Genomic DNA, 225907 nt, shown 5'->3' with positions numbered 1-225907 from the left:
CTTTACCAGGTCATCGGTAGCTCAGCTCTCGCCAAATTCCCTGCTGGTCAGATATGCTACGTATTGCGACGCCGATGCGCCCAAACCGCCCACATATCCCTTCAACTATCATCAATGTCAAAGAGCGATCTTTCGGACAAAATTTCCGACGGGGCGCTAAATCTTAGCGCTTCGTCGAAGGCCTCATCTTCAGATTTTCCGAACCTTTACAACCGCTTGCGCTTCGCTTCAGTCCGTCACCGTCGCTGTTTCGCTTCGGTAAGGCGGTGTTTAGGCAAAGCGTTCGGAAGCCGCAATAGCAAAAAACACATCCACCCCCACTTTTTTACAGATTTGTGAATTTCCTCGTGTTTTGGCGGGGTTGGCGGAAGCATCCTCCGCAAACACCCCTGTTTTGCGCAACTTTCTTACCCCGCATTGCCGCAGCGCAGCACGACTCAGGCAGGTTGCGGCGCTTTTTTCCGCGATTTGAGTCGGCGCGCGATCAAAAGTCCGGCGACGGCGAGAAAATAAAGCGCTGATTCCAGCGTATAGACCTTCCCGATCATCACAAAATGCACTGCCCCCGCCAAAGTCGCCGGGTAAGCCAGCCAATGCAGCCGTTTCCAGCGCGTGGCCCCAAGGCGTTTGATCATCGCGTTGTTCGATGTCACGGCCAGAGGAATCAGCGCCACGAAAGCGAGGAAGCCGACGATGATGAACGGCCGCTTGGTAAGATCGGTCAGAATCTCGGACCAGCGCAGGGCGAGGTCCAACAGCATCCATGTCAGAAAGTGCAGCGTGATGAACATGAAGCCCATCAGGCCCAGCGCGCGGCGGAATTTCAGCAGGTTCACACCATACCAGCGCAGCGGGGTGATGCAGAGGGTGGCGATTAAGATTTGCAGACCGCGGGTGCCCAAATCACGCTCCAACACTTTGGCGGGGTCGGGGGTGGCAAGGGCGGCGTAGATCGTCCAAGCCGCCAGCGCTATGCCAGCTATGTATATAGTATAGGCCGGGATGCGGCGGGCGGTTTGGTTGAGCGTGTTGATCATCAGTAATCTTTCGTCAGATCCTGGCCTGCATACAGGCTAGCCACCTGATCGCCGTATCCGTTGAACTTGAGCGTATCTATCCGGCCCGCAAACAAACCACCCCCGATGCGACGTTCCGAGGCTTGGCTCCAGCGCGGGTGATCGACTTCGGGGTTCACGTTGGCATAGAAGCCGTATTCATTGGCGGCGAGGGTGTTCCACGTCGTTACCGGCTGTTCGGCCACCAGCGATATGCGCACGATCGCCTTGATTGACTTGAAACCATATTTCCACGGCACCACCAGCCGGATCGGCGCACCGTTCTGGTTCGGCATCGGTTTGCCATAGAGACCCGTGGCAAGAATGGTCAGCGGATGCATCGCTTCGTCCAGCCGCAAGCCTTCCCGATAGGGCCAGTCGATCATGCCGCCGGTGATGCCGGGCATTTCATCGGGGCGCACCACGGTTTCAAACGCCACATATTTCGCCTCTGGCTTCACCCCCAGCTTTTGCAGCAGGCCAGACAGTTGCAGGCCTTGCCACGGCACGATCATTGACCAGGCCTCGACGCAACGGAAACGGTAGATGCGTTCTTCGATGGGCTGGCCTGCGATCAGGTCCGCGAGGGAATAGGTGCCGGGGTTATCGACGAGACCGTCTACCGTGACGCTCCACGGGTCAGTCTTCAGCTTGCCCGCGTAGGCGGCGGGGTCGGCCTTGTCGTAGCCGAACTCGTAATAGTTGTTGTAGGTGGTGATGTCCTCGAAACTGTTGGGGGCCTCATCGGTAGAATAGGGACTGCCTGCGAAAGCCGGACGGGCGAGGCCAAGGGCAGCAGCCCCGGCGATCAGAGCGCGGCGGTTCAGAAACAGATGCTGCGGGGTAACGTCGGCGCGGGTATATGGGGCATCAGACATGGCGGGCCTCCTTCATGGATATGGAAGGAAGATGGCTCAGGTTCACGAAAAGACAAAATCATCTGATCTCACATCTGTGACAGGGCCTTGAAATATAGCGCACCGAAAGCGGCTTAGGTGCGAGGGAACGATACTGTTTTTTAAATTCAATATCTTACTGGGGTCGCCTCGCGACTGGTGGGACTTTCTTTATGACGCAGCCTTGGCGTTGTGGGAAAGCTCTAACCTTGAACCGCATTGCCCAGCGCCACATCAGCGATTTCGGTTGCGATTTCTGCGGGCCGCCCACGGAATGTTTCAATGCCAAAGGGCGGCGGCTACTCAACCGGCACCGCGTCATGGTCATGCGCGCATTGACGGTGATCGCCCAAAACCTCGATCACCCGGCAATCGGCAATCGTGCCATGCGCGCATTGGACCAACATGCGCTGCAATTCCTGCTCTAGCGCTTTCAATTGGGTGATGCGTGCCTGCACCGCGCGCAGTTGCGCCTTGGCAATCGCATCGGCGGCAGAGCAGGGCAGATCGGGGCGATCCGACAGGCTAAGCAGATCGCGGATCGCCTCTAGCGGAAAGCCCAAAGTCCGGGCGTGGCGGATAAACGCCAGCCGCTGCCGCGCCACCGGGCCATAAAGCCGCTGATTGCCGCTGCTGCGCTCGGGCGCGGGCAACAGGCCGATCTGTTCATAATAGCGCACCGTCGGCACCTTCACCCCGGTCTCGGCGGCCAATTTTCCGATGGTCAACATAAGATACCTCTTGAACCTATAGGTACTAGAGACATTAGCTATAGGATTGCGGTGCGGCAAGGGCTGCGCAAGATGATGGCAAGAGGCTGAAATGACTGAATTATCCGGCAAGGACTCGCATGAATGGCAGATCACCGGCATGGATTGCGCCGCCTGCGCGCGCAAGATCCAGACGGCGGTGGAACGTCTGCCGGGGGTTAGCGGCGTTGACATCACCCTGCTGAGCGAGCACTTGCGGTTGGATCTTGCGCCGCAAACCACCGCCCCGGCGCAGATTGAGCGCGCGGTGCAAAGCCTTGGCTATCAGATCAGCGCCACAACCACCGCGAAAACGGATGATTATGACAGCCACGGCGACCATGAACCCCATAGCCATGCCGATCTACCCACAGATGTGCGCTGGTATCACACCGCCAAGGCGCGTCTGGTGCTGTTCAGTGGGGTTTTGCTGGCCGCAGCGCAGATCGCGAAATGGACAGTTCTTGCCGATCATGCCGCATGGGGGTTCATCCTTGCCTGTCTGATCGGCCTGCTACCAGTGGCGCGCAAAGCACTGGCAGCGCTGCGCGCGGGGATGCCGTTTACCATTGAAATGCTGATGACCATCGCTGCAACCGGTGCCTTGGTGATAGGTGCCGCCGAAGAGGCCGCATTGGTGGTGTTCCTGTTCGCGGTGGGCGAATTGCTGGAAGGTGTGGCCACCAACATGGCCCGCGACGGTATCCGCGCCCTCGCCAAACTCGTGCCCGCCACCGCTCTGCTAGAGCATGACGGCCACAGCCATGAAGTTGCCGCCGAAACCCTGCGCCCCGGCCAGATCATTCAGGTTCGCCCCGGTGATCGGCTGGCGGTGGATGGCGAGATCATCTCGGGCAGCTCTGGCATCGACGAAAGTGCGGTGACGGGCGAAAGCATCCCGGTGACGAAAGGGCCGGGGGCCGCCGTGCTGGCGGGCACGATCAACACCGAAGCCGTGCTGCGGGTGCGGGTGGCCAAAGCCAGCGCCGACAGCACGCTTGCCCGCATCGCCCAAATGGTCGCCGAAGCCGAAGCCGCACGCGCCCCGACCGAGCGTTTTATCGACCGTTTCAGCCGCTGGTATATGCCCGCCATCGTCGCCGTGGCGCTGCTGGTCGCCCTGTTGCCGCCGCTGGCGATGGGTGCGGATTGGGGCACCTGGACCTATCGCGCGCTGGCGCTGTTGCTGATCGGCTGCCCCTGCGCCTTGGTGATCTCGGTCCCCGCCGCCATCGCCGCGGCACTTTCGACGGGCGCGCGGCATGGCTTGCTGATTAAGGGCGGTGCTGTGATCGAGGCAATGTCCAGCTTGCACACGGTCGCACTCGACAAGACCGGCACGCTGACCGAAGGCCGCCCGGTGGTGACAGATACCCTGCCCGCCGCAGGTATCGCCGCGCAGGATTTGCTGCAATTCGCGGCATCGGTCGAGGCAGGTTCGACACATCCGTTGGCGATGGCGATTGTGGCGCAGGCCAAGGCCGATGCAGTGCCACTGCTGCCCAGCACCGAGGCCCGCGCCTTCCCCGGCAAGGGGGTAGAGGCGATGATCGCCGGCGCGCGGCTGCATGTCGGCGTGGCTGATGCCGCGCTGCCTGCGGTGGCGCAGCTTCAGGCCGAGGGCAAGACGGTGGTGCAAATCACCCGCGACGGTGCGGCGCTGGGTCTGATCGCCCTGCGCGACGAGCCGCGTGCTGAAGCTGCCGAGGCATTGCAGCAGTTGCAGTCGCTGGGTTTGCAGGCGGTGATGCTGACTGGCGACAATCCCGGCGCAGCCAAAGCAGTGGCGACCCGGCTGGGTATCACCGCAGAGGCTGGCCTGCTGCCCGAAGGCAAGATCGCCGCCATTCAAAAGCTGGCAGCGGCGGGCGGCGTGATGATGGTCGGCGATGGCATCAACGATGCCCCCGCTTTGCGTCAGGCCAATGTGGGGGTGGCGATGGGGGCGGGCACCGATGTGGCGCTGGAAACCGCTGACGCCGCGATCCTGCGCAACAAACTCACCGACCTGCCTGCGATGATCCGGCTCTCCCGCGCCGCGATGACCAACGTGCGGCAAAACGTAGTGATCGCTTTGGGCCTGAAAGCGGTGTTTCTGGTAACAACCGTGCTGGGCCTTACCGGCCTCTGGATCGCCGTGCTGGCCGACACCGGGGCGACCGTGCTGGTGACGCTGAACGCAATGCGGCTCTTGGCGCGGGATCCGAGGAAGCAAGCCTAAGGATGCTGGCAAGCGCCTAAAACCACTCTCCACCGGCACGGACTTGATCCGAGGCGATGTCGGAAATGGGTGAATGTCCGCGCATTTTACGCATGAAAGCTGAACAACCACCACAGGGCAGCGCCCTTGATTCCGCGCGGTGGGTGGTTTGTTTGTCAGGCGTGAAGGGCGCGCGCGTAAATGGGAAACGCCTGCCCAAATCAATGGGCAGGCGCATTTCAGCCGTTCCGAACAGCCTTAGAACGGCGAGTCGGGGAAGTAGTAGGCGGCGGCGTTGTCTTTGGTGATCAGCGTCGCATCGACGGTGAAGGTGCCGCGCATCGGCACTTGGGCATAAAGGCCCGCGACCGTCATCTCCAGCGCCGTGCCAACCATGGCCGGCGGATACAGCACGTCAACTGGGATCATCTTGTCGCCATCCATGACCTTCTTGATCATGTCTTTCGACCCGGCCCCTGCCACGACATACTGAATGTCGGTGCGGCCTGCTTGCTCGATCGCCTGCAACACGCCAACGGCCATGTCATCGTCCTGGCACCAGACCACGTCGATTTTCGGGAACTTGGTCAGATAGTCCTGCATGACTTTGAAAGCGTCATCGCGGTTCCAGTTGCCGAACTGACGGTCCAGCACCTTGACGTTCGAGCCTTCGATTGCCTTGTCAAAGCCATCCTGGCGGGTCTGATCAATCGGGATCGGCAGACCGCGGATCACCACAACTTCGGCGTCCGGGGTGGTGGTCTTGATGTAGTTGCCTGCGGTTTCGCCCAAGGCATAGTTGTTCCCGGCGATATAGAGATCACGCACGGAATCGTCGTTCACCGAGGGCGCGCGGTCGACGATTGCCACGAAGGTGCCCTTAGATTTGATCTCTTTGATCGAGTTGACCAGCGGATCGGGATCGCTCGGCAGGATGACCAGCGCGTCGATGCCTTGGGTCTCAAGGTCTTGCAGCGCGTTGGCCTGAGACGCGGCATCGGGCGAGGTCTTGACGATGATGTTCAGCCCCGGATGCTGCGCCATCAGGCTTTCGGCCACACGGTTGGCATGGAACACCACACCCGAAGTCCAGCCATGGTCAGCAGCCGGGATCGAGACGCCGACGGTATAGTTCTTGTCCTGAGCAAAGCTGGCGGTGGTCAGCGCCAGTGTCGCGACGGTCGCAAGCTTCAATAGTCCTTTACGCATTTTATTCCTCCCTTTGGTTGGGTCTGGCAGTGAATGACCGGGCGACCCACGCTCCGGCCAGTTATTTCAGGATTTCCGCACCAAAGACCGCTGCACCAGCATGGCGATGATGATGATCGCGCCTTGAATGGCCCCGATCAGGTATTCGGAAATGAAATTCGACAGCAGCATGATGTTGCCCACCAGTTCGAGGATGAAGGCACCGCAGATCGTGCCCCAAACCCGGCTGGCACCACCCTTCAGCGCGGTGCCGCCGATCACCACGGCGGTGATTGCCTGCAACTCCCACAAAATCCCGGTGGTGGCCGAAGTCGATCCCAGACGCGGCACATACAGCACCACCGCGATGGCTACACACAGGCCCTGGATCACAAAGGCCCAAGTGCGCACCCGGTCCACCTTGATGCCGGAATAGCGCGCGACATGGGCGTTCGAGCCCACGGCCACCACATGCCGACCATAGCGCATCCGATACAGGATGAACGCCGCAATAGAGGTCACGACCAGCACCACGATAATCGGCACAGGCACGCCCAGAATCACCCCGAAATAGGCCGGGCGATACAGGTCTTGCTGTTCCGCCGATTGCAGGGTGATCGCGCCACCTTGGGAAAGCCACGTCGTCAGCCCGCGATAGATCCCCATCGTGCCAAGGGTGGCGATAAACGGTTCGATCTTGCCCACCGTTGTGATCAAGCCATTAGCAAGACCGCACAAACCGCCCACCACCAAGGCCAGCACTATCGCCGCCGCAATCATCATGCCGGGGTCAGCAATCGCGCCGGAATTCATGAACAAGATCATCAGGCTGGCAACAAATGCCACCATAGACCCCACCGACAAATCCAGATCGCCCGAGGAAATCACAAAGGTCGCCCCCACCGCGATCAGCGCGATAAAGGCGCTGCGGGTGGCGACATTGGCCAGATTGTTAAAGCCGATGAAATTCGGGTTCACCAGCGCGCCCAGCAACAGCAGCAGCGCCAGCGCCACAAATGGAGCCACCGCGCGCAGATCAACATCCTGCCAGCGCCGCTTCGGCTCAACCTGATCTTCGCCTGCCTGGCTCTTGGTCGTCATCCCATCCCCCATCTTACGCCACCGCCTTCTGCTTCAAGCCCGCCGAATAGCGCATGATTTCCTGCTCGTTGATCTCGTCGCCTTCCAGCACGCCAACGATCCGCCCCGCGCGCATCACCACGATCCGAGTGCAAAGCCCGATGATCTCCGGCATCTCGGAAGACACCACGATCACCGAACAGCCCTCGCGCGCCAGCGCCGCGATGAAATGGTAAATCTGTTGCTTGGTGCCCACGTCGATACCGCGCGTCGGCTCGTCGATGATCAGGATTTTCGGCGTGATCTCCATCACCTTGGCCAGCAGCAGCTTTTGCTGATTGCCGCCCGACATCCGCCCCGCCACCACTCCGGCATCGCGCACCCGGATGTCAAAACGCCGCCGCGCCCGCGCCAGCGCCTTCTTCTCGCTCGCAGGGCTGAGATAGCCCCAACGGCCATGCTGATCCAAAGATTGCAGCGTCAGATTGCTGGTCATATCCGACCCCAGCAACAGGCCCTTGGATTTGCGATCCTTGGTCATATAGGCCAGACCCGCCAGTTTGGTGGCTTGCACATCACCGGGCGGCATCGCCTGATCGCCCACCCGCACCTCACCCGACAGACGCGGATAAAGCCCGGCAATCGCCTCCATCAACTCAGTGCGACCCGAGCCGATCATACCGGAAAAGCCCAGAATCTCACCCCGGCGCAGATCGAAATGCGCGTCCTTCACATGCGCCGTATTCACGCCCACCACCGACAGCACTCGAGTCTCATCGACATTAGGCTCGGCCTTTTGCGGATACAGGCTGGAAAGTTCGCGCCCGACCATCAGTTGCGCAATCGATTCGCCATCCAGCAATGCCGTCGGCGCGGTTTTTACCCATTGGCCATCGCGCAACACCGTCACCCGGTCGGTCAGTTCGGTGACTTCATCCAGCTTGTGCGACACGAACACAAAGCTGGTGCCCTGATCGCGCAGTTTGCGCACCTGTTTGAAAAGCGCCTCGGTCTCGTCGCGCGACAGCACGGCGGTTGGCTCGTCCATGAACACGATGCGTGCGTCGCGGCTGATCGCCTTGGCAATCTCGACCATCTGCTTATCGGCCACGGTCAGGCTGGAAATCTGCGCGGTCTCCGATATTTTCGACCCGAGCATATCCAGCACGCGCCGGGTTTCGCGCCGCATGAACTTGCGGTCGAGCACACCAAGCCGCGCAACCTCGCGGCCCAGAAACAGGCTTTCGGTGACGGTCAGATGTTCCGCAAGGTTGAATTCCTGATGGATCACCACGATGCCCAGCGCCTCTGCCGCGCCATTTGGGGGCAGCCTGACAGGCTTACCGTCCAGCAGGATCTCTCCCGAGGTCGGCTGTTCAAACCCCGACAGAATCTTCACCAGCGTCGATTTCCCCGCGCCGTTCTCGCCCATCAGCGCGTGAATTTCGCCGCGCTTCAGGTTGAAATCCACGCTGAACAGCACCTGCACTCCGTTAAAGGATTTGCTGACGCGCTGCGCAGACAGCACGATGTCATCACGCTTTGTCGCGCCGATGTCACCACCGGCCACGGCCCCTGACTCCATGATTTCCCCCTCGCGGCTCCTCTCCGCCTCATAGGTGTAAACCTTTGCATTTTTCATGTAAAGGTTTACATTCACGGCATCACGCATCTGCTTTGCACCCGGCGCGCGGCCCCTGTAGGGTCTGGCGCAGCAACCAAAGGCCAGTCCTCCCGTGTCAAATGCGCCCGCTACCATCGAAGATGTCGCTCGTATCGCCGAGGTTTCGATTGCCACGGTCTCGCGCGCGATCCATCTGCCCGAAAAGGTCGCGCAATCGACGCGGCTGAAGGTCAATCAGGCGATTGCGCTGACAGGATACACTCCCAACGCCATGGCGCGCAGTCTGCGCTTGGGTAAATCCAACATGATTCTGGTGGTCGCCCCCGATATTGGCGACCCGAACTTTTCCAGCATTCTGGTGGGGCTAGAGAACGAGGCCCGCGCGCATGGCTATGGCGTGTTGATCGGCCATACCCAGAACGACGCCCAGCGCGGCATCGAGTATCTGAAGTTTTTCAGCTCAAATCAGGCGGCGGGGATGATTCTGTTCACCGGCATCCTGCCTTTTGGCCATCAATCTATGACGGCCCGCCTGCCGCCCACGGTGGGGGTGTTTGAACCCGTTTTCAACGGTGGGATTCCCTATGTTGGCGTCGATGACATCGAGGGCGCGCGCAAGGCGGTGGAATTGCTGATCGCCGAAGGACACCGCAAGATCGCCTTCATCGGCGAGAATCGCAACCGTCTGGCCTATGCCCGCCGCCGTCTGGGCTGCGAGGCAGGCTTGGACGCCGCAGGCATCCCGGCCAGCAGTCGAATCGTGATGGACGGTGACGGCACCATCGAAAGCGGACGCTTGGCGGTGGATCAGCTTTTCCTGCGCGACACCCTGCCCACCGCCTTCATGTGCGTGAACGACCAGACCGCCATCGGCGTGATGCTGGGCCTGACCGCGCGCGGCTATGATGTGCCACGCGATTTTTCGGTGACGGGGTTTGACGACGTGCCGCAGGCCAGCTTCATGCAGCCTTCCCTCACCACCATCCGCCAACCGCGCGGCCTGATCGGCAAACACGCGATGACCCTGCTGTTGCAGCTTTTGTCCGATACTGACCCCGCCGAAACCGAGATTCTGCTGCGCCCCGATCTGGTGGTGCGCAATTCCGTCGGCCCACCGCCCCGGCGCTAACACAAGCCCAACCGCGCCGCGTCAAACCCGGCCTCGGCAAAGATCGCCAGCAACCGCGCCTCGAAGTTGTCGGCCTGCACATCCAGACAGTTCAGCCCGAAATACCAATACAGCGCCCGCGCATAATCTGGCGGATTGTCCAACGCCCGCGCCAGCGCGCTGCCAAATTCCCCCGGTTCCAGCGCCGTCTGCACCAGCGCCGCAAAATCCGATTTCCCGAACAACACGGCAGGCTTGCCGTGCAAGAACCCCTCCAGCGCTGTCGCCGAATTGATTGAAACCGTGGCACTGCATGCCGCCAGAATGTCATGCACATTGGCATCTGTTTCAATCGGGTCAAACCCCTTCGCCCGCACTTTCGCGATGATCTCGGCCCCCAGCTCTGGCTTCAGCGGATGCGGCTTTACCAGCACCGGACGCCCCCCGGCCCCAGCGCAAACCGCCTCGAGCATCGCCGCAAAGCTGCAATAGGCCTGTCCGTTCCGCTGCGGCGCTGGCCCCTGCAAAAATACAGCCAGCGCGCCCTGAGGCAGATCGCGGCCAGCCCGCTCCTGCTTGTAACGCGAGCGTCTCGGCAGCACGAACCGCCGCTGCAACGCAGCCAGATAATCCGCCGCCGCCGCACCATCCACCGCCGCCGGATCATATAGCAATCCACCAATCCGGCTCGCCGCTTGTATCCCCACTGGATCGACATGGATAAACCCGTCCAGATAGGCCGTCGCCGCGTTCAGCACACCCGGCCTTTGCCCCGCTCCATTCTCGACGATGTGCAAATCGCCATCCTCGCGCCAAGCAGACTTGTCAAAGCCTTCGACCAGATCAACCGCCCCGCGCCGCGCCAGCACGCAATCACGGATCTGCGCATAAAACAAAGGCTTGCCCGACGCCAACCGCGCAAGCAGATGCGCGGGCAGATGCAGCACCACGCGTGCTGTCACAGCCGCGCCTCAACCAGCGCCACCGCCGCCGCCACCGCCGCCTCAATCGCCATCGCCGAAGTATCCAGCACCACCGCATCCACCGCAGGCCGCAGCGGAGCCTCGGCCCGCCCCATATCCCGCGCATCGCGCTCGATCACCTCGGCCAGCACCCGCGCCGCATCGCCGCCGACCTCCAGCCACCGCCGATGCGCGCGTACTTCCGCGCTGGCGGTGACGTAAATCTTCACCTCGGCCTCTGGGCAGATCACCGTGCCAATGTCACGACCATCCAGCACCGCCCCACCCTCAGCCCGCGCAAACCGGCGCTGGAAATCGACCAAAGCCGCCCGCACTTCCGGGATCACCGCCACCCGGCTCGCCGCCTGCCCCGCAGCCATCGACCGCAAATCATCGCGCTGCAAATCCGCCGCGCGCAGCCCCCGCGCCGCTGCCACCGGATCACCGCCCAGCGCACCCACCGCCCGATACAAAAGCCCGGTATCCAGATGCGCAAAGCCAAACCGTGCCGCCAAGGCCCGCCCGATCGTGCCCTTGCCCGCCGCCGCAGGCCCATCAATGGCCACTGTAAACTGCATGGTCATCCTCTGCGCTCAAATATCCTAGGGGTCTGAGGGGGCTAGCCCCCTCATCTTAGCTGTCCAGCTTGCGCGGCGCTTCCGGCGGATAGGCATAGGCGTTCGACACAATCATGCCGCCCTGCTCCAGCACATCACCCACGGCATCGTCTTCCTCAAACTGGAACTCATAGGCGTCAAACGGAAAGGCCTTGGCATCGACCAACCCTTCCAGCGACAGAATCACGATGCCCTCGGCCTCGAAATCTTCTACCAACTGCTGCAAAGCATCGGCTGCCGTCTCGGCCTTGATCACCGCAAGCTGGTAATGCCCGCCATACTCACCCTCGTCCTCATCCGCCCATTCCATATCGAAGGCGTCGATACACACCGCATAGACCCCCGAGGCCACGCCATCGGTTTCATCCGGCTCAAACGGATGCGATTCCGAGACGCAAATCTCACCCGAGCCCTGCGCGGTTTCCGCCATCCCGTCGATGTCGATCTCAAATGGCAGGATTTCATCGTCAAACGCCTCAACTGCACCAGCGTGCAGCACGCGGTCCAGTCGCAAACCATTGACGGCGATTGAGTTGGCCAGTGTCGCCAAGGCTTCGGACAAATCCTCGGCGGTCAGCACAAAGAACCGCGCCTCGCCGCCATATTCCGCCCCATCCGGCATGTTGGCCTGACCTTCGGCGTCAAAAACCTCAACCGCCGCGTAATACGTTCCCATCCGATGCCCTTCCATCCCGCACATGCGCTTTCCGCCTCTATACGCCGACCACAGCCCAAGCGCCACCAGACCAATGCCCGCGTAGGGTGCGTGATTTCACGCACCACCCCTAACGCGCAGCGGGCCGCAACCGCCAAAGCCCCCACAGCGCCAAGATCACCGCAAGGCCAAGTGCTAGAAACTTGCAGCCCGTCAGCATCGCAACCGTGTAAATCTCTCCCGGTTCGCTGATCCCCTGCACAAGCAAGCCCGAAACTGCCCCATTCTCCAACAGGTCAAATCCGGCATAGGCCAGCGCTGGCGCACACCACAGCCAGCGCCGCCGCCAGACCGGCAGCATCAGGGTCGCGGCCAGCGCCAACAGCAGCACGGTATCGGCTTGGTGCAGCGGACCCAGATAGGTCGCCTTGGCAGCAGGCGACAGTCCGGCCAGATAGGCCCGCCCATCTTCAAACCCGTAAAAATGCAGATCAAATGGCGGCAGGTCGCCGACATAAACCAGCGCCGCGTAGTGGTGCCAAATGCCATAAGCCAACGCTGCGGTGATCGGCAAAGCCCAGTAAATCACCCGCATCCGACCCTCCCCACGCCGCGCCGGACATGATCCGGGGCCTCGACCAACCTAAGCCCTCGCCTTCGCTGAAGCAAAAGCGGTCCCGCGTTGGAACCTCGCCAGATCCTACTGCCCGCCAGCCCGCAAAGTGGCCCCCAGACCCGTCATCAACCCCTCAAAAATCGGGAAAGAGGTCACGATGGGCGAGGCATCATCGACCGAAACCGGGGCCTTCGCGGCCATCCCCAACACAAGGAAAGACATCGCGATCCGGTGGTCAATATGGGTGGCGCAGGTCGCCCCACCGGGTACGCCGCCCGCGCCCATCCCATGCACGATCAAGGTGTCCTCATCCTCCTCGATCTTCACCCCGCAAGCCTCAAGGCCACGCGCCATGGCGTCGATCCGGTCAGATTCCTTGACCCGCAGTTCCTTCACCCCGCGCATGACTGTCTTGCCCGTCGAACAGGCCGCCACCACGGAAAGGATCGGATATTCATCAATCATCGACGGCGCGCGTTCCGGCGGCACCTCAATACCCTTCATATTGTCGCTGAACCGCACACGCAGGTCCGCCACCGGCTCGCCGCCTTCGGTGCGGGGGTTCTGGAATTCAATATCGGCGCCCATCTCGACCAGCGTCAGATAGAGGCCATTGCGGGTCAGGTTCTGCGAAACCCCCGGCACGAAGATATCCGAACCTTCCACCACCAGTGCCGCGCAAACCGGAAACGCCGCCGAAGACGGATCGCGCGGCACCGCAACGGTCTGCGGGCGCAGTTCCGGCTGCCCGGTCAAGGTGATGACATTGCCTTCGCTGGTCTTCTCAACAGTCAGTTGCGCACCAAAGCCCAGCAGCATCCGCTCAGAATGATCCCGCGTCGGCTCGCGTTCAATCACCACCGTCTGCCCCGGCGCGTTCAACCCTGCCAGCAGCACCGCCGATTTCACCTGCGCCGAAGCGACCGGCAAAGCGTAGCGCACCGGCACCGGGTTGGCCGCCCCTACCACCGTCATCGGCAACCGCCCGCCCTTGCGCCCATAGGCCTGAGTGCCGAACAGGCTGAGCGGGTCCGTCACCCGCCCCATCGGACGCTTGCGCAAGGACGCATCGCCCGTGAAGGTCGCTGTCATCGGCGTGGTCGCCATCGTCCCCATGATCAACCGCACCCCGGTGCCTGAGTTGCCACAATCAATCACATCGGCAGGCTCTTGAAAGCCGCCCACGCCGACGCCATTCACCGACCAAGCCCCCGGTCCGTGCTGCACCACCGTCGCGCCAAACGCCCGCATCGCCTTCGCGGTGTCCAGCACATCCTGCCCTTCCAACAGCCCGGTGATCTTGGTCTCACCCACTGCCATCGCCCCGAAAATCAGCGCGCGATGGCTGATCGACTTGTCACCCGGAACAGAAGCCGTGCCTTTCAGCGGCCCGGATTTGCTGGCGGTCATCGGTTGGGCGGTGGCATGGGCGGACATCGCGGTCTCCTGCAAGCGAGTTTGCACGCTGATAGCGCAAGCAAAGGCCGGGGTCCACGGTTGACCTGAAAAGGGCTGCGCGCTTGGCCCCCATCGAGGGGGCCGCGCACGCAGCTGCCGCTGCACCGTTCTGCTGGCATTCCGTCTTTTGGAAACGGCGCGAGGTCAGCCTGAAACGTATTCCCAACTGGGAATGACTTGTGCTTTTTATGGAATTTAGGGCTAAATTCCACAATATGTTGTGGCTGTATCGGTATAGGCGTTATTTGGGTTACTCTTCAGCGGTGAGTTACCCCTGCTTTTACCGTCAAACCCATGCCCCTGCTGCGCAGCAGAAGCCTCTGGCGCGGAGCGCATTTGCCCGCTGTGTCAGGCGTTGCGCCGGAAGGTCAGGTAATGCGGCGGGCGGCCTTCGCGCAGGGCTTTTTGCTCGTAGCGAGTCGAGATCCAGTCTGACCACGGCTGATCGCCCTGATCCAACAGGGTGAAGCCAGCCTGCGGGACTTCTTCCAGCGTTTGGCGCACATAATCGGGGATGTCGGTGGCGACACGGAATTCGGCACCGGGCTGCAACACCCGCGCGAGGCCCGCGAGATAATCTGGGGTGACGAAGCGGCGACGGTGGTGGCGCGCTTTCGGCCACGGGTCGGGATAGTTCAGGAAGGCTTTGGCAATGCTGGCTGCGGGCAACACGTCGAACAGATCGCGCACATCGCCCGGATGGATCGCAAGGTTCTCTACCCCCGCCGCGCGAATCTTGCCCAGCAACATCGCGATGCCGTTCACGAAAGGCTCGCAACCGATGATGCCGATCTCGGGATAGGTGGCGGCCATATGCACCAGATGCTCACCGCCGCCAAAGCCGATTTCGAGCCACAGCGGCTTGCCGCCAAAGCGCGTCAGATCAATGGGTGCGCGGTCAGGGTTCTCATCGCGGACAACACCCGGCAAACTCAGACGGCCAAGGTCTTCCTCGAGATAGGTCTTCTGGCTGGCGCGCAGGGTTTTGCCATGCACGCGGCCGTAGAAATTGCGGCGTTCGACTGGATCATACATGGCCTGCCCCCGGTGGTTCTGTGGGCCTCTAGCCTTGCTTTGGGGCTTGCGTCAACCCCGGCCCCGATAGGGCGCCACACCCTGATCGGGCAGCCAAACGCCTTCGGGCGGCGCGCCTGTCTGCCAGAACACATCAATCGGGATACCGCCACGCGGGAACCAATAGGCACCGATGCGCAGCAAGACCGGATCCAACAGCGCCACCAGACGCTTGCCAATATCCAGCGTGCAATCTTCGTGGAACGCGCCGTGATTGCGAAAGCTGTGCAGGTAAAGCTTCAGCGATTTGCTTTCCACCAGCCAATCGCGCGGCACGTAGTCGATGACGATATGGGCAAAATCGGGTTGGCCTGTCATCGGGCACAGCGAGGTGAACTCGGGCGCGGTGAAGCGCACGCAATAAAGCGTGCCTGCATGGCCCGCTGGCACTTTCTCCAGCACAGCCTGATCCGGGCTTGCGGGCAAAGTGGTGGCCGCGCCCAGTTGCGTCAGGCCCGAGACATCCGTGTGCGTCATCACATCCCCCTATGCAAGCGGCGGCACTTGCGCACCGCCGCTGCAAACTTCCGTGGCAACGCGGCCGAGAGGCGGCTCGATGCCGCCCGAGGCCGCGCCTGTTTCAGGTTAGACCGCCGCTTTCAGCGCGTCGATCAGATCGGTTTTCTCCCACGAGAAACCGCCATCGGCTTCCGGCGCGCGGCCAAAGTGACCATAGGCCGAGGTGCGGGCATAGATCGGTTTGGTCAGGTTCAGATGCTCGCGGATACCGCGGGGCGTCAGATCCATGCAGGACGCGACGGCCCGTTCGATCACGTCATCCGGCACGGTGCCGGTGCCGTGGGTGTCGACATAGATCGACTGCGGCTCTGCCACGCCAATCGCGTAAGACACCTGCAAGGTGCAGCGGTCGGCAAGGCCTGCGGCCACGACGTTCTTCGACAGATAACGCGCGGCGTAGGCTGCCGAGCGGTCAACCTTGGTCGGATCCTTGCCCGAGAAAGCGCCGCCACCATGCGGGGCCGCGCCCCCGTAGGTGTCCACAATGATCTTGCGGCCCGTCAGGCCTGCGTCACCATCCGGCCCGCCGATCACAAAAGTGCCCGTCGGGTTGACGTGCCAGACGGTTGCCGGGGTCAGCCATTCTTCCGGCAGAATCTCGCGGATATAGGGTTCGACAATCGCGCGGATATCAGCAGAGGATTGCTTTTTGTTGTTGTGCTGGTGCGACAACACGATCGAGGTGACTTCGACCGGCTTGCCATCGACATAGCGCAGCGAAAGCTGGCTTTTGGCATCCGGGCCCAGCGTCGGCTCGGCACCAGATTTGCGCGCTTCGGCCAGTCGTTTCAGGATGGCGTGCGCATATTGGATCGGGGCCGGCATCAGCTCGGGCGTCTCGCGGCAGGCATAGCCGAACATGATGCCTTGGTCGCCCGCGCCGTCTTTGTCCACGCCCTGCGCGATATGCGCCGACTGCTCGTGCAGATAGTTGTGAACCTTGACCTTTTCCCAATGGAACTTTTTCTGCTCGTAGCCGATGTCCTTGACACAGGCGCGCACGATGTCTTCCACGCGCTCGACCATGTCGGCGGTCTTTTTCTCGCTCGACAGGCCGACTTCGCCGCCCACAACCACGCGGTTGGTGGTTGCAAAGGTCTCACACGCCACGCGCGCGTTGGGCTCTTCGGTCAGGAAAGAATCGAGGATGGCATCCGACACCCGATCGCAAAGCTTGTCCGGGTGGCCCTCGGACACGGATTCCGAGGTGAAAATATAGTTCTGGCGGCTCATGGGGAAGTGCTCCGTTGGGTTATCGCCGCACGCCAGGAAGCCGTTGTGCGGGTTTTATCCAGCCCCTTAGACTCAAGCCGTCGAAAAGGTCAAGCGAACCTGCGTTTCCAAGGCTGCAACAGTGCCGCAGCGAGTCCGGCCAGCAACACCAGCAGGGGCCACTCGCCAAAGCGGGCATAGGGGGTGATCGGCAAGGCGGCGGGCAGCGCGGCATCCAGATAACTGGCGATTCCGAACGGCAGGCTGGCGGTGATGCGACCGCGCGCGTCATAGACCGCCGTCACGCCGGTATTGGCCACCCGCACCAAGGGCAGGCCCTGTTCGATGGCACGCAGGCGGGCTTGGGCTGCGTGCTGGAACGGGCCTGTCAGAGTGCCAAACCACGCATCATTGGTGATTTGCAGCAGCCAATCGGCGCGCTCGGTGCCACGCAAGTCTTGCGGAAACACCGCCTCATAGCAGATCAGCGGCAGAGCGCGGCCCAATTTTGGGCCAAAATCCAGCAGGTGCGGCCCCGGTCCGGCCATATAGCCGTTGCCCATCTGCGACGCGAAGGCCGAGATATTCGCCCACTGAAACAACGCATCGCCAAATGGGATATATTCGCCAAACGGCACCAGATGGTGCTTGTCATAGGTGGCCCCGGTCATGCCATCGGGCTCGATCACCGCAAGCGTGTTCCACGCCTTGTCGCCTTCCACCCGCTGCATCCCAATGGCGACCGGAGCACCATTGCCCGCGCTGGCGATCATGCCGCCGATCTCGGGGTGACGGTCGAGCAGATAGGGCAACGCGGTTTCCGGCCAGATCACCAGATCAGGCGTGGGCTTGGCAGCGGTCAAACTCAGCAAGCGGTCGAAAAACTGATTGGCCAAAGCCGGATCCCATTTCGCCTGTTGCTCGGCGTTGGGCTGCACCAGCCGCAAAGTCACCGCGCGGTCGGCAGGCATCGGCTGTGCCAAAGTCCACGCGCCAAATCCCCAAGCCGCCGCAAGCACGGCAACCGCCCCCACCACGGGCAAAGGCCGACGCAGCGCCAAACCTGCGGCCAGCAAGGCGGTCAGCAGCGACAACCCACTCGGCCCGACGTAAGCTGCCAGTTGTGCGACGGGTGTGTCGATCCAGATATGGCCGATCAGCGCCCAAGGGAATCCAGTCAACACATAGCTGCGCAGCAGGTCCGACACCGCCAGCGCCAACGCGAACCCTAGCGTGGCATTGCGACTATAACGGCTCAGCCAGCCAGCCAGCGCCCAGAACAGCGCCATGCCGAACGCCATCAACACCAGCGCAAACGGGGCCATCCAGCCATCGCGCGCGGCATCGACCATGAACGGCTGCACGATCCAATTCAGCGCCGCGCCGAAATAGCCCGCCCCCGCGAACCACGAAAGCCAGACCGGCGCCGCGCCGCGCCCGATCCAGCCACACAGGACGGCCAAAGCGGGCAAAGCCAGATACCACGCGCCGAGCGGCGCCTGCCCAGAGGCGACAGCAACACCCAGCCCAGTCGCCAGCGCGGCCACGCGCCAACCCGGCCAGCCCCAACGCATCCTAAGCCTCGGCCTCTGTCGCGGCAGGCGTCACTGCACCGGGCAAGCGCACCCGCAACCGCTTGATCCGGCGCGGATCGGCGTCCAACACCTCAAACTCTGCCCCGGATTCATGCGGCACGATCTCACCGCGCACCGGCACCCGGCCCGTGCGCAGAAACACCAACCCGCCGAGCGTGTCGATATCCTCGTCATCCTCGCCATTACGCAGGGTCAGGCCAATCGCCGACTCGAACTCATCCAGCGGCACGGTGGATTGCGCCACGAACACGCCCGGAGATTCCTCTTTCCAGAGCGCGCCTTCAACCTCGTCATGCTCGTCCTCAATCTCACCGATCACGGTTTCGATCAGGTCTTCGATGGTCACAAGCCCATCGACGCCGCCATATTCGTCAATCACCAGCGCCATATGCACCCGGTCGCGCTGCATCTTCTGCAACAGCGTGCCCGCGGGCATCGACGGCGGCGCAAACAGCACCGGGCGGAGCAATTTCTTCAACGAGAACCGCCCCGAAGCACCAAAGCCGTGCTGCAAGGCCAAGTCTTTCAGCAACACCAATCCCTGCGGATGATCCAGCGTGCCCTTGTAGACCGGCAAGCGGCTGAAGCCATGCTGACGGAATGCCTCGACCAGATCATCCTTGCCGATATCCAGCGGCACGGCGGCAATCTCAACCTTTGGAATGGCGACATCATCGACCCGCAAACGCCGCAGGTTGCTCAACCCCAGACCACCACCCTGCGCGGGGGTCAGCGCTGCGGCTTCTTCATCGCCTTCACTGCTGTCGGTTGAGTTGAAGGCAGACAACAGCCGCCCAAAGAATCCACGTGGCGAGGCCTCGGCCTCATCGGCATCCTCGCGCGCCCTTGGCGCTGCGGATAACCCGTCGTTGCTACTGCCCATTGGTCCTTGTTCCAAAACGCCCCGAAAGGCCGATAGGTTAGTATGGGTCAGAAAGCCCAAGACGCGCAAGTATCCGCACCTCGGTGGCCTCCATCAGATCACCGTCGCCTGCGTGAATGTGATCATAGCCCAGCAAATGCAACAGCCCATGCACCACCAGATGCGTGACATGATTGGCCATAGGCTTGCCCGCCTCGGCGGCCTCTGCCGCACAAGTGTCATAGGAAATTGCAATGTCGCCCAAGGATTCGGGATCATCCGCATCCCCCGGTTCCGGCAGATCGGGCACTTCACCCTCGGCCGCGCCGCGCTCCTCTGACGGCCAACTCAGCACATTGGTCGGCTTGGCCTTGCCGCGAAAATCGCCGTTCAGTTCCAGAATCCGCGCGTCATCGCAGCCCATCAGACACAGCGTAAATCCCACTTCCGGCAAGCCGAGCTCGGCAAAGGCAGCGCGCACAGCAGGTGTGGCCACAGCCTCCAGCCCGAAATCCGCCCAGCGGTCATCCTCGATGACAATATCAACAAGTGGTTCCATGCCGCCCAATAGCGCAATGCCCCTGCTGCCTCAAGCTTTCACATTGGCCCAAATACTCTGGGGGAAGGGTTTGGCTTGCCAAACCCTTGGGGGCTAGCCCCCACCCGCGCGTCAGCGCTGAAGAAGGCTTGCGCGGCACGCGCGCAATCCGATCACGTGCCGCAGCCTGTTCAAGCTCGGTTCAGCCCTGCGCCTCGTCCCGCTCATAGGCTTCGATCACGCGGGCGACCAACGGATGCCGCACCACATCTTTCGACGAGAAGTAGTTGAAGGTCACACCCTTGACGCCCTTCAAGATCCGCTCGGCATCGGCAAGGCCCGAGGCGGTGCCGCGCGGCAGATCGACCTGGGTGCGGTCGCCGGTGATCACCATGCGCGAACCCTCACCCAGACGGGTCAGGAACATCTTCATCTGCATGGTAGTGGCGTTCTGCGCCTCATCCAGCACCACAAAGGCGTTCGACAAAGTCCGCCCGCGCATGAAGGCCAGCGGCGCAATCTCGATCCGCTTTTCTTCCGTCAGCTTCTGAATCTGCTTGGCGGGTAGGAAGTCATTCAGCGCATCGTAAAGCGGCTGCATATAGGGGTCGATCTTTTCCTTCATATCGCCGGGCAGAAAGCCCAGACGCTCGCCCGCCTCAACCGCCGGACGCGACAGGATGATCTTTTCAACCGCGCCCGAGATCAGCATGGTCACACCCACCGCCACCGCGAGATAGGTTTTGCCGGTGCCCGCAGGCCCGATGCCAAAGCCCATCTCATTGGCGAACAGGTTCTTCACATATTCCTTCTGCGCCTCGGTGCGCGGCTCGATCGGCTTTTTGCGGGTGCGCAATTCGATGCCACCGCCGCCGGTGAACATCTCGATCTGCTCCGATCCTTCCAGCTTGGTATCCGGCATTGGCCGCCCCATCCGTATCGCGCCGTCAATATCGCCCGCGACAACGCTGCGCCCTTGCTCAAGCCGCGCATACAGACCGCGCAGCACAGCCGCCGCTTGTTCGCGCGCAACCTTGTCACCTATCACCGACAGGCGGTTGCCCCGCCGCAGCACATGCACCCCCATCTGATGCTCGACCTGTGCCAGATTACGGTCAAACTCGCCGCAAAGGCTGATCAGCAGCCGGTTATCGGGAAATTCGAGGACAGTCTCGACAATATCCTCGGAACGGGTCGGGGGCGTTAGCGCGCTGATGCCCAAAGGGATCTCCTTGCGGTTCAGGTGACGTCTAGATGTAGTGTAGGCGCGCCAAATACTCTGGCAAGAACAACCTGCTTGTTCTTGTTATCAAAGTGATGACAGCGACATGTTTGCGCAAGAAGCAGGCGATAAAAAAAGACCACGGAAATTTCCGTGGTCTTTTGCTTGATTTCACAGTGCAAGCGCAGATCAGTTGCGGCGCGCGGGCACATAATCGCGGATCGGCGCCGACGAGGTCTGGTAGTTGCCCAGAACCGTGCCCGGCGGGTAGTGATTGTTGCAGACCGGCAGGCCCGACACCGGGTCATACCGGCGGCCCGAGTAGCCTTCGACACCATCGTCGATGATCCAGCCTTGGCAGCCATCGGGGTCATAAGCGATGGCGGCTTCGCCTTCGATCAGCCCAGTGCTGTCACGACCGGAATCCTTGGCGGTTGCGATCACCGTGTTCGGTCCGGCGGTGTAAGGGGTCAGACCGTCCACGCAAGCGCTGAGGCTGAGTGCGGCGAAGGCCAGAAGCGGGAAAACTGTAATTTTGGACATGTTCATCACCACTTATAGCAGACGACTTCGACGCGGCGGTTTTGCTGCATCCCCTCGGCGGTCGCGTTGGTCGCGCGCGGCTGACGCTCGCCATAGCCGATCTCACGATCCACCATGGCCCCGACCGAGCGCGCCACGGCAGCAACCGACGCGGCACGGCGCTGCGACAGTTTGATGTTGTATTCATCCGATGCACGGCTGTCGGTGTGGCCATAGATTGCATAGCCAAACGCACCGGCGTTCTGGAAGAAATCGGTCAGATAGCGGCGCCCGTAAGCCGTCAGCTTGGCGCTGTCGGTGGCAAACAGCGTGTCGGTGTTCTGCACCAGACAGGTGTTGCGCTTCAGGCAAACCGGCTTGCCGGTCTTGGGGTTCACGCGGTCCAGCATATAGCCTTCGACACCGCCGTCTGCCCACCAGTGCATACAGCCGTCGTCATCAACCCAGACGCCCCATTCGATCTTGCCAGCGACCTGCGGCGCGGTCTGCGCCATCGCCCCACTTGCCATCATCAGGCCGGCAGCCATTGCCGCGCCCCCGATTGCCATTCTCACTGCTCTGGAAAAACGCTCCACTGTGGCAGCTCCCCTTCAACCATGTCGGAATTCACATATTTATGATCGCAGGTTTGCCGAGGCCGTCTTGTGAAGTAAAGCAAAATCTATGGGTTTGTGGCTTTTTCAAGACTAATTGTTGCGTGTTCGTCTATAATTCTGCCAGTTCAAAAGCTTTGCTGACGCAACGGAAACGATGCCGGTTGAATGGCAATCACGAAATACGCGCGCCTGCCAAAGAGTTGGAGGACGAAGCTAAGATTCTCACCCGCACCATCTCACCAACGCGGCCATTTGGGTCGTTCACGAACACTGCGTGCAGGTGATCCGACTTGCCAATCATCTGCCCGGCTTCGCGCCCGGCTTTCTCATAAAGCACGCCCACTTCACGCCCGACCATCGCCTCTTGCAGCCCACGCTGCTGCCGGGTGATCAGGGCTTGCAGGGTTTGCAGACGCGCATCGGCGACCGCGCCGTCAATCTCGGGTTTTTCCGCCGCCGGGGTGCCGGGGCGGGCAGAGTATTTGAAGCTGTAGGCCGCGCCATAATTGACCGCCCTGATCAGCGACAGGGTATCTTCAAAATCCTGATCGGTCTCACCCGGAAAACCCACGATAAAATCCGACGACAGCAGAATATCGGGCCGCGCCGCGCGGATGCGTTCGATCAGGCGCAGATAGGCCTCTGCCGTGTGCTTGCGGTTCATCGCCTTCAGGATCCGGTCGCTGCCTGATTGAACGGGCAGATGGAGATACGGCATCAGTTTCGGCAGATCACCATGGGCGGCGATTAGGTCATCATCCATGTCGTTGGGGTGGCTGGTGGTGTAGCGGATACGCTCTAACCCATCGACCTTCGCCAGTTCGCGGATCAGCCGCGCGAGTGTCCAGCCATCGCCGTGGAAGGCATTCACATTCTGGCCCAGCAAAGTCAGATCGCGCACGCCTTTTTCGACCAAGCCACGCGCTTCGGTCAGGATCCGCTGCGGATCGCGCGAAACCTCGGCGCCGCGGGTATAGGGCACCACGCAAAACGCGCAAAACTTGTCGCAGCCTTCCTGCACGGTCAGAAATGCCATCGGGCCACGGGTTGCCTTGCGTTCTGGCAGCAGGTCAAACTTGTCTTCCAGCGGGAAGTCGGTATCGACTTGCGGCGTGTTCGCCCGCGCCATTTCCGGCAGACGGTGATAGGATTGCGGACCAACCACCAGATCCACAATCGGCATCCGCCGCATGATCTCGGCACCCTCGGCCTGCGCCACACAGCCTGCCACACCGATCTTCACATCCGGTCGCGCGGCTTTCAGCTTTTTCAGCCGGCCCAGATCGGAATACAGCTTTTCCCCGGCCTTTTCGCGAATATGGCAGGTGTTCAGCAACACCATGTCGGCATCTTCGGCGGTTTCAGTCGTGACATAGCCATCCGCGCCCATAGCCTCGGCCATACGCTCAGAGTCATAGACGTTCATCTGACACCCATAGGTCTTGATGAACAATTTCTTCGGATCGGCCATGGCGCACCTCTGTCTGGGCTGTTGCTCTATGCCAAACCGCCCCGCTTCGCAACGCCGGGGCTTGCGTTGCACCGGTTGTTAACGGATTCTGCCGCAAATAGGCCAAGGGCAGATGGGCAAAGCATGAAATACAGATCGCTTGATCAGTTTCTGGCAGAGGGCAAGGCGGCCTTGGCAAAAGGCCCGCTTGCCCTGATTTTTGCCGAAGACGCGGTCGAGGTTGAAAGCACGATCCGCCACCATCTAGAGGCTGGATTTGTCCAGCTTGCGCTGTTCGCACCCGATGCGATCGCCATCACCGCCGAGCTTGAGGCGAAAATCCACCGCGTCCCGTATGAAGCCCCAACGGTTGAGGCTTTGGTCGAGGCTGTCAACAAGGTGATCGCCGCCGCCCCCGGCATCTGGCTGTATTACTGCTACAATGCCGAATATCTGTTCCATCCGTTCTGCGAGAGCCGCAATATCCGCGAGATGCTGGCCTTCCACACTGAAGAACGCCGCGATGCGGTGCTGTCCTATGTGGTTGATCTTTATGCCGATGATCTGAACGTGTTCCCCAATGCCGTATCGCTGGAGCGCGCGCATCTGGACAAATCTGGCTACTACGCCCTGGGCCGCCCGGATGTCGCAAATCACAATTACCCCAAGGAACGCCAGTTGGATTTCTTTGGTGGGCTGCGCTGGCGGTTTGAGGAACATATCCCGGTGCCGCGCCGCAAGATCGACCGGATCGCGCTGTTCCGCACCAAGCCGGGGCTGATCTTGCGGCCGGATTTCACCCTGTCGGATGAAGAATACAACACCTACGCCTGCCCCTGGCATCACAACATCACCACCGCCATCGTCAGCTTCCGCACCGCCAAGGCGCTGCGGTCAAATGCCGGATCGCGGTTTGATATTCACGATTTCAAATGGCACAACTCCACCCCGTTTGACTGGCACAGCCAACAGCTGATGGATCTGGGCCTGATGGAGCCGGGGCAGTGGTTCTAAGCGCCAAGCTGCCCCGGACTTGATCCGGGGCCTCATGGCCGCCCGTCAGACCAGCGCTGCAATCGCGTTCAGCCGCGCCAGATCGCTTTCGCCCAAGGTCAACCCAGCCGCCGCGACATTGCTGCGCAGATTGCTGCGACGCGAGGTGCCGGGGATCAGCAGAATGTTCGGGCTGCGCTGCAACAGCCAGGCCAGTGCCACCGATTGCACCGATTGCCCCAGACCCTCGGCCACCTGCTTTAGCTCATCGCTTTGCAAGGGGCTAAAGCCACCCAGTGGGAAGTAGGGCACATAGGCGATGCCATCGTCAGCCAACGCATCAATCATCGCGTCATCGGTACGGTGGACCAGATTGTAATGATTTTGCACGCAAACGATTGGCGCGATATCGCGGGCAATCGCAAGCTGGGCCGCATCGACCGTGCTGACACCAATATGGGCGATCAAGCCATCTTGCTGCATCTGTCGCATCACCTGCATCGGCGCTGCGATGTCATCCTCCGGCCCGCCCATGCGCAAATTGACAATCGCCATCTGATCAAGCCCCAGCCGGGTTAGATTATCCTCGACCGATTTTCGCAGAAAATCAGCGCTGCGCTCCAGTATCCAGCCGCCTTCGTCATCCCGCCATGCCCCGATCTTTGTCACCAGAACCAGATTGGCGGCATAGGGGAACAAGGCCTGACGGATCAGATCATTGGTCACATAAGGCCCATAGAAATCACTGGTGTCGATATGATCGATACCCAAAGCCAATGCCTCGCGCAGGACAGCGCGGGCCTCATCTGGGTCGGCGACAGGGCCAAAAACATGCGGCCCCGCCAATTGCATCGCGCCATAGCCGATGCGGTTCACGGAAAGGTCGGTGCCGGGAAAGGTGAAACGTCCGGCGGCGGCGGCGGGTTGGGTCATGGTGATGCTCCTGTTGATCTAGCCAAAATATCCGTTCGGCAGAAATTGATAATCCGGCCAGATCCGAATAGGTTGTTCGGTATGTCGAACAATACAGCCTCATTAGATGATCTGCAGATCTTCCTTGCCGTGACCGAGGCCGGGGGATTTCGCACCGCCGCGCGCCGTTTGGGGCTTTCGGCCTCGACCGTCAGCGAAACCATCACCCGGCTCGAGACCAGCATCGGCGCGCCCCTGCTGACCCGCACCACCCGCTCGGTGATGCCAACCGAGGCCGGGCGCAATCTGGCCGCCCGGATCGCGCCGCTTTTGGCTGAAACGCGCGCCGCGCTGAACGATGTGCAAAGCGCGCCGGGTCAAGTGCGCGGGCGCTTAAAGCTGAACGTGCCGGGGGCGGTGATGGTGGATATTCTGCCCCCCTTGCTGGATCAGTTCATGGCGCGCTACCCCGATGTCCGGGTTGAGGTGGTGGTGGATGACCGGCTTGTCGATGTCACCGCCGCCGATTGCGACGCGGGCATCCGCTATGGCGAGCATCTAGCGCAAGACATGATCGCCGTACCGATTGGGCCACGGCTGCAACACGCGGCCTTGGTCGCAGCACCATCCTATCTAGCGCGTCGCGGCACGCCGCTGCACCCAAATGACCTTGTTGCCCATAATTGCATCCGCATGCGCTTTGCCAGCGGCGCGCTGACTGACTGGACGTTTCAACGCGGCGCTGAGGTGATTGCGCTAGATCCAGCGGCGCGGCTAACCCTTGGCACTGTGGCGGCGGCTGCAGCGATTGATCTGGCCATCGCCGGGCACGGCCTGATTTTCACCTTTCAGAACTGGTTGCAGCCACATCTGGACAGCGGCGCGCTGGTGCCCGTGCTGCAAGACTGGTGGCCACAGTTTGACGGGCCGCAGTTGTATTTCTCCAGCCGGTTCATGCCGACACCTTTACGGGCCTTTGTGGATCTGGTCCGCGCGCAGCGCGCCCAGCCTGATGACTTTTGACGAGGTTCCGCCCCACCAAAATATGCGGCGCTTGACCGGCGCAGGGCGCGATTCTAAGGCCAAATTCACCCAGTTTCGCAGCGAAGGACCCCCGATATGAGCAAACCAAAACTTCGCATTGGTCTGATTGGCACCGGCTTTATGGGCAAGGCGCATGTGTTTGGTTTCACCTCTGCCCCGCGGGTGTTTGAACTGCCGTTCGATCTGGAGCTGCACACTATCGCCGACATCACCCCGGATGCCGCTGAGCGCGCGCGTGTGACGCTTGGCTTTGCCCATGCTACCGCCGACTGGCGCACGATCATGGCGGACCCTGCGGTTGATCTCGTGTCGATCACCGCGCCCAACGCCTTGCACAAGGAAATGTCGCTGGCAGCCATCGCAGCCGGAAAGCATGTGTATTGCGAAAAGCCGCTTGCGCCGATGGCGGCGGATGCGCTGGAGATGACGCTGGCCGCCGAAGCAGCGGGGGTGAAAACCCAAGTCGGCTTCAACTATCTGTGCAACCCGATGCTGGCACTGGCGCGGGAAATGATTGCGGCGGGCGAATTGGGTGAGATTCGCGGCTATCGAGGCCTGCATGCCGAAGATTACATGGCCGACGCCAACGGTCCCTACACCTTCCGCCACGACCCCGCAGGCGGCGGCGCTTTGGCCGATATCGGCAGCCACGCGCTTGCCACCGCCGAGTTTCTCTGCGGCCCGATCAGCCGCGTGATGGGCGATGTTGTGACCATGATCGCCGAGCGCCCGGATGGCCGCGGCGGTCGCAAGGCGGTGATGGTGGATGACGTGGGCCGCGCCTTTCTGCGCTTTGAAAACGGCGCCACGGGCAGCATCGAGGGCAACTGGATCGCCACAGGCCGCAAGATGCAGCACGATTTTGAGGTCTATGGCACCAAGGGTGCACTGGCCTTCAGCCAGGAACATTTCAACGTCCTTAATTACTTCAGCACTACTGACGCCAAAGGCCGCCAAGGCTTTCGCCGCATCGAGGCCGGGCCAGATCATGCACCCTATGGTCTGTTCTGCGTCGCCGCAGGCCATCAGATTGGCTTCAACGACCTGAAGGCAATCGAGGTCGCAGGCTACATCAATGCCATCGCAGGCAAAGCGCCCGAGCCGTTCAACTTTCGCAAGGGTCTGCGGATTCAAAAATTGGTCGAAACCATTCACGCCTCATCCAAGGCTGGGGCATGGATGGATATCGCCTAAGGCGCAAAAGCGCCGCCGCCTGTCGCTGTTCGCATTGACAGCGGCGGGCAAATCCCGCTTCATGCCCGCGATGGTTTCGGCAGACGCAAAGTCGCGCCGGATGAAAAGGGAATACGGTGTGGTGTAGGCAAAAGCCGCCAAATCCGTGACTGCCCCCGCAACTGTAAGCGGTGAGCGAACCTGCAAAGTCCACTGCCCCAAAGGGGTGGGAAGGCGCAGGCCAGCCACGACCCGCGAGTCAGGAGACCTGCCATCATAGCCGAAACAATCATCCGGGCGGGGTGCCTGGGGAAGGATGCTATGATTGAACTGCAAGGGCCTGCGCAGGCCCAAGACCCTGCCATGCGGCAGAGCGCAAAACGCCATCAAATTCTGGTCTGCCAAACCTGTCGGCACAAGGACAGCCCGTGTTTCCCCGGCCTTGCGCTGTTGGAAAAGCTGCGTCTGGCGGTCAGCGAGGCCAAAGGGCTGGGGGAGGATTTCGAGATTTCCGGCACCGCCTGCATGGCGGGCTGTGATCGGCCCTGCACCGTGGCTTGGCGCGCGACGGGCAAGGCCACCTGGCTGTTCGGCGATATCGACCCGGACGCCGATATTGACGCGCTGGTCGATTTTGCCACGCTTTATCAACGGCTTGACGATGGCTGGTGCCGCGCCGCTGATCGTCCCGGCAAACTCGCGACATCGACGCTCGCCCGTATTCCCGCCGCGCTGATCGTTACCGCCGAGGGTCAGTTGCAATGACCGGACCTATTCTGGAAGCGCGCAATCTGTGTTGGGGGCCGCCGCGCCGCCCCGATATCTTGACCGACATCAGCTTTGCCATGGCCGAGGGCGAGGTGATGGCGATCTGCGGTGCAAACGGGGCGGGGAAATCCTCGCTTCTGCGTCTGCTTTATCGCTATGTGCCCCCCCGCAGTGGCACGGTCAGCCTGATGGGTCGCGATCTTTGGCTGCATACGGCGCGCGAAACTGCCCGCACCGTGGCAGCGGTGCTGCAAGAACAGCCGACCGACTTTGCCCTGACCGCACGGCAGATCGTGGCGCTGGGCCGTCTGCCGCATCGGGCAGGCTTTGCCAGTGCGGCGCTGCGCGACACCGAGGTCGTCAGCGCGGCCTTGGAGCGGCTGGATCTGGCGCGCTTTGCCGATATGCCGTTTGGCACGCTGTCGGGCGGCGAGAAGCAACGTGTCATGGTCGCCCGTGCGCTGGCGCAGGAACCGCGCGTGCTGATTCTGGATGAGCCGACCAACCATCTGGATATCCGCCACCAGCTTGAACTGCTGGCGCTGCTGCGCGGCCTTGGCCTGACGGTGATCTGCACCCTGCACGACCTGACCCTGGCCGCGCAGTTTGCCGACCGCGTGCTGGTTCTGGCCGATGGCCGGGTGCTGTCGGATGGCCCCCCTGATCTGGCGCTGTCCGAGCATCACATCGCCACCGCCTTCAATGTCACCGCCCGCGTGGACCGCTCTGGCCCCGCGCCGCGCTTCTCTTTTCATCTGTAGGAAAAACCATGAAATACGCTCTGATCGCCCTGTTGCTCTCTGCAACCTCGGCTGCCGCCTTTCCCGTCACGGTGAAAAGCTGCAACCGCGATGTCACCTTTGACGCCGCCCCGAAGGCTGCGATTTCCAACGATGTGAACCTGACCGAGATGATGCTGGTGCTGGGCCTGCGTGATCACATGGTCGGCTACACTGGCATTTCCGGCTGGAAAACGCTTGATCCCGAAATGCGCGAAGGCGTGGCCGAACTGCCCGAGCTTTCCGCGAAATATCCCAGCAAGGAAGTTCTTGCCGGGGCGGATGCCGATTTCTTCTTTGGCGGGTGGAACTATGGCATGAAGGTTGGCGGCGAAGTCACCCCTGAGACGCTGGAGCCTTTGGGCATCAAGACCTACGAGCTGACCGAAAGCTGCATCTTCGTCGGCCCCAAGGCGAAAAGCAGCATGGATGACATGTATAACGACCTGCTGAACCTTGGCCTGATCTTTGGCGTCGAAGACAAGGCAAAGGCGCTGGTCGAAGGTTACAAGGCGCAACTGGCCGAGGCTACCAAGGGCGTTGATCACAGCAACCCCCTGCGCGTGTTCGTCTATGACAGCGGCGAAGACACGCCGTTTACCGCCGGCAAATACGCCATGCCCACCGCCCTGATTGAGGCCGCAGGTGGCGTCAACATCATGGATGATCTGGACAAAAGCTGGGCCACCGTCGCGTGGGAGCCTGTGGTCGAGCGTAACCCGCAAGTGATCGTCATCGTCAACTATGGCGATGTCACGGCCGAGCAGAAAATCGCCTTCATGAAGGGCAACCCGGCTTTTGCCAACATCGACGCGGTGAAGAACAACCGCTTCGTGGTGCTGGAATATGTCGAGGCTACGCCCGGCCCGCGCAATATCAAAGCGGTGGAAAAGCTGGTCGCGGGCTTTGCGGCGCAGTAAGAACAATCTGCGCCGGGGCAAACGCCTCGGCGCAATGCTTTGAAAGGCAAGCCGATGGCCGACCTCACCCAACCCACCGTCGCCAGCGCTGCATGGCACCTGTCGCGCCGCGCGGGTCTGGTGCTGGCGGGCTGTGGTGTGCTGGTTTTGTCGATCATTCTTGCGGTATCTATCGGCGCGATTGCGATTCCGCTTTCCACCGTCTGGGGCATCGCGTTGAACCATGTGATCCCCGATGCCGTGCCCGTCACTTGGTCGCCGGGCCGTGCCGCGATTGTCTGGGACATCCGCTTTCCCCGCGCGATCCTCGCCGCATTGGTCGGCGCGGGGCTGGGGCTGACCGGGGCGGCGCTGCAATCTGTTACGCGCAACCCGCTTGCTGATCCGCATCTGTTGGGCATCTCATCGGGTGGGGCCTTCGGGGCGATTTTGGCGTTGATGCACACGGGCATGTTTCTGGGCCTGCTGACCGTGCCACTGCTGGCCTTTGCCGGGGCTTTGGCCGCCACCGCGCTGGTGCTGGGCATCGCACAATTCGCCCGCGCCACCTCGGCAGATCGGCTGGTGCTGGCAGGCGTTGCCGTCAGCTTTATCATCATGGCGGGCGCGAATATCCTGATCTTCCTCGGCGATCCGCGCGCCACGCATACGGTGGTGTTCTGGATGCTGGGCGGGCTAGGCCTTGCGCAATGGCCGCATCTTTTGTTCCCGCTGGCTGTGCTGATCCCCACAGGCCTGTGGCTGTGGCACCGCGCGCCCGATCTGAACGCGATGAGCCTTGGCGATGAAACCGCCTCAAGCCTCGGCATCCCCATTGCCCGGTTTCGCCTGTCTGTCTTTGTCGCAGGCGCGCTGATCACCGGGGTAATGGTGGCATTTTCCGGCATCATCGGCTTTGTTGGCCTGATGATGCCGCATCTGGTCCGGCTGATCTTTGGCGGCGACAACGCCCGCGTGCTGCCGCTGTCGGCCCTGTTCGGCGCGGTGTTTCTGACCTGGGCCGATACCGTCGCCCGCATCATCATGGCACCCGAGGATATGCCCATCGGCATCGTCACCGGGCTGACGGGCGGGCTGTTCTTCGTCTGGCTGATGGCGCGCCGCGCTTAAAGCTATTCCAGCGGCGTTTCCGGCCCGACGATATGCACCGCCAGCAGGCAACCGTTTGGCGTGTAGGAATTATGCTCGGTGCCGTCGCGGTAAAACACCAGATCGCCCGCGCGGAACACCGTGCCGTCGCTTTCAATCAACTCGCCCTCAAGGATCAGGAATTGCTCGTGCCCCTCATGGCGATGGCCGCGCGTTTTCATCCCTGCGGGCATCCGGTAGACGTGAAAGCCGGTGCCAAGCGGCAAGTCCGTATCGTGCTGCAAGATCGCATCGCCCAAGGCCACGCCATCGGGATAGACAAATTCCTCAAACTTGGCGGTGTGAATGTTGGCCACGCGACGGTCGCCATCCTCGATCGGTTTGAAATTCGGGGTCATGATCTGGCCTTTCAGCTTGGGAAGGTTTCGGCGCGATACACTTCGCGCCCTTTGAACAGCGTAAGCAGCACCCGCGTTTCCGCAATCGCATAGGGATTCACGTTGAAAATGTCGCGGTCCAGCACGATCAGATCGGCGGAATAGCCGGGCTTGATCGCGCCCGAGTAATGCCCGCGCCAGCAGGCCGCGGCAGCGTGGGTGGTATAGCCCAGCACCGCCTCCTCAACCGTCATGCGCTGTTCGGGGAAGAACGGTTCTGCTACCCCCCGCGCGCGGGCAGGCTCTCGTGTCACCGCCGTGCCGATGATCTCAAACGGGTTGAGCGTCGTCACCGCCCAATCCGAGTTGATACAATAGGGCGCGCCCGCGTCGATCAGGCTGCGGAACGCATAGGTGTGCGGCGCACGCGCCTCACCAATCATCGCCATCGTGTCATCGGGAATGATCGGATCATTGCAGGCCCACAGCGGTTGCAGGTTTGCCATCACGCCCAGCGCTGCAAACCGCGCGAAATCGGCAGGGTCCACCATCTGACAATGCGCGATCTGGTGCAGTGAGGGCCAATCGCCGTTCGCATCCCGCGCCGCCTGAAACCCATCCAGTGCCGCCCGCGTCGCCGCATCGCCGATGCAATGCACATGAATCTGAAACCGCTCGGCATCCAGCGCCGTGAACATTGCGTCGATCTGATCTTGGCTGAACATCAGCGGCGCATTGCCGCCCTGCGCATCGGCATAGGGGGCAAGCAGCGCTGCCGTGCGGTTTTCAAGCCCGCCATCCAGAAAGAACTTCGCGGCATTCAGGTGAAAATCCCGCCCGCCATGCGCCGCGCGATAAGCCCGCAGCCGGGTCAGCATCGACTCCACCGTATCTGCCGCCGTGACAAGGCAAGCCCCAGCCACGCGCAGCGTCAGATCACCCTGACTGTAGATCTGCGCATGATGATCCAGAATCCACGGATCAATGACCCCCGTGATGCCGTGGCGATTGGCCCAAGCCATCCCCGCCCGCAACCCGGCCCGCCGCACATCGTCACCCGTCTGCGGCAAACGCGCGACGGCCCAGTTGATCGCCTCTTCATGCAGCATCCCCGTGGCATCACCCGCCGCATCGCGCACGATATGGCCGTTCAGCGGGTCGGGCGTATCGCGCCCCACCCCGATCATCTGCAACGCCTTCGAGTTCACGCAAGCGTTGTGAAAGTTGCCGTCATAGATCAGGCAAGGCCGATCCGGCACCACCGCATCCAACGCCGCCCGCGTCAGGTTCGCATCGCCAAAAAACCCGCATTGCCAGCCCGCGCCCCAGATCATCGGCCCGGTCTGCGCCGCCGCATGATCGGCCATCACCCCCTGAATATCCGCCAGCGTCTCGCAATCATAAAGCTGCGCGGTTTCCACCAGATCAATACCGCCGTTCAGCAAGTGGATATGCGCGTCCTGAAACCCCGGCAGCACCAACCGCCCGCCCGCATCTATGCGCCGCGCATCGCCTACCTGCGCCCGCGCCGCATCGCCCAGCGCGACCACCGCGCCACCGCGCAGCAGCACGGCATCGGTCAGCGGCCAACCCGCATCCATCGTGCGCACCTGCGCGTTATCAATCAGCAGATCAGTCATACTTTCTTTCCCCGCGCGACGGCTTCCAACAGCGGCACCGGGTCTTGCATGTCGAGTGGCGAGCAGATCCGGTAAACCTCCAGCGCCGCCTCGGAAATCTGGCCCGCTTGATACAGCGTCATCGCCGCAGCATAGCGCTGTCGCCCCGACCCAGGCTGCCCCAGCGGAATTTGAACAGTTTCAGTCATTGCCACGATACGCCAACCTTGCATCGGCATCCCGCCGCTTTTCGGCCCGGTTCAGGATATACCCGGCCAGTGCAACCCCACAGCCCACCACCACCACCGTCAGTGTGGCAAGGGCGTTGATATCCGGCGTCACCCCCAGTTTGACCTTTGACCAGATCAGCAGCGGCAACGTCGTGTTCCCCGGCCCGGTGGTGAATGAGGTGATCACGACATCATCGAGTGAGATCGTGAACGCCAACAACCACCCCGACAGGATAGCCGGAAAGATCACCGGCAGCGTGACATCGAACAGCACCGCCCAAGGCTTTGACCCCAGATCCATCGCCGCTTCCTCAATCGCGCGGTCAGCCTGCAACATCCGCGACTGGATGATCGTGGTCACAAACACCATCGAGAAGGTAATATGCGCCAGCGTCACCGTGGTAAAACCCCGTGACCCCGGCCAGCCCAGAAACTTCGCCATCAGAATGAACATCATCAGCGACGAAATCCCGGTGATCACCTCGGGCATGATCAGGGGTGCTGTCACCAGCCCCGAAAACAACGTCCGCCCCTTGAAGCGCCGAAACCGCGCCAGCGTGATCCCGGCCATCGTGCCCAAAATCGTCGCCGCCGTCGCCGACACCACCGCGATTTTCAACGACAGCAGCAGCGCAGCACCCACCTGCTTGTTCGACAGAAGTGAGACATACCACTTGGTCGAAAACCCACCCCAGACCGTCGCCAGTCGCGATCCGTTGAACGAATAGACCATCATCGACAGGATCGGGATGTAGAAGAACGCAAAGCCAAAACACATCACGGTAATCAGAAAGATGGGGCGGCGTCTCATGGCTCCTCCCCCGCTTCGGCCTTTGATTGGTAATGCGTGTAAAGCATCATCGGCCCCACCATCAGCAACAGCAGCGCAATCGCCACCGAAGCCGCCATTGGCCAATCCGAGGCCTGCGAGAACTCATCCGCGATCACCCGCCCGATCATCGGGCTGGAGGCATCGCCCACCAGCGTCGGAATAACCAACTCCCCCGCCGCCGGGATAAACACCAGCATCGCGCCCGCGATGATTCCCGGCACCGATTGCGGCAAGGTCACGTCCAGAAACACCCGGAACGGACGCGAGCCGAGGTCCATCGCCGCCTCATCCAGCACCGGGTCCAACCGCTCCAGATTGGCATAAAGCGGCAGGATCATGAACGGCAGGTAGGTGTAGACCATCACCAACACCACCGCGAAATTGCTGTTCATCATCGGGATGCTGTTCAGGTGCCACCCCGCTGGGGTCAGCAAGTTATAGGCATCGGTCAACAGCCCGTTGAACCATGAATTTTTTCCCATCAGCCCCATCCACGCATAGACGCGCAGCAGGAATGACGTCCAGAACGGCAGGATCACCAGCATCAGCAGGATATTGCGCCAGCTTGCCGACACCCGCGTCAACGCCAGAGACATCGGATAGCCCAGCAACAGACACAACACCGTCGCCACCGCCGCGTTGCTCAAGCTGACCAGAAACGCCCGGATATAGAGATCATCCTGAAACAGCCGCGCATAGCCGACAAAGCTGATCCACGGATGATCGCCGCCGTAGCCAAACGGCGGCGCTGTGGGCGTGCGGCTGCCAAAGGAAATCGCCAGCACGAGACAGAACGGGATGAAAAAGAACAACAGCAGCCAGATATACGGCAGCCCTATGATCACACCGCGATACCCGCGCCCTTGTAGCCATTGCGTGATCCGGTTGCGCATCATGCCACCAGCAAAATCGCCGCCGCGGGCGCAAAGCTCAGGTAAACCTGATCATCCCAATCCGGCCGCCCGCCCGCACTGCGCGCCGCGTTTACCGAATGCACCGAGATCAATTCGCCCGACGGCAAGGTGATACGATAGAGACTATCCTTGCCGAAATAGGCCAGATCCTTGACCTGCCCGGCAACGATATTCACCCCTTCGGGCCGGGTCTGGCTGATCACCAGCTTTTCGGGCCGGATCGCCAAAGTCACCTCTTGCCCCACACTTAGCCCCGGCACTGCCCGCGCCTGTACTTCCCCCTGAAACGCCGCGACCCGCACTGTCGCCACATCATCCGCCACCGCCGAAACCGTGGCCGGAAACGCCGTCACAGACCCGATGAACCCCGCCACAAAGCGCGAGTTCGGGTATTCGTAAATCTCGGTCGGCGCACCGACCTGCTTGACGCGGCCCTTGTCCATCACCGCGATCCGGTCGGAAAGCGTCATCGCTTCTTCCTGATCATGCGTCACCACGATGAATGTCACGCCTGTGCGCTCTTGAATTGACATAAGTTCAAACTGGGTATGCTCGCGCAGCTTCTTGTCCAGCGCCGCCAGCGGCTCATCCAGCAGCAGCAACTTCGGCTGCCGCGCCAGCGCCCGCGCCAAGGCCACCCGTTGCCGCTGCCCGCCCGAAATCTGATGCGGCTTGCGATGGCCAAACTGGGTCAACTGCACCAGCTCCAGCATCTCGGCCACACGCGCCTTGCGCGCCTCTGCGGTCATATCCTCGTGCTTCAGCCCGTAGCCGACGTTCTTTTCCACGCTCATATGCGGAAACAGCGCGTAGCTTTGAAACATCATATGCACCGGGCGCTCCCACGGCGGCACGCCCGCCATATCCTGCCCGTCGATGAAAATGCTGCCCGAAGTCGGCTCCTCGAACCCGGCCAGCATCCGCAGCAGCGTGGTTTTCCCGCAACCCGATCCGCCCAGCAGCGAGAATATCTCGCCCTGCGCGATGGTCAGCGACACGTCCTGCACCGCCTGAAACGTGCCGAACTTCTTCGACACGCCTTCGATGCGAATGAAAGGGTCCGCCACCTTAACCTGCCTTGATCTCGGTCCAGACCCGCATGATTTCGCGGTCCTGTTCTTCCGACTGCGGCGCGGGCGTATAAAGCCGCTTCATCGTCTCGGCATCCGGGTAAACCGCAGGGTCTGCCGTGATCGCCGGATCAACCAGTGCGGTCGCCTCTTTGTTGGCGTTGGCATAGCCGGTGAAATTGGTGCAGGCCGCAATCACATCGGGGCGCAGCATGTAATCCAGAAACTTGTGCGCGCCGTCGACATTCGGCGCGTCGCTGGGGATACACCAATTGTCAAACCATGCTGGCGCGCCGGTTTTCGGCACGAAATAGGCCAGGTTGATATCAATCCCCGCCTCTTTTGCCCGCGTCTTGGCCACGCCGTAATCGCCCGACCAGGTGTTTGCCACGCAAATCTCGCCATTCGGCAAGGTGTTCAGATAGTTGGCGTTATCAAAGGTGGAAACATACTGCCGGATCGGCGCCACCGCCTCGGCCATCTTCTTGTATTCCGGCTCTCGCGCCGAACTGGCATCCAAGCCGAGATAGCTGAGAACCATAAAGCCGAAATCGGTCGGGCTATCCAGCAGCGAAATCCCGCAATCCGCCAGCTTGGCCGCGTTTTCCGGGTTCAGCAGCGTGCCAAGGTCGGACAAATCCGCATCCGGCAAGCGCTCGTTCACCATATCCATGTTGAAGGTAAAGCCAACCGAGCCCCACATATACGGCACACCATAGAGGTTGCCCGGATCAAAGCCTTCAACGATCTTCAGAATGGCCGGATCAAGGTTCTTCCAGTTCGGCAGCTTGGCACGGTCGGGTTTCTGATACACGCCTGCCTTGATGAAACTCGCCAGCTTTAAGCTCGACATCAGCACAACATCATAGCCCGTGGACCCCGCCAGCATCTTGGCCTGCATTTCCTCGGCCGAGGCGTAAAGGTCGTAAACCACCCCCATGCCCGTCTCTTTCTCGAAATCCGCAAGCGTGGTTTCGCCGATATAATCCGACCAGTTATAGACGTTCACTGTTGCCGCCTGCGCCCAAGAGGGCCGGGCATAGGGCGCGGCCAATGTGCCGCCAAGCAGTCCAAGCGCGCTGCGTCTTGTCAGTTTCATCGCAGTCTCCCTGAGGTTTTTATTTTCAAACAGGTTAACCCTGTGCTGTCGATTGGCTAATCAATTCTGCATTGCGCGCCGCGATTTCCGCTTCGGGCGGTGCCGTGGGCAGGCGCATCACCGGCATCAGATCACGCAAGCTGTCATGGTGGCGCTTCAGCCCGTATTCGAGGTCTGACAGATGAAAGCCCTCAAACGCCGTCGACAGCATCGACTCGTTCGACCAGATCGAAAGCTGCTGATCCTCGGCCGAAGTATCGCGGTCGATCCGATACGCCAGATAGCGCGCCGCCTTCATCCTCCGGCTTTCCACCGGCTGACGGTAAATCCGCCCCGTCACCCGCGTCTTGCCCGGCGAGATCGGGATTTCCTGATAAAACTGCACCGACTCTGGCGTAAAGGCGAACACCGCATTGGGGAACAGCCCGTAGTAGGTCCAGGTGGTCTGCAAATGCTCTGGCAGCCAGTCTTGCCGCTCGGCAATCGCCAGATACTGCTTCACCGACCACCGCCGCGCCGGGGCATCGCCAAAGGTGCCAATCGACACGTTCAACCCACCGTCCAGATGTAGATCGCGGTAGGTGCGACCATAGAGATCCTGCAACGCCGGATGCGCCATCGGCACGTGATAGCCCTCGTTGTCGACATCGCGCACCGACTTCCAATTCACCGGCAATTCGGTCGCCCAATGCGGCATATCCAAAGGCAGCACGCCCTCGCTGCGATATCCGGCGAAATCGGCGGAATAGGGCGCGAGCATTTCGGCGACCGAGGGCTGTGGCCCGGCAAAGAACCGGATGAAGATGAATCCGTGGAAAATCTCCATCTCAATCGGTTTCAACCCAAACTGCGCCCGATCCAAACCGCCAAAGCTGCTGGGCTGCGCCGCCCCGCGCAAAGACCCGTCCAGATTATAAACCCAACCATGAAACGGGCAGACCAGCGCCCCCTTGCAATGCCCCTTCTCGCCATCCACCACCCGCGCGCCGCGATGGCGGCACAGGTTGTGAAACGCCCGCACCACACCATCCTGCCCCCGCATCACCACCGCGCGCTCGCCCAGCAGATCAAACCCCAGCCAATCGCCCGGATCGGCCACATCATTGACATGCCCAACCACCTGCCAATGCGTCAGGAACAGCTTGTCACGCTCCAACGCGAACATCGCCTCGGAGTGATAGGTCCAGGCCGGAAGCCCGCGCCGATCCCAGTCATTCGGAATTGTCAGGCTGTTTGCATCATGCTTGGTCATGCGCTGACCTCCATCTCTTTTCTAAGCCATTGGTGAAAGCGGTGAATCTCATATTCTTCCGGCATCAACGTGCCACCGCGATACGCGGGCGACATCATCCCCCGCTGGTTCATCTCTGCCGCTTCGCCATCTTGCCGCAGCACGATCTTGGCAAATTCAGCCACCTGCGCCGCATCAAACCCCGGCTGGGCGAGGGTTTCGGGCGCGAAATACCACTCGACCACCAGTTCCGTCCTGAGTGGCCCCAGCGGCACAATCCGCACCGCGCGCACATGATCGACATGCGCGACCACATAAGCCGTCGGCCAGAAAGTGACGAACTGATACCCCGCCGCCCGCTCGGCCTCGGTCAGCTCCACGAAAATCGGCCCGCAGGCCGCCCCGTCCGGCGTCCAACTTTCCGTCCCCGGCTTGAGGTTCCCAGCGGGCATCTGGCCGTCCCAGCCGACAGCCTCTGACGCCGCCATGATCCCCTGGCCATAGATCGGCACCCGCTCGCACAATTCCGGGTGTATCCCCGGGCAATGCAGACATTCCGAGTAATTCTCCCAGAACACCTTCCAGTTGCAGGCAAGCTCGGACCGCCAGATGTGGCCCGTCACAAGGCCATACATCGGCCAATGATCCAGCACCGCCAGATCGACATCCGCCACCAAATCACGCGGCGCCTCGGCGGTGTTCAGAAACAGAAACCCTGCCCAAACCCGCACCGCTACCGCCAGCAACCCATGCGCGCTACGGTCAAAATCCGCTGTCGGCACCGCATGGCCCGTCGCCACCAATCGCCCATCCGAAGCCGCATAAGAAAACGCGTGATAGGGGCAGCGGATCAGCTTGCCCAAAGGCTCAACCTCGGCACGGCAAAGCTCCGCCCCGCGATGCCGACAGGTGTTGTGCCACGCCGAAACGCCGCCATCCGCCGCCCGGCAGACGATGACATCCGCAGCGCCCACCTGCACCCGCCGCATCGTGCCCGCCGCAAAATCCGCCAGCCGCCCCACGCAAATCCAGTTCTGCGCGAACACCGATCCCATCTCGCGCCCATACCAATCGGCATCACAATAGGCGCGCGGCGGCAGCGTCTGCAGGCAGAACTCCAATCGGGGCGAGACAAGCGTCATGGCGAACCAATGTTGTTTCCTCATGCTGGCAAGATTCTGACTGGTCTGTCAATCAGAATTTCGCTACCTTGCAAAAGCCCCGCTTTCAGCCGAGAAACCCGCATGAGCCAGCCTGCCCCCACCATCCCGACACCGCGCAAACTGTCGCGCGAAATCCGCCGCACGCAGGTGATCGAGGCCACGATCGAGGTGCTGGCCGCCAACGGCTATGCCCGCACCACCCTGACCGATGTGGCACGCCGCGCAGGCATCTCGCACGGATTGGTGCTGTTCCATTTCCAGACGAAAGAGGCGCTGCTGGCCGAAACCCTCGGCTATCTGTCCGACGAATACCGCGAAAACTGGGATGCCGCGCTTGCCGCCGCAGGCCCGCAGCCTGCCAGCCAACTCGATGCCATGATCCGCGCCGATTTCGTCCCCGCCATCTGCACCCCCGTCCGCCTGTCGGCATGGCTGTCGTTCTGGGGCGAGGCACAATCGCGCCCGCTCTATCAGGAAAGATGCGGCGAGAATGACCGACTTTACATTACCAAACTGGAGGCAGTCTGCGCCGCCCTGCTCAGCGAAGGCGGCTACCCCGGCGACCCAATCCTGATCTCGCGCGTGCTGCGCGTCACCACCGAAGGCGTCTGGGTCGACCTGATCTCGACCCGCGAGCCCTACAGCCCGACCGAGGCCCTGCAAACCGTCCACGCCGCCGCGATGGCGTTCTTCCCAAGGCATTTCGGGGCCGATGGGTTGTTGTAGGGGGCTGCGCGATACGCGCTATGAATTCTGCCGAAGCCCTCTAAACTGATAGAATGGCGCATCTCGTCTCAACCGACCGCTTCCATGTCCTGCCGGAAACATCGGCGCTTCAAGGCCATGTGCGATGCCTGCCAATCAAAACCGTCTGGCTTTTCGGGCATGGCGCGGCTGGAATCACCGGAGTCATCCTCTATCCGCAGCTTGACGCCTTACTGGTCTTCCTTGGATTGACGGCTGTGACCATCTGCGCAGGCCATTCGGTTGGTATGCACCGCCTGCTGATTCATCGCAGTTTTGAAACCCCACGCCTTGTCGAATATGCTCTGGTGTGGCTCGGCACGCTTGTCAGCATGGCTGGCCCGATTGGCATGATTCGCACCCACGATCTGCGCGATTGGCATCAACGGCAAACCGAATGCCCACCGCATCCCGCCCACCAAGCCGCCTTCTGGCGGGATGCTTGGTGGCAACTGTGCTGCGAGTATCGTCTCGACCATCCACCCAAATTCGTTCTGGAAGATCGCGTAAAGCAAGACCCCATCTATCGTTTCATTGAAAAGACTTGGATGTGGCAGCAACTGCCCTTGGCGCTAACCCTTTACGCTCTCGGCGGTTGGGCCTGGGTGCTTTGGGGTTGTTCTCTGCGCATATTCGTATCGCTGGTAGGGCATTGGCTTGTCGGGCATGTCTCACACAGGCGCGGTCATCAGGGTTGGAGAATCGCAGGCGTTCCCGTGCAAGGTTACAATATTCGCTACATCAGCCTGCTGACCTTCGGTGAAAACTGGCACTGCAATCACCATGCCTTCCCCCATTCCGCCAAACTGGGCGTTGAACGCGGGCAAATGGATCCGGGTTATTATTTCATCCGCGCATTGCAAAAACTGGGCCTCGCATCGCAACTCAAAACGCCAGACTCGGAACCCGAGCGAAAAGGATTGCAACGAGTTCAGGCCATTGTGCCGACCCGGCGTTAAGCCGAAGTTTGGCGGCTTTGTGGGTGTCAAAGCCCCCTTCACAACCGCGTGCCACCCCTGCGAACCACCCTTGCACCCGCCCGGACGTTGCCGCATCTTCCCGCCATGCCTTCCGCCCGCATCCTTCCCCTGATCGTCGCGACCGCCCTGTTGATGGAGAATATCGACTCCTCGGTGCTGTCCACCTCGCTGCCCCAGATCGCGCGCGATCTGAACTCCGACCCGATCCATCTGAAACTGGTGCTGACCACCTATCTGCTGGCGCTGGCGGTGTTCATCCCGGCCTCGGGCTGGATGGCCGACAAGTTCGGGGCGCGTAAAATCTTCCGCGCCGCCATCGTCGTGTTTGCCTTGGGCTCCATCGCCTGTGCGCTCTCCACCAATCTGGCCGAACTCGTCGCCGCCCGCGCCCTGCAAGGGCTGGGTGGGTCGATGATGACCCCGGTCGGTCGCCTGATCGTGCTGCGCGGCACCCCCCGCGCCGGGCTGGTCGGCGCGCTCGCCTGGCTGACCGTGCCGGCGCTACTCGGCCCGGTGCTTGGCCCGCCCTTGGGCGGCTACATCACCACCTATTGGGATTGGCGCTGGATTTTCTGGATCAACATTCCGATTGCCGTTTTGGGCGTGGTCCTCGCAACCCTCTACATCCCAGACCTGCGCGAGCCTGAACCGCGCAGCTTTGATACCGCAGGCTTCCTGCTGCTCGGCCCCGGCCTTGCGGGCTTTCTGACCGGGGCAACCCTGATGGGCCTGAACCTCGCCACGCCGCTGATCGTGTTCAGCCTGACCGCAGGCGGTGCCACCCTGATTGCGCTTTATGTCCGCCATGCCCTGCGGGTTTCAAATCCGATGGTCGATCTGCGCCTGCTGGCGCTGCCCACCTTCCGCATTTCTGTCACCGCGGGCACCCTGTTCCGCGTTGGCGTCGGCGCCCTGCCGTTCCTGCTGCCGCTGATGCTGCAACTCGGCTTTGGCCTGAACCCGCTGCAATCGGGGCTGATCACATTTGCGTCTGGCATTGGCGCACTTGTGCTGAAATTCGCCGCCCAACCGATCCTGCGCCGCTTTGGTTTCCGCCGGGTGCTGCTGGTCAACGCCCTTATCTCATCGGTATTCATCCTTGCCCCGGCCAGCTTTACCCCACAAACGCCGTGGCTGCTGATGCTGTTGGTGCTGTTCGTGGGCGGGCTGTCGCGGTCGCTGCAATTCACCTCTGTCAACGCCATCGCCTATGCCGAAGTGCCATCAGAGCGCCTGTCGTCGGCCACCTCGTTCACCGCCGTGCTACAGCAACTGTCCGGATCCATCGGCATCACGCTGGCGGCGATGACGCTAGAGGGCACCGGCTATCTGCGCGGCACCTCGGCCACCGATCTGGGTAACTTCCCTGTGGTGTTCACCGTGATTGCGCTGCTGTCACTTTCCTCTGCGATCATCTTCGCCAAACTCTCGCCGCAGGCAGGGGCGCAACTGGTCCGTGCCGCCGATTGACACCACCCGCCTTTCCGCCTCATCTGGCAAAAACGAAAGGCCCGAGTATGGACATCAACCTCACCTTTGAGCGCCCCGAGGATGGGCCGAAATCCGGCCCCGTCACGATCGGCTGGTTTCTGACGCAAGACAAAGGTGCGGTGCTGTATGATCCGCCCGAACGGGTGCTGTTCCGCCAGACCAACAAGGCCCACGCGAAATCGGCCAGCCGTTGCCCGGCGGTGATCCAGTTGGAAAGCCGCTATTTCCTGATCAAATGCCCGTTTGACATTCATCTCGGCTTTGGCCGCGACGACAAAGGCAAGCCGCATCTGATCAACCGCGCCGGGGCGGCATCCCCGATCCGCGCCAACAAACTGGGTGAGGTGATGACCTTGGTCTCCGAGGCCGAATGGCGCTACCCTGATCGCCCCACCGTCCAAATGTCGCTGCCCTACTGCTTTATCGCGGATGAGCTGGTCTATATCACCCAACTTTCCGCCTTTGCCCATTACCGCCGCGAACAACTGCCCGGCACGATCTTTGGCGGCCGCTTCCCGCTGAACGTCTGGCCGCGCCCGCTGATGTGGGCATTTGAATGGCACGAGCCGGAAAAGGACATCATCCTGCGCCGGGGCGAACCGTTGTTCTACTGCCAGTTTGAGGCCGATGGCCCAGACCGCCCGGTGCAGATGGTCGAGGCCGAAAAGACCCCCGAACTGCAAAAATACATGGAGCAGATTGGCGGCGTGGTGAACTACGTCAACCAAACCTTCGGCCTGTTCAAAGCCGCCGAGGCTTTGCGCCCGAAAAAACTCCTCACCCCAAAGGCAAGGGAGTAGGGTGCGTGAATAACGCACCTTCACGGTAAGGCACCTAAGATGCGCAGCTTTCTCGAAATCTACGATCTCGCCTCGGCCAGCACCCGCACCCTGCTGGCAACCGACCGGCATATCGAGGCACCCAACTGGTATCCCTCGGGCGATGCCTTGCTGGTCAACGCCGAGGGTCGGTTATTTCGCGTGCCATTGGCCGAACCGGCCCTGATCCCCATTGAAACCGGCGTAGCCCAGCGCCTGAACAACGACCACGGCATCAGCCCCGACGGCCAGCAGATCGTGATCTCATCGCATCACGAAGGCATCGGGTCGCAGATCTACATGATTCCGGCCAAGGGCGGCGATCCGGTGAAAATCTCACCGCAAGCGCCAAGCTGGTGGCACGGCTGGTCGCCCGATGGCAAGCTGCTGACCTATGTCGCGGCGCGGGGTGGCAGCCGGGTGATTGATGTCTACACCATGCCTATAGGCGGCACAGAGACACGTTTGACCATGGGCGAAGGCCATTGCGACGGCCCCGACTTCAGCGCCGATGGAGCGCAAATCTATTACAACTGCGATCGCGACGGCCACGCGCAGATCTGGGTGATGAACGCCGATGGCAGCGCCCAGCGCAAACTGTTCGCCGATGATTGCGTCAACTGGTTCCCGCATCCCTCACCGGATGACCAGCACCTGATCTATCTCGCCTACCCGCCCGGCACGTTGGGCCACCCAGCCAACCTACCCGTGGCGCTGTGCCTGTGCGACCCCCAAGGCCAGAACCGCCGCCGCATCCTCGAGTTTACTGGTGGCCAAGGCACGATGAACGTGCCCAACTGGGCACCAGATTCCCACGCCTTTGCCTACGTGCGCTACGAAATATGAACGCGGGCAGGCGGTAGCGAACTCTCTTCTGCGATCTCGGGTTTGGGCGGCACGGCAGACCGCACATTCATCATCCGGTGCGTGTTGCTCCAGACAGAGATATAGACCTCGGCCACCCCGTTCGGCGACAGATGTTCAGGCGTCAGGCCGACAATCCGCACCCGCAGATGGTCGCCGTGCTGCAAAGGCTCGGTCATCACCGCCGTCGCCGCTGGCCCAAGCTGCCCCAGATGCCGCAAACTGCGGCGCGGCAAAAGCCCCAGCAAAGGCCGCTTCGCCATCGCAAAAATGCCGATCCGGCCATCGTCTTGCAGGTGCAATTCTGCCGCATCGCCAATACACAAGCCACTTTTCCCGATGTGCAACTGCAACTCCTGCACGGGGGCCTTGTGGATCAATACCTGCAAAATATCCTGCATCTGCGCCGCCTTTTTGTTTTTCTGCCCCTCGATTGGCCTACAAATCCGGCGTGTCGCAAGCCCGTTCAGCTTACCGCAGGTTGCACGCCTCCGAACGGGCGGCATCGTGCCGACCACATCCGGCGCAATCGGCGGATAAATGTGCGCGCCCCGCAAACCCCTGCATAAATTTGCTGCAGTGTCGTTGATCCACAGCATTGCAAAGCGCGCGCCAACTCCCCAAATATCGGCCAAGGCCGCCAAGGATGTGCTGGAAATCCGGGCATCACTGGGGCGCTTAGAAAAGGAGTGATACCGATGAATTTAGAGAAATTCACGGAACGGTCGCGTGGTTTCATCCAAGCGGCCCAGACGATTGCCATGCGGGAAAGCCATCAGCGGCTGGCACCCGAACACTTGCTGAAAGCCATCATGGACGACGATCAGGGCTTGGCCTCCAACCTGATCCGCCGCGCCGGGGGTGAACCCACCCGCGTGACCGAAGCGCTTGCGCTGGCCATGGGCAAACTGCCGAAAGTCTCGGGCGATGCGCAGCCGTTCATGGACCCGAACCTCGTCAAGGTGCTGGACGAGGCTGAAAAGGTCGCCAAGAAAGCTGGCGATAGCTTTGTGCCGGTAGAACGCCTGCTGATGGCGCTTGGCATGGTGAAATCCGCTGCCAAAGACGCGCTCGACGCTGGTGCCGTCAGCCCGCAAAAGCTGAACGCCGCGATCAATGACATCCGCAAAGGCCGCACGGCGGATAGCGCTTCGGCGGAAGAAACCTATGACGCATTGAAAAAATACGCCCGCGACCTGACCGAGGCCGCCGAGCAAGGCAAGATCGACCCGATCATTGGCCGCGACGAGGAAATCCGCCGCGCCATGCAGGTTCTGTCGCGCCGCACCAAGAACAACCCCGTGCTGATCGGCGAACCCGGCGTCGGTAAGACTGCGATTGCCGAAGGCCTTGCCCTGCGCATCGTCAACGGCGACGTGCCGGAAAGCTTGCGCAACAAGAAACTGATGGCACTGGACATGGGCGCGCTGATCGCTGGTGCCAAATACCGCGGTGAGTTTGAGGAGCGTCTGAAAGGCGTTCTGAACGAAGTCACCGCTGCGGAAGGCGATATCATCCTGTTCATCGACGAGATGCACACGCTGGTCGGCGCGGGCAAATCCGATGGCGCGATGGATGCCGCCAACCTGATCAAACCGGCACTGGCACGGGGCGAATTGCATTGCGTCGGGGCCACCACGCTGGACGAATACCGCAAATATGTCGAGAAAGACGCGGCCCTCGCTCGGCGTTTCCAGCCGGTGATGGTGTCTGAACCGACGGTCGAGGATACCATCAGCATCCTGCGCGGCATCAAGGAGAAATACGAACTCCACCACGGCGTGCGCATCAGCGACTCGGCCCTTGTCGCCGCAGCCACCCTGTCGCACCGCTACATCACTGACCGCTTCCTGCCCGACAAGGCCATCGACCTTGTGGACGAGGCTGCCAGCCGCCTGCGGATGGAGGTCGACTCCAAGCCCGAAGAACTCGACCAGTTGGATCGCCAGATCCTGCAACTGCAGATCGAAGCAGAGGCGCTGAAGAAAGAAGACGACGCAGCCAGCAAAGACCGTCTGGAAAAGCTGGAGCAGGAACTGTCGAACCTGCTGGAGCAATCCGACGCGATGACAGCCCAATGGCAGGCCGAACGTGACAAACTGGAAGCCAGCCGCGATCTGAAAGAACAACTCGACCGCTTCCGCGCCGAGTTGGATCAGGTCAAGCGTGACGGCAATCTGGGCCGTGCGGGCGAACTTTCCTACGGCATCATTCCCGGCCTTGAAAAGCAACTGGCCGAAGCCGAAGCACGCGAAGGCGATGCCTTGGTGTCCGAAGCCGTACGCCCGGAACAGATCGCCGAGGTCGTCGAACGCTGGACCGGGATTCCAGTGGCCAAGATGCTGGAAGGCGAGCGGGAAAAACTGCTGAAGATGGAGGAAGAGCTTGGCCGTCGCGTGATCGGTCAGCAAGCCGCCGTCACCGCTGTGGCCAATGCCGTCCGCCGCGCCCGCGCTGGGCTGAACGACGAGGGCCGCCCGCTGGGCAGCTTCCTGTTCCTGGGCCCGACCGGCGTGGGTAAAACCGAACTGACCAAGGCAGTTGCCGAATATCTGTTCGACGACGACTCGGCGATGGTGCGGATTGATATGTCCGAATTCATGGAGAAGCACTCGGTTGCCCGGCTGATCGGCGCGCCTCCGGGCTATGTCGGCTATGATGAAGGTGGCGTGCTGACCGAAGCCGTCCGCCGCCGCCCCTATCAGGTCGTGCTGTTCGACGAGGTGGAAAAGGCCCACCCCGACGTGTTCAACGTGCTGCTGCAAGTGCTGGACGATGGCATGCTGACCGATGGTCAGGGCCGCACCGTCAGCTTCAAGCAAACGCTGATCATTCTGACCAGCAACCTTGGGGCGCGTGCTTTGTCAGAACTGCCCGAAGGCGCGGATCAGACAGCGGCACGGGCGCAGGTGACAGAGGCCGTGCGGCAGCATTTCCGCCCGGAATTCCTGAACCGGCTGGACGAGCAGATCATCTTTGATCGTCTGAACCGCGCCGATATGGCTGGCATCGTCGACATCCAGTTGCGCAAACTGGAAGCCCGCTTGGTCAGCCGCAAGATCACGCTGGATCTGGATGCCGAGGCCGAGGCCTGGCTGGCGGATGAAGGCTACGACCCGGTGTTCGGCGCGCGTCCTCTGAAACGCGTGATCCAGAACCATCTGCAAAACCCGCTGGCCGAGATGATCCTGTCGGGCGATGTGCTGGATGGCGCAACGATCAAGGTCAGCGCCGGGGCCGATGGCCTGATCATCGGCGACCGCGTTTCCGCCTCACGGCGTGAACGCCCCGCGCAAGCCGTGGTGCACTAAGCCTCTGTAAAATCGCCTGCCCCGCTGGTTCGGGGCAGGCATTTTCTGTGCCGCTGCGATCTTGGCAATTTCGCCAATTTTCGCTGAAATCTGCACAAAAAGGTGCATTTTCTACCACATCTAGTGATTTTCAATGCACTGGGCACAAGTCATTCCCAGCTGGGAACGCATTTTCACGCGCAGGCTTAGCCCCGCACCCCACCCGCCAAAGCCGCTTTCAACGCTGCAACCTTCGCCCGGTTGGTGCGCTTTTCACTGCCAGACTGAAACCCAAACGCCAGCGCCGCACCGCCACTTGGCAGGGGGCTTGCGCAAGACGCGTGGATTTCACGCAGCGGCAGGTGGCAGAGTTTTGGCAGCGTTTCCACAGAAACACCCGATCCGGGCATGATGATCAGATCTGGCCCCGCAACCTTTATCATCGCGGCAAGCGCCGCCGCCCCCTCTGCTGCGGTCAGCGCCCCGCCCGAGGTCAGGATGCGCCGAAAGCCCAAATCCTTCGCAATCTGCACGGCTTCAATCTTGTCTGGGGTCAGGTCGATACAGCGGTGCAGCGTGGTGTCCAGCCCCGCAGCCTCATCCAGCAGCACCCGCAGAACAGCCTCATTCAGGCGGCCATCAGGATGGCTCGCACCCAAGACCACACCCTTCAGGCCAAAGCTGCGAGCAGCGCGTATGTCGGCGCGCATCACCTCGACCTCAGCCACCGTATAGCTGAAATCGCCCGACCGCGGCCGGATGATCGGATAGCACAGCGCGCCCGACTGTGCTGCCATCTGCATCAGGCCATGGCTGGGCGTCAGCCCACCAAGGGCCAATGCCGCACACAGTTCGATCCGGTCAGCCCCGCCTGCGATGGCTTCGGCCAAACCAGCCGGATCGTCGACACAGACTTCCAACAAGATATCAGCCAAAGCGCGCCTCCCCTGCCGCCGCCGCACCCGCCAAACCAGCGTCGGCGGAAACCGTCGCGGGCACCACAAGGGGCGCATCGGTCTGGCGCAGGATGCGCGCCCGCGTGGCCGCATCAAGCGCAGCTATCAGCGCCGGATCATTGGCAAGACCGCCGCCCACCGGCACGATATCGGCACCGATCAGGTTGATCACCATGGCAAGCTGCCCCGAAACCACCGCAAGCCACCGGTCAATCGTGGGGCTTGGCGCGGATTTCCACGCGGCGATGATCGCCTCTGCGCTGGCATCTTGCCCGGTAAGATGCTTGTGCAGCCGTTCCAGCCCCCGCGCGCCGCCGATGGTGTCAAGGCAGCCAATCTGTCCGCAGCCACAGGCAAAAGCCGGATCGTGCACCACCGGGCCATGCCCCCACTCGCCCGCATAGCCGCCCGGCCCGGTGACAACGCGGCCATCCAGCACCAGCCCACCGCCGACCCCGGTGCCGAGAATGATGCCAAAGACATTGCGGTGATCCCGCCCCGCCCCCTGCGCCGCCTCTGCCATGGCAAAGCAATCTGCATCGTTCAGGATCAGCACCGGCAGATCAAACGCAGCCCCGAGATCGGCGGCGACATTGCGGCCATCCAGACAGGGCAGATTGGCCACTTTGATCCGCCCCGTGGATGGATCGACAACCCCGGTGATCGAGATCGCCACCGCCGTTTCCGTGGTGTGAAAGCGGGTCAATGCCGCGGCAAAGGCGGCAAAATCCTGCGCGGGCGTGGCGGTTTCGCCCAGGTGTTCAAGCAAGCCGCCACTGCTGCGGGCGGCTTTGATGCGGCTGCCGCCGATATCGAAGGCCAGGATCATCGGGTGCACTCCTTGACAGGGCAGGCGGTTGGCCGCATGACGCCCGAAATCAAAGGAGATCGCAATGCCTGATGACCGTTTGTCAGATGACCGTTTGATTGTGGCGCTGGATGTGCCGAACATCGTGCAGGGGCTGGATCTGGCCGGACGGCTGGGCGATGCGGTGTCATTCTACAAGATCGGTCTGGGAATGCTGACGGGCGGCGGTTTTGCCTTGGCGAACGAGCTGAAGCAAGAGCATGGCAAGCGGATTTTCCTTGATATGAAGCTGTTCGACATTGGCGCAACGGTAGAGGCCGCCGTGCGCGGGATTGCCCAGCATGATCTGGATTTTCTGACCGTGCATGGTGATCCGCAGGTGGTGCGGGCGGCGTCAGAGGGCAAAGCCGGGACGGGGCTGAAGATTCTGGCGGTAACGGTGCTGACCTCGTTGGACCGTTCTGATCTGGATGCCAACCTGATCCGGGCGGGCGATCTGAGCGAGATCACCATCGAACGCGCCGCGCGCGCGCTGGAGGCTGGGGCCGATGGGGTGATCTGCTCGCCGCAAGAGGCCGCCGCGATCCGCGCCCTGCCGCAAGCGGTGGGTCGGCTGATCGTCACACCGGGCGTGCGGCCTGCGGGCGCCGAACTGGGTGATCAGAAACGGGTGGCGACACCGGCGCAGGCGATTGCCGACGGGGTGGATCATATCGTCGTGGGCCGTCCGGTCTGGCGCGCCACCGATCCCGCCGCCGCCGCACGCGCCATCGTGGCCGAGATGATGTCGCCACAGGCACGGGTGCCCAATCACTAATCTGCTTGGATCATCCTTCATTGTCGGGATGCCGGAGATCGCGCGCGGAGTTTCACACCCCGCACCCCGTGGGATATTTAGGAACAGGTGAAAGCCCGTTCTCGAAAATCCTTAATGCACGAAAGTTGCCGAGTTGCCCCAAAGTTCTTTGACGCGCGCATCTCGGCCACAGCTTTCGCGGTAGAACTTGTAGGCATTGCGCTTTTCCTTCGGGCCGCGCCTTGTCAGCACCAGATCGGTGCTTTTGTAATAATCCTGATGATAGGCCTCGGCAGGCCAAAAGGTTTTCGCGGCAAGAACAGGGGTAACGATGGCTTGCCCAAGTGCAGCCTGCGCCTTGGCGATTTCGTCCGTGGCGATCCTCTTTTCCGCTGAGTTGGAAACAAAGATCGCCGAGCGATACGCATCCCCACGATCACAAAACTGGCCGCCCGCATCGACTACATCGGTCGAATGCAGGAACTTCTCGATGATCTGCGCATAGCTGATCTTGCTGTCGTCATAGGTGATCTGCACAGCCTCGTAATGGCCGTCATGATCGTCATAGGTCGGGTTCTTGGAACTGCCGCCGGTATAGCCCGACACCACATCCTTCACACCGGGCACGCTTTCAAAGTTGGATTCAACGCACCAGAAACACCCACCCGCAAGAATGGCAGTCTGGGTTTTGGCCGAGGCGGCACCTGCCAGCAGAATCAAGGCGAGGGTAAGACGGATCATGCAGAACTCCATTGCTTTTAAACAGCCTGCGGGTTGCCAGGGCTGAGAACAATTCACCCATCCGTGACCTCACGCCAAGGTGATGCCCCCCTTGGCCTTTGCCCTGCAGCGCAATAGCCTGCCGCAAACAGGAGATCACCATGACCGACCATGTATCCACTCATCAGGCTGAAGAAGACGCGCGCAATGAAGATATCCTGATTTACGTCAACGGAAAGATTGTGCCCAAGGCGCAGGCGATGGTCTCGGTCTACGATTCTGGCTTCATGCTGGGTGATGGGGTTTGGGAAGGGATCCGGCTGTATAACGGGCGCTGGACGTTTCTGGACGAGCATATCGCGCGGTTGTTTGAGGCCGCCAAAGCGATTGACCTTGAGATCGGCCTTACGCCCGAGCAGGTGATCGCCGCCGTTCTGGAAACGCAGCAGGCCAACGGCATGACGACAGATGCCCATGCGCGGCTGATGGTGACGCGCGGGGTGAAAACGCGCCCCTTCCAGCACCCCAAGCTGTCACAGCGCGGGCCAACCATGGTGATCATCATGGAACATTCCCGGCAAAAACTGCCGCGCCCAATCCGGCTTGCGACGGTGCCGCACATGCGGGGCTTGCCGATGACGCAGGACCCCAAGTTGAACAGCCACTCCAAGCTGAACTGCATCCTGGCCTGCATCGCCGCCGAAAAGGCCGGCGCGGATGAGGCGCTGATGCTGGATGTGCATGGCTTTGTGAACACCACCAACGCCTGCAATTTCTTCATCGTCCGCAAGGGGCAGGTTTGGACCAGCACAGGCGATTACTGCATGAACGGCATCACCCGGCAGAAGGTGATCGACCTGTGCCGCGCCAATGACATCCCGGTGTTCGAGCGCAATTTCAGCCTTGTGGACACCTATTCAGCCGATGAGGCGTTTTTGACCGGCACGTTCGGGGCGCAGACTCCGGTGGGGTGGATTGATGGGCGGACCATTGGCACTGGCCAGATGGGCCCGATGACCGAGCGTATCCGCGGACTTTACAAGACGATGGTGGGCGCATGATGGGAGTCGCGAAATGACGGGGGCTGCCAAACGCATTGCGATGTGGTCCGGCCCACGCAATCTGTCCACCGCAATGATGTACAGCTTTGCCGCGCGCGGCGATTGCACGGTATGGGACGAGCCGTTCTATTCGGCCTATCTGGAATACACCGGCATAGATCATCCGATGCGCGACGAGATTATCGCAGCGCACGAGCCTGACCCGGATGTGGTTGCCTCAATCTGCAAGGGCCCTGTGCCGGGGGGCAATGCGGTGTTTTACCAAAAGCATATGACGCTGCACATGATCCCGCAGTTTGATCGGCGCTGGATGCGGTCTTGCATCAATGTCTTTCTGATCCGGCATCCGGCACGTGTGATCGCCAGCTATGCCAAGAAACGCGAAGGCACCACTTTGGCGGATATCGGCTTTGTCCAGCAGGCGGAACTGTTTGACGAGGTGGCGGCGTGGTCGGGCAGCAATCCGGTGGTAATCGACAGCGACGACATCCGCGCCGACCCCGAAGGCATGTTGCGCAAGCTTTGCGATGCGATTGGGATCAGTTTCACCCGCAAGATGTTGCACTGGCCTGCCGGTGGCAATGAGGCCGACGGGGCCTGGGCGCCGCATTGGTATGCCGCGGTGCATCGCAGCACAGGGTTTGAAGGGGCAGAGGGGCCGTTGCCGAACCTGGGCGGCATCTATGCCGGACTGGCGGCGCAAGCTTTGCCGTATTACGAGAAATTGGCAGCGCTGAAGCTTTAGATCGCTGCGCCACTGTGCAGGGCGGCAAGCAGGTCTTCCGCCTCGGCCAGCACGGTGGCGCGGTGCGTCTCGGCCATCTTGTCCCAAGTGCGATACATCTGCGCCATTCGTGGATTTTTGGCGAAACGGTCACGGTGGCGGTCGAGAAACTGCCAGTAAAGCAGGTTGAACGGGCAGGCATCGGGCCCGGTGCGGTCTTTGACCTTATACGCACAGCTACCGCAATAGTCTGACATCCGGTCAATATAGGCCCCCGACGAGACATAGGGCTTCGAGCCCAACTGGCCACCACAGGCAAACTGGCTCATCCCGATGGTGTTCGGGGCCTCGACCCATTCGAAGGCGTCGATATAGACGGCCAGATACCATTCATGCACGAAAGCAGGATCTATTCCGGCCAGAAGTGCGAAGTTGCCTGTGATCATCAGGCGCTGAATGTGATGGGCATAGGCCAGATCACGGGTTTGGGCCACAGAGGCCTTCATGCAGGCCATCTTGGTTTTTCCGCCCCAATAGACGGCAGGCAGCTTTGCTTTGTGTTGAAGCGCGTTCCAAGTGGGGTACTCAGGCCCGTTCAGTGCCCAGATGCCACGCATATACTCGCGCCAACCGATGATCTGGCGAATGAATCCTTCAACTGCATTCAGCGGCGCGCGCCCGGCGTGGTATTCCGCCTCGGCGCGCTGGCAGACTTCAAGCGGCGAAAGCAGGCCCAGATTGATACAAGGAGACAGCAGCGAATGGCTGAGGAAGGGATCGTCCGTCAGCATCGCGTCTTGCTCATCGCCAAAGCGGGGCAGGCTGTGACTGATGAAATGGTCTAGCGCCTGCAAGGCTTGGGTGCGATCGGTAGGCCAGTGAAACGGGCGGAGTTTGCCGAAGTGCGACGCAAAACGGGTTTCCACCAAGTCCAATACGGCCTCGGTATCGGCATCGGGTGTAAAGCGGAGAGGTTTGGGCCTGAGCATATCTGGCTTCGCGGCCTTGCGGTTCTCGGGGTCGAAATTCCACTGGCCGCCAATCGGCTGCTCGCCATCCATCAGCAGGCCTGTCCGGCGGCGCATGTCGCGGTAAAACCACTCCATGCGCAGTTGCTTACGCTCGGCGGCCCAAGCGGTGAACACTTCGGCCGCGCAGATGAAGCGATCATCTGGAAGCATCGTCACCGTCAGCGGCACGGCCTCTAGCTCTTGTAGCAGACGCCAATCACCGGGGGTCGTAACGACCAGCTGATCAGAACTATACTCGGCGGCACGGCGCAGGATCTCGGTGGGTAGGGATGGCCCCGTTTCTGGATCATCCAGCCGCGAATAGGCCACGGCGTAACCCTGCTCTGTCAATTGGCGCGCAAACTTGCGCATCGCCGTCAATACCAGCGCAATCTTTTGCGGGTGATGGGGGACGGCTGTCGATTCGGCCATCACTTCGGCCATCACAACGATGTCGCGGGCAGGGTCAGCGGCGCGCAGACCTGCAAGACTGTCGGTCAACTGATCGCCCAGCACAAGGATAAGACGGGGTTTCTGAGTCATTCGCGACAGATAGCGCGGGGTGGTTGAAAGTCAGGTCTTCAACAAATGAAAACGGCGGGCCAATGCGACCCGCCGTTTAAGAACGTTCTGAAAAGCTTACTTCGCAACCCGTGCGTTGCGGCTGGCGATCAGGCGCAGACGCAGGGCGTTCAGGCGGATGAAGCCTTCGGCGTCTTTCTGATCGTAAGCGCCTGCGTCTTCTTCGAAGGTGACGTGCTTTTCAGAATAAAGCGAGTGTTCCGACCAGCGTGCCACAGTGCGGGCCGAGCCTTTGTACAGCTTGACGCGGACGGTGCCGGTGACGTGTTCCTGCGTATGGTCGATCAGGGCTTGCAGCGCCTCACGCTCGGGCGAGAACCAGAAGCCATTATAGATCAGTTCAGCATAGCGCGGCATGATGCTGTCTTTCAAATGACCCGCACCTGCATCCAGCGTGATCTGTTCGATGCCGCGATGGGCTTCCAACAGGATGGTTCCGCCGGGGGTTTCATAGAGACCGCGTGACTTCATGCCAACGAAGCGGTTTTCCACGAGATCCAACAGACCCACGCCATGCTTGCCGCCGATGTCGTTCAGACGGGCAAGGATAGTGGCGGGCGAAAGGGCTTCGCCGTTGATAGAAACCGCATCGCCGCGCTCAAAGCCGATTTCAACATATTCCGGGGTGTCGGGGGCTTTTTCCACCGGAGTCACGCGCTGATAAACGAACTCGGGGGCTTCTTCGGCCGGATTCTCCAGCACTTTGCCTTCGGATGAGGTGTGCAGCAAGTTGGCATCAACGCTGAACGGAGCCTCGCCGCGTTTGTCCTTTGCAATCGGAATCTGGTTGGCTTCGGCAAACTCCAACAGCTTGGTGCGGCTGGTCAGATCCCACAGCCGCCACGGCGCGATTACTTTGATGGCAGGATCCAGTGCTGCGGCGGAAAGTTCGAAGCGCACCTGATCGTTGCCCTTGCCGGTTGCACCATGCGCCACGGCATCTGCGCCAGTTTCATGTGCGATACGCACCAAATGCTGCGAAATCAGCGGGCGGGCGATCGAGGTGCCGAGCAGGTAGAGGCCTTCATACAAGGCATTTGCCCGGAACATCGGGAACACGAAATCGCGCACGAATTCTTCACGCACGTCAACGATGTGGATGTTTTCTTCCTTGATCCCCATCAGCAGAGCCTTCTTGCGCGCAGGCTCCAGTTCCTCGCCCTGCCCCAGATCGGCGGTGAACGTCACCACCTCGCAGCCATATTCGGTTTGCAGCCATTTCAGGATGATCGAGGTATCCAAACCGCCAGAATAGGCGAGGACGACTTTCTTGGGGGCGAGTTTGGCGGACATGTGGCGTCTCCGATGCGGGTTTCGCCCGCGATTAAAGGGAAATCGGGGCGAGGGCAAGCGGCGCGGTTGACAGGGGGGGAATGCGGTGAATCATTGCGGGATTGGTGGAATTTATGGAGGGCTCGATGAAGGGCGTACAGATTTTCTCTCATTCATTGCGGCAAGTGATGGATAACCTTGGCCCGGCACTGAAAGTGTCGGGGGTGCTGTATCTGATACAGGTGGGGATCACCATGCTGCTGGGATATGCCATGGCCTCTGCCGGGATGGGCATGATGGGCGGTGGCGTAGGACTGGGCGTGGTGCTGGTATTGGTGGTGACGCTGATCACCGGGATCTGGATCGCCGTTGCGTGGCATCGCTATGTGCTGCTGGGCGAAGAACCTGCGGGCGTGGTGCCGCCGTTCATGGGCGAGAAGATGGGACAATACTTCATCAAATCGCTGTTGATTGGCTTGGCCCTGATCGTGGTGGGGATGGTGCTTGGCATGATCATCGGCACGCTGTTCGGGCGCCTGATGATGGCAGGCCCGCTGCTTGCCATGCTGCTGATGGCAATCATGGTGCAAGTGCCGATGATCTTTCTGGGCATGCGGCTGTCCGCAGCGCTTCCAGGCACGGCCCTGGGCAACAACCTGCCGTTTCTCGCGGGCTGGCAGGCGACCGAGGGCGAATGGCGGCCATTGCTGCAACTTTCGGTGCTGATGGCCTTGGCGCTGTGGGTGGTGAACATGATCAGTTGGTTCGTATTTGGCGGCTTTGGTCTGCTGGCGAATATCTGGCAAGTGATCGCGGGTTGGCCCGTCACCATGGTTGGGCTTTCGATCCTGACCACGCTTTACGGGCATTACATTGAAAAGCGCCCACTGGTCTGACTTGCTTTTCCACGCCGGGCGGGCGTAATCGGAAGCATGAACGATTTTCCTGATGCCGCCCGCCAATCTACCCGTGCCCTGCGCGAGTTGTTCCCGCGCACGCCGTTGCAGCGCAATGACTATCTGTCGCGCCGCTATAGCGCCGAGATTTGGCTGAAGCGCGAGGATTTGTCCCCGGTGCGCAGCTACAAACTGCGCGGGGCATTCACGGCGATGCGCAAAGTGCGGGCTTCCAATCCGTCGCAGACCGCATTTGTTTGCGCTTCGGCGGGCAATCATGCGCAAGGGGTGGCTTTTGCCTGCAAGCACTTCGGGGTAAAGGGCACGATCTTCATGCCGGTGACGACACCGCAGCAGAAGATCGACAAGACCCGCGCCTTTGGCGGCGATGCGGTGCGGATCGTGCTGACAGGGGATTATTTCGATCAGACTCTGACGGCGTCGCAGAAGTTTTGCGCCGAGCAGGGCGCGCATTTTCTGTCGCCGTTTGATGATGAGGATGTGATCGAGGGCCAAGCCTCGGTCGCGGTGGAAATGCTGGAACAGTTGGGCCGCGCGCCTGATCTGGTGGTGCTGCCGGTGGGCGGTGGCGGCCTTGCCTCGGGCGTCACGCGGTTTTTGCGGGCCGAGGCACCGCAAACGCAGTACCGGTTTGTTGAACCAGTGGGCGGTGCCAGTCTGACAGCGGCATTGGCGGCGCAAGAGCCGGTGAAGCTGCGCACGATCAACAGTTTCGTTGATGGTGCGGCGGTGGCGCGGCTGGGTGACAAGACGTTTGCGGCGCTGTCTTGGGTGAAGCCTGCCGAGGTGCTGCTGGCACCGGAAGACCGCATTTGCGTGACGATGCTGGAGATGCTGAACGTGGAAGGCATCGTTCTGGAACCCGCGGGCGCGCTATCCGTTGATGTGTTGCAAGATTTGGCAGACGATATCGCTGGAAAGACAGTGGTTTGCGTAACTTCTGGCGGGAATTTTGATTTTGAGCGTTTGCCGGAAGTGAAAGAGCGGGCGCAGCGCTATTCCGGTGTGAAGAAATACTTCATCCTGCGGATGCCGCAGCGCCCCGGTGCGTTGAAAGAGTTTCTGGGCATGCTTGGCCCAGATGACGATATCGCGCGGTTTGAGTACCTGAAAAAGTCGGCACGCAACTTCGGCTCGGTGTTGATCGGGATTGAAACCAGCCAGGCTGCAAATTTCAAAAACCTGTTTGATCAGTTGGACGCCGCCGCATTTACCTACCGCGACATCACCAATGACGAGATTCTGGCAGAGTTTCTGATCTAGGCAGCACTGGCGCTTTGCCCCGCGAAAAGCGCCGCTTTCGACGCTTGATAGCTGCTGCAAAGCTGCGCCAGATCAACAGCGGTATCGCCACCAGCTGCGCGACGCTCACCTTCTTGGCAGAAGGCTGCGAATTGCGCGAAGCCAAGATTCAACGCAGCACCCTTCAGAAAGTGCAGATCGGCCTCGAGTGCCTTGGCACCTGCGGTTTTGGAAATTCGCCCGATCACCTCATCCGCTTCTTCCAGAAACAGCGCGACGACTTCGGCGAAATCATCATCGCCAATTTCTGAACGAAGATCATTCACCCTATCCCACGCGATCACATCACACCCGCCTTTCGCCACCCATGGCAGCAGATTGCGCGGCATCCCTTAACAATCGGTAACTGCTAACAGCCGGAATAGGCACAGTTTTAAGTTTCACTCGCCGTTAAGAGGTTGGGTGCAGACAGGACAAAACCAGTGTTGAGGCGCGATTGTGAAACCTGATCTTCTTTCCTTGAATGTGGCAGCCCGCAGGCCCAGCGCCTTTGCGGCGCGGCCTGTCTTGGTGGTGGATGACAGCAAGGCACAGCGCAAGATTCTGCAAATGCAACTGACGCGCTGGGGCTATCAGGTGACGGAAGCGGCCTCGGGGGATGAGGCGCTGGCCCTGTGTCTGGCGCAGGATTTTGACATCGTGCTGTCAGACTGGATGATGCCGGGGATGAGCGGGCTGGAATTTTGCAAGGCTTTTCGGGCCCTTCCACGAGAAGGTTATGGCTATTTCATCCTGCTGACCTCGAAATCGGAAAAGGCCGAAATCGCCGATGGACTGGACAATGGCGCGGATGATTTTCTGACCAAGCCAGTCAGTTCTGATGAGTTGCGCGCCCGACTACGGGCAGGCGAACGTATTCTGGGGATGCAGGACGAGTTGGTTGAAAAGAACCGTCTGATCGGTAGCACGTTGCAAAAGCTGCAAGAGCTTTATGATTCGCTGGATCGTGACCTGATTGAGGCCCGCAAGCTGCAACAAACCTTGGTCCGGGATCGGTTGCGCGATTTTGGCGCGGGCAAAGCGGCGTTGATGTTGCGGCCTTCGGGCCATGTCGGCGGCGATCTGGTCGGCAGCTTTGTGATCAACCCGCATCGAATCGTGGTCTATTCGGTCGATGTCTCGGGGCATGGCGTTGCCTCGGCGATGATGACCGCGCGGTTGGCAGGGCTGCTGTCGGGTGCGTCACCCGAACAGAATATTGCGCTGAAAACCGCAGCCGACGGCGCGCGTGATGCCTGGCCGCCCGCCATCGTCGCCGGCCGGTTGAACCGCATGATGCTGGAAGAGTTGCAGGTCGATCAGTATTTCACGCTCTGCTATGCCGAGATCAACCTTGAAACCGGGCTGGCGACACTGGTGCAGGCAGGCCATCCGCACCCGCTAGTGCTGCGGGCTCATGGGGCGATTGAACGTCTGGGCGATGGCGGCCTGCCGATCGGGCTGATTGAGGGCGCGGATTACCCGCAGACCAGTGTCAGCCTGCAACCGGGTGATCGGCTGTTTCTGGTTTCGGATGGCGTGACGGAATGTCCAAATCCGCAGGGTGAGGAATTGGGCAGCGAAGGCCTGATCAGAATATTGAAGCATAACAGTGTATTGCACAGCCAAGACCTGCTGGAAGCGCTGCTGTGGGATCTGAACACCTTTTCGGGTGGCGGCGTATTCCCGGACGATGTCTCGGGGTTGATCTTTGATTACCTTGGCCCTGCGCCCGATTCCAGTTGACGCAGCGCCCGCCCTAGCATGGCGCGGTCGCCCGGATTGCCCAACAGACGCAAACCCATTTCGGGCGCCATCCAAACCGCCTGATGCCCCGGCTCGGTGGGCGGGCCAATGCGCAAACCGGGGCGCGCAAGGTAGACGGTGCAGATCTTTTCTGCCCAAAGGTCGTATTCCGGCATGAAGGTAAAGCGCCGGAACGCGCCCAAGCGGCGGACGCCCGCGATGTGATAGCCGGTTTCCTCCATCACCTCGCGGTGCAGGGCAGCGATGGGATGTTCGCCCTTGTCGATACCGCCGCCCGGAAGTTGGTATTCCGGCACAGGCTCGGCCTGAAACGTGGTCAGGATTGCGCCGCGATCCCACAATACGGCATAAACCCCCGGCCTGCGGGTATAGCGGTGGCCCGGTTCTGGGCTGTTTCCATAGCGTTTGATCATGCCTGCCCCTTGGGTGCGCGGTTGCTCTGCCTATATAGGCGCGGTATGCCAAGCTTGGCACGTTTAGGAAACCCCATGACCTCTCCTCTGCAAATCGCTTGGGACGATACCGTCCTGCCCTTTCAACTTGACCGCTCCGCGATTCGCGGCCGCGTCGCGCGGCTGGATGGCGCGTTGGATGCGGTGCTGAAACAGCACAATTACCCACCCGTGATCGAGGCTTTGGTGGCCGAGGCCGCCGTGCTGACCGCGCTGATCGGGCAATCGGTGAAACTGCGCTGGAAACTGAGCCTGCAAATTCGCGGCAAAGGTCCAGCACGGCTGATTGCCACTGATTATTATGGCCCGTCTGAAGATGGCGAGCCTGCACGCATCCGTGCCTATGCCAGCTACGATGCCGAGCGGCTGGATCTGAATGCCAATCCGTTCAGCCAGATCGGTGAGGGATATTTTGCGGTGATGATTGATCAGGGGCAGGATATGCAGCCCTATCAAGGCTTTACCCCGATTGCGGGCAAATCCCTGTCGGATTGCGCGCAAACCTACTTCGCACAGTCCGAACAGATCCCGACCCGATTCGCGCTGACCTTCGGCAAAAACCAGATGCCCGGTGGCACTGCGCATTGGCGCGCGGGCGGGGTGATGTTGCAGCATATGCCCGCCGTGGGCGGTGCGGTCGCGGCTGAGGCGGGCTCGGGCGAGGGTGGTTTGCTGAGCCATGCCGATATTCTGGCGGGCGAAGAAGCGGAAAACTGGACGCGGGCCAATGCTTTGCTGGATACCGTCGAAGAGATCGAGTTGATCGGGCCGACCGTTGCGCCGACTGATCTGCTGGTGCGGCTGTTCCACGAGGAAGACCCGCGGGTGTTCGATGCCCAAGTGGTGCATTTCGGCTGTTCCTGCTCGCCCGATAAGGTGGTTCAGGCGATGTCGATTTATTCTGCGAAGGATATCAAACACATGACCACGCCAGAGGGTGTGGTGACGGCGGATTGTCAGTTCTGCGGCAAGCATTACGAATTCGATCCGGCGACGCTGGGCTTTGAAGCTACGAAAGCGCCGGGTGATGCGGGATGACATCGCCCGCCTGACAGAAGCGCTCGCCCGTCCTGCGGGCGAGTCGTCGGATTTTGACTTGAACCCGGTGCTGCTGCCCGACAGCCGGATTTTGCGGCCCGCAGCGGTGTTGGTGGCTGTTTGGCTGCGGCCCGAAGGCGCGCGACTGATCCTGACCAAGCGTGCTTCGCATCTGAAGCACCATCCCGGGCAGATCGCGTTTCCGGGCGGCAAGGTGGATGCCGAAGACCCTGGGCCAGAGGCGGCAGCGCTGCGCGAGGCTTGGGAAGAAATCGGCCTGCCGCCCGAAAAGGTGCAGGTTTTGGGCCGCCTGCCCTGCCATGAAACGGTGACGAATTACCTGATCACGCCCATTCTGGGCCTTGTTCGAGACGATTTTACTATACGCCCCGAGGCGGGCGAGGTGGATGAGGTTTTCACGGTGCCGCTGTCGCATGTGCTGGACTGTGGGCGTTTTGTGATCGAAGGACGGGTGTGGAAGGGCCAGCCGCGCCGCTATTTTGCGGTACCTTACGGACCCTATTATATTTGGGGCGCTACGGCGCGGATTTTGCGCAATCTGGCCGAGATGACGGCATGAAGATTTCGGGCGATTGGATCACGCATCCGGGCACGCAGGCGCTTTGCGCGGCTTTGGCGCAAGCGGGGCATCAGGCGCTGTTCGTTGGCGGCTGCGTGCGCAATGCGCTGATGGGTCTCGCAATTGCGGATATTGATATTGCGACGGATGCACGGCCAGAAATTGTCTCTGACATTGCCGAAAAGGCTGGGTTTCGGGTGGTGCCGACCGGCATCGAGCATGGCACTGTGACAGTGATTGCCCATGGTGTTGCGCACGAGGTGACGACGTTTCGGCGCGATGTGGAAACGGATGGCCGGCGTGCGGTGGTGGCGTTTTCAACCGATGTGGTCGAGGATGCGGCGCGGCGCGATTTCACAATGAACGCGCTTTATGCGCGGGCGGATGGCACAGTTCTGGACCCTTTGGGCGGGCTGGACGACCTGCTGGCGCGGAGGGTGCGGTTTGTCGGCGAAGCAGAGGCGCGGATTCGGGAAGATTACCTGCGTATCCTGCGATTTTTCCGATTTTTCGCGGTCTATGGCGACCCTTCGGCCGGTATTGATGCCGAGGGGCTCGCGGCTTGTGCAGGCAATGCTGACGGAATCTACGGGCTTTCGCGGGAACGCATCGGCGCCGAGATGCGCAAACTTCTGGGCGCGCGCGACCCTGCACCAGCGATCGCGGCGATGACGCAAACGGGCATTCTGGCGCGGGTTTTGCCGGGATCAGACGCCAAGGCCTTGGCGGTTCTGCTGCATCTGGAGGGCGATGAGCCGCCGCGCTGGCAGCAACGTTTGGCCGTGTTGGGGGGCATTGATCCAAGCGGTGCGTTGCGGCTTTCACGGGCAGAAACAGGCTCTAATATCGCGGTTAGAGATGAAATTGGCTCGGGGCTTTCCCCGGCTGCTTTGGCGTGGAAGCTGGGGGCAAAGGATGGGCGCGATGTGGTGCTGTGCCGTGCCGCGCTGTTTGAAACCCCGCCCCCGCCCAACTGGCAAGCCGAGATCGCGCGCGGGGCCGCCGCCGTGTTCCCGGTAAATGCTGCCGATCTGATGCCCGCACTGCAAGGCGCGGCTTTGGGCAAAAAACTGCGAGAAATTCAGGCGCGCTGGCTTGCCTCTGACCTTTATCTGCGCAAATCTGACCTGCTGGCGTAGGGTTCCCCTCGCCCCCCTTCGCTCTAGATGCCAAGGGCAACGCACGAGATCATCATGTTCAAGTTCTTCGAGGGTCTTGTTGACCCCTATGCCGCCTACACGCAAACCGACACGCCGCCACGCAAGCTGTGGCCATTTTTGCGCGACTATGTGCGGCCATTCAAAGGGGTTTTCGCGGTTACGGCGCTGGTGGCGACGGCGAATTCTGCGTTCGATGTTGGGCTGATCTGGTATGTCGGGCGGCTGGTGGATCTGCTGGCGCAGGGTCAGCCTGCGGCGGTCTGGGCCAGCCATGGCACGGAAATTATCCTTGTGGCGCTGGCGGTTCTGATCTTGCGGCCCGCGATTGGCGGCACTGGGGTTGCGCTACTGCACAACACCATTTTGCCGAATTTCGGCACGATGATGCGGTGGCGGGCGCATCGGCATGTGCTGCGGCAACCCGTGGGCTGGTTTGAAAGCGATTTTGCCGGGCGGATTGCCAACCGGATCATGCAAGCGCCACCTGCGGCGGGTGAGGCGGTGTTTCAAACTTTTGACGCGGTGGCCTTTGCCTCGACCACGCTGGTGGGAGCGGCGATCATGCTGGCGGGGGCTGATGTGCGCCTTCTGCTGCCGCTGGTGTTGTGGTTTGCGGGCTATGTGGCGCTGATGCGTTGGACCATCCGGCGCGCAGGGCCAGCCTCGACCGCGAGTTCCGAGGCGCGCTCGGCTGTGACGGGACGGGTGGTGGATGCTTATGCCAACATCCACTCGGTCAAGCTTTTTGCGCATCACGATCTGGAGGAAGCCTACGGCAAACAGGCGATTGAACGCGCGCGGCAGACGTTTTTCACCGAAATGCGCGTTGTCACCAAGATGGATATCATTCTGACCGTGTTGAACGGGCTGCTGATCGTGGCGGTGACGGGATGGGCGATGTGGCTTTGGTATCAAAGCCTTGCCAGCGTTGGCACGGTGGCGGCGGCGGTGACTTTGGTGCTGCGGTTGAACAACATGACCTATTGGATCATGTGGGCGACGACCAATCTGGTGCAGAACCTTGGCACGGTGCAGGAGGGGATGCAGACGATCACCCAGCCGATTTCTCTGGTGGATCGGCCAGATGCGGGCGCGTTGGACTTCCGGCAGGGGCGGGTGCAGATTGAAGGCGTTTCGCACCATTATGGCCGCGGCTCGGGCGGGTTGGACCGTATTTCTCTGGATGTGAAGCCGGGAGAGAAGATTGGGGTTGTTGGCCGCTCAGGCGCCGGGAAGTCAACTTTGGTGAAGCTTATGCTGCGGTTTTACGATGCCGAGGCGGGGCGGATTCTGATCGACGGGCAGGATATTGCGCAGGTCACGCAGGATTCGGTGCGCAGGCGCATTGGCATGGTTGCGCAAGACAGCAGTTTGCTGCACCGGTCGGTGCGCGAAAACATCCTGTATGGGCGGCCCGACGCGACCGAAGCGCAGATGATTGCGGCGGCGAAACAGGCCGATGCGCACGAATTTATCCTGACTCTGCAAGACCCTGAGGGGCGCGTGGGCTATGACGCGCATGTCGGCGAGCGCGGGGTCAAGCTTTCGGGCGGGCAGCGGCAGCGGGTGGCGTTGGCGCGGGTGATCCTCAAGGATGCGCCGATTCTGATCTTGGATGAGGCAACGAGTGCACTGGATTCCGAAGCCGAGGCCGCAATTCAAGAGGCACTGTTCGGCGTGATGCAGGGCAAAACGGTGATCGCGATTGCGCACAGGCTTTCGACCATCGCGGCGATGGACCGGATTGTGGTGCTGGAAGATGGCCGGATTGCCGAAGCGGGAAGTCATGCGGAACTTTTGCAGGCGAACGGGCTTTACGCTCGGTTCTGGGCGCGGCAGTCGGGCGGGTTCATTGGTTTGGAGACGGAAGAATGAGATTTTATCCGACGATCAAACCATTCCGGCCTGCGGCCACCAACCCGCCCACGACCACCTGGAGATTTTTCCGTTGGGCGCTGCAAGGGGCTTGGCCGGGAATTCTGTGGGCAACATTGTGGTCGGCAGCTTCAGGGTCGATGGAAGCGATCTCGGCGACGCTGCTCGGCGATGTGATTGACGTGGCCAACAGCGCCAATCCGGCGACGGTGTTCAGCGATCATATCTGGCTGTTCGTGGCGTTCGTCGGGCTTTATCTGGTCGCGCGCCCGTTGATCTTTGGCCTGACCACCCATGCGGCCTCTATCGTTGTGGAACCAAACCTGTTCCCACTGATCCTGTCGCGGATGCATCGCTGGACCTTGGGGCAAGCGGTGACGTTTTTCGACAACGATTTCGCGGGACGGATCGCGCAAAAGCAGATGCAGGTGGCGCGGGCGGCGACGGATGTGGTGTCAGGCAGTATTGAAACCATGGCGTTTTCGCTGGCGTCGGTGATCGGGTCAGTCGCGCTGTTGTCCACGATCAACGCCTGGGTGTCGCTGCTGCTGGTGGGTTGGATTGCGGCCTATATCCTGTTCATCAAGGGGTTTCTGAAGAAGGTGCGCGGCGCTTCGGCATCGCGGGCGGCGGCGCGGGCGATGGTAACGGGGCAGATCGTTGATACCGTCACCAATATGAAGACCGTCAAGCTGTTTGCCCATGCGCGGCACGAAGATGGTGTAGCGCTAGAGGCGATGAACGGCTTTCGCGACAAGGCGATTGAGTATGGCGTTATTTCCAGTTGGTTCCGACTCAGCCTGATGGCCTTGGCCGGGGTGCTGCCCGTGCTGCTGGTGGGCGCAACGGTTTGGCTGTGGACCAAGGGCGGGGCGACGGCTGGGGATATTGCGGCGGCTGGGGCCATTGCCTTCCGTCTGGCTCAGATGACTGGCTGGGTGTCGTTCAGCCTGATGTCGGTGTTTGGCAATCTGGGTGAGGTTGAGGATGGCGTGAAAACCTTGACGCCGCCCTACACGCTGAACGATGCCCCGGACGCGGTGGAAATGCCGCGCGTGCGCGGTGAGGTCAGCATGGAGCATGTGACCTTTGCCTATGGTCGGCGAACCGAGGACGGGCGCGGCGGGGTGGATGATCTGAACCTGACGATCAAGGCGGGCGAAAAGATCGGTATCGTCGGGGCCTCGGGTGCGGGGAAATCGACCTTGGTGGCGCTGCTGTTGCGGCTCTATGATGCCGAAAAAGGCCGGGTTTTGATTGATGGCATGGATGTGCGGGCGGTGACGCAGGAAAGCTTGCGGCGGCAGATCGGCATGGTCACGCAAGAAACCGCGATGTTCAACCGCACCGCGCGCGAGAACATCATGTATGGCAACCCAGACGCCACCGAAGAGATGATGATCGCCGCTGCCAAACAGGCCGAGGCGCATGATTTCATCCTGAATCTGCGCGATTTTGCCGGGCGCAAGGGCTACGATGCCTATCTTGGCGAGCGTGGTGTGAAGCTGTCAGGCGGGCAGCGCCAGCGCATTGCCCTCGCACGGGCCTTTCTGAAAGACGCGCCGATTCTGGTGCTGGATGAGGCAACCTCGGCGCTGGATTCGGAAGTTGAGGCCAGCATTCAGGATGCACTGACGCAAGTGATGCGGGGCAAAACGGTGCTGGCGATTGCGCACCGGCTTTCGACGATTGCCGAGATGGACCGGATTGTGGTGCTTGACGCGGGCCGCGTTGTGGAACAGGGCAGCCATGCGGAATTGCTGGCGTTGGGCGGGCTTTACGCGCGCTATTGGAATCGCCAATCGGGCGGCTTCATCGGCACCGAGGACAAGGAAGCGGCAGAGTGAAAGTAACCATCGAACGGCTGGGGCATTTGGGCGACGGAATCGCGCAGGGGCCAACGGGTGCAATCTATGTGCCCGGAATGTTGCCGGGCGAGGAAGTGGAAGGTGAATTGCAGGGCGATACGCTGGTGCAGACCCGTATCGTTACGCCTTCAGCCAACCGGGTGAAACCGCCTTGCGCCCATGCGCGCACCTGCGGCGGGTGCTTGATGCAACACGCCTCTGATGGCTTTGTGGCTGATTGGAAGCTGGGGATTGTGAAGGGCGCTTTGGCCGGGCAGGGATTGGAGGCGAGCTTTCGGCCGATCCTGACCTCGCCGCCGAACTCGCGGCGCAGGGCAACGATTGCGGCGCGGCGGACGAAAAACGGCGCGCTGATGGGGTTTCATGCGCGGGCCTCGGATACTTTGGTTGATGTGCCGCATTGCCAGTTGCTGCATCCCGATCTGATGGCGGCGTTTCCCGGCCTGCAGGCCTTGGTCAAGCTGGGCGGCTCGCGCACGGCAGAGGTTTCGCTGACCGTCACACGCTCTATTTCCGGCGCGGATGTCATGGTGACGGGTGGCAAGGATCTAGATGCGCAGTTGCAGTTGGAACTCGCGCGGGTGACGGAAACCTATGGCTTTGCAAGGCTGACGTGGAACGGCGATACGGTGGCATTGCGGACATCACCGATGCAACGCTTTGGCCGCGCTTTGGTATCGCCGCCGCCGGGGGCATTCTTGCAGGCAACCATCGAGGGCGAAACAGCACTGCTCCGCTCGGTCGCGCTGGCGATTGGCTCGGCCAAGAAAATCGTCGATCTGTTTGCGGGCGTCGGCACCTTTGCTTTGCCGTTGGCGGAGCGTGCCGAGGTTCATGCTGTGGAAGGCGAGGCTGCTATGACGGCAGCGCTGGAAAAGGCCGCCCACAATACAGAAGGTCTGAAACGCGTAACCGTAGAAACTCGCGATCTGTTCCGCCGGCCGTTGGAAGATGATGAGTTCAAAGGCGTCGAGGCCGTGGTCATCGACCCGCCGCGTGCAGGAGCCGAGGCGCAGATGGCAGTTCTGGCGCGCAGCAAGGTTCCGGTGATCGCATCGGTGTCGTGCAACCCGATCAGCTTTGCCCGCGACGCCAAGGTGTTGATTGCAGGGGGATATCATCTGGATTGGGTGCAGGTGGTGGACCAGTTCCGCTGGTCGTCGCATGTCGAGTTGGTGGCCCGGTTCAGCCGCGCCTGAGAGCCGTTGAAAAAAGCGTGAACGGTTGTGCCCCAACGCAGACTAGGCAACCGCCGGTTTTTTCGATATGCGCAAATCAAAACAAGATAATGAGCGGGCAGACGATGCGGTTTCTACGGATTATTCTGGTGGTTTTGGCTGGGCTGGCGCTGACCGCCTGTTCGTCAAAGTTCAAGACATACAACGGGCCAGAGATCACATCGGTTCAGGTGCAGAAAGCCAATCGCAAGATGTATCTGCTGCACAACACCAAGGTGATCAAATCTTATGACATTGGTCTGGGTGGCGTACCGGTTGGCGCGAAGGAATTTGAGGGCGACCTGAAAACACCTGAAGGGGTTTACTACATCAGCCATCGCAATCCGAATTCACGCTATCATCTGTCGCTTGGCATCAGCTATCCCAATGATCAGGATCGCGCCCATGCAGCCTTGGCAGGTAAGGCGCCCGGGGGGGACATCATGATCCACGGTGGTCCGCCGCGTAAAGCCAACGGCAAACCGCGGAAGGTGTCCGGTCCGGATTGGACAGCCGGCTGCATTGCAGTGACGGATGATGAGATTGAGCGCATCTACGCCATGGTAAAACCGGGCACGCCGATTGTCATTCTGCCGTAATAAAAATGGGGGCCAAATGGCCCCCGTTTGCTGGACAAGCAGCTTTTGATCAGCCGCCCAAAACCAACGTCCACCAGATTTTACCCGATTCCTCCTGAAACCACGCAAAGCCAATTTCTCGGGCAGCGGGATTCAAGATCACATCACGTGTATCTGCCTCTGCCATCCAGGCCGACAGGGTTTCCAACTCGGTTTGGTAGGTTTCCGAGATTGTCTCGCCAAGAAACTTGCCCGTATATCCAACCCGCTGGACACGCAGCAACGGCGAAGAGCCATCCGAGCCAAAGTGCCAAGGGCGGTTTTGCACCGACATATCGCGAGAATGGGTCAATGCGGCAGCGTTCAGCGACGCGTTAAATGCCAAGGTCTGGATGCCTTTGGCCGAGCGCAGCGCATTCACCGAATCAAGCAAGCGGAACGGGATTTTTTCGGCCTCTGCCGCCGTGATGCGATAGACCCGCGGCAGCGCACTGCCATTCGCATCAACGGGCGGTGCCGAACTCATCGCACAAGAAGCAACGAGTAACGTTGCGCTACCCGCGACAAGAGCTGTCCGTCTGTTCATCTGCTTTTACCCTGCTTCGGGCCATTCGGGCCCTTTGTTTGCTCGTGCTTAGCGAACTCCGCGTCCGGTTTCAAATCGAACCCACAAAAATTGTGTCAAACTTGGCATCAGATCGCCTACTAACGCGCGTTTGATTTGCGAGCGCGCGCTGCAAGCGGTAAAAGCGCCCTCAGAGCAGATGAAAATGGAGAAGCCATATGGCCGCCGAATCCCGCAATGCGCTGAACCGCCGCCTGTTTATCGGTGGAGCTGCAACCGTGTTGACCGCCGCAGCACTCCCTGCTGCCGCACAACAGGCTGGCACGACGGAGATGGATAAGCCGCTGGCAGGTCCGGTGCGCAACAACATCTCGGGCTTTCGGATGTTGAACTGGCGCGATTACTTCGACAACTCGAAGAATGGCGTGATCGTTGCCGATCTGGAATCGCGGGCGCTGCACTACTGGTCGGAAGATGAAAGCGTCTATCGGCTTTATCCCAGCTCTGTACCACTGAACGAAGAATTGACCCGCCGCGGCCACACCAGTGTGATTCAAAAAGTCGTCAATCCAACCTGGATTCCGACCAAGGGCGAGTTGGAACGCAACCCGGATTGGCCGAAAATCGTGCCAGGTGGTTCGCCCGAAAATCCGCTTGGCGTGCGCGCGCTGTATCTGGATTGGCCCGCCTACCGCATCCACGGCACCCATGACACCCGCAAGATCGGTCGGCGGTCGTCCAACGGCTGCGTCGGGCTTTATAACGAGCATATTCTGGAGCTTTTCGGTTATGCTAAAGTCGGCACACAGGTTGTGTTGATCTGACTCGCCGAACCGCCTTTGAGCCTTAAGACCGGCCAGTCTTGGCCGGTCTGCTTATTTTCGTACCCTTTGAAACCAAAACGTTTTCGTCCACGCGCGTCCGATCACCGAACATGTTTGCAAGGTGTTGCTAAATTGACGACAACGTGGCGCGCTTTGGTGCTGATTTTGGACGAGCGTTGCATTTTCGATAAGAGCCGGGTTAGAGAGCAGTTACGAGGAATATTCTTGGGTGCGTGCCGTCGCCTCTGCGAATTGGCGGTATGCAGAAAACTGGAGATAGACATGAAAAAAATCGCTCTCGCTGCCGCTCTGTCGGTTGCTGCTTCCACCGCTTTCGCTGGCGGCGTTGTTGAACCGGTTATGGAGCCGGAAGTTGTCAAAGCCGCGACCACTTCGTCGTCGGGCGGCATCCTGATCCCGCTGCTGCTGCTCGTGATCGTGGCTGCTGCAGTTTCGTCCAACTAATCCTTGGATCGAATTCGGAAGGGACGGCAGAGCAATCTGCCGTCCTTTTCTATTTTGTGTTGTCAGATTTGTCTTTGCCGACTGGATGAAGTGCCGCTTGTCATTGCCCGGAAATAATCTGCCGCTACACCCATCCAACCAAGTTTTCGTCGATCACTCGCACAAGCGCGTTGATATGAGCTGATTCGTCATTCAGGCATGGAATGTAGGTGAAGGTTTCTCCGCCCGCATGCTCGAAGGATTCGCGGATTTCGCCGTTGATTTCTTCCAGCGTCTCAATGCAATCAGCCGAAAAAGCTGGCGCCATCACAGCGATGCGTTTTTTGCCCTGCTTAGCGAGTTCTGCAACGTGGTTAACTGTGTAGGGCTTCAGCCATTCCTCCCGGCCAAACACCGACTGGAACGTCACGTCGATGCTGCCTTTTTCCCAGCCCAGACGCTCGCGCAGCAAGCGCGTGGTTTTTGCGCATTGGCAATGGTAGGGGTCGCCCTCCATCAGATAGCGGATCGGCATCCCGTGATAGGATGTGACCAAAACGTCTGGCTTGTGATCCAACGCCGCGTAGGCACGCTCGACGGATTGCGCAAGTGCCTCGATATAGGCGGGATGATCGAAATATTCGGGCACGGTCCGGGCAGCGGGTTGGCGCTTTTCCTTCATTAGTGCTGCAAAGAAGGCGTCATTAGCGGTGGCGGAAGTTGCGCCCGCGTAGTGCGGGTACAGCGGGAAGAACAGTATCTTCTCACATCCCGCGGCGACCATGGCCTTAACCTTTGATTCGGTAGACGGATTGCCGTAGCGCATCGCAAAGTCGACGATAATCTCTTCACCATGCTTTGCCGCAATTTGTGCAGCGATGGCCGCGGTTTGCGCTTTGGTGATGGTCAACAACGGGCTTTCGTTCTTTTCGTGGTTCCAGATCAACTTGTAATTGGCGCCAGAGGTAAATGGGCGTTTTGTAAGAATGATCAGTTGTAGCAGAGGCTGCCATTTCCAATCTGGAATATCTACAACACGTTTGTCCGACAGAAACTCGGATAAGTAGCGCCGCATCGACCAATAGTCATAGCCGTCCGGTGTGCCCAGATTTGCCAGCAAGATGCCGATCCTGGCTTTCTTAACTGGAGGGTGATCGGCAGGCGCATGAGTGAGGCGAGCAGTTCCGGGGGCGATGTCGGTCATATTGGCTCCTAAAGCTGCACCCGAGATAACGCGACGGGGCGCGGCGTCAACCGTTCTTGATTGCGGCCTTTAGCGCGTCTTCCAGACGTGCGGTGGCCGAACCCGGTCGCAGTGGCTTTTGCTGAGTATCATGCGGCGCCCAGCCAGTCAGACAGATAACCTCGAACGTGGCAGGGATCAGGCCTTGGGCGGTGGCATAGGTTTCAGCGTAGATCTGCGCGGCACGGGCCAGAACTGAACGGGGGGTAAGGTGTTTAAGCCGCCCGTTCAGTGCATTGCTTTCGCCCATCGCCCGCAAATCGGCCATCAGATGAAACGCATCGCGGTAAAGCACTCTCTTGGTAAAGCTGTCGGCAACAGGGAGCGCAAAGCCGGCGCGCTGCAGCAAACCGCCCAGATCGCGAATTTCAGCCATCGGCAGAACCCGCGGAGAAATGCCCCCGCTGATCTCGGCCTCTGCCTGCGCCAGACAAGCGCGCAGTTCGTGCAGAGTCTGCCCGCCAAACAACAGCCCTAGAAACAGCCCGTCGGGTCGCAGCGCACGGCGGCATTGAACGAGCTGACCCACCGGATCGTTCGCCCAATGCAAGCTCAGGGCGTGAATAACCAGATCATGCGCCTCGGCACGAAGATTCAGGGTTTCATCATCAGCAATCGTGGGGAAATCCGGCCATAGCTGCGGAAAAGCCGTGACCACCGTTGGATCCGTAAACGTTCTGTTAACCTCACTTAGGCGATCCTGTACCTCGAGCACCGCCTCCTCTTGCAGAAAGAAGGCGGTTGCGCGGGTGCGATGCCACGTAAGCGTTTTGCGATCGGTCAGGGTGGGCGTCATGGGCTGCGAACATAAGGCGAGACAATGGGATTACAAGCCGCACTCCACTTGCTCTATCCACCGCAGTGCTTGACCTGCGATGCACGCGTGACAACCGATTTTGGTCTTTGCGGCGTGTGCTGGCGGGAAACGCCCTTTGTGGCGGGTCTGGTCTGCGACCATTGCGGAGTGCCTCTGCCAGGCGAGGAAACGGGCAAGCCGGAATATTGTGATGATTGCCTTAGTGTTGCACGCCCGTGGACGCAGGGGCGGGCAGCGCTGCTGTACAAAGACAATGCGCGGCGGATCGTGTTGGCGCTGAAGCATGGGGACAGGTTGGATTTGGCGAGGCCAGCCTCACAATGGTTGCACCGCGCCGCTACGCCAATGATTCAGCCAGATATGATCGTTGCGCCAATTCCACTGCACTGGTTTCGGCTGATCAAACGACGCTACAATCAGGCTGCGCTGTTATCGGCAGCGGTCTCAAAACTGGCAGGGCTGGATCATTGCCCAGATCTGATGATTCGCCGCCGTCATACCGGCAGCCAAGAAGGCCGCAACCGTGACGCGCGCTTCGCCAACATGCAGGACGCGCTGACACTGCACCCGCGTCGCGCCAATCGGGTTACAGGGCGGCATGTGCTGTTGATTGATGACGTGATGACCTCTGGCGCGACTTTCGCCGCCGCGGCAGAGGCCTGCCTTGCAGGCGGCGCAAAGGCGATTTCTGTTCTGGCTCTGGCTCGCGTTGCGAAGGATACCTAAATCCTTATAGTCACATCTGACCCTAAGGATTTGCCAATGAAAACCGTTGAGATTTACACCACCCAGACCTGCCCCTATTGCATCGCCGCCAAGGCGCTGCTGAAGAAAAAGGGCGTCACCTATCAAGAAATAGACGTCGGCGCTGATCCAGCCTTGCGGCAGGCGATGACCGATCGGGCTGGGCGCCGCTCGGTGCCGCAAATCTTCATTGGTGGCACGCATGTAGGTGGCTGCGATGATCTGCACGCGCTGGACCATGCGGGCAAGCTTGACCCGATGTTGGCCTGATGCGCGCGGGTTTGGTGCAACTGACGGTCGGCGATGATCCGGCGGCCAATCTGGCGGGGACGCAGGCGCATATCGCAACAGCGGTGGCAGGTGGCGCGGGTTTTGTGCTGACGCCGGAATGCACCAACCTGCTGTCGTCCAGCCGCAGCCATCAACGTGCGGTGATGCGGCATGAAGATCAAGATGAAACGCTGGCCGCTCTGCGCGATCAGGCGGCAAAGCTGGGGATCTGGCTGTTAATCGGGTCTTTGGGCGTGCTGACAAACGATCCAGATGGCCGCTTTGCCAACCGCTCGTTTTTGATCTCGCCCAGCGGTGACATTGCCGCGCGCTATGACAAGATTCACATGTTCGATGTGAATGTGTCCGAGACTGAGGTTTACCGCGAATCGGCGGGCTATCGACCGGGCAGCGCTGCGGTATTGGCTGAGACGCCCTTTGCCAAGATCGGGATGACGGTGTGCTATGATGTGCGGTTTCCGCACCTGCATCGGCGTCTGGCGCAGGCCGGAGCGCAGATCATCACGGTTCCGGCCGCGTTCAACCACATTACAGGTGCAGCACATTGGCATGTGTTGTTGCGGGCGCGGGCGATTGAAACCGGCTGCTTCATCCTGGCCCCCGCACAAACCGGCTTTCACCCAGAGCGTGATGGAAAGGGGCGCAACACCTTCGGCCACTCGCTTGCCATCGCGCCTTGGGGTGAAGTGTTGGTGGATGGCGGCACCGAACCTGGCGTCAGTTTTGTGGATCTTGATCTGACCGCCGTGACCAAGGCTCGGACACGCGTGCCTTCATTGCAGCACGACCGAGAGTTCACCGGGCCATGATTGACCCGCGCACCGATGAGATTGCTGTTGCGCTGTTTGGCGAGTTGTTCATGGCAGATCAGCTTGCTCGCAACCGCATATCAAAGGCGCTGCCGAAGGGAATGGAGCTTTCTCATTTTTCGGTGCTGAACCACCTTGCCCGCTTGAACGAGGAGCGCACGCCTGCGCAACTTGCCCGTGCGTTTCACGTCACACGCGGCGCGATGACCAATACGTTGACCAAACTGGAATGGGCCGGCCATATCCACATTCGCCCCGATTGGGATGACGCGCGGCAAAAATTTGTCGCCATCAGCCCGTCAGGCCGGGCGGCGCGCGACGCCGCCGTCGCATCGGTTTCGCCTTTGATCGGCGAAGTTGTCACCGCATTGGGAGCCGACAAGGTGCGCGCGGTGTTACCCGTATTGCGTGAATTGCGCGTGCGGCTGGAAGGCGAAGAGTGATGCGGTTGCGATTTCTACCACCAAGCGTGAACGCGGCAATATTGCGGTATTACCGACGCACAGAACAGGCTGAGTTGGATCTGATCGCGGCGGGTGTTGCGTTCTACGCCTTTCTGGCGATCTTTCCGGCAGCTGCAGCGATTATTGCAATTTGGGGCTTCATTTCGAACGCCTCGGTGATCCGTCAGGAAATCGAATTGCTGCGCGGTTTTCTACCCGAGGACGCCTATTCACTGATCTATGGCCAAGTTGAGGCTTTACTGGCGGTGCCGACTGGCAATCTGGGTCTCACCACGCTGTTGTCCACGGCACTGGCGCTTTGGTCGGCACGGGCAGGTGTGGCTGCGCTGATCCGGGGGCTAAACGCAATTCATCATTTGCCCAACCGTTCAGGCCACTGGCATCAATTGCGCGCGCTTGTGCTGACGTTTGTGCTGGTCGGTCTGGTTCTGGCCGCGTTGGTGATGGCCGTAGTTTTGCCAGTGGTGATCACCTATCTTCCCAGCGCCATCCCCAGTTCTATGCTGGCGGATTCAAATCTGCTGCTAGGTATCGTCGCAGCGGTTCTTGCTGTGGGTCTGGCGTATCGTCTGGGGCCGAATTACACCACGACCCGTCCACCACTCTTGTCGTGGGGCCTGCTCGTCGCTGTAATTCTATGGATTCTGGCCACGCGCGGATTCATGCTCTATCTGGCAAACTTCGCATCATACAACCGGGTTTACGGCTCTATCGGCGCTGTAGTTGTGCTGATGATCTGGCTTTACGTTAGTGCTTACGCGGTCTTGCTAGGGGCGGCCGTGGATGCAGAGCGCAATCGCAACCGCCGCCCGTTTCAATAGTCTTTCTCCAGCACAATCCCCAAGCCAGTATCGCCATCTGATCCAGAGTTTGCCCGCAAGGTAACTGATTTGCTGACATCCAAATTCAAATTGATCTCGGATTGGCCATTCTGATCCACGGTGATTTCAGAATAGATGTTCTTGGTCAAATACTTTCCAGCTGTCACAGAAGCACCGCCCGCAGCATCGGTTTTGACATCCAGATTGTCCAGACCAAAGCCTTGGCGCAGCTTTGATACCACGCCTTCGCCACCGCGCCCTGCCAGTGTCGCCACCGCATTGGCCAGTTGCAGCGCCTGAAGCGCTGACAAATTCTGCAAGCCCTGCCCGAACAACAGTTGTGCCAAGACTTCTTCCTGCGGCAATTCGGGGGTTGAGGTGAAAGTGACAACCGGATCAGTCGCGGGCCCGTCGATTGTCACCCCGCTGGTGATCCCGTCATTCTCGGTCGTGGCAACGATATGGATCAACGGCACCAGATCGCCCTCCATCTGCAACACCGCCTCTGACAGATCTAGCCGCTTGCCCAGAATCTCCAATCGGCCCCGAATCAGGTTGAACGCACCCGACGGAACTACCGCTGCCGTTGTTCCCAAAAGCTGCAACTCGCCGCCCATCTCTACGTCCAGACCACGGCCTCGGATGAACAGGCTGGGCGCCGATAGAGTGACGTTCAACCCAAAAGGCTGACCAGCACCACTCGCGCCCGCATCTTTGCCGTTGGCAATCAGACCTGCCCGCGCACGGGTGGCGCGCACAGGCTTGGGTTCGTTCTTATGTTCAAGGCCCGGCAAACCACCCGCACCGCCAAACCCGGTGGATGGCACCCGCAGTTCAGTTTCGGACAGCGCAATCCGGCCCGCAATCATCGCACCGCCAGTCAGCGGGCCTTTCACCGTGACGCCGCCATCGAGCGTGGTTTCGTAAAGATCAGGATCTCGCAGAGTGACTTGCCGCAGATCAACTGCCAGATCGCCCGCGTAGGGCGCACCAAGGCCCGCGCTGCCCTTTACCGTCAAGCTGCCACCAGTCGAGACAGCGCTCGTCACATCAATCACAGCCTGCCCACGCGCCAGATTGGCCCGCGCATTGATGTCCTGTAAAGCAAAGTTAAGGCTTGGGTCTGCCAGTCGCCCACCAGACAAAGTGACGGGACCAGACAGCGATTCCAGTGCCAGCGGGCCATTCAACCGCAGATCAAATGCCATCTGACCGGAAACAGCACGAGGCTGGATGAATGCATTTGCCAGTGCAGCCTGAGCACTGCCCTTGATCGCCAGATCGCCTGACCCGAAGCCCGGCGCGATCTTGCCTGTGACACTGGCGTCAATCTGCCCGGGCCCCTGTCCTTTCAGATCAAGCGTGATTCCCGAAGCGTCCTGAACAGCCGTGCCCGAAACCGACAACGCCCCCGGAAACTCTGGCACGATCAGCGCCAGGTTTTTCAATCGCGCCGTCAGGTCAACCATCTGCTTATTGTCGGTAACGCTGCCCGTGGCTTGTGCCTCAAGCTGGGGGTTGGACAAAGTTGCATTATCAACCTGCACAACCCCGTCCTTCAGCGCCAATGTAACGGCCAAACTGGAATTGCCCGCCAACAACTTGTCAGCCTGTGGATTGCCAATCGCCAACCCACGTCCGGTGGCATCCAGCACAACTTTGCCGGCCTCTAGCGTGCCTGTCAGATGTGCCGTGCCATTCAAAGCGCCGCGATACTTGGCCCCAAGGCTGGAAAGATCGGTGAAATTCAGCTTGGCCAGAATATCGCTACCCGCCGTCGCCAGACTGCCCGAGGCTTGCGCTGAAAGTGTCGCTGCCTTTACCGTCAGATCGCGCAATGTGGTGCCCTTGGTGTCGCGCAGAACAGAGGCCGTGACCGTAGCCTGACCACGCAACAGATTGTCCAGTTCAGCCTGCCCCGCCTGCATATCGGTGCCAGTCGCGCTGGCAGTCACATCAAAGGCGCCAGTGATCGGACTACCATTGCCACTAACCGAGATCTCGGCAGCACCCGCCAAGGGGCGGCCAGCAAGCCCGGACAACCGCGATAAATCTTCCATCTGCGCGCTAGCCTTCCCAGTGATCGCAAAAGCATCACTAAGGCTTTCGATCTTGCCGCTGATCAGGGCCGCATAATCCTCGCCTGTCAGATTGAATCGCTGAAGCGTCACACTGCCATCACCCTCGCGCCAATAGGCAGAACCGTCCCCCCAGATCACAGCACCCAAGGCGCGCGCCAAGGCTTGATCGGTTGGGTCCAGCCCCTCAGCCGTGTACTTGAACGTGCCGCCAACCTGACGGGATCCTGCTACCCGCGCGATGCGCCCAGAACCGGAAAGGCTCAGGCTGCTTGCACGGAAATCGGCTCTATCAAGGCCCAAAATGGCAAGATTGGCCGTCCAACCTTCGTCCTGTGTTGCATCGTAGCCAAGCGCGATCTGCGCCGAGTTGACCTTGACTGGCAAATCGGTGGTCAGGGGCAGCAATACTGGGCTGCCGTCGGGTGCTGCAATCGTGCCCGTCAGGTTGAATTTCTGCGGCAGCCCATCCGCAGCCAAGGCTAACGCGCCTTGCAACGAAAGTGCCTTTGCGTTGACTGCCAGTGTATCCAGCGCCAGACGGCCATCGGGCCAGCGCTTACCGGCAGTGCTGAGGCTGACGCTATTTCCAAAAAATTCGGCATAGGACGGCAAAAACAAGGGCGCGAGATCGCCCTTCAGATCGGTCGCAAACGCGGTCGCGCCATCCTCTTTCCCGGTTAAGGTAATCTTGCCTGCCAAACGATCAACGCCATCGGTTTTCAATGCAACGTCAGCGGCAAAGTCACTGATCGGCCCAGCGCCCTTGACACTCAGAGCGACCGAAGGCGCGCCCGGCAGACCAAGTTTGACCGAAGCAATGCCACCCGCCGCCTCTTCTGCGGCCAGATCAATCGTCAACTGCTTGGTCGCGTTGGCATAAGACGCAGACAGATCGACCTTACCCGCTGGCCCCGAATCTGTGCGCTCTAACACAAGGCTGCCCTTGCCCTCGCCCCCGGAAAGAGACAGCGAGGCTTGCAGCGTCGCCTCAAGCCCTGTGCCCAAAACGCTTGGGCCAAGCACGATATGCTTGGCGGCAATCTGGCCAATCTCGACAGAAACTGGCAACTCCGGCAGCGCAAAGCTGCTCGCCTCTGGTGAAGGGGCGCTTGATCCAGCCTCGGGCAAACGATCCAGCACAATTTCACCGGCCGTAAGTTCGTTCACCACCACCGCACCAGACAACAGCGAAGACCGGCTCCAATCCAGCGTGACGTCACGCAGTGTCAGCCAGACACCGGCATCATCCGCTATGGTCAACTCGGTCAGACTGGCTTGCGAAGACAACGCGCCTGCGAAGCCCGTCACCACGACTTTGCGGCCGGCACCGGACAGGCTGTCTTCCAGAAAAGCGGTTAGATAATCGCGGTCATCAGTTTGCGCATGTCCTGCAAACGGCAATACAGCAAGACAACTGGCCAGAAGAAATTTCCGCATCAAAACGCCTGCCCCAAACCAACATAAACTTGAACGCCGTCGCCCGTAGATCCGCCGACCGGACCCGCGATATCCAGCCGGATCGGCCCGACCGGCGTGGCGTAGCGCACACCGATACCGGCGCCCGCATGCCAATCGCCAAAATCGCTGAAAAACTCATTGGCGTCGATTCGGCCCACATCAACAAAGCCCACCACGCCAATTGACTCTGTCACCTTTGCCCGAGCTTCAAGCGATGCACCCACAAAGGTCTTGCCACCTGTTTGATAGGTCGCCCCCAAGCCATCACGCAGCACGTTCACGCCCAAAGATTGATAGGGCTGCCCGCGCACCGTTCCGCCACCGCCTGAATAGAACAGGTAATCGCGCGGCGTGCCGAGCAGGCTTGCGCCAAACACCGCGCCCGCTTGCAAGCGACCGGCCAGCACCAGCCGATTAGTCTCGCCCAAAGCCTTGTAGCCGCGCAAATCCAGTGTTGCGCGCAGGCCGCTGTCGGTGATGCCAAAACCAAGGAACGGCTTTGCTTCAGCCGAGATGTAGAAGTTTCGCGTGGCATCAGTTTTGCTGTCTCGGCGATCCCAGATCACGCTGATCGGAAGTGACAGCGCCCGATAGGTCGACTCGCCTCGCGGATCGGTAATCCGAGCGTAATCATAGGAAAGGCCAGCTTTCCCCGACAGTTGCTCGCTGACAATCTGGCTGAGCGTGACAGTGGCGCTGAACAGATCGGCGTCATAGTCCAACTCGTTCAACCTGCCATAGGTCAAACCCACGCCTGCCGTCGTATCCGGGGAAAATGTAGCCGGACGCTCCAGTGAGACACCCAGCATAAAGTCTGCACCACCCTGCGAAACCCCGATGTTTGTCACATCGCCGCTGATCTTCAGGCGCTCACCCCCACCAAAAAGATTGCGATGCAGCCAAGCCGCATTCAGGGTCGCCCCGTCATTGCTGCTCAGCTCGGCACCAAAGGTGTAGCGGCGCTTCTTTTCCTCAACCAAGGTAGCGGTGATGCCCAGCAGATCAGGGGAGGTGATAAAATCATCCTCGGTCAACGTCACCGATTTGAACACACCTGTCCGCCGCAGACGTGCCCCGACACGATCCAACTCGGCGGGAGAAAATGCACGCCCCTCAGGCAAACCAGCAATGGCACGCACGCGCGCAAGGCGCATCCGCTCGGCCCCTTTGATCGTAAGCCGCCCAAAGCGCAACGCGGGCCCCGGATCAAGCACGACATCCGCAGCAAGCTTTGCCGTGGCATGATCTGCAGTCAGTTTTTGGCGCGCCACCTCGGCTTTGGCGTGGGATCGGTCGCGCCAGCCGTTCACACCAGCCGTCACCGCCTCAAGAATGACACCGCTCTCCGCCGTCTTGCCCACTGCAAAGCCTTCGGGCAGCACTGTGCGCTTCGCCAAAGGGGCAATCCGCGCCTGACTGAAGGCAAATTCTGGCCCCGGCTCTACCACCACTTTGATGTTCGAAATCGCATTCGGCGCGTCCAGCGGCGCAATACTGGCTGCTTCCACCCCATCCACATACACATGGATCACAGCCGAGTAATATCCACGCGCATACAAAGCGTTCAGCAGACTGGCATATTCGGCCCGCGCATCGGTGAAGATATCTTGCGCCAGAACCTTGCCAGATTTCTCCGACGCCAGCAAAATCGAGGCTGCGCGCAAATCCTTTTCAAGCGCTTTTGGCGCCCCTGGCACGCTGAATTCCAGCCGGTCAAGCGCCTGCCCAGCAGAGCCCGCCATCAATCCGAAGGCGGCGGCCCCTAGAAGAACGCGCGCCATTTTTTTGATTTGAACACTATACATGGACACTCCACAGGAACTTATCCACACTATGCCGTGATCGTGGATAAAGGGCAACGCCGTGACCGATCACAATTTTCTACCGCTCCCTTGACGCAATGCCTGATTGCGTCGAACTGTTAGCGCAATCAATCCAGAGGTCCGTCATGTATTCCGCCGCCGACACCCGTTACGATTCCATGCCCTACCGCCGCTGTGGCAAGTCGGGCCTGAAGTTGCCCGCAATTTCATTCGGTCTTTGGCACAACTTTGGCCACGATACGCCGCATGCCACCAAGCGTGAGATGTGTCACACCGCCTTTGATCTGGGGATCACCCATTTCGATCTGGCCAACAATTATGGCCCGCCTCCAGGATCGGCAGAAGTGGCTTTCGGCGAGATTCTGCAATCGGATTTCAAACCCTATCGCGACGAGATGATCATCTCATCGAAGGCAGGCTATGACATGTGGAGCGGCCCTTATGGCGAATGGGGCAGCCGCAAATATCTGATCGCTTCATGTGACCAAAGCCTGAAACGCATGGGCCTTGATTACGTGGATATCTTTTATTCGCACCGCTTCGATCCCGAAACGCCGCTGGAAGAAACCATGATGGCGCTGGATCACATAGTGAGGTCGGGCCGTGCTCTGTATGTGGGGATTTCCAGCTATAACGCCCAGCGCACGCGAGAGGCGCATGCCATTCTGAAAGAGCTTGGCACCCCCTGCCTGATCCACCAGCCCAGCTATAATATGCTGAACCGTTGGGTGGAAACCGATGGCCTGAAAGACACGCTGAAAGAATTGGGCATCGGCTCTATCGCCTTTGTGCCGCTGGCGCAGGGGCTTTTGACCAATAAATACCTCAACGGTATTCCCGAAGGCAGCCGCGCTTCACAAGACAAGTCTTTGCATCCATCTGTAGTGCAAAAAGCGATTGAATCGGTGAAAAAGCTGAACGACATGGCGCAGGCGCGCGGCCAGACTCTTGCCCAAATGGCGATTGCCTGGGTTTTGCGCGATGGCGGAATTACTTCGGCGCTGATCGGTGCATCGAAACCCTCGCAGATTGTCGATTGCGTCGGCGCGATCAATAACCTTGAATTCACGCCCGAAGAACTTGCCGCTATTGACGCGATCTCGGAAGAAAAATCCATCAACCTCTGGGCCAGATCATCGGAGTGACGGCAGCGGTGTAGCACCAAGCGTCTGCAGGTTGGGGGTAACGAATTGTTCCAGCCTGCAAACACGCAGACAGCGCCCTTGGGCCGCTGATCTGTAAATCGTGAAATTTCAACTGATCCGAGAAACTGGTGCCGCTGAAGGGCATTGAAAGCCACTATATCTGGCTATCGCCCGCTATCAGTCAAAGTCAAGGGTGCGCATCTACCTTTAAATTACTGCGCTTCATGCTATCAGCTTCACACAAGGCCTATCAATCTGCTTCACTTCATACTAGATTTAGAGGGGGATACAGAGGTGGATTGAAATGAGCCGCGCACTGAACAAGTTGAACGCGCCCAAGGTTCGCACTTGCGCTCCGGGCAAGTATTCCGATGGCGGCGGGCTGTGGCTGGTGAAACGAGAGGATGGCGGCGGGCAATGGGTGTTGCGCGTGACGATCCATGGGCGGCGGCGCGAAATGGGTTTGGGCTCTGTTTCCGATGTTTCTCTCAAAGATGCCCGTGAAGGCGCTGAAAAGTGGCGGGCCAAGGTGCGCGACAATCAAGACCCGATTAAAGTGCGGGAACGTGAACGCCGCGAAGCCGCCCGCAACATGCACCTCCTGAAAGACGTGGCGCTTGACGCCTTCGAGTCCCGCAAAGCCGACTTGAAAGGTGACGGCTTGGCGGGCCGCTGGTTTAGCCCGTTGCAACTCCACATTCTGCCCAAGCTGGGCAAAGTGCCAGTCGCTGACATTGATCAAAACGACATTCGCGAAGTGCTGCAACCGATCTGGCACACGAAAGCCGATACCGCGCGCAAGGCGCTAAACCGTCTGGGCATTTGTCTGAAGCATGGCGCGGCGTTGGGCTTGGATGTGGATTTGCAGGCAACCGACAAGGCCGTAGCATTGCTGGGCAAGCAACGGCACAAAGTCCAGAACGTGCCTTCTGTGCCGTGGCAAGAGGTTCCAGCCTTCTATGAAAGTCTGTCCGATGGCACGGTAACGCACCTCTAGGCTTAGCCTTTGCGGCGTTTGCCTTCCAACTGAGCCAAGGCTCGGTCGAACTGCGCGACCGGGTCGCGGCGCGGATCGCCGCGTAGCGACGGATTGCCCCCGGTTGCTCGGCGCTGTGCGCCGACGCCCAGCGCCAAGCGCAGCCATACATGGGGGGAATGTTGATAGTCGACGCGACGTCATCCGACGACCTGCCGTAATTGAGGCGATCGAGTTGCCAGCGGGCGATCGTCGCGTCGGGCGGCAGCTTTATCGCCTTTAGGCCGTAAAGCCACATGCCTGCCCGCGACAGCCATTGCTGATGCGGCGGCGCAATGCCCTTCTCCCAACACTCTTCAAGCGACGGGCTAGTACCAGCCTCGCAATGGCTAAGCACGGCGAGTACGGCAACGAGTTTGAGTAGCGGGTCGGTTTCGGGCTGGTCGAGGATGTCGAGAAAATCGCTGGTGAGCGATGCGCTTCCGGTCGTCAAATCGCGCAGCAGCAACCGGGTTAGGCGCAGCCGCTCGCGGATGCGCTGCTCTGCTTCGTCGCCGCCAAGTGAGATCATCACCGTGCGCGTGGGATCGATTCCGGCGCGCTCGATCCGGGCAAAGCCTTGGCCTTCGGCGAGCAGGATATCGCCTTTGGCGGCCTCCATGAAGATCATCGTCTGACGCCCGCGCAGCGCGGGGACGGTTTGCTGTAAGGTCTCGCCAGTCATCGCGCGGTAAGTGAGGAGATAGCGACCGGGCCGAACGGTGTAGCTGCGCCCGGTCTCGCGGCCCTCGGAGCCGATGCCATACAGGTGGTTGTCGCTGCCCGATATCTCCTCTTCTCGCATGTTCAACAGTTTCAAATCGCGCAGGATATCCGCCTTGTTAACGTCGTAGCCGGTCACCAGAACGACCGCGATCGATGAGTCTGACTTGCCGCCAGACGGGCGCAGTTCGTGGACGATCTTGGGCGCTTCGTTCAGCGTCACGGAGATCCCTATCTCAGTCACCCCCGAGCAACGCGCAGCGACCGAATCCTTAGCTAATTTTCGCAACTGCGACGGCGCGCGAACTGCAGGGGCCACGCCAATTTATCTCGGCGAGCCAGACTATTGCGAGGCGATGGACAGCAGTTCTGACGGAATCGCGTGCGAGCCATATCGCTGAACAACAAAATGCGGTGGGAACTGCAGCAATTCCCCGTGAAGCGGCGTTCAGCCTCCGGTTTCATCTGGCTCTCCCTGATTACCGCTCCGTCAGCAGAGCAGACATCATGGCCGGGATTCTGGTGCCGCACCAGCCGAGGTTCAGCTTTGGGGCATGCGGCCACGTAGCGTGGGTCCAGCCCGACCATCTGCTTTGGGTCGAACGCGTCAACACCTTCACAAAGGGCGGAAAGCGGCCTCTCGACGTAGCCTCTAAATCGAACCTCCACGCGATGAAGCGGTCGGTGGGTCGCTGCGCCCGGCGCGCCGGGCGGGGAGTGGGCCTTCAGACATCGCTTCGTCTTGACTTGCTGCCAGAGAGCTCGCCCTGTGAATGGAGGTCGCTTGGTCTTGGGTAGTAAAATCCCGGATAACAAGACAGGCGCCTGCGAGCACGATCACGTGCGGCCTTGTCGGAAGGGGTCCGTCCAGAACCTCCGCCGTCTTCGCAAGGCGGGGCTTCGCGGGCTTGGGCATGTCCTTTGCTGCGGAACCCCGAAAGCGATGATGAACGGCCACCCCCGTCCGGTCTGCGTAGGGCCGCATCACAGGCCGGTCGTCCTCTCGATGGCGTCGGGATAACGGGCGCCCTCGATCGGGATGGCTTCGGCCCCTGCGGTCAGGGCCTCCAGGTCCTGGGGATTGAGCGTGACCTGGGCGGCGCCGAGGTTCTCGGTGATCCTTGCGGATTTGGTCGAACCGGGGATCGGCACGATCCAGGGCCGCCGCGCCGTCAGCCAGGCCAAGGCGATCTGCGCCGGGGAGGCCCCATGGGCCGCCCCGATCCGGGTCAACAGATCGACCAGCGCCTGGTTGGCGCCCCGCGCCTCGGGCGTGAACCGGGGGAGCTTCGCGCGGAAATCGGTCGCGGCGATCTCGGTCGCGGCAGAGATGGCACCGGTCAAAAAGCCCTTGCCCAGCGGAGAATAGGCCACCAGGCCGATGCCCAGCTCTTCGATCACGCCAAGGATCTCGCGTTCGATGTTGCGCGACCAGATCGAGTATTCGCTTTGCAAGGCAGCCAGCGGCGTGACCGCATGGGCTCGGCGGATCGTGCCTGCACCCGCCTCGGACAGGCCCCAATGGGACACCTTGCCCTCGGCGATCAGCTGGCCCACCGTGCCTGCAACGTCTTCGATGGGCACCGCGGGATCGACGCGGTGTTGATATAGCAGGTCGATCTTTTCCACCCGCAGTCGGCGCAAAGATCCTTCGACGGCGCGACGGATCGCCCCCCGGCTGCTGTCCAGGCCACCACCGGCCGGGTTCTCGGCCGTGACGCCCTCGGGCGGCAAGCGGAAGCCGAACTTGGTGGCAATGGTGACCTGGCCCTTGAACGGTGCCAGCGCCTCGCCCAGCAGGTATTCGTTGGTATAGGGGCCATAGACCTCGGCCGTGTCAAAGAAGGTCACGCCCTGGTCAACGGCCGCGCGCAGGACGGGGATCATGGTTTCGGGGGCGGGGATGATGCCGTAGGAAAAGCTCATCCCCATGCAGCCGAGGCCGATTTCAGAGACGGCCAAGCCCTGGCCCAGAACGCGGGTTTTCATCGAAAGCTCCTATAGTCCGTGGATGCCAAGGCTTTGGCGGAGATGCAGGCCGGGAGTCGTGACCAGTTGCAGGATCAGGCTGGCCACGCTTTGTCGGGAAACGGTCAGGGCGGGGTTCTGGAAGGCCTCGCCCTTTTGCGTGATGCCAAACCGCGTCACGGCGTCGTCGTTCAGCCAGGCCGGGCGCAGGATCGTGTACTCCAGGTCCAAGGCCTCGATTGCCAGTGCCGAATCCCGGTAGGGGTCCAGGACGCGCTTGTAGCTTTGGCCCGGGACCTCGTCGTAAATGCCCATCGAGCTGACGAAGATCAGGCGGCGCAAGCCGGTGGCCTGCATCGCCGCGATGATCGCCTTGGCCTAGGTGGCCATGTCGCCCGAAAGGTTGGCATAGACGACATCCTGGCCCTGCATGGCCTGGGTCAAGGCGGCCTGGTCCTTGGCGTCGCCTTCGATGACCTGGACACGGGTCTCGGGCCAGCGGCCCTTCAGCCGGGCGGCGCGGCGCAGGTACAGGGTCAGGCTGGCGTCGGTCTGTTCCAGGAAGGCCCGCGTGGCGACACGGGCAATCTGGCCATTGGCGCCGATGATCAGAACCTTGGTCATCTTACAGCCCCGTCATGGCGAGGGAGGCCGCGGGCAACCTCTCGCCCTGCAAGGACAGGGCGGCGCTTTCCGCGGTCAGGCGGGCAAGGATATCCTGGGGCAAGGTCAAATCGACCGCGCCGAGGTTCTCTTCCAGCCGGGACAGCCGCGTGGTGCCAGGGATCGGCACGATCCGGGGCGCCTGCGCCAGAAGCCAGGCCAAGGCCACCTGCGCCGGGGTGGCGTTCAAGGGCGCGGCGATGGTCTTCAGCAGGTCGACCAGGGCGACATTGGCCGCCCGGGCCTGAGCCGAAAAGCGCGGCACGTTGTTGCGGAAATCGCCCGGCGGGAAGACGGTCGTGGCGGTGATGGCCCCGGTCAGGAAACCCGCGCCCAGGGGGCTGAAGGGGACGAAGCCGATACCAAGATCGGCCAGGGTGGGCAGAAGCTCGACCTCGGGTTCGCGCCAGAACAACGAGTATTCGCTTTGCACGGCGGTCAGGGGTTGGACGGCATGGGCGCGGCGGATCGTGGCGGGGCTGGCCTCCGAGAGGCCGAAATGGCCGACCTTGCCTTCGGTGATCAACTCGCCGACGGTGCCTGCGACGTCTTCGATCGGGACGGCGGGATCGACGCGGTGCTGGTAAAACAGGTCGATCTTTTCGACCCTCAGCCGCTTCAAGGCGGCCTCGGCCACGGCGCGGATATGGGCGGGGCGGCTGTTGGTGCCGCCCGTGCGCGTGCCATCGGCGGCGATGTCGAAGCCGAACTTGGTGGCGATCACGACTTTCTCCCGGATCGGCGCCAGGGCGCGGCCCACCAGGATCTCGTTGGCAAAGGGGCCATAGGCCTCGGCAGTGTCGAAGAGCGTCACACCCCGGTCATGGGCGGCGCGGATCAGCGCGATGGCGTCAGATTCGGGCGTGCCGCTGCCATAGACCCCGGTCAGGCCCATGCAGCCGAGGCCGAGGGCAGAGACGCTCATGCCTTGGCCCAATTCACGCGTTTTCATGATGGAACTCCTTGGAAGCAAAGGGACGGGCGATGAAGGCGATCGAGGTCACCATACCAATCGCCAAGAGGGCGGCCGCGACGATCAGGCCGATGTGCAGGCCGCCAAAGCTGGCAGCGACGGCGGCAAGACCGGCTACGCCCAAAGATCCGCCCAGTTGGTGGGCGACGTTGACCAGGCCCGAGGCCGCCCCGGCATCGGCAGGCTGCACGCCTTGCACGCCGGCCACCGTCAGGGGCCCAAGGGCCGAGCCGTTGCCAAAGCCCAGCAAGAGCATCGGCAGGGCGACCGAGGTCAGGTAGTCCTGGCCCGCAAAGGACAGCCAGAACAGCCCCAGGGCTCCGCAGCCAAAGGCCAGGACCAGCACCCCGCCATTGCCCAGCACCCGCGTCAATCGCGGCAGGGCCAGCGAGGCGAGGAAGGTCACCCCGGTCATCGGCAGGAAGCCCAGGCCCGCCTGGACGGGGGTAAAGCCAAGGTCGTTCTGCATCAGCTGCGTCGTCAGAAAGAAGAAGCCCATCATCGCACCGATGAACATCATGCGGGCCGCATAGGCTCCGCTGCGGACGGGGCTGTGGAACAGGCGCAGCGGCAACAAGGGCGCCGTGGACCAGGCCTGGCGCAGGAAGAAGGCCATCAAAACCACGGCCCCAAGTGCGAGGGCGGCCAGGGTCAGGCTATCCGGCCCCACTTCCGCGATGCGCAGGATGCCGAAGACCAAGGCGGCCATGCCGAAGGTCGAGGTCAGGGCGCTGGCGATATCGAGGCTGCCGCCAGAGGCCGGGGTCTCGGTCAAGAGATGCCGCGCGGCCAGGTAGACCGCGATGCCCACGGGGACGTTGATGAAGAAGCCAACCCGCCAGCTGAGCCAACCGGCAAAGACCCCGCCCAGAACCAGGCCCAGGCTGGACCCGATCCCTGCGGTGGCGGCATAAAGGCTCAAGGCGCGCGTGCGCTCTTCGCCTTCGGCAAAATGCACCTGCAACAGCGCCAGGGTCGAGGGCGCAAGCACCGCAGCCCCCAAGCCCTGCACCGCCCGGGCGGCCAACAGAACGGCGGCATTGGGTGCCGCCCCGATCACCAGGGAGGACAGGGTGAACAGCGAAAGCCCGGCCAGAAAGACGCGGCGGCGGCCGAAGAGGTCTCCGGCCCGCGCGCCCAGCATCAGGAAGCCACCGAAGGCCAGCATGTAGGAGGTCTGCACCCAGGACAGCATCACGGGCGAAAACCCCAGCTCGGCGCGGATCTCGGGCAGGCCGGTGATCACGATCGAGGTGTCCAGCAGGATCATCGTATAGCTGGCCAGCACGACGATCAGGACGGCGCGTTGGGCCTTATCCATGGTATTGCTCATCGCTCACCTTCTCCAGCCAGGTGACGGAAACACCGTCCAGCGCCTCGGCCAGCGCAATATGGGTCATGCCGACCAGGGGGCTCGCGCCGTGCCAATGCCGCTGACCAGCCGGAAAGCAGACGATGTCGCCGGGGTGGATTTCCTGAACCGGGCCGCCTTCGATCTGCATCAGGCCCAGGCCCGCGGTCACGATCACGGTCTGGCCCAGCGGATGGGTGTGCCAAGCGGTGCGGGCGCCGGGCTCGAATGTGACCACGCCGCCACCCAGCCGAGAGGGGGCCTCGGCCGCGAACCGGCTGTCGATGCGGACTTGGCCGGTGAACCAGGCCTCGGGGCCCGGGGCCGAAGGGACAGAGCCGTTGCGGATGATCATGGAATGCCTCGTTCTTGATGATGTGAGAATAGCGCTTTCGCTTTCATGGGATTATCCCCTAAAATCGGCATGAACTGATACTTTGGGTGCATGAATGAAACGGGACGAACTGGGCGACCTGTCGGCCTTTCTGGCCGTCATCGAGGCGGGCAGCTTTACCAAGGCGGCGGCGCAGATGGGGACCTCGCAATCGGCACTCAGCCATACGGTCGCGCGGCTGGAGGCGCGGTTGGGGCTGCGGTTGCTCAATCGCACCACGCGGCGGGTCGGCCCCACCGAGGCCGGAGAGCAACTGGCCGCCACGCTCCGCCCCTGTTTCGACGAGATCGAGGCACGGCTGGCCTCGCTTTCGGCGCTGCGCGACAAGCCTGCGGGGCTGGTGCGCATCTCCTCCAGCGCCTTGGCGGCCGAGATGATCCTGTGGCCGATGATCGAGGCCCTGGCCCCGGACTATCCCGAGGTCCGGATCGAGGTGAACGTGGAAAGCCGCTTCACCGATATCGTGGCAGAGCGTTTTGACGCAGGCGTCAGGCTGGGCGAAAGTCTGGACCGCGACATGATCGCCGTCCGGATCGGGCCGGATATGTCGATGGCGCTGGTGGCCTCGCCCGATTACCTCGGCCGCCATGGCAGCCCCTCGGCGCCGCAAGACCTGGTACATCACGCCTGCATCAACCTGCGCCTGCCGACGATGGGCAACCTTTACGCCTGGGAGTTCGCGCAGAACGGCAGGCCGCTGAACGTCCGGGTCGAGGGGCCTTTGACCTTCAACCTCCCCGGCCTTTGCCTGAATGCGGCGCGCGCGGGCCTGGGCCTGGCCTTTGTGCCAGAGCCCTATGTGACCGAGGACCTCGCGCAAGGCCGCCTCGTGCGGCTGCTGGCAGAGTGGTGCCCTGTCTTCCCGGGCTTCCACCTGTATTATCCCAGCCGCCGCCAGACCTCGCCTGCCATGGCTTTAGTGGTGCAAAGGCTGCGCTGGCGGGGCTAGGCCCGTCACCGACAGACCTCAGGCCGCGGTCGACATCAGCGCGTTGAAGCCATGAACAAAGGCATGTTCCTTGCTGCCCGGATTGTCGCGCAGACCCTGCAGCGCCTCGACATAGACTTCGGGCGCCTCTGTGGCGAGGCCCTGCATCGTGGCGGCGATGAAGGCGTCAAGCGGCATGGCGCGCGGGTCCTCCTTGCCGGGGACCAGATCGGTCGCAACCCATGGCGGGGCGATCTCTTGCACGGTGACCTTGGTGTCGCGCAGGGCATAGCGTTGCGACAGGGCATAGGAATGCAGCGCAGCTTTCGACGCGGAATAGACCGCAGCACTGGCCAAGGGCACGAAGGCAAGGGCCGAGGTGTTGTAGATCACCGTGGCGCGCGGCTGCGCCCGCAGATGCCCGATCAGCGCCGAGGTCAAAGCGATCGGCCCCAGAAGATTCGTGCGCAAGATCGCTTCGGAGGTCGCAAGGTCGATGCGACCCGCCGCATCGTCGAAAGGCATGATGCCGGCGTTGTTGATCAGCACGTTAAGCCCCGGGTGATCTGCGGTCAGCTGGGCGGCCACACGGGCGATATCGGCCGCGTCGTCGATGTTCAGCTCGACGCCGACGATCCCCGGGTTGGCGGCTGCGACCTCGTCCAAGAGCGCCTTGCGGCGGCCCGCGATGATGACCTTGTTGCCAAGCGCGTGAAACGCCTCGGCAAGCGCGCGGCCAATGCCGGAAGTGCCGCCGGTGATGAAGATCGTGTTGTCGGTCATGTGCATGGTCAGATTCCTTCTCTGGCCCTTGGGCCGGTTGTGGAACCTGTATGAGGGCATCGGCCTTTGGCGCAAATGTCAAAGAACCGTCTTTTTCTGTCATCAGGCCGCCAAGGTCCGCTTCAGGCTGGCGGGCGGCTGGCCATAGGCGCGCAAAAAGGCGCGTCGCATCCGGTCGCGGTCGGCAAAGCCGGTGTCGCGGGCGACGATCTCCATCGGGTGGCGCCCTTCTTCCAGCATCAGCTTGGCCGCCTCCAGCCGCAAGATTTCAACCGCTTTGGCCGGGGACTGACCAGTTTCCTCACGGAACACCCGGGCGAATTGGCGGGGCGAGAGGCTGGCAGCATCGGCCAGTTCATCGACCGTCAGGGGGTTCGTGAGGTTCTCGCGGGCATGGGTCAGGGCGCGCTTGATCCGGTCCGAGCGCGGCTCCAGCTCTAGCATGGCGGAGAATTGCGACTGTCCGCCGGGTCTGCGGTGATAGACCACGAGCTTGCGCGCGATGGATTTGGCAAGGCCCGCCCCGTGGTCTTCTTCGATCAGGGCCAGGGTCAGATCGATCCCCGCTGTCATGCCCGCCGAGGTCCAGACCGCGCCATCCTGGATGTAAATTCGATCCGGATCGACAGCAACATGCGGAAATTGCTTTTGCAGTTGCCGCGTATAGGCCCAATGTGTTGTCGCAAGCCGCCCCTGCAAAAGCCCGGCCTGCGCCAGGACAAAGGCGCCCGTGCAGATCCCCGCCACCCGCCGCGCCTCATGCCCCGCCCGGGCGACAAAGGCCGCAAGGCCATTGGACACCGGCCGGGGCACCAGCCCTCCGGCCACCATCAGCGTGTCGGGCATGACGCCCAGGGCCACGGTTTCGATCCCCACCCCCATGGTCGACCGGCGGATGCCGCCGTCTTCTGACAAGACGGTCAGCCGATAGCCGCGCGACCCAAGCTCATGATTGGCGAATTCAAAGGCCGACAGGGCCGAAAGCGCCATGCTTTGAAAGCCGTCCTCAAGGATCAACCCAACCTGACGCATCACGACCCTCGTCTGTTATCGCGTTCAAACAATAGGGTGGTCATGTCGCAAGTGCAATCACGCCATGGCAGGATATGTCGGTCCTTTGTCATTTGCGCCAAATTTTCTTCTCCTTAAAAAAGGCGGCACCGCTCCACCCCCGGACCGGGCGGCACGAAAGGCCACACCCGATGCAAACCGACACGCCCAAACCCATAGTTTCCCTGCGTCTGATCGTGCTTTTGGGAGGGCTTGCGGCCATGTCGGCGCTGTCGACCAATATCCTGCTTCCCGGTTTCCCCGAGATTGCCCGCGACCTGCAAGCCTCGCCTCGCGAGATGGGGCTGATCCTGTCCAGCTTCCTCTTGGCCTTTGCCTTGGGCCAGCTGATCGCCGGACCGCTGAGCGACCGGGTCGGGCGCGTGCGACCGGTCTTGTGGGGCTTGGCGCTTTTTGTGGTGGGCTCGGTCGTGGTTTCCATGGCGCCGACCCTGTCGATCCTGCTGGGCGGACGGGTGGTGCAGGCCCTTGGCATCTGCGCGGCGGCCGTCCTGTCGCGCGCGATTGCCCGCGACCTGTTCGAGGGCCCGGACCTCGCCCGCGTCCTGTCCCTGACCATGATCGCCATGGCGGCAGCGCCCGGGTTTTCGCCCCTGATCGGCGGGCTTTTGGTCGAGCTCGCAGGCTGGAGGCTGACCGTGGTTCTGGTGGCGGTTCTGGCCGTCGTGCTGAGCGCCAGCTATCTGCGCCTGGGAGAGACCCTGCCGCCCGCCCGCCGCCAGATCGTTCCCTTGTCCGCAATCTTTCGGTCTTATGCAGCGCTGGCCCGGCAGACGATCTTTTTGCGCCCCGCCCTTGCCGCAGCCCTGATCATCGGCGGGCTTTACGCGATGTTCGGCGCCTCTCCCGAGATCCTGATGGGACTGCATGGCCTCGACCGCCTGCAACTGGGCCTGTTCTTTGCCGCCACGGTCTTCGTGGTCTTTGGGGCGGGGCTTTTGGCGCCGCGACTGGCTGGGCGGTTCGGAGCCCTGCCGATGATGCGCCTTGGCACGGGTCTGGTCACGGCGGGCGGGCTTGCGATGCTTTTGGGCAGCGGGCTTGCGATTTACATCCTTGGCGTGGTCATCTTTCTGCTGGGGATGGGGCTGTTGAACCCCTTGGCGACGGCTGCGGCTTTGCAACCCTTCGGTCGAGAGGCGGGCCTGGCCTCGGGCCTCTTGGGGTTTCTTCATATGATGGCCGCTGCAGGCTCCACCGCCGCCGTCAGCCTGACCCCGGGCAACGCCCAGACAACGCTGGGCCTGTGGCTGACAACGGTTGGCATGATGGCCCTTTTGTGCCTGGGAAAACGCGCGGCGTGAGCCCAGAAGCAGCCGCAGAGCGCGTTGGCGCAGACATGGAGAACCCGCAGGCTTCGGATGCGGGGTGATGCGTGTTCAGGTGCAGCTCTGTTCACTTCCTGCCGGACAAGAGGCTGGATCTTCGGGCGATTCTACCGAAGACCCCGCAAGATCGCCTGAAGGCCCGAGAGAAAAAGCGCCTCTCGGGGCAGGGTTGCGTAGATCCGGCCAGCCTCGGACAAGAGGGGAAAGGCCTCGATCGCTTCGAGCCGAGGGGGATGGGCGGCTTCGGCCTGCTCTTCCAGAACAAAGCCCACGACAAAGCGCGCCACGGTGACCAAGGCCGTCAGGGCCGCACCGACATCGAACCCCGCCGCCACAAGACAGGCCAGATGCGCCTCTGCTTCAGGCAGCGCATCGGGCTCGGCCCGAGCGCCGGCATGGACCCGCGCTCCATCGCGTCGCCCCAGCAGGCAGGCGCGAAAGCTGGTCGCATGGGCGTGCAGGAAATCGCGCCAGTCCTCTCCGGCCAAAGGTGTCCGGCGCGCATGCGAGGTCCGCATCATCTGCGCATTCATCGCATCCAACAGCGCCTGCTTGTCGCGGAAATGCCAATAAAGCGAGGGCTGCTTGACCCCCAGCCGCTCGGCCAGCTTGCGGGTGCTAAGCGCATCGAGGCCGATCTCGTCGAGAAGTGCCAGGGCCTCGGCCACCGCATGATCCTTGTCAATTTTCATCTTGGCCTCCATCTTGGGGCTTGCCTATCACTGATAGGTAAGCCTATCCAGTGCAAACTTCGAAAGGAACGCCCCGTGAAACCCAGCTCCCTCTTTGTCCCCTGCGGCGACTTGACGCTGCATGTCGAAACCTTTGGCCAGGCGGATCGGCCTGCCGTCTTGCTGATCATGGGGAACTCTGCGCCGGGCCTCGTCTGGCCGGATGCATTCTGTGCGGGGCTCGCGGAAACTGGCTTTCGGGTGATCCGCTTTGATCAGCGTGACACGGGTCTTTCGTCACATGTCGATTACGAAAGCGCGCCCTATGACCTTGCCGACCTTGCAGCCGAAGGCCTTGCTGTGCTGGATGCGCTTGCCATCCAGCACGCCCATGTCGTCGGCCTTTCGCAAGGAGGCTCGGTGGCCTGTCGCATCGCGTTGGCGGCTCCGGGGCGGGTCGCGTCTTTGGCCCTGCTGATGTCCTCGCTGCGGCTGGGACCCAAGAACCGCGCCTTCGCGGGCCTTGACCCTGAACCGGGCGCCCTGCCGCAGCCCGCCGCCGCCTATGTGGCCGAAGTCATTGCCCTCAACGCCGTGGCGCCTCAAGGAGCGGCCGACATTGCCCGGTCCTTCGTCGAGAACTTCCGGCTGGCCAAGGGGCCCGCGTCTCCTTTTGACGAAGCCTTCTGGGCCGATCTTGGCGCGCAGGTGGCGGCGATCCCGGAACAGCGGGGCGATGGGCAGGTGGCGCGGATGGCCAATTCCAGCAACCATCGAAAGGCGCAGATGGCAACGGCGGAACTGACCGAGGCCGAACTTGAAGCGATCGGGATCCCGACGCTGGTCCTTCATGGCGACGGTGATCCGATCTTTCCGATGGCCCATGCGGACTGGACAGCCCGCGCCCTTGGGGCTGCCCGGGTCGAGGTCATCGCCGACATGGGCCATGCGCTGGATCCAGCTTTCTTCGCGCCCATCCTGTCGAGGCTGACCGCGCATTTTGCCACGTAGGACAAAAGGCAGATCGAGCCATCTCTTGTGGTCAGTGAAAGCGTGAACCTGTCCCTGCAGCACCCTATCGATCCCGCCCTGCGGCTGTGCACAGAACTTGGAATCGCATTTTTACCCATCAGTCCCAGAGCACATTAGGTTTTGTCCGGCAGGATCGACGCCACGACCCAGAAGGGTGCAGAAAACTTTCGCGCACCCTCGCCCCGCTTTGCCGCCGAAACGCGGGAAGCAAAGTTCGGGCGCGTCGATTTCCCGAACCGGGTCACAAAACAGGGGTGAGGCCGCGAAGACCGCCGCTCATTGTGGGCGGCTGCACGAGGCCGCCCCAAGTCCAACTGTCGTGGGTCGAGGTCGTCTTTCCTCTGTCACGGTGGGAGGCTTCAACCCCGCCACCGCAGACCGTCGATCAGCAGCCGAAACGCCGAAGTGACCTGCCGCCGGCTTGGGTAGTAAAGATGGTATCCGGCAAACGGCGGGCACCAGTCTGCCAGCACCCTCACCAGGCGACCGGCCTTCACATGCGGCCCAAGATGATCCGACGGCAAGCAGATCAACCCGCGCCCGGCCAGCGCGGCATCCAGGATCAGATCCGGGTCGTTGCTTGTGAATTGCCCCTCCACACGAACATTCAGCGGGCGCACATCCTTGCCGAATTCCCAGGCATAAAGCCCGCCCAGCGTCGGCAGGCGCAGATTGATGCAGCAATGCGCCGTCAGATCGTGGGGCGTTTCAGGCTTTGGATGGTCGCGGAAGTAATCGGGCGATCCGGCCACCACCATCTCAAGGTCCGGAGAAATCTGGACCCCGATCATGTCCTTGTCGACGCTTTCCCCCAGCCGGATGCCCGCATCATATCCTTCCTTCGCGATATCGACGAAGCGGGAATCGATCGCCACCTCGATATGCACGTCCGGGTACTCGGCCATCAGGCGGTTGGCGACGGGCATCACGATATGGTGCGCCGCATGTTTGCTGGCGGTCAGCCGGATCGTTCCCGAAGGCCTGCTCCGGATGTCATCCAGCGAGAGCAACTGCGCCTGGATGCCGTCAAATGCCGGGCGCAAGGTATCCACCAGGCGTTGCCCCGCCTCTGTCGGAGAGACCGACCGGGTTGTCCGGATCAGAAGCTTCACGTCCAGCCGCTCTTCCAGCCGTCGCACGACCGCGCTGACCGCGCTTTGCGAGGTGCCAAGCCGCGCTGCGGCTCGGGTAAAGCTGAGTTCCTCGGCCACGGCCAGGAATGCGATCAGATCGCTCATCTCGTCGCGTCGCATTGATACTTTCCAGATATAAGGGCGTTCCTGATCTAGCACCTAATTTCCGGCGGGGCATTCCCTATATGGGGATTGCAGAGAGTGGAGATAGCGATGACGCAAAAGGCAACACGTGGCGCCGTCATGGGCGGGCTGGCAATCGTTGCGGCCATGATCGGCTGGCAGGCGTTTGCCGAAGCCAACCGGGTGACCTTCCCGGAGAACATCGACGAACTGGAGCAATACACCACCGTCACGCGCGACGAGGTCGAAGACATACTGACCAGCCGCGAAGCCATCGAGGCGGCGAAGAAGGGCCAGCCCATGCCCTATGGCACGCATGTCGTCATCCGCTTTCACCGCGATGGTGCTATAACGCGGTACTTCGTCATGCAAAAGGGCGAAGGCTGGGGCGCCGACTATCCCAACGGCCGGACGGACGACTGGCAGTTCCAGTGGTTCAACGCCGACCGGACGGTCAATCTGGATGAGAACACCGCGCGTTGCCAAGCCTGTCACAGCGGGCGCGCCGACGACCAGTTCGTCTTTACCTACGACGCCTTGCAGGCACACGAATAGCGCGGCCCTTAGGCTAACCCGCCCGTTCCGGAGCAGTCCATGACCCCCCGCCCGTCCCTCCGTCTTGTCCTTGACCTGACCGCCGCCTGTCTTCTGGTGGCGAGCTTGGCCTATTGGTGGCTGGGCAATACGGCGCATGAACTGTTTGGCACCGGCCTTTTTCTGCTGATGTTTGCGCATAACGGGTTCAACCGGCGCTGGTATGGCCGGCTTGGCAGGACCGGCCGCGAGCCGCGTGGCAAGGTGACCATCGCACTCAATCTGACGCTGATGGTGACGATGATCGCCCTGCTGATCACCAGCATCGTGGTCTCGCGGGTCGTGTTCGGTTTCCTGCCCCTGGATGCGGGCGTGACCTCGCGCCAGTTGCATCTTTTGGCGGCTTACTGGGAGGTGCTTCTGGTCGGATTGCATATTGGCTTGAATTGGCAGATCGTGATCAACATCGCCCGCAGCCGTTTCGATATGGTGCGCCCAAGCTCCCGATGGCGGGCGCTGGCTTGGGTCGCGGTGCTGTGCATCACCGGGACCGGGCTTCACAGCGCTTATGCGATGGACCTGGGGGCGAAGCTCTTGAACCAGACAACGCTGGAGATGTGGGATTTCAACACGGCCACACCCCGGTTCTTTCTGAACTGGTTCTCTATCCTGGGGATGTGCGCCGTGATGGGGCACCAGGGTGCCAAGCTGCTGCGTCGCTCGCCTGTTCATGCAAAAGGATAATGTCGATGGAAATCTTTCGTGCCGCCAGCAGGCCCTCCAGCGCAGGGCCTGCGGACTGGTTCACCGGCAAGGTGCGGGTGGACCCGCTGTTCAACCCGGCCGCCCCTGACCGGGTGCAAGGCGCTCATGTCACCTTCGAGCCGGGCGCCCGCACAGCCTGGCATACCCATCCCCTGGGCCAAACGCTGATCGTGACCTTCGGCAGCGGTCTGGTGCAGCGGATGGGCGGTCCGGTCGAGGGCATCCGCCAGGGCGATGTCATCTGGTTCGCCCCGAATGAACGGCACTGGCACGGGGCCGCCGCCGATACCGGCATGAGCCACATTGCCATTCAGGAAGTGCAGGATGGCAAGGTCGTCACCTGGATGGATCACGTTACCGACGCCGAATACGGCGCTTGAACCCAAAGGAAAGAAACAATGTACGCAACTGTCATGCACGGCCCCGGCGATGTCCGATATGAACGCGTCGAGGACCCGAAGATCCTGAAACCCACGGACGCGATCATCAAGCTGGCGGCAACCTGCATCTGCGGCTCTGACCTCTGGTCTTACCGCGGCCTGCAAAAGCAGGATGTACCCTCGCATATGGGCCACGAATACTGCGGTGTGGTCGTCGAAGTCGGCTCCGATGTGCGGACGATCAAACCCGGCCAGTTCGTCGTGGGCTCGTTCTGCCTGTCCGACAACACCTGCCCGCATTGCCAGTTCGGCTTCCAGTCCTCGTGTCAGCAGCGCGAGTTCATGACCGGCGCACAGGCCCCCTATGCCCGCGTCCCGTTGGCCGATGGCACGCTGGTGGCAACCCAGGACATCCCCGATGCCAGCATGATCCCGCATTTGCTGGCGGTGTCGGATGTGCTGGGCACCGGATGGTTCGGCGCGGTAGCCGCGAACGTGCGCGAGGGCGGGACGGTCGTCGTGGTCGGTGATGGCGCGGTGGGGCTGATGGGGGTCATGGCTGCGCAACAACTGGGCGCGGGCCGGATCATCGCCATGAGCCGGCATGAAAGCCGTGCAGCGCTCGCCCGGGAATTCGGCGCCACCGATATCGTGACAGAGCGCGGAGAAGACGGCATCGGCCGGATCATGGATCTGACCAATGGCGTCGGCGCGGAGTCGGTGATCGAGGCCGTCGGCATGGAACAATCCATGCAGCAGGCCATGGGCGTCTGCCGCCCCGGTGGGTCCATTGGCTATGTCGGCGTGCCGCATGGGGTGACATTTGACGGCCAGCAGCTGTTTTTCAAACAGCAACGCATGCTGGGCGGTCCGGCCCCTGTGCGCCGCTTTCTGCCTGACCTGATGGACCGGGTTCTGCAAGGCAAGATCCAGCCCGGCAAGGTGTTCGACCAGATCTTGCCCATCGCCGAGGTGGCCGAGGGCTACAAGGCGATGGACGAGCGCCGCGCCATCAAGACCATGCTCGTCGTGGAGTAATGGCACGACCGACGTCTTCGGCATGACCGCCAGGGCCCTCGCAAAACCCATCAGCCACGGTCGCAATACTATGAAGGCCAACCACAGCCAGGCATCGACCGATGCCTGGCGCACGCCGGGTTCAAGGTGACGGCCAAAAAGGCATACACCTAAACCTCCGCCATAGCTCGAGCCTTGGCCACAAAGGCGCAAAAGCTGGGGCCGATAAAGGCATCGGTGATGGCGGCGGTTTTTCCCCGTCGCATGCCGACGTCCAGGCGATCCTTAGGGTCGATCTCTACGGCGTTGCGACGGTGATTTAAGAGCTCGGCAAGGTGATCCCAAGGATAGCATGGGTGTCGTGCTATCGTCGTAATCCTGCAAACATAGACGCGCATTCCACCCTAAGCAGAGGGCGCCTTTTGCAACTGCGCCTGCCGACGCCTTGCTGTGTTTGCGGGTCAGGCACTTCGCCATGCAATGACCGTTTTGGACAGAGATCATCGACCGAGCCCGGATCGTTGCAAGGGCCCGATCCTCTATTCCCCCGGCAGCCCGGAAGTTCTAACCGTGATGTCTGGTCAGGCAGGCTGCCTGCATCCGCACGCTGGAAGGTTTCCCATGGCTGTCAAACCCATGTTGCACCCGCGCAACCAACACCGTCAGGGGTATGACTTCGACCGCCTGATCGTGAAGTCTCCGGGACTGGCGGCATTCGCGACAAGAAACCCGCGTGGTCAGATGACGATCGACTTTCAGGACGTGGAGGCGGTCCGTATGCTCAACCGCGCGCTCTTGATGACGCACTACGGGGTTGAGTTCTGGGATATTCCTGCCTCTTACCTTTGCCCCCCGATCCCGGGGCGCGTCGATTACATCCACTACCTGGCGGATCTGCTTGCGGAAACGAATGGCCAGGTAATTCCGCTTGGGCCCGAAATCAAGGCGCTGGATATCGGGACGGGTGCCAGCCTTGTCTATCCGCTGACGGGTCGGCATGAATATGGTTGGGACTTCACGGGCGTCGATATCGATCCGGTCTCGATCAAATCGGCGCGGCAAATCTGCGAACGAAACGGGCTGAACATAACGCTCAAACTTCAGGAAAACGCCGAGGATATCTTTCACGGCGTTGTCTCTCGGGATGATCGTTTCCATGTCACCCTCTGCAACCCCCCGTTCCATGCCTCGCTTGCACAGGCGAAAGAGGGCACGCAGCGCAAGTGGCGCAATCTTGGCAAGGGCCAGTCTGCCGAACTCAATTTCGGCGGCCAGAATGCCGAACTCTGGTGCCCGGGTGGCGAAATCGGCTTCATCGCCCGAATGATCGGGCAGAGCATGGATTTCGCCGAACAATGCCTGTGGTTCACCTGTCTCGTGTCCAAGAAAGACAGCCTCAAGCCACTCTTCAGACTGCTGAAGAAAGCGCAGGTTGCCGAATTCAAGGTTGTCGAAATGGCGCAGGGCCAGAAGACCAGCCGATTCATCGCCTGGACTTATCATCCAGAAGGGCAACGATCCCTATAGTTGGATCGGGCTCGGCAACAGATCAGCGCCGAGACACTCCTCAGTGTAAAGTGCTGCGATCCATGAAGAGCGACCGCTTTAGGCAACGCCGCAACGAAATGGCGGCACGCTCTCACCGTCCGCTTTGGGCCGATCACGTCTAGTGGTGCAATTCGACGCATAGGGCGGAGAGCCGCCTGACGGCAGAGAAGCGTGGCTCTTGCAGCGACACCTGAAAAGCGGGCATTCATGCAAGGCGCGGCTAAGCTGGAGCTTGATGACAGAAAACGGGTGGAGAGCAAGCTGACCGCGCTGCAGCAATTGTCCTGCGTCGCCTTTATCCGCTGCCGCCTGTGGCTAGGCCATCAAAGGAAAGCAGGACAGGACCGTTATAAAAATAGAGTTTGAGCCAGCGCAGCGCCAAAGGGGGATATTCGGGGGGATAGACTTATATTAGGTTTTCCCAACCTACTGTAAATTAACAATATTCCTAAGAATATTGGTGCCGCTGAAGGGACTCGAACCCCCGACCCCATCATTACGAATGACGTGCTCTACCAGCTGAGCTACAGCGGCACTTTCTGGTGGCCCCTCGTATGGTGCGACTAAATTGAAGTCAAGCCCCTGCCATACCGTTCAATTCGCGCTGCGAGCAACGGCGGCAAGGTCGATAATCTCGGGCTCCTCTGGCTCAGCAGGCTCTGGCGCGGTTGCAACCACCGGCGCGTTGACAAGCAGTGGCAGCAGTTCTGCCCCGGTGACACTCGGGCCGCTGGTCTCAAGCGGCTCACGCCAGCTAAGCGTGTCAAAGCCGCCACAATTCTCGCAGATCGGTTGCCACAGGCTGTGAATGGCCTGACACTTGTCGCAGCACCATTGCGGCCCGCGTGGCGCCGTCAGCGCCTTCGACATCCATCCGCGCACTACGGCGTCATCGCTGCCCTCGCCACGCTCGATCGCTGCCATGATCGCCAATGCGCGCTGCGTGGGATGCATGGTGATCAGATCCCCCAAGGCCCGGCGTGCATCGGGGAATTCTTCGGCGGTGATGTTCAGCTCGGCCAACAGCAGACGGGTTTCGTCGCTGTCGGGATGCAGTGTTGTCAGCGCGCGGAAACGTTTCAACCGCGCGTGTGGATCCTCATCAGTTTCAATCTCGGCGAAGGCTGCCGCGATTTCCGGGTGCGGCGTCATTTCCCACGCCTTTTTCAGCACACGGGTCGCAGACTTCTTGTCGCCCGCTTCAATCAGCGCACGCCCCGCCATCACGGCTGCAGGGATCAGATCGGGGGACTTCCGGTTCGCCTCGATCGCGGCCTCGCGGGCCTCGACGGTCGCGGTTTCGTCCATCACCCCGCGCGCCTCTTGCAAGGCCAATACGGCATCGCGGCGGCGATAGACATCCTTGGGCAGCGCGCCAGCTTTCAGCTTGGCCCCAAGCGTCACCCGCGCGCCTTTCCAATCAGCTTTTTCAGATTGCAGCTTCAGCAGAATGTCTTGCGTTTCAGAATGCTTGGGTTTCAGCGCAAAGGCCTTCTCTGCCAAAGCCAAAGCCGTGTCGGTATCGCCTTCCGCCAGCTTTTGCTTCATCAAGCCGCGAATACCGACAAAGCGCGAGGAATCCGTGGCGAGCAAAGTCTTGTAGGCCTCTGTCGCGCGCTTGGTATCACCCGCAGCCTCTGCCGCCTGCGCGACAAGCAAAGTCGTCAATTCGGGCCGCTCAAGATACTTCGCCGCCCGCTGCGCGCGCATCAGCGCCAGACGCCCCTCGCCCGCGGCAAGCGCCATCAGCCCATCATTCAGCGCCTGATAGCCCTTGCGCTCGCGATTGCGGTCAAAGTAGCGCGAGATTGCCGTTTCATCGCCATTGAGAAATCGCAAGGTGGCCACCACAAAGCCCACCAGCTTCATCAGCCCCCACAACGCCACCACCAGCAACAACAGCAAAATGGCGGTCTGTAACGGCCCAAGGGTGAATTCCCATCCGCCCATGGCAATCCGCACGCCTTCGTCGCTGTGCAGCAACATATCGGCGCCATAGGTCAGCCCAGCAATCGCGGCGATGAACAACAGAACCTTGACCAAAGACCAGATCATTGTGCGCCCCTTATTGCATGGCTGTGGCAAGCGCTGCGACGGCCGCAACAGCTTCCTGCCGTTTCTGCGCCATTGCCTGCCAATCTGCGAGCGCCGCTTGCGCCTCTGGCGGAAGTGCCGCGATTTCCTTCAGCGCGGCGGCAACGTCTCCAGCCGTCAAGGCAGCTTCGGCCCGCGACAGGATTGCATCAGGATCGCTGCCCTCACGCGGGGTCAAAGAACGCGCGCCGGTTTGGGTCCGCAAGAAATTTGACACACGGTCAGACCAGTTTTCACCCATGTTTGCCCGCAGCGCAGCCTCCAACGCGGCGCGCGACGCCGCCGGGAAGGCATCTTGCAAGGCAGCGATCGTTGGCAGGCCGGTCTCAGCATTTTCTGCCAGAACAGCAGGCACTTCGCCCAAAGCGGGCAGGGCCGAGGCATAAGCCGCGCCACTATCCAGCGCCGCCTGCACCCGGCCCAGAGCCGCACGCGCTTCGGCCGCTTTGGCGGTTGCCTCAGCATCTGCCTTGATCTGCGCCGCGGTCGCTTCAGCCTGCTTCAGAACTTCATCCGCCGCCGCCTTTTGCGCCGCAAGGGCTGCGGCGGAAGGCGCGCCGCCGGCGGGGGGCGTTGCCTCAACCGCCGCCAAGCGCTGTTCTAACGCGGCAATCTGCTGCTGAAGCGGGGCCAGATCCGGGGCGGCTTGATCGGCCAGTGCCGCAACGCGCGCCTCTAAATCGCTGTCAGGTCCGGCGACGGGGCGTGCCGCAAGCTCTGCAACCTGCGCCTTCAGACCTTCGGTTTCGGCCTGCTGCGCCGCAAGTGCCGCTTGCAGCGCCGATGTGTCCTGAATGGGCCATCCGCCCGGCACATACTGCGCCAGACCATAACCGATCCCCGCAGCAATCACGCCACCCAGAACTGGGGCAAACCAGCCTGCCCTGCGAACTGGGTCTTTGCGCACCGGGTCTTTGGGGCTTTCAGGCTCGGATACCAGCACGGGTGGGGCCTCAAGCTCGCTTCGTTCAGTGTCAGTCATCGCAGACCTCGATTTTGCGCCTCGGGCCATCGCAGTCTGGCCACCCTTATGGTCAAGGTAGGCCGAGGTCCGCAGCGGTTCAAGAAGCCAAAGAGACGCGCACCGCTTCAACCGCCCGTATCATGGCTGCACTGTCAGGTCGAAGCGCGATTTCGCGCAAGCTGGTGGGAAAATCAAAGGCTTCGGCAACTGCCGGGCTAAGCGCCGCAAGGCAAATTGGCGCGGTTGCCGCCACACGACGCAATTCGCCTACCATCAACCGGGCAGAGCGGGGTGAGAAGATCGGCAAGATTACCGGCGACGCGCCCTGTAACAGCCCGGCGGCTTCGTCGGTCAGATTCTGGGCGATCTGGTGGTAGACGATCACCGAAACCGTTTCTTTTCCGGCTGAAATTAGTCTGCGCTCCAGATCACCTGCGCTGTCCTGCCCGCGCAGCAGCAACAGCCGCCCAACGGGTGCCGCGGCGTTGATAAGTGCCAGCAGATCATCCGCCGCCCCCATCGCCGACTGTGCGTCAAAGCCCTGCGCCCGCGCAGCCTCTGCCGTGCGATTGCCGACGCAGAACGCGCGCTTTGGCAGAACACCCCCAGCGGCGGAAATCCGCCCGGCGGCTTCGGCCCCGGTTTCTGAGGTCAATATGATGGCCGCAAACTCGCCCGCTGGCACTGGCGGCGACAAAAACTCGGGCCGCATCAACGGCGAAATCACTGCGCCGCCAATCTGATCTGCAAACCTTTCGCTTTGCGCCAAAGGCCGGGTCAGCAGAATGGTGGGTTGGGATTGTCTGGCCATGGCCTTGGTGTTACCTGCGATAGAGCAAGCAATCAACGGCAGAGCATGACGGGATCTCTTACCTTTCTGGGCATTGAATCCAGTTGCGACGACACCGCCGCCGCCGTGATCCGTCATGCGCCGGGGCTGCCTGCGCAGATTCTGGCATCGGTTGTCGAAGGGCAGACTGCGCTGCACGCGGCGTTTGGCGGCGTGGTGCCGGAGATTGCCGCGCGCGCCCATGCTGAACGGCTGGATCATTGCGTGGAACAGGCATTGGCCGAAAGTGGGGTCACTCTGGCCGATCTGGACGGCATCGCGGTGACGGCTGGACCGGGGCTGATTGGTGGCGTGTTGTCTGGCGTGATGTTGGCGCGGGGTCTGTCGATGGCAACCGGGTTGCCGATTGTTGGCGTAAACCACCTTGCCGGTCACGCGCTGACGCCACGGTTGACCGATCAACTGGCGTTTCCCTATCTGATGCTGCTGGTTTCCGGTGGGCATTGCCAGTTTCTGATTGTCCATTCCGAACAACGCTTCGAACGGCTCGGCGGCACGATTGACGACGCGCCCGGCGAGGCGTTTGACAAGACTGCCAAGCTTTTGGGGTTAAACCAGCCAGGTGGGCCCGCGGTGCAAACGGAGGCGACCTTGGGCGATGCCAAGCGTTTTGCGTTCCCGCGCCCGCTGTTGGATCGGCCGGGCTGCGATATGTCGTTCTCGGGGCTGAAAACCGCCCTGTTGCGCGCGCGGGATGCGGTGATGGCTGAAAAGGGCGGGCTTACGGTGCAAGACCGTCGCGACCTTTGCGCCGGGTTTCAGGCGGCGGTTGCTGACGTGTTGGCAGAGAAAACGCGCCGTGCGCTTGAGGTTTATGCAGCCCTCAACCCCGAGCAACCGGCTTTGGCCGTAGCCGGTGGTGTGGCGGCAAACACCGCCGTTCGGGCGCGGTTGGAAACGGTTTGTGCGCAGGCGGGCGTTTCATTTCTGGCACCACCGCTGCGGCTTTGCACGGACAACGCAGCGATGATCGCCTGGGCCGGGATCGAACGGTTTCGTGCGGGGGACTATAGCCCGGCCGATCTGGTCGCACGCCCGCGCTGGCCCTTGGACGCGACGGCGGCACCCTTGCTTGGGTCGGGCAAAAAGGGGGCCAAGGCATGATCGGCATTGTCGGCGCGGGCGCGTTTGGCACGGCTTTGGCGGTGGCTTTGGGCCGCGAAGGGCGCGCGGTGACGCTGTGGGCGCGTGACGGCGCACATGTGGCCGAGATGGCGCGCACGCGCGCCAATGCGGGGCGGTTGCCCGGCGTGGCCTTTCCCGACTCGATTACAGTCACGGCAGGCATCGCTGACCTGAAACAGGCTGAGGCTGTGTTACTGTCGCTGCCGATGCAGGCCTTGCGCGGGTTTTTGCAGCACAATCCCGGCCTGAACGGCCAGCCTTTGGTCGCTTGTTGCAAGGGTGTTGACCTGCTGACCCTGAAAGGGCCAACCGCGCTCATCGCGGCGGCCTGCCCAAACTCGGTAACGGCCATTCTGACCGGACCCAGTTTTGCCGCCGATATTGCGCGCGGTTTACCGACGGCGCTGACGCTGGCCAGTGCGGATGGCGAAGCGTTGCAGCACCTGCTTTCGACACCAACGTTGCGGCTTTATCGGACGACCGATGTCATCGGTGCTGAACTGGGTGGCGCGTTGAAAAACGTCATCGCCATCGCGGCGGGCGTGGTGATGGGCGCGGGCTTGGGCGATTCCGCCCGCGCGGCGCTGATGACGCGGGGCTATGCCGAGATGGTGCGGTTGGCGCAGGCCTTGGGGGCGCGGGCTGAAACCTTGGCAGGGCTGTCAGGCTTTGGCGATCTGGTGCTGACCTGCACCTCGGCGCAGTCACGGAATTTCCGATTTGGCCAGGCGCTGGGGGCGGGGCAAGGTTTTGACCCGACCGTCACTGTCGAGGGTGCCGCAACGGCGAAAGCTGTGCATAACATGGCCAAGAGCATGGACATTGACATGCCGATCACCAGCATGATTGCCGCGCTGATCGACAATCAGATCACCTTGCCGCAGGCGATCACCGCCCTGCTGACCCGCCCTTTGAAACAGGAGTAACCGATGCGCGTCGCCCTTATCTGCAAAGACAAACCCGGCCATCTGCAAACCCGGCTGGACAACCGCGCCGCGCATCTGGCGCATATTGAGGCATCCGGTGTGGTGGAAATGGCGGGGCCGTTTCTGCACGAAGGTGCGATGACGGGCAGCCTTGTGGTGCTGAATGTTGAGACCTTGGCCGAGGCAGAAGCCTGGGCGGCGGCGGACCCTTATGCTTTGGCTGGGTTGTTTGAAAGCGTGATGATCAGCGAATGGAAGAAGGTCATCGGCTGATGGGCTACTGGCTGTTCAAATCCGAACCTGACACCTGGGGCTGGCCTGATCAGGTTGCGCGGGGCGATGCGGGGGAAGAATGGCATGGCGTGCGCAACTATCAGGCGCGCAACAATATGCGGGCGATGAAGGTGGGGGACCGCGGGTTTTTCTACCACTCTAACATCGGCAAAGAGATTGTTGGCATTGTCGAGGTGTGCCGGGAATCGCAGCCCGATAGCACCACCGATGATCCACGCTGGGATTGTGTGTGCATCCGTGCGGTGCAGCCCTTGCTGCGCCCCGTGACGCTGGAGACGTGCAAGGTGCAGCCGGGGCTGGAAAAGATGGTTCTGATCAACAATTCTCGCCTGTCGGTGCAGCCGGTCACGGCGGACGAATGGCGGATCATCTGTGATCTGGGTGGTTTGGCATGATTGGAAATGGGAGGCCCGTTACCCCTAAAGGACCCCCCATCCACCCCACGTGCTACCCTCAGCACCACACGTGTTCTGTAAAAGGTCCTAGGCTACTGCCTGTTCGTTCAAGCTAGCCAAAACGCCCGAGTCGCGCAAATGCCGAGTGTCCGGCATTTGGCGCAAATTCGATGGATCAGTGCTTTACGTCAGGCAGGAAGAATGCAGCCAAGCCCAGCAGGGGCAGGTAGGCGCAAATCTTGTAGACCGCGACAATGCCCCAGGCATCGGCCAGAACGCCCAAGCCCGCTGCACCAAAGGCCGCGATGCCAAAGGCCAGCCCGAACAGCAAGCCCGCCACCATGCCAGTGCTTTGCGGCATCAGATCCTGCGCATAGACCACCATCGCGGGGAAGGCAGAGGCCAGCATCAGACCCGCCAAGGCCGCAACCACAACGGTTGGCACCAAGGGCAGATAGGGCATGGCCAGCGTCAAGGGCAGGATGCCAAGGATCGACCACAGGATCACCTTGCGGCGACCGATCCTGTCACCGATGGGGCCGCCGATGATGGTGCCGGCGGCTACGGCAGCCAAGAAGATGAACAGGCAGACTTGGGATTGACCGACGGTCAGGCCAAAACGCTCAATCAGGTAGAAGGTGTAGTAGTTCGACAGCGAAACCGAATAGAGGAATTTCGAGGTCATCAGCACGATCAGCAGGAACATCCCCAACTGCACCGTCGCCTTTGGCACCGCCACGGCCGCACGGGCGCGGCTGCGACGGGCGAGTGCGCGACCAGCGCCGACAGCCGTATACCAGCGGCCCACCAGCCACAGCAGCGCCATGCCCAGCATCGCCACACCCGCGAACCATTCGATCGAGACTTGCCCACGCTCCATCACCACAAAGGCGGCGGCCAAGGGGCCAAGCGCCGATCCGGCGTTGCCGCCGACCTGAAACATGGATTGTGCAAATCCGGGGCGCATTCCTGCAGCCAGACGGGCGATCCGCGATGCCTCGGGGTGGAAGATCGACGAGCCAAGTCCGATCATCGCGACAGAGGCCAGCACGGCCTCAAAACTTTGCGCATGGGCCAGCAGCACCAGCCCGACGCCGGTAGAGGCCATGCCGGCGGCCAAAGCGTAAGGAAGGGGGCGTTTGTCGGTGTAAAGCCCGACCAAGGGTTGCAGGATCGAGGCCGTGCCCTGAAATACCAAGGTGATCAGGCCGATCTGCGCAAAGGACAACGCGAGGTTATCCTTCAGCAGCGGATAGGCTGCCGGGATCAGGGATTGCATCAGATCATTCAGAAGATGCCCCAAGGCGACAGCCAGAATGATCGGAACCACCGTAGCGTCAGCGGATTGCGTGGGGTGAGGGGCGGCAGACATGGAAAGACCTTTCGCAGAAAGCCCCGCGAAAGACCTTTCGCAGAAAGCCCCGCACAATCGCGCGGCTTTCTGGAAATGGCAATGTCTGACAAACCAGTATGGGTCTGACAAACCAGTATGGGTCTGGCAAACCAGTATGGCGCGCAGATTACTTGTTGTAGATGGCTTCTTTGCCGAAATGCTTGGTCAGCATGTAATAGACCACGGCGCGATATTTGTTGCGCTCGCCCCGGCCATAGGTGTCGATCACGGCGTTGATCGCCTCCATCAAGGCGGGGCTGTCGGTCAGACCCAGCTTTTTGACGAGGAAGTTGTTCTTGACGGTTTCCAACTCGGACTTGTCCGAAGCTGCGACGGTTTCGCTGTCGGCACTATAGATCGCGGGGCCGCAGCCGATGGTGACTTTGGTCAGCAGATCCATGTCAGGATTGATCTTGCACTTGGTCTTCAGATCTTCGGCATATTTCGCGATCAGATCGTCACGCTTGCTCATTCTATTCTCCCCTCGTTTTTTTCACACCGTTGAAAGCTGCCGCTTCGGGCAGGGTGGGCGCACAGTAGGCGATGGAATAAAACGCTCAAAGGGAAATATGGCCGCAGGTTCCCCCCTGCGCGGAAGGCATCTGAGACAGGCGGCATGACAAAGGCCCAAGGATCGCCCCCGGGCCTTTTTGGTGTAAGAGACGATTGGACAAAGCCCTTGCCTGATCTGCGAAAGTCATTCCCATCTGGGAATGACTTGTGCTATTCGCCTGATTTTAGCGCGATTTCCACAACATCTTGTGGTTTTGCGAAAATCAGTAGCGGTAATGCTCGGCCTTGAACGGGCCTTCGACCTTGACGCCGATATAGTCGGCTTGATCTTTGCGCAGCTCTGTCAGCTTGACGCCGATCTTCTTCAGATGCAGGCGAGCGACTTTCTCATCCAGTTCTTTCGGCAGAATATAGACGCCGGGGGCATAGGTTTCGCCCTTGGTCCACAGTTCGATCTGCGCGAGAACCTGGTTGGTGAACGAGGCCGACATCACGAAAGACGGGTGGCCGGTGGCGTTGCCAAGGTTCAGCAAGCGGCCTTCCGACAGCAGGATGATGCGATTGCCCGAGGGCATCTCGATCATGTCCACTTGTTCCTTGATGTTGGTCCATTTGTGGTTGCGCAGGCTGGCCACCTGAATTTCGTTGTCGAAGTGGCCGATGTTGCCGACGATGGCCATATCCTTCATCTCGCGCAGATGCTCGATGCGGATCACGTCGCGGTTGCCGGTGGTGGTGATGAAGATGTCGGCGGATGCCACTTCGTCTTCCAGCAGGGTGACTTCATAGCCATCCATCGCGGCTTGCAGTGCGCAGATCGGGTCAACTTCGGTGACTTTCACACGGGCACCGGCGCCACGCAGGGACGCAGCCGAGCCTTTGCCCACGTCGCCATAACCGCAGACCACAGCAACCTTGCCGGCCATCATCGTGTCGGTGGCGCGGCGGATGCCATCAACCAGCGATTCCTTGCAGCCGTATTTGTTGTCGAATTTCGACTTGGTGACAGAGTCGTTGACGTTGATCGCCGGGAACGGCAGTTGGCCGTTCTTGTGCAGTTCATACAGGCGATGAACGCCCGTGGTGGTTTCTTCGGACACGCCTTTGATCGCCGCCTTGGTCTTGGTGAAGAAACCGGGGGTTTCTTTCATCCGCTTGGCAATCTGCTTCTTGATGACTTCTTCTTCCTCGGATTGCGGCACCGGGATGATCTCTTCACCAGCCTCGGCGCGCGCGCCCAGCAGAACGTAGAGCGTGGCGTCACCGCCATCGTCGAGGATCATGTTCGCGCCTTCGGGGAACATGAAGCTTTTGTCGAGGTAATCCCAATGCTCGGTCAGGGTCTGGCCCTTCACCGCAAAGACCGGGATTCCGGCGGCGGCAATGGCGGCGGCTGCGTGATCCTGGGTCGAGAAGATGTTGCAAGATGCCCAGCGCACATCAGCGCCCAAAGCCACCAGCGTTTCGATCAGCGCGGCGGTCTGGATCGTCATGTGCAGCGAACCGACAATGCGCGCGCCTTTCAGCGGCTTGGATGCGCCGAACTCTTCGCGGCAGGCCATCAGGCCCGGCATTTCGGTTTCGGCGATGGTCAGTTCCTTGCGGCCGAACGCGGCCAGCGCAATGTCTTTTACAACGTAATCATTCGCCATCTGGCGCACTCCTTGATCCTATGGTTGCGGGGCAGATAGCATTTACAGGGGCTCTCGACAACACGGGCGTTGAATGGCACCAAAATGGCAAAAGGGGGCAGCATGAAACAACCACGCGCATGGCAACGGATGCTGTCTGGGCGCAGGCTTGACCTGCTGGACCCGACGCCGATGGATATCGAGATTGAAGATATTGCGCATGGGCTGGCGTTTGTGGCGCGCTGGAACGGGCAAACGCGGGGGGACTTCGCCTATTCGGTGGCGGAACATTCGCTGCTGGTCGAGCAGATTTACGCGCGGCAGAACCCGGCGAATGTTAGGTGGCAACTGGCCGCACTGCTGCATGATGCGCCGGAATATGTGATCGGCGATATGATCAGCCCGGTGAAATCGGCGGTTGGCCCGAATTATGGCGAATTGGATTTGCGGCTGACGGCGGCGGTGCATCTGCGCTTTGGTCTGCCTGCGGTGCTGCCTGTGCTGGTGAAGAAAGCGATCAAGGCGGCGGACAAGATTTCGGCTTGGCTGGAGGCGGTGCAGATCGCGGGGTTTTCGGAAAGTGAGGCCGACAAGCTGTTCGGGCGACCAGATTCTGCGGTGATGCGTGGGCTAGAGATCAAATTGAGACCGCCCGCACAGGTGCGGGCGGATTATGTCGCGCGGCATTTGGAATTGCTGGCGGCACTCAAGATCTAGAACCGTTCGCTGTTTTGCTTGGTCCAACGGGTTTCCGTCGGGCGGGTCGGAAAGCGATCGCGCGGGGTGGGGGCCGGGCTGCCGCGCAGGGCGATCAGCAGGGCATCTGCGAGAATGTTTAACATGACTTGCTCCTGTATTCGTGTCGTCATAGGGTTTTTATAGCGCATTTTGGCGCGGCCTCCGAGTCAGCGAAATTTTCCAACTGTTAGGTTAGCTATCATGTCTGTGGATTGGAAAAGCTTTCCCTCGCTGACTGCGCTGCGGGCGTTTGAGGCGGCAGCGCGGTTGCAGAACTTTTCGCGGGCGGCGCGCGATCTAAATGTGACCCATGCTGCGATCGCCCAACAGGTGCGCTGTCTGGAGGCCGATCTGGGGCGCGAGTTGATCTATCGGCAGGGGCGCGGGCTGGCGCTGACGGCTGAGGGGGCAAAGCTGGCGCAGGCGCTGACCGATGGCTTTCACGGCATCGAAGTTGCGGTGAACGAGTTGCGCGGTGCTGATCCCAATGCGCCGTTGCGGGTGACGCTGACCCCGGCTTTCGCCGCGCAATGGCTGATCCCGCGACTGGGGGCGTTCTGGAAAGCACATCCCGAAATTGGCCTGTCGCTGCATCCCGAACATCGCGTGATGGATCTGCGCCGCGACGGGCTTGATCTGGCCATTCGCTTTGGAGACGGCAAATGGCCGGGGGTCGAGGCGGATTTTCTGACCTCGGCGCAGTATATCATCGTCGCGGCACCGTCGCTGTTGCAAGGGCGCAAAAACCTGACGCCTGCCGAGATGTCATCGATGCCGTGGGTGATTGAGCCGGATTGGCCCGAAGCGCTGGTTTGGCTGCGCAGCTTTGGGCTAAAGCCGGATGCGATGAACATCACCTATATTCCCACCGAGGAATTGGCACTTTCAGCCGCACGGCAAGGATTGGGTCTGCATGTTGAAGCCGCAGCACTGATGGAAAAGGATCTGGCAACCGGCGATCTGATTGCAGTGGGCGAAATCAAGGATGAAAGTCTGGCCTATTATCTTGTGACCAGACCGGGGCCAAAACGTGCCGAGTTGAAAACCTTTATGAAATGGCTAAAGGCCGCCATTTAGGGCGGCCCATAACCGTGAATCACACAAAGGTTGGATAAGCGATCAGATCGCCATATCGTCGGGTTGCTTGCCAGCAGCCAATGCAGCGGCGAACCAACGCGGTTTGCGACCACGGCCTGACCAGGTGTCCGACGCATCATCAGGATTGGCATATTTCGCAACAGCCGGAGACCGCTTGCGCGTGACCGAAGCGCCGGTCAATTCTGCCAGAGAGAAGCCTTTTGCGCGGGCAAATTCTTCAATCTCGGCAAGCGCCTCTTTCTTTTTGCGATCTTCAAAATTCGCAATGGCCTTTGCCACTTGAGATTGCAAATCTTTCAACTCTTTAAGCGACAGATTGTTGATATCAATGGCCATGTCAGCATCCTTTCAGGATAAGTTTGCCGCGTTCTAAGCCGAATGAGGTTTTTATTCAAGAGTCGGTTTATTTCGGACTTCTTTTGGCAAGAATTCGCTGCAAGGTGCGGCGATGCATTGAAAGTCTACGTGCCGTTTCCGAGACGTTGCGATCGCACATCTCATATACCCGTTGAATATGCTCCCAGCGCACGCGATCTGCCGACATGGGATTTTCGGGCGGTGTGGGAATCGCAGCGCCCTTGGCAAGCAAGGCTTGGGTTACATCATTGGCGTCTGCGGGTTTTGACAGATAGTCGGTCGCACCAATCTTCACCGCGGCGACTGCCGTGGCAATCGCGCCATAGCCCGTCAGCACCACGATCCGGCTATCTGGCCGACGCTCGCGCAGGGTTTCGACGACATCCAGCCCGTTGCCATCTTCAAGACGCAAGTCAATCACCGCATAAGCAGGCGGGCGCGCCAAGGCGATTGCACGGCCTGCGGCAACGCTTCCGGCGGTCTCGGGCAGGAAACCACGCTTTTCCATCGCTTTGGCCAAACGCTTGACGAATACCTCATCGTCATCGACCAGCAACAAGCTGCGATCCGGTCCCAGTTCTGCGCCAAGATCGTCTGCCATGAAATCCCCCGTTCTGCTTATTTCAACTTAGGCCGCGCGACCCCTTGCGTCAAATCGCGGCTAGCTTTTCTCGATAAAACACGCGGTACGATCTGCGATTTGCTGTGCAGTGTCATCGCGCGTGAAGAAATCTGCAAAACCGGTTCCCGGCAACATCAGATAAGTGAAGGTCGAATGGTCCATCAGATAATACTGATCCCCGGTTTCTTGCTTTTTGTAATAGGTCTTGTAGGCGCGCGAGGCGGCCTGCACCTGTTCGGGCGTGCCAGTCAGGCCAATCATGTTGGGATGCAGATTGGCGGTGAAATCTTTCAGGGCTTCGGGCGTGTCGCGCTCTGGGTCGATGGTGATGAAAACCGGGGTCACATCAAGCCCCTTGGCTTTCAGAAGATCCACCGCTTCGGCATTGCGCGCGTTGTCCAGCGGGCACACATCCGGGCAAAAGCTGTAGCCAAAATAGACCAGCGACGGCTTGGCCAGAACATCCTTGTCGGTCACGGTCTTGCCGTCTTCGTCCACCAGTGTGAATGGCCCGCCGATATCGCCAGCGCCCCCCGCCACAACCGAGGTGCGGCAATCAGCAAAAGGATCGTTGGCCGAGCGTTGCAGCGCCACGTAATAAGTACCACCCAAAAGCCCTGCCACCGCCACAACGGCCAAACCCGCATAGATTTTCAGCATGATACCCTCTTTGTTGCGCATTGATCCTCAGCGGACCTCGCCCTATCAAGCGTAAAGCCGCTGCAAAAGCCAGCCCCCGAAAAGGCGCCGCATGTCGATCCAGCGTGACATAACCGCCCAGTCTGCACATTTCCGGCCCGAGCGCGCGGATTGGTTGCGGCTGCGCACGCTGATCTTTCAGCGCTGGATGGCAAGCTTTGGCCAGTTGGCGGCGCTTCTGGTGGCCACACGCTATTATGAAATGCAATTGCCGTTGGGGTTTTGCTTTCTTGCGGTTGGTCTGGCGGTGATTGCCAATCTGACGGCGGTTTTCGTGTTTCCGCAGAACAAGCGGTTGTCAGAGAATGAGGCCTTGCTGACGCTGCTGTTTGACCTCACGCAACTGTGTTTCCTGCTGTTTCTGACCGGCGGGTTGACCAACCCGTTTGCCTTGCTGGTTTTGGCACCGGTTACGGTTTCGGCAAGCGCGCTGGAATTGCGCAGCACGTTGATTCTGGGCGGGTTGGCCGCGGTGTTTGTCAGCTTTATCGGTCTGGTCAACGTGCCGCTGCGATTGGCCGATGGCACGATCTTCACCGCGCCGGGGCTGTTCACCTTTGGCTTCTGGCTGTCATTGCTGATCGGCATCGCCTTTCTGGGCCTTTATTCGCGCCGGGTGGCCACCGAGATGCGCCTGATGTCGGACGCCTTGCTGGCGACGCAAATGGCGCTGGCGCGTGAACAAAAGCTGACCGATCTGGGCGGCGTGGTGGCTGCCGCCGCGCATGAACTGGGCACGCCTTTGGCAACGATCAAGCTGATCAGCAGCGAGTTGATGGATGAATTGGCAGATCACCCTGACTTGGCCGAGGATGCCCGGCTGATCAGTGAGCAGGCGAACCGCTGTCGTGAAATCCTGCGCTCGATGGGCAAAGCGGGGAAGGATGATCTGCTGCTGCGGCAAGCGCCTTTGGAAGCCGTGCTGCAAGAGGCCGCCGAGCCGCATATGTCGCGCGGAATTGAAGTGATCTTTACAACGGCAGGCACTGGGGCGGCTCCGATCGTGCAGCGCCGGCCGGAGCTGATCCACGGGTTGCGTAATCTGGTGCAGAATGCGGTTGATTTTGCGCGCAGCAAGGTGTGGGTTGATGCGCAATTTACCCCGGATCGAATTCTGCTGCGGATCATTGATGATGGCGACGGCTTTCCGCCACAGGTGCTTGGCCGGATTGGCGACCCGTTTGTGCGCTCGCGTCGGGATGCACAGGATCTGGCGCAACGCCCGGAATATGAGGGCATGGGTCTTGGCCTGTTCATCGCAAAGACGCTTTTGGAGCGGACCGGTGCCGAATTGTCTTTCGCCAACGCCGCCGATCCGTTTCTGACGCCCGCAGAACGCCCGGCCCGGTCGGGCGCTATTGTGGAAGTGACTTGGCAGGCCGCGGAAATTTTGGCCGAGATGTCGGGCGGCCTTGGCGAAAATCAGCCTTTTCTGGAATGATTTATAAAGGCCACGCTCGGCTACATCCTTAACCCCGTGTTAACGATCTATTCCTTAGGTTGATTGATAGATGGGGAATTCCCACCAGGATGGGGTGATCGGATGATTTTTCCGCTTATACTTGCTGTTGTCGCGGCCGCGTCGACGGCAGCCGGTATTGGAATTTTGGCATTGTGGTTGTTTCCGCCGCAAGAAAGCGCCACGCAAGCCAGCATGTTTGGTGACTTTGCCACCGAGACCCTGTTCCTGTTTGACGGTGAGGTGATGATTGACAGCACCGCCACCGCACGCGCGCTGCTGGCCTCAAGCCCGATCAAGGGGCCGGCGTGGGGGCAGTTGATGGCATTCCTGTCGGCACGATTTGAGAACCTTGAGGCGCAGTTGCAGCGTGTGCCGCATGATGGCGTGGTAGAGCTTACGACCAAACAGGGCGCCAAGCCATTGATTCTAAGAGCGGAACACGTGGGCGGGCTGACGCGATTCACCCTGATCGACGCCAGCAAAGATGGGCACACCGCGGCGGTCGATGCCTTGGCGCAGCGCGCGATGCTGGATGAACTGACGCTGTTGCGGGATACTGTTGCGACCGCGCCCATGTTGCTGTGGCGCGAGAATGCCGCGGGTGACGTGGTTTGGGCGAATGGGCCCTATCTGCTGCAAGCCTGCGCCTTTCAGGATGAGGGCAAAGAACTGGGTTGGCCGCTGCCAAGGTTGTTCAATCGCGTGGCGGCGAAATCTGGCAAGGATCAACGCCAAAGCCTGTCAGTTTTGGGCCAGCCGACGCTGTGGTTTGACATCTCGAGCAAACCAGAGGGGGATGGCGATCTGATGTTTGCGATTCCCGCTGATGCGGCGGTGCAGGCAGAAGGTGCCTTGCGCGATTTCATGCAAACGCTGACGAAGACTTTCGCGCAACTACCCATCGGCCTTGCGATTTTTGACCGTCAACGCAAGTTGCAGCTGTTCAACCCTGCCCTGATGGATTTGACGCATCTTCCTCCTGATTTCCTGTCGCTGCGACCCTCTTTGCTGGCCGTGCTGGATGCGATGCGCGATCGCAAGATGCTGCCCGAGCCAAAGGATTACCGGGATTGGCGGCGGCAGATCGTCGATATTGAAAAGGCGGCGGCGAGTGGGCTTTACGAAGAAACTTGGAGCCTGCCCGATGGCCAGACCTATCGGGTAACAGGGCGGCCGCATCCGAATGGCGCGCTTGCGCTGCTGATCGAGGACATCTCGTCGGAGATGCTGCGAACCCGGCGTTATCGCGCTGATCTGGAGCTTGGCCAATCGGTGATCGATCATATGGACGAAGCGATTGCGGTGTTTTCACAATCGGGCCAGTTGGTGATGTCGAACAACAGCTATGCGGCGCTGTGGGGCCACGACCCGGCTGACACCTTGGGCGATACCACTGTTCGGATGCTTTCAGCACATTGGCGGATGCAATCGGCGCCAAGTGCGATATGGGCCGAGGTGGAGGAGTATGTGGCGACGGTTGGGGATCGTGACAGTTGGCGCGGCGAGGTGCGGCTGCTGGATGGTCGGATGATCGGCTGCCGCTTTGCCCCCTTGGCGGGCGGCTCGACCTTGGCATCGTTCAGGTCCCTGACGCCAGCCGAACAGGGACAGACCCGGTTGGCCGAAGGGGCCGGCTTACGGCGGGCCTGAACTTCGCGGCTTGCGGCGGCGGACGGCGGCGATAGACTTGCGGCATGACAACAGCACATGCCGTGACCACTGATCTGCCCTCGGAAGACGACACCGCCAATCTTGGCCGTTGGCTTGCCTCCAGGCTGGTTGCGGGCGATTGCCTGTTGCTGGAGGGTCCGATTGGCGCGGGGAAAAGCCATCTGGCACGCGCATTGATCCGCGAGCGGCTGGGGCGGATGGAGGATGTCCCCTCACCGACGTTCACCTTGGTGCAGACCTATATGGCGGATGTGGAAATCTGGCATGCCGACCTTTACCGGTTGTCGCACCCCGATGAGGTGGCCGAACTGGGGTTGGAGCAGGCCTTTGCGCAAGCGATTTGTCTGATCGAATGGCCAGAGCGCCTGGGGCATATGACGCCTGCGAATGCCATTTGGATAACATTGAAGGGCAAGAGCGATGGTCGCAGTGTGACGATGCATGCACCCAGCCACCCGGGGCTCTTGGCGGCTTTTGCCCAGGACTGGGCAGTATGATGGATCGCGGGGCTTTGTCTTCAGCTTTTCTTGCCAAGGCCGGCTGGGGAGAGGCGGATCGCCGTTTTTTGGCCGGTGATGCCTCGGATCGCAGTTACGATCGGTTGCACCTGAACGGTCAATCGGCTGTTTTGATGGATGCGCCACCCGGTAAGGGTGATGATCCGGCCACATTTCTGGCGATTGCGACGCATTTGTTGGGCCTCGGTTTGTCGGCACCGAAATGCTACGCACAAGATCTTGCGCAAGGGTTTTTGCTGCTCGAGGATTTGGGCGATCTTGTTTATGCAAAGGTCTTGAAGAGCGATCCATCGCGCGAAAACAGTCTCTATACGGCAGCCACGCAGGTTCTAGCGCATGTTCAGCGCCACCCTGCGCCCGCCAATCTGCCCAATCTGCAAGCGCAGGATTGGGCAGATGCCGCCAGCTTTGCGCTCGACTGGTATCGGTTCGCCATTACCGGGGATCGGGTCGATACAAGTGATTTTCGCGGCACAATCGCAGAGGCCCTGAGCCGAAACGCCGATGATTCTCGCGTGATGATCTTGCGTGACTATCACGCCGAAAATCTGCTTTGGTTGCCGGATCGCGCGGGTCTTGCGCGGGTTGGGCTGCTGGATTTCCAACTCGCACAAATGGGTCAACCCGGTTACGATCTTGTGTCATTGCTGCAGGATGCGCGCCGCGACGTTTCACGTGAAACAGAGATCGCAATGCAGCAGCTGTTCTGCGACGAGACCGGCTTGCATCACGCCCGATTTCAAGCGTCCTATGCGACATTGGGTGCGCAGCGCGCGTTGCGAATCTTGGGGATTTTCGCGCGTCTGTGCCTATACAGTGGCAAGCCCGGCTATATTTCATTGATCCCCCGCGTTTGGCAGCACCTGCAGCAAAACCTTGCCGCGCCACAGCTTGCGCCGCTTGCCCAAATCTGCGCCCGCTTGCTGCCCGAACCGACCCCCGAAGCTCTTGCTCGAATAGGTGCGCAATGCGGCCACTTCCCCTGATGCTGTTCGCCGCGGGCTTTGGCACCCGGATGGGTGCCCTGACGCAAAATCGCCCGAAGCCGTTGATCGAGGTTGGTGGCAAGCCGTTGATCGACCACGCGTTGGCGATGGCAAGATCGGCAGGCGTGGCAAAGATTGTGGTGAACCTGCATTACCTTGGCCCGCAGATCGCCGCGCATTTGCACGGCAGCGACATTCAACTCTCTTGGGAAACCGAACAGATTCTTGAGACCGGCGGCGGTTTGCGGGCGGCCTTGCCCCTGCTTGGCGTTGGTCCGGTGATGACCCTGAACACCGACGCGGTGTGGAGTGGACAGAACCCGCTGACGCAATTGTTGGCAGCTTGGGATCCTGCCAAAATGGATGCGCTGCTGCTGTTGCTTCCCTGCGACAAAGCGCTGGGTCACACAGGACACGGCGATTTCCTGCTTGATCCAGATGGCCGGATTTCTCGCGCAAATGGCGCAGATGCACCTGTCTACCTCGGCGCACAAATTCTGAAAACCGAGAGTCTTTCGGCAATATCAGAGCCTGTTTTCAGTCTGAATCGCCTTTGGGATATCTCCATCGCGAACAACCGTGCCTTTGGCCTGATCCACCAAGGCGGGTGGTGCGACGTGGGTCGCCCCGAAGGTATCGCGCTGGCGGAATCCCTGGATGTTTAGCGCCGAGACGCCCCGCATTTTCGCGCTTCCGCCCGGTGCCGATTTTCCGGCCGAACTGGTCGGCGGCCTGATAACGCGGATGGCCGACCAACCACCGCAGGCCATGGCGCGCGTCACGCTGTATCTGAACACTGCCCGCATGGCGCGCAGGGTGCGCGATCTCTTCGCCAGCCATGGCGCTGGTTTTCTGCCGCGCCTGCGGTTGCTCGGCGATCTGGCGCAGGACCCAAGCCTTGGTCTGCCGCCGCTGGTCTCGCCACTGCGGCGGCGGCTGCAAATGGCGGAGCTGATTGCAAAACTGCTCGACGCCCAGCCCGATCTTGCCCCGCGCGCGGCGCTTTATGATCTGGCTGACAGCCTTGCCAATCTTATGGATGAAATGCAGGGCGAGGGCGTTTCCACCGAAACCATCACCGCGCTCGACGTTTCAAGCCATTCCAAACATTGGGAAAGAACGCAAACCTTTTTGCGTATCGTCGCCCCATTGTTCAGCGATGCCACCGATGCCGAGGCACGCCAGCGGCTTGCTGTGCAACAATGCGCCCAGCGTTGGCAGGCAGCACCCCCCGATGACCCGATCTTGATCGCAGGCTCGACCGGCTCGCGCGGCACAACGGCCCTGTTGATGCAGGCCGTGGCGGCATTGCCTCAGGGTGCTGTGATCCTGCCCGGATTTGATTTCGACACACCCGGCAGCGTCTGGCAAGCGATGGATGATGCGCTGACGGCGGAAGACCACCCGCAGTATCGCTTCCGGCATCTGATGGATCTGTTGCAGATCAACCCCACAGAGATTAAGCCTTGGCGGGATACCGCCCCACCAGACCCTGACCGCAACCGATTGATTTCGCTGTCATTGCGACCCGCTCCCGTGACCGATCAATGGCTTGTCGAAGGCCCAGATCTGCCCGACCTCGCGGCAGCAACAGCCAATCTGACCCTGATCGAGGCCGCCTCCCCGCGTGCCGAGGCATTGGCCATTGCACTGGTGTTGCGTGAGGCTGCGGAAAACGGCGTCAAGGCTGCCCTGATCACGCCCGACCGCAATCTGACTCGCCAAGTCGCCGCCGCGCTGGATCGTTGGGCCATTCTGCCCGACGATTCCGCAGGTCGCCCGCTTGCCCTGTCGGCCCCTGGCCGCTTTTTGCGTCACACGGCCGCCCTGCTCGGACAACGCCTTACAGCAGATGCGCTGCTCACCATTCTGAAACATCCGCTGACCGCCTCGGGCACTACGCGCGGCCCGCATTTGCTGCTGACCCGCTATCTGGAAATGAAGCTGCGCAAGACTGGCCCTGCGTTTCCGACCGCGCCCGATCTGCTGGAATGGGCTGCCGCACGCTCGGATGATGCGCTGCCGTGGGCGCAGTTTCTCGCCACCACTCTGCAAAACCTCGACCAGATCCCGCATCAGCCTTTGGCCGATCATGTCGCCCAACATCGCGCCCTGTCCGAAGCGCTCGCACGCGGCCTTGATCCCGCGGGCAGCGGTGCGCTTTGGGAAAAGGCCGCCGGAATCGCGGCTTTGGAGCTGATGGAGACGCTTGCAGCCGAGGCGCCCTATGGTGGCAGTTTCTCTGCCGCCGAATATCACGATCTGTTCGAAGCACTGGTGAACAAGGGCGAGGTCCGCGAACCTGTGCAGGGTCATCCAAATATCATGATCTGGGGCACACTCGAAGCCCGCGTGCAGGGCGCTGACCTGGTCATTCTGGGCGGTCTGAACGACGGTATCTGGCCAAAACTGCCTGAGCCTGACCCGTGGCTGAACCGCGCGATGCGTAAAAAAGCGGCTCTGTTATTGCCTGAACGCCAGATTGGGCTGTCCGCGCATGATTACCAACAGGCCATCGCCGCACCACGCGTAATTGTCTCGCGCGCCACCCGCAACGCCGAGGCCGAAACCGTGCCCAGCCGCTGGCTGAACCGCCTGATGAACCTGATGGAAGGCTTGCCGCAGAAGAATGGCAAGCAGGCTCTGGGCCAGATGCGCGCACGCGGCAACCATTGGCTTGCCCTTGCGCGTGCGCTTGAACAGCCCATGCCGGAACAAACGGCAGATCCCCGCCTGCAACCCGCCAAACGCCCTGCCCCTCAGCCCCCGGTTGCCGCACGGCCTCCGAAACTATCGTTAACCAATATCGAACGGCTGATCCGCGACCCCTACGCCATCTACGCCCGCTACATTCTGCGTCTGAACCCGCTTGATCCGTTGCACCAAACCCCCGACGCTCGTGATCGCGGCATCATCGTGCATGAGGTGCTGGAGCGTTTCGTGAAAACGCGGCCCCCCAACGAAACCCGCGCCGAGGCCCGCATCCGCCTGCTTGACCTCGCCCGAATCGTTCTGGCCGAAGACACTCCCTTCCCGGCTGCCCGCGCGCTGTGGCTGGCAAAGCTTGATCGCGCCGCTGACCATTTCCTGACCCAAGATAGCAAGCATCAAGGCACCGCCCTCGCCCTTGAAACCCAAGGCGCGCTGAAACTCGACGGCCTCGACTTCACCCTGTTCGGCACCCCTGACCGGATTGATCGCCTGCCCGATGGCCGACTGCATCTGATTGACTACAAAACCGGAACCGCCCCGAAAGCCGCACAGCAAAAGCAATATGCCAAGCAACTTCTGCTCGCCGCCGTGATGGCAGATCGTGGCGGTTTCGCCGATCTCGGCCCGTCGGATGTCGCCAAAATCAGCTATATCGGCCTTGGCAGCGGTGAGGACGTTGTGGAGACCGACATCACCGATGCCATCTTGACCGAACATTGGGAGAAACTCCTCGCCCTGATCGCCCGCTATTTGCGGCGCAGCACCGGCTATACCGCCCGCCGTGCGCTGTTTGAAACCCGCCATGCCGGCGATTACGATCACCTGTCGCGCTTTGGCGAATGGGAGATGTCTGACCGCGCCGCCCCCGAAGCCGTGGGTGAACCAGAATGATGCGCAACGATGCCTCTGAACGGCAGGTTCAGGCCTCAAACCCCGCTGATACTGTCTGGCTGTCTGCCAACGCAGGCTCGGGCAAAACCCGCGTGTTGACGGACCGTGTGGCGCGCCTTCTGCTGCGCGGGGTCGAACCGCAGCATATCCTCTGCCTTACCTACACCAAGGCCGCCGCGACCGAGATGCAGAACCGCCTGTTCCGCCGCTTGGGCGAATGGGCGATGAAACCGGATGCCGATCTGCACCGCGCCCTCGCCGATCTGGGCGATGACACCCGCCACGCCCCCGGCGCTTTGGCCAAAGCGCGGCAGTTGTTCGCCCGTGCGATAGAGACTCCCGGCGGGTTGCGCATCCAGACCATCCACAGCTTTTGCGCCACCCTGCTGCGCCGTTTCCCGCTCGAGGCTGGCGTTTCCCCGCAATTCACCGAACTCGACGATCGCGCCGCCCGCCTACTGCGCGAGAATATCATCGAGGAAATGGCCGAGTTTCGCGCCCCCGATGTGATGGCCGAAGTTGCGCGCGCCTATACCGGCGAGGATTTCACCGCGCTGATGGAGCAAGTCGCGGCCAAGCGCGCAGGATTCACCAAACCGCTGACCGAAGCGCAGGCGCGCAATCTGTTCGGGGTACCCAGCACTGAATCCCCGCAGACCCTTCTTGCTGATCTGCTGCTGGGCTATGAGGCCGATCTGATCGCAAACATCCTCCCAGCGCTGCAAAATGGTGGCCCGACGGATAGCAAAACCGCTGCGAAGCTGGGCGCGCTTGATCTGGTCAACCCCGGCCTTGCCACCCTTGCCGCCCTTGAAGATGCCCTGCTGTTCGGCGGCACTGCCAAGGCGCCATATGGTGCGAAGATCGGCACCCTACCGACCAAGGCCACCCAAAAACTGATCGCCAGCCATCTGCCGCAACTAGACGCGCTGATGCTGCGAGTCGAAGCCGCCCGCCCGCGCCGCATCGCCCTGCAAGCCGCACAGAAAACCGCGATCCTGCACCGCTTTGCCAGCACATTCCTGCCGCTTTACGAAGCCGCCAAGGCTGCGCGCGGCTATCTCGATTTCGATGATCTGATCACCCGCGCCAAAGCCTTGCTGACCGATCCATCCGTCGCTGCTTGGGTGCTGTTCCGCCTTGATGGCGGCATCGACCATATCCTTGTGGACGAGGCTCAAGACACCAGCCCCGACCAATGGCGGGTGATTGAATTGCTTTCGGCAGAATTTACCGCGGGTCTTGGCACACGCGATGAGATACGGACGCTGTTCGTCGTTGGCGATAAAAAGCAATCGATCTATTCGTTTCAGGGCGCGGATGTGGCGGCCTTTGACGAAAAGCAAGCGGATTTCAAAGCCAGTTTCCTTGCCGCCCAACAGAACTTTGTGCCGCTGGAACTTGAATATTCCTTCCGCTCCTCCCCGGCGATTCTAGGTGTTGTCGATAACATTTTCGCCGACCGCTTCCCCAAGGCGATGGGCGCATCTGTCCACCACCTTGCCTTCAAATCCGATCTGCCGGGGCGTGTTGATCTATGGCCGCTGTTGGAAAAATCCGAAGACCCCAAGGACGAAAACTGGGAAGACCCGGTTGATCTGATTTCAGAAACCCATCACACCGCCCGTTTGGCCGAGAAAATCGCGGGCCACATTAAGGGGCTGATCGACTCAGGCACGCAAATCCCCACCGATGACGGCCCGCGCCCGCTGCACGCCGGCGATGTGTTGATCTTGGTGCAGCGCCGCTCGGCGCTGTTTTCCGAGATCATCCGGGCCTGCAAGAAAGCAGATCTGCCGATCGCCGGGGCCGACCGTCTGAAACTCGGCGCGGAACTCGCGGTCAAAGACCTCGCCGCGCTGCTGGCGTTTCTTGCCACCCCCGAGGATGATCTGTCGCTCGCCGCCCTGCTGCGCTCGCCGCTGTGTGGCTGGACCGAGGCCGAGCTTTACGCCCTTGCCCAACCGCGCCGGGGTTATCTTTGGGAGACGCTGCGCGACACGACCACGCACCCCGATACCCTCGCCATGCTGCACGATCTGCGCAACAACGCCGATTTCCTGCGCCCCTATGATCTGATCGAACGTGCCCTGACCCGCCACGATGGCCGCCGCCGCCTGCTGACACGGCTGGGGCCAGAGGCGGAGGATGGAATCGACGAATTCCTGTCGCAGGCGCTGGCATTTGAACGCAGCGAAATTCCCAGCCTGACCGGCTTTCTGATCTGGCTCGAAACGGACGATATTGAGGTCAAGCGCCAGATGGATAGCGAAGGCCACCGCATCCGGGTGATGACCGTGCATGGCGCAAAGGGGCTGGAGGCACCCTTGGTGATCCTGCCCGACACCTGCGATCGCAACCCACAAGACCGGGATGAGATTTACGCGCTGGCGGACGGCACCCCGGTGTGGAAAACGCCCGCCGATGAAAGCCCCGCCGCCATCGCAGCGACCCGCAATCTGCGCAAAGACCGGGCCGAGGAAGAAAGCCTGCGTCTGCTTTACGTCGCCCTGACCCGCGCCCGCACCTGGCTAATTGTCTGCGGCGCGGGCGAGGCGAAGAAAGAAGGTGCGTGGTATAGGTTGGTTCAGCAGGGAATGCAGGCAGCAGGCGCCGTTGCCATGCCCGACGGCGCATTGCGTCACAGCTTTGGCAATTGGCCCGACCCGCTGCCGAAACAGTCTCTAAACTGGCAGAAAACGCCCGATCTCCCACATTGGGCCACCGAAGCCGCCTTTACGCCCGAGCGCCCAGCACAGCCACTTTCGCCGTCCGATCTTGGTGGCGCAAAGGTGATGCCGGGTGAAGTTGACGGATCGGGCGAGGAAGCGGCCAAAGCGCGTGGCACTGCTCTGCATCTGTTGCTTGAACATTTGCCCAATGCCGAACCTGCCGCATGGCCGACCCTTGGCGCCGCATTAATCCCCGACAGCCTGCAACGCGCTGCGGTGTTGCCCGAGGCCGAGGCCGTGCTTGCTGCACTGCCGATGGTTTTTGCAGCCGAGGCCTTGGCCGAAGTCACCGTGACGGCCAGCCTGAATGGCCAAACGATGATCGGCACGATTGACCGACTGCTGATCGGCCCCGATCACATCCTTGCCGTCGATTTCAAATCCAACCACCGCACGCCAACCTCGCCCGCCGAGGTTCCCGAAGGCATCCTGCGCCAAATGGCCGCCTATGCCAGCGCGCTGGCGCAAATCTACCCAAGCCACCGGATTGAAACAGCAATTCTGTGGACGCGGACAGCCACACTCATGCCGCTGCCCCCCGATATTGTGAGGGCAGCTATGCAACGCGCCACTATCCCTTGACGCGGCACCCCACGGTGCCTAGGTTCAATGCCTGATATTTCCCCTCAGGAGTTCCCATCATGGGTGCCAATACTGTCGCCGTCACCGACGCAACTTTCGACGCCGAAGTTCGCAAATCGGACATCCCGGTCGTCGTGGATTTCTGGGCCGAATGGTGCGGCCCCTGCCGCCAGATCGGTCCGGCTTTGGAAGAGCTGGCCGCCGAATACGCGGGCAAGGTCAAGATCGTGAAGATCAACGTGGATGAAAACCCCGATAGCCCCGCCGCTTTGGGCGTGCGTGGCATCCCGTCGCTGTTCCTGTTCAAGAACGGCGAAGTGGTTTCGAACAAGGTCGGCGCGGCCCCGAAAGCAGCGCTGGCGAACTGGATCGCCACTGCGGTCTGAAGCTACTCAAGACCCGATGAAAGGCCCCCGGAAGGGGGCCTTTTTTCATAGCGGCCAGCCCAGCGTGCGCAGCCGATCTGCAACCCGCGCAAGGCTGTCATCGCCCACCTCGCACAAGGCCTGTTTCTTGAAGAACCAGAACAGATAATCGGCATAGGCCTGAGGCCGATGCACTGCCACGAATGCGCCCGCCACGCCCAACTGACCCACGGATGCAGCAACATGATGAAAGTCTATTCGCGCAAACAGCACTGCGGGCTTGTTTAGAAAAAACCCTTGCAAGGCGAGTGACGAGTTTTCTGTCACCACATAATCGCAGCCCGCAAGCCAAGCCATCGACCCTGTCACCAGCTCAAACCGCTCTATCCCGCGCAGCGCTGCCAATTCGGCCTCTGTATAGGTTTCACGCGGATGCAGCGTGGCTATGATGCGCCGCTGCGGGTCGGCATCCAGCGTTGCCTTGATCATCTCAACCGGCGAAGCCGCTTGAAAATGCCGTCTTTGCAACAGTTTACCTTGCAGCGGCATGAATATATAACCGCCTTGGCCTATCGTCTCGCCGCGAAACAGCCGCTCGGCCCAATAGCGCTGAAACCACGCTGGCCCCGGTTTGCCCGGAAAGGTCAGCCCGGCAACATCCCAATCCCAGCGGTCGTTGGTGGCCTCAATCCGGTAATACTTCTGCAAGTAGCAGCGGCGCAGGCTGAAACAGAACGGCCCCTCTACCGCGCGATTATAGACAAGGTGAAAGCCATCGCCCTCTATATCCGCGTGCTGACCCCGGTAGAACACCTGCCAACCGGCCGCCTTGACGGCCGTCACCACGGCGCCAAATATCCCTTGGCCTGTCTCGGCCAAGGCCCGCCTGTTGTCATCCAGATAAAACCACAGCACGCGCTTCATGGCTTAATCTTAGGCGTTTTTCCCCGGCCCCGCCAGCCAGCCGCTTGCACGTCTGAGCGCAGGCTTCCATATAAAGCCCAACAGAGGGAGACGATGATGGCCGAAGACAAATTCCCCGGTTGGCATGGCACCACCATTCTGGCCGTGCGGCGCGGGGGCGAAGTTGTTGTTGCCGGCGATGGTCAGGTTTCCTTGGGCAATACCGTGATCAAAGGCACCGCCCGCAAGGTGCGCAGGCTTTCGCCCGGCGGTCATGACGTTGTGGCAGGCTTTGCAGGCTCGACCGCAGATGCCTTTACCCTGTTGGAACGGCTGGAGAAAAAGCTGGAGGCCGCCCCCGGCCAGCTTGCGCGCGCCTGCGTTGATCTGGCGAAAGACTGGCGGATGGATAAGTATCTGCGCAACCTCGAAGCCATGCTGATCGTCACCGATGGCCGTGATCTTTACGTCATCACCGGCGCGGGTGACGTGCTAGAGCCTGAGCATGACGTGGCCGCGATTGGCTCGGGCGGCAATTTCGCCCTTGCGGCGGCGCGGGGGTTGATGACGACAGACCTGCCCGCCGAGGATATTGCCCGCCGTGCCATGGCGATTGCGGCCGAGATTTGTGTCTACACCAATGGCAATCTGACGGTGGAACGCATTGCGCGCTGATCTAAAACAAAGGGCCAGCCGCAAGGCTGGCCCGATGCCGTCAAAACCGCAACGCTTAAGACAGCGACACTTTGGCGATGTTGTCTTTGTAGGATTCCTTCGGATCAATTCCGAACAGCATCTTGATACCCGCGATCAGACTGGATCCGTCTTTCCAGATTTCGGCCTTGTCGGCATCCAGCCGCAGCAAGACCAATTTCGGATCGTCTTTGCCGCTATACCAAGCCGCCACGAAGGGGTTCCAGAGCCGATCAATCACCGCGCGATCCGTGGTGGTCGAAAGCTTGCCGTGAACGCTGGCGAACAGGTTGTGCCCCTTCGAGGCAAAGGTCGCGATGGCGCGGCTGCTGCTGCCCAGATTCTGAACGATATCGCTGTCGGTGCTGGTAAAGAACCAGATCGGTCCAGCGCCGTTTTCGATCTGCGCCGTCATCGGGCGGGTATGGCCTTCGTCCACTCCGGCAAGGCCCAGCATCATGGTGCGGTCCGAGTCCAAAGCTGCCCAAAAATCCGTTTCAAGTTCGTGGGATGCCGACATGGTAGTGTCTCCGAATTGTTTCTGCACAACCAACGTGTGGCCCGCCAGATGGTTCCGGCCCGGATCGCATCGGCCCTGCCACAGAGGAGATCAGCATGACCAACCTCACCCCCCGCGAGATCGTGTCCGAACTGGATCGGCACATCATTGGACAGCGCGAAGCCAAGCGGGCCGTCGCTGTGGCGCTGCGGAACCGCTGGCGTTGCCGCAACCTGCCCGATGACATTCGGGATGAGGTTTACCCGAAGAACATCCTGATGATCGGGCCGACCGGGGTCGGCAAGACTGAGATCGCGCGGCGTTTGGCCAAGCTGGCGAAAGCGCCGTTCCTGAAGGTTGAGGCCACAAAGTTCACCGAGGTGGGCTATGTCGGTCGCGATGTCGACAGCATTATCCGCGATCTGGTGGATGCTGCGATGATCGACACCCGCGCCCGGATGCGCGAGGATGTAGCCGCAAAAGCCCGTGCGGCCGCAGAAGAGCGCGTGATTGAGGCTTTGGCGGGCAAAGATGCCCGCGAGCAGACCCGCGAGATGTTTCGCGGCAAGCTGCGGCGCGGTGAGCTGGACTCGACAGTGATCGAGCTGGAGATCGCTGATCCCGCCCCCGCGATGCCGATGATGGGCGGGCAGGGCATGGAAATGCAGATGCAAGGTCTGCAAGACCTGTTCAAGGCCTTCGGGGGCCGCACCAGCCGCAAGAAAGTCACCGTTGCCGACAGCTATGATCTGCTGATCGGGCAAGAGGCGGATAAGCTGCTGGATGATGAGGCGGTGAAGGCGGCGGCTTTGGCCTCGGTCCAGAACAATGGCATCGTGTTTCTGGATGAAATCGACAAGATTTGCGCGCGGGCGGACGCGCGGGGCGCGGATGTGTCGCGTGAAGGTGTGCAGCGCGATTTGCTGCCGCTGATCGAGGGCACCACGGTTTCCACTAAATATGGTCCGGTGAAAACCGATCATATACTGTTCATCGCATCGGGGGCGTTTCACGTCGCCAAGCCATCGGATTTGCTGCCTGAACTTCAAGGCCGCTTGCCGATCCGGGTGGAACTCGCGCCGCTGACCGAGGGTGATTTCGTGCGCATCCTGACCGAGACCGACAATGCGCTGACCCGGCAATACGCGGCCTTGATGGGCACCGAGGATGTCGCGGTTTCCTTCACCCAGGATGGCATCGCCGCACTGGCGCGGATTGCGGCCGAGGTCAACAAATCCATCGAGAATATCGGGGCGCGCAGGCTTTATACGGTGATGGAGCGGGTGTTCGAGGAACTGTCCTTCACCGCGCCAGATCGTTCGGGAGAGGAAGTGGTGGTCAACGCCGCTTTCGTCGAGTTCAATCTTGGTGCATTGGCTCGCTCGGCCGATATTTCACGCTATGTCTTGTAAGTGGCAGGTGACAACCGATCTGCAACATAACGTCACTTGACCCTTGGCTTGAAACGCCTGAATTTGCCAAAAAAAGGCGTGCCATGACCAGATTTCTGTTGATCCTTTCGTTGACCCTGACACTGGCCTGCTCTCCACGTGGAGAGATCACACTTGACCCACAGGCCGTATCGGTGGGGCAGGTGCAAAAGATCTTCATCGGCACCACGCGCAAGCAGAACCCAGACGGGGCGTTTGGGACCTATCGGTCAGAGCAGATCAGGTTCGCGCGGTATGATGTGTCGGTGCCGCCGGATCGCAAACTGGGCGAAATCAACTGGCCGCCGCGGCACGGCAAGGCGAACCCTGCCAAGCATTTTCTGACCACCGATGAGATTGTCTATCAAGACGATGTGCTGTTCCGCAAAGACCTGAAATCGCAGCTACGCTCCACAGGCGGTGAGGCGGTGATTTTTGTGCATGGCTACAACAACAATTTCTCGGAAGGCGTCTACCGGGTTGCGCAGTTTGCCCATGATCTGAAACTGCCGGGGGCGGTGGTGCATTATGCCTGGCCGTCGGCAGCGGAGCCTTTGGGTTATGCTTATGACCGCGATTCTGCGTTGTTTGCGCGGGATGGCCTGGAAAGCCTGATGCATGAGGTGGCGGCGGCTGGGGCGAAACGGATCTTGATCGTGGCGCATTCGATGGGTGCGGGGCTGACGATGGAGGCGCTGCGGCAGACGGCGATCCGGGGCGACAAGAAAACGCTGGGGCTGATTGGTGGCGTGATCTTTATTTCGCCGGATATTGACGTGGACGTGTTCAGAAGAAGCGCGCATTCGATGGGGGCGCTGCCGCAGCCGTTTGTGATCTTTGGATCGGACCGCGACAAGTACCTGCGACTGTCAGCGCTGTTGACCGGGCAGGACGAGAGGTTGGGGTCGCTTTCGGATGTGTCGCGGGTGGCGGATCTGAAGGTGACGTTCATGGATGTGGGCGCGTTTTCGAAAGGGTCGGGGCACTTCGTGGTCGGCGATTCGGCGGCGTTGATCGCGCTGTTGGACCGGTTGGGCGACGTTTCCAACGCGTTTGAGGCGGATCGGCGGGCGCGGGTTGGTCTGCTGCCGGGGGTGGTTTTGTCGGTGCAGAATGCGACCCAGATCGTGCTGCGGCCGGTGGCGACGGTGGCTTCGGATTTGACCCGCTAGGGGTGGTCCCAACTCGGGACCATTTTTATGCACATCTAATCAAGGGGTTAGATGTGTCAATTTAAGGATTTGTTAACATTTAGCGGCGGCGCAGGTAGATGTAATACGCGCCGGAGCCGCCGTGTTTCAGATGCGCTTCTGACACTTGCAGCACAGCGGGGCCGAGTGGCGGCAGGCGCAGCCATTGCGGCACCTGATGGCGCAGCGCGCCCATGCGGGTGGGGATTGGGCCGGTGTCGTGGCCGCGTTTGCCCTTGCCGGTGATGACCAACACCAGCCGCAATCCGGCACTTTGGGCGTTGAGGATAAAACGGATCAGCTCGGGATGCGCTTCGGACAGAGTGAGGCCGTGCAGGTCGATGCGGGCCTCGGGTGCGAGTTTGCCGCGCGTCATCTTACCGTGGGTTTTGGCGTCCATTTGCAGTGGCGCTGCTGCAAGGCTTTCGGCCAAGGTCGGCAGAATGTCGTGACCAGTTTTGATACGGGACTTTTCGCCAAGGCGGAACGCGGGCAAGCGCGGCGTTGCTAGGGTTCCGGCGGGTTGCGGCGGCGTGGGTTTAGGCTCGGAGGGTTTGAGGAAGATCGGCGGCGCTTTGTGCATCGGCTTGGCGGTGCGGGCGACGGCTTGCCAGATCTCCTGTTCTTCCGGGTGGAGGGTGCGGCGGCGCATGGTTAGCCTTCCGGCAGCATGGCATAAGCGCGGTCGATGGGCAGCAGCAGGATCATGCGGCCACCGTCCTTGATGGTGCCAGCGGCATCCCCCGCGCCGTCGCCGGTGCCGAAGAAGATGTCAGCGCGCTGCGGGCCCTTGATCGCGCCGCCAGTGTCTTGTGCCACCATCAGGCTGCGGATCGGGTTGTCGCCGGTCTTCTCGATCCAGACCGGGACGCCAAGCGGCGTGAAGGCAGGGTCGATGGCGACGGAACGCATCGGGGTGATGCTGCGGCCCATCGCACCAATCGGGCCTTTGTCGGCGGGCAGGTCGGCGATCTTTCGGAAGAAGATGTAAGACGGGTTGACCGATAGCAGGGCGTTGCCTGCGGTGGGGTTGGCACGCACATATTGTTTGATGTCTTGCGCCGAAACCTGATCGGGTGTGCGCATGCCGCGCGCGATCATTTCCTTGCCCACAGAGCGATAAGCGTGGCCATTGCGGCCTGCGTAGCCGACGCGGATAACATGGCCGTTGGTCATCTTGATGCGGCCAGAGCCTTGGATTTGCAGAAAAAACACCTCTACCGGGTCTTCCAGCCAAGCAATTTCAAGACCGCGCCCGCGCAAAGCCCCGCCTTCAATGGTCGCGCGGTCGTAATAGACCTGGCCGTCTTGTAACTCGGGCGGGCGGGCGTAGATCGGATAGGCGAAGCGTGGGGTGCGGCTGTAGGAGCCGTTCAGTTCGGGCTCGAAATAGCCGGTGAACAGAGCGGGGGGATTGCCGATCTGCACGGGTTTGAACAGCAGTTCAAAGAAGGCCTTGGCCGAGGCATCAGAGGCCCCGGCACTGGCGGCCAGTTTGCAGATCGGTTGCCAATCGGGCGCGTCGAGTTTGTCGCAGGTTTCCAGAAAGGCGGTGAGGGCCGCAAGGTGGTTATCCTCGGACCAGCCATCCAGCGATTCAAAATCCAGCATCTGCGCCAGGGCGGGCGTTGCGGTCATGCCGACCACCATAAGCAAGGCGCAGAGGGCCGCACGCATCGGCCTTAGTCGCTGGTGCCGACGAGTTGCCAGTTCGGGTCTTGCACGCCCATGCGGCGGGCGAAGGTCCAGGTATCGCGCTGGCGTTTGACCTCGCTTGCCGAGCCTTCGATTATCTCGCCTGCCTTGTTGCGGACGAGCGAGGTCAGCTCGCCAGTATAGCGCAGGGTGATTTCGGCAGTGCGCGTGGTGGCGTCGTATTCGGCATCGGACAGCGTCATTTCGCGCAGACCAAGGAAGTTGGCCTCGACCGTTTGACCGTCGCGGTCACGGGCGTTGATAGCCTTAGTGAAGGAAGCCTCGACTTCGTCAGCCAGAAAGGGGCGGACGGGGTCGATATCGCCGCGTTCGAACGCCATCAGGATCATCTCATACGCGCCGCGCGCGCCGTGCAGGAATTCCCCGACCGAGAAGCCCGGCTCGGCCTGTTTCATCGCGGCAAGGGCGTTGGCGGCGGGGCTGCCAGCGGGGACGTGGTCGGTGATGTCGAGATCCGTGCCGTCTTCGGCGACCGGCTGCACCAGTTTCGGCTGCGGGCGCGGGGCGTCGGCAGGCAGCGGCGGCTTTTCGAACCCTTCGCGCGTGCCAAGGACAGCGCGCAGTTTCAGGATCAGGAACACGGCGATTCCGGCCAGCACGAGCAGTTGGATCAGGGAGGAATTCATCAGGCGCCTCAAAATCGGGCCCGGTGGGTTGGTTATCCGGGCGTTGACGCCTTATGTAGGGGTTGGGGGCGGCCAAGTCTATGGTTTGGGCGCGTGAATGCACGGAGGCGACCGAGATGTGGGTTTTTGCGCTGCTTTTGGCGTGGCCATTGCTGGAAATCGGGCTGTTTGTGGTTGTCGGCGGCTGGTTGGGGCTGTGGACGACGCTGGCTTGGGTGGTGATCAGCGCGATGTTGGGGATCGGATTGATCCGCTGGCAGGGTATGGGGGCGTTGCGCGAGGTGCGTGGCCGCGCGCGGCTGGAGGCGTTGCAGCCGATGGCGCATGGGGCGCTGATCATGTTGAGTGGGATGTTGCTGATCCTGCCGGGGTTTTTCACCGATTTTCTCGGCTTGCTGCTGTTGCTGCCGTTTGTGCGGTCGGCGCTGATCACGGTGCTGGCGGCGCGTGTGCAGGTGCGCGGTTTTTCCGCCCGCGGGGCACAACCGGATTGGGTCGATGCGGAGTACGAAGAGGTGGTGCCCGAGCGCGACAAGATTGGTGGGGTGACACGGCCCTCGAAGTGGCGCGAGGATTGAGGCCTGCGGCCTGACCTGCTAGGGGTATGCAGGATTTTTCAGGGAGTTGGGCTTATGGCCGAGGAAAATGGCGGCGCGCCGCAGATCAAGATGTCGGTTCTGGCACAGTTTGTGCGGGACATGTCGTTTGAAAACATGGTGGCACAGAAGGGGCTTTCGGCCACGGAAGTGCAGCCCGATATTCAGGTGCAGGTCAGTCTGGATGCGCGCAAGCGGGCGCAGGATCACCAGTTTGACATCGTGACCAAGTTCAAGGTGACGTCGAAGAACAAGGTGAATGACGACACGCTGTTCTTGCTGGAGGTCGATTACGGCGGGATTTTCCATGTGGAGGGCGTGCCGGAGGAGCAGTTGCATCCGTTCCTGATGATCGAATGTCCGCGGCTGATGTTCCCGTTCGTGCGGCGGATCATCTCGGATGTGACGCGGGACGGTGGCTTCCCGCCGCTGAACATCGACACGGTGGATTTTCTGGCGCTGTATCGGCAGGAAATTGCGCGGCGGGCGCAGACAGCGAACTGAGATTTTCGTGCGGTTTGAAAGGCCGACCTTGCGGGGTCGGCCTTTTGCATTTCAGACGTTGTAATAGTCTCGATACCAGCGCACGAAATTGGTCATGCCTTGGCGGACATTGGTTTGCGGTCGGTAATTGGTCAGGTTTTTCAATAGATTGGCATCGGCCCAAGTGGCCACGACATCACCTGTCTGCATCGGCATGTAGTTGCGGATGGCTTGCAGGCCGGTGGCGTCTTCGATAGCTTCGATAAAATCCAGCAGCTTCACCTTGTCGGAATTGCCGATGTTGACGACGCGGTAGGGGGCGGCGGGCGAGAGGCTGTCGCCGGGGATTTCAGCCTCGCGCGCGTCGGGGGCGGGGGGGACTGCGTCGATCAGCAGGCGGATGCCGCGCACGAGGTCTTCGACATAGGTGAAGTCGCGCCACATATCTCCGTTGTTGTAGATGTCGATCGGGGTGCCTTCGAGGATGCCTTTGGTGAACTTATAGGGGGCCATGTCGGGGCGGCCCCATGGGCCGTAGACGGTGAAGAAGCGGAACATCGTGATCGGCAGGCCGTAGATATGCGCGTAGGAATGGGCCATCGCCTCATTCGCCTTTTTGGTGGCGGCGTAGAAGGTGAGTTGGGTTTCGGTTTTGTGCGTCTCAAGAAACGGCATTTCGGTGTTGGCGCCGTAAACCGAGGAAGTGGAGGCCATCAGCAGGTGTTCGACCTTCAACTCACGCGCGAGATCGAGCACGTTGAAGCCGCCGACAAGGTTGGCATCGAGATAAGCGCGTGGGTTTTCAAGGCTGTAGCGGACGCCAGCCTGGCCTGCGAGGTGGATGATCACTTCCGGGTTGGCCCTGCGCATGGCGGATTCGAGGCTGGCTTGATCTTCGAGCAGGGCTTCGGTGTTGGTGAAGTTGGGGTTTTGCAGCAGAATGGACAGTCTGCGCTGTTTCAGCGTGACATCGTAGTAGTCGGTCATGCCATCATAGCCCGCGACGCGGAAGCCTTCGGCCAGAAGCAGTTTGCAGAGGTGGAAGCCAATGAAGCCTGCGGAGCCGGTGACGAAGATGGTTTTCATGGGGGCCTATGGTGTTGTTGCGCCTGTGCGCAGGATAATTTTGGCGGTGTCAGAGCCGCTTTTTCCAGATGGCGTGATCGCCAAGTTTATCGATGAAGCTGGCGTGGGCGGCGGATTCGGCTTCGGTCAGGCGGGATGGTAGTGGGTTGGGGCGCGGGCGGGGCCGCCAGTCTGAGGCAACTTTTGTGACAGTGGTGGTGGTTTGTTGCACCGCGCTGAGGCCGAAATCGGGCTGACGACCGCCGACGAGTTCAAGGTAAACCTCGGCCAGCAGTTCGGAGTCAAGCAGCGCGCCATGTTTTTCGCGGCCGGAGTTATCGACACCGAATCGGCGGCACAAAGCATCGAGCGTTGCTGGCGAGCCGGGGAATTTGCGGCGCGCCATCATCAGCGTATCGGTTGCGCGCGTCATCGGCAGGGCGGGGAGGTTGACCCAAGACAGTTCGGCATTGAGAAATTTCATGTCGAAGCTGGCGTTGTGGATGATCAGTTGCGCATCGCCGATGAAGGTGAGGAAATCTTGCGCGATAGCTTTGAACACGGGTTTGTCGCGCAAGAAATCATCGCCGAGGCCGTGAACGTCGAAGGCCTCTTTCGGCATCGTGCGTTCGGGGTTGATGTATTGGTGGTAGGTGTTGCCGGTTGGCAGATGGTTGAACAGTTCGACCGCGCCGATTTCGACGATGCGGTCACCCTCTGAGGGCTCAAAGCCTGTGGTTTCGGTGTCGAGAACGATCTCACGCATGGCGGGCTCGGATATGGGCGATCAGGGATTTCACATAGGCTTCGGTTGCGAAAAGGTCCAGCGTTTCAACGATATGGGTGGCGAGTTGGCGCTTTTCGGCATCGGGCATCTGGCGGGCGAGAATGGTTTGGAAATGGGTTTCTGTCATTCCGGGGCGGCTGAGGACGCGGGCACGTTGTAGATCGGGCGGAGCGGTGACGAGCAGGGTGGCGTCGAAGTCGTGTTGGCTGGACTTTTCGAACAGCAGTGGGATGTCGAGAATGGCGATGTCTGCTGTGGTCTCGGCAAGGAAGCGGGCGCGGTCTGTGGCGACAAGCGGGTGGGTGATGGATTCGAGTTTTGGCAGCAGGGTTGGATCGGTTTGGATGGCCTTGCGCAATGTTTCACGTGAAACACTCCCCCCGACCGTTGCCTCTGGGCAGATTTCCGAGATTGGCGCGACGGCGCTGCCGCCCTGTTGGTAGAGGCGATGCACGGCGGTGTCTGCATCCCAGACCGGCAGGCCAGCGGCGGTAAACATCGCGGCGGTTGTGGATTTGCCCATGCCGATGGAGCCGGTGAGGCCGAGGCGGAAGGTCATGCCGACAGCACGGCGTTGCGGGTGGCGTCGTCAACCTCTGGTCGATGGTCGAACCAGCGTTCAAAGCCGGGGGCGGCCTGATGCAAGAGCATGCCGAGGCCATCGACAATGTTGCATCCTTTCGCTTCGGCTTCGAGAAGAAATTGCGTTTTCAAAGGGTTATAGACGAGATCGGTCACGAGGGCGGTTTTTTCGAGTCCATCGAGCGGCACCCGGAAATCCGCTTTGCCGGACATACCCAGTGAGGTGGTGTTGATGACGGTGGCAGCGCCTTCCAGCATGTTTGGCGCCTGCACCCAATCGTAGATGTGCAGCTTTGCGCCAAAGTCGGCACGCAGGGCTTGCGCGCGGGGCTGGGTGCGGTTGGCGATGCGGATTTCGGGAACGCCGACTTCGATCAGGGCAGCAACCACGGCACGGGCCGCACCACCGGCACCGAATACGGCAGCGGGGCCAGCCGCAGGATTCCAGTGCGGTGCATTCTGGCGCAGATTGGCGATGAAGCCCGCGCCGTCGGTGTTATCGGCGTGGATGCGGCCATCCTTTCGGAAAATCAGCGTATTGGCCGCGCCGATCAGGGCAGCGCGATCCGTCACCACATCGGCGATTTGCAGGATCGCCTCTTTATGCGGAATGGTGACATTGAGGCCAACGAAGCCAAGTTTCGGAAGCATTTCAAGTGCTTGCCGCAGATCCTGCGGGGCGACGTCCATCGGGATGTAATGGCCTTTGATGCCGTAGCGTTTCAACCAGTAACCATGCAGGGCAGGCGAGCGGCTGTGCGCGATCGGATGGCCGATGACACCTGCAAGCGGAATGCGCGGAAGTTCTGTCATGTTGCGATGAAACCTCTCGTGCCCAGGTAGCCAATCAACGGAAGCAGTGGCAGGCCAAGGATGGTGAAATAGTCGCCATTGATCTGGGAAAACAGACGAACGCCCTCTTCCTCCAGCTTATATACGCCGACGCAGTGCTGCAATGCGGGCCAGTTTCGACTGATGTAATCGTCGAGATAGGCGTAAGAAACGGAGCGCATCGTCAGGCTGGCCTCTGAGATGTGCCGCCAGATTGGTTTGCCTTCGTCATAGAGGACAAGCGCGGAAATCAACTGATGGGTTTGGCCGCGAAAGGTGCCGAGTTGTGCACGCGCCTCTGTCGGTGTTTCGGGTTTGCCGTAGACCTTGCCTTGGAAAGCAAGAATCTGGTCGCAACCCAAGACCAGAGCGGTGGTATGCTTGTCGGCCAGTTTGCGGGCTTTCATCTCGGCAAGCGCGTCGGCAATTTCACGCGGTTTGGCGGCTTCGGCCTGTAGCGCCAAACGTATGCTGTCTTCGTCTATCCGCGCAGGCTGAGCCGTAGCCTCAATCCCCGCGTTGCGCAGCAGTTGCAGGCGGATCGTGGAGGCTGAGGCCAAAAGCAGGGGGCGCGGCATGGGGGCGGCCTTGTGGATAAACAGTGTTTGTTCCGGCAAGTGAAATTGGGGGCAAGCCGGATTTCTTGCGGAAAAGGCGGGATGGGGAGGCTTTTGTCAAGCGTTGCGGCAAGGCTTAGTGTGGTTTTCCACATGGGGATGAGCGGTGATCCGCGATGTGCGCAGGCAGGATATGCAGATCTTGTGGAGCGTTTCGGCGCGGGTAGTTGAATTTCAATATCTTGATTTCATGTCATTAATCTTCTTTATGCTAAGATGCCAGATTGTTGTCCACAGCGCGCGCCTTGGGGATATCTGTCTGGAGAAGGCTGGCAATTCTGTTATCCACGGCCCCTATAACATCATCTTTCTTTCTAGAATCTATTCTTTAAGAAGAAGCAAAGAAGCGAGGTGTCTCTGTGAGCGATTTTCTGGTGGCCTATTATCCTTGGATTAAGGCGCTGCATGTGATCTCGGTGATCGCCTGGATGGCGGGGCTGTTCTATCTGCCTCGGCTGTTTGTATATCATGTTGAACAGGTGCAAGCAGGCTCGCCTACGGATGAGATGTTTCAGGTGATGGAGCGGCGTTTGCTCAAGGCGATCATCAATCCTGCGTCGATTGCGACTTGGGTGTTTGGTCTGGCGTTGGCGTTTACTCCAGGCATCGTGGACTGGACTGCGGTCTGGCCTTGGACGAAGGCTGCATGTGTGGTGGCGATGACGTTGTTTCATCATTGGTTGGGGCGGCGGCGGAAGGATTTTGCGGCGGGGCAGAACATTCTTTCTGGTCGGCAGTATCGGATGATGAATGAGGTGCCGACGCTGCTTATGATGATTATCGTGGTCTCGGTGATCGTGAAGTTCTGAGGCTGTGTATTCTGAAAACCTTGACTCGCGCGCAGGCTAGCCTTAGGTGGGCGGTAGCGCGGCCATTCGGCCATACCGCTTTCCATTGACATTGCTGCTGCTGGCCCGAGATCGAGGCTGCGCGCCCTAAGGTGAATTCCACATGACCGTTGAGCATTTGAATCTTGCTGATCTGAAAGCCAAGACCCCGGCTGAATTGCTGGCGATGGCGGAGGAATGGGAGATTGAAAACGCCCCGAGTATGCGAAAGGGCGAGATGATGTTCTCGATCCTGAAAGAACATGCTGAGGAAGGCTGGGAAATAGGCGGCGATGGCGTGTTGGAAGTGTTGCAGGATGGCTTTGGTTTTCTACGCTCGCCTTCGGCCAACTATCTGCCCGGACCGGATGATATCTATGTCTCGCCGGATATTCTGCGGCAGTTCAGCTTGCGCACCGGCGATACGATCGAAGGTGTGATCCAAGCGCCGCGGGAAAATGAGAAATATTTCTGCATGACCAAGGTGACGCGGATCAACTTTGATGATCCTGAAAAGGCGCGTCACAAGGTGCATTTCGACAACCTGACGCCGCTCTATCCCGATGAGCGCTTGAAGATGGAGGTCGAGGATCCGACGATCAAGGACCGTTCGGCACGGATTATTGATCTGGTTTGCCCGATTGGTAAGGGCCAGCGGGCATTGATCGTGGCACCGCCGCGCACGGGTAAGACCGTGTTGTTGCAGAACATTGCCAATTCCATCGCGGCCAATCACCCGGAATGTTATTTAATCGTACTGCTGATCGACGAGCGGCCCGAGGAAGTTACCGATATGCAGCGCTCCGTGAAGGGGGAGGTTGTATCCTCGACCTTTGACGAGCCTGCGACGCGGCATGTGGCTGTGGCCGAAATGGTGATCGAAAAGGCCAAGCGGTTGGTTGAGCATAAGCGCGATGTGGTGATCTTGCTGGACAGCATCACCCGTCTGGGCCGGGCGTTCAACACGGTGGTGCCGTCTTCGGGCAAGGTGTTGACGGGGGGTGTCGATGCCAACGCTTTGCAGCGGCCGAAGCGGTTCTTTGGCGCGGCGCGCAACATTGAAGAAGGCGGGTCGCTGACCATCATCGCGACGGCGCTGATTGATACCGGCAGCCGGATGGATGAGGTGATCTTTGAAGAATTCAAGGGCACCGGCAACTCGGAAATCGTGCTGGATCGCAAGGTTGCCGACAAGCGCGTGTTCCCGGCGATTGATATTCTGAAATCGGGCACCCGGAAGGAAGATCTGCTGGTTGAGAAGACCGATCTGCAAAAGACCTATGTGTTGCGGCGGATTCTGAACCCAATGGGCACGACCGATGCGATCGAGTTCCTGATCTCAAAACTGAAGCAGACCAAGAGCAATGCCGAGTTCTTCGAATCAATGAACGCTTAATCTGCCCCGCAAGTCAGAGGTTTGGCCATGGATACGATTTTCGCCCTTGCTTCGGCACGGGGTAAAGCAGGCGTTGCTGTGGTGCGGATCTCTGGTCCGATGGCGCATGAGGCGGTCGCGGAATTTTGTGCGTTGCCACAGCTGCGGCAGGCGGCATTGCGGCGCTTGATTTGGCAAGGCGAGATGCTGGACGAAGCCTTGGTGCTTTTGTTCGCCGCGGGCGCCAGTTTTACCGGAGAGGCCAGCGCAGAACTGCAGCTTCATGGCAGCACGGCGGTTGTGGCGCGGGTGTTGCATGCGTTGAGCTCGGTTGAGGGCTTGCGGTTGGCCGAGGCTGGGGAGTTCACCCGGCGTGCGCTGGAGAATGGCAAGCTTGACCTGGCACAGATTGAGGGGTTGGCAGATCTGATTGACGCCGAGACCGAGGCGCAGCGCAAGCAAGCGTTGCGGGTGTTGTCGGGGGTGCTGGGGCAGCGTGTTGAGGCCTGGCGGGTTGACCTGGTGCGAGCGGCAGCTTTGATTGAAGCGACGATTGATTTTGCCGATGAAGATGTGCCGATTGATGTTGCGCCCGAGGTTCAGGCGTTGATTACCGGATTGCTTGCGCAGTTGCGGGCCGAATTGGACGGAGCGCGTGCGGCAGAGCGGATCAGGGACGGCTTTGAAGTGGCCATTGTTGGGGCACCGAATGCCGGGAAATCCACGTTGTTGAACGCTCTGGCCGGGCGGGATGCGGCGATTACTTCGGAGATTGCCGGAACGACCCGGGATGTGATCGAGGTGCGTATGGATATCGCGGGTCTGTCGGTGACATTGCTGGATACTGCCGGTTTGCGGGATTCGGATGATGCTGTTGAGCAGATTGGGGTTGCGCGGGGGCTGGAGCGGGCAAAGCTGGCTGATTTGAGGATCTTTCTGCAAGCTTCGCCGGATGAGGTTTTGATCTTGCAGCCACTAGAGGATGATCTTGTGGTGTTGGGTAAGGCCGACATCAGAAATGACGATGTTTTGGCGGTTTCGGGCAAGACTGGGGTGGGTGTTGACTGGTTGATTGGCGAGATTGCGCGCCGTTTGTCTGATCGGGCGGCATCAGCGGGCTTGCTGATCAGAGAGCGGCAGCGTATCGCGATGCAGTCGGCGGTTGCGGGTTTGGAATCGGCAAGGGCGCGCATAGTGCAGGCGCAGAGTTTGCCAGAGTTGATCGCGGCGGATTTGCGCGTTTCGATGCGATCTTTGGAAGCTATGATGGGAAGAATCGATGTTGAAAGGCTGCTGGATGAGATATTCTCCAGCTTTTGCATCGGAAAATGAGGTTGTTTCACGTGAAACATTTTGATGTGATTGTGATTGGCGGGGGCCATGCCGGTGCCGAGGCGGCGGCCGCTTCGGCGCGTATGGGCGCGCGGACTGCGCTGATTTCACTGCGCCGGGATGGGATTGGCGTGATGTCGTGCAATCCGGCCATTGGTGGTTTGGGCAAAGGCCATCTTGTACGCGAGATTGATGCCATGGATGGTATCATGGGTTTGGCGGCCGATCAGGCTGCGATTCAGTATCGGCTGCTTAATCGGCGCAAAGGACCGGCTGTGCAGGGACCGCGCGCGCAGGCTGATCGCAAACTTTACCGAGCGGCTATTCTGGATATTCTGAAAGCCGAGGAAAATCTGACGATCGTTGAGGGCGAAGTCGTCGCCTTGAAGCAGCATGAAGGCCAAGTGACAGGCGTCACTCTGGCTGATTCGAGTGATATTGTGGCGAATGCCGTCGTTTTGACGGTCGGCACATTTTTAAATGGCGTTATGCATGTCGGTGGCCAGCGGCAGCCAGGGGGGCGTGTTGGCGATCGACCGTCAGTTTTGTTGGCCGAGCAATTGGCAGATTTGGGATTGGCGCGTGGACGTTTGAAGACCGGGACACCACCTCGGCTGGATGGCACAACCATCAACTGGTCTGTGTTGGAGACGCAGCCTGGTGACGACGAGCCGGTGGTATTTTCGTTCTTGAATCGGCATCCGCAGGTCAGGCAGATTGCCTGCGGCATCACCCATACAAACGAGAAGACGCATGAGATTGTCCGAAGCAATCTGGACAGATCCGCGATGTATGGCGGCCATATCGAGGGCATCGGGCCACGCTATTGCCCCTCGATTGAAGACAAGATTGTCCGCTTTGCCGATAAGTCATCGCATCAGGTGTTTCTGGAGCCTGAGGGGCTTGATGATGATACGGTCTATCCCAATGGCATTTCCACATCGCTACCCCTTGAAGTTCAGGAAGCCTACGTGCGTTCAATCGTTGGGCTGGAGAATGTGCGGATCCTACAGGCTGGCTATGCCATTGAGTATGACTACTTTGACCCTAGGGCGCTTGACCTGTCGTTGCAGCTCAAAGCGATGCCGGGATTGTTCCTGGCCGGCCAAATCAATGGTACGACTGGTTACGAAGAGGCTGCAGCGCAAGGCATGCTTGCTGGTTTGAATGCCGCAGCGCTTGCGCTGGGCAAGGAACGGGTGGTTTTCAGCCGTGCTGATAGCTATATTGGTGTGATGATTGATGATTTGACGACGCGCGGCGTTACCGAGCCTTATCGAATGTTCACGTCACGCGCTGAATACCGATTGACGTTGCGTGCGGACAACGCGGATCAACGACTGACACCGATGGCGATGAAACTGGGCTGTGTGCGAGAAGGTCGGAGGATCGCTTTTCTACAGAAGCGTGAAAAACTGATCAAAGCGACAGAGATGCTGCAGAATCAATCATTTTCGCCGTCTGAGCTTCGGAAGGTTGGCATTGTGCTCAGCCAAGACGGTGCGAAGCGCACAGCGCAGGCTCTTATGGCGTTGCCTGAAGTCACACCTGAAAAAATCATCGAACTGGTGCCAGACTTTGCCACTTTTGCTCCAGAGATTCAGCAGCAAACGGCAACGGATTGTCTCTACGCTCAGTACATCGACCGCCAGCAGCAAGAGATCGCAAGCGTAAAGCGCGAGGAGGCTGCTGAAATTCCAAGCGATTTCTTGTATGCTGGTCTGCCGGGGCTGTCGACAGAATTGGGCGCAAAGCTGTCGCGAATTCGACCTGCAAATCTGGCGCAAGCGGCGCGGATCGAAGGCATGACCCCGGCAGCGCTCACCTTGATTTTGGCCCACCTTCGCAAAGCGCGACGTGTGGTGGCGGGCCAATGAATCGAGAGGCTGTTGAAGTTCCAGGCTGGCTAAATGTTTCACGTGAAACACTCGCGCAGCTTTTTGATTTTTGTGACTTAGTTGAGAAATGGAATCCGGTCATAAATTTGGTGTCGAGGGCTGGAATAGCTGATCTTTGGCAGAGGCATGTTATTGATTCTGCGCAGCTTTTTTTCAAATCTCCCGAAGGGGGCGCTGCTTGGTGTGATCTGGGAAGTGGTGGGGGTTTTCCAGGAATTGTTCTCGCAATACTCGCGAAAGAGCTTCGCCCAGATGTGACCTTTACATTGGTTGAATCCGACAGCCGCAAAGCTGTGTTCCTAGCAGAATCTGCTCGTGTTTTGAGTTTGCCAGTTGTGGTCCTTTCACATCGTATCGAAAATCTTGCGCCGCAAAATGCAGATGTTTTGACGGCTAGAGCACTGGCGCCCTTGTCACTACTGTGCGGCTTTGCGCATCGGCATTTGAAACCGAGCGGTATTGCGATTTTTCCAAAAGGTGCGGCTGCGACGCACGAAATCGATGACGCGCGCAAGACATGGTCCTTTAAGTGCGAGTCGTCACAGAGCAGGACCGACGCTGATGCAGCCGTATTGACGATAAGGGACATCCACCGTGCATGATCTTGTCGGTGCGGACGGACCGCGCATTTTGTCGATCTCAAACCAGAAGGGTGGTGTTGGAAAGACAACAACTGCCATTAACCTTGCCGCAGCGTTGGTCGAACTGGGCGCGCGGGTATTGTTGGTCGATCTTGACCCGCAAGGCAACGCGTCCACTGGTCTGGGGTTCGCACCGGGTGAACGCGAGAAGACTACGTATGATTTGCTGCTTGATGAAGCGCCGCTCGTGGAAGTTGTGGTCAGTACAGAGTTTTCTGGCCTGTTGTTATGCCCTTCAAGCGCTGATCTTTCTTCTGCCGACATCCAGCTGGTTTCAAACGAAAAACGCAGCTTTCTCCTCCATGACGCTCTGCGAGAGCCGCGCGTGAACCACCTGGATCTTGACTTTATCCTGATTGATTGCCCGCCATCGCTTAGTTTGCTGACAATCAATGCGATGGTGGCCAGCCACGCCGTTCTAGTGCCGCTTCAGGCAGAATTCTTTGCGTTGGAAGGCTTGTCACAGTTGATGTTGACGATACGCGAGGTGCGTCGAAGCGCAAATCCGGGGCTGCGCATCGAAGGCGTCGTCTTAACGATGATGGACGGCCGCAACAGATTGTCACAGCATGTCGAACAGGATGCGCGCGCGACTTTGGGCGATCTGGTGTTCAAAACCATGATTCCCCGCAATGTGCGTCTCAGCGAGGCGCCCTCCTATGCGCAACCGGTATTGAGTTATGACAGCGCATCGAAAGGCGCTGAGGCTTATCGTGCCCTTGGAACCGAGATTTTGCAGCGGCATCCGCTGCGCACGCGCTTTAAGCAGGAGATCGTCTGATGGAAAAGAAATTTGACCGCCGCGGTTTGGGTCGCGGCTTGTCCGCGTTGATGGCAGACGTCAATCTTGATGTTCCGGCTGCAGCAGAGGTCCGGCGCGGTGATCTTATGCTTCCTGTTGAAAAGATAGTGCCGAACCCCGATCAGCCCCGGCGAGACTTTCAGCCGGATGCCTTAAAGGACCTTGCTGATTCTCTGCGACAGAAAGGTGTGATCCAGCCCCTGATTGTCCGCAGAAAACCTGATCAGGATGTGTACGAAATTGTCGCTGGCGAGCGGCGCTGGCGGGCAGCGCAGATCGCGCAACTGCATGAATTGCCAGTGATTGTACGAGAGTTCAGCGACTCTGAAGTGCTTGAGATCGCTATCATTGAAAACATTCAACGCGCTGAGTTGAATTCAATCGAAGAGGCATTGGCCTATCGGCAGCTGATGGATCGATTCGGCCATACTCAAGAAAAGATCGCTGAAGCCCTGTCGCGCAGTCGCAGCCACATCGCTAACTTGCTGCGGTTATTGTCCCTGCCAGATGACGTTCAGCAGATGGTCAAGTCGGGCACTTTGTCTGCAGGGCATGCACGTGCTTTGATCACCAGTGGGAATGCAACGCAGCTTGCCTTGCAGGTGGTTGGCCGCGGCCTTTCCGTGCGGGATACCGAGGAATTGGTGCGGAAATCCGCCGTCGATCCGGCAAAGCGCCGGGCGCTGCGCCGGCGCGAAGAGAAAGATGCTGATACGCGTGCTTTGGAATCTGATCTTTCTGCCAATCTCCATATGTCGGTGCAGATTGATCACCTGCCGGGCGGGGAGGGCGGCAAGCTGACGATCAACTATCGCTCTCTCGATCAGCTTGATTTGCTGTGCCGTGTGCTGTCGGTGATTCCGCGAGATGCGGAATTCTGAACGCTTCTCTGCCTAGGCGGTAGCCAGTTCGCGCAGAACTGCGTTTAAAACCATGCGGCCGGCAGCGGTGGTGCGAAGATGTGTGTTTGACTGCGTGAGCATGCCCATGTCTGTCAGGGACCTGATCTTTTCACCGTTGAGTTCGACGCCAGAAATTTCAGAGTAGCGGCCAAGATCAAGCCCCTCTGTAAGGCGCAATGACATCAAAAGATATTCAAGACCGCGCTCTTCGGCATTCAGTGCGCTGCGTAGCAGCTCTGGCGCCGTACCGGCCTTGACCATTTCAAGCCACAGAGCCGGAGATTTCGGCGCTTCTGTCGCCCATCTCGCGCCATTCAATGACATACGGCCATGTGCGCCCGGACCTATTCCAACATAGTCCCCGCCCCGCCAATAGATCAGATTGTGCCGCGATTCCGCCCCAACCCTCGCATGATTTGACACTTCATATGCGGGCAGACCTGCGGTGTCGCAAAGCTCTTGCGTTAGCTCAAACATTTCGGCCGATAGATCCTCGGTCGGCAATCCGCGTAGTCCACCCTTGGCGAAGCGATCTGCAAAGGCCGTGCCGTCCTCGATGGTTAGTTGGTAAAGCGACAGGTGGTCAATTGCAAGATCCAAGGCTTTACCAAGCTCGCTGCGCCAATCCTCCAAGGATTGATCTTGTCGCGCATAGATCAAATCAAAGCTCACGCGATCAAAACAACTGCGCGCGACGTCAAACGCTTTCCGGGCATCTTCTGCGCTGTGTTTGCGTCCAAGCTTGCGCAGATCCTCGTCGTTCATGGCCTGTATGCCCATCGATACCCGCGTCACGCCGGCCTGTTGAAAGCCGCGAAAACGTCCGACCTCGACCGATCCTGGGTTGGCCTCCAGCGTAATTTCAGGGTCGTTGGACATCGGCCAGGTGGCGCGAATGCGTTCGATTACAGCTGCGACCAGCTCAGGCTCCATCAGCGAAGGGGTCCCGCCACCGAAATAAACCGAGTTCAGAATCCGTCCGGGCGTCTGCGCGCCCATCCGGTCAATTTCCGACAGATAAGCGCTTTGCCACTGCTTCTGGTCGATCTTGGCCGCAACGTGGCTGTTAAAATCGCAATAGGGGCATTTAGACTCGCAATAGGGCCAGTGCAGATACAGGCCAAAGCCGCCATGTTGCCAGTCTTCCATCACTAGCCCTTGAACGCGGTGACTTCGATTTCAACCTTCATCTCAGGCCGGATCAGTCCAGCAATCACCATCGTCGCCGCCGGCCTGATCTTCCCCAGTGCTTCCCCTAGTGCTGGCACCAAGGCCTCCACCATATCCGCGGAAACGACTGTGTACTGCACTCGGACAATATCCGACATTTCAAAACCAGCCTCGGCCAAAACCGCAGCAATGGTCGCAAAGCAATTCCTCGCCTGTTCGGCAATGCCATCCGGCATCTGCATCGTTGCATAGTCATAGCCGGTTACGCCGGAGACAAAGCACCAGCCCCCCTTCACGATCGCGCGGCTATATCCCATTGTCGCTTCAAACGGCGACCCGGTGGAGATTTGTTTCACGTGAAACATCCTTCTACAAGCTTGCGAAACGCATCAGCCCGGTGACTGATCTGATTTTTCTGCCAACGATCCATTTCACCAAAGGTCTGATCGCTGCCCAAGGGTTGAAATATTGGGTCGTAGCCGTGGCCCTGATCGCCCCGCATCGGCCAGACTATCTGCCCAGCCATCACACCCTCGAACACCTCGTCATGACCATCCGGCCAAGCCATCACCAAGGTGCAGCGAAATTGGGCCAGACGTGGCTGCGGGGCAGATACAGCTTCCAACTTGTCCCATGTTTTCGTCATCGCCATGACAAAATCGCGTCCCTGCGGTGTTTCCGCCCAATCCGCAGTATAAACCCCCGGCGCCCCACCCAAAGCGTCAACCGTAATCCCGGAATCATCTGAAAGCGCGGGCAATCCCGTAGCCTGCGCCGCCGCATGGGCCTTGATGCGGGCGTTGCCGACGAAAGAGTCGTCGGTCTCGGCAGGCTCCGGCAAGCCCAGATCACCGGCTGAAATCACCGAAATACCAAACGGCTCCAACAGCTTGGCAATCTCCTCCAGCTTGCCACGATTATGCGTTGCCACCAATAACCGCTCACCTGAAAATTTGCGCATCACGCGATCCCCAGCGCCGCCTTCTGTGCTGCAACCAGCCCTGCAACACCCGTCTCAGCCAGGTCCAACAACTCGCCCATTTCCGCGCGCGAGAATGTCGCCCCCTCCGCCGACATTTGCACTTCGATCATGCGACCGCGTCCAGTCATGATGAAATTGCCATCTGTCCCCGCCGATGAATCCTCAGGATAATCCAGATCCAGCACCGGCTGCCCCGCATAAATCCCGCAAGACACCGCAGCCACATGATCCATCATCGGATCACTGACGATAACACCAGCCTTCAACAGCTTGTTCATTGCTAAGCGCAGCGCCACCCAGCCGCCAGTGATCGAAGCGCATCGCGTGCCGCCATCGGCCTGTATCACATCACAGTCAATCACGATCTGCCGTTCACCCAATGCCGAGCGATCAACCCCCGCCCGCAATGCCCGCCCGATAAGACGTTGAATTTCTTGCGTTCTGCCAGATTGTTTGCCAGCAGCTGCCTCGCGCCGCACCCGCGAATTGGTCGCGCGCGGCAACATGCCATATTCTGCCGTCACCCAGCCCAATCCGGTGTTCTTCAGAAATGGCGGCGCTTTATCCTCAATCGTGGCCGAGCAAAGAACATGCGTCTCGCCCATCTTGATCAGACAAGAGCCTTCCGCGTGCTTCATCACGCCGATTTCCATCGAAACCGGGCGCATTTCGTTCAATTTCCGACCAGAGGGGCGCATCGCATCATCCTTTTCGCTTTGCTCCAGATAGTCCCGCGTACACTCCTGATGCAACCCTCATTGACGTTCGCGCCAGAGCCTCCTTAATGAAAGGATATAGCCCTTGGACACTTCCCCGAACCGGCCTATCTGAGAACCACATCATGACCGACGGCAGCAAGATCCTGACAGAGATGAATGACCGCTCGCGCGAGGTGTTTCGCCGCGTCGTCGAAGGCTATCTGGCGTCAGGCGACCCGGTGGGGTCCCGTACCCTGACCCGCAGCATGTCCGAGCGGCTGTCTGCCGCGACCATCCGCAACGTCATGCAGGATCTCGAATTCCTCGGCCTACTCGACAGCCCGCATATCTCCGCCGGCCGCATCCCCACCCAACTCGGCCTGCGCATGTTCGTCGATGGCCTGCTCGAAGTCGGCACCGTCGCTGCCGAAGACCGCCACCTGATCGACACCGCCTCTACCAGCAACGAACCCGACATCACCAGCCTGCTTGACCATATCGGCGGCACCCTGTCCGGCATCACCAAAGGCGCATCCGTGGTGCTGGCCCCCAAAGCCGAAGCGCCGATCCGGCATATCGAATTCGTCAGCCTAGCCGCCGAACGTGCGCTGGTGGTGCTCGTCTTTGCCAATGGCCATGTCGAAAACCGAATTTTCACCCCACCACCCGGCCAGACCCCCTCCTCGATGCGCGAGGCTGCCAATTTTCTGAACGCATTGGCCGAGGGCAAAACCCTGTCCGAACTGCGCCGCAGCATCGCGCAGGATATCGCCAAGCGTCGGCAGGAAATTGATTCGCTGGCCCGCGCACTAGTCGAAAGCGGCATCGCCCTATGGGACAACTCCGATGAACATGCCGAACGCCTGATCGTGCGCGGGCGCTCCAATCTGATCGAAACCGCCGCCGAATCCCAGGACATTGACCGCATCCGCGTGCTGTTCGATGATCTGGAACGCAAGCGCGATATCGCCGATTTCCTCGAACTGGCCGAAACTGGCGCCGGAGTGCGCATTTTTATTGGCTCCGAGAACAAACTCTTCTCACTTTCGGGTTCCTCTCTGGTGGTCTCTCCCTATATGAACGCTGATCGAAAGATCATTGGCGCAGTGGGCGTGATCGGACCAACCCGGCTGAACTATGGCCGCATCGTTCCGATTGTCGATTACACCGCACAATTGGTCGGCAGGCTTTTGTCCGAACGCGGTTCGGGCTAGAGCAGCCAAAGCGGAACGGCCCATGGCCGCATGGAATGTAAGGATAGACGATGGCGCAGGAAAACACCGCCCCCGAGGCTGAAGATATCGAAGGCCTCGAAGATTTCATCGCAACCGAAGAACTCGACGCCCTGCGCGCCGAGCGTGATGACATGCGCGACCGCTTCATGCGGGCGCTGGCCGATGCCGAAAATGCCCGCAAGCGCGGTGAACGCGATCGCCGCGAGGCCGAGCAATATGGCGGCTCGAAACTCGCCCGCGACATGCTGCCTGTCTATGATAACCTCAAACGCGCACTGGATGCGGCCAACGACCACACCCGCGCGCAGGCCGGGGCTTTGATCGAAGGTCTGGAACTGACGCTGCGCGAGCTGACCAATGTGCTGAAAAAGCACGGCGTTGATGAAATCAACCCCGCAGTTGGCGAGGTGTTCGACCCGCAACTGCATCAGGCTATGTTCGAAGCGCCGCTGCCCGGCACCAAAGCCGGCCAGATCATTCAGGTGATGGGCGTCGGCTTCATGCTGCACGACCGCCTGTTGCGTCCGGCGCAGGTTGGCGTGTCGTCGAACACCCAAGGCTGATTGCTTGGCAAATCCCGGAGGGTGCTACACCCTCCGGTCCTCCACCAGCACCCTATCCTTAGGCCTTTAGCAAGTCTTTCAACGTATAGACCAAGCGCAGCGCCTCGATCGGCGTCAGCTCGTCCGGCAGCACATCTTTCAGCGCGGCCACTACCTTTGAGTCCTTCGCGACCGCTTTAGGCGCGGGTGCAGGCATCGCCCGGAACAGCGGCAGATCGTCGATCAGCGCCTTTTGCCGCGATCCCCCCTCGCGCTCGCCCGATTCCAACGCCTCCAGCACCACCTTCGCGCGCTCGATCACCGTGGCAGGCAGACCCGCCAGCCGCGCCACCTGCACGCCATAAGAGCGGTCCGCAGCACCTTTCTTGACCTCGTGCAGGAAAATCACCTCGCCGTCCCATTCCTTTACGGTGACAGTGGCGTTCTCGACCCCTTCCAGTTTGGCGGAAAGGGCCGTCATTTCATGGTAATGCGTGGCGAACAGCGCCCTGCAACGGTTGGTCTCGTGCAGATGCTCCATCGTCGCCCAGGCAATCGACAATCCGTCATAGGTCGCGGTACCGCGGCCAATCTCATCCAGAATAACCAAGGCCCGGTCATCGGCCTGATTGAGGATCGCCGCCGTCTCCACCATCTCGACCATGAAAGTCGACCGCCCGCGCGCCAGATCGTCCGAAGCACCAACCCGGCTGAACAACTGGCTGACCAACCCGATATGCGCCGAAGCCGCAGGCACGAAGCTGCCCGCCTGCGCCAGCAGGGCAATCAGGGCGTTTTGCCGCAGAAACGTCGATTTACCCGCCATGTTCGGCCCGGTCAAAAGCCAGATCGCGGGTGTCGTCTGTTCGGTCAGCGCGCAGTCATTGGCGACAAACGCGCCACCGCCCTGCTTTTTCAGCGCACGCTCTACCACCGGATGCCGCCCGCCAGTCACCATGAAGGCGCGGCTGTCATCGACGCGCGGCTCTACCCAGTTTTCCGCAGCAGCTAGATCGGCAAAAGCCCCGCTCAGGTCGATCTCGGCAAGCCCGCGCGCCGCTGCCCCAATCGGACCGGATTGTTCCAGAATTGCGGCGCGAAGCGCCTCATAGTGACGTTTTTCGATCTCCAAAGCGCGGTTGCCCGCATTCAGGATCTTGGTCTCAATCTCGTTCAGTGGCAGCGTGGTAAAGCGCACCTGATTGGCGGTGGTCTGGCGGTGAATGAAGGTCTCCGACAGCGGTGCGGCAAACATCTTTTCGGCGTGCAGCGTGGTGGTTTCGATGAAATACCCCAACACATTGTTGTGCTTGATCTTCAGGCTTTGAACCCCGGACAGCGCGATATATTCCGCCTGCATCTGCGCAATCACGCCGCGCCCCTCGTCGCGCAGACGGCGGGTTTCGTCCAGATCGGTGTCGAAACCCGCAGCGATATAGCCGCCATCGCGCGCCAGCAGCGGCGGTTCCGCGATCAGCGCATCATCCAGCAGATCAATCAGCGCGCCATGCCCGACCAAAGTCTGGGCCGCATCTGCTAGCAACGGTGGCACCGCCTGCATCCGGGCGGCGATCCGCTCTGCCTGCTTCAAACCCGCCCGGATCGCTGCCAGATCGCGCGGCCCGCCCCGGTCCAAAGCCAGCCGCGATAGTGCGCGGTCCATATCCGGCACTCGGCGCAGATCGGCGCGTAAATCCTCGCGCAAACGGCTCTGTTCCAGCAGAAACCGCACCGCTTCCAGTCGGTGATGGATCACGCCCAGATCGCGTGACGGGCTGGACAAACGCCGCTCCAACAGCCGAGCCCCGGCCGCCGTCGCCGTGCGGTCCACGGCCGCCAGCAACGATCCGTCGCGCCCGCCTGACAGTGCCTGAGTGATTTCCAGATTGCGCCGTGTCGAGGCATCAATCTGCATTGCACCATTGGCACTTTCACGCAGGGGCGGGCGCAACAGCGGCAGTTTGCCACGCTGCGTGAGGTCAAGGTAATCAACCAGACCGCCCATCGCAGCCACTTCGGCGCGGCCAAAGTTGCCAAACGCCGCCAGCGAGCCGACATTCCACAGCTTGCACAGCCGTTGCTCGGCGCTAGTGGAATCAAAACTACCGCGCGACAGGGCGGTCAGTGCGGCCCCGGATTCGGTCACTAACAAAGCCAAATCGCGCTCACGCGCTTCCGACACCAGCACTTCACGCGGGGCCAGCCGCGCCAGCTCCGGCCCCAGACGCACCTCTGGGCAGGGCATCACCCGCAACTCGCCGGTCGAGATATCGACCCAAGCCAAGGCGCTGTCCTCGCGCACATCGGCGAAGGCGACCAGATAGTTGTGCCGCCGCGCTTCAAGCAGCGAATCCTCGGTCAAAGTCCCCGGCGTGACCAGCCGCACAACGTCGCGCTTCACTACCGATTTGCTGCCGCGTTTTTTCGCCTCGGCGGGGTCTTCCATCTGCTCGGCAATCGCCACGCGAAAGCCCTTGCGGATCAGCGTCAACAGATAGCCCTCGGCGGCATGATAGGGCACGCCGCACAAGGCAATCGGCTTCCCGTTGTGAAAGCCGCGCTGGGTCAGGGTGATGTCCAAAGCCTCCGCAGCCGCCACGGCATCGTCAAAGAACATCTCGTAGAAATCGCCCAAGCGATAGAACAGCAAGGCGCCGGGGTTTTGTGCCTTGATCTCAAGATACTGCGCCATCATCGGCGTTACGCTGTCGTCGCTCACATTCATCCCCCTGATCGCCCGTTACCCTACAAAACCGTCAGGGCATCAGCAACACGGGCCTGCAAGGCAGGCACCGCCAAAGGGTGCGTAAGATAGTCCGCAACAGCCATCATCTGCCAATACTGGCCTTCGTCGCCAAAGCAGATCGCGTTGATTTCGGCAGGGGTGATGCGCCCTGCGAAAAACAACGAGGCGCGGGCGCTGTCCATCATGCTGGGCCAGACCCGACGAAACACCAAACGGTCGGGCGGCAGGATCAGCCCGAACTCCTCATGCAACTCGCGCAGCAGGCAGTCTTCCGGCGTCTCGGCCCCCTCGCGACCGCCGCCGGGCAGATCCCAATGGCCGGGCCATGGCAGGCCCGGTTTGTCGTCGCGCAGATAGGTCAGCAAGGTGTCACCACAGAGCAGCGCCGCCTTGCAGCCGACAAAATCCATCACCGCGCGTCAGTTGTCATTGATGTCTTTGTCCCACAGCTTGACCTGCCCGGTTTTCACCCCAACCGTGGCACGCAGCGCGATCCATGAGGCCAGCGACAGCAGCGCAAAGACCAGCAGCGTCAGCGGAAGGCTGACCGACAGACCGATGCCCAAAAGCACACCGGTCAGCACCGCGCCCGCCGCAAAGCCCAAGAAAATAAAGCCGGGCAACAGCACCTCGGCCACGCCCAAGGCAAAGCCGCCCGCGATCCAGACCCACCACACATCCCACATTCAGCTACGCCCTTTCAACATCTTGAACGCATCCCCAAAGGCGTCCAAAGCCTGCGCTGGCACGATGATCATCTGCTTGCCAGATCCCTGACCCACCGTCGTCAGCGCTTCGACCTGCTTCAGCGCCACCTGATACTGCGCCGCCTCGATACCGTTTTCCTTGATCGCTTCGGCGATGGTGCTGGTGGCATAGGCCTCGGCATCGGCAAGCACGCGGCGGGCCTTGGATTCCTGCTCGGCGGCGTAAAGCTCGGCATCGGCGTTCAGCTCGACGGCGCGCTTCTTGCCCTCGGCTTCCGTCACCTGCGCGCGGCGCGCGCGTTCAGCGTTCAACTGCTGCATCATGGCGTGGCGGGTGGCCTCATCCAGCGACACATCCAGAATCTCGGCCCGCGTCACCTCGATGCCCCAATCTTCCACCATCGCGCGCACATGTTCGCGGATGTTTGCGGTCAATTCGTTGCGGTTGGATTGCACCTGATCCAACTCCATCTTGCCGATCTCCGACCGGACGATCCCGGCGACCGTGGTGGCAATGGCGCTGTCGACATCTTTGATGCGATACACGGTCTTTTCCGGCGCGATCACCCGGTAAAACACGCTCGTCTCCACCTTGACCAACACGTTATCGGTGGTGATGGCGTCCTGATGCGCGGTCGGCAACTGGCGCTCCAGAATGGAAACCTTATGCGCGACACGGTCCAGAAACGGCACAGTAAAGTTGATCCCCGGCCCAAGCACCGAGCGCAAACGGCCCAGGCGTTCGACGACATATTTCTCGGATTGCGGCACGATGCGGATAGCCTTGAACAGGGCCACGATGATGAACAGCGCGATGGCGGCAAAAACTGCACCACTGCCGATGAATTGGTTCGGATCCATAAAAAATCTCCTGTCTCAAATCAAATGGGGGTAAGGCCCCCTGTTACAAGGTGCCTGTTTTCCGGGTATTTCGCAACCGCACGGGTTGGTATACGGCGGGATACCTTTCGGTTTGACCTTGGCTTGTGTTATCGCTCACATAGGTATCAGCCAGAGCGCCATCCGCAAAACAGCGTTAGAGGACCGAAACCATGACTCAATCGCAAATCGGCCTGATCGGCCTTGGCACCATGGGGGCCATGCTGGCCCTGAACATCGCCGAGAAGGGCTTTCCAATCGCCGTGTGGAATCGCACGGTTTCTGTGACGCATGGCTTTAAGGCCGAGGCTGGTGCATTGGCCGACAAGGTGACGCCGTGTGAGACGTTGGCCGATCTGGTCGCCGCGATCAAACCGCCGCGCGCGATCATTCTGATGGTGCCGGCAGGGCAGGCGGTGGATGATATGATCACCGATTTGCGTCCGTTGATGGCGGCGGATGATCTGATCATTGATGCTGGTAATGCGCTGTTTCATGACACCGACCGCCGCGCGGCGGAGGCAGCCGAAAAGGGTCCGCACTTCCTTGGCATTGGGGTGTCGGGTGGCGAGGAAGGCGCGCGGCATGGTCCGGCGATCATGGGCGGCGGCTTGCGTGCCGATTGGGATCGCGTCGCCCCGATCCTGAATGCCATTGCCGCAAAGTATAAGGGCGAGCCTTGCGCCGCCTATATGGGGCCAGCCGGGGCGGGGCATTTCGTCAAAGCGGTGCATAACGGCATCGAATACGCCGATATGCAAATGATTGCCGAGGTTTACGGCGTGATGCGCGACGGTCTGGGCATGCAGGCTGCCGAGATTGCCGATGTGTTCAAGGCTTGGAACCAAGGCCCGCTGCAATCCTATCTGATTGAAATTTCCGGCGAAGTTTCCGCTGCCACCGATACCCACACCGGCAAACCAATGCTGGATATGATCCTTGATCGCGCGGGCCAGAAGGGCACCGGCCGCTGGACGGTGATCGAAGCGCAGCATTTGGCCGCCACCATCCCCGCGATTGAGGCCGCCGTGATGGCGCGCAATCTGTCGTCGCGGCTGGAGGACCGTCTGGCGGGCGAGGCGGTGTTTGGCACGGCCCCGCAGGCCGGGGCCAATGTGACACTGGCGCAGTTGGAGCAGGCGATGATCGCCGGAAAGATCCTGTGCTATGCGCAGGGCTTCGCGCTGATCTCGGCGGCGTCCAACGCGTTTGATTGGCCGATGCCGCTGCCCGAAATCGCGCGGGTCTGGCGTGAGGGCTGCATCATCCGCTCCTCGATGCTGAACGACATGGCGACGGCACTGACCGAAGATGCCACGCGCAATCTGATGCTGGCGCCATTCTTTGCCGATCATCTGAAAGCCAGCCACGGCGCGTTGCGTCAAGTGATCGCGGCGGGCGCGCTGAGTGGTCTGCCGCTGCCTGCGTTGGCCTCAGGGCTTGCGTGGTTTGACATGATGCGCACCGGGCGCTCGACCGCCAACATGATCCAGGCACAGCGCGATTTCTTCGGCGCGCATGGCTTTGAACGGGTGGATGGCATCGATGACAAGCATGGCCCTTGGGCTGGACACGGCATCTAAACGCCGCGCAGGCGATCCGTGAAAGCGGCAAGGCGCTGGGCGTTTTGCCGCGTGATCGCAATGGCTTCGGCGGGTGTCACGGCTTGAAACATCACCGCATCGCGCGGGCGGCATTGCACGAAAGCCTCCAGATCGCAGCCCAGCACTGTGGCGATTTTCGGATAGCCGCCAGTGGTCTGGTGGTCTGACAGCAGCACCGTCGCCACCCCATCGCCCGACACCTGCACCGCGCCGCGCAGGATCGGCTCGGACGGGATAGACAGCGCGTTTTCGGGGGCGATCATGGGGCCAGCCAGCCGCATCCCCATGCGGTCAAAGGCGGTGGTGGTTTCAAACCGGGATTCGGTGAAGCGGGCCAGAGTTTCGGTGCTGAAAAACCGATCCTGTGGGCCAAGGGTGCAGCGCAGCAGATGGCGTGGCCGGGCCCAGACCGGGCAGGCGATTGGGCCTTCGCGTTGTGGCAGCAGCTTTGGCGCGGCGATGGTCAGGCGCTGGCCACTGGTCAGCCTGCCACCGCCAAACCCGGATGATCCATGCGTGGCGCGGCTGCCCAGCCAGCTTTCGGCGCGCAGATCACCCGCGATGGCAAGGTAGCACCAACTGCCCCAAGGGCCGGGGCGCAGGGTCAGGCTTTCGCCCGGATGCAGCGTCAGCACGCACCAGCTTCCCAACCTGCGCCCACCGATTTCTGCGATGAACCCACCGCCCGCAATCGCCACAGTCACCGCAGCACCCGCGCAATGCAGCGTCAGCCCGCCCAGTGAAACCTCGATCCCCGGATGCCCCGGCGGATTGCCCAGCGCCGCATTGGCCAGCGCAAAGCTGGTGCGGTCCATCGGGCCAGAGGCGGGCACGCCATAGCGCATCAGACCGGGGCGGCCTGCGTCCTGAATACTGACATGCGGTCCGGCGAAGCTGATGGTCACGGTCGCATCGCTCATCGTGCGGCCTCGTATTCCGCGCGGCTGATGCGACGGAACCTCACCATGTCGCCGATGTCGAACAGGAACGGGCGGGCGGGGTCGCGGGTCAGGATCGGAGTGGGTGATCTGCCGATGATCCACCAGCCGGTTGGCATTTTCAGCGTGGTGACAAGGCATTGCCCGCCCGCGATGATGACCGATCCAGCGGGCACATCGCGCACCGGGGCAGGCTTGCGGTCTAGTCTGATCGGCGTGGGCACGCCGGACAGATAGGCGTAACCGGGCGCGAAGCCATACATCGCGACAGCGTAATCGCCCGACAGGTGTGCTGCGATCACCGCCTCGGGCGCAAGCCCGGTCGCCTGCGCCACCGCAGCCAGATCGGGGGCGTCATCATAGCAAACCAACACCTCGCGCAGCGCTGGCACCGCGCGGGCGGCGGTCTTATGCGACAACAGGTTGCGCAGATGGGCGGTGACGCTGGCGTGATCGGTGATCAGTGGATCGAACTCCACCAGCAGATTGACAAAGGCCGGAACCGCCTCGCGCAGGCCGGGGCAGGGAGTGGTGGCCAGCGCCTGATCCAGCCGCAACACCGCCGCATGGGCCGCGTCGTTCAGTGCTGTGCCGAACTCGACCAGCACCGCGCGCTCGGCGATGGGGCGAAAGATCGGCGCTGTGGGGCTGGGCTGCATGCGCTAGAGAAATGCGGCGATGGTGACGCCCGCCGCTGTCAGACGGCTGCGGATTTCGCGCGCCATCGCCACCGCGCCGGGGCTGTCGCCATGCACGCAGATCGACTGCGCCGCCAGCGGGATCGGATCACCCCCCACAACCGGCATCAGCCCGGTATCAAAGAAGGCCAGCAGCCGCGTCACCGCAGCCTGCGCGTCATGGATCATCGCCCCAGGTTGGCTGCGCGGCACCAGACGGCCCGCAGGCGTATAGCCGCGGTCGGCGAAGATTTCCGAGAACACCGCGATACCCGCTGCGCGCGCTGCATCCTCCAGTGCTGTGCCCGAAATCGCCAGCAGCGCCAGATCCGGTGAGACCACCTTCACCGCCTGCGCAATCGCATCCGCCACCGAGCGGTCATCCGCCGCCAGATTGGCCAGCGCGCCATGCGGTTTGACATAGGCCACGCGCGCGCCTGCCAGTGCTGCCACGCCCTGCAAGCTGCCGATCTGCGCCGCCACCATCCGCCCCACCTCGGCCGGGGCCATCGGGATCACCCGGCGACCAAAGCCCAAGGGATCACTATACCCCGGATGCGCACCGATGCTGACGCCATTTTGCGCCGCGAGCCGCAGGGTCTGAAACATCGTTTCAGGATCGCTGGCATGGCCACCGCAAGCGATGTTGGCGCTGCTGACCAGCCCCAACATTGCTGCATCATCGCCCATGACCCACGGGCCGTAGCCTTCACCCAGATCAGAATTCAGGTCGATGCGCATCGCTTTGCTTTCATTGCCGCCATTTGGGCAGCATAGCCGTGAAAGCAGGGCGGTTCCAAGCCGGGTTAGAACGCGATGCTGTAGCGCATCTTGGCGCGGCCTTCATCCAACGCCCGCAGCGCGTCCGAAGCGTCTTGCAGGCGGATGACTTCAACCGCACTTTCCAGCGGGTTAGCCCGATGCAAGGCCATCAACTCCGCCATCTGCGCCCGCGTGCCCACACTGGTGCCGGTCAGCGTGATGCCCGTCCAAGTCAGCCATTCCTGACTAAGCGGTACGGGCTCTGCTACCATCGCCGCCGCGATGATCCGCCCCAAGGGGCGCGTCGCTGCCTGCATCGCGGGCCAGGTGCGCGGGGTGGGGGCAAAGTTGATCGTGGCATGCGCGCGCAAGCTGCTTGGCCATGTTTCGGGCAGGGTCGCGGTGGCAAGCTCGACCGCATCCGCCCCCATTTGCCGCGCCAGTTCCAGCTTGGCGGGGTCGGTATCAACCGCCACCACCGTCGCCCCCCGCCGCGCCGCCAGTTGCACGGCGAACAGGCCCAGACCGCCGCAGCCAAAGATCGCGCAAGTCTCGCCATGCACGACCTTGGCCCGCTCTATCGCGCCATAGGCCGTCAGGCCCGCGCACATCAGCGGTGCCAGCGCAGGGCCATCGCCTGCCGGAACCTTCACCGCAAACGCTGCCTTCGCCACCACATATTCCGCGAAAGTCCCCGGCACGTTGAAGCCATGCGCGCGCTGGGCGACGCAAAAGCTTTCCTCGCCCGCCAGACAGACATCGCAAACCCCGCAGGTGTCATGCAGCCAAGCCGCCCCGGCACGCTCGCCAATCGCCCAGCCGTCAACGCCCGCGCCGATGGCGGCAACCTCGCCCACGCCTTCATGCCCCAGAACGAACGGATCAGGCGCAACCGGGGCCTGCGTATCGCCCTTCCAGATATGCACATCGGAATGGCAGACGCCGCTGGCTTCCAGCCGGATCAGGATTTCCCCCGGTCCGGGCACCGGTACGGCCACATCGACCAGCCGCAAAGGCTGGCCAAAGCCGTTCATCACCGCCGCTCGCATCAGCGCCATGTTAGAGGCCCAGCGCGGCCTTTACCGCAGGCAAGGCGGGCTGGCCGTCAAAGGTGGTCACATCCTTCAACCAAGCCTCGAGCATGGCCGGGTTTTTCGCCATCATCGCGGTGGCTGCGGCGGGAAACTCCATGCCCTCTCCCATGATCATCTGCATTCCGGTGTTTTCATAGTCGATGTTGAACGCCAGTTGGCTGAAGAACTTCGACACATTCGGGCAGGTCTGCGCATAGCCCTTGCGCGCAATGGTGTAGACGGAAGCGCCGCCGTAATTCGGGCCGAACTCGGCATCGCCATCGGCGAGATAGTCGATCTGATAGACCACGTTCATCGGATGCGGCTGCCAGCCGAGAAACGCAATCCAATCCTTGCGCGCGACCGAGCGTTCCACCTCGGCCAGCATCCCGGCCTCAGAGCTTTCCACGATGGTCCAATCGCCGAGACCATGCGCGTTGGCCGCGACCATATCCAAGAGTGGCTGGTTCGATCCCGGTTCGATCGCGTAAATCTTCTTGTCGAACTTGTCGGCATGCGCCGCCAGATCGTTGAAACTATGTACCCCGGCATCGGCGACATATTTCGGCACGGCGAGGGTATATTTCGCGCCTTCAAGGTTCATGCCCAGCCGCTCGACCGAGCCGTCGTCGAAGAACTTGGCGTATTGCACATCCTGAAATGGCCGCCAGTTGCCCTGAAACACGTCAATATCGCCGCGCTGCATCGACACGAAGGTCACATCAAGGCTCAGCAGGTTCTGCGTCACCTGATAGCCCAGCGCGTTCAGGATGGTTTCGGCGGTGGCATTGGTCAGGCCGATATCGGTCCAGCCCAGATCTGACATCCGCACCGCTTTACAGGCCTCGGGCTCGCCCGCTTGCGCCGCCCCCGCTGCCATTGCCGTGATCAACAAGCCTGCCAGAACCTTGCGCATGATTTCCCCCTGATTGCTGCCCCAAACCTGCGCGCAGCGAATTTATACGTCAATATAAATTTTTGTATGTGCGTTCAGTTTTTCGATCTGCTATCAGAAATCATGACCAAAATCGCTTTTCGCACCCGTATCGAAGACCTCCGCCGCCGCGAATTGATCGAGGCTGCGCATCGCGTGTTCATGCAGCACGGGCTGGGCGGCATGACCACCAAGCGGATTTGCGACGAGGCGGGCATGTCGCCGGGCATCCTGTCTTATTACTTCAAGGGCAAGGAAGATGTGCTGTTTGCCATGGTGCGGCTGAACAATCGTTTGCTGATGGAGGCCGTGGCGACAGGCCTTGCTCAAGCGACAACACGCTGGGGCCGGCTAGAGGCGATCATAGCCGGCAACTTCCCCGAGGGCCTGTTCGAGCCGAACATCGCCAACGCTTGGCTTTCGGTCTGCGCGGCCTCTGCCACCAATCAGCGCTATGCCCGCCTGCAACGGATCTTTTACGCGCGGCTGCAATCCAACCTTGCCTCGGTGTTCCGCGATGTGTTGCCGGATGCGCGCTTCAAGCAGATCGCGCTGGCGTTGGGCACGATGATTGACGGGCTTTGGCTGCGCCGCGCCACCGGAGAGCCGCTGACCCCGCAAGACGGTGCCGTGCTGGTGCTGGGCGTGGCCGTCGCGCTGCTGACCGAGGCCGAGCGCGCACAGCTTGCCGCCTAAAGCGGCAGCGGCTTGGCACCGGCCCTTGCCAGCAGATGGTTCGACTGGCCGATGATGGTGACTTTCAGGCCATGCCGCGCGAATCTGTCGCGCACCTTTTCGACCGCATCCATAGCGGTGATGTCCCAAAGGTTTGCACGGCTGAGATCAATGCTGACCGGGCCGTCATGCTCCAGCGGGTCAAACGCGTCGATGAACGCCCCGGCCGAGGCGAAGAACACCTGCCCCTCGACCGTGTAAGTGTCACCGTCGCGCGTCACATGCTGCATCCGCGCGACCTTAGCGGCAAAGAACACGCCGCTCATCAACACGCCCACCAGCACCCCCAGTGAAAGGTTGTGGCTGACAATCGTCACCGCTACCGTCGCCAGCATCACAAGGTTCGACATGCCCGGTGTCTGTCGCAACCGCCGCAGCGATGCCCAATCCAGCGTGTCAATCGACACCATGATCATGATCGCCACCAGCGCCGCCACCGGAACCTGCGACACCAAACCTTTCAGCGACACCATCAGCAATAGCAAAATCCCGCCCGCCGCCATGGTCGACAGCCGCCCGCGCCCGCCATATTTCACATTCGACACGGTTTGCCCGATCATCCCGCAACCCGCGATCCCGCCAAAAAGGCTGGCCGCGACATTCGCCAGCCCCAGCCCGCGCGCCTCGGCGTCTTTGTTCGAGGGCGTGCCGGTCTGATCATCTACCACTCCCGCCGTCATCAGGGATTCCAGCAGGCCCACCATGGCGATGGCCAAGGCAGGCAGGAAGATCACGCGCAGCAGATCAAGGTCAAACGGCACTTCGGGCAGCGCGAACGTCGGCAGGCCATCGGGCAGCGTGCCCAGATCGGCTACCGTCGGCACGTCGATGCCAAAGCCTACGCAAACTGCTGTCAGCACCACCACGCAAATCAACGGTGCCGGGATCGCGGTGGTCAGCCGGGGCATCAGGTAAATAATCGCCAACCCCGCCGCGATCACGCCATAGCCCATCACGCCCGCGTCCAGGATATGCGGCAGTTGCGCCGCAAAGATCAGCACCGCCAGCGCGTTGACAAACCCTGTCCGGACCGAGTTCGATACATAGCGCATCAGCGAGCTGAGCCGCGCAAAGCCGAACAGGATCTGAAACGCCCCGCCCAGCAGCCCCGCCGCAAACAGATACTGCACGCCATGCGCCTGCACCAAGGGGGCAACCACCAGCGCGACAGACCCCGCAGCGGCAGAAATCATCGCCGGTCGCCCACCGAAAAACGCGATGACAATGCTGATCACGAAAGACGCATACAACCCCACCGCCGGGTCAACCCCGGCGGTAAACGAAAACGCGATGACCTCGGGGATCAGCGCAAAGGTGGCGACTGCGCCTGCCAGCAGTTCGCGGACAGGATTCTGCTGCCACTGGCGCAGGTAGTGTTGGTAAATGTTCATGAATGTAACGACGCGCTGTGATGCGTGATCCGGCGGATAGGCGGCCGGAATAGCCACCCGGATTTACACCGGGTCCAAGTGAGTGCGTCCCTGTTAAGGCCTGCGCGATAGAAAGCCAACCTTCTATCTGCCAAGCGGTGACACTATCCCGGCAAGCCTAAGCGGAAATGCCCGCAGCGGTTTGCCCTTTGCCACAAATCCACTAAGCTGGCGGCAAAACAAAAGGCAGGAGGTTTTCATGCAGATGTCCCGGCGCAATTTCTCACTCGGTCTCACGGCGCTTGGGCTATCGGCTTGCGTTGGTGGCGGCTCTGCGCCGCGCGCCTCGGCCCCCGCTGCTATGCCGATGGTGCCAGACGCGGGCTTTGACGCCTGGGTGCAAGCCTTCCGCCCGCGCGCCTTGGCCAAGGGTATCTCTGCCAACACATTCGACACCGCCTTCCGCGCTTCGGGCTTCATCCCCGGCGTGATCGAAAAAGACCGCAATCAGACCGAGTTCACCCGCACGACCGAAGATTACCTCGCCATCGCTGCCAGCGATGAACGGCTGACCTTGGGCCGTCAGATGCTGGCGCAATACATGCCGACCTTGCGCGCGATTGAGGCCCGTTATGGGGTAGAGCCGCATGTCGTCGCGGCCTTCTGGGGCTTGGAAAGCTTTTTCGGCACAAGGCGCGGCAACGTGCCGACCATATCGGCGCTGGCGACCTTGGCCTATGAAGGCCGACGCGCTGCGTTCTTTGAACAGCAACTGATCGCCGCGCTGAAGATCCTGCAAAACGGCGACACCACCGCGCAGAATATGCAGGGCAGTTGGGCGGGCGCGATGGGTCACACCCAGTTTATCCCCACCAGCTATCAGGCCTTCGCGGTCGATTTCAACGGCGATGGCCGCCGCGATATCTGGAGCGATGATCCCACGGATGCGCTGGCCTCCACCGCCGCCTATGTATCGAAAAACGGCTGGACGCATGGTCAGCCTTGGGGGCAGGAAGTTACTTTGCCGAGCGGTTTCAACACCGGTCTTGCCGGGCGCGGCAAGGGGCGGTCGGATTGGGCAGACCTTGGCGTGCGGGCGGTGAATGGCAGTTTGGGCGGTCATGGCGCGGCATCGCTGCTGCTGCCCGGTGGATCGAGCGGGCCTGCATTCCTGCTGTATCAGAACTTCAACGTGATCCTGCGCTATAACAACGCCGAGAATTACGCGCTGGGCGTCGGCTATCTGTCAGATCGCCTGAACGGCGCTGGCCCGCTGCGCGCGGCCTTTGGCCCGGATGCGCAGGGCATGACCTTGGCGGATCGGCAAGCCTTGCAACGCAAACTGACGGCGGCGGGCTATGACACCCAAGGCTCGGATGGTGTGATCGGCGCGAAAACCATCGCCGCGATCAGCGATTTTCAGCGCGCGCGTGGGTTGCCCGTGACGGGCCAGCCCAGCATGGAATTGCTGCGGATGCTGTGACGGCGTTAACGATTCCTTCACCACTGTCATGGCAGCCTGCGTGCCATGAGCAAACCCCGCGCCTTTCACGAAGCCGCCCTGCCGCTGTTCGCAGCCGAGGATGAGGCTGTGGGTGATGCCCTGCCCGCGAAACTGCCCTCCTACATCGCCGACCACCGCAAACGCCTGCGCACCCGGTTCATGGAGGGCGGGGCGACAGCGATTCCCGATTATGAACTGCTGGAACTGCTGCTGTTCCGCGCCATCCCCCGGCAGGATGTGAAACCCTTGGCGCGCGAGTTGCTGGATACCTTCGGCGATTTCAACCGTGTGGTGACGGCGGTGCCTGCCCGCCTGATGATGGTGAAAGGCGTCGGCGAAGCCGTTGTGCAAGAGTTGAAGATTGTCGAGGCTGCCGCCCAACGCATGATGCGCGCGCGCGTGATGAACCGACCGCTGCTGTCGTCCTGGGATGCGCTGCTGGATTACTGCCACACCGCTATGGCGCACCGCGAAACCGAACAATTCCGCATCCTGTTTCTGGATCGCAAGAACGTGCTGATCGCCGATGAAGAACAGGCCAAGGGAACGGTCGATCACGTGCCGGTTTACCCGCGTGAGGTGGTCAAGCGTGGGCTAGAACTGAACGCCTCGGCGCTGATCCTTGTGCATAATCACCCCTCGGGCGACCCCACGCCGTCACAAGCCGACATCAGCATGACCCTGCAAGTGCAAGAGGCCGCACAGGTGCTGGGCATCACCCTGCACGATCACCTGATCATCGGCAAAAGCCGCGAGCTCAGTTTTCGCTCGGCGGGGTATCTGTAGGGGTGAACGATGGTTTCAGCCAAACCTCGACCCGCCTATTTAACCGACGCCCCGCTGCGGTTTCGTCGCAGGCCATCGGCAGCGCTTCGCCAAAGGCTTCCACGTGGGGTAGCGTGGCATCGGGGGCTGTGACGTGTTGCTTCAACGCCGCCAGAATACTGTCCGCACGATCCTGCGACAGCGCCAGATTGGCATTCGCCGCGCCCGATCCATCGGAAAACCCGGCCAAAATCAGCGCCTTGTTGCGAAACACCCCGGCGTCGATCAAGCGGGCGAGATCGGTAAGGTTGTCTTGGCTTGCCGCGTCCAGCTTGCTGGTGCCATCGTCAAACCGGAATGTCAGCGACAGCCTATCCGCGCCCTCCATCAGCCCGGTCAGCCGTTTCAGGTCGGCTAGGGTCGTCTCTTCGCCCGCGCCCTGAATCGCGTTGATCAAGCGCAAGCCGTCCGCCGTCATCGGCTGACTTTCCTGGCCACGGTCGATATAGCCGCCTTTGGCAATCGCCACCTGAGCCGCCGGAAGTGCGAGAAAATCCAGAAACTCGCGCACCATCAGCGGCAAACGGCGGCGCGGGGTCAGCAGGAACACCGGCAGCGTCAGCGGATAATCCCCGGCCTTTACCGCCAAGCCACTGGGCAGCAACGGAAAACCGCAGCTATCCGACAGTGGCAGCACCCGCGCCGCGCCAACCGAGGCCCGCCCGGTCAGCGCAATCGCCCAAGGGTCGCGCGCCACCGCATCGGCCAACTCTCGCAAATCGGCATGGGTCACGCTGGCCGCCGGATCACGCCCCAACCGCGCCGACAGGACCTGTTGCAGATCGCTGTCGGGCGCCAGACCGTGCAGCACCAAGGGCATATCCGGCCCGCCCACCTCGGACCAGTTCTTCACATCCCCCGCCAGAACCTTGGCCAGATCAATCGTCGAAATCCCCGGCAGCGGATTGTCGGGCGCCACAATTGGCACCAAAGCATCCAGCGCCATCGCCTTGCTGCCCAGATCAGGCTCGACCGCCGAGGCGACCATCAGCTCCGCCCGTCCGGCCTTCACCGCCGCGCGGGCCTGATCATGCGGCAGGGGCCGAAACGAAATCTCGGCCAGAACCTTTTGCGTTACGGGGTCTGTCAGGATCGCGGGCGCATCGGCATTGACAGGGGCGCTGTAAACCAGCCCGCGCGCCTGCGCAAAGGCTACGATCAGCGGCGGCAACAGCGCCGCCCCGGCGTCCGCCTCGCCCACCAGCCGGATCACGGCTTTCGGCGCCGTCAGATCGGGGCAAGCGGGGCCATCGCAAATCACGCCCGAGGCATCCAGCGTCAGCGGACCATAGGCGCTGTCGATGCGGAAAAACTCGCCGTCATAGCCCTGCAACGTGCCTGCGACGCTCAACGCGCCATCGCGTGAAGTCAGCGTCACGTCCTGCGCCATGGCGCTGCACGGCAAAAGCGCGGCGAAAACCGCCGCGCGCCAGTAACCCATCATAAACCGCCCCGCTATACCTCAGAGGTTTCCCTCCTAGTGTGCATCGGCGATAGTCATGTCCGGCACAAGATTCTTCAACACCAGATAATCGCCCACGGCATCACAATCCGGCATCGCAAGCGCGATATCACTCACATTGACCGCGCCTGCGGCGGTCTGCAGCGTCTGGCCCAGCACCTCTCGGCCACAGGTGGCTTCGGTGACTGCAGCTTCCAGCACGATCTCGGGATTGGCTTTGGCGTCTTTTGGAAAGGTGTAAACCTGCGCCAGCATCGGCAGATCGGTGGTGGCATCGCCCAGCAAGGTCAGGAACCCGCCTTTCGGGGGCACCCCCGCGATCGGCTGATGCGGAGTCGCCTGCGCCACATCCCCCGGCCCTCCGAAATCCGAACCATCCTCGAAGGCGTGCAGTTGGAAGGCATCATTCTGCTGCCACTGCACGGCAAAACGGCGCAATCCGGCCAGATCGGGCACCGCAATATCGGCGGCAACCGAGGTGGTGTCCTTGAACATCACCTCAACCTTGGCGCTCTGCTCCAGCGCGGGCAGATCGGTGAACAGCGCCCCGGTCAGCGTGGTTTTCGCGGTGACGGTCAACCCGGCATGTTTCAGCACCACACGCTCATCCGCGTGGCAGGGTGCCACCAGCGTGACTGCGATCATGGCATTATCCGTCGTCGACAGATCCAGCGAAACCGGGCAGGCCTCTGCCGCAGTCTGAACCGGCGCTTCGGGCTTGGGTGCCGGGGGAGCGGCAACCTCGGCCACGGCGGGCTTTTGTGGCATAACCGGGGCGGCCTCGATGGTCGGTTTCGGTGTTGTCGCAGGTTCGGTGACACTGGCGACAACCGGGGCTTTCGGCTTTGACGGCGGTGCTTGGGTTTCCGCAGGGGCGGCGAGTGTCACCATCGGCGCGGGCTTGCCGGTGGTATCTGTCGCGGCCACCCGTTCGATCGCCTTCGGCTTCTTCTCGATCTGGTTTTCTGCCGTGCGCGCAGCCGGGGCCTTGCCCGACATGCTTTGCACCAACTGTCCGGCCGCAAGGGCAATCGCGATTACGGCGACGCCACGGGCCACTCTGCGCTTCATATCCACCGCCATTGATTCCTCCAGCGAAATCGGTTTGCGCGGTTTTGCGCGTCAATCACGGCGGCGATGCGGCGCAATCAAGGAATGTTTCCGAAAACGCCGACAATAAATGGGCAAGGGCGGCCTGAGCCGCCCTTGCGCCAACAATCGGATTTCGGTTTACACCAGCTTGCCGTGGCAGGCCTTGAACCGCTGACCCGATCCGCACGGGCAGGGATCATTCCGCCCCGGATCGCCCCAAGTGGTCGGATCGCTTTCGACAAACCCTGCCAGCGCTGCCATCACGGTAGGTGCAGCCACTGCCGGAGCCGCCGCTGCACGTTCGGCAGCTTGTGCCGCTTGTTGCTGCGCGATGAACTCTGCCATCATCGCCTCTTGCTCGGCTTGGCTGATCGGGCGAATCTGCGCCAGCTTTTGCGTCACGTCCTGCCGCAGCGAGTTCAGCATTGATTCAAACAGCGTGAAGCTTTCAGTTTTATACTCGTTCAGCGGGTCGCGTTGGGCATAACCACGGAAACCAACGACCGAGCGCAGATGCTCCAACCGCAGCAAATGCTCGCGCCATTTGGCGTCAATGCTTTGCAGCAGCAGTTGCTTTTCGATGTTGCGCATGGTTTCCGGGCCAAACGCTTCCAGCTTTTCTGCCATCAGGGCGTCGCTGGCTGCGACGATCCGCTCGCGGATGGTTTCCTGATCGGTGCCTTCCTCGGCAGCCCAAGCCGCTACGGGCAGATCAAGGCCCATGCGTTCAACCAAAGCGTCGTGTAGCGCCGCCACATCCCAACGGTCGGCGTAGGTTTTCGGCGGCATGTAGTGATCGACCAGATCCTCGGCAACCTGATGGCGCATGTCCATCACGATCTCACCCAGATCTTCCGACTGCATCACTTCCATGCGCTGACCGAAAATCGCCTTGCGTTGGTCATTCATCACATCGTCGAACTTCAGCAACTGCTTGCGGATGTCAAAGTTGCGGCCTTCGACCTTGGCCTGCGCGCGTTCCAGCGATTTGTTGACCCACGGGTGAACAATCGCCTCGCCTTCCTTCATGCCCAGTTTTGACAGCACCGCATCCAGACGCTCGCTGCCGAAAATCCGCATCAGATCGTCCTCAAGGCTGAGGAAGAAGCTGGAGCGCCCCGGGTCGCCCTGACGGCCCGAGCGGCCGCGCAACTGGTTGTCGATGCGGCGGGATTCGTGCCGCTCGGTCGCCAGAACGAACAGACCGCCAGCTTTCTTGACGGCTTCTTCATCCGCCGCATGTTCGGCTTCAACCCGCGCGCGCACTTCATCGGGGTGCAGATGCGGGTCGGCGGTGATCGCCTCCATCACCTTGAACTCGACGTTACCGCCCAGTTTGATGTCTGTGCCGCGGCCCGCCATGTTGGTGGCGATGGTCACGGCGTTCAGCTTGCCCGCGTCTGCAACGATCTGTGCTTCCTGCTCATGCTGGCGCGCGTTCAGCACGTTATGCGGGATGCCTGCCGCCTTCAGCATGTCCGAAAGCGCCTCGGATTTATCAATCGAGGTGGTGCCGACCAAGATCGGCTGGCCCGTCGCATGGGCTTCCTTGATGGTTTTCACCACCCCTTCAAACTTTTCGCGGGCGGTGCGGTAAACCGCGTCATGCTCGTCCTTGCGCTGCACGGTGCGGTTGGTCGGCACTTCGACGACGCCCAGCTTGTAGATTTCCATGAATTCATCCGCTTCGGTGCTGGCCGTCCCGGTCATCCCCGACAGCTTGTCATAAAGCCGGAAGTAATTCTGGAACGTCACAGACGCCAAAGTCACGTTTTCCGGCTGAATCGCCACATGCTCTTTCGCCTCAATCGCCTGATGCAAGCCATCCGACAAGCGGCGGCCCTTCATCATCCGGCCGGTGAATTCGTCAATCAGCATCACCTCGCCATCGCGGACGATATACTGCTGATCGCGGGTGAACAGCTTGTGCGCCCGCAACGCCTGCGTGACATGGTGCACGATGGTGGTGCTTTCCGGCTCATACAGGCTTTGCTCGGGCGGAAGGATGCCAGCCTCGTGCAGAGCGTTCTCGATAAACTCGTTGCCGTCTTCTGAATAGGTGACGTTGCGGGTTTTCTCATCCAACTTGTAATGCGTCTCATTCAGCAGCGGGATCAGCTTATCGACCTGCTGATAGAGATCGCTGCGATCTTGGCTTGGCCCCGAGATGATCAAGGGCGTGCGCGCTTCATCAACAAGGATCGAGTCCACCTCATCGACAATCGCAAAATTATGGCCGCGCTGCGCCATCTCCTCCAGCGAGGATTTCATGTTGTCGCGGAGATAGTCGAAGCCCAGCTCATTATTCGTCGCATAGGTGATGTCAGCGCGGTAAGCCTCGCGCTTTTCGACTTCGCCCTGATAGGGATATACGACGCCCGTCGTCAGCCCCAACGCGCCGTAAACCTTGCTCATCCATTCCGCATCGCGCTTGGCAAGGTAATCGTTCACCGTCACCACATGCACGCCCTTGCCCGACAGCGCGTTGAGGTAAGCCGGGAAGGTCGCAACCAGCGTCTTGCCCTCACCCGTGCGCATTTCGGCGATATTGCCCTGATGCAGGAAAATCCCGCCCATCAACTGCACATCGAACGCGCGCAGACCCAAGGCCCGCTTGGCGGCCTCGCGGCAATTCGCGAAAGCTTCCGGCAGCAGCGCGTCAAGGCTTTCGCCGCCCGCAATCCGCTTCTGGAAATCGGCGGTTTTCGCCTTGATACCGTCATCGCTCAGCGCCGCAAATTCCGGCTCCAGCGCGTTGATTTTGGCAACCAGCGGACGCACCGACTTGACCATGCGGTCATTCGGCGTTCCAAAAATCTTCCGAGACAGCGTTCCAAGACCCAGCATGTTTTCTCCGCCCGGCCATTGTGTTCACCGGTATTGACAATATCGTGTGAGGCTCCGGCTTGCCCGACCGCTGCGGCTTCCGTAGAAGGGCGTCAAAGCTTGGGCAAACCCGCATCACACGCGACCCGTGCGATGTAATTGTATGACCCGGCATAGTCAACGTCGCGCAGGGTTGCGGACCGATCAGGAGAGTGTGAGATGGCAAAAGCGACGCGGTTTATGGCAGGGATGGCACTGTCTGTCGCCCTTGCAGCCCCGGCTTTGGCACAAGACCCGACCGCCGATACGGTGATCGCCACCGTCAATGGCACCAATATCACCTTGGGCAACATGATTGTGGCACGCGAAAGCCTGCCCGATCAGTATAAAACCCTGCCCGCCGATGTGCTCTTCAAAGGCATCCTCGATCAGTTGGTGCAGCAGACTGTTCTCGAGCAGTCGATGGGCGACAAGCTGACCAAGAAAGACGCGCTGCAACTGGAAAATGACCGCCGCAGCTATCTGTCCAACGCCGCGCTCAAGCCGGTTGTGACCGCCGCCGTTACCGATGCCGCGCTGCAAAAAGCCTATGACGAGAAATTCAAAGACGCCAAGCCCTCCACCGAATATCATGCTGCCCACATCCTTGTGGACACCGAGGAGAAGGCCAATGAGCTGAAGGCAGAATTGGCCAAGGGCGCCAAATTCGCCGATCTCGCCAAGGCCAATTCCACCGATACCGGGTCAGGCGCGCAGGGCGGTGATCTGGGCTGGTTCGGTCTGGGTGCCATGGTCAAGCCGTTTGAAGATGCCGTGGTTGCCGCCAAAGTTGGCGAAGTCACCGGCCCGATCAAATCCGATTTCGGCTGGCATTTGATCCTTGTCAGCGAAACCCGCATTGCCGCCAAACCGACGCTGGACGAAATGCGTGACGAACTCGCGCAGGGTATCGAGCAGAAAGCCGTTGAAGATCACATCAAGACGCTGACAGAAGCCGCCAAGATCGAAAAGCCGGGCGAAGGCGTTGATCCGAAATTCTTGGGCGATGTCACTCTGCTTGACAAATAACGGTTACGCGCCTGCATTAAAGCGCTAATAACATGGGCGCGCAGACCAGCCGGTTTGCGCGCCCTATTTCTCAGATCACCCAAGGCACGAGGCATCCGATGGCGAAGAAAGAGTTGAAGGCGAAGGTCAAGGCTTTGAAGGCCAAGCTGAAAGCCGTGGCAAGTGCCGTCGAAGCTCCAGTGGTCGAGGCTGTGGCCGAAATCGCCGCCAAGGTGAAAAAGGCCAAGCCGGTCTCGCCGCTCGCCCCTGCCGCCTTCCCGGCCCTGCCGCAGATTGCTGGCGTCGAATTCGCCGCTGTCGAGGCGGGCATCAAATACCAGAACCGCAAGGATGTGATGCTGGTCCGCCTTGCCCCCGGCACCGCGATGGCGGGCGTGTTCACCCGCTCCACCACCCGCTCGGCCTGCGTGCGCGATTGCCAAGCCAAACTGGCGCTGAAAGTGCCCGCTGATGCTGGCGCGGCGATTGTGGTGAACTCTGGTAACTCCAACGCCTTCACTGGCCGCGTCGGTGACGAATCCGTCGCCGCCGTCACCAATGGCGTGGCCGAAGCGCTGGGCATCCCTGCCACTCGCGTGTTTTCGTCCTCTACTGGGGTGATCGGCGAGCCTCTGCCCTATCGCAAGATCACCGACAAAACCGCCGAACTCGCCGCCAATCTGCGCGAAGACGCCATCGAGATGGCCGCCCATGCCATGATGACCACCGACACCTTCCCGAAAGGCGCTGCGGCGACGGTCGAGGTGGATGGCGGCAGCGTTCAGATCGCGGGCATTGCCAAGGGCTCGGGCATGATCGCGCCGGATATGGCGACGATGCTGGTCTATATCTTCACCGACGCAAAGATCAGCCAGACCAACCTGCAAAAACTGTTGTCGCGCAACACCGACGACACCTTCAACGCCATCACCGTCGATAGCGACACCTCCACCTCTGACACCCTTCTACTCGCGGCCACCGGCAAATCGGCCGCTGCCGAATTGAAAGGCGCGCATCTGAAGGCCTTTGAGGCTGCCCTGCGTGGCGTGATGATGGACCTTGCGCATCAGGTGATCCGCGATGGTGAGGGTGCCACCAAATTCGTCGAAATCCGCGTCACCGGGGCGGCTTCGAACCCCGACGCCCACAAAATCGCCATGGCCATCGCCAACTCGCCCTTGGTGAAAACCGCCATCGCGGGCCAAGATCCCAACTGGGGCCGCATCGTCGCTGCCATCGGCAAATCCGGTGCAGAGGCTGATCGTGATCGCCTCAGCATCCGGTTCGGCGATATCCTTGTCGCGCAGAATGGCTGGCGTAACCCGGATTACCGCGAAGAAGACGGAGCGGCATACATGCAGCAACCCGAACTGGTGATCGCCGTTGATATGGGCCTCGGCAAGTCCAAACGCTCGGTCTGGACATGCGATCTGACCAACCGCTACATCGAAATCAACGCCGACTACCGCTCTTGATCTTCATCTTGGTCTAAATACTCCGGGGTCCGGGGGCTGGCTCCCGGTTCCACCACATCAGCAAAGCGCCCCCATGAAAACCCTGCTCGTCTCTGCCGTCGCCCTGATCGACCCCGAAGGCCGCGTGCTGCTGGCCCAACGTCCCGAGGGCAAATCCCTCGCGGGCCTGTGGGAATTTCCAGGCGGTAAGGTCGAACCCGGCGAAACCCCCGAAGCCGCCTTGATCCGCGAGTTGAAAGAGGAACTTGGCATCGACACCTGGAAAAGCTGCCTCGCGCCGCTGACCTTCGCCAGCCATAGCTATGACGCCTTCCACCTGCTGATGCCCCTCTTCGCCTGCCGCCGTTGGGAGGGCATCCCTACCCCGCAGGAAGGCCAAAACCTTGCCTGGGTGCGCCCGCAAAGCCTGCGCGACTACCCGATGCCCCCCGCCGACCTGCCTTTGATCCCAATTCTGCGCGACTGGCTTTAGACCCTGCCCGAAAATCTGACAACTTTTCGGCGATCATGGCGAAATTGTAGTGGGAAATTTAACGAATCATCCCTAATCTGATCCAAATTAACGCTGATTGGGGGATTGGCACATGCTACGGACGATTTCGGTTGGAAGCTGCGTTTCTATTCAGGGTCTGTTGGTTGCACAGATGTCTGATGGCAAAATCGCGGTGAAGGTGGATGAGAAAACCTTCGTAGGCTATCCGGTCAACCGCGCCAAAGCCTCCTGAACACATCGACAGAATTGAAAAAGGCCGGGGTTTCCCCCGGCCTTTTCTATTGGCGTCCCTGTAGTCGGGGACAAATCAGGCCAGCGTGCGCTGAATTTCTTCACGCTCGAAGATCTCGATGACATCGCCCGCGCGAATATCGTCATAACGCTCAAACGCCATACCGCATTCCTGACCCGAGATGACTTCTTTCACCTCGTCCTTGTAGCGCTTCAGCGTCTTCAGCGTGCCTTCATGGATCACCACGTTGTCACGCAGCAAGCGCACGCCTGCCGAACGACGCGCAACGCCTTCGGTGACGATACAACCCGCCACCTGACCAATGCCGGTGACTTTGAACACCTCTTTGATTGTCGCATAACCGATGAAGGTTTCGCGGATCTCGGCTTTCAGCAAGCCCGAAGCCGCCTTCTTGATGTCATCCACCAGATCATAAATGATCGAGTAATAGCGGATTTCCACGCCCTTCTGATGCGCCGAGTTCCGCGCCGAGGCATTGGCCCGGACGTTAAAGCCGATGATCGGGCATTTGGAGGCTTCCGCCAGCATCACGTCGGTATCGGTAATCGCACCCACGCCATAAGAGAGCACGCGCACGCGGACTTCCTCGTTGCCGACCTTTTCCAAGGCCTGCACGATTGCCTCGGCAGAGCCCTGAACGTCGGCTTTCACCAACACCGGCAATTCAGCAACCGACTGATCAGCCTTGGCTTTCGCCATCAGCTGTTCCAGCGTCGTCGCAGCACCCGCCGCCGCGCGTTTGTCTTTGATGACATTCTCGCGGTAGGTGGCAATCTCACGCGCCTGCGCTTCGGTTTCCACCACGTTCAGCGTATCGCCTGCCGAAGGCGTGCCGGACAGACCCAGCACTTCCACCGGAACCGAGGGGCCAGCTTCGTCAATCCGCTCGCCCTTGTCGTTGATCAACGCGCGCACCTTGCCCCACTGCTCGCCGACGACAAAGATGTCGCCTTTGCGCAGGGTGCCGTTCTGCACCAGCACGGTCGCAATCGGGCCACGGCCCACGTCCAGCTTGGCTTCGATCACAGCACCCGCAGCAGCCCGGTTCGGGTTGGCGCGCAGTTCCAGAATCTCGGCCTGCAAGGCGATGGCTTCCAGCAGGTTGTCGATGCCTTGGCCGGTCTTGGCCGAAACTTCCACGTCCTGCACGTCACCCGACATCTGTTCCACCACGATTTCGTGCTGCAACAGGTCGGTGCGCACCTTCATCGGGTCAGCACCGTATTTGTCGACCTTGTTGATCGCCACGATCATCGGCACTTTCGCCGCTTTCGCATGGGCAATCGCTTCAATCGTTTGCGGCATCACAGCGTCATCCGCCGCAACCACCAGCACCACGATATCCGTCACCTGAGCCCCGCGCGAACGCATCGAGGTAAAGGCGGCGTGGCCGGGGGTGTCGAGGAAGGTCAGAACCTGACCGCTTTCGGTCGTCACCTGATAGGCGCCGATGTGCTGGGTGATCCCGCCAGCTTCGCCCGACACCACATTGGCCTTGCGGATTGCGTCCAGCAAGCTGGTTTTACCGTGGTCAACGTGGCCCATGATCGTGACAATCGGCGGCCGGGTGATCAGGTTTTCTGCCGCATCCGGCACCACTTCAATCGCTTGCTCAACATCGGCATCCGACACGCGCACGGCTTTGTGGCCGAATTCCTCGATCACCAGTTCCGCCGTATCAGCGTCGATGGCTTGGTTCATCGTCACCATCATGCCCATTTTCATCAGGCTTTTGACGACATCGGCGGCGCGTTCGGTCATCCGGTTGGCAAGTTCCGAAACCGTGATGGTTTCCGGCAGTTGCACATCGCGGAATTGCTTTTCGGGCTTGCCGACACCCAGCGCCTTGGCGCGGGCTTTTTCCTGCTTGCGCTTCATCGCGGCCATCGAGCGGGTGCGGCCACCCTCACCGGCCAGCGCATCATTCAGCGTCAGCTTGCCAGTGCGGCGACCGTCATCGGTCTTGGCCTTGGCGTTACGCTCGCGTTCTTCGCGGTCACGGTCAACTTTGCGCACGGCCAAAGCGGGCTTGGCCCCCATTGGCGCGCGGGCAGCGGTTTCCGCAGCCGTCGGTGCCGCAGCGGGTGCATTGCGATCAGAGCGTTCGCCGCGTGCTGCCGGGGCAGCTTCGGCGGGCTTTTCGGCCACGGGCTGACGACGCGAGGTGCCCAGCACATCGGCCTTGCGGGCCGCAGCTTTCGCCACAGCCTCGGCTGCGGCTTCGGCGCGCAGACGTTCTTCTTCATCGGCCTTGGCCTTGGCTGCCGCGATGCGCTCACGCTCTTCGCGTTCCTTGGTCTCAGCTTCTTCGCGCTTGCGGGCACGCTCTTCGTCGCGCGCCTTGTCTTCCTCGGCGCGGCGTGCGGCGTCTTCAGCCTCACGCGCTTTTGCAACGCGCAGGGCCGCCAGACGGCGTTCCATTTCGGCGTCGGAAATGCCAGCGGGACGCTTGGACGGATCGCCCAGATGCGCCGAAGACCCCGAAGCAGCCGCAGCGCCGGGCGTGCCCGGTTTGGCCGCTGCCACTGGCACGACCACGCGCTTGCGCTTCGTTTCGACCACAACGCTTTTCGTGCGGCCATGGGAGAAGCTTTGCTTCACCTGACCGGAACGAGGTGCGCCACCCAGGCCGAGGGGTTTTTTGCCGTCTGTATCGCTCATGCGTCCTACGTATCCTTCAAGGCGATCTCGTCGCCATCCTGCTGAGTGGTTTGCCCACGCAAACCTGCCAGCCTTGCCGCTTCCTCTACAACACGCGTCGTGAGTCCACCAGCGCCAAGCGCGGCGTGTATCGCACGTTCGCGCCCGAAAGCCAAACCCAATTCCTCCGCTGACAAAAAGCCGATATACGACCCCTCGCCATCCGGCGCGCGTAGTTTCGTCTTGCCGCGTTCAGACCCGTCGGCGGCTTGCAAAAGCACCCGCACCTTGTCCTTTTGCAGCCATTCCTTGACCTTCTCATAGCCCATCACGGCCCCGCTGGCCTTACGTGCCAGACTGATCAGATCAATCACCCGCCGCAAAAGCAGCGTCTCTACCAGATCGGCCAAATCTTCCGGCACTTTCACTGGCTGACGTGCGGCGCGCGAAAACAGCCCCTTCTTGGCCGCCTTCTCTATCGCCGCCCGATCTGCCGAGACATAGAATCCCCGGCCCGGCAGTCGCGCCAGAACATCTGGCACGACCATATCTTCCGGCCCCAGACAAAAGCGGATCAACCCCGCTTTCGGCTGGACTTCCCCGGTCGCAATGCACTTGCGTTCCGGGTCGTCTTGCAGATTTTCCCGGCCACCGCGTGTCACGGTAATCCCCCGAGGCCTAAATCAGGCCTCGGCCTCCTCGTCTTCGTCGACCTCTTCCTCGGCTTGCGCCAATTCGGTCGGGTCAACCCAGCCCAGCATGACGCGGGCGGTCATCACCAAATTCTGCGCCTCTTCCAAGGAAACGTCAAACTTCTCCAGCACGCCTTCGTCTTTCTTGCGCTGTCCGTTCTCGGTCGTCCAGCCACCGGCCAGTTCCCAGTCGGCGCAGGTCGCGAAATCTTCCAGCGTCTTGATGCCGTCTTTCGCCAGCGCTTCCAGCATTTGGGGAGTAAGCCCCTCAAATTCAACCAGAGAGTCCTCGACGCCCAAAGCCCGCGCCGCTTCCATCGCCTTGGTGTTGGCGGCTTCCAGATATTCGCGCGCACGGGTCTGCAATTCGCCCGCGGTGTCCTCATCGAAGCCGTCGATCGACAGCAATTCGTCCGCCTCGACGTAAGCGACTTCTTCCAGGTTGGTGAAGCCCTCGGCGACCAGCAGTTGTGCCATCATCTCGTCGATGTCTAGGCTTTCCATGAACAGCTTGGTGCGCTCGGCGAATTCGGCCTGACGGCGTGCGGATTCGTCGGATTCCGTCACGATATCAATGTCCAACGCCGTCAACTGGCTGGCGAGACGCACGTTCTGACCACGACGGCCAATCGCCAGCGACAGTTGCTCGTCCGGCACCACGACTTCGATCTTGCCAGCATCATCGTCGATCACAACTTTCGACACTTCTGCCGGTTGCAGCGCGTTCACCAGGAAGGTTGCCTGATCGGCATTCCACGGAATGATGTCGATCTTCTCGCCCTGCAGTTCGTTCACGACGGCCTGCACACGGCTGCCGCGCATACCGACGCAAGCGCCCACCGGGTCAATCGAGTTGTCATAGGAAATCACCGCGATCTTCGCACGGCTGCCCGGATCACGCGCCACGGCCTTGATCTCGATGATGCCATCGTAAATCTCCGGCACTTCCATCTTGAACAGTTCCGCCATGAATTGCGGGTCGGTGCGGCTGAGGAACACTTGCGGGCCACGGGCCTCGCGGCGCACGTCCTTGATGTAGCAACGGATGCGGTCGTTCGGGCGATACGATTCCCGCCCGATTTTCTCATTGCGGCGCAGAATCGCTTCGCCCCGGCCAATATCCACGATGATATTGCCGTATTCCTCGCGCTTGACCTGACCGTTGATGATCGTGCCCTTGCGGTCCTTGAATTCTTCGAACTGACGGTCACGCTCGGCCTCGCGGACCTTCTGCAAGATCACCTGCTTGGCCGACTGTGCCGCGATCCGGCCCAGATCAACCGGCGGCACTTCGTCGATGATCTCGTCGCCCACAACCGGATCTTTCAGGTGCGATTTCGCCTGCTTCACTGTCAGTTGCGCATGGTGGTTTTCCACCGCATCATCTTCCACCACGGTGCGGATACGCGCAAAGGTCGCGCGCCCGGTCTTGCGGTCGATCTTCACCCGGATATCCATATCCGCGCCATACCGAGACTTCGCCGCGCGGGCGAGGCTGTCTTCCATCGCCTGAATGACCAGATCGGGGTCAATCATCTTCTCGCGCGCCACCGCTTCGGCGGTCTGCAAAAGCTCAAGCTGGTTGGCAGAGGTAATCGCCATCGGAATTCTCCCGCTTAGTGTTTGGTGGGTTCTGGAGCGTCTTCTTCGTCGCCCTCAGAGGTTTCAATTTCGTCAAACTGCGATTCGTCGATCACGCCGCTGGCCTTTTTCTGCCGCAGCATTTCGGTGATCAACTCATCCGTCAGAATCAGCTTGGCATCAGACAGCCATTCAAACTGCAAGCCAATGATCACAGCGCCACCGGGTTCTTCCAGTTCGATCAGTACTTCTTCGCCCTCAACCCCGGCCAAAGTGCCCTTGAAGCGGCGGCGTCCGTCGATCAATTCGGTGGTCTCGACACGGGCTTCCCAGCCCTTCCACATGTCGAAATCCTTCAGCCGGGTCAGCGGACGGTCGATGCCGGGCGAGGACACTTCCAGAATGAAGTTTTCCTCAATCGGGTCTTCCACGTCCAGCACGGCAGACACGGCGGTCGAGATTTCACCGCAATCATCCACCTCAATCCCGCCTTCGGGTTTGTCGGCCATGATTTGCAAGGTGCGGGTCGCCCCACCCATCAAACGAATCCGCACCAGTTCAAACCCCAGCCCCTCGATGACCGGAGTCACGATATCAGCCAGACGGCGATCCATAGCGGTTTTGGCAATCAGATCAGACATGATGTTCCAAAAACAAAAAACGGGCCGACAGGCCCGTGTGTGACGTTCGGTAGCTTCAGGTTTGGACCCTGAAGCAGCTGTTGCAGGTGATATAGGCTGAAACGAACCGATATGCAAGACAAAGGCGATGCGAAGGATTTTCGCTATGATCTATGTGCGAAAGATCCAGATATCTGCGCGCAGGCAGGTGCGGGCGGAAACCGGAAACACACGACATTTACCCTTCAGCCATGGGCGAGGGCCTTCGCCATGCTGGAAAAGGCCTTAACACGGAACCTAAAGCAATTGCTTCGGATACATTCTATTCGGTCCCGAGTTGGGACCGATCCCGCAGGGCATCCATCGCGGCCACCAAAGCCTCGGATATCCCGGGCTCTGACAAAGCATGGCCTGCCATTGGCACCATCCTCAACCGAGCCTTGTTCCAGCCATCCGCCAGCTTGTTGGCCGATACGGGCGGGCAGATCATGTCAAACCGACCTTGCACGATATCTGCGCCAATATGGGCGATCCGGTGCCGGTTCTGCACGATCCAGCCATCATGCTCCAGGAAGGCGCCGTTGACGAAATAATGGTTCTCCAGCCGTGCGAAGGCGCGGGCGTATTCCGCGGGCCCATCGCCACCCATGAACCCTTCCGAGGATACCGAGGCCAAGGCATTCTCCCAGCCCGCCCAGACCCGCGCGGCCTGAGTCTCGACCGCCAGATCGCCGCCAAACAGCCGGCGATGATAGGCGGCGATCAGATCACTCCGCTCTTCTGGCGGGATCAGGCTGACAAATCGCGCCCATAGTTCGGGGTAAAACGCCCCCGCCCCGCCGCCGTAGAACCAATCCAACTCTCGCTTGGTGGCCAGAAATACGCCGCGCAAAACCAGATGCCGGACCCGCTGGGGGTGGGAAATCGCGTAGATTAGGGCGAGGGTCGCGCCCCAACTGCCGCCGAACAGGATGAAATGCTCGATACCAAGCGTTTCGCGGATCATCTCGATGTCGCGGACCAGATGCCAGGTGGTGTTGTCCTGAACTGAAGCGTGGGGGCGGGAACGGCCGCAACCGCGCTGATCAAACAGGATCACCCGATAGACGGATGGGTCAAAATAGCGCCGCATCGCCGGGCTACAGCCACCTCCCGGCCCGCCGTGCAGCACCAGAACGGGGATGCCATCGGCGCGGCCGCATTGCTCGACGTAAATGCGGTGGCCATCGCCCATGTCGAGCATCCGCTGATCGAACGGCTCGACCGGCGGGTAAAGATATTCGGATGCGCGCTTTTGCCCTGATCTGTGATCCATATTCGTCCTATATGATCGGATCAGATTGCGCCGACACTTTCCGGCGCGCAAGGAGTTCCGATGAGCCAGACCAACACGATTGATCCCGCCGAAGTCGCCAAGTTTGAAGCGATGGCCGCAGAATGGTGGGATACAGAGGGCAAGTTCAAGCCGTTGCATCTGATGAATCCGTGCCGGTTGGATTATATCACCGCCCAGATTGCTGCCGAGTTTGATCGCGATCTGGCGCAGCCTTTGCCGTTCAAGGGGCTGCGGATTTTGGACATTGGCTGCGGTGGTGGGTTGCTTTCGGAACCGATGGCGCGGCTGGGGGCGGATGTGGTGGGGGCGGATGCGGCGCCGCGCAACATTCCGGTGGCGCAGATTCATGCGGCGCAATCGGGTCTGGCGATTGATTACCGCCATACCACGGCGGAAGATCTGGCTGCATCCGGTGAGCAGTTTGATGTGGTGCTGAACATGGAAGTGGTCGAGCATGTCGCCGACCCGCAGGGCTATCTGACGGCGTGCCAGCAGTTGCTGAAACCCGGCGGGCTGATGATCTGTTCAACGCTGAACCGCAACGCGAAAAGTTTTGTGATGGCGATCATCGGGGCGGAATGGGTGATGCGCTGGTTGCCGAAGGGCACGCATGATTGGGCGAAGTTCATCACACCGGACGAGCTTTACGATCTGATCCGCAAGGCGGGACTGGACCCGGTGGATCGCAAGGGCATGGTGTTCAATCCGGTCAGTTGGAAGTGGGCGAGTTCGGCGCGGGATTTGTCTTGCAACTATGTCACCGCCAGCGTGAAGCGGGGATGAGCCTGCGGGTTTTCCACGCGGGGAATGACTTGTGTGTCGTGCATATAGCTCTACTATATATAGATAAACGCCGCCAGAATGGTCGATTTTGGCCGCAAAACCCGCGCTATAGCGGCCCCAAAGCCAGTTCCAGCGTGGAGACGCAGATTTGTCTGGCGGCTTTGGGAGACAGCAGTTTCGGCTCGATGCACCGCTCTAACCCCAAGCCATCCACCAAGGCGATCAGCATTTGGGCGAGGGATTTGACATCAACCTTCAACCCGCGTGCCGTGGCGACCTCGGCCAACGCGGATTCGAGATCGCGGCGATAGCGTGTGTATTGGCGGCGGTGTTCGCGTTTGAGCGCCGGGTTGTTGACGATCTCGGACCAGAGGGCCAGCCAGATGTTAAGTTCCTCGCGGCTGAAAAACTCGGGCGCGAGCATGGTGTCGATGATGGCCAGCAGGCGGGGTTTCTTTGGGTTGAGTGTCTCTAGCGCGGTGTGCATACGCTCATACATGGTGCGATATACCGCGACCAAAAGGCCATCTTTCGACTTGAAATGATGGGTGATCAGGCCGCGCGACACGCCTGCCTCGTTACAGATATTGTCGATGGTAAATTCCAGAATCCCGCCGCGCGCGAGGCAGGCCAGACCCGCCTGCACCAGACTGGCCGAGCGTTGCTCGGACGTCATGCGGCTGTATTTCGGCGCGGTGCTGGTCATCGCTTTCCTTTGAGATGGGCCGGGCCAGAAAGCCCGGCCCGGTTGATGTTGCCGATTGCAGCGCGGTGATCAAGCCTTGGTAAACATCACCGGGTCGGGGTGGCCGTCGGCCATGATCACGGGTTTGATATTGCTGTGATGGATGGCGATGTAGGGCTCGAAACAGATGAAGATGAAGTCGCCAGAGGCTTCCATCAGATCCTCCATCTTGTTGAAGATGGCTTTCCGCTTGGCTTCATCCTGTTCGGTCAGGCCCTGCTGGTAGAGCGATTCAAACTCGGCGCTGTCGAAGAAGGCCCAGTTGTAGATGCCGATCTGATCGGGGCGGAACCAGACGAGGTTTTCGGTGGGGTCGATGCCGCCCGCGAAGTTCATCAGCGCCAGTTCCAAGGATTTGTAGCCATCGCCGGCGGTCTTGTCGCCTGCGGCCCAATAGGCAGCGTCTTCGGTGGGCTGGATTTCGATGGTGATGCCAGCTTCGGCCATATTGGCTTGAAAGATTTGCGCAATGGCTTGGGTGGTGCTGTCGGTCAGCGCCACAAGGGTCAGGGTCAGATCGGAAACTCCGGCCTCGGCCAGCAGCGCCTTGGCCTTTTCCACGTCGCGGGTCTGAATCAGGTTGGACGCGCGGGTGAAGGGGCTGGTGGGGGGCACGACCCCGGTCGATCTGGTCGCGAGGCCATCGTAAGCGCCCAGCAGCACCGCGTCGCTGTCATAGGCATATTGGATGGCTTGGCGGACGCGGATGTCTTTCAGCGGTTCGGCGTTCTGGTTGATCACCAGCCAAGAATAGCGGGTGGATTGGGCCTCGATCAGGGTGGAGTTGGCGGGCATGGCCGCCTTGATCTGGGCTGTGGCGTTGACGGCGAGTTTGGTGAAATCAAACGCATCGGCCTCGTAGGCGAGTTGGGCGGCCTGATCATCGGTGACGATGTAGATTTCCACGGTGGCAAAGGCGGGTTTCGGGCCTGTCCAATCGGGGTTGGCGGTGAGAGTGACCTTCTGGTTCTGCTCCCACGCGGCAAAGCGGTAGGGGCCACATTCGGCAGGGGCCTCGGTGGTGTAGCTGCCGCCGACCTTCTCGGTCGCGGCTTTGCAGATGATATTGCCGCCGTAATAGGGCAGCGCGATCACCATGAAGGGGGCGAAGGCCTCTTTCAGATGAATGATGCCAGAGCGGGCGTCGATGACTTCGACATGGTCGAGTTTCTCGAATTGATAGGCCCAAGCCGAGTCGCTGCCTGCGATGCGCTCGAACGAGAATTTCACATCTTCGGGGGTCACGGGGCCGAAGCCGTTCGACCATTGCAAGCCTTCGCGCAGGGTGAAGCCGATCTTGGTGGGGTCGATCCAGTCGATTTTCTCGGCCCCCCAAGGCTGCCATTTGTTGCCATCGCGCATGTCGCCAAGCCGGACGAGGGCGACCTGTGTGCAGCGTGGGATGATTTCGTCGAGTTCGCCGATCATGTTCTTGGGATCAAGGCATTGGAAATCGGCGGTCGCGCGGATGCGCAGGGTGTCGCCCTCGGCCGCCCAGGCGAATTTGGCGGGCAGGGTGAGGGCGGCAAGGGCTGCGCCTGCGGTTTGCAGGAAACCGCGACGGTCGGTGCGCCATTGGGTCATGATAGGGCTCCTGTAGGGTGGGCGAAGTGGCAGCGCACAAAGCGGGCGGGGCTGATTTCGCGCAAGGTGGGGGGATCGGTGCGGCAGATGGGTTGGACGTGGGGGCAGCGGCTTTGGAAGACGCAAGCGGTGGGGCGGTTGAGCAGGCTGGGGATTTCGCCTTTGATCGCAAGGTCTTGGCGACGCTTGCGCGGGTCTGGTAGTGGCTCGGAGGCGATCAGGCTTTGCGAATAGGGGTGCAGGGGCTGGGCGAAGGTGGGACGTGTCGGGCCGATCTCGACAAGACGGCCCAGATACATCACCGCGATGCGGTCCGAGACATGGCGGACCATGGCAAGGTTGTGGCTGATGATCAGGTAGCTGAGGTTGAGGCGCGTTTTCAGGTCGGTCATCAGGTTGAGGATTTCGCCTTGCACCGAGACATCAAGGCCCGCAGTGGGTTCATCGGCGATCACCAGTTTCGGGTTCAGTGCCAAGGCGCGGGCGACGCCGACGCGGCGGGCTTGGCCGCCGGACAGTTCGTGCGGGTAGCGGGTGGCGAAATCGGCGGGCAGGCCGACGAGGGCCAGCATCTGCGCGATTTTCGCTTTGGGGGCTGGCTGGCCGTGGATGGTCAAGGGTTCGGCCAGCAGCGCGCCGATGGTCTTGCGGGGAGAGAGTGAGGCGATGGCGTCTTGGAACATCATTGCGGTGTCGCGGCGCAGGGTGGCGAAATCGGCGGGGGTGCGGCGGGGTTGACCTGCGAAGTGGATTTGGCCGTGGGTGGTGGGGGTCAGGCCCAGAAGCGCGCGGGCGAGGGTGGTTTTGCCAGAGCCGGATTCGCCGACAAGGCCAAGCGTTTCGCCGGGGTTCAGGGTGAAGGAGACGTCGGCGAAGATTTGCAGGCTGCGGCGGGCTTTGGGGTTGAGGGCAGACAGCAGCCCGCCGCGTAACGGCAGGTCAAGGGCGAGGTCTTGCACCGAGAGCAGGGTCATGGCCGCCCCCCGGCCTTGTGGCACAGCGCGGTCTGGGTGGGTGAGATTTCCACGCGGGGCGGTGGGTTGGCGCAGATCGGTTCGGCCAGCGGGCAGCGCGCGGCGAAGGCGCATCCGGTGGGGGGGTTGCGCAGGTCGGGCAGGCGGCCGGGGATGGTGGGCAGGATCGGGGTGGCATCGGTGAAATGGCCGGGATCGCAGGCGATCAGGGCTTGGGTATAGGGGTGGCGGGGCGCGTGGAACAGGTCATCCACCAAAGCCTCTTCCACCACCTCGCCCGCATACATCACATAGACGCGGTCGCAGAGTTCGGCGACGACTCCCAAATGGTGGGTGATCACAAGGATCGCGCCTTGGTAATCGCGGCGCAGGTCGCGCAGCAGGTGGATGATCTGCGCCTCCATCGTCACATCCAGCGCCGTGGTGGGTTCGTCGGCGACGAGGATCGTGGGGTTCATCAAGAGGGCGGCGGCGATGGCGACGCGCTGGCGCATGCCGCCTGAAAGCTGATGCGGATAGCGGCGCAGGGTCAGGTCGGGGTCGGGCATGCCGACGCGGGACAGCAGGGTGCGGGCGCGGGCGAGTTTCTCGGCGCGCGAGGCGGGGCTGGCGTGCTGGAAATCCAGCAGTTGCGCGCCGATGGTCAGCACCGGGTTGAAGGCGGTCATCGGGTCTTGGAAGATCATCGCGATGTCTTGACCGCGTAAGGAGCGCTGGGCCTCGGGCGGCAGGGTCAGGATATCCGCGCCCTTGTAGCGGACCGCGCCGCTGGTGACTTGGGCGGCTTGCGGCAGAAGGTTGATCACGCTCGCCGCCAAGGTGGATTTGCCGCAGCCGCTTTCGCCGACGATGCCGATCACCTCACCCGCGCGCGCGGTCAGGCTGGCGCCGCGCAGGGCGGCAAGTTTGCCGTGGTCGGTGTAGGTGACGTTCAGGGCGTCGATTTCCAGCAGCGGTTGGGTCATCGCGGCCTCGCCGTGGCAAAGCGGGGGTCGAGCGCGTCGCGAAGGCCTTCGCCGAGGAAGGTGAAGCCGAGGGTTGCCAGCACGAGGGGTGCCCCAGCGGCGATCACGAGGGTGCTGGAGGTGCGGATGGCGGTGTAGCCATCGTAAAGGATGTTGCCCCAAGACGGGGTGGGCGGTTTGACGCCGAGGTTCAGGTAGCTGAGGCCAGCCTCAAGCATGATCACCACGGGGATATCCATCGACAGCACGATGCAGAGCGGGCCGAACACGTTGGGCAGCAGGTGATGCAGCAGGATGCGCGGGGTGCTGGCACCGATGGCTTGCTCGGCCAGAATGAAATCGGCACTGCGCAAGGACAGGGTTTGGGCGCGGATCAGGCGGGCATAGCCGGGGATGGACACAAGGACGACGACAAGGATCAGCGTGCCGGTGCCGGGGCCAAGCACGGTGATGATGGCAAGGGCGAACATCATCATCGGCAGCGAGTTCAGCGCGTCGAAGATCAAGACCAAGGCGGCGTCCAGCCAGCGCGGGCCATAGCCTGCGATCAGGCCCAGAAGGATACCGATGCTGCCCGCAAGACCGATGGCAGTCAGCGCGATGGTCAGGGCAGTGCGCGCGCCATAGATGATGCGCGACAGGGTATCGCGGCCCAACTGATCGGTGCCCAGCCAATGCGCGAAGCTGGGGGCTTTCAGTTTGGCGCGCACATCCAGCGCGACCGGATCATAGGGGGCAAGCAGGGGGGCGGCGACGGCCATCAGGATGAACAGGGTGACAAGCACAAGGCCCATCAGCCCCATTGGATCACGGATCAGCGCCCGCAGCGCGCGGCTGTCAGCGGGCCAGCGCATCGCGCACCCTTGGGTCTAGCTTGGCAATCAGCAGATCGGCGGCGGTGATCACCAGAAGATAGAAGGCGGTTGTGAACAGGACTGTGCCCATTACCACGGGGTAGTTGCGTTTGAACACCGCACCCGTGATCAGCGTGCCGATGCCGGGGCGTGAGAACACGGTTTCGACAAACACGGCGCTGGACAGGATGCTGCCGAGGCCGACTGCGATGACGGAAATCGTCGGCACGATGGCAAGGCGCAGGGCGTAGCGGGTGACGACTGTGCGTTCGGGCAGGCCAAAGGCGCGGGCGGTGCGGATGTGGTTGGCGGCCATGATCTCGAGCATCGAGGCGCGGACCATGCGGGCAAGGTAGCCGACCCAGCCGATGCCGACGGCGAGCGAGGGCAGGATCAGCGCCTTGATTTGTGAAGGGATGTCTCCGGCTTTGCCTGCGCCGATGGCGGGCAGCCATTGCAGCCAGACCGCGAAGATCAACAGCAGGTAGATGGCGACGACGAAGGACGGCACCGAGATAAAGCTGACCGAGACAAGGCCAAGTGCGCGGTCGATCAAGGTGCCGCGATAGACGACGGCGAGGACTCCGAGTGTGATGCCGAGGGTGAGCGCCCAGCTTAGGGCGACGACGCCAAGCAGCAGGGTTTGTGGGAAGGCCTCGAGTATTTGGTCAAGCACCGGGCGCTTTGACCACACGTCGATGCCCAGATCGCCTTGGGCCGCGTTGGCGAAGAAGCGCCAGATCTGCACGGCGACGGGTTGGTCAAGGCCCATACGCTCGGTCAGCATGGCTTTCAGGGCGGGGGTGGCGCGGGGGCCAAGGGCGACGCTGGCGGGATCGCCGGGGACGAGGAAGACCATGCCATACATCGCCAGCATGACCACAAACAGGATCACCGCCGCGAGGGCTATGCGTTTGATCGCATAAGTCAGCATGGGTCAGACCATGTCACGCGCGATCTCCTCATCCCAATGGCGTTCAAAAATCAGGGTGTCGGCTTCGTGGATTTTCAGGCTTTGCTGCACGCGGAAGTGGGTGGCGGTGCAGGACATCCGGCCAGTGGAGTGGTGGTGGATGGTGTGGCCGGGGAACTGCATGGTGACTTTGTAGTCAGTGCGGGTGACGGCAGAGAGCGGGTCGCCATCGGTGATCTCATGCTGGATGATGCCGGTGGCGGTTTGGGTCTGGCCGATGTCGGGCATGGTTTTAGAGTAGGTCCAGCGCGGGAAATCCACGGTCATCTTGCCCGACAGAAGGTCTCGGGTGACGCGGCGCAGGGGTGGGTTCTCAATCGGGTGGTAGGTGTGCGGGGTTTGCGGCGCGCTGATCGCGGGGCCGAAGGCGGGCAGGGTGGCGTCTTTGGGATTTGCGGGCCGGATGGGGAGGCTGAGGTGGCTGTCGCCGAGGTGAACTGTAAGGGTGGCGAGTTCGGGCGAGGGCCATGCGATCGGGTAATAGGTGGTCGAGATTGAGACGGCGATGCGGTGGCCTGCCGGGAAGGCGTGGGCGATGTCGTCAAGCTCGACCGTGGCGGTATAGGTTTGACCGGGGGTCAAAGGCGTAGCGTGTTCGTGGCTGTCGCGGTGAGTCAGGTTCAAAAGGCCAATGGTGACGCGGGTGGAACGGCCATCGGGGGCAACGTCGTTCAGGCGGACGGCGACAAGGGCTTGGGGTTTGTCGCTGGAGAAGGTCAGATGCAGGAGCGGTGCGCCGAGGATTTCCTTGGTCTCGGTCAGGGGCGCCGAGGTGAACACCAGCGATCCGCCATCATCTTCGCGCTGATCGGTGGGCCAGTCGGCGTCATTGCCGTAGCGACCGACTTCGCCGGCGGTCAGACCGACCCAAAGCGGGGAGCAGATTTGCGCGGTGCCGCTGCCCGTGCCGCCGAGGATATTATGCGCGCCAAGCGTCAGGCGTTCGGGCTGAATGCGGGGCGAGGGCCAAGCATCTTCGGCGACCCAGCGACCGGGGCGGTTTTGGTAGCAGGTTTGCGGTGGCACAAAGTCTTGCATCCAGACGCGATACATCGGTTGATCCATCAGGCCGGTGTCGATGCCCTTGGTCCAATGATCCAGCCAACGCACCAGTTCTTGCAGCCAGCCGATGGCGGGTTCGACCGCCACGTCATGCGGATAGCTGTGCGCCCAAGGACCGATCAATCCAAGGCGCGGGCCTTGCAGGTTTGCCAACAGGCGCGGCACAGCTTCAGAGTAGTTGTCGGCCCAACCGCTGATCGCGTAGACCGGGATCTGGATGGCCGAGAAATCCTCGCATACCGAGCCTTGCCGCCAGTAATCATCGCGGCGCTGGTGATGCAGCCATTCGATGATCCACGGTTGATTGGCCTCGATCCGCTGCATCCACATGCCGCGCCAGGCGTCGCCGACGATTTGCGGATCAGGCGGCAGGTCGTTGCCGGAAAACATCGTGGCGGACCAGTCGAAGTTGTCTTTCGAAAGGCAACCGCCGACCCAGTGAATATCGGTGGCGTAGCGGTCATCGGTAGACCCCACCGTGATCACCGATTTCAGCGCCGGGGGCTGACGGGCGGCGATTTGCAGGCCGTTGAAGCCGCCCCATGAGATGCCGATCATCGACACTTGCCCGTCGCACCACGGCTGGGCTGCCAGCCACGCAATCGCGGCCACACCGTCGCGTTGTTCCTGCTCGGTATACTCGCCGGTGATCACGCCTTCACTTTCGCCGGTGCCGCGAATGTCGAGACGGATGCAGGCATAGCCATGCCCCGCGACATACATATGCAGGCCCTGATCGCGGGTGCGGGTGCCGTCGCGCAAGCGGTAAGGCAGGTATTCCAGCAAGACCGGAACAGGGGCCGCTTCGCTGAGCGCTGATTCTGGCAACCACAGCTTTGCCGCCAGCCGCGTGCCGTCTGGCATCGGCACCCAGAGGGTTTCGATAACCTGAACGGGATGCGGAAATTCGGTCTGGACTTGCGGCATGTTTTCCCCTTGTTGAACGATCATGTAACAAGCAGATGCCACTTGGCAACATAAATTTAAGGCCATTGACGCAGGACGAAACGCGCCGATACTATACGATCATTCAACACTGAGGCGATGATGGACTCCACCCATGCGATCTTGTTCGAGCCTGTGAAGATCGGGCCAGTGACGGCACCGAACCGATTCTATCAGACTCCACATGCCACTGGGCTGGGCTGGCAGCGGCCGCAGGCCGGGGCTGCGTTGCGCGGGATGAAGGCGGAAGGCGGTTGGGGTGTGGTCTGCACCGAGTATTGCTCGATTCATCCCACGTCGGACGACAGCCCGCATGGCTTTCTGACCTTGTGGGACGACAGCGATATTGCTGCACTGGCGCTGACGGCCGAGGCGATCCATGCGCATGGGTCGCTGGCGGGGATCGAGTTGTGGCACGGCGGTGCCCACGCATCAAACCGAATGACGCGGGTGCCGGGGATTGCGCCGGATGTGCAGCCCGCAATGTTCCATTTGCCGACAACGGCGCGGGCGATGGATGCCAGCGATATCAAGGCGTTTCGCGGCTGGCAGCGGGATGCGGCGCTGCGAGCCAAGCGCGCCGGGTTTGACATTGTTTATGTCTATGCGGGCCACGATTACCTGCCATTTCAGTTTCTGTCGGCGCGCAGCAACACCCGCGGCGATGCCTATGGCGGTAATTTGGAAAATCGGGCGCGTCTGCTGCGCGAGATGATCGAGGATACCAAGGAGGTGGTCGGTGACACCTGCGCCGTGGCGCTGCGGCTGGCGGTGGACGAGTTGCACGGGCCGCGCGGCATCACCAGTGAAGGCGAGGGGCGCGAGGTGGTCGAGATGCTCGCCGAACTCCCTGACCTGTGGGATGTGAATATTGCAGGCGCGCTGGGCAATGACAGTAAATCGGCGCGTTTCAGTGCGGAGGGGTTTCAGGAGCCTTATGTGGGTTTCGTGAAAAGCCTGACCACGAAGCCAGTGGTGTCGGTGGGGCGGTTTACCTCACCCGAAACCATGGTGGCGCAGATCAAACGCGGGGTGCAGGATTTCATCGGGGCGGCGCGGCCTTCGATTGCTGATCCGTTCTTGCCGCTGAAAATCCGCGAAGGGCGGGCGGATGAGATTCGCGAGTGTATCGGCTGCAACATTTGCCGCGCCGCGAACAACGAGGCGGTGGCGCTTCGCTGCACGCAAAACCCGACGATGGCCGAAGAATGGCGGCAAGGCTGGCACCCCGAGCGGATCACGGTGCTGCCAAAGCTGGAGAAAGTGCTGGTCGTGGGCGCGGGGCCTGCGGGATTGGAGGCGGCGCTGAGTTTGGGCCGGCGCGGGGCCGAGGTGAGTTTGGCCGAGGCTGGCGGGGCTTTGGGCGGGCGGATTCTGCGGGAATCGACGCTGCCGGGGTTGGGCACCTGGATCAGGGTGCGGGATTGGCGGGCGCATATGATCGGCAAGCTGGACAATGTGCAGATCTATCCCGGCAGCGTGATGACGGCAGGCGATATCGCCGATTTCGGCGCCGATCATGTGGTGCTGGCTACAGGATCGCGTTGGCGGCGCGATGGCGTGGGCGTGGCAGGGATGGAGCCGCTTGATCTGCCCAAGGCGCTGACGCCAGACGATATTTTCGCCGGGGCGGCGGTGGCAGGTCCGGTGGTGATCTATGATGACGAGCATTACTTCATGGCCGGCGCGCTGGCTGAACGGCTGCGGGCGCTGGGCCATGAGGTGACATATGTGACGCCGCATGCGGTGGCGTCGAGCTGGACGGTGCTGACCGATGAGCAAGGCTTTGTGCAGGGGCGGTTGCTGGAGGCGGGGGTCAAGATCGTGCCGCTGCATCTGTTGGAGGGGCAGGTGCCGGGGGCGGTGCGGTTGGCTTGTGCTTATACCGGGCGCGTGGTTGAGCAGACCTGTGGCACGCTGATCGTGGCGACGGGGCGACTGCCGGTGGATGATCTTTATGCGCCGCTGGTGGCGGCTGGTGTTGCCGTCAGCCGTGTGGGGGATTGTTTGCAGCCCTCATCCATCGCCGATGCGGTTTATTCCGCGCACCGCTTTGTGCGCGGGTTTGGCGCGGCGCTAGAGCCTGTGTTGCGGCGCGAAAAGCCGCCTTTGAGGGGATTGCTATGACAGATACTGCCCCGCGCAAACGCAGCGCTGCCCGTGGTCCGCGTGCGATGGGGGCCTTGCATCAGATGCCGTTCGGGCAGGTGCCGCGCCCCTATGCCCCGATCGAGGTGCTGTCGGCGGATCATGTGATGGCGATTCATACTTCGGCGCTGCGTGTGCTGGCCGAGATTGGCATGGCGGTGCTGGAGCCGCAGGCACGGGCGTTGTTCGCGCAGGCGGGTGCCGAGGTGCAGGGCGAGACGGTGCGGCTGGATGCCGATCTGGTTGGCAGTTTGCTGGCCAGCGTGCCGCGCAGCTTTGGGCTGGAGGCGCGCAATCCAGCGCGGAATTTGCGGTTTGGTGGGGAAGATTGCGTGTTCGCCTCGGTCGGTGGGCCGGCCTATGTGATGGACAATGACGGTGGGCGCAGGAATGGCACCTTTGCCGAGATGCAGGATTATCTGAAGCTGGTGCAAAGCCTGAACGTGATCCATCAGGCTGGCGGCAATCCTTTCGAGCCGATGGATTTGCCCGCCGATACCCGCTATCTCGACTGCTTTCATGCGCAGATCCGGCTGCTGGACAAGAACTGGCAGACCGAGACTCTGGGGCGGCAGCGCACCTTGGATGGCATTGAAATGGCTGCGATTTCCCTAGGCACGACGCCCGAAGGGTTGCTGGACAGGCCCTGCCTTTTGGGGATCATCAACACCAACTCGCCACTGCAGTTGGATATTCCGATGGCCGAGGGGCTTATCGCCATGGCCGAATATGGTCAGGTGGTGGTAATTACACCGTTCACCTTGGCGGGCGCGATGAGTCCGGTGACGCTGGCGGGGGCCTTGGTGATGCAGCACGCCGAGGCGATGGCCGGGATCGCCTTGACCCAGATCGTGCGAAAGGGCGTGCCGGTGATGTATGGCGGCTTTACCTCGAACGTCGACATGCGCTCGGGCGCGCCAGCGTTTGGCACGCCGGAATATACCAAGGCGGCGCAAGCCTCGGGGCAGTTGGCGCGGCTGATCGGGGTGCCGTTCCGGTCATCCAATGTGAACGCCGCCAATGAGGTTGATGCGCAGGCGGCGTATGAGTCGCAGATGTCGCTGTGGGGGGCGATGATGGGTGGGGCGCATCTGATCGAACACGCGGCGGGGTGGCTGCATGGCGGGCTGACGGCGAGTTTTGAAAAGCTGATCCTGGATGCCGAGATGCTGCAGATGATGCAGGCCTATTTCACGCCCTTGGTGGTGGACGAGGCGACATTGGCGTTTGAGGCGATCCGCGAGGTTGGGTCGGGCGGGCATTTCTTTGGCAGCGATCACACCATGAGCCGGTATGAACAGGCGTTTTACACGCCGCTGTTGTCCAACTGGGATAACCACACCACCTGGCTGGGCAAGGGCGGCATCAAGACACGCGAGCGGGCGAATGTGATCTGGAAGCAGATGCTTGCCGAATATGAACTGCCGCCGCTGGACCCTGCGATTGATGAGGCGCTGTCGGCGTTTGTGGTCAAGCGCAAGGCAGAGGGTGGCGCCCCAATGAATTAGGGCACGCCGCTTACCAACAAGAACCTGGCTGCCCCGGACTTGATCCGGGGCCTCTCTTTAGGCCATGAGGCCCCGGATCAAGTCCGGGGCGGCGTCGGGTGTGGGTCAGCTTTTCATTCCGTCCCAAAAGCCTTTGACTTTTGAGAAGAACGAACTGCCTTCCGGGTTATTGTCGGTCGCCAGCGTGTCGAATTCCCGCAGGATTTCTTTCTGGCGGGCGGTCAGGTTGACGGGGGTTTCCACCGCCAGTTCGATCACCATATCGCCCGAGCCGCCGCCGCGCAGGGCTGGCATGCCCTTGGAACGCAGCCGCATCTGCTTGCCGGTTTGTGCACCCGCAGGCACTTTCACCCGAGATTTACCGCCGTCGATGGTGGGCACCTCGATCTCACCGCCCAACGCTGCCGTGGCCAGAGTGATCGGCACGCGGCAGAACAGATGCACGCCGTCACGCTGGAAGATCGCGTGGTCTTTGGTCTCGATGAAGATGTAGAGATCGCCCGACGGGCCACCGCGCATCCCAGCCTCGCCCTCGCCAGCAAGGCGAATGCGCGTGCCGGTTTCCACCCCTGCCGGGATGTTGACGGATAGCGAACGGTCTTTCTCGACCCGGCCATGTCCTGCGCAGTTCTTGCAGGGGTTTTTCACCATCTGGCCTGCACCGTTACAGGTGGGGCAGGTGCGTTCGACGGTGAAGAAACCCTGCTGCGCCCGCACCTTGCCCATACCCGAACAGGTGGGGCAGGTGACAGGTTCAGCGCCGCCCTCGGCCCCGGTGCCATGGCAGACATCGCAGGTCACAGAGGTGGGCACGTTGATGGTTTTCTGCACGCCCGAGAAAGCTTCTTCCAGACTGACGCGCAGGTTATAGCGCAGGTCAGACCCGCGTTGCGCGCGCGAACGCCCGCCACCGCGGCCACCTGTGAAGTTGCCGAACAGGTCTTCGAACACATCCGAGAAGGCAGAGGCGAAATCGCCATTGCCGCCCGCATAACCACCACGCTGACCGCCGCCGCCCATGCCACCTTCAAAGGCCGCATGACCATAGCGATCGTAAGCCGCCTTCTTGTCGGCGTCTTTCATGACCTCGTAGGCTTCGTTCAATTCCTTGAACTGGGCTTCGGCGTTTGGATTGTCAGAGTTGCGATCCGGGTGAAGCTCTTTGGCTTTGATCCGGTAAGCCTTTTTCAAGTCCTCGGCGGAAGCGCCCTTCGAGGCACCCAGAATGTCGTAATAATCGCGCTTTGCCATTGCAAAACCCCTTCACGGGAACGCGGCAGGGCGGCCCTTGCATGGGCCGCCCTGTTTTCGTTCCTGGCGGCTTACTTCCGCTTGTTGTTCCCGAGATCCTCGAAGTCTGCGTCGATGATGTCTTCATCCACGCCACGCTGATCATCCTCATCCTTACCTTCGGCTTGGTCTGCCGAGGCTTTGTAGATCGCCTCGCCCAGCTTCATCGCCGCTTCGGTCAGGTTCTGGATGCCGCCCTTGATCTTGCCAGCATTTTCGGTGGCCAGCGCATCTTCCAGCGCCGACATTGCCAGTTCGATCACTTCGACGGTTGAAGGATCAACCTTGTCAGAGTGTTCGGCCAAGGACTTTTTGGTCGAGTGCAGCAGGCTCTCGGCCTGATTCTTCGATTCCACCAGTTCCTTGCGCTCTTTGTCGGCCTCGGCATTGGCTTCGGCGTCGCGGACCATTTTCTCGATATCCTCGTCGGACAAACCGCCCGAGGCTTGAATGGTGATCGCTTGCTCTTTGTTGGTGCCTTTGTCTTTGGCCTTCACCGAGACGATGCCGTTGGCGTCGATGTCAAAGGTGACTTCAATCTGCGGCAGACCACGCGGTGCCGGGGGGATTTGTTCAAGATTGAACTGGCCCAGCATCTTGTTGTCGGCAGCCATTTCACGCTCGCCCTGGAACACGCGGATGGTCACGGCGTTCTGGTTGTCTTCGGCGGTCGAGAACACTTGGCTCTTCTTCGTCGGGATCGTGGTGTTGCGGTCGATCAGGCGGGTGAACACGCCACCAAGGGTTTCGATGCCCAAAGACAGCGGAGTCACGTCGAGCAGAACCACGTCTTTGACGTCGCCTTGCAGAACGCCTGCCTGAATGGCGGCACCAGCGGCCACAACTTCATCCGGGTTCACACCCTTGTGGGGCTCTTTGCCGAAGAACTTGGTGACTTCTTCCAGCACGCGCGGCATGCGGGTCATACCGCCGACCAGAACCACCTCGTCAATGTCGCCAACCGAGACGCCTGCGTCTTTCAACGCAGCGGCGCAGGGCTTCATCGACTTTTTGATCAGGTCATCGACCAGCGATTCCAGCTTGGCACGGGTCAGCTTGACCACCAGGTGCAGCGGCTGGCCAGTGTTCTTGTCCATCGAGATGAACGGCTGGTTGATTTCGGTCTGCTGGCTGGACGAAAGCTCGATCTTGGCCTTTTCAGCCGCTTCTTTCAGGCGTTGCAGCGCCATCTTGTCAAGCGACAGGTCAACGCCATGCTCTTTCTTGAACTCATCCGCCAGATAGTTGACGATGCGCATGTCGAAGTCTTCGCCACCCAGGAAGGTGTCGCCGTTGGTGGATTTCACCTCGAACAGACCGTCGTCGATTTCCAGAATGGTGATGTCGAACGTACCGCCGCCAAGGTCGTAGACGGCGATGGTGCGGGCTTCTTTCTTGTCCAGACCGTAGGCCAAAGCGGCTGCGGTCGGCTCGTTGATGATGCGCAGCACTTCAAGGCCAGCGATCTTGCCGGCGTCTTTGGTGGCTTGGCGCTGAGCGTCGTTGAAGTAGGCCGGCACCGTGATCACAGCCTGAGTGACGGTTTCACCCAAGTAGGACTCAGCGGTTTCTTTCATCTTTTGCAGGATGACAGCCGACACCTGCGCCGGAGAATATTTTTCACCGCGCACTTCGACCCAAGCATCACCGTTGCCGCCGTTGGTGATCTTGTAAGGCATGTTCTTCTGGTCTTTGACGATAACCGGATCGTCATGACGGCGGCCGATCAGGCGCTTGACCGCGAAGATGGTGTTGCTGGCGTTCGTGACAGCCTGACGTTTGGCGGCTTGGCCGACCAGACGTTCAGTTTCGGTGTAGGCGACGATCGACGGCGTGGTGCGCGCGCCTTCCGAGTTTTCGATGATACGGGGCTGCGATCCGTCCATGATGGCGACGCAAGAGTTGGTCGTCCCGAGGTCAATCCCAATGACTTTGGCCATAGGCTAGGTCCCTTTCCTTCGGCGATGTTGTGGCACGGAACCCAATTCGCGGCATTCCGTCCCGATCCCATGAGACCCGGAAGGGCTACCGCCCGTTCCCGGCTTCTGGGCGTATATAGGGGGGCAGATTTCACCCTGCAAGCGCTGCATGGGGGGTAAATCTGATGGAATGATCGGAAAAATTGCAGCGTTTGGCGCAAGTGCGCGGATTCAGGGCGCCCAGGGGGCCAAATGGCAGCAGCCATGCAGGGTTTGGCCCGGTTTTTCGGGACTTGCCTGCTGAAACAGATCAAGGCTGATGCCGAATTTCTGATCCGACATGCCGTCAGAACACGCCTGCCCGCGCAGCACGGCGATTCCATTGGTGCCGTCGCTGGCGAATTGCACGGCAGCGGTGGGCTGGGCGGCGGTTCCGGGCCAGTGGCCGAGGATATCGAGTTCTGGCCCCTCTTCTTCAGGGGTGTTGATGTGGGCGGATTTGGTCAGCGGATCAATGAACAAAGTCCAGAATGGCTCTGTCCCCGAACATTCCAGACTATACTGCAATGCGAACCAGTCGGGCCGGTCTTGTTTGTGCAGGAAACGCAGCGCGACCCAACCTGTGTTTTCGCCCGCGTTCACCTGTGCCCATTTGCCATCCGGGCTAAGCGCCACAACCTCGACTGCTTTGGCGTCAGGTGGCAGATTGCCCAGCGTCGCAGTGGTCGCATCCGGCATGGCACGGATGTTCAGCACATCATCGCCAGCGACCTCTGCCACATCATATAAAGCGGGCAGAACCTGCGCGGCACCCAAGCCTGGCCAGATCAGGCCAAGCGCCAGCGCCAGCCATCTCATCGCCCGGCACCCCAACTGGCCGAGACGTGTTTGCGGGTGAAATTCTCACCCATCAGGCCGATCACGATCAGCGTGAACGTGACCCAGATGGTGTATTCGATCGAGCTGTTGTGCGGATGGTAGTTCTGAAACATGTAACCGCGCGTCTGGTCAATCGAATGGAACAGCGGGTTCCAGGTGTAATAGTGCAGGCGGCTGGAGGGCATGGAATTGGCCAGAAACATCTTTCCCGAAAAGATCATGTTGGCGCGGGCGTAGATCGAGGTGGCGATGCTGAAAAACTCTGGCTGCCAAGGGGTTGCGGCCTTGAAGATCATCCCCACGCCGATGCCCGATGCCCAGGACAGCATGTAGATGCCGATCATGGGGACGGGTTCATAAATGGTGATCGGAGTCCACAATGTGTGGTAGAAGAACAGGATGCATCCAGCGGACAGGGTTTGCAGATAAAGCGCACCCAGCGCCGCAGAGGCAATCGAGACAATCGTGTTCATCGGCGAATGCTTCATCATCGCCGAGGTTGGGCCATCTGATTTTGACACAGCACTCAGGGTCTTGGCGTGGGTGGCAAAGTTGAACACGCCCGACATGATATAAAGCACGAAATCGCCGCGCAACGCGCTGCCACGCATCCCCAGCAAATCGAACATGAACACCATGATGACAACCATCAGCACCGATTGGATGATCGCCATCAACAGGCCGATCACCGCGTTGCCGTGCTGCTTGCGCACGTTGCGCACCGCTGCGTGAAAGATAAGCTCCAGCATGGCGAAGCCGCTGGTGACTTTGGTGCGTTTGACGTCTGGGCGAAACATTACTGCAACCTCATGTTCGGGCGCGGCCCATTATAGTGCAGGAAATCTTGCCGTTCCCTTTGCAAGCGATGATAAAGGCGATGTCTGAATTAATCAACAACACGGCAAGGCGATGACGCGCTTGTCAGGAGAGCCTATGAACTTTGACACTCTGATCCCCGTCATCCGCCGTCTGGCACTGGAAGCGGGCGACCGCATCATGCAGGTTTATGATGGCCCGGATTTCGCGGTGAAGTCGAAATCTGATGCCAGCCCGGTGACAGAAGCCGACGAGGCCGCCGATGCGATCATCTCGGCAGGTCTGCGCGCGGCTTTCCCGGATGTGGTGCTGATCACCGAAGAACAGGCGGATAGCCACGCGCTGCAGGCTTCGACCTTTCTGATCGTCGACCCGTTGGACGGCACCAAGGAGTTCGTGCAGCGGCGGGGCGATTTTACCGTGAACATCGCCTATGTCGAAAATGGCGTGCCGCTACGGGGTGTGGTCTATGCCCCAGCGCAGGGGCGGCTGTTCTATACGCAGGCGGATGGTTCGACCGTTGAGGAGACGGGTGGTTTTGCCAAGGATACTGCTGGCCCGGTGACGCGGCTTTCGGTCTCAACCCCCGACAACGCAGCGCTGATGGTGGTGGCGTCGAAATCGCACCGCGATGCGGCGACGGATGATTACATCGCCAAGTATGGCGTCAAGGATATGAAATCGGCAGGCTCCAGCCTGAAATTCTGTCTTGTGGCAACGGGCGAGGCTGATCTTTACCCCCGCCTTGGCCGCACGATGGAATGGGATACTGCCGCAGGCGATGCCGTGCTGCGGGGGGCGGGCGGCCATGTCGTGCGATTTGATGATCACACTCCGCTGGCCTATGGCAAGCAGGGTTGGGATAACCCGTTCTTCATCGCTTATGCGCCCGGCGTGGTCTTGCAGAAATGAGCGTGCTTCTCGTCATCCCGGCGCGCTATCAAAGCGTGCGATACCCCGGCAAGCCTTTGGTTTCGCTGAAGGGCCCGGATGGCGACAAGACCTTGATCATGCGGTCGTGGCAGGCGGCGAAGGCAGTGCGCGGCATTGATCGCGTGGTGGTGGCGACGGATGACGTGCGCATCCGCGACCATGCGCAGAGCTTTGGTGCCGAGGTGGTGATGACCTCAACCACGGCGCAGAACGGCACCGAGCGTTGCGCCGAGGTGGCAGAGGCGTTGCCGGGGTTTGATGTGGTGGTGAACCTGCAAGGCGACGCGCCGCTGACGCCTGCGTGGTTTGTCGAAGATCTGGTGGCTGGCCTGCGCGCGGCACCCGAGGCCGACATCGCCACGCCGGTGCTGCGCTGTGACGGGCGGGCGCTGAACGGCTTTCTGGCTGATCGGCGGGCGGGGCGGGTTGGCGGCACTACGGCGGTTTTTGGCGCGGGAATGCGGGGCCTGTATTTCTCAAAAGAAGTGATCCCGTTCACCGGGCAGGTCTATGCCGATGATCAGCCGACGCCGGTTTTTCATCATGTCGGTGTCTATGCCTACCGCCATGCTGCTTTGCGCGCCTATCCGGCGTGGCCCATCGGTCCGCTTGAGGCGCTCGAGGGTCTGGAGCAACTGCGGTTTCTGGAAAACGGTCGGCAAGTGCTGTGTGTCGAGGTTGATGGCAAGGGGCGGGTGTTCTGGGAATTGAACAACCCCTCTGACGTGCCAGTGATCGAGGCTGCACTGGCAGCGCAGGCATGACCCTCGCCGCCAGCGTCATTGTCGTCAGCCGCCATCGCGCGGCGGCGCTGGTGCGCTGTATTGTGGCTCTGACCCAGCAGGATCATCCGAATTTTGAGGTGATTGTGGTGGCTGACCCCGAGGCGGTTGACCAGGTTCAAACGCTTGGATTGCCGCTGAAATGCGTGACGTTTGACGAGGCCAATATCAGTGCCGCGCGCAATGCGGGGCTGATGATGGCTGCGGCGCCAGTGGTTGCGTTCATCGACGATGATGCGGTGGCGGAGCCCACCTGGCTGTCGCGGTTGATCGCGCCGTTTGCAGACTCGCGAGTGACGGCCAGCACCGGGTTTATCCGCGGGCGCAACGGGATTTCCTATCAATGGCAGGCTTGCGAGGTGGATCAGTTCGGCCAGGATTACCCTTTGCCTGTCACCGAACCGACTTTGCACGCCAATACCCAGCAAAGGGCGGTGAAAACCCAAGGCACCAACTGCGCATTTCGCCGCGATGCCCTGCTGGCGATTGGCGGCTTTGATCCGGCATATCGGTTCTATCTTGATGAGGCGGATGTGAATTTGCGCATGGTGGGGATGACGGCGGTCATCCCGGATGCGCAGGTGCATCACGGCTATCTGGCGAGCAGCAGGCGTGCCGCCAATCGCGTGCCGCTGAGCCTGCATGACATCGCGGCCAGCACCGCGATTTTCCTGCGTCGCCATGCGCCGGCTGCCGATCTAGAAGCGGCGTTGAAGGCGTTGTCGTTGCGGGAATCGGCGCGGATCGCTGAACATCGCCGCGCTGGCCGGATCAATGCCGCAGCGGAACTGGCTTTGCTGACCAGCCTCACCCAAGGCTGGGCCGAGGGGCTGGCCCGCCCGCTTTCGGTTCTGGCAGCGCTGGATCCCACCCCGCCGCCACTTCAACCGCTGAACACTGGGCCGCGGCCGGGCCGGATTTTGTCGGGTCGGTTCTGGCAACGCCGCCGCCTGCTGGTCGAAGCCGCCGCCAGTAGGGACCAGATCACCACTGTGTTTGTGCTGACCCCCACAGCGCGCCCGCACAAGATCAGCTTCCAGACCGAAGGCTATTGGCTGCAAACCGGTGGAATCTTTGGGCAATCTGTTCGGCAAGGCCCTCGATTTCGGCTGATTTCTTTCCGCAAACGTGTCGCCGAAGAAGTGGCACGGCTGGCCCCCTATCGCCCGATTGCATAGATATTCCGCCCAAAGCGGCGTTGCGGCAATTTTTCCCCGGAACGGACGCGAAAAATTGACGTTATACTCCGCATGAACGTTGAGGCGGCCAAAGTTCAGACAGATTGCCGTGAGACTGTTTCTGTAATATGGTCAAATGTGCTAAAAGCTGAGCCGCGCGAGAGAATGGGCAAATGAAGATCAAAAAAGTCACGAAAGCTGTCTTTCCTGTTGCCGGTATGGGCACGCGGTTTCTGCCAGCCACCAAATCCATCCCGAAAGAGATCATGACTCTGGTGGATCGGCCTTTGATCCAATACGCGATTGATGAGGCGCGTGCGGCTGGCATCAAGGAATTCATCTTTGTGACCTCGCGCGGGAAATCTGCGCTTGAGGACTATTTTGACCATTCGCCCGAGTTGGAAAACACCCTGCGCAAGGCGGGCAAGGACGAGTTGTTGGAGATCCTGAAGGAAACCAACATGGACAGCGGCGCGATTGCCTATCTGCGCCAAACCCGCCCGCTGGGTCTGGGCCACGCGGTGTGGTGCGCGCGCCGTCTGATCGGGGATGAGCCTTTTGCGGTGCTGCTGCCCGACGATGTGATCGCGGCGGAAAAGCCCTGCTTGCAGCAGATGATGGAAGCTTACGAGCAAACCGGCGGCAATATGGTTGCCGCGATGGAAGTGCCGCCGCACAAGGCTTCGTCCTACGGCGTGCTGGATATTGCCGAGGATATGGGCGCGATCGTGCAGGCCAAGGGCATGGTGGAAAAGCCGAAGGCCGAGGATGCGCCGTCTAACCTTGCCGTGATCGGGCGATATATACTGACGCCCAAGGTTCTGAACAACCTGAACAAAATGAAGCAGGGCGCGGGCGGCGAAATTCAGTTGACCGATGCGATTGCCGAAGAAACCAAGGCGGGCAAGGTCTATGGCTATCGCTTCCGGGGCCAACGCTATGATTGCGGCTCGAAAGCGGGCTTTCTGCAGGCGACCGTGGCCTTCGGCCTTGCGCGCCCCGATCTGCGCGAGGAATTCAGCGCCTATCTGAATGACATGATCGCGCTGCAACAGGCGGCGCAGTAACCAGTGGCCCCGTCGCGGCTGCTTGACCTGACGCGGCTGATGTCGCGTTTGGGCAAGGGGCCGATGACCGGGGTAGACCGGGTTGAGTTCGCTTATCTCGATCAGTTCTTACGACTGGACACTCCGGTCTGGGGCCTTGTGCGGACAGCCGTGGGTTTTCTGCTGATGGATCGGGATGCGATGACTGCGCTGCGTGATGGCACGCTTGACCTAAGCCGCAATGATATGATCGGCCGTATCGCATGGCGGCGTGACCCCGCGCGCGGTCGGGCAGAAGCCGCCTTGCGCCGTCTGGCCATCGCACGCTGCACCAAACGCGGGCTGGTGCGGATGCTGCGCCGCAACGTGTCGCAGCCCTGCGCCTATTTCAACGTCGGCCATGCCAACCTCGAACAACGCAGCTTTGCCAGCCTACGCGCGGCGGGTTTGAAAATTGTGGTGTTGGTGCATGATGTGATCCCACTGGATCATCCGCAGTTCGCTCGCCCCGACACGGTAGAGCCGTTTCGGCGCAAGATGCAGGTGGTGTCTGAATGTGCCGATCTGGTGATCCACACCACGGCAGCGGCGCGGGCGCAGACCGAGGCGCAACTGGCGCGACTGGGCCGTGTGCCAGAGGGAATTACCGCCAATCTGGGCGTGCCTGTCGCCCAACCGATTGCCACCGACGCCCCCACGCAGCCCTATTTTGTGATCCTTGGCACGATAGAGCCGCGGAAGAATCACAAGTTTTTGCTCGATCTGTGGGCGCAGATGCAAAATCCACCGCGCCTGCTGATCCTTGGCGGGCGGGGCTGGTCCAACGCCGAAGTGTTCGCGCGGCTGGATGCGCTGCCCGCTGATTCCCTGGTGCAAGAGCGTGCTGGCCTGAGCGATGGGCAAATCGCCTTCCTGTTGCAAGGTGCGCAAGCTTTACTCTTTCCAAGCCATGCCGAAGGCTTTGGCATCCCCGCGCTAGAGGCAGCCGCCTTGGGAACACCCGTGATTGCTGCGAAACTTCCAGTGTTTCAAGAGCTTCTGGGGGAGTTCGCAGTTTACCTTGATGTGACGGACAGTTATTCTTGGATGGAAACAATCGACCGGCTGCGCGTTGCCGATCGAAGCTGCGGCAAGAAGATGGCACCACCAAACTGGACGGACCACTTCAAGCTTGTGTTAAACAGGGTGTGATAGTTCAGACTCATCGGCAGTCTGAAAGGTGAAAGTGTAGTATTGGGCGTATTCTCTCGATATATGCTGCGGCTGGCGCGTAAGCGCTGGCGTATCCGCGCTTTTCGCAAGCGTCGGGAGTTGCGTGGCGTGGTTGATCGCACCAATCTGATCGCGCCCGACCATATCCTGCTGTTCTCGACCCTGCGGAATGAGCGGGTTCGGCTACCGTATTTCTTGCGCTACTATCGGAATCTGGGCGTCAATCATTTCATTATCGTGGACAATGACAGCGATGACGGCAGCCGTGAATATCTGCAGGCGCAACCCGATGTGTCGCTGTGGACAACCAAGCACAGCTATAAACGTGCGCGCTTTGGCGTCGATTGGCTGAACTATCTGCAAAACAAATATGCCCATGGCCATTGGGCACTGATCGTCGATCCGGATGAGTTTTTCGTTTATCCGTTCTGCGACACCAGACCGTTGCGGGCGCTGACAGATTGGCTGGATGCGTCCTCGATCAAGTCGTTCTCGGCGATGCTGCTGGATATGTATCCCAAGGGCCCGTTCGACGCCGCCCCCTATGCCGAAGGCCAAGACCCGTTTGAGGTCGCACCCTATTTCGACAGCGGCAATTACATCATCCACCGCAACAAGAAATTCGGCAATCTGTGGATACAGGGTGGCCCACGCCTGCGGATGTTCTTTCAGGATGTTCCCGAACGCGCACCGGCGCTGAACAAGATCCCGCTGGTAAAATGGGATCGCGACTATGCATACGTGTCGTCAACCCACATGCTTTTGCCGCGCGGGTTGAACCAAGTTTACGATGAATGGGGCGGCGAGAAGGCCTCGGGTTGTTTGCTGCATGCCAAGTTCCTCGATACCTTCGCCCACAAGGCAGAGGAGGAGATGGAGCGTAAGCAGCACTATGCCAACAGCCACGAATACCGTGCTTATCGGGCGGGCATCAGCACGCAGCCCGATCTGTGGTGCAAGTGGAGCGAGAAATACATCAACTGGCGGCAGTTGGAGATTCTCGGCCTGATGTCGAAAGGCAACTGGGCATGAGCGTGGGCATCGTCATGCTGTGCCATACGGCGTTCGACCGCGCAGCGCAGGTCGCGCGACACTGGGCAGTGCGCGGCTGCCCGGTGGTGATCCATGTGGATCGCCGAGTAAAGCGCAAGGCCTATGACGGCTTGGTCAAAGCCTTGATTGATCTTGATAATATCCGGTTCTCGGGGCGACATGCCTGCGAATGGGGCACATGGGGCATCGTGGCGGCGACGCAGGAAGCCAGCACGATCATGCTGCGCGATTTCCCACAGGTGCGGCATGTGTATCTCGCCTCTGGTTCTTGCCTGCCCTTGCGCCCGGTGGAGGAGATGGTGGCCTATCTGGCCGAGCGTCCGCGCACAGATTTCATCGAATCCGTCACCACAGAGGACGTCGGCTGGACCATCGGCGGTTTGGATGTTGAACGGTTTACGCTGCGGTTTCCTTTCAGTTGGCGCAAGAAGCGGCGGCTGTTTGACGGCTATGTGCGCCTGCAACGCCGCCTTGGCTTTCGTCGCCGCATCCCGGCAGGCATCGTGCCGCATCTTGGCAGCCAGTGGTGGTGCCTGACCCGGCAAACCCTTTCGGCCATTCTGGAAAACCCGGAACGCGAAGAGATTGACCGCTACTTCCGCCGTGTCTGGATCCCCGATGAAAGCTATTTTCAAACGCTGGTGCGGCAGGTTTCGGCCAATGTGGAAAGCCGCTCTCTGACGCTGTCGAAGTTCGATTTTCAGGGCAAGCCGCACATCTTTTACGATGACCATCTGCAACTGCTGCGGCGATCAGATTGCTTTGTTGCCCGCAAAATCTGGCCGCACGCCGGACGGCTGTATAAAACCTTCCTGTCGGATGATCCCGGCGGTCAGGCGGCAGCAGAGCCGAACCCCGGCAAGATTGATCGGCTGTTCGCCAAGGCGGTTGAACGCCGCACCAAAGGGCGACCGGGGCTTTACATGCAGTCGCGGCATCCGAATGAAAACTGGGAAAACGGCCGCACCGCCGCGCCCTATTCGGTGTTTGAAGGCTTTGCTGACCTGTTCGAAAACTTTGAAATCTGGCTTGGCAAGGCGACCGGAACGCGCGTGCATGGCCATTTGTTCGCGCCAGATCGCATCGAATTTGCTGGGGGTGAAAAGGTCTATAATGGGGCGGTTTGCGATTCTGCGGCCATCCGGGACTATAACCCCACCTCGTTTCTAACCAATCTGATCTGGAACACCCGCGGAGAGCGGCAGTGTTTTCAGTTTGGCCCGCATGACAGCCAGGTGCTGACCAATTTTATCGCAGGCGATCCGAACGCGCAGATCTCGGTGATTTCAGGGGCTTGGGCGATTCCGCTCTTTCATTCCAACACCAATTTCGGCGAAATTCGCAAAGAGGCCGCGCGGTTGCAAAAGATCGAGGCCGAATTTCTGGGCGAACTGCGCAAGCCGTGGGTGAAGGCACGTGTGCGCACCTGGTCACTGGCCGAGTTTGTCGAAAATCCCATGGAGCCCTTGCAAACCATCGTCGATGAAATCAGCCCGCGCGCCATGCGTCGGCTGACCGAAGCGCCGCGGCTGGCAGACTTGACCGGCTTTGGGCAATTTTTGCAAAATCTGCGCAATCAGGGGATGCAGCCGGTGCTGATGGGCGATTTCCCTACGGGCGACGATCCGCGCCCTTCGACCTCGCGGCGTGGCCGCCCCTATTTGGTGAAGTGATTTGGCCTCATTTACGTCTTTCGTGATCTTCGCCGAAATGCGCACCGGATCGAATTTTCTTGAGGCCAATCTGAACACGCTTGAGGGCGTTTCTTGCCATGGCGAGGCGTTCAATCCCTATCTGATCGGCGGTGAGGGCAAGCAAGAGATGTTCGGCATCGATATGGCCGGGCGCGATGCTGATCCTGCCGGATTTTTGCGGGCGATGCGGGCGCAGACCAAGGGGATGGCGGGATTTCGCTATTTCTCGGATCACGACCCACGGGTGTTTGATCTGGTGATGGCTGATCCGGCCTGCGCCAAGATCATCCTGACGCGTAACCAGTTGGAAAGCTTTATAAGTTGGAAGATCGCGATGGAAAGCGATCAGTGGTGGCTGGCCAATACCAAACACCTGAAAACCGTTCGCCCGCGCTTTGATCTGGCCGAGTTCAATGCGCGGATTGATCAACTGGCACAATTTCAGCGCAAGCTGGTGCATGCGCTGCAAACCACGGGGCAGACGGCGTATTACATTGATTATGAAGACATTCGCGATCTGGATGTGCTGAACGGTCTGGCCCGTTTTCTGGGCGTGCCCGCGCGGCTTGAGGCGCTGGATTTCCGTTTCAAAAAACAAAACCCCGAGGCGATTTCCGCGAAGGTTTCCAACCCCTTGGAAATGCAGCAGGGTTTGGCCACGCTGGATTGGTTCAATCAAAGCCATGTGCCGAATTTTGAGCCGCGCCGGCTGGCCGCTGTGGCGCAGTATATCGCGTCAGAGCAGGCTGATCTGTTGTTTATGCCGATCAAATGCGGGCCGGATACGCAGGTGAAGAAATGGCTGCAAAGTTATGGTCCGCTGTTGCCCGCCTTTGATCGCCAATCCTTGCGCAAATGGAAGGCGGCGCATCCCGGTCAGCGCAGTTTCACGGTGCTGCGCCATCCCCTTGCCCGTGCCTATACCGCGTGGTGTGATTATGCGGCGAAGGAATGGATGCCAGAGCTGCGCCCCTATCTAAAGCGGGTGCATAAGTTTCATCTGCCGCCAAAGGGCAAACCGTTTGAAACCGCTGAGGAATTCCGCGCAGGGTTTCTGGTGTTTCTGGAGTTGATCAAGCATGTTCTGGCGGGGCGGACCGAATTGCGGGTGATGCCGCAGATCGCCTCGCAGGGGGCGCTGATCCAAGGGTTTGCGCAGGTGCAGAGCCCCGATCTGTTGATTCGTGAGGATAGGCTTGCCGATGGGCTGGCGTATCTGAGCGCTGATCTGGGCATTGAAGCCAAGCCGCTGCCCCTCGTTGCCGACAAGCAGCCTTATGCACTGTCAGACCTTTACGGCGCCGATATCGAGGCCGCCGCGCGCGAGGCTTACTGGCGCGATTACGAGGGCTTTGGTTTTAGAAACTGGGCCTAGGCCGCAACCTGCGGCGTGCGGGCTTCGGTCAGGATCGCATAAAGTTTGTCGGGATCATTGTTCGCGCGCAGTTTGGCGCAGATACCCGGATCGCGCATGGTGCGCGACACTTGCGCCAGCGCCTTCAGATGCTCGACTCCGGAATCCTTTGGTGCGAACAGGCCGAACACCAGATCGACCGGCTGGCGATCAACGCTTTCGTAGTCCAAAGACTTTTCCAGCCGGATGAAGACGCCGAAAATCTTGTCGATATCCTCAAGCCGCGCGTGGGGCAGGGCGATGCCGTTGCCGACCCCGGTGGGCCCCAGGCTTTCACGCTCCTGCAAGCCATCCACCACGATGGCCGATGACAGACCATAGGCCTGAAATGTCACCTCTCCCAATTCCTGGAAGAGGCGTTTTTTACTGGTGAGTTGGCCAAGAACCCGGACAGCCCCCGGTATCAGCAATTTAGAAAGATCCATCCGGCGTCTCGTCCTTCCGCAACCAAAGCTGCGTTACTTGGTGTTGCGCGGGTCAATCCAGCCGATATTCCCGTCATCCCGACGGTATACGACATTCACGCCCGCATGTCCTTCATTGCGAAACACCAGAAACTTCTGACTGCTCAGCTCCAGTTGCATCACGGCCTCACCCACGGTGATCGACGGAATCTTGGCTTCCATCTCGGCAATGATGATCGGTTGCGGAACGCCGTTGTCGTCGTCTTCCGGCTCTTCGGTTGGAGCGAGGATATAGGACGCAGCGCCGCCGAATTCAACAGGGGCCGGACGGTTGTGATGGTGGTTGCGGATGCGCCGTTTGTAACGCCGCAACTGCTTGTCCATCTTTTCGCGGCAGGATTCGAAGGCAGCGTAAATCTCGGTCGCGTGACCCTTGGCTTGGGCGTTCAGCCCGGTGGACAGATGGATTACCGATTCGCAAACGAACTCATGCGCGGATTTGGAAAAAACGATGACGGCTTCGGTCGGGCGCTGAGCATATTTCTCAACCACCTCGCCCAATTCGGACTTCACATGGGTCTGCAAAGCCTCGCCGATGTCGATTTGTTTTCCACTGATCTGGTAGCGCATGATGCCTCCTTTAGCGCATAGCGTCATAGACTTCCGCAAGACACGGAAGGGTTGACACTCTTTGATTTACAGGACGTTAACGAACCCAATCGCCACAGGTCGCGGGGCCTTTTGGTGGCCGCTTCTGTCTGGTTGGGCAAGGCGCAATGGGCTCGCATCCTTAACATTTGGGGATGCGTGGGGGCACTTGTCAACAGGGCTGTCACGCCATTGTCAAACTTGCGCTAGATGATGCGGAAATTCTCACCCAGATAGACGCGACGCACCATTTCGTCTTTGACGATTTCCTCTGTGGTGCCGGTTTTCAGCACGCCGCCGTCGTGCAGGATGTAGGCACGGTCGACGATCTCGAGCGTTTCACGCACGTTGTGGTCGGTGATCAGCACGCCGATGCCGCGCGATTTCAGATCGTGAACAAGGTGGCGGATTTCCCCCACAGCGATCGGGTCCACCCCTGCGAAGGGTTCATCCAGCAGCAGATATTTCGGATCAGCCGCCAGACAGCGCGCGATTTCGACTCGGCGGCGTTCACCACCCGACAGCGCCAGTGCAGGGGCGCGGCGCAGGTGGGTGATCGAAAACTCGGACAGCAGTTCTTCCAGCCGTTCGCGCCGCTTGTGGTGATCTTTCTCGCGGATTTCCAGCACGGCAAGGATGTTATCCTCCACCGACAGGCCGCGAAAGATCGAGACCTCTTGCGGCAGATAGCCGATACCCAGTTGCGCGCGGCGATACATCGGCAAGCTGGTGACATCGCGGCCATCAATCACCACTTGGCCGCTTTCGGGCGTAACCAAGCCTGCGATGGTGTAAAAGGTGGTGGTCTTGCCGCAGCCGTTTGGCCCGAGCAAAGCCACCACTTCGCCCCGGTTCAGATGCAGCGAGACATCGCGGATCACCGGGCGGCGTTTGTAGCTTTTGCGGATGTGGCGGATCGACAGGCCCGCGTCCCCGTGGGTGACGGTCAGGTCTGGCATCACTTCTTCCCCGGCACGAAGGTCGTTTTCACCCGGCCCTCCATGCGACCAAGGCCAGTTTTCAGATCAATCACCAGTTTGCCCGCCGACATGGCGGCCTGCCCTTGGGTCAGCAGCACGTTGCCGGTCATCACCACCTCACCGCTGGCAATGGTATAAACCGCGTTATCGGCCTGTGCGGCATCGGTCGCGTTCACCAGCAGCACATTGCCCGAAGCATAGAGCGTCTCGATACTGGTCTTGTCGGCACCGTAGGCCACGCGCACCTCATTCGCCGACAGTTTCATCGCGCCCTGCGATACCACCACGTTGCCGGAAAACACCGCTGTGCCATCGGCCTGGTTCACCGTCAGCGTATCCGCATTCATTTCGACCTGCGCCGTCGTGTCACCCTTCAGCCCACCGAACGCCACTTGCGCGCCTTCGGCCAAAGCAGATTGCGCCAAGGTCAATACCAGCGCGGCGGAACAAGCGATATGACGAAGCATCGGAAAATCCTGTTATCTCTTGGGCTGGTATAGCAGCCGCACATTACCGTTGAAAACCAGAAGATATGGACCGGCAGCGCCTTGCTGCGAAAGCACCATATGATCCGCCGTCAGTTGCCCGCCGGGGCCAATCGCGCTGATCGTGCCACGGCTTTCAACGCGGGTCGTTTCCGTGGAAACCCCGAAGCCGGGCGCTTGCACGACATAGCCGTTCGATGCGCGCAATTCAGCCCCATCGGTCAGCTCGATCAGCTTTTGTGCAGAGTTCAGCGCCACCGCGCCTGATGCGAGGTCTGTCTTGGCACCATCTGGGGTTTGCAAAACCCCCTGCACCAGTTTCAAGGCGCCGCCTTCCGCTGTTGGCTTGGCCTCGTTCGCCTGAATGCTCAGCGAGGCGCCGTCCGAGGTCATACCGGCAAAGCCCGCATCGGTCATTTTTGGGTCGCGCAGGCGATCTTCCACGTCAACCGAGGCATAGGGGATCGCGTCTTCGGGGTTGATCTTGCGTGAGAACAAAAACAGCGTCGACAGCAGCACCAGCGCGATCAGCGGCAGCAATACTTTCAGCACCGATACCAAGCGCGAATGCCATTTATCCCGGCGCGGAATCGGCATCAGACCACCCCCGCGCGCAAACAGTCGTGGATATGCACTATGCCAAGCGGCTGACCGGGCAGGGCGGGATCAACCGCGAACAGGCAGGTGATCTTGCGTTCGTTCATCACCAGCACCGCCGCTTCGGCCAAAGCATCGGGGGCCACAGTGCGCGGATTGCGCGTCATCACCGCACCCGCGGTCAGGCTGAGCAAGCCATCCATGTGACGCCGCAAGTCGCCATCGGTGATGATGCCCGCCAGCGCGCCAGCCTCTGTGACGCCCACCACGCCAAAGCCCTTTTGGCTGATCACCAGCAAAGCCTCGGTCATCGGCGCTGTGGCATCTATCAGCGGCAGATCGGCGTGCATCAGATCGCGCACCTTCAGCAGTTTCGCGCCCAGTTTCCCACCCGGATGGAACATGCGGAAATGTTCGGGTGTAAAGGCGCGGTGTTCCATCAGGGCCACCGCCAACGCATCGCCCAAAGCCAACATCATCGTGGTTGAAGTTGTTGGCACGATGCCGGTTTCACAGGCTTCGGGGGCTTCGGGCAACAGAATCGCTGCATCCGATTGCCGCACCAGCGTGCTATCGGCCCGTGAAGCGACGGCAATCAACGGGATTCCGAAACGGCGGGTGTGGGCGATGATATCGGCCAGTTCCACCGTCTCGCCCGAGTTTGACAAGACCAGTGCCACATCGCCCTTGGTCAGCATCCCCAGATCGCCATGGCTGGCCTCGCCGGGATGCACGAAATGTGCGGGCGTGCCGGTGCTGGCCAGTGTTGCCGCGATCTTGCGCGCGACATGGCCGGATTTCCCCATGCCCGAGACGATCACCCTGCCGGTTGCCGCCAGGATCAGCTCTGCCGCCTGCGCAAAGGAAGGCTCCAGATGATCGGCTAGGATCATCAAAGCCTCGGCCTCGCGCCGGATAACGCGTTTGCCCGTAGTCAGCAGATCAGTGGTGGAAGAGGTCATTCGGCTCGTCCCATCCCAGAAGATCCAATTCGGCGCGGGTGGGCAGGAAATCAAAGCAACGCTGGGCCAGATCCAGACGGTCTTCGCGGATCAGAATAGCCTCGAGCGCCTTCATCAGCTTGTGCAGATACAGCACGTCTGATGCTGCATATTCCTTTTGCGCATCGGTCAGCACCGCCGATCCCCAATCCGAGGTCTGCTGCTGCTTGGAGACATCGACGCCCACCAGTTCGTTCAGCAGATATTTCAGCCCGTGGCGGTCGGTGAAGGTGCGGATCAGCTTGGCGGCAATCTTGGTGCACCAGACCGGCGCTGTCGTGACGCCAAACGCCTGCTTCATCGCGGCAATGTCAAAGCGGCCAAAGTGGAACAACTTGATCACCGCAGGGTCGGTCAGCAAAGCTTCAAGGTTCGGGGCCGATTTCTGACCGCGCGCGATCTGCACCAGATGCGCATTGCCATCGCCCGACGACAGTTGCACCAGACACAGCCTATCGCGCATCGGATTCAGGCCCATGGTTTCGGTGTCAATCGCCACAATCGGGCCAAGTTTCAGCCCTGCGGGCAGGTCGTTCTGGTAAAGATGAATGGCCACGGATGCCGCCTTTTGCAATGTCTTTGGTTGCCACGGTGATAGGCGCAAAGCCCCGCAAACTCAACCAGCGCCGCGTCGATTGACAGAACTGGGCGGTGGGGCGCAATGTCAGTGCATTGAACGGTTCTCAGAACCCCTTTTAACTGAGCGATAAATGCCAGTTATTTCAACCAGTGTTTCTGTATCAGCCGGAAACACCTGCGCACTGACGATTTCTGCGGGCGCAATTACCTGATCACTGCCCCAACATTTCTTGAGTCGGAAAACAGCTATGCCGTCGGCATCGACGCCAATATTGGTGCTGTGACGATCAATCTTGCGGGCTCGATCTTCTCAAGTCTGGGCTATTACGGCATCTTCCAGTTCGGCACCACCGATCCTTTGACGGTAAACATCCTGTCAACGGGCAGCATTTCTGGTGGGGCGATTGTGTCGGCGGGTTCTCAGCTTGCGCTGACCAATTATGGCTATCTCTACGGGCAAGACGCGGGGATCACATCGAGTTCTTTCGCGGACGTGCTGGCCAATCGCGGTGAAATTTTCACCACAGCCGGGTTCGCGGTTGCACTTGGCGGTGGCGCAGATGTGCTGACAAACTCAGGCCACATCACTGGTGATATCAATTTGGACTCTGGTGACGACCGTTTCTATGGCGGTGGCGGCAGCGTGCTTGGTTTTCTTGATCTGTCGAGCGGCAATGACGTTGTCGATCTGCGTGGGGCGCAGATTGACGGGACGGATTATGGCGGTGACGGCAATGATACATTCATCGTTGACGGAACCAGTTTTGATCTGTCCGAGGGTGTCGGGCTGGGCGTTGATCTGGTGAAATCCACCGTCAGTTTTGAATTGGGCGACAATTTTGATAATCTGACGCTGCTTGGCGCGGGCGATATCAACGGCACCGGCAACGCATTGGCCAACACAATTCTGGGCAACGGTGGGGACAACCGTCTGAACGGCGACTCGGGATCTGACAAGCCGTTTGGCGGCGCAGGCGATGACAGGGTGTTCGGAGACAGTGGCAATGACACGCTGTCGTCTGGAAGTGGCAACGATCTTCTGTCAGGCGGCATCGGCAATGATGTGATGGTGGGCGCGACCGGCGCAGACAGCCTTTTTGGCGGCGCGGGACGTGATGTGTTGACCGGCGATGTTGGAACGACGGGCAGCTATGAAGATGTATTCGTTTTCCAGAAAATCAGCGACAGCGCCAACAATGCGCTGTCCGACCGGATCAGCGATTTCCGCATTGGCGAAGACAAGATCGACCTTTCCGTCATTGACGCTCGATCCACCACGCCCGCCAATGACGCTTTCACGTTCGTCGCGGGCGCTTTCACGAATGTCGCGGGCCAGCTGCGGCTTCAGACCAGTGGCGCAGATACGTTTGTTCTGGGCGATGTGAATGGCGATGGCGTGGCGGATTTCCGTATCGTGCTGACCGGAAATCTGGCGCTGACCGCCTCGGACTTTATCCTGTAGTTCACAAGAAAAACGGCCCTAAAAACGGCCGTTCTACGATGCCGAGCGCACCAGACGCGCAGTGGCTTGCAGGGCCTTGAAAGCCTCGTATCGCGCCGCGTGAACACGGTTGTGCCGCCCCGTGCTGGGCGGAAAATCCTGTTTCAGCCGCGACATCGCCGCCATAGCCTGCGGGATCGTTGCATACTGCCCCGCCGCAACCGCCGCCAGAATCGCCGAGCCAAGCAGAACAGGCTCATCCGCCTCGGTTGCCACCACGGCAACGCCCGTGCTGTCCGCCAAGACCTGCCGCACCAGATCATGTTGGCCAGCGCCGCCGCTGATCATCACTCGCTGGATCGGCGCGCCATGCGCCGCTTGGGTGTCGATGATCTGGCGCAATCCGTAGCCGATGCCACACAGCCCCGCGATGTAAAGCTGCACAAGGCTTGTCAGATCCTCATCCATGCCCAGGCCCGCAATCAGTGCGCGGGCATGCGGGTCGGCGAAGGGCGCGCGGTTGCCGAGGAATTCTGGCACCACATGCACCCCACCCGCCAGATCAACTGCATCCGAGGCGGTGCTGACCCGCTCCAACGCCTGATTGGCCAGACAAACCGCCAGCGGTTGGCCCGCAGCTTTGGCGGCGGCGGCAGCCTCGGCATGCGCAGGGTGCAGTTTCAGCAGATGGTCGATGGCGGCACCTGCCGCTGATTGCCCGCCCTCGTTCAACCACATCCCCGGCACCATGGCCGAGAAATATGGGCCCCAGACACCAGGCACAAACTGCGGCGCTGCCGTGGTGGTCATCGTGCAGGACGAGGTGCCAAAGACATAGGCCATATTATCGGTCGCATCCGCCCCCATCGCCCCCACCGTGCCGACCCCACCCGCATGGGCGTCGATCAGTCCGGCGGCGACCTGGATTCCTGCAGGCAGGCCAAGGTCAAGCGCGGCTTGCGTGGTCAGCCCATCCGCCAATGCCGTGCCGGGTTCGACCATCTCGGTGCCGATGCGGGAAAAGCCTTCATCGGCCAACACACCCAAACCGATCTGCTGGAAATAGCCCGCATCCCAGCGCGCCTGATGCGCCAGATAGGTCCATTTGCAAGTGACGGTGCACGTAGACCGCGCGCGACTGCCGCTGGCTTTCCACGTCAGGAAATCTGCGAGGTCAAAGAAATCCGTGGCGGCGTTGAAAATCGCGGGGCGGTTCTCGCGCAGCCACAACAGCTTCGGCGTCTCCATCTCGGGTGAGATTACGCCGCCCACGTATTTCAGGACCTGGTGGCCCATGGCATTGATCCGCTCGGCCTGCGCCACCGCGCGGTGATCCATCCAGACGATGATGTTGCGCGCCGGGTCTTCCGAAGGCCCCACCGCCAACGGAACCCCGCCCGCGCCCAGCACGACAAGCGAACAGGTGGCATCAAAGCCGATCCCGCCCACCTGCGCCGGATCAATCCCCGATGCAGCAACTGCGGCCTTCACCGATTGGCAGACAGCATCCCAGATCTGATCCGAGGATTGCTCGACAATGGCGCCCGCCTCGCGCCACATCGTCACATCGGCCTTGGCCGAGGCCAGCATCGCGCCCTGCGCGTCGAATACCCCGGCGCGCGCGCTGCCCGTGCCTACGTCAATGCCGATCAGATACATGGTCTACAGGTCCACCGAATTGGGCAGGATCACCAGATCCCGGATCGTCACATTGCGCGGGCGCGTCAGCATGAACAAGACCGCATCGGCGACTTCCTTCGGCATCATCAGGCTGCCATTCGCCAAGGCCTCGTCCATCTTCGCCTTCGGCCAATCATCCAGCAAAGCAGTTACCACCGGGCCGGGGCAAACCGCGCCGATCCTGATGCCGTGCTTGGCAATCTGCCGCCGGACCGTATGCACAAAGGCCTGCACCGCGAATTTAGATGCGGTGTAGATCGGCTCCCACACCACTGGCACAATGCCCGCGATAGACGAGGTCATGATGATATCGCCGGTTTGGCGTTCGGTCATATGCGGCAGCACGGATTGGATCGCGCGGAACGAGGCGTTGATGTTCAGGTTCAGCATGCGGTCCCACACATCCGGGTCGCCGTTTACCACATCACCGCCGACATAGGCCCCGGCATTGGCATGGAAGATGTCCAACTGTCCGGCCTTGGCAAGGATTTGCGGCATCATGCTGGCGACACTGGTGGGGCTGGTCAGATCAATCACCAGGGGGATGGCATTGGGGCCAAGCTCGGCACAAAGCGCGGCCAGCTTGTCCTCAGCCCTGTCAATCAGCACCACTTTCGCGCCCGCTTGCAGCATGGACCGCGCACATTCCAGCCCGATCCCCGAGGCCGCCCCGGTGACAGCCGCGACTTTTCCGTTCAATTCACTCGACATGGTTTCATTCCTTGAAGATGTCAGGCCGGACAGATGCCCGGCCCAATGAGCGCCATTTAGCCCCGGCCGTGCGAGGCGCGGCTTTGGCGGGCAAGGCTGTCAACGATCACTGCAATGGCCAGCACGGCCCCGGTGATCATGTAGCGAAAGGACGAGTTCAGGTTCAAAAGCGTCAGGCCGTTGGCAATCGACTGGATCACGATGATCCCGAGCAGCGCCGAAAACGCCGACCCCCGACCACCGAACAGACTGGTGCCACCGATCACCGCCGCTGCGATGGCGTTCAGGTTCACATCGCCCGTTCCGGCCTGTTGGCTGGACGATGCCAAGCGTGCTGCCGACAACACACCCCCCAGCGCGGCCAGTGCCGAACACAGCATGAAGGCGCTGATATAGATGCCGCGCACATTGATGCCTGCGCGCCGCGCCGCTTCGGCATTGCCGCCCACGGCTTTCATCGAGCGGCCCCATTGCGTGCGGGTCAGCGCGTAGTTCATCGCCAACACCAGTGCGACGAACAGCGCAAACATCCACGGCACACCGCGACCTAAGGACAGGTATGCGACGATCGCCACCAGCGCCACAGTAGTCAGGGCTGCCTTGATCACCAGTGCGGTGGACGACCCCGCTGAAAGATTGGCCGCGCGCCGCCGCGCATTGGTCGAACGCCCCACCACCAGCATGACAATCCCCGGTATCACCGCAAGGCTGTAGGACAGCCAAGCGGGCAGGATCATCAACTGGCCGAACTCGACCATTTTCGACCCATAGGGCAGGTTGATCGACCCCGTCGCGCCGAGCATATATAGCTGCAGGCCCAGTAACGCGAGCAGCCCTGACAGGGTTGAGACGAAGCTCGGCATCCCCAGCCGATTGCGCAACGTGGCATACACCGCCCCGATCAGCGCACCCAAAGCAACAGCCGTGCCGATGGCCACGGGTAACGGCACGCCCTGATTGACCCAGATCACCCCGATCATGGCAGAGCCGACCCCGCTCATCGAGCCGACCGAAAGATCAATTTCGCCCAGCATCAGCACACAGACGATGCCAAGTGCTATGACTCCGGTGGTCGAGCAATCGAACAGCAGGTTCACAAGGTTATTCGGCGACAGGAAAATCGGGTTCAGCGCGGTAAACACCGTCCAGATGATCGCCAAACCCACCACCACGGGCAAAGACCCCAGATCGCCAGATTTCACCCGATCCATGAAGGCTTTGATCGTGCCGGAAAGCCCGCTGGCATGGGTCACGCGTGCATCGGCGCGGTCTAATTGCTGGCTCATGCTTGTTCTCCTGCGGCTTCACGCAACCGCTCGGCGCGGCGGGATACGGCGTTGTCGGTGGCGCCGGTAATCGCGCCCACAAGTTCTTGATTGCTGGCATCCGGCGTGAACACGCCATTGTTGCGCCCCAGCCGCAGCACCACGATGCGGTCAGCCACGGCGCGCACGTCTTCCATGTTGTGACTGATCACGATCACGCCCAAACCCTTGTCGCGCACGCGCTCAATCAGGTTCAAAACCTCGGCCGTCTGCGCCACGCCCAGTGCCGCCGTGGGTTCGTCCAGCATGATGATCTTGGGGTTCAGCAGCAGCGAGCGTGCAATCGCCACCGTCTGCCGTTGACCACCCGAAAGCGAGGCAATCGGTTCGCGCACCGAAGGGATGCGGGCGGCGAGTTCATTCAGCAGGGTCCAGGCGCGCACCTCCATCGCGACTTCGTCCAGCCGCAACGGGTTCAACTCTTGCCCCAAAAAGATATTCGCCACCACATCCAGATTTTCGCACAGCGCCAGATCCTGAAACACCGTCGCGATGCCCAATTGCAGCGCGGCGGAGGGGCTGTTCATCGATACGGGTTTGCCCTGAAACTCAATGCTGCCCGAGGTCGGCTGATGCACCCCTGCCAGCACCTTGACCAAGGTGGATTTGCCCGCACCGTTGTCGCCGACCAAGGCCACGACCTCGCCCGCGCGCACGTCAAGTTCAATATCTGTCAGCGCCGAGACCGCGCCGAAATTCTTGGAAATACCACGCAGTGAAAGCAACACCTCGCCCGGTTCTTTGCGAGTCTTGGATATGCGGGTCTGGGATTGGTCCGACATGGCGGCTCCTTTGCAGAACTGAAGGAACCGTCTGGGCCGGGGAGGGCGGCCCAGACGGTAGGGAGGCGGTTACTTGATACCAAGCTCCGCGCAACCAGCGGCATAGCGATCGACACACAGTTCGGCTGCGGTGTTGATGCCCTTGTCGATGATCTCGGCCTTCAGGTTTTCACGGGTGACAACCGCCGGGACGAACAGTTGCGATGGGGTGTCATACAGGCTCATCTCGGCCTTCGGGGTCTCGCCATTCAGGAACTGCACAGCAATTTGCGCGGCAGCCGCTGCCACGATTTCCGAGGGTTTCGAGATGGTGTTGTATTGATCCCCTGCGATGATCAGTTGCAGCGCTGCGATGGTCGCGTCGTTGCCGGTCACTGGTGGCACCGGGTCTACACCCGCCGCCTTGAATGCGGCAACCGCACCGCCGCCGGTTCCGTCATTTGCGGCCACCACACCGATGATATCGGCGCCAAAGCGGGTGATCTGGCCTGCTGCCCATTCCTGCGCTTTCGGCGGTGCCCATTCCGGCGTGTCGAACTCGGCCAAGGTCTTGTAACCCGAAGCGGCGATGCCCTCGTGAATACCGTCCTTGATCAGCCCGGCTGCCGCATCGGTGGGCGAGCCATTGATCTGCAACACGCCGCCTTCGTCGGTGGGCAGGCCCAGCTCTTTCAGGTGGTTCATCAGCGATTCCGCAATCGCCTTGCCGATGCCCTTGTTGTCGAACGACACATAGTAATCCGCAGGCTTGTCCGGGATCGGGCGGTCATAGGCGATCACCTTCACGCCTTGGCTTTGCGCAATCGCCACCATGGCGGCTGCGGCAGAGCTGTCCACCGGATCGAGCACGATGACTTTCGCGCCTTGGGTGATCACCGAGTTGAACTGCTGCTGCTGCAGGTTCGCGTCAGCGGTGGCGTTCTGGTAGATCACCGTGCAATCGGGGCACAGCTTTTTCATCTCGGCCTGGAAGCCGGGGAAATCGTGCTGCTCATAGCGGGTCGAGGCCTGGTCGGGCATCAGAAATGCCACTGTGCCCGCGGTTTGCGCGAAAGCACTGCCGCTGATCAAGGCGGTAGACAGCGCCAAGCCACCCAGCAGATGCGATTTGGAAAGTGTCATTGGTCATCCTCCATGTTGACCGTTTCTATAACTTCGGGCGCTGGTCATCGCCCAAAGCGGTTGGCCGGTTCAGGCAAAGCATGGCCATGCGAGGGCAGAAGAACCTGCCGCCGTTACCATCCTGCCGAAACCAAAGCCGGGTATTCGCCGCAAACCTAGAGGTCTCCTCCTTCCCCAAGGGTTCTTGGCCGAAATCGTTGTGTCAGGCCGCGATGGCCGTCTTTTCGTTCTCCGCCAGCAAATCGCGAAACCGAGAGGGCGTCATGCCCTTCTGCGCCTGAAACTGCCGGTTAAAGTTGGATATGTTGTTGAAACCAGACGAAAAACACACATCAGTGATCTTCATCTCATCGCGCCCCATCAGCAACTGACAAGCCAGATTGATCCGCAAGCGGTTGACGTATTTCACCAGTGCCTGCCCGGTATGCCGCCGGAAACTGCGCGAAAACGCCGAAGGCGACAGCCCGGCAATCGCCGCCAGATCGGTTTCGGTGAAGGGTTCCGTCAGATTGGCGTTGATATAGGCCAATGCCTCGTTGATGCCGGTAGACATAAAGCCCGAAGGGTCAGGCAGATAGCTGGCAGAGGTCAATGTGGTGATCTCGGCGCGCTGCAACACACCCAGCAGGCCCACAAACAACTCGATCCGGCGGATGCCCTGTGCTGTCACCAACTCGGCCATCAGCGGCGCGGCAAGTTCAGCAGTGGCGGGGCTGAACAAAGCGCCACGGCGGCTTTTCTCCAGCATGTCGCGGCAGGCAGCAAGCTCGGGGAACAACGCCATTGCGTCACCGATGAATTCTTCGGTGAATTGCAACACCCGGCCGCGCAGCGGCACACTTTCACCCTCGGCCAGATGGCTGACCCAGTTGTGTGGCAGGTTCGGTCCGGTCAAAATCAGATTGCCCGGTTCAAAATTGCCGATGAAATCGCCCACGAAGTAATGACCCGACGTGGCCACCACATGATGAATCTCGTATTCCGGGTGAAAATGCCAGCGCACCGTGTGATACGGATAGCCATGCGCCCAGGCCTTGAAAGATTCCGAGCGCCCAATCTGGACAACCTCTAGATCCGGTTTCATCCGCGTCTCCTCCCTGCGCAAGTCCATGGCTCGGGGCCGTGGTGTTTGCGTCGCAGTGCCCGGTTGGTTTTGCCGTGACACACTGGAAAGGTAACAGGCAGATTCATCTCAGACTACTACGGCAGCACGCGCAGCCTGATACTTTTTTGCTCTTTTTGCAGGAAATCGGTGACAATATCGTGCGTCGACGGGTTGTGCGCTTGTGGTGCGCTGCGGAGAATCACCGCTAGCTAAGGCACGCGCGCCAATCCCGCCTTGACCCGCCGTAGCGGAATCGAGGATTCAATTGAGGCGACACCGCGCACCTTGGTCAACCGCCCAACCAAAAAACGTTCAAACTCGGGCAATCCCGATGTGGCCACCCGCAGCAGATAATCCCGACTTCCGGTCATCAGCCAGCAATCAACCACCTCGGGAAAGTCGGCGATTGCGGCTTCAAACGTTGCCAATGCCTCATCCACCTGCTTGTCGAGTTGCACCGACACGAACACAGACACGCCAAATCCCAGCGCCGCCTCGTCGATCAGCGCGGCATATCCGGTGATGATCTGCGCCTGTTCCAACAGGCGCACTCGCCGTGCCACGGGGGATGGGCTGAGACCGACTTGGGCGCTTAGATCGTTGATGGTCAGCCGCCCGTCCTTCTGGAGAAGCCGCAGAATCGTGGTGTCAAAGGTATCAGGTTTGGCTGACATCACCAATTGCTCCGCGATATGTGACGATAGGCATCAAGTAGCAGCATTAAATTGCCTGAGATAGCCGGGATTCACCGTTGTGTCGGCGTTATACATATCCAAACAGAAATTGTTTCAGAGGATCCGGCGCCATGTCTCACCTGAAAACCATCGAGCAGCGCTTGTTGTGGCTGTCACATTGGATGATCCACCACGCCAACCACATCCGACCCAAGGCGGATGCGATCAAGATCGGCGGACATCAGGCCTCCAGCGCGTCGATGGTGTCGATCATGACGGCGCTGTATTTCTCGGCCATGCGGGTTGAGGACAGGGTCGCTGTGAAACCACATGCCGCGCCGATCTTTCATGCCATGCAGTATCTGATGGGTCATCTGCCGTTGGAAAAGCTGCAGAACTTTCGCGGCTTTCACGGTGTGCAGAGCTATCCCAGCCGTACCAAAGATGTGGATGATGTGGATTTCTCGACGGGTTCAGTGGGCCTTGGCGTGGCGATCACCTCATTTGCGTCCATCGTGCAAGACTACATCGCAGCGAAAACCTGGGGGCAGGAGCTGCCAATGGGCCGGATGGTGGCACTGGTCGGCGATGCGGAACTCGATGAGGGCAACATCTACGAATGTCTGCAAGAGGGCTGGAAACACGATCTGCGCAACACTTGGTGGATCATCGACTATAACCGTCAGTCACTGGACGGCATCGTGCGCGAAGGCCTGTTCGAGCGTATTGAAAAAATATTTCAAGCTTTCAGTTGGCAGGTCATCCGCATCAAATACGGCGCCCTGCAACACGCCGCCTTTGCCGAGCCGGGCGGTGCCGCGTTGCGCGCTTGGATCGACGCCTGCCCGAACCAGCTTTACGCAGCGCTCACCTTTCAAGGCGGGGCGGTCTGGCGGCAGCATCTGCTCGACGATCTTGGCGATCAAGGCGAGGTCAGCGCCCTGATCGCGCGCCGCAGCGATGCCGAACTGGCCGAGTTGATGGAAAACCTTGGCGGCAACTGCGTGCAGACCATGGCCGAAACCTTCGCCGCCATAGATCACGACCGCCCGACCTGCTTTCTCGCCTATTCGATCAAAGGCTGGGGCACGCCGATTGCGGGCCACAAAGACAACCACGGCGGTCTGATGACCAAAGCGCAAATGGCCGAATGGCAGGCGCATATGGGCGTGCCGGAAGGGCAGGAATGGGAACCCTTCGCCACCGTTGCCGACCCCAAAGCCCTGCAAGACTTCCTGTCCAAAGCGCCATTCTTCGCCAAAGGCCCGCGCCAATTCACTGACGCCGCCCTCCAAGTCCCACAAATCACCGCTGGGTCCGACCGCGACATTTCCACCCAGATGGGCTTTGGCAAAATCCTTGACGATCTGGCGAAATCCGACTCCGATCTCGCCGCCCGCATCGTCACCACCTCGCCCGATGTGACCGGCACCACCAACCTCGGCCCTTGGGTCAACTGCCGCAAACTGTTCGCGCGCACCGTCCAAGCCGACACGTTTCAAGATCAGAAGATTCCCTCCACCGCGAAATGGGAGTTTACGCCCGAGGGCCAGCATATCGAACTCGGCATCGCCGAGATGAATCTGTTTCTGCTGCTGGGCGCACTTGGCCTGTCCCACGCCCTGTTCGGCAAACGCCTGATCCCCATCGGCACGGTCTATGATCCCTTTGTTGCCCGTGGCCTCGATGCCTTGAACTACGCCTGCTATCAGGATGCTCGCTTTGTCATCGTCGGCACCCCGTCAGGCGTCACCCTTGCCCCCGAAGGCGGTGCGCATCAATCCATCGCCGCGCCCTTGATCGGCATGGCGCAAGATGGCCTTGCCGCCTTCGAGCCTGCCTTCGTCGATGAACTCGCCGTCATCATGGCGTGGGCCTTTGACTACCTGCAACGCGACGGCACCGGCGACCCGGATGAACGCACATGGCTGCGCGATGAAACCGGGGGCGCTGTTTATCTGCGGCTGTCCACCAATCCCATCGAGCAACCGGGCCAGCGCGCCGATCAAGCCTTTCGCCAAGGTGCCATCGACGGCGGCTATTGGCTGCGGCCACCGGGGCCGAACTGCGATGTGGTGATCGCCTACCAAGGCGTGATCGCCGAAACCCGCCGCGATGTGGGCGTGCTGGCCGTCACCTCGGCAGATCGGCTGAACGCGGGATGGACAGCCGCCCAGCGCGCCCGCGCCCGTGGTAACCCTGCCGCCATTTCACATATCGAACACCTGCTTGGCGCGCTTCCCGCCCATTGCACCCTGCTGACGGTGATCGACGGCCACCCGGCCACTTTGGCTTGGCTTGGCGGCGTGCGCGGCCATCGCACCATCCCGCTGGGGGTCGAGCATTTCGGCCAGACCGGCACCATTGGCGACCTTTACCGTCACTTCGGTATCGACGCCGCCAGCATGGTCGAACGCATCGCGAGCCTGACAGCGGGCGCGCGCCCCGCAGGTCATTAGCCCGCCGTGCCGTCCTGCTTCAGAATAACCATCGTCGTGGTTTCGGCCACGGCGGGGATGGATTGCAGCACATCGCGGATGAAAATCCCCAGCGCCTCAATATCGCGCACCCAGATGCGCAGCATGTAATCCAGATTGCCCGTCACCAGCAGACATTCGGTGATCTCGGGATGTCGCGCCACCGCCGACAGAAACTCGCGTGTTCCTTCCGGCCCGTGCCGCGCCAACCGCACCGAGACCAGCACGCAGACGTTCAGCCCCAAAGCCCGCCGATCAATCTGCGCGGCATAGCCGGTGATCACCCCGGCCTCCTCCATCCGCTTCACCCGTCGCGCGCAAGGGGTCGGCGACAGCGCCACCCGATCCGCCAGATCCAGCATCGAAATCCGCCCGTCGCGCCGCAGCACATCCAGAATCCGGTGATCCATCGAGTCGAGATCAAGCATAGTGAGATTCCCTCAGAAATACGGGTTTCTGGGTGAATACCTTCAACATAACCGACAAAACTGCAAGTCTTTGCAGACCTTCGCCAGCAATCCTGTCCTACCCTTTCCGGCAAACCCCTCATCTCGGAGCGCGCCATGCCCGCCTATATCGTCTGCACCATGATCATCCACGATCCCGAAACTTACCGCAAATACACCGCCCTCACCCCCGCCACTCTGGCGCGCTACGGCGGCAAGTTCCTGACGCGCGGCGAGGCTATTGTTTCGCTGGAGGGCCCGGCCTTTACCCATCGTCAAGTCCTGCTGGAATTCCCCGACACCAATGCAGCACAGGCTTGGTATAACGACGCCGATTATCAAAGCGCCTCGGCCTTCCGCCGCATGGCGTCCAAGGGCCAGATGTATCTGCAAGCGGGCAGCGACAACACCGCCGCCCCCGATCCGAAGGTGTAGCATGGATCTGCAGCTGACAAGGAAAACGGCGCTGGTGTTCGGCGGCTCGCGCGGTTTGGGTCGCGCCATCGCGGCTGATCTGGTGGCCGAAGGCGTGCGCGTGGTGATTGTCGCGCGGGATGCCGCACGGGTGAAGCGCGTCGCCGCCGAGATCGGCTGCCTTGCGCTGCCCGGTGATCTGGCCACCCCCGGCGCAGGGGCAGCCTTGGTGCAGACCGCCACCGATCTGCTGGGCGGCGGCCCTGACATCCTTGTCACCAACAGCGGCGGCCCGCCCACCGGCAGCTTTGCCGCCACCAATACCGCCGCATGGCAGACCGGCTTTCAGGCGCTGTGGCTGGCGGCGGTCGAGTCCATGCAGGCCGCCTTGCCCGCGATGCAGGCGAAAGGCTGGGGCCGCATCCTTGCCGTCACCTCCATCGCCGCGAAAGAGCCGCAGCCGGGTCTGGTGATCTCCAACGCTCTGCGGGCTGGTCTGCTGGGGATGCTCAACACCCTGTCGCGTGAAGTGGCGGGGCAGGGCATCACCGTCAACGCCCTGCTGCCCGGCTACACCAACACCGACCGCATGGCAGAACTTGGCGTCGATAACGCCACGATGGGGCCGAAAATCCCCGCTGGACGCTTGGGCGAACCCGCCGAGTTTGCCGCCCTCGCCACCTTCCTTGCCTCAGGCCGTGCGTCCTACATCACCGGGCAAGCCATCGCCGTGGATGGAGGTTTGCTGCATGGCATCTGAAACATCCCGCCGCCCGGCCTTTGCCAAATGGCTGGGCGACACCAATGATGTGACGCAAATCTTCCTGTCGGCAGGCCAAATCCCCGGCCTGATCAACATGGCAGGCGGCCTGCCCGATCCGCAAACTTGGCCGATCAAAGCCATGTCCGATCTGGCGGCGAAAGCCGTGCAAGATCACCCCACCGACGCGCTCGCCTATGCCCCGATCGAAGGCCTGCCCGCCCTGCGCGATCTGATCGCCGCCCGTTTCAGCGCCCCCGGTCTTCTCCTCTCCCGCGAAAACGTGCTGATCACATCCGGCGGGATGCAGGGGCTTGATCTGATCGGCAAGGTGCTGCTGGAGGAAGGCAGCCTGATCGCCGCGCAAACCCCGGCCTATCTTGGTGCATTGGATGCGT

Annotated in this window: 217 protein-coding genes, 1 tRNA gene, 2 pseudogenes, 2 riboswitches and 1 other annotated feature (1 of these 223 running past the window's edge); of the genes and pseudogenes, 98 read left to right on the top strand and 122 right to left on the bottom strand. The window is 60.9% G+C overall.

Annotation, left to right across the window (positions count from 1 at the left end; all coding sequences use genetic code 11):
* Positions 1-437: 437 nt before the first annotated feature.
* From ACFOGH_RS15230 to ACFOGH_RS15220, 3 genes are all read right to left on the bottom strand, one after another.
* Positions 438-1037 (bottom strand): protein-methionine-sulfoxide reductase heme-binding subunit MsrQ, encoded by a 600-nt coding sequence (locus ACFOGH_RS15230; protein ID WP_380073930.1) that lies wholly within the window; start codon positions 1035-1037, stop codon positions 438-440.
* Positions 1037-1933 (bottom strand): protein-methionine-sulfoxide reductase catalytic subunit MsrP, encoded by an 897-nt coding sequence (gene msrP / locus ACFOGH_RS15225; RefSeq protein WP_380073929.1) that lies wholly within the window; start codon positions 1931-1933, stop codon positions 1037-1039. The genes ACFOGH_RS15230 and msrP overlap by 1 nt, the downstream gene beginning before the upstream one ends.
* A gap of 317 nt (positions 1934-2250) precedes the next feature.
* Positions 2251-2682 (bottom strand): MerR family transcriptional regulator, encoded by a 432-nt coding sequence (locus ACFOGH_RS15220; protein WP_380073928.1) that lies wholly within the window; start codon positions 2680-2682, stop codon positions 2251-2253.
* A 91-nt stretch (positions 2683-2773) separates the two neighbouring features.
* On the opposite strand from ACFOGH_RS15220, the gene ACFOGH_RS15215 reads away from it, so the two are divergent.
* Complete coding sequence (locus ACFOGH_RS15215; RefSeq protein WP_380073927.1) at positions 2774-4921, top strand: heavy metal translocating P-type ATPase; 2148 nt, start codon at positions 2774-2776, stop codon at positions 4919-4921.
* A 237-nt stretch (positions 4922-5158) separates the two neighbouring features.
* On the opposite strand, the gene ACFOGH_RS15210 is transcribed toward ACFOGH_RS15215, so the two are convergent.
* From ACFOGH_RS15210 to ACFOGH_RS15200, 3 genes are all read right to left on the bottom strand, one after another.
* Positions 5159-6109, bottom strand: a complete 951-nt coding sequence (locus ACFOGH_RS15210) for a substrate-binding domain-containing protein (RefSeq protein WP_380073926.1) — start codon at positions 6107-6109, stop codon at positions 5159-5161.
* Between the two features lie 66 nt (positions 6110-6175).
* Complete coding sequence (locus ACFOGH_RS15205; RefSeq protein WP_380073925.1) at positions 6176-7189, bottom strand: ABC transporter permease; 1014 nt, start codon at positions 7187-7189, stop codon at positions 6176-6178.
* A 13-nt stretch (positions 7190-7202) separates the two neighbouring features.
* Complete coding sequence (locus tag ACFOGH_RS15200) at positions 7203-8753, bottom strand: sugar ABC transporter ATP-binding protein (protein ID WP_380074017.1); 1551 nt, start codon at positions 8751-8753, stop codon at positions 7203-7205.
* Between the two features lie 151 nt (positions 8754-8904).
* On the opposite strand from ACFOGH_RS15200, the gene ACFOGH_RS15195 reads away from it, so the two are divergent.
* Complete coding sequence (locus ACFOGH_RS15195) at positions 8905-9921, top strand: LacI family DNA-binding transcriptional regulator (protein ID WP_380073924.1); 1017 nt, start codon at positions 8905-8907, stop codon at positions 9919-9921.
* On the opposite strand, the gene ACFOGH_RS15190 is transcribed toward ACFOGH_RS15195, so the two are convergent.
* The 15 genes from ACFOGH_RS15190 to miaB form a co-directional block, all read right to left on the bottom strand.
* Positions 9918-10862 (bottom strand): hypothetical protein, encoded by a 945-nt coding sequence (locus ACFOGH_RS15190; protein ID WP_380073923.1) that lies wholly within the window; start codon positions 10860-10862, stop codon positions 9918-9920. The two genes, ACFOGH_RS15195 and ACFOGH_RS15190, sit on opposite strands and share 4 nt — an antisense overlap.
* Positions 10859-11440: a (d)CMP kinase gene (locus ACFOGH_RS15185; RefSeq protein ID WP_380073922.1), complete on the bottom strand. Its 582-nt coding sequence runs from the start codon at positions 11438-11440 to the stop codon at positions 10859-10861. Before ACFOGH_RS15185 ends, ACFOGH_RS15190 begins: the two co-directional genes overlap by 4 nt.
* Positions 11441-11495: 55 nt before the next feature.
* On the bottom strand, positions 11496-12155 hold the full coding sequence (locus ACFOGH_RS15180) for a hypothetical protein (RefSeq protein WP_380073921.1): 660 nt from the start codon (positions 12153-12155) through the stop codon (positions 11496-11498).
* Positions 12156-12264: 109 nt separating this feature from the next.
* Positions 12265-12729: a hypothetical protein gene (locus ACFOGH_RS15175; protein ID WP_380073920.1), complete on the bottom strand. Its 465-nt coding sequence runs from the start codon at positions 12727-12729 to the stop codon at positions 12265-12267.
* A 105-nt stretch (positions 12730-12834) separates the two neighbouring features.
* The gene (gene aroA, locus ACFOGH_RS15170; protein WP_380073919.1) at positions 12835-14187 is read right to left on the bottom strand and encodes a 3-phosphoshikimate 1-carboxyvinyltransferase; all 1353 of its coding nucleotides are present in this window, start codon (positions 14185-14187) and stop codon (positions 12835-12837) included.
* 369 nt (positions 14188-14556) lie between these two features.
* On the bottom strand, positions 14557-15243 hold the full coding sequence (gene trmB / locus ACFOGH_RS15165; protein ID WP_380073918.1) for a tRNA (guanine(46)-N(7))-methyltransferase TrmB: 687 nt from the start codon (positions 15241-15243) through the stop codon (positions 14557-14559).
* Positions 15244-15294: 51 nt separating this feature from the next.
* Complete coding sequence (queF, locus tag ACFOGH_RS15160) at positions 15295-15759, bottom strand: preQ(1) synthase (RefSeq protein WP_380073917.1); 465 nt, start codon at positions 15757-15759, stop codon at positions 15295-15297.
* A gap of 108 nt (positions 15760-15867) precedes the next feature.
* On the bottom strand, positions 15868-17034 hold the full coding sequence (metK, locus tag ACFOGH_RS15155) for a methionine adenosyltransferase (RefSeq protein WP_380073916.1): 1167 nt from the start codon (positions 17032-17034) through the stop codon (positions 15868-15870).
* A gap of 7 nt (positions 17035-17041) precedes the next feature.
* Positions 17042-17089: riboswitch (SAM-SAH riboswitch) on the bottom strand.
* 34 nt (positions 17090-17123) lie between these two features.
* Positions 17124-18587: an apolipoprotein N-acyltransferase gene (gene lnt, locus ACFOGH_RS15150; RefSeq protein WP_380073915.1), complete on the bottom strand. Its 1464-nt coding sequence runs from the start codon at positions 18585-18587 to the stop codon at positions 17124-17126.
* A 1-nt stretch (position 18588) separates the two neighbouring features.
* A complete protein-coding gene (locus ACFOGH_RS15145) occupies positions 18589-19491 on the bottom strand; it encodes a hemolysin family protein (protein ID WP_380073914.1) in 903 nt (300 codons plus the stop codon).
* Between the two features lie 37 nt (positions 19492-19528).
* Positions 19529-20029, bottom strand: a complete 501-nt coding sequence (gene ybeY / locus ACFOGH_RS15140; RefSeq protein ID WP_380073913.1) for an rRNA maturation RNase YbeY — start codon at positions 20027-20029, stop codon at positions 19529-19531.
* Positions 20030-20210: 181 nt separating this feature from the next.
* Positions 20211-21230: a PhoH family protein gene (locus tag ACFOGH_RS15135; RefSeq protein ID WP_380073912.1), complete on the bottom strand. Its 1020-nt coding sequence runs from the start codon at positions 21228-21230 to the stop codon at positions 20211-20213.
* Between the two features lie 189 nt (positions 21231-21419).
* The gene (locus ACFOGH_RS15130; RefSeq protein ID WP_380073911.1) at positions 21420-21773 is read right to left on the bottom strand and encodes a hypothetical protein; all 354 of its coding nucleotides are present in this window, start codon (positions 21771-21773) and stop codon (positions 21420-21422) included.
* A gap of 5 nt (positions 21774-21778) precedes the next feature.
* Positions 21779-22300, bottom strand: a complete 522-nt coding sequence (locus ACFOGH_RS15125) for an OmpA family protein (RefSeq protein WP_380073910.1) — start codon at positions 22298-22300, stop codon at positions 21779-21781.
* Positions 22301-22541: 241 nt separating this feature from the next.
* The gene (gene miaB / locus ACFOGH_RS15120; protein ID WP_380073909.1) at positions 22542-23840 is read right to left on the bottom strand and encodes a tRNA (N6-isopentenyl adenosine(37)-C2)-methylthiotransferase MiaB; all 1299 of its coding nucleotides are present in this window, start codon (positions 23838-23840) and stop codon (positions 22542-22544) included.
* Positions 23841-23963: 123 nt separating this feature from the next.
* Here miaB and ACFOGH_RS15115 point away from each other — a divergent pair, with 123 nt between their 5' ends.
* Positions 23964-24833: a hypothetical protein gene (locus ACFOGH_RS15115; RefSeq protein WP_380073908.1), complete on the top strand. Its 870-nt coding sequence runs from the start codon at positions 23964-23966 to the stop codon at positions 24831-24833.
* A 45-nt stretch (positions 24834-24878) separates the two neighbouring features.
* On the opposite strand, the gene ACFOGH_RS15110 is transcribed toward ACFOGH_RS15115, so the two are convergent.
* A complete protein-coding gene (locus ACFOGH_RS15110; RefSeq protein WP_380073907.1) occupies positions 24879-25745 on the bottom strand; it encodes an oxidoreductase in 867 nt (288 codons plus the stop codon).
* An 81-nt stretch (positions 25746-25826) separates the two neighbouring features.
* On the opposite strand from ACFOGH_RS15110, the gene ACFOGH_RS15105 reads away from it, so the two are divergent.
* The 6 genes from ACFOGH_RS15105 to ACFOGH_RS15080 all read left to right on the top strand — a co-directional run bounded on the left by ACFOGH_RS15105 (position 25827) and on the right by ACFOGH_RS15080 (position 31518).
* Positions 25827-26747, top strand: a complete 921-nt coding sequence (locus tag ACFOGH_RS15105) for a LysR family transcriptional regulator (RefSeq protein ID WP_380073906.1) — start codon at positions 25827-25829, stop codon at positions 26745-26747.
* Between the two features lie 96 nt (positions 26748-26843).
* Positions 26844-27962, top strand: coding sequence for a Gfo/Idh/MocA family protein (locus tag ACFOGH_RS15100; RefSeq protein ID WP_380073905.1), 1119 nt, complete (start codon positions 26844-26846; stop codon positions 27960-27962).
* Positions 27963-28016: 54 nt separating this feature from the next.
* Positions 28017-28231: riboswitch (cobalamin riboswitch) on the top strand.
* Between the two features lie 31 nt (positions 28232-28262).
* Entirely contained in the window at positions 28263-28706 is a 444-nt protein-coding gene (locus tag ACFOGH_RS15095) for a DUF1636 family protein (protein WP_380073904.1), read from the top strand.
* Positions 28703-29470, top strand: a complete 768-nt coding sequence (locus ACFOGH_RS15090; RefSeq protein WP_380073903.1) for an ABC transporter ATP-binding protein — start codon at positions 28703-28705, stop codon at positions 29468-29470. The genes ACFOGH_RS15095 and ACFOGH_RS15090 overlap by 4 nt, the downstream gene beginning before the upstream one ends.
* Before the next feature lie 8 nt (positions 29471-29478).
* Positions 29479-30408 (top strand): ABC transporter substrate-binding protein, encoded by a 930-nt coding sequence (locus ACFOGH_RS15085; protein WP_380073902.1) that lies wholly within the window; start codon positions 29479-29481, stop codon positions 30406-30408.
* Between the two features lie 54 nt (positions 30409-30462).
* Positions 30463-31518 (top strand): FecCD family ABC transporter permease, encoded by a 1056-nt coding sequence (locus ACFOGH_RS15080; protein WP_380073901.1) that lies wholly within the window; start codon positions 30463-30465, stop codon positions 31516-31518.
* A gap of 2 nt (positions 31519-31520) precedes the next feature.
* Here the strand turns inward: ACFOGH_RS15080 and ACFOGH_RS15075 are convergent, their stop codons facing one another.
* Genes ACFOGH_RS15075 through ACFOGH_RS15035 form a run of 9 tightly spaced genes read right to left on the bottom strand, consistent with a single transcriptional unit; the run spans position 31521 to position 40035 of the window.
* A complete protein-coding gene (locus ACFOGH_RS15075) occupies positions 31521-31895 on the bottom strand; it encodes a cupin domain-containing protein (RefSeq protein ID WP_380073900.1) in 375 nt (124 codons plus the stop codon).
* A gap of 11 nt (positions 31896-31906) precedes the next feature.
* The gene (locus ACFOGH_RS15070; RefSeq protein ID WP_380073899.1) at positions 31907-33514 is read right to left on the bottom strand and encodes an amidohydrolase; all 1608 of its coding nucleotides are present in this window, start codon (positions 33512-33514) and stop codon (positions 31907-31909) included.
* Positions 33511-33702 carry a hypothetical protein gene (locus tag ACFOGH_RS15065; protein ID WP_380073898.1) on the bottom strand — a complete coding sequence of 64 codons (192 nt, stop codon included), beginning with the start codon at positions 33700-33702 and terminating at the stop codon, positions 33511-33513. Before ACFOGH_RS15065 ends, ACFOGH_RS15070 begins: the two co-directional genes overlap by 4 nt.
* Complete coding sequence (locus tag ACFOGH_RS15060) at positions 33695-34534, bottom strand: ABC transporter permease subunit (RefSeq protein ID WP_380073897.1); 840 nt, start codon at positions 34532-34534, stop codon at positions 33695-33697. Before ACFOGH_RS15060 ends, ACFOGH_RS15065 begins: the two co-directional genes overlap by 8 nt.
* Complete coding sequence (locus ACFOGH_RS15055) at positions 34531-35448, bottom strand: ABC transporter permease (RefSeq protein ID WP_380073896.1); 918 nt, start codon at positions 35446-35448, stop codon at positions 34531-34533. Before ACFOGH_RS15055 ends, ACFOGH_RS15060 begins: the two co-directional genes overlap by 4 nt.
* On the bottom strand, positions 35448-36536 hold the full coding sequence (locus ACFOGH_RS15050; RefSeq protein WP_380073895.1) for an ABC transporter ATP-binding protein: 1089 nt from the start codon (positions 36534-36536) through the stop codon (positions 35448-35450). Before ACFOGH_RS15050 ends, ACFOGH_RS15055 begins: the two co-directional genes overlap by 1 nt.
* A 1-nt stretch (position 36537) precedes the next feature.
* Positions 36538-37638, bottom strand: a complete 1101-nt coding sequence (locus tag ACFOGH_RS15045) for a polyamine ABC transporter substrate-binding protein (protein ID WP_380073894.1) — start codon at positions 37636-37638, stop codon at positions 36538-36540.
* Between the two features lie 34 nt (positions 37639-37672).
* Positions 37673-38890: an aromatic ring-hydroxylating oxygenase subunit alpha gene (locus ACFOGH_RS15040; protein WP_380073893.1), complete on the bottom strand. Its 1218-nt coding sequence runs from the start codon at positions 38888-38890 to the stop codon at positions 37673-37675.
* A complete protein-coding gene (locus ACFOGH_RS15035; protein ID WP_380073892.1) occupies positions 38887-40035 on the bottom strand; it encodes an aromatic ring-hydroxylating oxygenase subunit alpha in 1149 nt (382 codons plus the stop codon). The genes ACFOGH_RS15040 and ACFOGH_RS15035 overlap by 4 nt, the downstream gene beginning before the upstream one ends.
* A 78-nt stretch (positions 40036-40113) precedes the next feature.
* Between ACFOGH_RS15035 and ACFOGH_RS15030 the strand changes: the two genes are divergently transcribed.
* From ACFOGH_RS15030 to ACFOGH_RS15010, 5 genes are all read left to right on the top strand, one after another.
* Positions 40114-40758 carry a TetR family transcriptional regulator C-terminal domain-containing protein gene (locus ACFOGH_RS15030; protein WP_380073891.1) on the top strand — a complete coding sequence of 215 codons (645 nt, stop codon included), beginning with the start codon at positions 40114-40116 and terminating at the stop codon, positions 40756-40758.
* A 53-nt stretch (positions 40759-40811) separates the two neighbouring features.
* Entirely contained in the window at positions 40812-41735 is a 924-nt protein-coding gene (locus ACFOGH_RS15025; RefSeq protein WP_380073890.1) for an acyl-CoA desaturase, read from the top strand.
* A 105-nt stretch (positions 41736-41840) separates the two neighbouring features.
* A complete protein-coding gene (locus ACFOGH_RS15020) occupies positions 41841-43226 on the top strand; it encodes a DHA2 family efflux MFS transporter permease subunit (protein WP_380073889.1) in 1386 nt (461 codons plus the stop codon).
* Between the two features lie 47 nt (positions 43227-43273).
* Positions 43274-44047 carry a hypothetical protein gene (locus tag ACFOGH_RS15015; protein ID WP_380073888.1) on the top strand — a complete coding sequence of 258 codons (774 nt, stop codon included), beginning with the start codon at positions 43274-43276 and terminating at the stop codon, positions 44045-44047.
* A 39-nt stretch (positions 44048-44086) separates the two neighbouring features.
* Positions 44087-44911 (top strand): TolB family protein, encoded by an 825-nt coding sequence (locus ACFOGH_RS15010; protein WP_380073887.1) that lies wholly within the window; start codon positions 44087-44089, stop codon positions 44909-44911.
* On the opposite strand, the gene ACFOGH_RS15005 is transcribed toward ACFOGH_RS15010, so the two are convergent.
* Positions 44899-45330 (bottom strand): hypothetical protein, encoded by a 432-nt coding sequence (locus ACFOGH_RS15005; RefSeq protein WP_380073886.1) that lies wholly within the window; start codon positions 45328-45330, stop codon positions 44899-44901. The two genes, ACFOGH_RS15010 and ACFOGH_RS15005, sit on opposite strands and share 13 nt — an antisense overlap.
* A gap of 297 nt (positions 45331-45627) precedes the next feature.
* On the opposite strand from ACFOGH_RS15005, the gene clpB reads away from it, so the two are divergent.
* On the top strand, positions 45628-48240 hold the full coding sequence (gene clpB, locus ACFOGH_RS15000) for an ATP-dependent chaperone ClpB (RefSeq protein ID WP_380073885.1): 2613 nt from the start codon (positions 45628-45630) through the stop codon (positions 48238-48240).
* A 185-nt stretch (positions 48241-48425) separates the two neighbouring features.
* On the opposite strand, the gene ACFOGH_RS14995 is transcribed toward clpB, so the two are convergent.
* Positions 48426-49154 carry a copper homeostasis protein CutC gene (locus ACFOGH_RS14995; RefSeq protein ID WP_380073884.1) on the bottom strand — a complete coding sequence of 243 codons (729 nt, stop codon included), beginning with the start codon at positions 49152-49154 and terminating at the stop codon, positions 48426-48428.
* Positions 49147-50004, bottom strand: coding sequence for an ROK family protein (locus tag ACFOGH_RS14990; protein WP_380073883.1), 858 nt, complete (start codon positions 50002-50004; stop codon positions 49147-49149). Before ACFOGH_RS14990 ends, ACFOGH_RS14995 begins: the two co-directional genes overlap by 8 nt.
* Positions 50005-50068: 64 nt before the next feature.
* Between ACFOGH_RS14990 and pyrF the strand changes: the two genes are divergently transcribed.
* The gene (gene pyrF, locus ACFOGH_RS14985; protein WP_380073882.1) at positions 50069-50800 is read left to right on the top strand and encodes an orotidine-5'-phosphate decarboxylase; all 732 of its coding nucleotides are present in this window, start codon (positions 50069-50071) and stop codon (positions 50798-50800) included.
* 111 nt (positions 50801-50911) lie between these two features.
* On the opposite strand, the gene msrA is transcribed toward pyrF, so the two are convergent.
* Entirely contained in the window at positions 50912-51520 is a 609-nt protein-coding gene (msrA, locus tag ACFOGH_RS14980) for a peptide-methionine (S)-S-oxide reductase MsrA (protein WP_380073881.1), read from the bottom strand.
* Between the two features lie 140 nt (positions 51521-51660).
* Here msrA and ACFOGH_RS14975 point away from each other — a divergent pair, with 140 nt between their 5' ends.
* Positions 51661-52560 carry a D-amino acid aminotransferase gene (locus ACFOGH_RS14975; RefSeq protein ID WP_380073880.1) on the top strand — a complete coding sequence of 300 codons (900 nt, stop codon included), beginning with the start codon at positions 51661-51663 and terminating at the stop codon, positions 52558-52560.
* Between the two features lie 13 nt (positions 52561-52573).
* Positions 52574-53305 carry a sulfotransferase-like domain-containing protein gene (locus ACFOGH_RS14970; RefSeq protein ID WP_449249195.1) on the top strand — a complete coding sequence of 244 codons (732 nt, stop codon included), beginning with the start codon at positions 52574-52576 and terminating at the stop codon, positions 53303-53305.
* On the opposite strand, the gene ACFOGH_RS14965 is transcribed toward ACFOGH_RS14970, so the two are convergent.
* Complete coding sequence (locus ACFOGH_RS14965; protein WP_380073879.1) at positions 53302-54837, bottom strand: cryptochrome/photolyase family protein; 1536 nt, start codon at positions 54835-54837, stop codon at positions 53302-53304. The genes ACFOGH_RS14970 and ACFOGH_RS14965 overlap by 4 nt on opposite strands.
* A 96-nt stretch (positions 54838-54933) precedes the next feature.
* Entirely contained in the window at positions 54934-56169 is a 1236-nt protein-coding gene (locus ACFOGH_RS14960; protein ID WP_380073878.1) for an argininosuccinate synthase, read from the bottom strand.
* A gap of 125 nt (positions 56170-56294) precedes the next feature.
* Between ACFOGH_RS14960 and ACFOGH_RS14955 the strand changes: the two genes are divergently transcribed.
* A complete protein-coding gene (locus ACFOGH_RS14955) occupies positions 56295-57044 on the top strand; it encodes a hypothetical protein (RefSeq protein ID WP_380073877.1) in 750 nt (249 codons plus the stop codon).
* Positions 57045-57080: 36 nt separating this feature from the next.
* Complete coding sequence (ilvA, locus tag ACFOGH_RS14950; protein WP_380073876.1) at positions 57081-58328, top strand: threonine ammonia-lyase IlvA; 1248 nt, start codon at positions 57081-57083, stop codon at positions 58326-58328.
* Here ilvA and ACFOGH_RS14945 read toward each other — a convergent pair.
* On the bottom strand, positions 58325-58633 hold the full coding sequence (locus ACFOGH_RS14945) for an Hpt domain-containing protein (protein WP_380073875.1): 309 nt from the start codon (positions 58631-58633) through the stop codon (positions 58325-58327). The genes ilvA and ACFOGH_RS14945 overlap by 4 nt on opposite strands.
* A gap of 172 nt (positions 58634-58805) precedes the next feature.
* On the opposite strand from ACFOGH_RS14945, the gene ACFOGH_RS14940 reads away from it, so the two are divergent.
* Positions 58806-60092: a PP2C family protein-serine/threonine phosphatase gene (locus ACFOGH_RS14940; RefSeq protein ID WP_380073874.1), complete on the top strand. Its 1287-nt coding sequence runs from the start codon at positions 58806-58808 to the stop codon at positions 60090-60092.
* Here ACFOGH_RS14940 and ACFOGH_RS14935 read toward each other — a convergent pair.
* Positions 60062-60526, bottom strand: a complete 465-nt coding sequence (locus tag ACFOGH_RS14935; protein ID WP_380073873.1) for an NUDIX domain-containing protein — start codon at positions 60524-60526, stop codon at positions 60062-60064. The two genes, ACFOGH_RS14940 and ACFOGH_RS14935, sit on opposite strands and share 31 nt — an antisense overlap.
* A 75-nt stretch (positions 60527-60601) precedes the next feature.
* Here ACFOGH_RS14935 and hslO point away from each other — a divergent pair, with 75 nt between their 5' ends.
* From hslO to ACFOGH_RS14900, 7 genes are all read left to right on the top strand, one after another.
* On the top strand, positions 60602-61603 hold the full coding sequence (gene hslO / locus ACFOGH_RS14930; RefSeq protein WP_380073872.1) for an Hsp33 family molecular chaperone HslO: 1002 nt from the start codon (positions 60602-60604) through the stop codon (positions 61601-61603).
* The gene (locus ACFOGH_RS14925; RefSeq protein WP_380073871.1) at positions 61593-62183 is read left to right on the top strand and encodes a CoA pyrophosphatase; all 591 of its coding nucleotides are present in this window, start codon (positions 61593-61595) and stop codon (positions 62181-62183) included. Before hslO ends, ACFOGH_RS14925 begins: the two co-directional genes overlap by 11 nt.
* Positions 62180-63322, top strand: a complete 1143-nt coding sequence (locus ACFOGH_RS14920) for a CCA tRNA nucleotidyltransferase (RefSeq protein WP_380073870.1) — start codon at positions 62180-62182, stop codon at positions 63320-63322. Before ACFOGH_RS14925 ends, ACFOGH_RS14920 begins: the two co-directional genes overlap by 4 nt.
* A gap of 54 nt (positions 63323-63376) precedes the next feature.
* Positions 63377-65218: an ABC transporter ATP-binding protein gene (locus ACFOGH_RS14915; protein ID WP_380073868.1), complete on the top strand. Its 1842-nt coding sequence runs from the start codon at positions 63377-63379 to the stop codon at positions 65216-65218.
* Positions 65215-67065, top strand: a complete 1851-nt coding sequence (locus ACFOGH_RS14910) for an ABC transporter ATP-binding protein (RefSeq protein WP_380073867.1) — start codon at positions 65215-65217, stop codon at positions 67063-67065. The genes ACFOGH_RS14915 and ACFOGH_RS14910 overlap by 4 nt, the downstream gene beginning before the upstream one ends.
* Positions 67062-68285: a class I SAM-dependent RNA methyltransferase gene (locus ACFOGH_RS14905; protein ID WP_380073866.1), complete on the top strand. Its 1224-nt coding sequence runs from the start codon at positions 67062-67064 to the stop codon at positions 68283-68285. The genes ACFOGH_RS14910 and ACFOGH_RS14905 overlap by 4 nt, the downstream gene beginning before the upstream one ends.
* A gap of 104 nt (positions 68286-68389) precedes the next feature.
* Positions 68390-68902, top strand: coding sequence for a L,D-transpeptidase family protein (locus ACFOGH_RS14900; RefSeq protein ID WP_380074015.1), 513 nt, complete (start codon positions 68390-68392; stop codon positions 68900-68902).
* A 49-nt stretch (positions 68903-68951) separates the two neighbouring features.
* On the opposite strand, the gene ACFOGH_RS14895 is transcribed toward ACFOGH_RS14900, so the two are convergent.
* A complete protein-coding gene (locus ACFOGH_RS14895; RefSeq protein ID WP_380073865.1) occupies positions 68952-69407 on the bottom strand; it encodes a CAP domain-containing protein in 456 nt (151 codons plus the stop codon).
* Positions 69408-69664: 257 nt separating this feature from the next.
* Between ACFOGH_RS14895 and ACFOGH_RS14890 the strand changes: the two genes are divergently transcribed.
* The gene (locus tag ACFOGH_RS14890; protein ID WP_380073864.1) at positions 69665-70270 is read left to right on the top strand and encodes a L,D-transpeptidase; all 606 of its coding nucleotides are present in this window, start codon (positions 69665-69667) and stop codon (positions 70268-70270) included.
* Positions 70271-70552: 282 nt separating this feature from the next.
* On the top strand, positions 70553-70735 hold the full coding sequence (locus ACFOGH_RS14885) for a hypothetical protein (RefSeq protein WP_380073863.1): 183 nt from the start codon (positions 70553-70555) through the stop codon (positions 70733-70735).
* A 124-nt stretch (positions 70736-70859) separates the two neighbouring features.
* Here ACFOGH_RS14885 and hemH read toward each other — a convergent pair whose 3' ends face one another.
* Both hemH and ACFOGH_RS14875 read right to left on the bottom strand, forming a co-directional pair.
* Positions 70860-71918 (bottom strand): ferrochelatase, encoded by a 1059-nt coding sequence (gene hemH, locus ACFOGH_RS14880; RefSeq protein WP_380073862.1) that lies wholly within the window; start codon positions 71916-71918, stop codon positions 70860-70862.
* 46 nt (positions 71919-71964) lie between these two features.
* The gene (locus tag ACFOGH_RS14875) at positions 71965-72753 is read right to left on the bottom strand and encodes a methyltransferase domain-containing protein (protein ID WP_380073861.1); all 789 of its coding nucleotides are present in this window, start codon (positions 72751-72753) and stop codon (positions 71965-71967) included.
* 24 nt (positions 72754-72777) lie between these two features.
* On the opposite strand from ACFOGH_RS14875, the gene ACFOGH_RS14870 reads away from it, so the two are divergent.
* The 5 genes from ACFOGH_RS14870 to ACFOGH_RS14850 are packed head-to-tail and all read left to right on the top strand — an operon-like array spanning position 72778 to position 75903.
* Positions 72778-73500, top strand: a complete 723-nt coding sequence (locus ACFOGH_RS14870; protein ID WP_380073860.1) for a double zinc ribbon domain-containing protein — start codon at positions 72778-72780, stop codon at positions 73498-73500.
* 36 nt (positions 73501-73536) lie between these two features.
* Complete coding sequence (grxC, locus tag ACFOGH_RS14865; RefSeq protein WP_380073859.1) at positions 73537-73788, top strand: glutaredoxin 3; 252 nt, start codon at positions 73537-73539, stop codon at positions 73786-73788.
* On the top strand, positions 73788-74618 hold the full coding sequence (locus tag ACFOGH_RS14860) for a carbon-nitrogen hydrolase family protein (RefSeq protein WP_380073858.1): 831 nt from the start codon (positions 73788-73790) through the stop codon (positions 74616-74618). The genes grxC and ACFOGH_RS14860 overlap by 1 nt, the downstream gene beginning before the upstream one ends.
* Positions 74618-75061 carry a MarR family winged helix-turn-helix transcriptional regulator gene (locus tag ACFOGH_RS14855; RefSeq protein ID WP_380074014.1) on the top strand — a complete coding sequence of 148 codons (444 nt, stop codon included), beginning with the start codon at positions 74618-74620 and terminating at the stop codon, positions 75059-75061. Before ACFOGH_RS14860 ends, ACFOGH_RS14855 begins: the two co-directional genes overlap by 1 nt.
* Before the next feature lie 26 nt (positions 75062-75087).
* On the top strand, positions 75088-75903 hold the full coding sequence (locus ACFOGH_RS14850; protein WP_380073857.1) for a YihY/virulence factor BrkB family protein: 816 nt from the start codon (positions 75088-75090) through the stop codon (positions 75901-75903).
* On the opposite strand, the gene ACFOGH_RS14845 is transcribed toward ACFOGH_RS14850, so the two are convergent.
* Together ACFOGH_RS14845 and ACFOGH_RS14840 are read right to left on the bottom strand one after the other, a co-directional pair.
* Complete coding sequence (locus ACFOGH_RS14845; protein ID WP_380073856.1) at positions 75897-79421, bottom strand: translocation/assembly module TamB domain-containing protein; 3525 nt, start codon at positions 79419-79421, stop codon at positions 75897-75899. The two genes, ACFOGH_RS14850 and ACFOGH_RS14845, sit on opposite strands and share 7 nt — an antisense overlap.
* Positions 79421-81223, bottom strand: a complete 1803-nt coding sequence (locus tag ACFOGH_RS14840; protein ID WP_380073855.1) for an autotransporter assembly complex protein TamA — start codon at positions 81221-81223, stop codon at positions 79421-79423. Before ACFOGH_RS14840 ends, ACFOGH_RS14845 begins: the two co-directional genes overlap by 1 nt.
* A 167-nt stretch (positions 81224-81390) precedes the next feature.
* Here ACFOGH_RS14840 and mgrA point away from each other — a divergent pair, with 167 nt between their 5' ends.
* From mgrA to ACFOGH_RS14825, 3 genes and pseudogenes are all read left to right on the top strand, one after another.
* Positions 81391-82410, top strand: a complete 1020-nt coding sequence (gene mgrA / locus ACFOGH_RS14835) for an L-glyceraldehyde 3-phosphate reductase (protein WP_380073854.1) — start codon at positions 81391-81393, stop codon at positions 82408-82410.
* Positions 82411-82714: 304 nt separating this feature from the next.
* Positions 82715-83404 (top strand): annotated as a pseudogene (locus tag ACFOGH_RS14830) (tyrosine-type recombinase/integrase); the annotation flags it as partial.
* Between the two features lie 911 nt (positions 83405-84315).
* Positions 84316-84549 (top strand): excalibur calcium-binding domain-containing protein, encoded by a 234-nt coding sequence (locus ACFOGH_RS14825; protein WP_380073853.1) that lies wholly within the window; start codon positions 84316-84318, stop codon positions 84547-84549.
* A gap of 583 nt (positions 84550-85132) precedes the next feature.
* Here ACFOGH_RS14825 and ACFOGH_RS14820 read toward each other — a convergent pair.
* The 5 genes and pseudogenes from ACFOGH_RS14820 to ACFOGH_RS14800 form a co-directional block, all read right to left on the bottom strand.
* Positions 85133-86137, bottom strand: a complete 1005-nt coding sequence (locus ACFOGH_RS14820) for an aldo/keto reductase (protein ID WP_380073852.1) — start codon at positions 86135-86137, stop codon at positions 85133-85135.
* 9 nt (positions 86138-86146) lie between these two features.
* Positions 86147-86740 (bottom strand): annotated as a pseudogene (locus ACFOGH_RS14815) (NAD(P)H-binding protein).
* 1 nt (position 86741) lies between these two features.
* The gene (locus ACFOGH_RS14810) at positions 86742-87731 is read right to left on the bottom strand and encodes an aldo/keto reductase (protein WP_380073851.1); all 990 of its coding nucleotides are present in this window, start codon (positions 87729-87731) and stop codon (positions 86742-86744) included.
* The gene (locus ACFOGH_RS14805; protein WP_380074013.1) at positions 87718-89073 is read right to left on the bottom strand and encodes an MFS transporter; all 1356 of its coding nucleotides are present in this window, start codon (positions 89071-89073) and stop codon (positions 87718-87720) included. The genes ACFOGH_RS14810 and ACFOGH_RS14805 overlap by 14 nt, the downstream gene beginning before the upstream one ends.
* The gene (locus ACFOGH_RS14800; protein WP_380073850.1) at positions 89066-89458 is read right to left on the bottom strand and encodes a (R)-mandelonitrile lyase; all 393 of its coding nucleotides are present in this window, start codon (positions 89456-89458) and stop codon (positions 89066-89068) included. Before ACFOGH_RS14800 ends, ACFOGH_RS14805 begins: the two co-directional genes overlap by 8 nt.
* A gap of 94 nt (positions 89459-89552) precedes the next feature.
* On the opposite strand from ACFOGH_RS14800, the gene ACFOGH_RS14795 reads away from it, so the two are divergent.
* On the top strand, positions 89553-90446 hold the full coding sequence (locus ACFOGH_RS14795; RefSeq protein WP_380073849.1) for a LysR family transcriptional regulator: 894 nt from the start codon (positions 89553-89555) through the stop codon (positions 90444-90446).
* A gap of 18 nt (positions 90447-90464) precedes the next feature.
* Here ACFOGH_RS14795 and ACFOGH_RS14790 read toward each other — a convergent pair whose 3' ends face one another.
* Together ACFOGH_RS14790 and ACFOGH_RS14785 are read right to left on the bottom strand one after the other, a co-directional pair.
* Entirely contained in the window at positions 90465-91214 is a 750-nt protein-coding gene (locus ACFOGH_RS14790; RefSeq protein ID WP_380073848.1) for an SDR family oxidoreductase, read from the bottom strand.
* A 96-nt stretch (positions 91215-91310) separates the two neighbouring features.
* Positions 91311-92240, bottom strand: coding sequence for a GlxA family transcriptional regulator (locus ACFOGH_RS14785; RefSeq protein ID WP_380073847.1), 930 nt, complete (start codon positions 92238-92240; stop codon positions 91311-91313).
* Between the two features lie 170 nt (positions 92241-92410).
* Here ACFOGH_RS14785 and ACFOGH_RS14780 point away from each other — a divergent pair, with 170 nt between their 5' ends.
* Positions 92411-93583: a multidrug effflux MFS transporter gene (locus tag ACFOGH_RS14780; protein WP_380073846.1), complete on the top strand. Its 1173-nt coding sequence runs from the start codon at positions 92411-92413 to the stop codon at positions 93581-93583.
* A 131-nt stretch (positions 93584-93714) separates the two neighbouring features.
* Here the strand turns inward: ACFOGH_RS14780 and ACFOGH_RS14775 are convergent, their stop codons facing one another.
* The gene (locus ACFOGH_RS14775; RefSeq protein ID WP_380073845.1) at positions 93715-94299 is read right to left on the bottom strand and encodes a TetR/AcrR family transcriptional regulator C-terminal domain-containing protein; all 585 of its coding nucleotides are present in this window, start codon (positions 94297-94299) and stop codon (positions 93715-93717) included.
* A 75-nt stretch (positions 94300-94374) separates the two neighbouring features.
* Here ACFOGH_RS14775 and ACFOGH_RS14770 point away from each other — a divergent pair, with 75 nt between their 5' ends.
* On the top strand, positions 94375-95289 hold the full coding sequence (locus tag ACFOGH_RS14770) for an alpha/beta fold hydrolase (protein WP_380073844.1): 915 nt from the start codon (positions 94375-94377) through the stop codon (positions 95287-95289).
* Between the two features lie 380 nt (positions 95290-95669).
* Here ACFOGH_RS14770 and ACFOGH_RS14765 read toward each other — a convergent pair whose 3' ends face one another.
* A complete protein-coding gene (locus ACFOGH_RS14765; protein WP_380073843.1) occupies positions 95670-96548 on the bottom strand; it encodes a LysR family transcriptional regulator in 879 nt (292 codons plus the stop codon).
* Positions 96549-96656: 108 nt separating this feature from the next.
* Between ACFOGH_RS14765 and ACFOGH_RS14760 the strand changes: the two genes are divergently transcribed.
* The 5 genes from ACFOGH_RS14760 to rlmF all read left to right on the top strand — a co-directional run bounded on the left by ACFOGH_RS14760 (position 96657) and on the right by rlmF (position 100789).
* Positions 96657-97121 (top strand): cytochrome P460 family protein, encoded by a 465-nt coding sequence (locus ACFOGH_RS14760; RefSeq protein ID WP_380073842.1) that lies wholly within the window; start codon positions 96657-96659, stop codon positions 97119-97121.
* Between the two features lie 39 nt (positions 97122-97160).
* Positions 97161-97844, top strand: a complete 684-nt coding sequence (locus ACFOGH_RS14755; protein ID WP_380073841.1) for a DUF4405 domain-containing protein — start codon at positions 97161-97163, stop codon at positions 97842-97844.
* A gap of 5 nt (positions 97845-97849) precedes the next feature.
* Positions 97850-98245, top strand: a complete 396-nt coding sequence (locus ACFOGH_RS14750) for a (R)-mandelonitrile lyase (RefSeq protein WP_380073840.1) — start codon at positions 97850-97852, stop codon at positions 98243-98245.
* Positions 98246-98263: 18 nt separating this feature from the next.
* Positions 98264-99283, top strand: coding sequence for a zinc-dependent alcohol dehydrogenase family protein (locus ACFOGH_RS14745; RefSeq protein WP_380073839.1), 1020 nt, complete (start codon positions 98264-98266; stop codon positions 99281-99283).
* Between the two features lie 459 nt (positions 99284-99742).
* Positions 99743-100789 (top strand): 23S rRNA (adenine(1618)-N(6))-methyltransferase RlmF, encoded by a 1047-nt coding sequence (rlmF, locus tag ACFOGH_RS14740; protein ID WP_380073838.1) that lies wholly within the window; start codon positions 99743-99745, stop codon positions 100787-100789.
* Positions 100790-101268: 479 nt separating this feature from the next.
* On the opposite strand, the gene ACFOGH_RS14735 is transcribed toward rlmF, so the two are convergent.
* The 4 genes from ACFOGH_RS14735 to ACFOGH_RS14720 all read right to left on the bottom strand — a co-directional run bounded on the left by ACFOGH_RS14735 (position 101269) and on the right by ACFOGH_RS14720 (position 104679).
* Positions 101269-101344: transfer RNA gene (locus ACFOGH_RS14735), tRNA-Thr, on the bottom strand.
* Between the two features lie 60 nt (positions 101345-101404).
* Positions 101405-102865 carry a heme biosynthesis protein HemY gene (locus ACFOGH_RS14730; protein ID WP_380073837.1) on the bottom strand — a complete coding sequence of 487 codons (1461 nt, stop codon included), beginning with the start codon at positions 102863-102865 and terminating at the stop codon, positions 101405-101407.
* Positions 102866-102875: 10 nt separating this feature from the next.
* The gene (locus ACFOGH_RS14725; RefSeq protein ID WP_380073836.1) at positions 102876-103886 is read right to left on the bottom strand and encodes a COG4223 family protein; all 1011 of its coding nucleotides are present in this window, start codon (positions 103884-103886) and stop codon (positions 102876-102878) included.
* 79 nt (positions 103887-103965) lie between these two features.
* Positions 103966-104679, bottom strand: coding sequence for a uroporphyrinogen-III synthase (locus ACFOGH_RS14720; protein WP_380073835.1), 714 nt, complete (start codon positions 104677-104679; stop codon positions 103966-103968).
* A 45-nt stretch (positions 104680-104724) separates the two neighbouring features.
* Between ACFOGH_RS14720 and tsaD the strand changes: the two genes are divergently transcribed.
* Genes tsaD through ACFOGH_RS14700 form a run of 4 tightly spaced genes read left to right on the top strand, consistent with a single transcriptional unit; the run spans position 104725 to position 107458 of the window.
* Positions 104725-105822 (top strand): tRNA (adenosine(37)-N6)-threonylcarbamoyltransferase complex transferase subunit TsaD, encoded by a 1098-nt coding sequence (gene tsaD / locus ACFOGH_RS14715; protein WP_380073834.1) that lies wholly within the window; start codon positions 104725-104727, stop codon positions 105820-105822.
* The gene (locus ACFOGH_RS14710) at positions 105819-106769 is read left to right on the top strand and encodes an NAD(P)H-dependent glycerol-3-phosphate dehydrogenase (RefSeq protein WP_380073833.1); all 951 of its coding nucleotides are present in this window, start codon (positions 105819-105821) and stop codon (positions 106767-106769) included. The genes tsaD and ACFOGH_RS14710 overlap by 4 nt, the downstream gene beginning before the upstream one ends.
* A gap of 3 nt (positions 106770-106772) precedes the next feature.
* Entirely contained in the window at positions 106773-107042 is a 270-nt protein-coding gene (locus ACFOGH_RS14705) for a YciI family protein (RefSeq protein WP_380073832.1), read from the top strand.
* On the top strand, positions 107042-107458 hold the full coding sequence (locus ACFOGH_RS14700) for an EVE domain-containing protein (protein ID WP_380074012.1): 417 nt from the start codon (positions 107042-107044) through the stop codon (positions 107456-107458). The genes ACFOGH_RS14705 and ACFOGH_RS14700 overlap by 1 nt, the downstream gene beginning before the upstream one ends.
* 175 nt (positions 107459-107633) lie before the next feature.
* On the opposite strand, the gene ACFOGH_RS14695 is transcribed toward ACFOGH_RS14700, so the two are convergent.
* The 3 genes from ACFOGH_RS14695 to ahcY form a co-directional block, all read right to left on the bottom strand.
* Entirely contained in the window at positions 107634-108830 is a 1197-nt protein-coding gene (locus ACFOGH_RS14695) for an MFS transporter (protein ID WP_380073831.1), read from the bottom strand.
* A 148-nt stretch (positions 108831-108978) separates the two neighbouring features.
* On the bottom strand, positions 108979-109323 hold the full coding sequence (locus ACFOGH_RS14690) for a DUF2853 family protein (RefSeq protein WP_380073830.1): 345 nt from the start codon (positions 109321-109323) through the stop codon (positions 108979-108981).
* Between the two features lie 304 nt (positions 109324-109627).
* Positions 109628-111016 (bottom strand): adenosylhomocysteinase, encoded by a 1389-nt coding sequence (ahcY, locus tag ACFOGH_RS14685; RefSeq protein WP_380073829.1) that lies wholly within the window; start codon positions 111014-111016, stop codon positions 109628-109630.
* 102 nt (positions 111017-111118) lie between these two features.
* Between ahcY and ACFOGH_RS14680 the strand changes: the two genes are divergently transcribed.
* Positions 111119-111712 (top strand): hypothetical protein, encoded by a 594-nt coding sequence (locus ACFOGH_RS14680; protein WP_380073828.1) that lies wholly within the window; start codon positions 111119-111121, stop codon positions 111710-111712.
* Here ACFOGH_RS14680 and ACFOGH_RS14675 read toward each other — a convergent pair.
* Complete coding sequence (locus ACFOGH_RS14675; RefSeq protein ID WP_380073827.1) at positions 111709-111837, bottom strand: hypothetical protein; 129 nt, start codon at positions 111835-111837, stop codon at positions 111709-111711. The genes ACFOGH_RS14680 and ACFOGH_RS14675 overlap by 4 nt on opposite strands.
* A gap of 97 nt (positions 111838-111934) precedes the next feature.
* Between ACFOGH_RS14675 and ACFOGH_RS14670 the strand changes: the two genes are divergently transcribed.
* On the top strand, positions 111935-112810 hold the full coding sequence (locus tag ACFOGH_RS14670) for a LysR family transcriptional regulator (RefSeq protein ID WP_380073826.1): 876 nt from the start codon (positions 111935-111937) through the stop codon (positions 112808-112810).
* A 42-nt stretch (positions 112811-112852) separates the two neighbouring features.
* On the opposite strand, the gene ACFOGH_RS14665 is transcribed toward ACFOGH_RS14670, so the two are convergent.
* The 3 genes from ACFOGH_RS14665 to ACFOGH_RS14655 form a co-directional block, all read right to left on the bottom strand.
* A complete protein-coding gene (locus tag ACFOGH_RS14665; protein ID WP_380073825.1) occupies positions 112853-113167 on the bottom strand; it encodes an H-NS histone family protein in 315 nt (104 codons plus the stop codon).
* A gap of 67 nt (positions 113168-113234) precedes the next feature.
* Positions 113235-113789, bottom strand: a complete 555-nt coding sequence (locus ACFOGH_RS14660) for an ActR/PrrA/RegA family redox response regulator transcription factor (protein WP_380073824.1) — start codon at positions 113787-113789, stop codon at positions 113235-113237.
* 60 nt (positions 113790-113849) lie between these two features.
* Complete coding sequence (locus ACFOGH_RS14655; RefSeq protein WP_380073823.1) at positions 113850-114470, bottom strand: SCO family protein; 621 nt, start codon at positions 114468-114470, stop codon at positions 113850-113852.
* Positions 114471-114561: 91 nt separating this feature from the next.
* Between ACFOGH_RS14655 and regB the strand changes: the two genes are divergently transcribed.
* From regB to trxA, 8 genes are all read left to right on the top strand, one after another.
* Positions 114562-115950 (top strand): sensor histidine kinase RegB, encoded by a 1389-nt coding sequence (regB, locus tag ACFOGH_RS14650; RefSeq protein WP_380073822.1) that lies wholly within the window; start codon positions 114562-114564, stop codon positions 115948-115950.
* Between the two features lie 213 nt (positions 115951-116163).
* Positions 116164-117621, top strand: coding sequence for a PAS-domain containing protein (locus ACFOGH_RS14645; protein ID WP_380073821.1), 1458 nt, complete (start codon positions 116164-116166; stop codon positions 117619-117621).
* A 44-nt stretch (positions 117622-117665) separates the two neighbouring features.
* Complete coding sequence (gene tsaE / locus ACFOGH_RS14640) at positions 117666-118139, top strand: tRNA (adenosine(37)-N6)-threonylcarbamoyltransferase complex ATPase subunit type 1 TsaE (RefSeq protein WP_380073820.1); 474 nt, start codon at positions 117666-117668, stop codon at positions 118137-118139.
* Positions 118136-119146: an aminoglycoside phosphotransferase family protein gene (locus tag ACFOGH_RS14635; protein WP_380073819.1), complete on the top strand. Its 1011-nt coding sequence runs from the start codon at positions 118136-118138 to the stop codon at positions 119144-119146. The genes tsaE and ACFOGH_RS14635 overlap by 4 nt, the downstream gene beginning before the upstream one ends.
* A complete protein-coding gene (locus ACFOGH_RS14630; RefSeq protein ID WP_380073818.1) occupies positions 119128-119811 on the top strand; it encodes a nucleotidyltransferase family protein in 684 nt (227 codons plus the stop codon). Before ACFOGH_RS14635 ends, ACFOGH_RS14630 begins: the two co-directional genes overlap by 19 nt.
* Complete coding sequence (gene addB, locus ACFOGH_RS14625) at positions 119804-122749, top strand: double-strand break repair protein AddB (protein WP_380073817.1); 2946 nt, start codon at positions 119804-119806, stop codon at positions 122747-122749. Before ACFOGH_RS14630 ends, addB begins: the two co-directional genes overlap by 8 nt.
* Positions 122746-126063, top strand: coding sequence for a double-strand break repair helicase AddA (gene addA / locus ACFOGH_RS14620; protein WP_380073816.1), 3318 nt, complete (start codon positions 122746-122748; stop codon positions 126061-126063). Before addB ends, addA begins: the two co-directional genes overlap by 4 nt.
* Before the next feature lie 59 nt (positions 126064-126122).
* The gene (trxA, locus tag ACFOGH_RS14615; protein WP_380073815.1) at positions 126123-126449 is read left to right on the top strand and encodes a thioredoxin; all 327 of its coding nucleotides are present in this window, start codon (positions 126123-126125) and stop codon (positions 126447-126449) included.
* Positions 126450-126494: 45 nt separating this feature from the next.
* Here the strand turns inward: trxA and ACFOGH_RS14610 are convergent, their stop codons facing one another.
* Entirely contained in the window at positions 126495-127352 is an 858-nt protein-coding gene (locus ACFOGH_RS14610; protein WP_380073814.1) for a hypothetical protein, read from the bottom strand.
* Positions 127353-127448: 96 nt separating this feature from the next.
* On the opposite strand from ACFOGH_RS14610, the gene hslV reads away from it, so the two are divergent.
* Positions 127449-128006, top strand: a complete 558-nt coding sequence (gene hslV / locus ACFOGH_RS14605) for an ATP-dependent protease subunit HslV (RefSeq protein WP_380073813.1) — start codon at positions 127449-127451, stop codon at positions 128004-128006.
* Between the two features lie 55 nt (positions 128007-128061).
* Here hslV and ACFOGH_RS14600 read toward each other — a convergent pair whose 3' ends face one another.
* The gene (locus tag ACFOGH_RS14600; protein ID WP_380073812.1) at positions 128062-128544 is read right to left on the bottom strand and encodes a pyridoxamine 5'-phosphate oxidase family protein; all 483 of its coding nucleotides are present in this window, start codon (positions 128542-128544) and stop codon (positions 128062-128064) included.
* A 95-nt stretch (positions 128545-128639) separates the two neighbouring features.
* Here ACFOGH_RS14600 and hslU point away from each other — a divergent pair, with 95 nt between their 5' ends.
* Together hslU and ACFOGH_RS14590 are read left to right on the top strand one after the other, a co-directional pair.
* The gene (gene hslU / locus ACFOGH_RS14595) at positions 128640-129935 is read left to right on the top strand and encodes an ATP-dependent protease ATPase subunit HslU (RefSeq protein WP_380073811.1); all 1296 of its coding nucleotides are present in this window, start codon (positions 128640-128642) and stop codon (positions 129933-129935) included.
* Between the two features lie 83 nt (positions 129936-130018).
* Positions 130019-131125, top strand: a complete 1107-nt coding sequence (locus ACFOGH_RS14590) for an alpha/beta hydrolase (protein WP_380073810.1) — start codon at positions 130019-130021, stop codon at positions 131123-131125.
* 79 nt (positions 131126-131204) lie between these two features.
* Here ACFOGH_RS14590 and ACFOGH_RS14585 read toward each other — a convergent pair whose 3' ends face one another.
* Genes ACFOGH_RS14585 through ACFOGH_RS14575 form a run of 3 tightly spaced genes read right to left on the bottom strand, consistent with a single transcriptional unit; the run spans position 131205 to position 133485 of the window.
* A complete protein-coding gene (locus ACFOGH_RS14585; protein WP_380073808.1) occupies positions 131205-131795 on the bottom strand; it encodes a Smr/MutS family protein in 591 nt (196 codons plus the stop codon).
* Between the two features lie 2 nt (positions 131796-131797).
* Positions 131798-132781: a murein transglycosylase A gene (mltA, locus tag ACFOGH_RS14580; RefSeq protein WP_380073807.1), complete on the bottom strand. Its 984-nt coding sequence runs from the start codon at positions 132779-132781 to the stop codon at positions 131798-131800.
* Between the two features lie 44 nt (positions 132782-132825).
* Positions 132826-133485: a Tim44/TimA family putative adaptor protein gene (locus tag ACFOGH_RS14575; protein ID WP_380073805.1), complete on the bottom strand. Its 660-nt coding sequence runs from the start codon at positions 133483-133485 to the stop codon at positions 132826-132828.
* Positions 133486-133601: 116 nt separating this feature from the next.
* On the opposite strand from ACFOGH_RS14575, the gene ACFOGH_RS14570 reads away from it, so the two are divergent.
* Both ACFOGH_RS14570 and secB read left to right on the top strand, forming a co-directional pair.
* Positions 133602-134063 (top strand): FxsA family protein, encoded by a 462-nt coding sequence (locus tag ACFOGH_RS14570; RefSeq protein ID WP_380073804.1) that lies wholly within the window; start codon positions 133602-133604, stop codon positions 134061-134063.
* 54 nt (positions 134064-134117) lie between these two features.
* Positions 134118-134585: a protein-export chaperone SecB gene (gene secB, locus ACFOGH_RS14565; RefSeq protein WP_380073803.1), complete on the top strand. Its 468-nt coding sequence runs from the start codon at positions 134118-134120 to the stop codon at positions 134583-134585.
* A 51-nt stretch (positions 134586-134636) separates the two neighbouring features.
* Here the strand turns inward: secB and ACFOGH_RS14560 are convergent, their stop codons facing one another.
* The 5 genes from ACFOGH_RS14560 to ACFOGH_RS14540 are packed head-to-tail and all read right to left on the bottom strand — an operon-like array spanning position 134637 to position 138407.
* Positions 134637-135650 carry an NAD-dependent epimerase/dehydratase family protein gene (locus ACFOGH_RS14560; protein WP_380073802.1) on the bottom strand — a complete coding sequence of 338 codons (1014 nt, stop codon included), beginning with the start codon at positions 135648-135650 and terminating at the stop codon, positions 134637-134639.
* A gap of 49 nt (positions 135651-135699) precedes the next feature.
* Positions 135700-136395 carry a DNA polymerase III subunit epsilon gene (dnaQ, locus tag ACFOGH_RS14555; protein ID WP_380073801.1) on the bottom strand — a complete coding sequence of 232 codons (696 nt, stop codon included), beginning with the start codon at positions 136393-136395 and terminating at the stop codon, positions 135700-135702.
* Positions 136388-136975, bottom strand: coding sequence for a dephospho-CoA kinase (coaE, locus tag ACFOGH_RS14550; protein WP_380073800.1), 588 nt, complete (start codon positions 136973-136975; stop codon positions 136388-136390). Before coaE ends, dnaQ begins: the two co-directional genes overlap by 8 nt.
* On the bottom strand, positions 136972-137811 hold the full coding sequence (locus tag ACFOGH_RS14545; RefSeq protein ID WP_380073799.1) for a shikimate dehydrogenase: 840 nt from the start codon (positions 137809-137811) through the stop codon (positions 136972-136974). Before ACFOGH_RS14545 ends, coaE begins: the two co-directional genes overlap by 4 nt.
* Positions 137808-138407, bottom strand: a complete 600-nt coding sequence (locus ACFOGH_RS14540) for a Maf family protein (protein WP_380073798.1) — start codon at positions 138405-138407, stop codon at positions 137808-137810. The genes ACFOGH_RS14545 and ACFOGH_RS14540 overlap by 4 nt, the downstream gene beginning before the upstream one ends.
* A 398-nt stretch (positions 138408-138805) precedes the next feature.
* On the opposite strand from ACFOGH_RS14540, the gene hemJ reads away from it, so the two are divergent.
* The 7 genes from hemJ to ACFOGH_RS14505 all read left to right on the top strand — a co-directional run bounded on the left by hemJ (position 138806) and on the right by ACFOGH_RS14505 (position 146202).
* Positions 138806-139255: a protoporphyrinogen oxidase HemJ gene (hemJ, locus tag ACFOGH_RS14535; protein WP_380073797.1), complete on the top strand. Its 450-nt coding sequence runs from the start codon at positions 138806-138808 to the stop codon at positions 139253-139255.
* Positions 139256-139397: 142 nt separating this feature from the next.
* Positions 139398-140669, top strand: a complete 1272-nt coding sequence (rho, locus tag ACFOGH_RS14530; protein ID WP_380073796.1) for a transcription termination factor Rho — start codon at positions 139398-139400, stop codon at positions 140667-140669.
* A 27-nt stretch (positions 140670-140696) separates the two neighbouring features.
* Complete coding sequence (mnmE, locus tag ACFOGH_RS14525; RefSeq protein WP_380073795.1) at positions 140697-141980, top strand: tRNA uridine-5-carboxymethylaminomethyl(34) synthesis GTPase MnmE; 1284 nt, start codon at positions 140697-140699, stop codon at positions 141978-141980.
* 11 nt (positions 141981-141991) lie between these two features.
* Complete coding sequence (mnmG, locus tag ACFOGH_RS14520) at positions 141992-143857, top strand: tRNA uridine-5-carboxymethylaminomethyl(34) synthesis enzyme MnmG (RefSeq protein ID WP_380073794.1); 1866 nt, start codon at positions 141992-141994, stop codon at positions 143855-143857.
* Positions 143854-144480, top strand: coding sequence for a 16S rRNA (guanine(527)-N(7))-methyltransferase RsmG (rsmG, locus tag ACFOGH_RS14515; protein ID WP_380073793.1), 627 nt, complete (start codon positions 143854-143856; stop codon positions 144478-144480). The genes mnmG and rsmG overlap by 4 nt, the downstream gene beginning before the upstream one ends.
* A complete protein-coding gene (locus tag ACFOGH_RS14510; RefSeq protein WP_380073792.1) occupies positions 144473-145300 on the top strand; it encodes a ParA family protein in 828 nt (275 codons plus the stop codon). The genes rsmG and ACFOGH_RS14510 overlap by 8 nt, the downstream gene beginning before the upstream one ends.
* Complete coding sequence (locus tag ACFOGH_RS14505; RefSeq protein WP_380073791.1) at positions 145300-146202, top strand: ParB/RepB/Spo0J family partition protein; 903 nt, start codon at positions 145300-145302, stop codon at positions 146200-146202. The genes ACFOGH_RS14510 and ACFOGH_RS14505 overlap by 1 nt, the downstream gene beginning before the upstream one ends.
* Positions 146203-146214: 12 nt before the next feature.
* Here ACFOGH_RS14505 and hemW read toward each other — a convergent pair whose 3' ends face one another.
* From hemW to rph, 4 genes are read right to left on the bottom strand one after another with little or no spacing between them, the layout of a single operon-like run.
* Positions 146215-147372, bottom strand: a complete 1158-nt coding sequence (gene hemW, locus ACFOGH_RS14500; RefSeq protein ID WP_380073790.1) for a radical SAM family heme chaperone HemW — start codon at positions 147370-147372, stop codon at positions 146215-146217.
* Between the two features lie 2 nt (positions 147373-147374).
* Positions 147375-147749, bottom strand: coding sequence for a RidA family protein (locus ACFOGH_RS14495; RefSeq protein ID WP_380073789.1), 375 nt, complete (start codon positions 147747-147749; stop codon positions 147375-147377).
* The gene (gene rdgB / locus ACFOGH_RS14490) at positions 147746-148354 is read right to left on the bottom strand and encodes an RdgB/HAM1 family non-canonical purine NTP pyrophosphatase (protein WP_380073788.1); all 609 of its coding nucleotides are present in this window, start codon (positions 148352-148354) and stop codon (positions 147746-147748) included. Before rdgB ends, ACFOGH_RS14495 begins: the two co-directional genes overlap by 4 nt.
* On the bottom strand, positions 148354-149073 hold the full coding sequence (rph, locus tag ACFOGH_RS14485) for a ribonuclease PH (protein WP_380073787.1): 720 nt from the start codon (positions 149071-149073) through the stop codon (positions 148354-148356). Before rph ends, rdgB begins: the two co-directional genes overlap by 1 nt.
* Before the next feature lie 143 nt (positions 149074-149216).
* Between rph and hrcA the strand changes: the two genes are divergently transcribed.
* Both hrcA and ACFOGH_RS14475 read left to right on the top strand, forming a co-directional pair.
* Entirely contained in the window at positions 149217-150287 is a 1071-nt protein-coding gene (hrcA, locus tag ACFOGH_RS14480; protein ID WP_380073786.1) for a heat-inducible transcriptional repressor HrcA, read from the top strand.
* 50 nt (positions 150288-150337) lie between these two features.
* Positions 150338-150871: a nucleotide exchange factor GrpE gene (locus ACFOGH_RS14475; protein WP_380073785.1), complete on the top strand. Its 534-nt coding sequence runs from the start codon at positions 150338-150340 to the stop codon at positions 150869-150871.
* A 58-nt stretch (positions 150872-150929) separates the two neighbouring features.
* Here ACFOGH_RS14475 and mutS read toward each other — a convergent pair whose 3' ends face one another.
* From mutS to ACFOGH_RS14455, 4 genes are read right to left on the bottom strand one after another with little or no spacing between them, the layout of a single operon-like run.
* Positions 150930-153575: a DNA mismatch repair protein MutS gene (gene mutS / locus ACFOGH_RS14470; RefSeq protein WP_380073784.1), complete on the bottom strand. Its 2646-nt coding sequence runs from the start codon at positions 153573-153575 to the stop codon at positions 150930-150932.
* A 20-nt stretch (positions 153576-153595) separates the two neighbouring features.
* Entirely contained in the window at positions 153596-154006 is a 411-nt protein-coding gene (locus tag ACFOGH_RS14465) for an NUDIX hydrolase (protein WP_380074011.1), read from the bottom strand.
* Positions 154007-154015: 9 nt separating this feature from the next.
* On the bottom strand, positions 154016-154282 hold the full coding sequence (locus ACFOGH_RS14460) for an NfeD family protein (RefSeq protein ID WP_380073783.1): 267 nt from the start codon (positions 154280-154282) through the stop codon (positions 154016-154018).
* Positions 154283-155164 carry an SPFH domain-containing protein gene (locus ACFOGH_RS14455; RefSeq protein WP_380073782.1) on the bottom strand — a complete coding sequence of 294 codons (882 nt, stop codon included), beginning with the start codon at positions 155162-155164 and terminating at the stop codon, positions 154283-154285.
* 191 nt (positions 155165-155355) lie between these two features.
* On the opposite strand from ACFOGH_RS14455, the gene gndA reads away from it, so the two are divergent.
* Positions 155356-156765: an NADP-dependent phosphogluconate dehydrogenase gene (gndA, locus tag ACFOGH_RS14450; protein ID WP_380073781.1), complete on the top strand. Its 1410-nt coding sequence runs from the start codon at positions 155356-155358 to the stop codon at positions 156763-156765.
* Here gndA and ACFOGH_RS14445 read toward each other — a convergent pair.
* The 5 genes from ACFOGH_RS14445 to choX form a co-directional block, all read right to left on the bottom strand.
* On the bottom strand, positions 156762-157706 hold the full coding sequence (locus ACFOGH_RS14445) for a 5-oxoprolinase subunit C family protein (RefSeq protein ID WP_380073780.1): 945 nt from the start codon (positions 157704-157706) through the stop codon (positions 156762-156764). The genes gndA and ACFOGH_RS14445 overlap by 4 nt on opposite strands.
* Entirely contained in the window at positions 157703-158383 is a 681-nt protein-coding gene (locus ACFOGH_RS14440; protein WP_380073779.1) for a 5-oxoprolinase subunit B family protein, read from the bottom strand. Before ACFOGH_RS14440 ends, ACFOGH_RS14445 begins: the two co-directional genes overlap by 4 nt.
* Positions 158384-158386: 3 nt before the next feature.
* The gene (locus ACFOGH_RS14435) at positions 158387-159142 is read right to left on the bottom strand and encodes a LamB/YcsF family protein (RefSeq protein ID WP_380073778.1); all 756 of its coding nucleotides are present in this window, start codon (positions 159140-159142) and stop codon (positions 158387-158389) included.
* 65 nt (positions 159143-159207) lie between these two features.
* Positions 159208-160221 (bottom strand): alcohol dehydrogenase catalytic domain-containing protein, encoded by a 1014-nt coding sequence (locus ACFOGH_RS14430; protein ID WP_380073777.1) that lies wholly within the window; start codon positions 160219-160221, stop codon positions 159208-159210.
* 1 nt (position 160222) lies between these two features.
* Positions 160223-161152, bottom strand: a complete 930-nt coding sequence (choX, locus tag ACFOGH_RS14425) for a choline ABC transporter substrate-binding protein (RefSeq protein ID WP_380073776.1) — start codon at positions 161150-161152, stop codon at positions 160223-160225.
* Between the two features lie 102 nt (positions 161153-161254).
* Here choX and betI point away from each other — a divergent pair, with 102 nt between their 5' ends.
* A complete protein-coding gene (gene betI / locus ACFOGH_RS14420; protein ID WP_380073775.1) occupies positions 161255-161866 on the top strand; it encodes a transcriptional regulator BetI in 612 nt (203 codons plus the stop codon).
* On the opposite strand, the gene ACFOGH_RS14415 is transcribed toward betI, so the two are convergent.
* Positions 161863-163296, bottom strand: coding sequence for a SulP family inorganic anion transporter (locus ACFOGH_RS14415; RefSeq protein ID WP_380073774.1), 1434 nt, complete (start codon positions 163294-163296; stop codon positions 161863-161865). The genes betI and ACFOGH_RS14415 overlap by 4 nt on opposite strands.
* A 23-nt stretch (positions 163297-163319) precedes the next feature.
* Positions 163320-163375 (bottom strand) — a sequence feature (sul1 is cis-regulatory element that is thought to sense ions involved in sulfur or methionine metabolism; They are found in Alphaproteobacteria).
* 159 nt (positions 163376-163534) lie between these two features.
* Here ACFOGH_RS14415 and ACFOGH_RS14410 point away from each other — a divergent pair.
* Positions 163535-164758, top strand: a complete 1224-nt coding sequence (locus ACFOGH_RS14410; RefSeq protein WP_380073773.1) for a lytic murein transglycosylase — start codon at positions 163535-163537, stop codon at positions 164756-164758.
* A gap of 45 nt (positions 164759-164803) precedes the next feature.
* Entirely contained in the window at positions 164804-165565 is a 762-nt protein-coding gene (radC, locus tag ACFOGH_RS14405; protein WP_380073772.1) for a RadC family protein, read from the top strand.
* Here radC and ACFOGH_RS14400 read toward each other — a convergent pair.
* The 3 genes from ACFOGH_RS14400 to secA all read right to left on the bottom strand — a co-directional run bounded on the left by ACFOGH_RS14400 (position 165537) and on the right by secA (position 171005).
* On the bottom strand, positions 165537-167048 hold the full coding sequence (locus ACFOGH_RS14400) for a phosphate ABC transporter substrate-binding/OmpA family protein (RefSeq protein ID WP_380073771.1): 1512 nt from the start codon (positions 167046-167048) through the stop codon (positions 165537-165539). The two genes, radC and ACFOGH_RS14400, sit on opposite strands and share 29 nt — an antisense overlap.
* Positions 167049-167081: 33 nt before the next feature.
* Positions 167082-168137, bottom strand: coding sequence for a hypothetical protein (locus ACFOGH_RS14395; RefSeq protein ID WP_380073770.1), 1056 nt, complete (start codon positions 168135-168137; stop codon positions 167082-167084).
* A gap of 159 nt (positions 168138-168296) precedes the next feature.
* Positions 168297-171005: a preprotein translocase subunit SecA gene (secA, locus tag ACFOGH_RS14390; RefSeq protein WP_380073768.1), complete on the bottom strand. Its 2709-nt coding sequence runs from the start codon at positions 171003-171005 to the stop codon at positions 168297-168299.
* A 198-nt stretch (positions 171006-171203) separates the two neighbouring features.
* Between secA and ACFOGH_RS14385 the strand changes: the two genes are divergently transcribed.
* The 4 genes from ACFOGH_RS14385 (at position 171204) to ACFOGH_RS14370 (ending at position 174231) form a co-directional block, all read left to right on the top strand.
* Positions 171204-172052, top strand: a complete 849-nt coding sequence (locus ACFOGH_RS14385) for a peptidylprolyl isomerase (RefSeq protein WP_380073767.1) — start codon at positions 171204-171206, stop codon at positions 172050-172052.
* A 98-nt stretch (positions 172053-172150) separates the two neighbouring features.
* The gene (gene argJ, locus ACFOGH_RS14380) at positions 172151-173506 is read left to right on the top strand and encodes a bifunctional glutamate N-acetyltransferase/amino-acid acetyltransferase ArgJ (protein ID WP_380074010.1); all 1356 of its coding nucleotides are present in this window, start codon (positions 172151-172153) and stop codon (positions 173504-173506) included.
* A 73-nt stretch (positions 173507-173579) separates the two neighbouring features.
* Positions 173580-173978: a (deoxy)nucleoside triphosphate pyrophosphohydrolase gene (locus tag ACFOGH_RS14375; protein WP_380073766.1), complete on the top strand. Its 399-nt coding sequence runs from the start codon at positions 173580-173582 to the stop codon at positions 173976-173978.
* A 112-nt stretch (positions 173979-174090) separates the two neighbouring features.
* Positions 174091-174231, top strand: coding sequence for a hypothetical protein (locus ACFOGH_RS14370; protein WP_380073765.1), 141 nt, complete (start codon positions 174091-174093; stop codon positions 174229-174231).
* A 75-nt stretch (positions 174232-174306) separates the two neighbouring features.
* Here ACFOGH_RS14370 and infB read toward each other — a convergent pair whose 3' ends face one another.
* The 5 genes from infB to pip all read right to left on the bottom strand — a co-directional run bounded on the left by infB (position 174307) and on the right by pip (position 181100).
* Positions 174307-176913, bottom strand: coding sequence for a translation initiation factor IF-2 (gene infB, locus ACFOGH_RS14365; protein WP_380073764.1), 2607 nt, complete (start codon positions 176911-176913; stop codon positions 174307-174309).
* Positions 176914-176918: 5 nt separating this feature from the next.
* Positions 176919-177554 (bottom strand): RNA-binding protein, encoded by a 636-nt coding sequence (locus tag ACFOGH_RS14360; protein ID WP_380073763.1) that lies wholly within the window; start codon positions 177552-177554, stop codon positions 176919-176921.
* A 21-nt stretch (positions 177555-177575) separates the two neighbouring features.
* A complete protein-coding gene (gene nusA, locus ACFOGH_RS14355) occupies positions 177576-179186 on the bottom strand; it encodes a transcription termination factor NusA (RefSeq protein WP_380073762.1) in 1611 nt (536 codons plus the stop codon).
* Between the two features lie 14 nt (positions 179187-179200).
* Positions 179201-179806: a ribosome maturation factor RimP gene (rimP, locus tag ACFOGH_RS14350; protein WP_380073761.1), complete on the bottom strand. Its 606-nt coding sequence runs from the start codon at positions 179804-179806 to the stop codon at positions 179201-179203.
* Positions 179807-180107: 301 nt separating this feature from the next.
* Positions 180108-181100: a prolyl aminopeptidase gene (pip, locus tag ACFOGH_RS14345; RefSeq protein ID WP_380073760.1), complete on the bottom strand. Its 993-nt coding sequence runs from the start codon at positions 181098-181100 to the stop codon at positions 180108-180110.
* Positions 181101-181160: 60 nt separating this feature from the next.
* On the opposite strand from pip, the gene ubiG reads away from it, so the two are divergent.
* On the top strand, positions 181161-181904 hold the full coding sequence (gene ubiG / locus ACFOGH_RS14340; RefSeq protein ID WP_380073759.1) for a bifunctional 2-polyprenyl-6-hydroxyphenol methylase/3-demethylubiquinol 3-O-methyltransferase UbiG: 744 nt from the start codon (positions 181161-181163) through the stop codon (positions 181902-181904).
* A gap of 106 nt (positions 181905-182010) precedes the next feature.
* On the opposite strand, the gene ACFOGH_RS14335 is transcribed toward ubiG, so the two are convergent.
* The 7 genes from ACFOGH_RS14335 to ACFOGH_RS14305 form a co-directional block, all read right to left on the bottom strand.
* A complete protein-coding gene (locus ACFOGH_RS14335) occupies positions 182011-182610 on the bottom strand; it encodes a TetR/AcrR family transcriptional regulator (protein WP_380073758.1) in 600 nt (199 codons plus the stop codon).
* A gap of 69 nt (positions 182611-182679) precedes the next feature.
* Positions 182680-184233: an ABC transporter substrate-binding protein gene (locus ACFOGH_RS14330; RefSeq protein ID WP_380073757.1), complete on the bottom strand. Its 1554-nt coding sequence runs from the start codon at positions 184231-184233 to the stop codon at positions 182680-182682.
* On the bottom strand, positions 184230-185207 hold the full coding sequence (locus ACFOGH_RS14325; RefSeq protein WP_380073756.1) for an ABC transporter ATP-binding protein: 978 nt from the start codon (positions 185205-185207) through the stop codon (positions 184230-184232). Before ACFOGH_RS14325 ends, ACFOGH_RS14330 begins: the two co-directional genes overlap by 4 nt.
* Positions 185204-186172, bottom strand: coding sequence for an ABC transporter ATP-binding protein (locus ACFOGH_RS14320; RefSeq protein ID WP_380073755.1), 969 nt, complete (start codon positions 186170-186172; stop codon positions 185204-185206). Before ACFOGH_RS14320 ends, ACFOGH_RS14325 begins: the two co-directional genes overlap by 4 nt.
* Entirely contained in the window at positions 186169-187026 is an 858-nt protein-coding gene (locus tag ACFOGH_RS14315) for an ABC transporter permease (RefSeq protein ID WP_380073754.1), read from the bottom strand. The genes ACFOGH_RS14320 and ACFOGH_RS14315 overlap by 4 nt, the downstream gene beginning before the upstream one ends.
* The gene (locus ACFOGH_RS14310; RefSeq protein ID WP_380073753.1) at positions 187010-187960 is read right to left on the bottom strand and encodes an ABC transporter permease; all 951 of its coding nucleotides are present in this window, start codon (positions 187958-187960) and stop codon (positions 187010-187012) included. The genes ACFOGH_RS14315 and ACFOGH_RS14310 overlap by 17 nt, the downstream gene beginning before the upstream one ends.
* A 3-nt stretch (positions 187961-187963) precedes the next feature.
* Complete coding sequence (locus ACFOGH_RS14305) at positions 187964-189988, bottom strand: CocE/NonD family hydrolase (protein ID WP_380073752.1); 2025 nt, start codon at positions 189986-189988, stop codon at positions 187964-187966.
* Between the two features lie 120 nt (positions 189989-190108).
* On the opposite strand from ACFOGH_RS14305, the gene ACFOGH_RS14300 reads away from it, so the two are divergent.
* The gene (locus ACFOGH_RS14300; RefSeq protein WP_380073751.1) at positions 190109-192133 is read left to right on the top strand and encodes an oxidoreductase; all 2025 of its coding nucleotides are present in this window, start codon (positions 190109-190111) and stop codon (positions 192131-192133) included.
* The gene (locus tag ACFOGH_RS14295; protein ID WP_380073750.1) at positions 192130-193662 is read left to right on the top strand and encodes a trimethylamine methyltransferase family protein; all 1533 of its coding nucleotides are present in this window, start codon (positions 192130-192132) and stop codon (positions 193660-193662) included. The genes ACFOGH_RS14300 and ACFOGH_RS14295 overlap by 4 nt, the downstream gene beginning before the upstream one ends.
* Positions 193663-193767: 105 nt before the next feature.
* On the opposite strand, the gene dnaJ is transcribed toward ACFOGH_RS14295, so the two are convergent.
* The 4 genes from dnaJ to ACFOGH_RS14275 form a co-directional block, all read right to left on the bottom strand.
* Positions 193768-194913: a molecular chaperone DnaJ gene (gene dnaJ / locus ACFOGH_RS14290; RefSeq protein ID WP_380073749.1), complete on the bottom strand. Its 1146-nt coding sequence runs from the start codon at positions 194911-194913 to the stop codon at positions 193768-193770.
* A gap of 71 nt (positions 194914-194984) precedes the next feature.
* On the bottom strand, positions 194985-196892 hold the full coding sequence (dnaK, locus tag ACFOGH_RS14285; protein WP_380073748.1) for a molecular chaperone DnaK: 1908 nt from the start codon (positions 196890-196892) through the stop codon (positions 194985-194987).
* Between the two features lie 210 nt (positions 196893-197102).
* Complete coding sequence (locus ACFOGH_RS14280) at positions 197103-197729, bottom strand: peptide-binding protein (RefSeq protein WP_380073747.1); 627 nt, start codon at positions 197727-197729, stop codon at positions 197103-197105.
* Entirely contained in the window at positions 197726-198547 is an 822-nt protein-coding gene (locus ACFOGH_RS14275; protein WP_380073746.1) for an ABC transporter permease, read from the bottom strand. The genes ACFOGH_RS14280 and ACFOGH_RS14275 overlap by 4 nt, the downstream gene beginning before the upstream one ends.
* A 136-nt stretch (positions 198548-198683) precedes the next feature.
* Here ACFOGH_RS14275 and cysQ point away from each other — a divergent pair, with 136 nt between their 5' ends.
* The 8 genes from cysQ to ACFOGH_RS14235 all read left to right on the top strand — a co-directional run bounded on the left by cysQ (position 198684) and on the right by ACFOGH_RS14235 (position 207839).
* Positions 198684-199478, top strand: coding sequence for a 3'(2'),5'-bisphosphate nucleotidase CysQ (gene cysQ / locus ACFOGH_RS14270; protein WP_380073745.1), 795 nt, complete (start codon positions 198684-198686; stop codon positions 199476-199478).
* Complete coding sequence (locus ACFOGH_RS14265) at positions 199475-200263, top strand: 3-deoxy-manno-octulosonate cytidylyltransferase (protein ID WP_380073744.1); 789 nt, start codon at positions 199475-199477, stop codon at positions 200261-200263. Before cysQ ends, ACFOGH_RS14265 begins: the two co-directional genes overlap by 4 nt.
* On the top strand, positions 200260-201459 hold the full coding sequence (locus ACFOGH_RS14260; protein WP_380073743.1) for a glycosyltransferase family 2 protein: 1200 nt from the start codon (positions 200260-200262) through the stop codon (positions 201457-201459). Before ACFOGH_RS14265 ends, ACFOGH_RS14260 begins: the two co-directional genes overlap by 4 nt.
* 173 nt (positions 201460-201632) lie before the next feature.
* Positions 201633-202526: a UTP--glucose-1-phosphate uridylyltransferase GalU gene (gene galU / locus ACFOGH_RS14255; RefSeq protein WP_380073742.1), complete on the top strand. Its 894-nt coding sequence runs from the start codon at positions 201633-201635 to the stop codon at positions 202524-202526.
* A gap of 39 nt (positions 202527-202565) precedes the next feature.
* Positions 202566-203696, top strand: coding sequence for a glycosyltransferase family 4 protein (locus ACFOGH_RS14250; protein ID WP_380073741.1), 1131 nt, complete (start codon positions 202566-202568; stop codon positions 203694-203696).
* A 63-nt stretch (positions 203697-203759) separates the two neighbouring features.
* A complete protein-coding gene (locus ACFOGH_RS14245) occupies positions 203760-204749 on the top strand; it encodes a glycosyltransferase family 2 protein (RefSeq protein WP_380073740.1) in 990 nt (329 codons plus the stop codon).
* Positions 204746-206443 (top strand): DUF5927 domain-containing protein, encoded by a 1698-nt coding sequence (locus ACFOGH_RS14240; RefSeq protein ID WP_380073739.1) that lies wholly within the window; start codon positions 204746-204748, stop codon positions 206441-206443. The genes ACFOGH_RS14245 and ACFOGH_RS14240 overlap by 4 nt, the downstream gene beginning before the upstream one ends.
* A 1-nt stretch (position 206444) precedes the next feature.
* Positions 206445-207839, top strand: coding sequence for a nodulation protein NodH (locus ACFOGH_RS14235; RefSeq protein WP_380073738.1), 1395 nt, complete (start codon positions 206445-206447; stop codon positions 207837-207839).
* Here ACFOGH_RS14235 and ACFOGH_RS14230 read toward each other — a convergent pair.
* The 7 genes from ACFOGH_RS14230 to ACFOGH_RS14200 all read right to left on the bottom strand — a co-directional run bounded on the left by ACFOGH_RS14230 (position 207836) and on the right by ACFOGH_RS14200 (position 212549).
* Entirely contained in the window at positions 207836-208303 is a 468-nt protein-coding gene (locus tag ACFOGH_RS14230) for a PTS sugar transporter subunit IIA (RefSeq protein WP_380073737.1), read from the bottom strand. The two genes, ACFOGH_RS14235 and ACFOGH_RS14230, sit on opposite strands and share 4 nt — an antisense overlap.
* 33 nt (positions 208304-208336) lie before the next feature.
* Positions 208337-208912, bottom strand: coding sequence for a ribosome hibernation-promoting factor, HPF/YfiA family (gene hpf / locus ACFOGH_RS14225; protein ID WP_380073736.1), 576 nt, complete (start codon positions 208910-208912; stop codon positions 208337-208339).
* A gap of 224 nt (positions 208913-209136) precedes the next feature.
* On the bottom strand, positions 209137-209889 hold the full coding sequence (gene lptB, locus ACFOGH_RS14220; protein WP_380073734.1) for an LPS export ABC transporter ATP-binding protein: 753 nt from the start codon (positions 209887-209889) through the stop codon (positions 209137-209139).
* Entirely contained in the window at positions 209889-210377 is a 489-nt protein-coding gene (locus tag ACFOGH_RS14215) for an LptA/OstA family protein (RefSeq protein ID WP_380073733.1), read from the bottom strand. Before ACFOGH_RS14215 ends, lptB begins: the two co-directional genes overlap by 1 nt.
* 12 nt (positions 210378-210389) lie before the next feature.
* On the bottom strand, positions 210390-210992 hold the full coding sequence (locus tag ACFOGH_RS14210; RefSeq protein WP_380073732.1) for a hypothetical protein: 603 nt from the start codon (positions 210990-210992) through the stop codon (positions 210390-210392).
* A complete protein-coding gene (locus ACFOGH_RS14205) occupies positions 210992-211954 on the bottom strand; it encodes a KpsF/GutQ family sugar-phosphate isomerase (RefSeq protein ID WP_380073731.1) in 963 nt (320 codons plus the stop codon). The genes ACFOGH_RS14210 and ACFOGH_RS14205 overlap by 1 nt, the downstream gene beginning before the upstream one ends.
* On the bottom strand, positions 211935-212549 hold the full coding sequence (locus ACFOGH_RS14200) for a ribonuclease D (RefSeq protein WP_380073730.1): 615 nt from the start codon (positions 212547-212549) through the stop codon (positions 211935-211937). Before ACFOGH_RS14200 ends, ACFOGH_RS14205 begins: the two co-directional genes overlap by 20 nt.
* A 303-nt stretch (positions 212550-212852) precedes the next feature.
* On the opposite strand from ACFOGH_RS14200, the gene ACFOGH_RS14195 reads away from it, so the two are divergent.
* Entirely contained in the window at positions 212853-214034 is a 1182-nt protein-coding gene (locus ACFOGH_RS14195; protein WP_380073729.1) for a calcium-binding protein, read from the top strand.
* Between the two features lie 33 nt (positions 214035-214067).
* Here the strand turns inward: ACFOGH_RS14195 and ACFOGH_RS14190 are convergent, their stop codons facing one another.
* From ACFOGH_RS14190 to ACFOGH_RS14160, 7 genes are all read right to left on the bottom strand, one after another.
* Positions 214068-215672, bottom strand: coding sequence for an FGGY-family carbohydrate kinase (locus ACFOGH_RS14190; protein WP_380073728.1), 1605 nt, complete (start codon positions 215670-215672; stop codon positions 214068-214070).
* 3 nt (positions 215673-215675) lie between these two features.
* The gene (locus ACFOGH_RS14185; RefSeq protein WP_380073727.1) at positions 215676-216404 is read right to left on the bottom strand and encodes an SDR family oxidoreductase; all 729 of its coding nucleotides are present in this window, start codon (positions 216402-216404) and stop codon (positions 215676-215678) included.
* A gap of 56 nt (positions 216405-216460) precedes the next feature.
* A complete protein-coding gene (locus tag ACFOGH_RS14180) occupies positions 216461-217690 on the bottom strand; it encodes a sugar ABC transporter permease (RefSeq protein WP_380073726.1) in 1230 nt (409 codons plus the stop codon).
* Complete coding sequence (locus ACFOGH_RS14175) at positions 217687-218511, bottom strand: ATP-binding cassette domain-containing protein (RefSeq protein ID WP_380073725.1); 825 nt, start codon at positions 218509-218511, stop codon at positions 217687-217689. The genes ACFOGH_RS14180 and ACFOGH_RS14175 overlap by 4 nt, the downstream gene beginning before the upstream one ends.
* A gap of 69 nt (positions 218512-218580) precedes the next feature.
* Positions 218581-219633, bottom strand: a complete 1053-nt coding sequence (locus ACFOGH_RS14170; RefSeq protein WP_380073724.1) for an ABC transporter substrate-binding protein — start codon at positions 219631-219633, stop codon at positions 218581-218583.
* 202 nt (positions 219634-219835) lie between these two features.
* Positions 219836-220717 (bottom strand): AraC family transcriptional regulator, encoded by an 882-nt coding sequence (locus ACFOGH_RS14165; RefSeq protein WP_380073723.1) that lies wholly within the window; start codon positions 220715-220717, stop codon positions 219836-219838.
* Positions 220718-220947: 230 nt separating this feature from the next.
* Positions 220948-221412 (bottom strand): Lrp/AsnC family transcriptional regulator, encoded by a 465-nt coding sequence (locus ACFOGH_RS14160; RefSeq protein WP_380073722.1) that lies wholly within the window; start codon positions 221410-221412, stop codon positions 220948-220950.
* Positions 221413-221543: 131 nt separating this feature from the next.
* On the opposite strand from ACFOGH_RS14160, the gene ACFOGH_RS14155 reads away from it, so the two are divergent.
* Positions 221544-223871: a transketolase gene (locus ACFOGH_RS14155; protein ID WP_380073721.1), complete on the top strand. Its 2328-nt coding sequence runs from the start codon at positions 221544-221546 to the stop codon at positions 223869-223871.
* On the opposite strand, the gene ACFOGH_RS14150 is transcribed toward ACFOGH_RS14155, so the two are convergent.
* Positions 223868-224317 (bottom strand): Lrp/AsnC family transcriptional regulator, encoded by a 450-nt coding sequence (locus ACFOGH_RS14150; protein ID WP_380073720.1) that lies wholly within the window; start codon positions 224315-224317, stop codon positions 223868-223870. The genes ACFOGH_RS14155 and ACFOGH_RS14150 overlap by 4 nt on opposite strands.
* A gap of 135 nt (positions 224318-224452) precedes the next feature.
* Here ACFOGH_RS14150 and ACFOGH_RS14145 point away from each other — a divergent pair, with 135 nt between their 5' ends.
* The 3 genes in view from ACFOGH_RS14145 to ACFOGH_RS14135 are tightly spaced (at most 1 nt apart) and all read left to right on the top strand, a layout consistent with a single transcriptional unit that may run on beyond the window.
* Positions 224453-224770, top strand: a complete 318-nt coding sequence (locus ACFOGH_RS14145) for a DUF1330 domain-containing protein (protein ID WP_380073719.1) — start codon at positions 224453-224455, stop codon at positions 224768-224770.
* A 1-nt stretch (position 224771) separates the two neighbouring features.
* The gene (locus tag ACFOGH_RS14140; RefSeq protein ID WP_380073718.1) at positions 224772-225509 is read left to right on the top strand and encodes an SDR family oxidoreductase; all 738 of its coding nucleotides are present in this window, start codon (positions 224772-224774) and stop codon (positions 225507-225509) included.
* Positions 225499-225907 carry the start of an aminotransferase-like domain-containing protein gene (locus ACFOGH_RS14135; RefSeq protein ID WP_380073717.1) on the top strand. Its footprint extends 800 nt past the window's final position, so only the first 409 of its 1209 coding nucleotides appear in the window; it begins with the start codon at positions 225499-225501; the stop codon falls past the right edge of the window. Before ACFOGH_RS14140 ends, ACFOGH_RS14135 begins: the two co-directional genes overlap by 11 nt.

Source organism: Cypionkella sinensis (assembly GCF_042646385.1).
GTDB lineage: Bacteria > Pseudomonadota > Alphaproteobacteria > Rhodobacterales > Rhodobacteraceae > Cypionkella > Cypionkella sinensis.
The sequence above is the reverse complement of the archived record's forward strand: the minus strand, read 5'-3'. Positions and strand labels throughout refer to the sequence as shown.

Bases quoted from the DNA above. Each gene is read 5' to 3' on its own strand.
- rimP (WP_380073761.1), bottom strand. From the start codon at position 179,806: ATGTCTGATCTGATTGCCAAAACCGCTATGGATCGCCGTCTGGCTGAT.
- ACFOGH_RS14875 (WP_380073861.1), bottom strand. From the start codon at position 72,753: ATGACGCCCACCCTGACCGATCGCAAAACGCTTACGTGGCATCGCACC.
- dnaJ (WP_380073749.1), bottom strand. From the start codon at position 194,913: ATGGCAAAGCGCGATTATTACGACATTCTGGGTGCCTCGAAGGGCGCT.
- ACFOGH_RS14970 (WP_449249195.1), top strand. From the start codon at position 52,574: ATGACGGGGGCTGCCAAACGCATTGCGATGTGGTCCGGCCCACGCAAT.
- ACFOGH_RS14370 (WP_380073765.1), top strand. From the start codon at position 174,091: ATGCTACGGACGATTTCGGTTGGAAGCTGCGTTTCTATTCAGGGTCTG.
- ACFOGH_RS14730 (WP_380073837.1), bottom strand. From the start codon at position 102,865: ATGATCTGGTCTTTGGTCAAGGTTCTGTTGTTCATCGCCGCGATTGCT.
- ACFOGH_RS15045 (WP_380073894.1), bottom strand. From the start codon at position 37,638: ATGAAACTGACAAGACGCAGCGCGCTTGGACTGCTTGGCGGCACATTG.
- ACFOGH_RS14160 (WP_380073722.1), bottom strand. From the start codon at position 221,412: ATGTCAGCCAAACCTGATACCTTTGACACCACGATTCTGCGGCTTCTC.
- ACFOGH_RS15055 (WP_380073896.1), bottom strand. From the start codon at position 35,448: ATGCGCAACCGGATCACGCAATGGCTACAAGGGCGCGGGTATCGCGGT.
- ACFOGH_RS14210 (WP_380073732.1), bottom strand. From the start codon at position 210,992: ATGCCGATTCCGCGCCGGGATAAATGGCATTCGCGCTTGGTATCGGTG.
- ACFOGH_RS14400 (WP_380073771.1), bottom strand. From the start codon at position 167,048: ATGATGGGTTACTGGCGCGCGGCGGTTTTCGCCGCGCTTTTGCCGTGC.
- ACFOGH_RS14765 (WP_380073843.1), bottom strand. From the start codon at position 96,548: ATGAGCGATCTGATCGCATTCCTGGCCGTGGCCGAGGAACTCAGCTTT.
- pyrF (WP_380073882.1), top strand. From the start codon at position 50,069: ATGCCTGATGACCGTTTGTCAGATGACCGTTTGATTGTGGCGCTGGAT.
- clpB (WP_380073885.1), top strand. From the start codon at position 45,628: ATGAATTTAGAGAAATTCACGGAACGGTCGCGTGGTTTCATCCAAGCG.
- ACFOGH_RS15090 (WP_380073903.1), top strand. From the start codon at position 28,703: ATGACCGGACCTATTCTGGAAGCGCGCAATCTGTGTTGGGGGCCGCCG.
- ACFOGH_RS14635 (WP_380073819.1), top strand. From the start codon at position 118,136: ATGATGGATCGCGGGGCTTTGTCTTCAGCTTTTCTTGCCAAGGCCGGC.
- ACFOGH_RS14475 (WP_380073785.1), top strand. From the start codon at position 150,338: ATGGCGCAGGAAAACACCGCCCCCGAGGCTGAAGATATCGAAGGCCTC.
- ACFOGH_RS14155 (WP_380073721.1), top strand. From the start codon at position 221,544: ATGTCTCACCTGAAAACCATCGAGCAGCGCTTGTTGTGGCTGTCACAT.
- nusA (WP_380073762.1), bottom strand. From the start codon at position 179,186: ATGGCGATTACCTCTGCCAACCAGCTTGAGCTTTTGCAGACCGCCGAA.
- ACFOGH_RS14920 (WP_380073870.1), top strand. From the start codon at position 62,180: ATGAAGATTTCGGGCGATTGGATCACGCATCCGGGCACGCAGGCGCTT.
- ACFOGH_RS14925 (WP_380073871.1), top strand. From the start codon at position 61,593: ATGCGGGATGACATCGCCCGCCTGACAGAAGCGCTCGCCCGTCCTGCG.
- ACFOGH_RS14540 (WP_380073798.1), bottom strand. From the start codon at position 138,407: ATGCCGCGCCCCCTGCTTTTGGCCTCAGCCTCCACGATCCGCCTGCAA.
- ACFOGH_RS14215 (WP_380073733.1), bottom strand. From the start codon at position 210,377: ATGCTTCGTCATATCGCTTGTTCCGCCGCGCTGGTATTGACCTTGGCG.
- ybeY (WP_380073913.1), bottom strand. From the start codon at position 20,029: ATGGAACCACTTGTTGATATTGTCATCGAGGATGACCGCTGGGCGGAT.
- ACFOGH_RS14795 (WP_380073849.1), top strand. From the start codon at position 89,553: ATGAAACGGGACGAACTGGGCGACCTGTCGGCCTTTCTGGCCGTCATC.
- ACFOGH_RS14810 (WP_380073851.1), bottom strand. From the start codon at position 87,731: ATGAAAACGCGTGAATTGGGCCAAGGCATGAGCGTCTCTGCCCTCGGC.
- ACFOGH_RS14440 (WP_380073779.1), bottom strand. From the start codon at position 158,383: ATGCAGCCCAGCCCCACAGCGCCGATCTTTCGCCCCATCGCCGAGCGC.
- ACFOGH_RS14385 (WP_380073767.1), top strand. From the start codon at position 171,204: ATGGCAAAAGCGACGCGGTTTATGGCAGGGATGGCACTGTCTGTCGCC.
- ACFOGH_RS14435 (WP_380073778.1), bottom strand. From the start codon at position 159,142: ATGCGCATCGACCTGAATTCTGATCTGGGTGAAGGCTACGGCCCGTGG.
- mutS (WP_380073784.1), bottom strand. From the start codon at position 153,575: ATGAATGTGAGCGACGACAGCGTAACGCCGATGATGGCGCAGTATCTT.
- ACFOGH_RS14280 (WP_380073747.1), bottom strand. From the start codon at position 197,729: ATGAGATGGCTGGCGCTGGCGCTTGGCCTGATCTGGCCAGGCTTGGGT.
- infB (WP_380073764.1), bottom strand. From the start codon at position 176,913: ATGAGCGATACAGACGGCAAAAAACCCCTCGGCCTGGGTGGCGCACCT.
- ACFOGH_RS14460 (WP_380073783.1), bottom strand. From the start codon at position 154,282: ATGTGGGATGTGTGGTGGGTCTGGATCGCGGGCGGCTTTGCCTTGGGC.
- ACFOGH_RS14660 (WP_380073824.1), bottom strand. From the start codon at position 113,789: ATGGCAGACGATCTTGGCGCAGAACTGGGACCGGATCGCAGCTTGTTG.
- ACFOGH_RS14890 (WP_380073864.1), top strand. From the start codon at position 69,665: ATGGCCGCCGAATCCCGCAATGCGCTGAACCGCCGCCTGTTTATCGGT.
- ACFOGH_RS15030 (WP_380073891.1), top strand. From the start codon at position 40,114: ATGAGCCAGCCTGCCCCCACCATCCCGACACCGCGCAAACTGTCGCGC.
- ACFOGH_RS14330 (WP_380073757.1), bottom strand. From the start codon at position 184,233: ATGACCCAATGGCGCACCGACCGTCGCGGTTTCCTGCAAACCGCAGGC.
- ACFOGH_RS14895 (WP_380073865.1), bottom strand. From the start codon at position 69,407: ATGAGTTCGGCACCGCCCGTTGATGCGAATGGCAGTGCGCTGCCGCGG.
- lnt (WP_380073915.1), bottom strand. From the start codon at position 18,587: ATGCGTTGGGGCTGGCCGGGTTGGCGCGTGGCCGCGCTGGCGACTGGG.
- ACFOGH_RS14805 (WP_380074013.1), bottom strand. From the start codon at position 89,073: ATGGATAAGGCCCAACGCGCCGTCCTGATCGTCGTGCTGGCCAGCTAT.
- ACFOGH_RS15145 (WP_380073914.1), bottom strand. From the start codon at position 19,491: ATGGGCAGTAGCAACGACGGGTTATCCGCAGCGCCAAGGGCGCGCGAG.
- ACFOGH_RS14885 (WP_380073863.1), top strand. From the start codon at position 70,553: ATGAAAAAAATCGCTCTCGCTGCCGCTCTGTCGGTTGCTGCTTCCACC.
- ACFOGH_RS14590 (WP_380073810.1), top strand. From the start codon at position 130,019: ATGACCAGATTTCTGTTGATCCTTTCGTTGACCCTGACACTGGCCTGC.
- choX (WP_380073776.1), bottom strand. From the start codon at position 161,152: ATGCGCAAGGTTCTGGCAGGCTTGTTGATCACGGCAATGGCAGCGGGG.
- aroA (WP_380073919.1), bottom strand. From the start codon at position 14,187: ATGTCCGCCCATGCCACCGCCCAACCGATGACCGCCAGCAAATCCGGG.
- ACFOGH_RS14300 (WP_380073751.1), top strand. From the start codon at position 190,109: ATGGACTCCACCCATGCGATCTTGTTCGAGCCTGTGAAGATCGGGCCA.
- betI (WP_380073775.1), top strand. From the start codon at position 161,255: ATGACCAAAATCGCTTTTCGCACCCGTATCGAAGACCTCCGCCGCCGC.
- ACFOGH_RS14845 (WP_380073856.1), bottom strand. From the start codon at position 79,421: ATGCGGAAATTTCTTCTGGCCAGTTGTCTTGCTGTATTGCCGTTTGCA.
- ACFOGH_RS14680 (WP_380073828.1), top strand. From the start codon at position 111,119: ATGAAACAACCACGCGCATGGCAACGGATGCTGTCTGGGCGCAGGCTT.
- ACFOGH_RS14560 (WP_380073802.1), bottom strand. From the start codon at position 135,650: ATGAAAACCATCTTCGTCACCGGCTCCGCAGGCTTCATTGGCTTCCAC.
- ACFOGH_RS14725 (WP_380073836.1), bottom strand. From the start codon at position 103,886: ATGACTGACACTGAACGAAGCGAGCTTGAGGCCCCACCCGTGCTGGTA.
- ACFOGH_RS14250 (WP_380073741.1), top strand. From the start codon at position 202,566: ATGTCGCGTTTGGGCAAGGGGCCGATGACCGGGGTAGACCGGGTTGAG.
- ACFOGH_RS15070 (WP_380073899.1), bottom strand. From the start codon at position 33,514: ATGACTGATCTGCTGATTGATAACGCGCAGGTGCGCACGATGGATGCG.
- ACFOGH_RS15025 (WP_380073890.1), top strand. From the start codon at position 40,812: ATGGCGCATCTCGTCTCAACCGACCGCTTCCATGTCCTGCCGGAAACA.
- ACFOGH_RS14960 (WP_380073878.1), bottom strand. From the start codon at position 56,169: ATGTCCGCCAAACTCGCCCCCAAGAAAGTCGTCCTCGCCTATTCTGGC.
- ACFOGH_RS14170 (WP_380073724.1), bottom strand. From the start codon at position 219,633: ATGACACTTTCCAAATCGCATCTGCTGGGTGGCTTGGCGCTGTCTACC.
- ACFOGH_RS14275 (WP_380073746.1), bottom strand. From the start codon at position 198,547: ATGTTTCGCCCAGACGTCAAACGCACCAAAGTCACCAGCGGCTTCGCC.
- ACFOGH_RS15065 (WP_380073898.1), bottom strand. From the start codon at position 33,702: ATGACTGAAACTGTTCAAATTCCGCTGGGGCAGCCTGGGTCGGGGCGA.
- rho (WP_380073796.1), top strand. From the start codon at position 139,398: ATGACCGTTGAGCATTTGAATCTTGCTGATCTGAAAGCCAAGACCCCG.
- ACFOGH_RS15180 (WP_380073921.1), bottom strand. From the start codon at position 12,155: ATGGGAACGTATTACGCGGCGGTTGAGGTTTTTGACGCCGAAGGTCAG.
- ACFOGH_RS15215 (WP_380073927.1), top strand. From the start codon at position 2,774: ATGACTGAATTATCCGGCAAGGACTCGCATGAATGGCAGATCACCGGC.
- ACFOGH_RS14320 (WP_380073755.1), bottom strand. From the start codon at position 186,172: ATGACCCAACCGCTGCTGGAAATCGACGCCCTGAACGTCACCTACACC.
- ACFOGH_RS14310 (WP_380073753.1), bottom strand. From the start codon at position 187,960: ATGCTGACTTATGCGATCAAACGCATAGCCCTCGCGGCGGTGATCCTG.
- ACFOGH_RS14965 (WP_380073879.1), bottom strand. From the start codon at position 54,837: ATGACTCAGAAACCCCGTCTTATCCTTGTGCTGGGCGATCAGTTGACC.
- rlmF (WP_380073838.1), top strand. From the start codon at position 99,743: ATGACCGTTTTGGACAGAGATCATCGACCGAGCCCGGATCGTTGCAAG.
- ACFOGH_RS14600 (WP_380073812.1), bottom strand. From the start codon at position 128,544: ATGTCGGCATCCCACGAACTTGAAACGGATTTTTGGGCAGCTTTGGAC.
- dnaQ (WP_380073801.1), bottom strand. From the start codon at position 136,395: ATGCGTGAGATCGTTCTCGACACCGAAACCACAGGCTTTGAGCCCTCA.
- ilvA (WP_380073876.1), top strand. From the start codon at position 57,081: ATGAACGATTTTCCTGATGCCGCCCGCCAATCTACCCGTGCCCTGCGC.
- ACFOGH_RS14655 (WP_380073823.1), bottom strand. From the start codon at position 114,470: ATGCTGAAAATCTATGCGGGTTTGGCCGTTGTGGCGGTGGCAGGGCTT.
- ACFOGH_RS14260 (WP_380073743.1), top strand. From the start codon at position 200,260: ATGACCCTCGCCGCCAGCGTCATTGTCGTCAGCCGCCATCGCGCGGCG.
- gndA (WP_380073781.1), top strand. From the start codon at position 155,356: ATGACTCAATCGCAAATCGGCCTGATCGGCCTTGGCACCATGGGGGCC.
- ACFOGH_RS15005 (WP_380073886.1), bottom strand. From the start codon at position 45,330: ATGCAGGATATTTTGCAGGTATTGATCCACAAGGCCCCCGTGCAGGAG.
- ACFOGH_RS14570 (WP_380073804.1), top strand. From the start codon at position 133,602: ATGTGGGTTTTTGCGCTGCTTTTGGCGTGGCCATTGCTGGAAATCGGG.
- ACFOGH_RS14455 (WP_380073782.1), bottom strand. From the start codon at position 155,164: ATGGATCCGAACCAATTCATCGGCAGTGGTGCAGTTTTTGCCGCCATC.
- ACFOGH_RS15125 (WP_380073910.1), bottom strand. From the start codon at position 22,300: ATGGCTGCCGGCCTGATGATGGCAAGTGGGGCGATGGCGCAGACCGCG.
- ACFOGH_RS15010 (WP_380073887.1), top strand. From the start codon at position 44,087: ATGCGCAGCTTTCTCGAAATCTACGATCTCGCCTCGGCCAGCACCCGC.
- tsaE (WP_380073820.1), top strand. From the start codon at position 117,666: ATGACAACAGCACATGCCGTGACCACTGATCTGCCCTCGGAAGACGAC.
- ACFOGH_RS14745 (WP_380073839.1), top strand. From the start codon at position 98,264: ATGTACGCAACTGTCATGCACGGCCCCGGCGATGTCCGATATGAACGC.
- ACFOGH_RS14720 (WP_380073835.1), bottom strand. From the start codon at position 104,679: ATGGCCAGACAATCCCAACCCACCATTCTGCTGACCCGGCCTTTGGCG.
- ACFOGH_RS14935 (WP_380073873.1), bottom strand. From the start codon at position 60,526: ATGATCAAACGCTATGGAAACAGCCCAGAACCGGGCCACCGCTATACC.
- ACFOGH_RS14870 (WP_380073860.1), top strand. From the start codon at position 72,778: ATGGGATTACAAGCCGCACTCCACTTGCTCTATCCACCGCAGTGCTTG.
- ACFOGH_RS14900 (WP_380074015.1), top strand. From the start codon at position 68,390: ATGCGGTTTCTACGGATTATTCTGGTGGTTTTGGCTGGGCTGGCGCTG.
- ACFOGH_RS15220 (WP_380073928.1), bottom strand. From the start codon at position 2,682: ATGTTGACCATCGGAAAATTGGCCGCCGAGACCGGGGTGAAGGTGCCG.
- argJ (WP_380074010.1), top strand. From the start codon at position 172,151: ATGGCGAAGAAAGAGTTGAAGGCGAAGGTCAAGGCTTTGAAGGCCAAG.
- ACFOGH_RS14820 (WP_380073852.1), bottom strand. From the start codon at position 86,137: ATGAAAACCCGCGTTCTGGGCCAGGGCTTGGCCGTCTCTGAAATCGGC.
- ACFOGH_RS15040 (WP_380073893.1), bottom strand. From the start codon at position 38,890: ATGACCAAGCATGATGCAAACAGCCTGACAATTCCGAATGACTGGGAT.
- hrcA (WP_380073786.1), top strand. From the start codon at position 149,217: ATGACCGACGGCAGCAAGATCCTGACAGAGATGAATGACCGCTCGCGC.
- ACFOGH_RS15115 (WP_380073908.1), top strand. From the start codon at position 23,964: ATGAAATACAGATCGCTTGATCAGTTTCTGGCAGAGGGCAAGGCGGCC.
- ACFOGH_RS14955 (WP_380073877.1), top strand. From the start codon at position 56,295: ATGAAGGGCGTACAGATTTTCTCTCATTCATTGCGGCAAGTGATGGAT.
- regB (WP_380073822.1), top strand. From the start codon at position 114,562: ATGTCGATCCAGCGTGACATAACCGCCCAGTCTGCACATTTCCGGCCC.
- ACFOGH_RS14375 (WP_380073766.1), top strand. From the start codon at position 173,580: ATGAAAACCCTGCTCGTCTCTGCCGTCGCCCTGATCGACCCCGAAGGC.
- ACFOGH_RS14780 (WP_380073846.1), top strand. From the start codon at position 92,411: ATGCAAACCGACACGCCCAAACCCATAGTTTCCCTGCGTCTGATCGTG.
- ACFOGH_RS15035 (WP_380073892.1), bottom strand. From the start codon at position 40,035: ATGAGGAAACAACATTGGTTCGCCATGACGCTTGTCTCGCCCCGATTG.
- ACFOGH_RS14760 (WP_380073842.1), top strand. From the start codon at position 96,657: ATGACGCAAAAGGCAACACGTGGCGCCGTCATGGGCGGGCTGGCAATC.
- ACFOGH_RS14750 (WP_380073840.1), top strand. From the start codon at position 97,850: ATGGAAATCTTTCGTGCCGCCAGCAGGCCCTCCAGCGCAGGGCCTGCG.
- ACFOGH_RS15060 (WP_380073897.1), bottom strand. From the start codon at position 34,534: ATGAGACGCCGCCCCATCTTTCTGATTACCGTGATGTGTTTTGGCTTT.
- ACFOGH_RS14465 (WP_380074011.1), bottom strand. From the start codon at position 154,006: ATGGATTTTGTCGGCTGCAAGGCGGCGCTGCTCTGTGGTGACACCTTG.
- ACFOGH_RS14790 (WP_380073848.1), bottom strand. From the start codon at position 91,214: ATGCACATGACCGACAACACGATCTTCATCACCGGCGGCACTTCCGGC.
- pip (WP_380073760.1), bottom strand. From the start codon at position 181,100: ATGGATCACAGATCAGGGCAAAAGCGCGCATCCGAATATCTTTACCCG.
- ACFOGH_RS15200 (WP_380074017.1), bottom strand. From the start codon at position 8,753: ATGGAGTCAGGGGCCGTGGCCGGTGGTGACATCGGCGCGACAAAGCGT.
- ACFOGH_RS14205 (WP_380073731.1), bottom strand. From the start codon at position 211,954: ATGACCTCTTCCACCACTGATCTGCTGACTACGGGCAAACGCGTTATC.
- ACFOGH_RS14150 (WP_380073720.1), bottom strand. From the start codon at position 224,317: ATGCTTGATCTCGACTCGATGGATCACCGGATTCTGGATGTGCTGCGG.
- ACFOGH_RS14395 (WP_380073770.1), bottom strand. From the start codon at position 168,137: ATGAAGCGCAGAGTGGCCCGTGGCGTCGCCGTAATCGCGATTGCCCTT.
- ACFOGH_RS15105 (WP_380073906.1), top strand. From the start codon at position 25,827: ATGTCGAACAATACAGCCTCATTAGATGATCTGCAGATCTTCCTTGCC.
- ACFOGH_RS14185 (WP_380073727.1), bottom strand. From the start codon at position 216,404: ATGTCGAGTGAATTGAACGGAAAAGTCGCGGCTGTCACCGGGGCGGCC.
- ACFOGH_RS14180 (WP_380073726.1), bottom strand. From the start codon at position 217,690: ATGAGCCAGCAATTAGACCGCGCCGATGCACGCGTGACCCATGCCAGC.
- rsmG (WP_380073793.1), top strand. From the start codon at position 143,854: ATGAATCGAGAGGCTGTTGAAGTTCCAGGCTGGCTAAATGTTTCACGT.
- ACFOGH_RS14690 (WP_380073830.1), bottom strand. From the start codon at position 109,323: ATGAGCAAGCGTGACGATCTGATCGCGAAATATGCCGAAGATCTGAAG.
- ACFOGH_RS14630 (WP_380073818.1), top strand. From the start codon at position 119,128: ATGCGGCCACTTCCCCTGATGCTGTTCGCCGCGGGCTTTGGCACCCGG.
- ACFOGH_RS14610 (WP_380073814.1), bottom strand. From the start codon at position 127,352: ATGAAGCGCGTGCTGTGGTTTTATCTGGATGACAACAGGCGGGCCTTG.
- hemH (WP_380073862.1), bottom strand. From the start codon at position 71,918: ATGACCGACATCGCCCCCGGAACTGCTCGCCTCACTCATGCGCCTGCC.
- ACFOGH_RS14705 (WP_380073832.1), top strand. From the start codon at position 106,773: ATGCGCGTCGCCCTTATCTGCAAAGACAAACCCGGCCATCTGCAAACC.
- ACFOGH_RS14315 (WP_380073754.1), bottom strand. From the start codon at position 187,026: ATGCGCTGGCCCGCTGACAGCCGCGCGCTGCGGGCGCTGATCCGTGAT.
- ACFOGH_RS14295 (WP_380073750.1), top strand. From the start codon at position 192,130: ATGACAGATACTGCCCCGCGCAAACGCAGCGCTGCCCGTGGTCCGCGT.
- ACFOGH_RS14645 (WP_380073821.1), top strand. From the start codon at position 116,164: ATGTTTGGTGACTTTGCCACCGAGACCCTGTTCCTGTTTGACGGTGAG.
- ACFOGH_RS14975 (WP_380073880.1), top strand. From the start codon at position 51,661: ATGACCGACCATGTATCCACTCATCAGGCTGAAGAAGACGCGCGCAAT.
- lptB (WP_380073734.1), bottom strand. From the start codon at position 209,889: ATGCCAGACCTGACCGTCACCCACGGGGACGCGGGCCTGTCGATCCGC.
- queF (WP_380073917.1), bottom strand. From the start codon at position 15,759: ATGACGCACACGGATGTCTCGGGCCTGACGCAACTGGGCGCGGCCACC.
- ACFOGH_RS14910 (WP_380073867.1), top strand. From the start codon at position 65,215: ATGAGATTTTATCCGACGATCAAACCATTCCGGCCTGCGGCCACCAAC.
- coaE (WP_380073800.1), bottom strand. From the start codon at position 136,975: ATGACCTTCCGCCTCGGCCTCACCGGCTCCATCGGCATGGGCAAATCC.
- ACFOGH_RS15020 (WP_380073889.1), top strand. From the start codon at position 41,841: ATGCCTTCCGCCCGCATCCTTCCCCTGATCGTCGCGACCGCCCTGTTG.
- trxA (WP_380073815.1), top strand. From the start codon at position 126,123: ATGGGTGCCAATACTGTCGCCGTCACCGACGCAACTTTCGACGCCGAA.
- msrA (WP_380073881.1), bottom strand. From the start codon at position 51,520: ATGATCCGTCTTACCCTCGCCTTGATTCTGCTGGCAGGTGCCGCCTCG.
- ACFOGH_RS14305 (WP_380073752.1), bottom strand. From the start codon at position 189,988: ATGCCGCAAGTCCAGACCGAATTTCCGCATCCCGTTCAGGTTATCGAA.
- ACFOGH_RS14230 (WP_380073737.1), bottom strand. From the start codon at position 208,303: ATGGATCTTTCTAAATTGCTGATACCGGGGGCTGTCCGGGTTCTTGGC.
- tsaD (WP_380073834.1), top strand. From the start codon at position 104,725: ATGACGGGATCTCTTACCTTTCTGGGCATTGAATCCAGTTGCGACGAC.
- trmB (WP_380073918.1), bottom strand. From the start codon at position 15,243: ATGTATGATCCAGTCGAACGCCGCAATTTCTACGGCCGCGTGCATGGC.
- mgrA (WP_380073854.1), top strand. From the start codon at position 81,391: ATGTATTCCGCCGCCGACACCCGTTACGATTCCATGCCCTACCGCCGC.
- grxC (WP_380073859.1), top strand. From the start codon at position 73,537: ATGAAAACCGTTGAGATTTACACCACCCAGACCTGCCCCTATTGCATC.
- dnaK (WP_380073748.1), bottom strand. From the start codon at position 196,892: ATGGCCAAAGTCATTGGGATTGACCTCGGGACGACCAACTCTTGCGTC.
- ACFOGH_RS15185 (WP_380073922.1), bottom strand. From the start codon at position 11,440: ATGCAGTTTACAGTGGCCATTGATGGGCCTGCGGCGGCGGGCAAGGGC.
- miaB (WP_380073909.1), bottom strand. From the start codon at position 23,840: ATGGCCGATCCGAAGAAATTGTTCATCAAGACCTATGGGTGTCAGATG.
- hpf (WP_380073736.1), bottom strand. From the start codon at position 208,912: ATGCGCTACCAGATCAGTGGAAAACAAATCGACATCGGCGAGGCTTTG.
- ACFOGH_RS14840 (WP_380073855.1), bottom strand. From the start codon at position 81,223: ATGGCGCGCGTTCTTCTAGGGGCCGCCGCCTTCGGATTGATGGCGGGC.
- ACFOGH_RS14785 (WP_380073847.1), bottom strand. From the start codon at position 92,240: ATGCGTCAGGTTGGGTTGATCCTTGAGGACGGCTTTCAAAGCATGGCG.
- hemW (WP_380073790.1), bottom strand. From the start codon at position 147,372: ATGGAAGACTGGCAACATGGCGGCTTTGGCCTGTATCTGCACTGGCCC.
- ahcY (WP_380073829.1), bottom strand. From the start codon at position 111,016: ATGGCGAATGATTACGTTGTAAAAGACATTGCGCTGGCCGCGTTCGGC.
- ACFOGH_RS14695 (WP_380073831.1), bottom strand. From the start codon at position 108,830: ATGTCTGCCGCCCCTCACCCCACGCAATCCGCTGACGCTACGGTGGTT.
- secA (WP_380073768.1), bottom strand. From the start codon at position 171,005: ATGCTGGGTCTTGGAACGCTGTCTCGGAAGATTTTTGGAACGCCGAAT.
- ACFOGH_RS14265 (WP_380073744.1), top strand. From the start codon at position 199,475: ATGAGCGTGCTTCTCGTCATCCCGGCGCGCTATCAAAGCGTGCGATAC.
- radC (WP_380073772.1), top strand. From the start codon at position 164,804: ATGAGCAAACCCCGCGCCTTTCACGAAGCCGCCCTGCCGCTGTTCGCA.
- ACFOGH_RS14410 (WP_380073773.1), top strand. From the start codon at position 163,535: ATGCAGATGTCCCGGCGCAATTTCTCACTCGGTCTCACGGCGCTTGGG.
- hslO (WP_380073872.1), top strand. From the start codon at position 60,602: ATGACCTCTCCTCTGCAAATCGCTTGGGACGATACCGTCCTGCCCTTT.
- addA (WP_380073816.1), top strand. From the start codon at position 122,746: ATGATGCGCAACGATGCCTCTGAACGGCAGGTTCAGGCCTCAAACCCC.
- ACFOGH_RS15210 (WP_380073926.1), bottom strand. From the start codon at position 6,109: ATGCGTAAAGGACTATTGAAGCTTGCGACCGTCGCGACACTGGCGCTG.
- ACFOGH_RS14145 (WP_380073719.1), top strand. From the start codon at position 224,453: ATGCCCGCCTATATCGTCTGCACCATGATCATCCACGATCCCGAAACT.
- ACFOGH_RS15175 (WP_380073920.1), bottom strand. From the start codon at position 12,729: ATGCGGGTGATTTACTGGGCTTTGCCGATCACCGCAGCGTTGGCTTAT.
- hslU (WP_380073811.1), top strand. From the start codon at position 128,640: ATGACCAACCTCACCCCCCGCGAGATCGTGTCCGAACTGGATCGGCAC.
- ACFOGH_RS14240 (WP_380073739.1), top strand. From the start codon at position 204,746: ATGAGCGTGGGCATCGTCATGCTGTGCCATACGGCGTTCGACCGCGCA.
- ACFOGH_RS14335 (WP_380073758.1), bottom strand. From the start codon at position 182,610: ATGACCAGCACCGCGCCGAAATACAGCCGCATGACGTCCGAGCAACGC.
- ACFOGH_RS14800 (WP_380073850.1), bottom strand. From the start codon at position 89,458: ATGATCATCCGCAACGGCTCTGTCCCTTCGGCCCCGGGCCCCGAGGCC.
- ACFOGH_RS14775 (WP_380073845.1), bottom strand. From the start codon at position 94,299: ATGAAAATTGACAAGGATCATGCGGTGGCCGAGGCCCTGGCACTTCTC.
- ACFOGH_RS14710 (WP_380073833.1), top strand. From the start codon at position 105,819: ATGATCGGCATTGTCGGCGCGGGCGCGTTTGGCACGGCTTTGGCGGTG.
- ACFOGH_RS14140 (WP_380073718.1), top strand. From the start codon at position 224,772: ATGGATCTGCAGCTGACAAGGAAAACGGCGCTGGTGTTCGGCGGCTCG.
- ACFOGH_RS15085 (WP_380073902.1), top strand. From the start codon at position 29,479: ATGAAATACGCTCTGATCGCCCTGTTGCTCTCTGCAACCTCGGCTGCC.
- addB (WP_380073817.1), top strand. From the start codon at position 119,804: ATGTTTAGCGCCGAGACGCCCCGCATTTTCGCGCTTCCGCCCGGTGCC.
- ACFOGH_RS14860 (WP_380073858.1), top strand. From the start codon at position 73,788: ATGCGCGCGGGTTTGGTGCAACTGACGGTCGGCGATGATCCGGCGGCC.
- mnmE (WP_380073795.1), top strand. From the start codon at position 140,697: ATGGATACGATTTTCGCCCTTGCTTCGGCACGGGGTAAAGCAGGCGTT.
- msrP (WP_380073929.1), bottom strand. From the start codon at position 1,933: ATGTCTGATGCCCCATATACCCGCGCCGACGTTACCCCGCAGCATCTG.
- ACFOGH_RS15110 (WP_380073907.1), bottom strand. From the start codon at position 25,745: ATGACCCAACCCGCCGCCGCCGCCGGACGTTTCACCTTTCCCGGCACC.
- ACFOGH_RS15100 (WP_380073905.1), top strand. From the start codon at position 26,844: ATGAGCAAACCAAAACTTCGCATTGGTCTGATTGGCACCGGCTTTATG.
- ACFOGH_RS14325 (WP_380073756.1), bottom strand. From the start codon at position 185,207: ATGACCCTGCTCTCGGTGCAAGACCTCGCCCTTGACCTGCCGTTACGC.
- ACFOGH_RS15205 (WP_380073925.1), bottom strand. From the start codon at position 7,189: ATGACGACCAAGAGCCAGGCAGGCGAAGATCAGGTTGAGCCGAAGCGG.
- ACFOGH_RS15130 (WP_380073911.1), bottom strand. From the start codon at position 21,773: ATGTCCAAAATTACAGTTTTCCCGCTTCTGGCCTTCGCCGCACTCAGC.
- ACFOGH_RS14915 (WP_380073868.1), top strand. From the start codon at position 63,377: ATGTTCAAGTTCTTCGAGGGTCTTGTTGACCCCTATGCCGCCTACACG.
- ACFOGH_RS14415 (WP_380073774.1), bottom strand. From the start codon at position 163,296: ATGAACATTTACCAACACTACCTGCGCCAGTGGCAGCAGAATCCTGTC.
- ACFOGH_RS15080 (WP_380073901.1), top strand. From the start codon at position 30,463: ATGGCCGACCTCACCCAACCCACCGTCGCCAGCGCTGCATGGCACCTG.
- hslV (WP_380073813.1), top strand. From the start codon at position 127,449: ATGGCCGAAGACAAATTCCCCGGTTGGCATGGCACCACCATTCTGGCC.
- ubiG (WP_380073759.1), top strand. From the start codon at position 181,161: ATGAGCCAGACCAACACGATTGATCCCGCCGAAGTCGCCAAGTTTGAA.
- ACFOGH_RS14575 (WP_380073805.1), bottom strand. From the start codon at position 133,485: ATGAATTCCTCCCTGATCCAACTGCTCGTGCTGGCCGGAATCGCCGTG.
- secB (WP_380073803.1), top strand. From the start codon at position 134,118: ATGGCCGAGGAAAATGGCGGCGCGCCGCAGATCAAGATGTCGGTTCTG.
- ACFOGH_RS14245 (WP_380073740.1), top strand. From the start codon at position 203,760: ATGCTGCGGCTGGCGCGTAAGCGCTGGCGTATCCGCGCTTTTCGCAAG.
- ACFOGH_RS14445 (WP_380073780.1), bottom strand. From the start codon at position 157,706: ATGAGCGATGCGACCGTGACCATCAGCTTCGCCGGACCGCATGTCAGT.
- mltA (WP_380073807.1), bottom strand. From the start codon at position 132,781: ATGACCGCAACGCCCGCCCTGGCGCAGATGCTGGATTTTGAATCGCTG.
- metK (WP_380073916.1), bottom strand. From the start codon at position 17,034: ATGAGCCGCCAGAACTATATTTTCACCTCGGAATCCGTGTCCGAGGGC.
- ACFOGH_RS14670 (WP_380073826.1), top strand. From the start codon at position 111,935: ATGTCTGTGGATTGGAAAAGCTTTCCCTCGCTGACTGCGCTGCGGGCG.
- ACFOGH_RS14665 (WP_380073825.1), bottom strand. From the start codon at position 113,167: ATGGCCATTGATATCAACAATCTGTCGCTTAAAGAGTTGAAAGATTTG.
- ACFOGH_RS14990 (WP_380073883.1), bottom strand. From the start codon at position 50,004: ATGATCCTGGCCTTCGATATCGGCGGCAGCCGCATCAAAGCCGCCCGC.
- ACFOGH_RS14190 (WP_380073728.1), bottom strand. From the start codon at position 215,672: ATGTATCTGATCGGCATTGACGTAGGCACGGGCAGCGCGCGCGCCGGG.
- ACFOGH_RS14700 (WP_380074012.1), top strand. From the start codon at position 107,042: ATGGGCTACTGGCTGTTCAAATCCGAACCTGACACCTGGGGCTGGCCT.
- ACFOGH_RS14165 (WP_380073723.1), bottom strand. From the start codon at position 220,717: ATGAAACCGGATCTAGAGGTTGTCCAGATTGGGCGCTCGGAATCTTTC.
- ACFOGH_RS14675 (WP_380073827.1), bottom strand. From the start codon at position 111,837: ATGTTAAACATTCTCGCAGATGCCCTGCTGATCGCCCTGCGCGGCAGC.
- ACFOGH_RS14545 (WP_380073799.1), bottom strand. From the start codon at position 137,811: ATGACAGAACTTCCGCGCATTCCGCTTGCAGGTGTCATCGGCCATCCG.
- cysQ (WP_380073745.1), top strand. From the start codon at position 198,684: ATGAACTTTGACACTCTGATCCCCGTCATCCGCCGTCTGGCACTGGAA.
- ACFOGH_RS15230 (WP_380073930.1), bottom strand. From the start codon at position 1,037: ATGATCAACACGCTCAACCAAACCGCCCGCCGCATCCCGGCCTATACT.
- ACFOGH_RS15075 (WP_380073900.1), bottom strand. From the start codon at position 31,895: ATGACCCCGAATTTCAAACCGATCGAGGATGGCGACCGTCGCGTGGCC.
- galU (WP_380073742.1), top strand. From the start codon at position 201,633: ATGAAGATCAAAAAAGTCACGAAAGCTGTCTTTCCTGTTGCCGGTATG.
- ACFOGH_RS14505 (WP_380073791.1), top strand. From the start codon at position 145,300: ATGGAAAAGAAATTTGACCGCCGCGGTTTGGGTCGCGGCTTGTCCGCG.
- ACFOGH_RS15095 (WP_380073904.1), top strand. From the start codon at position 28,263: ATGATTGAACTGCAAGGGCCTGCGCAGGCCCAAGACCCTGCCATGCGG.
- rph (WP_380073787.1), bottom strand. From the start codon at position 149,073: ATGCGCCCCTCTGGTCGGAAATTGAACGAAATGCGCCCGGTTTCGATG.
- ACFOGH_RS14430 (WP_380073777.1), bottom strand. From the start codon at position 160,221: ATGGCGCTGATGCGAGCGGCGGTGATGAACGGCTTTGGCCAGCCTTTG.
- ACFOGH_RS15015 (WP_380073888.1), top strand. From the start codon at position 43,274: ATGGACATCAACCTCACCTTTGAGCGCCCCGAGGATGGGCCGAAATCC.
- ACFOGH_RS14175 (WP_380073725.1), bottom strand. From the start codon at position 218,511: ATGTCGGACCAATCCCAGACCCGCATATCCAAGACTCGCAAAGAACCG.
- rdgB (WP_380073788.1), bottom strand. From the start codon at position 148,354: ATGCGCAAATTTTCAGGTGAGCGGTTATTGGTGGCAACGCATAATCGT.
- ACFOGH_RS14755 (WP_380073841.1), top strand. From the start codon at position 97,161: ATGACCCCCCGCCCGTCCCTCCGTCTTGTCCTTGACCTGACCGCCGCC.
- ACFOGH_RS14585 (WP_380073808.1), bottom strand. From the start codon at position 131,795: ATGCGCCGCCGCACCCTCCACCCGGAAGAACAGGAGATCTGGCAAGCC.